General features: G+C 54.7%; 199 protein-coding genes, 4 tRNA genes, 7 pseudogenes and 1 CRISPR repeat array (1 of these 211 cut by a window edge). Of the genes and pseudogenes, 87 read left to right on the top strand and 123 right to left on the bottom strand.

The features are described 5' to 3' along the window. Positions 1-51: 51 nt before the first annotated feature. From R3F50_17115 to R3F50_17105, 3 genes are all read right to left on the bottom strand, one after another. A complete protein-coding gene (locus R3F50_17115; protein MEZ5492009.1) occupies positions 52-2,538 on the bottom strand; it encodes a hypothetical protein in 2,487 nt (828 codons plus the stop codon). Beyond that, on the bottom strand, positions 2,535-2,795 hold the full coding sequence (locus R3F50_17110) for an AlpA family phage regulatory protein (protein MEZ5492008.1): 261 nt from the start codon (positions 2,793-2,795) through the stop codon (positions 2,535-2,537). Before R3F50_17110 ends, R3F50_17115 begins: the two co-directional genes overlap by 4 nt. A 123-nt stretch (positions 2,796-2,918) precedes the next feature. Next, positions 2,919-3,452 carry a hypothetical protein gene (locus R3F50_17105; GenBank protein MEZ5492007.1) on the bottom strand — a complete coding sequence of 178 codons (534 nt, stop codon included), beginning with the start codon at positions 3,450-3,452 and terminating at the stop codon, positions 2,919-2,921. A 769-nt stretch (positions 3,453-4,221) separates the two neighbouring features. Here R3F50_17105 and R3F50_17100 point away from each other — a divergent pair. The 3 genes and pseudogenes from R3F50_17100 to R3F50_17090 all read left to right on the top strand — a co-directional run bounded on the left by R3F50_17100 (position 4,222) and on the right by R3F50_17090 (position 7,327). Next, positions 4,222-5,330, top strand: a pseudogene (locus tag R3F50_17100) (IS66 family transposase). A gap of 154 nt (positions 5,331-5,484) precedes the next feature. After that, a complete protein-coding gene (locus R3F50_17095) occupies positions 5,485-5,928 on the top strand; it encodes a hypothetical protein (protein ID MEZ5492006.1) in 444 nt (147 codons plus the stop codon). A 316-nt stretch (positions 5,929-6,244) separates the two neighbouring features. Further along, positions 6,245-7,327 (top strand): hypothetical protein, encoded by a 1,083-nt coding sequence (locus tag R3F50_17090; protein ID MEZ5492005.1) that lies wholly within the window; start codon positions 6,245-6,247, stop codon positions 7,325-7,327. A 679-nt stretch (positions 7,328-8,006) separates the two neighbouring features. On the opposite strand, the gene R3F50_17085 is transcribed toward R3F50_17090, so the two are convergent. Then, entirely contained in the window at positions 8,007-8,696 is a 690-nt protein-coding gene (locus R3F50_17085; protein MEZ5492004.1) for a PEP-CTERM sorting domain-containing protein, read from the bottom strand. A 928-nt stretch (positions 8,697-9,624) separates the two neighbouring features. On the opposite strand from R3F50_17085, the gene R3F50_17080 reads away from it, so the two are divergent. From R3F50_17080 to R3F50_17055, 6 genes are all read left to right on the top strand, one after another. Next, positions 9,625-9,999, top strand: coding sequence for a hypothetical protein (locus R3F50_17080; protein MEZ5492003.1), 375 nt, complete (start codon positions 9,625-9,627; stop codon positions 9,997-9,999). A 203-nt stretch (positions 10,000-10,202) separates the two neighbouring features. Then, positions 10,203-10,751: a hypothetical protein gene (locus tag R3F50_17075; protein ID MEZ5492002.1), complete on the top strand. Its 549-nt coding sequence runs from the start codon at positions 10,203-10,205 to the stop codon at positions 10,749-10,751. Positions 10,752-10,821: 70 nt separating this feature from the next. Then, entirely contained in the window at positions 10,822-11,451 is a 630-nt protein-coding gene (locus R3F50_17070) for a DUF2971 domain-containing protein (protein ID MEZ5492001.1), read from the top strand. Between the two features lie 508 nt (positions 11,452-11,959). Then, complete coding sequence (locus R3F50_17065) at positions 11,960-13,492, top strand: DUF1524 domain-containing protein (GenBank protein ID MEZ5492000.1); 1,533 nt, start codon at positions 11,960-11,962, stop codon at positions 13,490-13,492. 175 nt (positions 13,493-13,667) lie between these two features. Beyond that, entirely contained in the window at positions 13,668-14,000 is a 333-nt protein-coding gene (locus R3F50_17060; protein MEZ5491999.1) for a YegP family protein, read from the top strand. A gap of 224 nt (positions 14,001-14,224) precedes the next feature. Next, positions 14,225-14,572: a hypothetical protein gene (locus tag R3F50_17055; protein MEZ5491998.1), complete on the top strand. Its 348-nt coding sequence runs from the start codon at positions 14,225-14,227 to the stop codon at positions 14,570-14,572. On the opposite strand, the gene R3F50_17050 is transcribed toward R3F50_17055, so the two are convergent. After that, complete coding sequence (locus R3F50_17050) at positions 14,557-14,802, bottom strand: hypothetical protein (protein MEZ5491997.1); 246 nt, start codon at positions 14,800-14,802, stop codon at positions 14,557-14,559. The two genes, R3F50_17055 and R3F50_17050, sit on opposite strands and share 16 nt — an antisense overlap. A gap of 59 nt (positions 14,803-14,861) precedes the next feature. Here R3F50_17050 and R3F50_17045 point away from each other — a divergent pair, with 59 nt between their 5' ends. The 3 genes from R3F50_17045 to R3F50_17035 all read left to right on the top strand — a co-directional run bounded on the left by R3F50_17045 (position 14,862) and on the right by R3F50_17035 (position 17,076). Next, positions 14,862-15,173 carry a hypothetical protein gene (locus R3F50_17045; protein MEZ5491996.1) on the top strand — a complete coding sequence of 104 codons (312 nt, stop codon included), beginning with the start codon at positions 14,862-14,864 and terminating at the stop codon, positions 15,171-15,173. 256 nt (positions 15,174-15,429) lie between these two features. After that, positions 15,430-16,581, top strand: a complete 1,152-nt coding sequence (locus tag R3F50_17040) for a hypothetical protein (GenBank protein MEZ5491995.1) — start codon at positions 15,430-15,432, stop codon at positions 16,579-16,581. A 144-nt stretch (positions 16,582-16,725) separates the two neighbouring features. After that, on the top strand, positions 16,726-17,076 hold the full coding sequence (locus tag R3F50_17035; protein ID MEZ5491994.1) for a hypothetical protein: 351 nt from the start codon (positions 16,726-16,728) through the stop codon (positions 17,074-17,076). Positions 17,077-17,267: 191 nt separating this feature from the next. Here R3F50_17035 and R3F50_17030 read toward each other — a convergent pair whose 3' ends face one another. Beyond that, positions 17,268-17,411 carry a hypothetical protein gene (locus tag R3F50_17030; protein ID MEZ5491993.1) on the bottom strand — a complete coding sequence of 48 codons (144 nt, stop codon included), beginning with the start codon at positions 17,409-17,411 and terminating at the stop codon, positions 17,268-17,270. 739 nt (positions 17,412-18,150) lie between these two features. Between R3F50_17030 and radC the strand changes: the two genes are divergently transcribed. Further along, the gene (gene radC / locus R3F50_17025; GenBank protein ID MEZ5491992.1) at positions 18,151-18,645 is read left to right on the top strand and encodes a DNA repair protein RadC; all 495 of its coding nucleotides are present in this window, start codon (positions 18,151-18,153) and stop codon (positions 18,643-18,645) included. Positions 18,646-18,720: 75 nt separating this feature from the next. After that, a CRISPR array of direct repeats spans positions 18,721-19,482; the repeat unit is 36 nt; unit sequence GTTGTAGTTCCCTCTCTCACCCCGGATGACTACAAT. Positions 19,483-19,545: 63 nt separating this feature from the next. On the opposite strand, the gene cas2 is transcribed toward radC, so the two are convergent. Then, entirely contained in the window at positions 19,546-19,782 is a 237-nt protein-coding gene (gene cas2, locus R3F50_17020; GenBank protein ID MEZ5491991.1) for a CRISPR-associated endonuclease Cas2, read from the bottom strand. 64 nt (positions 19,783-19,846) lie between these two features. Between cas2 and R3F50_17015 the strand changes: the two genes are divergently transcribed. From R3F50_17015 to R3F50_17005, 3 genes are read left to right on the top strand one after another with little or no spacing between them, the layout of a single operon-like run. Further along, positions 19,847-20,179 carry a hypothetical protein gene (locus R3F50_17015; GenBank protein ID MEZ5491990.1) on the top strand — a complete coding sequence of 111 codons (333 nt, stop codon included), beginning with the start codon at positions 19,847-19,849 and terminating at the stop codon, positions 20,177-20,179. Then, positions 20,176-20,532 carry an IS66 family insertion sequence element accessory protein TnpB gene (gene tnpB / locus R3F50_17010; protein MEZ5491989.1) on the top strand — a complete coding sequence of 119 codons (357 nt, stop codon included), beginning with the start codon at positions 20,176-20,178 and terminating at the stop codon, positions 20,530-20,532. The genes R3F50_17015 and tnpB overlap by 4 nt, the downstream gene beginning before the upstream one ends. Before the next feature lie 9 nt (positions 20,533-20,541). After that, positions 20,542-22,116 carry an IS66 family transposase gene (locus R3F50_17005; protein ID MEZ5491988.1) on the top strand — a complete coding sequence of 525 codons (1,575 nt, stop codon included), beginning with the start codon at positions 20,542-20,544 and terminating at the stop codon, positions 22,114-22,116. Positions 22,117-22,125: 9 nt separating this feature from the next. On the opposite strand, the gene R3F50_17000 is transcribed toward R3F50_17005, so the two are convergent. Then, positions 22,126-22,668, bottom strand: a complete 543-nt coding sequence (locus R3F50_17000; protein MEZ5491987.1) for a putative 2OG-Fe(II) oxygenase — start codon at positions 22,666-22,668, stop codon at positions 22,126-22,128. Between the two features lie 1,216 nt (positions 22,669-23,884). Here R3F50_17000 and R3F50_16995 point away from each other — a divergent pair. Genes R3F50_16995 through R3F50_16985 form a run of 3 tightly spaced genes read left to right on the top strand, consistent with a single transcriptional unit; the run spans position 23,885 to position 27,086 of the window. Beyond that, on the top strand, positions 23,885-25,825 hold the full coding sequence (locus R3F50_16995) for a PQQ-binding-like beta-propeller repeat protein (GenBank protein ID MEZ5491986.1): 1,941 nt from the start codon (positions 23,885-23,887) through the stop codon (positions 25,823-25,825). A gap of 26 nt (positions 25,826-25,851) precedes the next feature. Then, positions 25,852-26,427: a YceI family protein gene (locus tag R3F50_16990; protein MEZ5491985.1), complete on the top strand. Its 576-nt coding sequence runs from the start codon at positions 25,852-25,854 to the stop codon at positions 26,425-26,427. A 17-nt stretch (positions 26,428-26,444) separates the two neighbouring features. Continuing rightward, positions 26,445-27,086 (top strand): YceI family protein, encoded by a 642-nt coding sequence (locus tag R3F50_16985; protein MEZ5491984.1) that lies wholly within the window; start codon positions 26,445-26,447, stop codon positions 27,084-27,086. 215 nt (positions 27,087-27,301) lie between these two features. Here R3F50_16985 and R3F50_16980 read toward each other — a convergent pair whose 3' ends face one another. From R3F50_16980 to R3F50_16960, 5 genes and pseudogenes are all read right to left on the bottom strand, one after another. Next, positions 27,302-27,781: a fatty acid cis/trans isomerase gene (locus R3F50_16980; GenBank protein ID MEZ5491983.1), complete on the bottom strand. Its 480-nt coding sequence runs from the start codon at positions 27,779-27,781 to the stop codon at positions 27,302-27,304. A 9-nt stretch (positions 27,782-27,790) separates the two neighbouring features. Then, on the bottom strand, positions 27,791-28,696 hold the full coding sequence (gene cas1 / locus R3F50_16975) for a type II CRISPR-associated endonuclease Cas1 (protein MEZ5491982.1): 906 nt from the start codon (positions 28,694-28,696) through the stop codon (positions 27,791-27,793). 4 nt (positions 28,697-28,700) lie between these two features. Next, the gene (cas9, locus tag R3F50_16970) at positions 28,701-31,922 is read right to left on the bottom strand and encodes a type II CRISPR RNA-guided endonuclease Cas9 (GenBank protein MEZ5491981.1); all 3,222 of its coding nucleotides are present in this window, start codon (positions 31,920-31,922) and stop codon (positions 28,701-28,703) included. A 180-nt stretch (positions 31,923-32,102) separates the two neighbouring features. Further along, positions 32,103-32,276, bottom strand: a pseudogene (locus R3F50_16965) (type I restriction-modification system subunit M N-terminal domain-containing protein). Positions 32,277-32,645: 369 nt separating this feature from the next. Continuing rightward, positions 32,646-32,735, bottom strand: a tRNA-Ser gene (locus R3F50_16960). 296 nt (positions 32,736-33,031) lie between these two features. On the opposite strand from R3F50_16960, the gene R3F50_16955 reads away from it, so the two are divergent. The 5 genes from R3F50_16955 (at position 33,032) to R3F50_16935 (ending at position 35,169) form a co-directional block, all read left to right on the top strand. After that, positions 33,032-33,706 (top strand): Bax inhibitor-1/YccA family protein, encoded by a 675-nt coding sequence (locus R3F50_16955; protein ID MEZ5491980.1) that lies wholly within the window; start codon positions 33,032-33,034, stop codon positions 33,704-33,706. A 68-nt stretch (positions 33,707-33,774) separates the two neighbouring features. Next, positions 33,775-34,164: a sulfurtransferase complex subunit TusD gene (gene tusD, locus R3F50_16950; GenBank protein MEZ5491979.1), complete on the top strand. Its 390-nt coding sequence runs from the start codon at positions 33,775-33,777 to the stop codon at positions 34,162-34,164. Between the two features lie 2 nt (positions 34,165-34,166). Then, complete coding sequence (gene tusC, locus R3F50_16945; GenBank protein MEZ5491978.1) at positions 34,167-34,538, top strand: sulfurtransferase complex subunit TusC; 372 nt, start codon at positions 34,167-34,169, stop codon at positions 34,536-34,538. Further along, positions 34,535-34,813: a sulfurtransferase complex subunit TusB gene (gene tusB, locus R3F50_16940; protein MEZ5491977.1), complete on the top strand. Its 279-nt coding sequence runs from the start codon at positions 34,535-34,537 to the stop codon at positions 34,811-34,813. The genes tusC and tusB overlap by 4 nt, the downstream gene beginning before the upstream one ends. A gap of 17 nt (positions 34,814-34,830) precedes the next feature. Then, positions 34,831-35,169: a TusE/DsrC/DsvC family sulfur relay protein gene (locus tag R3F50_16935; protein MEZ5491976.1), complete on the top strand. Its 339-nt coding sequence runs from the start codon at positions 34,831-34,833 to the stop codon at positions 35,167-35,169. Positions 35,170-35,249: 80 nt separating this feature from the next. On the opposite strand, the gene cysG is transcribed toward R3F50_16935, so the two are convergent. From cysG to R3F50_16905, 6 genes are all read right to left on the bottom strand, one after another. Continuing rightward, positions 35,250-36,656, bottom strand: a complete 1,407-nt coding sequence (gene cysG, locus R3F50_16930; protein MEZ5491975.1) for a siroheme synthase CysG — start codon at positions 36,654-36,656, stop codon at positions 35,250-35,252. A gap of 2 nt (positions 36,657-36,658) precedes the next feature. After that, positions 36,659-37,954, bottom strand: a complete 1,296-nt coding sequence (serS, locus tag R3F50_16925; GenBank protein ID MEZ5491974.1) for a serine--tRNA ligase — start codon at positions 37,952-37,954, stop codon at positions 36,659-36,661. An 83-nt stretch (positions 37,955-38,037) separates the two neighbouring features. Further along, entirely contained in the window at positions 38,038-38,415 is a 378-nt protein-coding gene (crcB, locus tag R3F50_16920) for a fluoride efflux transporter CrcB (protein MEZ5491973.1), read from the bottom strand. A 20-nt stretch (positions 38,416-38,435) separates the two neighbouring features. After that, a complete protein-coding gene (locus tag R3F50_16915) occupies positions 38,436-39,788 on the bottom strand; it encodes a replication-associated recombination protein A (GenBank protein ID MEZ5491972.1) in 1,353 nt (450 codons plus the stop codon). Positions 39,789-39,820: 32 nt separating this feature from the next. After that, on the bottom strand, positions 39,821-40,561 hold the full coding sequence (lolA, locus tag R3F50_16910; GenBank protein MEZ5491971.1) for an outer membrane lipoprotein chaperone LolA: 741 nt from the start codon (positions 40,559-40,561) through the stop codon (positions 39,821-39,823). Between the two features lie 108 nt (positions 40,562-40,669). Further along, a complete protein-coding gene (locus R3F50_16905; protein MEZ5491970.1) occupies positions 40,670-42,985 on the bottom strand; it encodes a DNA translocase FtsK 4TM domain-containing protein in 2,316 nt (771 codons plus the stop codon). 298 nt (positions 42,986-43,283) lie between these two features. Between R3F50_16905 and trxB the strand changes: the two genes are divergently transcribed. From trxB to infA, 4 genes are all read left to right on the top strand, one after another. Continuing rightward, a complete protein-coding gene (gene trxB / locus R3F50_16900; protein MEZ5491969.1) occupies positions 43,284-44,234 on the top strand; it encodes a thioredoxin-disulfide reductase in 951 nt (316 codons plus the stop codon). A 20-nt stretch (positions 44,235-44,254) separates the two neighbouring features. Continuing rightward, entirely contained in the window at positions 44,255-44,983 is a 729-nt protein-coding gene (aat, locus tag R3F50_16895) for a leucyl/phenylalanyl-tRNA--protein transferase (protein ID MEZ5491968.1), read from the top strand. Further along, on the top strand, positions 44,973-45,692 hold the full coding sequence (locus R3F50_16890) for an arginyltransferase (GenBank protein MEZ5491967.1): 720 nt from the start codon (positions 44,973-44,975) through the stop codon (positions 45,690-45,692). Before aat ends, R3F50_16890 begins: the two co-directional genes overlap by 11 nt. 104 nt (positions 45,693-45,796) lie before the next feature. Then, positions 45,797-46,015 carry a translation initiation factor IF-1 gene (gene infA / locus R3F50_16885; GenBank protein ID MEZ5491966.1) on the top strand — a complete coding sequence of 73 codons (219 nt, stop codon included), beginning with the start codon at positions 45,797-45,799 and terminating at the stop codon, positions 46,013-46,015. Positions 46,016-46,045: 30 nt separating this feature from the next. Here infA and clpA read toward each other — a convergent pair whose 3' ends face one another. Both clpA and clpS read right to left on the bottom strand, forming a co-directional pair. Further along, positions 46,046-48,349, bottom strand: a complete 2,304-nt coding sequence (clpA, locus tag R3F50_16880; protein MEZ5491965.1) for an ATP-dependent Clp protease ATP-binding subunit ClpA — start codon at positions 48,347-48,349, stop codon at positions 46,046-46,048. Between the two features lie 12 nt (positions 48,350-48,361). Continuing rightward, positions 48,362-48,694: an ATP-dependent Clp protease adapter ClpS gene (clpS, locus tag R3F50_16875; GenBank protein MEZ5491964.1), complete on the bottom strand. Its 333-nt coding sequence runs from the start codon at positions 48,692-48,694 to the stop codon at positions 48,362-48,364. A 369-nt stretch (positions 48,695-49,063) separates the two neighbouring features. Here clpS and R3F50_16870 point away from each other — a divergent pair, with 369 nt between their 5' ends. Then, entirely contained in the window at positions 49,064-49,336 is a 273-nt protein-coding gene (locus tag R3F50_16870) for a cold shock domain-containing protein (protein MEZ5491963.1), read from the top strand. Between the two features lie 194 nt (positions 49,337-49,530). Next, positions 49,531-50,160, top strand: a complete 630-nt coding sequence (locus tag R3F50_16865; protein ID MEZ5491962.1) for a pseudouridine synthase — start codon at positions 49,531-49,533, stop codon at positions 50,158-50,160. On the opposite strand, the gene moaE is transcribed toward R3F50_16865, so the two are convergent. From moaE to moaC, 3 genes are read right to left on the bottom strand one after another with little or no spacing between them, the layout of a single operon-like run. Continuing rightward, the gene (moaE, locus tag R3F50_16860; GenBank protein ID MEZ5491961.1) at positions 50,157-50,636 is read right to left on the bottom strand and encodes a molybdopterin synthase catalytic subunit MoaE; all 480 of its coding nucleotides are present in this window, start codon (positions 50,634-50,636) and stop codon (positions 50,157-50,159) included. The two genes, R3F50_16865 and moaE, sit on opposite strands and share 4 nt — an antisense overlap. A gap of 36 nt (positions 50,637-50,672) precedes the next feature. Beyond that, complete coding sequence (moaD, locus tag R3F50_16855; protein ID MEZ5491960.1) at positions 50,673-50,927, bottom strand: molybdopterin converting factor subunit 1; 255 nt, start codon at positions 50,925-50,927, stop codon at positions 50,673-50,675. A 1-nt stretch (position 50,928) separates the two neighbouring features. Continuing rightward, positions 50,929-51,405: a cyclic pyranopterin monophosphate synthase MoaC gene (moaC, locus tag R3F50_16850; GenBank protein ID MEZ5491959.1), complete on the bottom strand. Its 477-nt coding sequence runs from the start codon at positions 51,403-51,405 to the stop codon at positions 50,929-50,931. 236 nt (positions 51,406-51,641) lie between these two features. On the opposite strand from moaC, the gene R3F50_16845 reads away from it, so the two are divergent. The 6 genes from R3F50_16845 to pabB are packed head-to-tail and all read left to right on the top strand — an operon-like array spanning position 51,642 to position 57,883. Continuing rightward, positions 51,642-52,085 (top strand): NUDIX hydrolase, encoded by a 444-nt coding sequence (locus R3F50_16845; GenBank protein ID MEZ5491958.1) that lies wholly within the window; start codon positions 51,642-51,644, stop codon positions 52,083-52,085. Between the two features lie 25 nt (positions 52,086-52,110). After that, a complete protein-coding gene (mnmA, locus tag R3F50_16840) occupies positions 52,111-53,217 on the top strand; it encodes a tRNA 2-thiouridine(34) synthase MnmA (protein MEZ5491957.1) in 1,107 nt (368 codons plus the stop codon). Positions 53,218-53,228: 11 nt separating this feature from the next. Next, a complete protein-coding gene (hflD, locus tag R3F50_16835; GenBank protein MEZ5491956.1) occupies positions 53,229-53,885 on the top strand; it encodes a high frequency lysogenization protein HflD in 657 nt (218 codons plus the stop codon). A 12-nt stretch (positions 53,886-53,897) separates the two neighbouring features. Next, a complete protein-coding gene (purB, locus tag R3F50_16830; GenBank protein MEZ5491955.1) occupies positions 53,898-55,277 on the top strand; it encodes an adenylosuccinate lyase in 1,380 nt (459 codons plus the stop codon). Between the two features lie 58 nt (positions 55,278-55,335). Then, a complete protein-coding gene (locus tag R3F50_16825; protein MEZ5491954.1) occupies positions 55,336-56,532 on the top strand; it encodes a cupin domain-containing protein in 1,197 nt (398 codons plus the stop codon). Beyond that, positions 56,522-57,883, top strand: a complete 1,362-nt coding sequence (gene pabB / locus R3F50_16820) for an aminodeoxychorismate synthase component I (protein MEZ5491953.1) — start codon at positions 56,522-56,524, stop codon at positions 57,881-57,883. Before R3F50_16825 ends, pabB begins: the two co-directional genes overlap by 11 nt. Before the next feature lie 47 nt (positions 57,884-57,930). Here pabB and thrH read toward each other — a convergent pair whose 3' ends face one another. Further along, the gene (gene thrH, locus R3F50_16815; GenBank protein MEZ5491952.1) at positions 57,931-58,548 is read right to left on the bottom strand and encodes a bifunctional phosphoserine phosphatase/homoserine phosphotransferase ThrH; all 618 of its coding nucleotides are present in this window, start codon (positions 58,546-58,548) and stop codon (positions 57,931-57,933) included. Between the two features lie 328 nt (positions 58,549-58,876). Between thrH and R3F50_16810 the strand changes: the two genes are divergently transcribed. Beyond that, positions 58,877-59,602 carry a phosphoadenylyl-sulfate reductase gene (locus tag R3F50_16810; protein MEZ5491951.1) on the top strand — a complete coding sequence of 242 codons (726 nt, stop codon included), beginning with the start codon at positions 58,877-58,879 and terminating at the stop codon, positions 59,600-59,602. 66 nt (positions 59,603-59,668) lie between these two features. Here the strand turns inward: R3F50_16810 and cysB are convergent, their stop codons facing one another. Further along, a complete protein-coding gene (gene cysB / locus R3F50_16805) occupies positions 59,669-60,649 on the bottom strand; it encodes an HTH-type transcriptional regulator CysB (protein ID MEZ5491950.1) in 981 nt (326 codons plus the stop codon). 141 nt (positions 60,650-60,790) lie between these two features. On the opposite strand from cysB, the gene R3F50_16800 reads away from it, so the two are divergent. Beyond that, the gene (locus R3F50_16800) at positions 60,791-60,940 is read left to right on the top strand and encodes a hypothetical protein (protein ID MEZ5491949.1); all 150 of its coding nucleotides are present in this window, start codon (positions 60,791-60,793) and stop codon (positions 60,938-60,940) included. Positions 60,941-61,951: 1,011 nt separating this feature from the next. Here R3F50_16800 and R3F50_16795 read toward each other — a convergent pair. Further along, positions 61,952-62,848 carry a 5'-nucleotidase gene (locus tag R3F50_16795; GenBank protein MEZ5491948.1) on the bottom strand — a complete coding sequence of 299 codons (897 nt, stop codon included), beginning with the start codon at positions 62,846-62,848 and terminating at the stop codon, positions 61,952-61,954. 307 nt (positions 62,849-63,155) lie between these two features. Between R3F50_16795 and R3F50_16790 the strand changes: the two genes are divergently transcribed. Then, positions 63,156-64,283, top strand: coding sequence for a patatin-like phospholipase family protein (locus tag R3F50_16790; protein MEZ5491947.1), 1,128 nt, complete (start codon positions 63,156-63,158; stop codon positions 64,281-64,283). A gap of 146 nt (positions 64,284-64,429) precedes the next feature. Here the strand turns inward: R3F50_16790 and msrA are convergent, their stop codons facing one another. Further along, positions 64,430-65,095, bottom strand: a complete 666-nt coding sequence (gene msrA, locus R3F50_16785; protein MEZ5491946.1) for a peptide-methionine (S)-S-oxide reductase MsrA — start codon at positions 65,093-65,095, stop codon at positions 64,430-64,432. 88 nt (positions 65,096-65,183) lie between these two features. Between msrA and R3F50_16780 the strand changes: the two genes are divergently transcribed. The 3 genes from R3F50_16780 (at position 65,184) to R3F50_16770 (ending at position 69,704) form a co-directional block, all read left to right on the top strand. Further along, positions 65,184-66,359: an aspartate aminotransferase family protein gene (locus R3F50_16780; GenBank protein ID MEZ5491945.1), complete on the top strand. Its 1,176-nt coding sequence runs from the start codon at positions 65,184-65,186 to the stop codon at positions 66,357-66,359. A gap of 31 nt (positions 66,360-66,390) precedes the next feature. Next, on the top strand, positions 66,391-67,653 hold the full coding sequence (locus tag R3F50_16775) for an epoxide hydrolase (GenBank protein ID MEZ5491944.1): 1,263 nt from the start codon (positions 66,391-66,393) through the stop codon (positions 67,651-67,653). A gap of 449 nt (positions 67,654-68,102) precedes the next feature. Next, positions 68,103-69,704: an AbgT family transporter gene (locus tag R3F50_16770; GenBank protein ID MEZ5491943.1), complete on the top strand. Its 1,602-nt coding sequence runs from the start codon at positions 68,103-68,105 to the stop codon at positions 69,702-69,704. Between the two features lie 254 nt (positions 69,705-69,958). On the opposite strand, the gene R3F50_16765 is transcribed toward R3F50_16770, so the two are convergent. Continuing rightward, complete coding sequence (locus R3F50_16765) at positions 69,959-70,207, bottom strand: hypothetical protein (protein MEZ5491942.1); 249 nt, start codon at positions 70,205-70,207, stop codon at positions 69,959-69,961. Between the two features lie 962 nt (positions 70,208-71,169). Here R3F50_16765 and R3F50_16760 point away from each other — a divergent pair. Both R3F50_16760 and R3F50_16755 read left to right on the top strand, forming a co-directional pair. Beyond that, positions 71,170-71,613: a hypothetical protein gene (locus R3F50_16760; protein ID MEZ5491941.1), complete on the top strand. Its 444-nt coding sequence runs from the start codon at positions 71,170-71,172 to the stop codon at positions 71,611-71,613. A 775-nt stretch (positions 71,614-72,388) separates the two neighbouring features. Beyond that, positions 72,389-73,936, top strand: a complete 1,548-nt coding sequence (locus tag R3F50_16755; protein ID MEZ5491940.1) for an adenylate/guanylate cyclase domain-containing protein — start codon at positions 72,389-72,391, stop codon at positions 73,934-73,936. Positions 73,937-74,017: 81 nt separating this feature from the next. Here the strand turns inward: R3F50_16755 and R3F50_16750 are convergent, their stop codons facing one another. Together R3F50_16750 and R3F50_16745 are read right to left on the bottom strand one after the other, a co-directional pair. Beyond that, the gene (locus R3F50_16750) at positions 74,018-74,728 is read right to left on the bottom strand and encodes a ChrR family anti-sigma-E factor (protein MEZ5491939.1); all 711 of its coding nucleotides are present in this window, start codon (positions 74,726-74,728) and stop codon (positions 74,018-74,020) included. Further along, positions 74,725-75,354 carry a sigma-70 family RNA polymerase sigma factor gene (locus R3F50_16745; GenBank protein ID MEZ5491938.1) on the bottom strand — a complete coding sequence of 210 codons (630 nt, stop codon included), beginning with the start codon at positions 75,352-75,354 and terminating at the stop codon, positions 74,725-74,727. Before R3F50_16745 ends, R3F50_16750 begins: the two co-directional genes overlap by 4 nt. A 254-nt stretch (positions 75,355-75,608) precedes the next feature. Here R3F50_16745 and R3F50_16740 point away from each other — a divergent pair, with 254 nt between their 5' ends. The 6 genes from R3F50_16740 (at position 75,609) to R3F50_16715 (ending at position 80,595) form a co-directional block, all read left to right on the top strand. Continuing rightward, a complete protein-coding gene (locus R3F50_16740; protein ID MEZ5491937.1) occupies positions 75,609-76,073 on the top strand; it encodes a nuclear transport factor 2 family protein in 465 nt (154 codons plus the stop codon). A gap of 36 nt (positions 76,074-76,109) precedes the next feature. Further along, complete coding sequence (locus R3F50_16735) at positions 76,110-77,393, top strand: FAD-dependent oxidoreductase (GenBank protein ID MEZ5491936.1); 1,284 nt, start codon at positions 76,110-76,112, stop codon at positions 77,391-77,393. Next, the gene (locus tag R3F50_16730) at positions 77,390-78,178 is read left to right on the top strand and encodes a DUF1365 domain-containing protein (GenBank protein ID MEZ5491935.1); all 789 of its coding nucleotides are present in this window, start codon (positions 77,390-77,392) and stop codon (positions 78,176-78,178) included. The genes R3F50_16735 and R3F50_16730 overlap by 4 nt, the downstream gene beginning before the upstream one ends. An 84-nt stretch (positions 78,179-78,262) precedes the next feature. Continuing rightward, positions 78,263-79,522, top strand: a complete 1,260-nt coding sequence (locus R3F50_16725) for a cyclopropane-fatty-acyl-phospholipid synthase family protein (protein ID MEZ5491934.1) — start codon at positions 78,263-78,265, stop codon at positions 79,520-79,522. 34 nt (positions 79,523-79,556) lie between these two features. Beyond that, a complete protein-coding gene (locus R3F50_16720; GenBank protein ID MEZ5491933.1) occupies positions 79,557-80,084 on the top strand; it encodes a DUF2878 domain-containing protein in 528 nt (175 codons plus the stop codon). Further along, the gene (locus R3F50_16715; protein MEZ5491932.1) at positions 80,071-80,595 is read left to right on the top strand and encodes a chalcone isomerase family protein; all 525 of its coding nucleotides are present in this window, start codon (positions 80,071-80,073) and stop codon (positions 80,593-80,595) included. Before R3F50_16720 ends, R3F50_16715 begins: the two co-directional genes overlap by 14 nt. Positions 80,596-80,659: 64 nt before the next feature. On the opposite strand, the gene R3F50_16710 is transcribed toward R3F50_16715, so the two are convergent. Next, positions 80,660-81,022 carry a DUF3147 family protein gene (locus R3F50_16710; GenBank protein ID MEZ5491931.1) on the bottom strand — a complete coding sequence of 121 codons (363 nt, stop codon included), beginning with the start codon at positions 81,020-81,022 and terminating at the stop codon, positions 80,660-80,662. A gap of 254 nt (positions 81,023-81,276) precedes the next feature. After that, positions 81,277-81,726 (bottom strand): hypothetical protein, encoded by a 450-nt coding sequence (locus R3F50_16705; GenBank protein ID MEZ5491930.1) that lies wholly within the window; start codon positions 81,724-81,726, stop codon positions 81,277-81,279. 528 nt (positions 81,727-82,254) lie between these two features. Between R3F50_16705 and R3F50_16700 the strand changes: the two genes are divergently transcribed. The 7 genes from R3F50_16700 (at position 82,255) to R3F50_16670 (ending at position 91,554) form a co-directional block, all read left to right on the top strand. Beyond that, positions 82,255-84,003 carry an ABC transporter ATP-binding protein gene (locus R3F50_16700; protein MEZ5491929.1) on the top strand — a complete coding sequence of 583 codons (1,749 nt, stop codon included), beginning with the start codon at positions 82,255-82,257 and terminating at the stop codon, positions 84,001-84,003. Between the two features lie 21 nt (positions 84,004-84,024). Then, positions 84,025-85,056 carry an HlyD family efflux transporter periplasmic adaptor subunit gene (locus tag R3F50_16695; protein ID MEZ5491928.1) on the top strand — a complete coding sequence of 344 codons (1,032 nt, stop codon included), beginning with the start codon at positions 84,025-84,027 and terminating at the stop codon, positions 85,054-85,056. Beyond that, on the top strand, positions 85,053-86,501 hold the full coding sequence (locus R3F50_16690; protein MEZ5491927.1) for a TolC family protein: 1,449 nt from the start codon (positions 85,053-85,055) through the stop codon (positions 86,499-86,501). The genes R3F50_16695 and R3F50_16690 overlap by 4 nt, the downstream gene beginning before the upstream one ends. 109 nt (positions 86,502-86,610) lie before the next feature. After that, positions 86,611-87,366 (top strand): hypothetical protein, encoded by a 756-nt coding sequence (locus R3F50_16685; protein ID MEZ5491926.1) that lies wholly within the window; start codon positions 86,611-86,613, stop codon positions 87,364-87,366. Between the two features lie 177 nt (positions 87,367-87,543). Beyond that, positions 87,544-88,158: a gluconate 2-dehydrogenase subunit 3 family protein gene (locus R3F50_16680; protein ID MEZ5491925.1), complete on the top strand. Its 615-nt coding sequence runs from the start codon at positions 87,544-87,546 to the stop codon at positions 88,156-88,158. 3 nt (positions 88,159-88,161) lie between these two features. Further along, positions 88,162-89,823 carry a GMC family oxidoreductase gene (locus R3F50_16675; GenBank protein MEZ5491924.1) on the top strand — a complete coding sequence of 554 codons (1,662 nt, stop codon included), beginning with the start codon at positions 88,162-88,164 and terminating at the stop codon, positions 89,821-89,823. A 141-nt stretch (positions 89,824-89,964) separates the two neighbouring features. Continuing rightward, positions 89,965-91,554 (top strand): GYF domain-containing protein, encoded by a 1,590-nt coding sequence (locus tag R3F50_16670; protein ID MEZ5491923.1) that lies wholly within the window; start codon positions 89,965-89,967, stop codon positions 91,552-91,554. A 330-nt stretch (positions 91,555-91,884) separates the two neighbouring features. On the opposite strand, the pseudogene R3F50_16665 reads toward R3F50_16670, so the two are convergent. Together R3F50_16665 and R3F50_16660 are read right to left on the bottom strand one after the other, a co-directional pair. Next, positions 91,885-92,070, bottom strand: a pseudogene (locus R3F50_16665) (transposase). A 338-nt stretch (positions 92,071-92,408) separates the two neighbouring features. Continuing rightward, a complete protein-coding gene (locus R3F50_16660; GenBank protein ID MEZ5491922.1) occupies positions 92,409-93,482 on the bottom strand; it encodes a hypothetical protein in 1,074 nt (357 codons plus the stop codon). A gap of 1,018 nt (positions 93,483-94,500) precedes the next feature. Here R3F50_16660 and R3F50_16655 point away from each other — a divergent pair. From R3F50_16655 to R3F50_16645, 3 genes are all read left to right on the top strand, one after another. Continuing rightward, positions 94,501-95,331 carry a mechanosensitive ion channel gene (locus R3F50_16655; GenBank protein MEZ5491921.1) on the top strand — a complete coding sequence of 277 codons (831 nt, stop codon included), beginning with the start codon at positions 94,501-94,503 and terminating at the stop codon, positions 95,329-95,331. A 30-nt stretch (positions 95,332-95,361) separates the two neighbouring features. Next, on the top strand, positions 95,362-96,141 hold the full coding sequence (locus R3F50_16650; GenBank protein MEZ5491920.1) for a DUF481 domain-containing protein: 780 nt from the start codon (positions 95,362-95,364) through the stop codon (positions 96,139-96,141). 101 nt (positions 96,142-96,242) lie between these two features. Next, positions 96,243-96,650 (top strand): DUF4332 domain-containing protein, encoded by a 408-nt coding sequence (locus R3F50_16645; protein ID MEZ5491919.1) that lies wholly within the window; start codon positions 96,243-96,245, stop codon positions 96,648-96,650. An 88-nt stretch (positions 96,651-96,738) separates the two neighbouring features. Here R3F50_16645 and R3F50_16640 read toward each other — a convergent pair whose 3' ends face one another. Continuing rightward, positions 96,739-97,140 carry a YidB family protein gene (locus R3F50_16640; GenBank protein MEZ5491918.1) on the bottom strand — a complete coding sequence of 134 codons (402 nt, stop codon included), beginning with the start codon at positions 97,138-97,140 and terminating at the stop codon, positions 96,739-96,741. Positions 97,141-98,258: 1,118 nt separating this feature from the next. Here R3F50_16640 and R3F50_16635 point away from each other — a divergent pair. After that, positions 98,259-98,684: an energy transducer TonB gene (locus tag R3F50_16635; protein ID MEZ5491917.1), complete on the top strand. Its 426-nt coding sequence runs from the start codon at positions 98,259-98,261 to the stop codon at positions 98,682-98,684. Positions 98,685-98,852: 168 nt separating this feature from the next. Here R3F50_16635 and R3F50_16630 read toward each other — a convergent pair whose 3' ends face one another. Continuing rightward, the gene (locus R3F50_16630) at positions 98,853-100,319 is read right to left on the bottom strand and encodes a multicopper oxidase domain-containing protein (protein MEZ5491916.1); all 1,467 of its coding nucleotides are present in this window, start codon (positions 100,317-100,319) and stop codon (positions 98,853-98,855) included. Between the two features lie 363 nt (positions 100,320-100,682). Here R3F50_16630 and R3F50_16625 point away from each other — a divergent pair, with 363 nt between their 5' ends. The 3 genes from R3F50_16625 to R3F50_16615 all read left to right on the top strand — a co-directional run bounded on the left by R3F50_16625 (position 100,683) and on the right by R3F50_16615 (position 104,154). Then, positions 100,683-101,360 carry a response regulator gene (locus R3F50_16625; GenBank protein ID MEZ5491915.1) on the top strand — a complete coding sequence of 226 codons (678 nt, stop codon included), beginning with the start codon at positions 100,683-100,685 and terminating at the stop codon, positions 101,358-101,360. Positions 101,361-101,413: 53 nt separating this feature from the next. Beyond that, the gene (locus R3F50_16620) at positions 101,414-102,766 is read left to right on the top strand and encodes an ATP-binding protein (GenBank protein MEZ5491914.1); all 1,353 of its coding nucleotides are present in this window, start codon (positions 101,414-101,416) and stop codon (positions 102,764-102,766) included. 416 nt (positions 102,767-103,182) lie between these two features. Next, positions 103,183-104,154: a PEP-CTERM sorting domain-containing protein gene (locus R3F50_16615; protein ID MEZ5491913.1), complete on the top strand. Its 972-nt coding sequence runs from the start codon at positions 103,183-103,185 to the stop codon at positions 104,152-104,154. Positions 104,155-104,862: 708 nt separating this feature from the next. On the opposite strand, the gene R3F50_16610 is transcribed toward R3F50_16615, so the two are convergent. Continuing rightward, entirely contained in the window at positions 104,863-105,630 is a 768-nt protein-coding gene (locus tag R3F50_16610) for a hypothetical protein (GenBank protein MEZ5491912.1), read from the bottom strand. A 691-nt stretch (positions 105,631-106,321) separates the two neighbouring features. Here R3F50_16610 and R3F50_16605 point away from each other — a divergent pair. Further along, positions 106,322-107,581, top strand: coding sequence for a reverse transcriptase domain-containing protein (locus R3F50_16605; GenBank protein ID MEZ5491911.1), 1,260 nt, complete (start codon positions 106,322-106,324; stop codon positions 107,579-107,581). A gap of 389 nt (positions 107,582-107,970) precedes the next feature. On the opposite strand, the gene R3F50_16600 is transcribed toward R3F50_16605, so the two are convergent. The 4 genes and pseudogenes from R3F50_16600 to R3F50_16585 form a co-directional block, all read right to left on the bottom strand. Then, a complete protein-coding gene (locus R3F50_16600) occupies positions 107,971-109,815 on the bottom strand; it encodes a reverse transcriptase domain-containing protein (GenBank protein ID MEZ5491910.1) in 1,845 nt (614 codons plus the stop codon). Positions 109,816-109,930: 115 nt separating this feature from the next. After that, positions 109,931-111,157, bottom strand: a complete 1,227-nt coding sequence (locus tag R3F50_16595; protein MEZ5491909.1) for a Dyp-type peroxidase — start codon at positions 111,155-111,157, stop codon at positions 109,931-109,933. Further along, a complete protein-coding gene (locus R3F50_16590) occupies positions 111,154-112,425 on the bottom strand; it encodes a hypothetical protein (GenBank protein MEZ5491908.1) in 1,272 nt (423 codons plus the stop codon). The genes R3F50_16595 and R3F50_16590 overlap by 4 nt, the downstream gene beginning before the upstream one ends. Positions 112,426-113,054: 629 nt before the next feature. Further along, positions 113,055-113,735: pseudogene (locus tag R3F50_16585) on the bottom strand (transposase). Between the two features lie 141 nt (positions 113,736-113,876). On the opposite strand from R3F50_16585, the gene R3F50_16580 reads away from it, so the two are divergent. The 5 genes and pseudogenes from R3F50_16580 to R3F50_16560 all read left to right on the top strand — a co-directional run bounded on the left by R3F50_16580 (position 113,877) and on the right by R3F50_16560 (position 118,801). Beyond that, entirely contained in the window at positions 113,877-114,857 is a 981-nt protein-coding gene (locus R3F50_16580; protein MEZ5491907.1) for a terminase TerL endonuclease subunit, read from the top strand. Positions 114,858-115,065: 208 nt separating this feature from the next. Then, on the top strand, positions 115,066-115,839 hold the full coding sequence (locus R3F50_16575) for a hypothetical protein (GenBank protein MEZ5491906.1): 774 nt from the start codon (positions 115,066-115,068) through the stop codon (positions 115,837-115,839). 480 nt (positions 115,840-116,319) lie between these two features. Further along, positions 116,320-116,412 (top strand): annotated as a pseudogene (locus tag R3F50_16570) (transposase). 103 nt (positions 116,413-116,515) lie between these two features. Continuing rightward, a complete protein-coding gene (locus tag R3F50_16565) occupies positions 116,516-117,727 on the top strand; it encodes an IS256 family transposase (GenBank protein MEZ5491905.1) in 1,212 nt (403 codons plus the stop codon). 55 nt (positions 117,728-117,782) lie between these two features. Further along, positions 117,783-118,801: pseudogene (locus R3F50_16560) on the top strand (IS3 family transposase). Between the two features lie 502 nt (positions 118,802-119,303). Here R3F50_16560 and R3F50_16555 read toward each other — a convergent pair. The 7 genes and pseudogenes from R3F50_16555 to R3F50_16525 all read right to left on the bottom strand — a co-directional run bounded on the left by R3F50_16555 (position 119,304) and on the right by R3F50_16525 (position 124,793). Next, positions 119,304-120,732: pseudogene (locus R3F50_16555) on the bottom strand (transposase). 96 nt (positions 120,733-120,828) lie between these two features. Further along, positions 120,829-121,008 carry a hypothetical protein gene (locus tag R3F50_16550; protein MEZ5491904.1) on the bottom strand — a complete coding sequence of 60 codons (180 nt, stop codon included), beginning with the start codon at positions 121,006-121,008 and terminating at the stop codon, positions 120,829-120,831. A gap of 28 nt (positions 121,009-121,036) precedes the next feature. Continuing rightward, positions 121,037-121,525, bottom strand: a complete 489-nt coding sequence (locus tag R3F50_16545) for a hypothetical protein (protein MEZ5491903.1) — start codon at positions 121,523-121,525, stop codon at positions 121,037-121,039. 20 nt (positions 121,526-121,545) lie between these two features. Beyond that, entirely contained in the window at positions 121,546-122,076 is a 531-nt protein-coding gene (locus tag R3F50_16540; GenBank protein ID MEZ5491902.1) for a nucleotidyl transferase AbiEii/AbiGii toxin family protein, read from the bottom strand. Positions 122,077-122,083: 7 nt separating this feature from the next. Continuing rightward, positions 122,084-122,869 (bottom strand): type IV toxin-antitoxin system AbiEi family antitoxin domain-containing protein, encoded by a 786-nt coding sequence (locus R3F50_16535; GenBank protein MEZ5491901.1) that lies wholly within the window; start codon positions 122,867-122,869, stop codon positions 122,084-122,086. A 962-nt stretch (positions 122,870-123,831) separates the two neighbouring features. After that, positions 123,832-124,545: a hypothetical protein gene (locus tag R3F50_16530; GenBank protein MEZ5491900.1), complete on the bottom strand. Its 714-nt coding sequence runs from the start codon at positions 124,543-124,545 to the stop codon at positions 123,832-123,834. Then, complete coding sequence (locus R3F50_16525; protein MEZ5491899.1) at positions 124,542-124,793, bottom strand: hypothetical protein; 252 nt, start codon at positions 124,791-124,793, stop codon at positions 124,542-124,544. The genes R3F50_16530 and R3F50_16525 overlap by 4 nt, the downstream gene beginning before the upstream one ends. Positions 124,794-124,962: 169 nt before the next feature. Here R3F50_16525 and R3F50_16520 point away from each other — a divergent pair, with 169 nt between their 5' ends. Beyond that, positions 124,963-125,229 (top strand): hypothetical protein, encoded by a 267-nt coding sequence (locus R3F50_16520; protein MEZ5491898.1) that lies wholly within the window; start codon positions 124,963-124,965, stop codon positions 125,227-125,229. Here the strand turns inward: R3F50_16520 and R3F50_16515 are convergent. From R3F50_16515 to R3F50_16420, 20 genes are all read right to left on the bottom strand, one after another. Beyond that, entirely contained in the window at positions 125,226-126,212 is a 987-nt protein-coding gene (locus R3F50_16515) for a site-specific integrase (GenBank protein ID MEZ5491897.1), read from the bottom strand. The genes R3F50_16520 and R3F50_16515 overlap by 4 nt on opposite strands. A 176-nt stretch (positions 126,213-126,388) precedes the next feature. Next, positions 126,389-126,475: transfer RNA gene (locus R3F50_16510), tRNA-Leu, on the bottom strand. 240 nt (positions 126,476-126,715) lie between these two features. Continuing rightward, positions 126,716-126,789 (bottom strand) — tRNA-Cys (locus R3F50_16505). A gap of 201 nt (positions 126,790-126,990) precedes the next feature. After that, a tRNA-Gly gene (locus R3F50_16500) sits at positions 126,991-127,066 on the bottom strand. Positions 127,067-127,147: 81 nt separating this feature from the next. Continuing rightward, positions 127,148-127,726, bottom strand: a complete 579-nt coding sequence (gene pgsA, locus R3F50_16495; GenBank protein ID MEZ5491896.1) for a CDP-diacylglycerol--glycerol-3-phosphate 3-phosphatidyltransferase — start codon at positions 127,724-127,726, stop codon at positions 127,148-127,150. Between the two features lie 15 nt (positions 127,727-127,741). Continuing rightward, positions 127,742-129,616, bottom strand: a complete 1,875-nt coding sequence (uvrC, locus tag R3F50_16490) for an excinuclease ABC subunit UvrC (protein ID MEZ5491895.1) — start codon at positions 129,614-129,616, stop codon at positions 127,742-127,744. Positions 129,617-129,761: 145 nt separating this feature from the next. Beyond that, on the bottom strand, positions 129,762-130,499 hold the full coding sequence (locus R3F50_16485) for a response regulator (GenBank protein ID MEZ5491894.1): 738 nt from the start codon (positions 130,497-130,499) through the stop codon (positions 129,762-129,764). A gap of 267 nt (positions 130,500-130,766) precedes the next feature. Next, the gene (gene murB, locus R3F50_16480) at positions 130,767-131,792 is read right to left on the bottom strand and encodes a UDP-N-acetylmuramate dehydrogenase (GenBank protein MEZ5491893.1); all 1,026 of its coding nucleotides are present in this window, start codon (positions 131,790-131,792) and stop codon (positions 130,767-130,769) included. Between the two features lie 61 nt (positions 131,793-131,853). After that, entirely contained in the window at positions 131,854-132,369 is a 516-nt protein-coding gene (locus R3F50_16475) for a low molecular weight protein-tyrosine-phosphatase (protein ID MEZ5491892.1), read from the bottom strand. Then, positions 132,366-133,115: a 3-deoxy-manno-octulosonate cytidylyltransferase gene (kdsB, locus tag R3F50_16470; GenBank protein MEZ5491891.1), complete on the bottom strand. Its 750-nt coding sequence runs from the start codon at positions 133,113-133,115 to the stop codon at positions 132,366-132,368. The genes R3F50_16475 and kdsB overlap by 4 nt, the downstream gene beginning before the upstream one ends. Further along, positions 133,112-133,306, bottom strand: coding sequence for a Trm112 family protein (locus R3F50_16465; GenBank protein MEZ5491890.1), 195 nt, complete (start codon positions 133,304-133,306; stop codon positions 133,112-133,114). Before R3F50_16465 ends, kdsB begins: the two co-directional genes overlap by 4 nt. Positions 133,307-133,337: 31 nt before the next feature. Continuing rightward, positions 133,338-134,393 carry a tetraacyldisaccharide 4'-kinase gene (gene lpxK, locus R3F50_16460; GenBank protein MEZ5491889.1) on the bottom strand — a complete coding sequence of 352 codons (1,056 nt, stop codon included), beginning with the start codon at positions 134,391-134,393 and terminating at the stop codon, positions 133,338-133,340. Then, positions 134,393-136,180, bottom strand: coding sequence for a lipid A export permease/ATP-binding protein MsbA (msbA, locus tag R3F50_16455; protein ID MEZ5491888.1), 1,788 nt, complete (start codon positions 136,178-136,180; stop codon positions 134,393-134,395). The genes lpxK and msbA overlap by 1 nt, the downstream gene beginning before the upstream one ends. A gap of 14 nt (positions 136,181-136,194) precedes the next feature. Then, the gene (locus R3F50_16450; protein ID MEZ5491887.1) at positions 136,195-136,635 is read right to left on the bottom strand and encodes a biopolymer transporter ExbD; all 441 of its coding nucleotides are present in this window, start codon (positions 136,633-136,635) and stop codon (positions 136,195-136,197) included. Next, positions 136,632-137,264 (bottom strand): MotA/TolQ/ExbB proton channel family protein, encoded by a 633-nt coding sequence (locus R3F50_16445; GenBank protein MEZ5491886.1) that lies wholly within the window; start codon positions 137,262-137,264, stop codon positions 136,632-136,634. The genes R3F50_16450 and R3F50_16445 overlap by 4 nt, the downstream gene beginning before the upstream one ends. A gap of 118 nt (positions 137,265-137,382) precedes the next feature. After that, positions 137,383-139,728: a DNA internalization-related competence protein ComEC/Rec2 gene (locus tag R3F50_16440; GenBank protein MEZ5491885.1), complete on the bottom strand. Its 2,346-nt coding sequence runs from the start codon at positions 139,726-139,728 to the stop codon at positions 137,383-137,385. A gap of 275 nt (positions 139,729-140,003) precedes the next feature. Continuing rightward, positions 140,004-141,266: a lipoprotein-releasing ABC transporter permease subunit gene (locus R3F50_16435; protein MEZ5491884.1), complete on the bottom strand. Its 1,263-nt coding sequence runs from the start codon at positions 141,264-141,266 to the stop codon at positions 140,004-140,006. Beyond that, positions 141,259-141,981, bottom strand: coding sequence for a lipoprotein-releasing ABC transporter ATP-binding protein LolD (gene lolD, locus R3F50_16430; protein ID MEZ5491883.1), 723 nt, complete (start codon positions 141,979-141,981; stop codon positions 141,259-141,261). The genes R3F50_16435 and lolD overlap by 8 nt, the downstream gene beginning before the upstream one ends. Further along, the gene (locus R3F50_16425; GenBank protein ID MEZ5491882.1) at positions 141,974-143,209 is read right to left on the bottom strand and encodes an FtsX-like permease family protein; all 1,236 of its coding nucleotides are present in this window, start codon (positions 143,207-143,209) and stop codon (positions 141,974-141,976) included. Before R3F50_16425 ends, lolD begins: the two co-directional genes overlap by 8 nt. 56 nt (positions 143,210-143,265) lie before the next feature. Further along, the gene (locus tag R3F50_16420; protein ID MEZ5491881.1) at positions 143,266-143,940 is read right to left on the bottom strand and encodes a recombinase family protein; all 675 of its coding nucleotides are present in this window, start codon (positions 143,938-143,940) and stop codon (positions 143,266-143,268) included. A 1,331-nt stretch (positions 143,941-145,271) separates the two neighbouring features. Here R3F50_16420 and R3F50_16415 point away from each other — a divergent pair. Then, complete coding sequence (locus R3F50_16415) at positions 145,272-148,196, top strand: Rne/Rng family ribonuclease (GenBank protein MEZ5491880.1); 2,925 nt, start codon at positions 145,272-145,274, stop codon at positions 148,194-148,196. A gap of 143 nt (positions 148,197-148,339) precedes the next feature. On the opposite strand, the gene R3F50_16410 is transcribed toward R3F50_16415, so the two are convergent. The 3 genes from R3F50_16410 to R3F50_16400 form a co-directional block, all read right to left on the bottom strand. After that, positions 148,340-149,266: an FAD-binding protein gene (locus tag R3F50_16410; protein MEZ5491879.1), complete on the bottom strand. Its 927-nt coding sequence runs from the start codon at positions 149,264-149,266 to the stop codon at positions 148,340-148,342. An 11-nt stretch (positions 149,267-149,277) separates the two neighbouring features. Further along, positions 149,278-150,027 carry an electron transfer flavoprotein subunit beta/FixA family protein gene (locus R3F50_16405; GenBank protein MEZ5491878.1) on the bottom strand — a complete coding sequence of 250 codons (750 nt, stop codon included), beginning with the start codon at positions 150,025-150,027 and terminating at the stop codon, positions 149,278-149,280. Between the two features lie 217 nt (positions 150,028-150,244). Then, positions 150,245-150,871: a DUF1285 domain-containing protein gene (locus R3F50_16400; protein MEZ5491877.1), complete on the bottom strand. Its 627-nt coding sequence runs from the start codon at positions 150,869-150,871 to the stop codon at positions 150,245-150,247. Between the two features lie 196 nt (positions 150,872-151,067). Between R3F50_16400 and mnmH the strand changes: the two genes are divergently transcribed. The 3 genes from mnmH to R3F50_16385 are packed head-to-tail and all read left to right on the top strand — an operon-like array spanning position 151,068 to position 158,421. Continuing rightward, positions 151,068-152,204: a tRNA 2-selenouridine(34) synthase MnmH gene (gene mnmH, locus R3F50_16395; protein ID MEZ5491876.1), complete on the top strand. Its 1,137-nt coding sequence runs from the start codon at positions 151,068-151,070 to the stop codon at positions 152,202-152,204. Then, positions 152,195-154,948 (top strand): PD-(D/E)XK nuclease family protein, encoded by a 2,754-nt coding sequence (locus tag R3F50_16390; protein MEZ5491875.1) that lies wholly within the window; start codon positions 152,195-152,197, stop codon positions 154,946-154,948. The genes mnmH and R3F50_16390 overlap by 10 nt, the downstream gene beginning before the upstream one ends. Beyond that, entirely contained in the window at positions 154,945-158,421 is a 3,477-nt protein-coding gene (locus tag R3F50_16385; protein ID MEZ5491874.1) for a UvrD-helicase domain-containing protein, read from the top strand. Before R3F50_16390 ends, R3F50_16385 begins: the two co-directional genes overlap by 4 nt. A 12-nt stretch (positions 158,422-158,433) precedes the next feature. Here R3F50_16385 and R3F50_16380 read toward each other — a convergent pair whose 3' ends face one another. The 3 genes from R3F50_16380 to nagZ all read right to left on the bottom strand — a co-directional run bounded on the left by R3F50_16380 (position 158,434) and on the right by nagZ (position 160,237). Then, entirely contained in the window at positions 158,434-158,988 is a 555-nt protein-coding gene (locus R3F50_16380; protein MEZ5491873.1) for a hypoxanthine-guanine phosphoribosyltransferase, read from the bottom strand. 77 nt (positions 158,989-159,065) lie between these two features. Next, positions 159,066-159,206: a hypothetical protein gene (locus R3F50_16375; protein ID MEZ5491872.1), complete on the bottom strand. Its 141-nt coding sequence runs from the start codon at positions 159,204-159,206 to the stop codon at positions 159,066-159,068. Further along, complete coding sequence (gene nagZ / locus R3F50_16370; protein MEZ5491871.1) at positions 159,203-160,237, bottom strand: beta-N-acetylhexosaminidase; 1,035 nt, start codon at positions 160,235-160,237, stop codon at positions 159,203-159,205. Before nagZ ends, R3F50_16375 begins: the two co-directional genes overlap by 4 nt. A gap of 228 nt (positions 160,238-160,465) precedes the next feature. Between nagZ and R3F50_16365 the strand changes: the two genes are divergently transcribed. Then, entirely contained in the window at positions 160,466-160,792 is a 327-nt protein-coding gene (locus R3F50_16365; protein MEZ5491870.1) for a DUF6763 family protein, read from the top strand. Positions 160,793-160,890: 98 nt separating this feature from the next. Beyond that, a complete protein-coding gene (gene lexA / locus R3F50_16360; protein MEZ5491869.1) occupies positions 160,891-161,499 on the top strand; it encodes a transcriptional repressor LexA in 609 nt (202 codons plus the stop codon). Positions 161,500-161,555: 56 nt separating this feature from the next. Here the strand turns inward: lexA and topA are convergent, their stop codons facing one another. Both topA and R3F50_16350 read right to left on the bottom strand, forming a co-directional pair. Then, positions 161,556-164,222 (bottom strand): type I DNA topoisomerase, encoded by a 2,667-nt coding sequence (gene topA, locus R3F50_16355; protein ID MEZ5491868.1) that lies wholly within the window; start codon positions 164,220-164,222, stop codon positions 161,556-161,558. A gap of 257 nt (positions 164,223-164,479) precedes the next feature. Next, positions 164,480-165,514 carry a branched-chain amino acid aminotransferase gene (locus tag R3F50_16350; protein ID MEZ5491867.1) on the bottom strand — a complete coding sequence of 345 codons (1,035 nt, stop codon included), beginning with the start codon at positions 165,512-165,514 and terminating at the stop codon, positions 164,480-164,482. Positions 165,515-165,806: 292 nt separating this feature from the next. Here R3F50_16350 and R3F50_16345 point away from each other — a divergent pair, with 292 nt between their 5' ends. Then, on the top strand, positions 165,807-166,613 hold the full coding sequence (locus R3F50_16345) for a TatD family hydrolase (protein ID MEZ5491866.1): 807 nt from the start codon (positions 165,807-165,809) through the stop codon (positions 166,611-166,613). 41 nt (positions 166,614-166,654) lie between these two features. On the opposite strand, the gene R3F50_16340 is transcribed toward R3F50_16345, so the two are convergent. Then, positions 166,655-166,900, bottom strand: coding sequence for a glutaredoxin family protein (locus R3F50_16340; GenBank protein MEZ5491865.1), 246 nt, complete (start codon positions 166,898-166,900; stop codon positions 166,655-166,657). Between the two features lie 237 nt (positions 166,901-167,137). On the opposite strand from R3F50_16340, the gene R3F50_16335 reads away from it, so the two are divergent. The 7 genes from R3F50_16335 to R3F50_16305 are packed head-to-tail and all read left to right on the top strand — an operon-like array spanning position 167,138 to position 174,593. After that, positions 167,138-168,097 carry a MoxR family ATPase gene (locus tag R3F50_16335; GenBank protein MEZ5491864.1) on the top strand — a complete coding sequence of 320 codons (960 nt, stop codon included), beginning with the start codon at positions 167,138-167,140 and terminating at the stop codon, positions 168,095-168,097. A gap of 18 nt (positions 168,098-168,115) precedes the next feature. Next, positions 168,116-169,093, top strand: a complete 978-nt coding sequence (locus R3F50_16330; protein ID MEZ5491863.1) for a DUF58 domain-containing protein — start codon at positions 168,116-168,118, stop codon at positions 169,091-169,093. Further along, the gene (locus R3F50_16325; GenBank protein ID MEZ5491862.1) at positions 169,072-169,617 is read left to right on the top strand and encodes a DUF4381 domain-containing protein; all 546 of its coding nucleotides are present in this window, start codon (positions 169,072-169,074) and stop codon (positions 169,615-169,617) included. The genes R3F50_16330 and R3F50_16325 overlap by 22 nt, the downstream gene beginning before the upstream one ends. Before the next feature lie 10 nt (positions 169,618-169,627). Then, a complete protein-coding gene (locus R3F50_16320) occupies positions 169,628-170,686 on the top strand; it encodes a VWA domain-containing protein (protein MEZ5491861.1) in 1,059 nt (352 codons plus the stop codon). Next, positions 170,686-172,461, top strand: coding sequence for a VWA domain-containing protein (locus R3F50_16315; GenBank protein ID MEZ5491860.1), 1,776 nt, complete (start codon positions 170,686-170,688; stop codon positions 172,459-172,461). Before R3F50_16320 ends, R3F50_16315 begins: the two co-directional genes overlap by 1 nt. Beyond that, on the top strand, positions 172,455-174,215 hold the full coding sequence (locus R3F50_16310) for a BatD family protein (GenBank protein ID MEZ5491859.1): 1,761 nt from the start codon (positions 172,455-172,457) through the stop codon (positions 174,213-174,215). The genes R3F50_16315 and R3F50_16310 overlap by 7 nt, the downstream gene beginning before the upstream one ends. 21 nt (positions 174,216-174,236) lie before the next feature. Beyond that, the gene (locus R3F50_16305) at positions 174,237-174,593 is read left to right on the top strand and encodes a stress response translation initiation inhibitor YciH (protein MEZ5491858.1); all 357 of its coding nucleotides are present in this window, start codon (positions 174,237-174,239) and stop codon (positions 174,591-174,593) included. A 56-nt stretch (positions 174,594-174,649) separates the two neighbouring features. Here R3F50_16305 and R3F50_16300 read toward each other — a convergent pair whose 3' ends face one another. The 18 genes from R3F50_16300 to prmB form a co-directional block, all read right to left on the bottom strand. After that, entirely contained in the window at positions 174,650-176,692 is a 2,043-nt protein-coding gene (locus tag R3F50_16300; protein ID MEZ5491857.1) for a DUF3488 and transglutaminase-like domain-containing protein, read from the bottom strand. Positions 176,693-176,694: 2 nt separating this feature from the next. Further along, entirely contained in the window at positions 176,695-177,702 is a 1,008-nt protein-coding gene (locus R3F50_16295) for a DUF58 domain-containing protein (protein ID MEZ5491856.1), read from the bottom strand. 52 nt (positions 177,703-177,754) lie between these two features. Further along, positions 177,755-178,675: an AAA family ATPase gene (locus tag R3F50_16290; GenBank protein MEZ5491855.1), complete on the bottom strand. Its 921-nt coding sequence runs from the start codon at positions 178,673-178,675 to the stop codon at positions 177,755-177,757. An 87-nt stretch (positions 178,676-178,762) separates the two neighbouring features. Next, on the bottom strand, positions 178,763-180,283 hold the full coding sequence (gene purF, locus R3F50_16285) for an amidophosphoribosyltransferase (protein MEZ5491854.1): 1,521 nt from the start codon (positions 180,281-180,283) through the stop codon (positions 178,763-178,765). Positions 180,284-180,314: 31 nt separating this feature from the next. Next, positions 180,315-180,848: a CvpA family protein gene (locus tag R3F50_16280; protein ID MEZ5491853.1), complete on the bottom strand. Its 534-nt coding sequence runs from the start codon at positions 180,846-180,848 to the stop codon at positions 180,315-180,317. Positions 180,849-180,902: 54 nt separating this feature from the next. Then, entirely contained in the window at positions 180,903-181,529 is a 627-nt protein-coding gene (locus tag R3F50_16275) for an SPOR domain-containing protein (protein ID MEZ5491852.1), read from the bottom strand. Between the two features lie 90 nt (positions 181,530-181,619). Continuing rightward, positions 181,620-182,900, bottom strand: coding sequence for a bifunctional tetrahydrofolate synthase/dihydrofolate synthase (gene folC / locus R3F50_16270; protein MEZ5491851.1), 1,281 nt, complete (start codon positions 182,898-182,900; stop codon positions 181,620-181,622). Between the two features lie 134 nt (positions 182,901-183,034). After that, entirely contained in the window at positions 183,035-184,153 is a 1,119-nt protein-coding gene (gene accD / locus R3F50_16265) for an acetyl-CoA carboxylase, carboxyltransferase subunit beta (protein ID MEZ5491850.1), read from the bottom strand. Between the two features lie 35 nt (positions 184,154-184,188). Further along, positions 184,189-185,010 carry a tryptophan synthase subunit alpha gene (gene trpA / locus R3F50_16260; protein ID MEZ5491849.1) on the bottom strand — a complete coding sequence of 274 codons (822 nt, stop codon included), beginning with the start codon at positions 185,008-185,010 and terminating at the stop codon, positions 184,189-184,191. Positions 185,011-185,016: 6 nt separating this feature from the next. Then, positions 185,017-186,231 (bottom strand): tryptophan synthase subunit beta, encoded by a 1,215-nt coding sequence (gene trpB / locus R3F50_16255; GenBank protein MEZ5491848.1) that lies wholly within the window; start codon positions 186,229-186,231, stop codon positions 185,017-185,019. Between the two features lie 63 nt (positions 186,232-186,294). Beyond that, positions 186,295-186,921: a phosphoribosylanthranilate isomerase gene (locus R3F50_16250; GenBank protein MEZ5491847.1), complete on the bottom strand. Its 627-nt coding sequence runs from the start codon at positions 186,919-186,921 to the stop codon at positions 186,295-186,297. 55 nt (positions 186,922-186,976) lie between these two features. Then, a complete protein-coding gene (truA, locus tag R3F50_16245) occupies positions 186,977-187,807 on the bottom strand; it encodes a tRNA pseudouridine(38-40) synthase TruA (protein MEZ5491846.1) in 831 nt (276 codons plus the stop codon). 83 nt (positions 187,808-187,890) lie between these two features. Beyond that, positions 187,891-191,190, bottom strand: a complete 3,300-nt coding sequence (locus tag R3F50_16240) for a FimV/HubP family polar landmark protein (protein MEZ5491845.1) — start codon at positions 191,188-191,190, stop codon at positions 187,891-187,893. Positions 191,191-191,492: 302 nt separating this feature from the next. Next, positions 191,493-192,512 (bottom strand): aspartate-semialdehyde dehydrogenase, encoded by a 1,020-nt coding sequence (locus R3F50_16235; GenBank protein MEZ5491844.1) that lies wholly within the window; start codon positions 192,510-192,512, stop codon positions 191,493-191,495. 89 nt (positions 192,513-192,601) lie between these two features. Further along, complete coding sequence (gene leuD, locus R3F50_16230; protein ID MEZ5491843.1) at positions 192,602-193,261, bottom strand: 3-isopropylmalate dehydratase small subunit; 660 nt, start codon at positions 193,259-193,261, stop codon at positions 192,602-192,604. A 23-nt stretch (positions 193,262-193,284) separates the two neighbouring features. Then, positions 193,285-194,709 (bottom strand): 3-isopropylmalate dehydratase large subunit, encoded by a 1,425-nt coding sequence (gene leuC / locus R3F50_16225; protein ID MEZ5491842.1) that lies wholly within the window; start codon positions 194,707-194,709, stop codon positions 193,285-193,287. Positions 194,710-194,844: 135 nt separating this feature from the next. Then, complete coding sequence (gene aroC / locus R3F50_16220) at positions 194,845-195,918, bottom strand: chorismate synthase (GenBank protein MEZ5491841.1); 1,074 nt, start codon at positions 195,916-195,918, stop codon at positions 194,845-194,847. A gap of 82 nt (positions 195,919-196,000) precedes the next feature. Then, positions 196,001-196,960 carry a 50S ribosomal protein L3 N(5)-glutamine methyltransferase gene (prmB, locus tag R3F50_16215; GenBank protein ID MEZ5491840.1) on the bottom strand — a complete coding sequence of 320 codons (960 nt, stop codon included), beginning with the start codon at positions 196,958-196,960 and terminating at the stop codon, positions 196,001-196,003. Between the two features lie 43 nt (positions 196,961-197,003). On the opposite strand from prmB, the gene folE reads away from it, so the two are divergent. Continuing rightward, complete coding sequence (gene folE / locus R3F50_16210) at positions 197,004-197,549, top strand: GTP cyclohydrolase I FolE (protein MEZ5491839.1); 546 nt, start codon at positions 197,004-197,006, stop codon at positions 197,547-197,549. A 4-nt stretch (positions 197,550-197,553) separates the two neighbouring features. Here the strand turns inward: folE and R3F50_16205 are convergent, their stop codons facing one another. From R3F50_16205 to R3F50_16075, 27 genes are all read right to left on the bottom strand, one after another. Beyond that, positions 197,554-198,516, bottom strand: a complete 963-nt coding sequence (locus tag R3F50_16205) for a DUF4892 domain-containing protein (GenBank protein ID MEZ5491838.1) — start codon at positions 198,514-198,516, stop codon at positions 197,554-197,556. A 65-nt stretch (positions 198,517-198,581) separates the two neighbouring features. After that, positions 198,582-199,286, bottom strand: coding sequence for a DUF4389 domain-containing protein (locus R3F50_16200; protein MEZ5491837.1), 705 nt, complete (start codon positions 199,284-199,286; stop codon positions 198,582-198,584). A 3-nt stretch (positions 199,287-199,289) separates the two neighbouring features. Next, complete coding sequence (locus tag R3F50_16195; GenBank protein ID MEZ5491836.1) at positions 199,290-200,330, bottom strand: NAD(P)H-dependent glycerol-3-phosphate dehydrogenase; 1,041 nt, start codon at positions 200,328-200,330, stop codon at positions 199,290-199,292. A gap of 160 nt (positions 200,331-200,490) precedes the next feature. Next, positions 200,491-201,963 carry an NADH-quinone oxidoreductase subunit N gene (locus R3F50_16190; protein ID MEZ5491835.1) on the bottom strand — a complete coding sequence of 491 codons (1,473 nt, stop codon included), beginning with the start codon at positions 201,961-201,963 and terminating at the stop codon, positions 200,491-200,493. A 20-nt stretch (positions 201,964-201,983) separates the two neighbouring features. Next, entirely contained in the window at positions 201,984-203,459 is a 1,476-nt protein-coding gene (locus R3F50_16185; protein MEZ5491834.1) for an NADH-quinone oxidoreductase subunit M, read from the bottom strand. Next, positions 203,456-205,303, bottom strand: coding sequence for an NADH-quinone oxidoreductase subunit L (gene nuoL / locus R3F50_16180; GenBank protein ID MEZ5491833.1), 1,848 nt, complete (start codon positions 205,301-205,303; stop codon positions 203,456-203,458). Before nuoL ends, R3F50_16185 begins: the two co-directional genes overlap by 4 nt. Before the next feature lie 53 nt (positions 205,304-205,356). Next, the gene (gene nuoK, locus R3F50_16175; GenBank protein ID MEZ5491832.1) at positions 205,357-205,665 is read right to left on the bottom strand and encodes an NADH-quinone oxidoreductase subunit NuoK; all 309 of its coding nucleotides are present in this window, start codon (positions 205,663-205,665) and stop codon (positions 205,357-205,359) included. Between the two features lie 34 nt (positions 205,666-205,699). After that, positions 205,700-206,182: an NADH-quinone oxidoreductase subunit J gene (gene nuoJ, locus R3F50_16170; GenBank protein MEZ5491831.1), complete on the bottom strand. Its 483-nt coding sequence runs from the start codon at positions 206,180-206,182 to the stop codon at positions 205,700-205,702. Beyond that, positions 206,179-206,718, bottom strand: coding sequence for an NADH-quinone oxidoreductase subunit NuoI (nuoI, locus tag R3F50_16165; protein MEZ5491830.1), 540 nt, complete (start codon positions 206,716-206,718; stop codon positions 206,179-206,181). The genes nuoJ and nuoI overlap by 4 nt, the downstream gene beginning before the upstream one ends. A gap of 2 nt (positions 206,719-206,720) precedes the next feature. Next, entirely contained in the window at positions 206,721-207,683 is a 963-nt protein-coding gene (nuoH, locus tag R3F50_16160) for an NADH-quinone oxidoreductase subunit NuoH (protein ID MEZ5491829.1), read from the bottom strand. 3 nt (positions 207,684-207,686) lie between these two features. Further along, entirely contained in the window at positions 207,687-210,440 is a 2,754-nt protein-coding gene (gene nuoG / locus R3F50_16155) for an NADH-quinone oxidoreductase subunit NuoG (GenBank protein ID MEZ5491828.1), read from the bottom strand. 54 nt (positions 210,441-210,494) lie between these two features. After that, the gene (nuoF, locus tag R3F50_16150) at positions 210,495-211,775 is read right to left on the bottom strand and encodes an NADH-quinone oxidoreductase subunit NuoF (GenBank protein ID MEZ5491827.1); all 1,281 of its coding nucleotides are present in this window, start codon (positions 211,773-211,775) and stop codon (positions 210,495-210,497) included. A gap of 8 nt (positions 211,776-211,783) precedes the next feature. After that, positions 211,784-212,335 (bottom strand): NADH-quinone oxidoreductase subunit NuoE, encoded by a 552-nt coding sequence (nuoE, locus tag R3F50_16145; protein ID MEZ5491826.1) that lies wholly within the window; start codon positions 212,333-212,335, stop codon positions 211,784-211,786. 55 nt (positions 212,336-212,390) lie between these two features. Further along, the gene (gene nuoC / locus R3F50_16140; GenBank protein MEZ5491825.1) at positions 212,391-214,181 is read right to left on the bottom strand and encodes an NADH-quinone oxidoreductase subunit C/D; all 1,791 of its coding nucleotides are present in this window, start codon (positions 214,179-214,181) and stop codon (positions 212,391-212,393) included. Between the two features lie 106 nt (positions 214,182-214,287). Beyond that, the gene (locus R3F50_16135; GenBank protein ID MEZ5491824.1) at positions 214,288-214,929 is read right to left on the bottom strand and encodes an NADH-quinone oxidoreductase subunit B family protein; all 642 of its coding nucleotides are present in this window, start codon (positions 214,927-214,929) and stop codon (positions 214,288-214,290) included. After that, positions 214,926-215,375, bottom strand: coding sequence for an NADH-quinone oxidoreductase subunit A (gene ndhC, locus R3F50_16130; protein ID MEZ5491823.1), 450 nt, complete (start codon positions 215,373-215,375; stop codon positions 214,926-214,928). The genes R3F50_16135 and ndhC overlap by 4 nt, the downstream gene beginning before the upstream one ends. A 710-nt stretch (positions 215,376-216,085) precedes the next feature. Next, on the bottom strand, positions 216,086-216,556 hold the full coding sequence (locus tag R3F50_16125) for a CBS domain-containing protein (protein MEZ5491822.1): 471 nt from the start codon (positions 216,554-216,556) through the stop codon (positions 216,086-216,088). A 103-nt stretch (positions 216,557-216,659) separates the two neighbouring features. Beyond that, on the bottom strand, positions 216,660-218,045 hold the full coding sequence (gene sthA, locus R3F50_16120) for a Si-specific NAD(P)(+) transhydrogenase (GenBank protein MEZ5491821.1): 1,386 nt from the start codon (positions 218,043-218,045) through the stop codon (positions 216,660-216,662). Between the two features lie 43 nt (positions 218,046-218,088). Beyond that, positions 218,089-218,283 carry a (Na+)-NQR maturation NqrM gene (nqrM, locus tag R3F50_16115; protein MEZ5491820.1) on the bottom strand — a complete coding sequence of 65 codons (195 nt, stop codon included), beginning with the start codon at positions 218,281-218,283 and terminating at the stop codon, positions 218,089-218,091. Between the two features lie 4 nt (positions 218,284-218,287). Next, a complete protein-coding gene (locus R3F50_16110; GenBank protein MEZ5491819.1) occupies positions 218,288-219,340 on the bottom strand; it encodes an FAD:protein FMN transferase in 1,053 nt (350 codons plus the stop codon). Then, positions 219,337-220,563 (bottom strand): NADH:ubiquinone reductase (Na(+)-transporting) subunit F, encoded by a 1,227-nt coding sequence (gene nqrF / locus R3F50_16105; GenBank protein MEZ5491818.1) that lies wholly within the window; start codon positions 220,561-220,563, stop codon positions 219,337-219,339. The genes R3F50_16110 and nqrF overlap by 4 nt, the downstream gene beginning before the upstream one ends. A gap of 17 nt (positions 220,564-220,580) precedes the next feature. Then, positions 220,581-221,192 (bottom strand): NADH:ubiquinone reductase (Na(+)-transporting) subunit E, encoded by a 612-nt coding sequence (gene nqrE, locus R3F50_16100; protein MEZ5491817.1) that lies wholly within the window; start codon positions 221,190-221,192, stop codon positions 220,581-220,583. After that, entirely contained in the window at positions 221,189-221,851 is a 663-nt protein-coding gene (locus R3F50_16095) for an NADH:ubiquinone reductase (Na(+)-transporting) subunit D (GenBank protein ID MEZ5491816.1), read from the bottom strand. Before R3F50_16095 ends, nqrE begins: the two co-directional genes overlap by 4 nt. Before the next feature lie 67 nt (positions 221,852-221,918). Further along, positions 221,919-222,707 (bottom strand): Na(+)-translocating NADH-quinone reductase subunit C, encoded by a 789-nt coding sequence (locus tag R3F50_16090; GenBank protein ID MEZ5491815.1) that lies wholly within the window; start codon positions 222,705-222,707, stop codon positions 221,919-221,921. Then, on the bottom strand, positions 222,691-223,950 hold the full coding sequence (locus tag R3F50_16085) for an NADH:ubiquinone reductase (Na(+)-transporting) subunit B (protein ID MEZ5491814.1): 1,260 nt from the start codon (positions 223,948-223,950) through the stop codon (positions 222,691-222,693). Before R3F50_16085 ends, R3F50_16090 begins: the two co-directional genes overlap by 17 nt. Positions 223,951-224,039: 89 nt before the next feature. After that, positions 224,040-225,392 (bottom strand): Na(+)-translocating NADH-quinone reductase subunit A, encoded by a 1,353-nt coding sequence (locus R3F50_16080; protein MEZ5491813.1) that lies wholly within the window; start codon positions 225,390-225,392, stop codon positions 224,040-224,042. Positions 225,393-225,650: 258 nt separating this feature from the next. Then, positions 225,651-227,114, bottom strand: a complete 1,464-nt coding sequence (locus R3F50_16075) for a glyceraldehyde-3-phosphate dehydrogenase (GenBank protein MEZ5491812.1) — start codon at positions 227,112-227,114, stop codon at positions 225,651-225,653. Between the two features lie 200 nt (positions 227,115-227,314). Here R3F50_16075 and mfd point away from each other — a divergent pair, with 200 nt between their 5' ends. Next, a protein-coding gene (gene mfd / locus R3F50_16070) for a transcription-repair coupling factor (GenBank protein MEZ5491811.1) crosses the window boundary here: on the top strand, positions 227,315-230,686 show its 5' portion. The gene runs 105 nt beyond the window's last position; the window shows 3,372 of its 3,477 coding nt (coding positions 1-3,372); it begins with the start codon at positions 227,315-227,317; its stop codon lies off the right edge, out of view.

The raw sequence follows: 230,686 nt of genomic DNA, 5'->3' as shown, positions 1-230,686 counted from the left end.
CAGTCTCCCCGAACCCGGTCAGTTTTAAATGCAAATCAACAACTACTACACTTAAAGTCTCTCCCTAACCGCCCAGGAGGCTACAGGCCCATTGGTAGTCGTTCGGACAAGGTATTTATTACTTACAGTACGCCCCTCTTGTCTGGCGATCCATCGACCTAACCTTCGACTACTAATATTACCCCTATCGTCGATGGCTATTTCCTCAAGTAACTCGGACAATTCTTTCGCCTGGGAGCCAGAAGTTTTAGCAAATTCTAATAACTCTTTCACTTTCATTGCTCTATCGCCGGCTATATCACTAAGTAGGTTTAAAAGTTTAGCCAATAACTCCTTCTCGGGATCCTGGTGCATATTGAGAAACATATTCTCAACCGGATCGGTACATTCAAGCCATACTAATGGCTGCCTGCATAGCGAAGACCATTCTTCATATCCAGCAAGATTTCTGATTCCTTGCCCAGGCTTTCCTGCCGCTATCCAAGCCCTGATTACTGTTAGTGCGGCGCTCACATAGAATCCCCTCCTCCCTTTCAACTCCCTCAGTAGATTTGGATTCTTAAATTCACGCTGAGCCGGATGCTCTCCTTTGCAGCTAAGACCTATAGTCAAGCAACGACGCATCATATCCTTCACTGGGCCGACATTGTTGCCACTGGATAAAAATAGCGCCCTCGTACTTACTGATGCCGTTTCTGATTTTCCGAGCACCCGTCCTGTGGTGTACCCGGAGGTAAGTGCGCTGCAAAGGCTTTTGTGGGCATATAGATCAGTCGTAACGTTATCAAATTCAACGACAGGTGGAGCGCTTAGGAGCAGCGCTAGTAGCTGCTTTGAACATTCGTTGTCATTGTCAGGATACGATGTAGGCTGCCCTGGAGCAGCAGACGCTAAAGCAGAGATCAATGCACAAAGATAACTTTTACCTGAGCCGGGTACATGCGCCATGACGTGGAACATAGGCGCTGATGGAAGACCCGGCCGTATGACCGCTGTCAGAATGGCACATAATGCACCAGCTCTATCAATCTCTGTAGAAAACTCAAATTCGTCAAGTAGACCGGTAAGCTTTTCTAGCGCTAAGCGTGCATCTTCTTCTGACGGGTTTTCAGGAATTGCAAATTCTGCCGGATCGAAAGCTCCGTACATTTGGCTTGCGTTATCATAGCCAGATGAACAAACCAAACTTAAGTCATCCCTGAAAAAGGGTTGGTAAGATACCCCCTTCAATACGGGCAAATGGCGATAATGGCCACACCTATGAAGAGCTTTTACGTATTTAGGTGCTGGGTCGATACTTACCCATATATCCTCTTTCCCACTTTTGATGAGCCGCAGCCATTCAGCCGACCTAGACAGCGCTAATGTTAATCTCTCCTCGCTAACCTGCGCCATCTCCATCTCGCGTGTATTGGGATTTGGCTGAAGCGTTACAATGCGACCACTGCGCTGGTAGTAATTCCCCTGCTCTGACAATACTCGCTCTGCTCCATCGACAACTCGATCAAGTTTTCCTTCGATGGCCAGGATGACTGATTTCATTCGTGCAGAGGCTTCTGGCACATTGTATATCGCTAACAAATCATGAATGTTTCTATCCACACAATGGCCGTGTAAACAATTGAACCCTCCCAGGGGGTATTCATCAACTGGTTCAAAATAGGCTGTGCCGGAATCCACAGCATTTGTGTGTTCGCTGACCCAGGGGCAAGTAATGTCGTGCTTTCCATCTTGAAGCAGAGATTTATAGAGCCCATTCTGCTTGAATATTTCGACCAGAGGATTGGACGCTGGCCGAGGTGTCCACACATCACTTCCTTTGGCTTGTGGGACTACTGATAGAACCGCAGCGCCCTGCCCTTTTGCAGACTTTATCTTAGTTGTGACAGATGAAGTAATGACATCTAAACCTTTAACAAGCTCATCCACCGTATAGCGCTTATCTGGTTGCCAGCTATCTAAACGGCACTTAAAGTTGGGGTCATATTTACCATTCACTGCAACTGGAAGCCGAGCTAATCTGGATGCAGGGCCAGTTGCACCTGGATCACTCAAACCGGCATTTATAATTGCCTTCACTAGCTGATCAGCGATGGAGATGTCCGTAATCGGGCTATCGAGTATGTATCCAAAGTGGTAATTCCCTAGTGACGTTTCTATACGCCAACTAGGTTCAAGTTTTATATTGTCGATTTCTACCTTTTCTCCAATATCGTCTAGTATTATGCAGTAACAACCATAAAACTGGTTCTTTTTTCGGCGATATGTGCCATCAGCATTAACCTGAAACGCAGAGATTGAAAAGTAATTATTGCAATCACTGGTAGGATCTGGGTGATCCTTTTTCCAACTGAACCCTCGCCAAGCGCTACCAGGGACCTTGCCCGGATTGCCGGAAAAACTTACAACGATTGGCCGTATTTTCTCAGGTAAGTCGGAGAATATCGCATCCAGAAATTCATTATTTGTAACCGCTAGATTGCTATCTATCTGCGAAGTTTGGTCACTCGGAACAGTTGCCGCTGAATTGTACGTCATAGATACCCGCCTCCTTGAGATCGCTCTTGCCGAGCAGCCTCGAGGGATTTAACAAGTACCTTTATCTCTTTCTCACTTTTGCCAGCAATCCTTGCGGATATTACCGAATCAACCTCATCGGAGGGCCAACCCACTGCCCTGGCACCAAGAGAGACTGGTTTCATGAAAAGTCCCAATGCTATGTCTCTATATAAGGCGCTTCGGGACTTTTGATATTTATTGATGACTGTGGGAAGTTTGTGAATCGCAGTAACCATGTATACACCTCTTGAATATGCATTGAACATGGTTTCTGATTTTGTAGGCCTCCCCCTAATTGTGCATCGCAACTGCGGTTTAAATCGTCGCAGTTGCGGTATGGCGTTCCACCATGACTTTAGTCAGCGATCTTCTTTGGCAGCTTCAAATTCCCGCCGAGCCTCTGCGAATTTCGCCTGAAGGTTCCTCTCAGATAAACCCGGAACTCCTTTGCCGAGGATGGTTAACTTTTCAATTAAATCAGTCTGAGTAGTGAACGGAGAATATTTTTTCCCGTCACCATACTCAGTTTCCAATATGAGTTCTGCACAGGCGCCCAGAATACGTAGATAGTTAGCTTCAGTTTTCGGCGAGATAGCCACATTCCTCTGCAATGATGACCTTTCAATTTCGTTACTCACTTTCTTCGCCCAATCAAGAAAGCTCTCCCTCTCGACGAGTAACAATTGACGGCGTTTAAGTTCGTATACGGAGTCGGGGAAATCATTTCCGTCAGCACGTCGATACTTTACTTCGCCTCTATCAAGTGCTGTGAGCAGTGCAGCAGCTCGAGCCTGCAAACACTTTTGGCTTCCATTACACCAGTGGTGGATTGCATCTTCGAATGGGAAAAAGTCAGCCAGATCCCAGAATTCCTCGCATTGTGACGCACACATAAAAGTAACTCCTCATCAGGTTAAAAAATAACATCTGAGAAGGTACGATACGTTGTGGGACTTTTCTGAACTTTTTGCATATTCGTGCAATTATTTTGAAATATGCAGTTATTACAGAAGGTTGGGATGGGTTTAACGAGACTTCTGGAAGACTTCGGTGCAGCCCAGAATCAAAAATCGCCATACCTATAAGCTAAGCAATATGCGATGAAACCGATACATAGCCGATACTGTAACTCATGCTGGGCATGATGATTGTTCTATCCCCAGCGATACACTAAAGAATCAGAAAATTTCAGAAAAACAGTTGGTTAGAAGTTTTGAGGAGATCTATACCTATATACTAACTTAATAGATTTACACAAAATGAGAAGGCGACACCCGATATGCTAACTGCACTCGGCAAACTGCACTCCACATGCTTGTGCCCAGGCAATTCACCTATTCTGCACCTGGCAGCTCTCTAATGGCAGGAGGGAATTTATAGGTTATTTAGGTTTTATAGGTTAATTTCAACACAAGGGAGTTTTGAAAAAGTATACCTGTAAGGGGTTAGTCACATTTTCGCATGATGAGAAATAACCTAAATAACCTATGAAGCCTATCAAGTCGTAAGCGTCCGGCAAACCCATCTTGTTTATGAAACCTGATCTACCGATAGTGTCCACCTATTTTTAAGTGGACACTCTCATGAACGAGTTAAGCGTATTCGCCACACCTATTAAGCGTCGAAGGTTTTCCCCGGATTTCAAACACAAGATCGTAGCAGCTTGCAAAGAAGCTGGACTATACGCCCGGTGAGTTTACCGTCGAACGACACGTCCGAGGCAAATGGGTGTGTAAAGACTGCGAAACGCTGGTCCAGGCACCAGTACCACCGCACGTGATCGATAAGGGTATACCGACGACCGGCCTGCTGGCGCAGGTGTTGGTTGCCAAGTACGCCGACCATCTGCCGTTGTACCGGCAGGAGAGTATCTTCGAACGTGCCGGGCTGGGTATTCCTCGATCCACGCTGGCCTAATGGGTGGGCCGCTGCGGTGTTGAGTTGCAGCCACTGGCGGATGCCTTGCGTGAGACTATCCTGAGCCACCCGGTGGTTCATGCCGATGAGACGCCGGTGCCGATGCTGTCGCCGGGCAAGAAGAAAACCCATCGCGCCTACATCTGGGCCTACTGCACCACACCCTATGCGGAGACCCGGGCGGTGGTCTATGATTTCGCCCCGAGCCGTGCCGGAGAACATGCCCGCACCTTCCTTGGCGAGTGGCAGGGCAAGCTGGTGTGTGACGATTACAGTGGTTACAAGGCTGGCTTCGGCCGGGGCGTCACCGAGATCGGCTGTATGGCCCACGCCAGGCGCAAGTTCTTTGAGCTGCACGCTACCAACAAGAGCACCCTGGCGGCCAGTGCGTTGAATAGTATCGGTCAGTTGTACGAGATCGAGCGCCAGGCCAGGGAGTTGGATGACACTCAGCGTTGTCGGTTGCGCCAACAACGGGCCGGCCCACTGCTGGAGAACTTCCATGCCTGGCTGGTGGCGCAGCGGCAAAAGGTACCGGAGGGGTCGGCTACGGCCAGAGCCATTGATTACAGCCTGAGGCGTTGGCGTGCCTTGACCCGTTATCTGGAAGATGGTGCGGTGCCTATCGACAACAACTGGGTCGAGAATCAGATCCGCCCGTGGGCCTTGGGTCGTTCCAACTGGTTATTCGCCGGCTCGCTGCGCAGTGGCCAGCGTGCCGCTGCTGTCATGAGCCTGATACAGTCAGCTCGAATGAATGGGCTTGACCCCTATGCTTATCTCAGAGATGTCTTGACCAGACTGCCGACTCAGAAGGCCAGCCGCTGTTGCCACATAACTGGCAGCCGGAATAGCAAGGTGAGATAGCCGGACGCTTACAGTCTTCCAACCGAATCGCGTCAATGTCGGCTTTCGCCTATTCTGCGACATTAGGCTAAAATGGCCTCGACGTCCGCTTTTAAACCCATTTCGGCCAGAAGGCAGCAGAGGAGGATATCTATCCAGTTTATGCCGATCCTACTGTTTGCATTTACCCTCACTGTACTAGACGTAGCCATTTACGGTTTAATGTTCTCCTCGCATGCCTTCTTTGTTAAGGGCTTTTCCATTTCTAGTGCTGCTGCCGTTGGCGGATATCAGGTAATTTTCCGCGTAGTTTATCTGCAAGCCATGCTGCAACTAGCAGCAATTTGTTTGGCATACAGATACTTACGTTCTCCAGGCTACATTGCGGTAATAGTCTGTGCTGTGATTTCATTTTTAGCGGTCGCATTGACAGTGCTAAATGCTAATTTGATTACTGTTTGGGTACTTTTCTCCCCAAATATCGTCTCTTGGGAATTAGCCGAGGGATTTGTACTTCTTCTAAGTGTGACAGTTTCGTGGCTTGCAACAGCGGTTATTTGGCCAATTCGAGCTCCTGTTTTCGAGAAAGTCAAATTGGTCAAATGACCGTTATGAAGCCGATTTCGGCAATAGAGGCAGCCTAAAGCTACTTCCGCTATCATCAAAGCCGACGTTCAAGGGTGGGCCAGAGACCGGCAGCAAATAAACCCGAATCGATAGTAGTTACGAACAAAGGTTATGTCCGCTATTGGATATTTAGCTTTTGATTCCGGCAATTTTTGTTACTGTATATTGGCCCCTATCCAGCATTAACTATTTTCGAACAAATGCGACCATAATTTTATTGATTCCCTAAAAAAAGGGGGTTTATACTATTCGCATACTATGTCTAGAAAATTTCTTTAGCTGAAAGGTATTCACTATGCGCTACTTAGTAGTTGTGTTCCTTGCCCTAATTACTGCACGAACATGGGCTCAGCCCCCCTCACCAGAAGCGCTTTGCGTACAAGCTTACAATAACAATATGATTGCCGTAGACCAAAGAACACGATTGGTTTTGTCCTTAAGAACGGTTTATCAAAATCATTGTAGTAATAGTTCGAGTAGCAATTCCACTTCATTCGGAGCAGAGTTGTCCGCATTGATTGGCAATGTTCCTGTAGTAGAAAATTGGACCGCTGATAGAAACGCCAATGATCAAGAATCGTTTTGTAGAGCATATGAAGAAGACGAAAGCCTCTTTGGATACGAATATAATTTCACTTCAAATCCAGTAATAGAGGCACAGAAAAATTTGAATCAGTGCATTCAAATTTCAAGGAGAGGAAATGTAGTTATTACTCATGAAAAAGCTCCTGGAAGTGTAATATTTCACTTTGGACTTACGAGCACAGAAACGAACTTCTCGATTCAGGGTGTAACGTCGAATACATTTTCTTGTCAAATATCTCGACAAAATAGAAGGCCCGTCCAGTTGAGCACTGGGTCATTTGTGCCAGTAGTGAACAATTTCAATATTGTCTGTCAGCAGAAAGCTGAAATTTCATTGGGAAATGAATACTACCCTTTCGACACAATTATGATTGCTAACAACATTGATTCGCCGTACGTAGTATCGGTTAATGAGGAAACGATTTTTGGACCAACACGGCAATCAGAGGCAAAACAACAAATTGAGTCTTTAGAGTCAAGCAATTCAGTGTTGAGCAACACCATTGATAGGCTCAATGAAGATATCGCAAGTGCAAGTGTTTCCCATCACTTCTTCTATGTCCATTCTGGCGAAAGGGGCCTTGTAAATCCAGCAGGAGATTTCCGAGATTGGTATTCGGTTATGACTGGTGACGGCGGTCACCAACCAAACATCAATGATACTGTTCGTAACTGGTATTGCCCGGACGCGCATAGTGTCTCTATAACTGAAGTCTATAGAGCGTCAGGCGGCGGTTTAGGTAATGTTCAATTTGCAGCGACTTGTTTGTACATAGGTTCTTCGGAAGATTAGTGGTCCAAATGAAGAATACGAAACCTATCTCCTGAACAGCTTTTTTACTATGCTTATCACGAGCCCAATTATTTATATTGATAAAATATGCTATTGATAGCTATTGATTACCTTAAAACAGACATAACCTGCGAACCCATCTAAGACTCCTTTGAAGCCGGAAGCTGACCTTTGGTAGACTCAATGCTACTTCCGCTTTTAGCGGACCTGAGACGAAACGCCAAGCCTGAGCTACTACAAATATTAATTGCGCCCCCCCCTTTTTTCTTATCTGCCAGGAAGCACTACCCTCGCCCAGGCCAGTGAAGAAAGACTCTCTTTTTGGTGATCCGCATGCTCCCGCCGAAACCAGTTAAAGCAGCGGTTTCTCAGCTACACCAGATCCTGTCTTTCAGTCGGTAGGCATAGCTGCTGACCTCACAGAAGCCAGCAGCTTTTCTAATTCTTAATAATAGTCTTGCACCGAAGTGATCACCGCCCGAGGACCAGCACACATCGTCGCTGCGCTACGCGCACCTCCTCTGTGCTGCTCGCCGACCGGCGAGAGTGTAAGCTTTCCACAGGCGGCCACATAGCCACTTCTGCCACACAACCACTTTCGACGCATTTGAGTCATGCGCACCTACAACTTACAGACAAAATAAAGCTCGCACCTAGCGGTGCCAGTATTCCGATAGTTTTACGCTGCTTTACGTCTTGACCAACCAAGGCCAGCAAGTCCAAGGCCGAACAGGGCGATGGTGGCGGGTGCCGGTGCCGGCGTAGCGGATGCGATACCAAAAACAAAGTCGTCAATGCCATCAAAGTCGCCGGTGTTCACAAATCCACCAATTAGGTCATATTTCACGCCGGTGATGATGTCTCCGAACACCGTCCACCCGAAATAATTTGAAGGGGTACCGGCACCCATATCCGCAGCGACAATGGTTCTGATATCCAATATGCCGTTCGAGCCAAGAAGTGTGAGTACCGCTGTGTCCCCTGCATCATGAATGTTACCGAAGAATGCGCCAACGGCAGTAAATCCCGGCCCGGCACTGGTCAGGTCGGCCGTAATGGGTGTCGAGTTATTCGAAAAGAGAATTGCGGAGTTAAAAGGTGCATCCTGCATGAACTGTCCGTTCTTCCCTGACACCGCAATAGCGCCAGATGAAACGCTGAATGTGACTCCTCCAATGACCTCGACGAGGGTTGATGGATTTACTGTTGTGCCGATGTCTGCCACGATTCCCTCAAAGTCAATCAATGTGTACGACGAGAGTGCGGTCTCAAAACTCGTTCGGTCTGTATAGAAGATGACCGAAGCGTGCGCGGCCCCAGCCAAGCCTGCACAAGCCAGCACCACCAATCGACCAATGAGTTTAAGCATTTGGCTTCTCCGGTTATTCATTTTTGTGACACCAAGTCTTACAGGCAAGATACAGCCCACACAAATGAAAGCAATAGCTGTGGGGCTGTTATCCACTAAGCTTACAATTTGTCGAGCAATGTAAAGAATCTTGACATTCATACGATGACGTAAAGTGGCACGAAGCGGACTTAAACAGCGGCAGATTTACTCTGGCTTCGATGTCTCAAATCAGGCCAGGCTGTGTGAAAACTATTTTGGACAACAGAAATCTTCCAAAAACGCGCATGAGAGTGCGATATTTGGTCAAAATTGCGTTGTAAAAGATAAAGAAGAGCACTCTAGTTAACATATTTTTATTTTGCTCAGAATTTTCACAAAGCCTGAGGTGAAAGCAGACTTTGAGATACCAGCCCGAGACATCCGCTCCTAGCCGATCTGAGACTAAATAAAAGGCGGGATTTCATAGTTGCGTATGACCGCTTTAAGAAGAAATTCGGACCCTGCCTGTTTGGTCAAGGCTGAGCTATTACAATTAATATACCCCTCCTCCACACCCGCCTACTTGCCTCCTGCGGCTACGCTGCGCTTCGCCTTGGGGCACCGGCGGGTGTGTCGTCGAGCCACCCTGCCCACCTGTTGAATTACTCGGATATCTTCAATTCTCCAATGGTCCAGCCTGGGTAGCTGCACTCGGTGGCGACGTCTGAGCGCCAGGAGAACTTGTGCCAGAAGTATTGGCTTACCCCGTAGGCATACACCTTGCAACCGATTGAATTTGATACTAAAGCAGTATATGTTGAGCGCCAAATAGGTACTAACAAGGGAATTATTTCCGCCTTTCGATATTTCTTTAGCACCCCCATACCAGCTTACTTGCTGAATAATGGGCAATATCTAGTTACTGCGGAATTTTGAAATACGTTGATTGGTTTAGGCGGGGATAATCATGAGAGCTTTAATCAGTATAGTGATGGCAGCCATGCTAACCAGTTGTGCGACTGATTATAGTCAATACTACATATGGAACACTGGCGGATTTACGGAAACAGAACTGCAGCCAAATCTCTTTAACGTTCGCTTCCGAGGAAATGAACTTACCTCATTAGAGCCTGCTTCCGAATTTTCTATGTTGAGAGCCGCTGAACTGTGCTTAGCGCGTGGCATGACATTTATGGAAATTCTTGATTCAACTGCTGAGCAAAGAGAAAGTGGGTATACTCCCGGCCCAAGTACAACTAATGCAAATGAGACAGCTATAGGAAACAGTGTATTCGTAAATTCAACCACAACCTACAATCCTACTCGCTGGAGGCTGGACTAAGTGCTCAATGTATTTCAGCAGCAACTGATACCTCTTGGGACGCAAGTTTTCTAAAAAAATCATAAAAAGCAATGTATGAGATCGAGTGAGAAGAGTTAAATTATTACGGGACGTTATATTCGCAAAATGCAGCCACCAAAGAGTTCGACATGTGTTATTTGTGGCGTAAACCCATCAACAACTGTTGAACACGTTCCGCCGAAGTGCTTTTAAAGGGAGCAGAAGGCCAAAGGATCACTGTCCCTGCTTGTTTTGGTTGCAACAATGGCAGCTCGGAAGACGATGAACAACTACGGAACTATATTAGCGCAGAAGTTGGAGGAAATACTTCGGCATCAAGGGATATGTGGAAGGAAGGCGGACTAAAAAGCTTTAAACGTAACAATAAACTCAGAAATATATTCTTGGACACCACTCGTGAAGTTGAAGTGAAAGATGCTTCAGGGAAAAGGCAAACCAGGATTGCTTTCGAATTACCGGTTAATCTATATGATCGCGTATTATCTAAAATTGCGAAAGGTTTATTTTTCTATCATACCGGAAGAGTTTTTCCGAGCAGCGTCAAGAGAAGAATTGATTCATTGGTAGACAGACCGATCGAATTGGAAGAGCTGGCCTATAACAACATTTGCGATGGGGCTTTTAATTATTGGTATTTAATCGAAGGTAGTTCCAGTATATGGTTTATCGAAATTCATTCCGGGCACTGGGCCATGGTCACAACAGGCGTGTTTTGTGATGTTGCGTCCTAGCGAGAAATCAAAAAAAAAGCATCCGGCGCTGCTTCTATTATTACTTGTATTATGTCGCTAGTGAAAACCAATGCAACGTAAAGCAAGCTACAAACGATACACAGACATACCTTCGCTAGTACAATTACTGACTAAGCGAGAACTGACGTTGTTGGACCCTTCGTTTTGGGATGACAAGAATGACTCATATTTCCTCTCGACTTATAAGGAAAAGAAGCAACTGAAGTCTGTGTTGGCCCTCTGTTTTACGGCAGAGTCAGAAACGTACCATCATTGGCGTGTATTTTCTTCTGGTTCCTCAGGTGTCTGCGTTTATTTTAGAGGCAAAGATCTGGAAAGAGCCCTCAGGGCAACTAGCGGGGTGAGCTTTAAGAAAGTACGCTATCTCAAGCTTGATGAGCTAGAGGGCAAAAATCCAAGAACCGAAGACCTACCTTTTATCAAGAGAATTCCATACAAACATGAAAAAGAGTTTCGTGCACTCTGGGAATCTAAATCAGAAGAAACTGAGCATTTGGATATCCCATTTGATTTGTCATCCATCACTCGCATAACTCTGAGCCCGTGGATGCATCCAAATTTAAGGGAGAGCGTTATTGGCCTTCTTAAAAAGATCGAAGGCTGCAAGAGTATTCCCATGTGGAATTCAACGCTAATAGAAAATGCCGACTGGAAATCGTATGGGGACAGAGCGACATAACATTCAATTCGCAAATAAAGCAGCCAATGTTGCCGTTAGCGTTAGAGACGTTAATCTCTGATGCTGTTTCCAGTAGTAACAGCCTGCCCCAGGAAGCTCGGTTTCTCGCCTACAGAGGGTAAATTCCAGCCCCTCCAGGGCGTTTTAGCTTTGCAGGTGATCAAGAGTGACACCTCACCATATCGCCTCTAAAATAGGGTTAAAATCGCACATATAGCCTATATGGCTAAGTACCCTGGAGAATTCGATAGTTGCTCGCCAGGTATGCCCCCAAGCAAGCACGGGGGCAGATTTACTTACTATTGTCATACCCCTGGTTTTCGTGGCAATCTCTTTCCACCACCACATCGAAGGCAGGCACAAATCCCCCATGGCAAGATACCTAGTAATAGCACTGCTCACTCTTCCAAGTTCGTTATTCGCTCATGGAGGAGGCCTGGACGCGTACGGTTGCCATAATGAGACAGCTACTGGTATGTACCACTGTCACAATGGTGCTTACGCTGGGATGTCCTTTAGCTCCAAAGAAGTTGGTCGGGCCTATATTGCAGCACAAGAATCAAATTCACTTCCTGAGGTCAGTATATTAGGAGGCAATCGAACAATTCCTGATTCTGATGGCTCACCAAGCGAATCAGTCAGTTTTACGGCAACTGCCACAGATAGCGACGGCTCGATCGCCTCTACAGGCTGGATTGTCAATGGGACTATTGTTAGCACAGGGCTTTCAGCATCAATCCTGCTAGGTGACGGGAATGTTGAAATCACTTTTCGAGCCACGGACGACGATGGTGCGGCATCCACTACCAGTGTCACCATTACTGTCGAGCCACCCAATCAACCGCCTGTGGTTGCTATAGCTGGAGGTGACAGAACCATACTGGACTCGGATGGGGCTTCAGGCGAGGTCGTTAGTTTCTCAGCAACAGCTACCGACAATGATGGTTCAATCACCTCATCAGAATGGCTGGTCAATAGTGCTGTTGTAGCAACGGGGCTGACCCCGAGTCTCCCACTCCCCGATGGAGCCTCAGCCGTTACTTTCAAAGCCACGGATGATGAAGGGGCACAAGGCAGCCATACAGTAATGATTACTGTTGAAGAGCCAAGCCCTACATACGACTACGACAGAGACGATTACATGCCTGGCGGGTGGGCCGATATCGATGGAGATTGCATCAATACTCGGCACGAAGTACTCATTATCGAATCTCTCGTGCCTGTCAGCATGTCGCCCGATGGATGTTTTGTCGATGAAGGACTCTGGGACGATCCCTATACTGGCTTGACCTTCACTAACCCGAGCGATGTAGACATCGATCACTTTGTTCCACTTTCTGAGGCTCACGATAGCGGAGCCTATGCCTGGACGAATGAGGCGAAGCAAGCGTTCGCCAATGACATGATCAATAAGAATGTGCTGATTGCTGTGGACGACGGAACGAACAGTTCCAAAGGTGCAAGAGACCCTGCTGAGTGGCTGCCCCCCAATACAACCTATCACTGCGAATACGTTAGAAACTGGGTAGAGGTAAAGAGTATCTATGGCTTGGAATTCGATGAGGCTGAGATTGCTGCCATTGAATCCATACTGGGTGATGATCTACACCATGCTACAAGGCCTACGCAGAACGGCCTCTACCTCAACGGAGAGGAGTCTACAGCACGTTTCTCAATGGGTTTGACCAGGAATGATGGTTGCCCTTTCTATACGCAGGCAGGCACTGAGGACCTTGTGGATATATCAATATCGCTCACTCCCGAGGCTGAGCACATCGGTAAAGAGTTAGGCATCTACTTGCTCCCCGTATTAGATGGTAACCTCTACTACTTGACGTCTGCTGGTGAGCTCATTCCTTTCGATGGTGATCTAAACCAACTGCAAACGTTCGCAAACCCTGTAATTGAAGAGACTTATGAATTCACTCTGGTCAGAGGCTATTTTGGAGCGCCGATCATAGTGGACTTCTTCATCGCCTACTGGCCAAACGGGGGAGAGCTAATATTTACTCCGACTCCTACCAGACTGACCATCAATTAGAGATAGTGCAAAAGGCTGCATTAATCTCAAGGCTTGACCCGAAAGCTAATGTCCGGTGTGATTGATAGCTGATGAAAGCCGAGCTGCAAAAGAAGTGGCGGCTCCTGGCGGCTACTTCACGAAGTTCATCAGATTGATAGCTAAGTTTAATCAAATCTAATAAAGGAACTAACGTATGGCTGGTAAATTTGAGCTTTATAAAGATAAAGCAGGTGAGTTCAGGTTTAGACTTAAAGCTGGAAACGGTGAAACTGTCGGATCCTCTGAGGGCTATAAAGCCAAAGCAGGTGCTAGCAATGGAATTGAGTCGGTCAAGAAGAACTCTCAGGATGATAAGCGGTTCGAGGTCTATGAGGGCAAGAATGAAAAATTCTATTTCAGACTGAAAGCTGGGAATGGTGAGATTATCCTTACTTCTCAATCGTACTCGTCAGAGAGTGCAGCAAAAGACGGAACCCAGGCCGTAAAGCGAGCTGCAGACGGCGCTAGCACCGTTGAGGTTGAATAAATCTAATTGGCGTGGGAGGCAATATACTGCCTCCCTACTCCGCCACTTTTGGCCTAAAGCCAATCGAAAAGCACCCGCCCCCACATTTCTGCTGACGAATAATGAGCCGGCCACTGCGCATCAGTGCCACGATCAAGCTAGCCTCTCTGTCAACCAGTTGGAAACTTGTGCTGCTTTAATCATGAACTCATGCTTTATGGTTTTCCAGACAGGAGAACCATGCGATGACCGTACCCTCTTTCCATGCAGCTATGACCATCGAAGAACTTTTAGACGGCGAAGCTCGCCACAGGGACATAGAACAGTCCAGGAAGCTGGCCATGGCTGCTGGCTTAACCAAATCCAGTAGGCAGCTGAGAGACACCTGGGAGAAGAACCCTGAGGCCTACACGACTCTGCTCAAAGGTGCTGTCGCTGCTTATGAACAGAACGAGTTAGTTGAGGAACTACTCAGAGGCGCTATGGCCAGACTTGCCAGTATCGTCACTGACTCCGATCCGGAATTACTTAAAGTGGTTATGTCGATAATTGGTAGTGGAGGTAAAGAAGGCGATCTCTATAACTTTCCTTGACGACATCGCGTGGCCACCCGGGCGTTACCCGGTGATTCTTCCAGTTGTGGCGGAATGGCCTGCAGGGTGAAAACCTTGCGGCCCTTTTGCGGGCCTACTGCGATCCGGTAGGTGACCGAATGGCTGTGGATTTCCTGCAGCGGGTCTTCCTCCTCCAGGCCGTCCAGGGTCAGGTAACTGTTGTCCTCGTCCCGCTCCAGGATGCCCCGCCGCTCCAGGAAGCGGGCCACCCGCTGGCTGATGCGCTGCAGCAGATTGTGAAGCTGCTCGACGGTTGGGGGGCGCGTGTGTGGCGGAAACCGTAGTGACCCGCCTCATCCTGTACGTACACCCCATCCAGAAACAACATGTGGAAATGGATGTTCAGGTTGAGCGCAGACCCGAAGCGCTGGATCAGGGTGACCGCCCCGGTGGGGGCTTCCTTGCTGGACAATCCGGCCTGTTGGGCCAGGGGGGTGGAGATCGCCCGGGTAACGATACCCAGCACCTGTCTCATCAGCTCCGGGTAGGTCTCTTCCTTAAACTGAACTGGATAATGTTGGTTGGTACGTTTCTGAGTCATAGTGACACCTCAATTTACGCTAATATTGTCGCTTATTAAAGTGTCCGGTTCCATTAGACCTCTGCAGGGTAGAGTTGGTGTATGTCTAGAGGGCTACTCTATTTGCTTGTCAGGGGAAAGTATCAAAAATGCTATTGTGTCGAAATAATTTACATCTTCTTTGCACAACCGTAATGAAACTTGATTTCATGTTAGTTGTCCTCCCATAACTCCTTAATATAATAGGAAATTATAATTCCATATTATGTGGCCCGCAAATTGCGTCAAAGAGTGATTTCAATGAGGAAAGTACTAAATGGCACGAATAAAGAGAAATATGCAAATTGGCCTTGTAGGAATGACTTTGGCTTTCTGTACAGCAACACAGGCTGGAATCATCGCGCGTGACGCGGTTTTCCCTGTTGATTTCACGGAAGATGGGTTGACTGACGATCAATTGAGAATAGGTTTCAATGGGGTGGAAGGAGGTGTGATCGTAAACTCCTTGGCTGGTCCAACGACATTATCCACCAATTACAGTGGCAGTGTCGCTGCTGTTCTAGGTCAGGGCGGCTCAGAAGGTGGTCTTGCAGTAACAGGCAACGGTTCACTTGGCTCGGCTGAGGTCGACTTTTCTGGGAAAAGTGTTTTCGCAGGGTTGGGTGCAGGTTCAACCGGACTTCTCAACGTCACCAATGGAGGTAGTACTAAATTCGAGAATATAAACGCTGGTGCCAATGGAGGTACTGGGATTATTGCGGCGGTGGGATACTTCGGTGACAGCAATCAAACGGTTATTGACGTAGCGGATCAGATTAGCCTTGGAAGAAGTTCAGGTGGTTTCGGAATTATAAGACTTGAGAATTCAACTCTACGAGCTGGGGGAGGGACCGTGGCAGGTGAATCAGATGGATCTGGAGCAGCAAGGATTGAACTTAATCAAGGGTCCAGATTTCAGTCTTTGTTCCTTGATCTCAATCCAAATACTTTCCTATTCGGTAATGGGGGCACGCTTCAGGGTGCCCTGTTTGGTCTCGGAGGCACAATAGCCCCGGGTCTCTCCCCCGGCAACCTTACGGTAGATGGTACAGCCGATCTTCGAACCGGGGTATTAGAGTTGGAGTGGGATGGCCTAAGTGCGTTCGATATTTTTACTGTTACGGAGAAGATACTACTTGGCAAAGATTTTCAGATTAACCTGACCCTAGGTGCGCTACCGACTGGAATCCTGGATTTGAACCAATTCTTAATAACACCAGAAATCTCCTTGCAAGGATTTAGTTTCTTCGAGAACTTTTCGGTTTCGTATGGAAGCGGAATAACTAGTGGTGTTACTCAAATAGCTTTTAATGGTGCTGTAAGGTCCTTTGAAGCAAAGGCATCAGTTTCTGAGCCCTCGCTACTGGCACTCCTTAGTTTGGGATTAATAGGGCTAAATTTTGCTCGCAGGCGTCATCTAAGAGCTTGATTCATACACAACCCTGCAATTACGCCGAAGAAGCAACCAGTAAGTTTGCCTTTTCTTACTTGTCAGTACCTTTTTCGAGCGTCTGGTAATCATGAACACATGGCTGCACCATCCTGAATTTGAATATTCAGATGATATTCGCAAATGGTTTGGCCACTGGCAGACGGGGGGCTGTTCGATCGGCCCTGCCCGGATGTAGCGCTGTTGCTGCTGCTAAGCGGCGGACTGGCGCCACGTCATGGCATTTTCCCCGCTCTCATCGATGGTAAGGACCCGGGCTTTACCGGAAAGAATGCGGAAATATACCGGGGTTTTTCGGCCCCCTATCGCGGCCTGCCTGACTCGGCGTTCAACGGATATCGTAGTTTTCCGCAATCGATACCTGCAGCTAATTATGATAGTGGTAATGGAGCGGCTCAGACACACCATTGTCGGCTTATAGAAGGACAAGAGGTATATCTCAACCGGGAGGCTGTCCAGCTTGGCGGATCGTGAATTGGACAATGACTGCTTATCGACCAGAATTCTGATGGAACCGGATGGATTCGTTCTTCAATACTACGCAAATACCTCTTCAATACTGGCTAAATCGTGCGCAAGTCGTTTCCAGGCCGAGAGCAGTCCGACCACCGTCCCTGGCAGGCTGTAATTCTCCCTTTTACTCTCATTTACGTCTTGATGTTGAGTCAGGCCTCATCAAACAACCCGATCTGCGGCGGGGCACGCTCAGGCGGCAGCTGCGCCTGGAAATCTTCGGCCCCCTTCTTCCGCAAATGTTCCAGAATCTGGCGGATCACCGCCGGGTCTTCCACGCAGGCGATGATCTTCACCGGGCCCTGGTATTTCTCGCAGGATTCTGAGAAAACTCAAAAATGCTTACGACTGAAGTACTAATCACTTAAACCAAGAAATCGAAACCACCCCCCCCCCTTCATTCTTTCCCTCATCACGCCACGCTCCGCTTGGGTAACGGGAACAACCCCACTCGAGTCAATCCAGTACCTATAGGAGTAATACCATGCGTGAGATGTTACGTACTATGTTCAGTGCATTCACCTCCCTCTTCCGAGCGTTAGACCTGGGTGCCCGCACCCTTGAGAACTGTGCGCTCTGGGCTGAAGGTGAGTCCTCTTCCCTCGAAACTGAGGCTCGTGTCGAACGAGAAGCTCGTCTACGCGCCTTATACCAAGAGCTGGGGCTAGAACATATTCAGCGTGAGCCACCTACAAAGGCTCCGTATATTGAAGCTGCCTGACTCTGACGCCACCCCTTCATGGGGTGGCGGTCTGCTTTTACACTTTACGCCCTTACACGTTGCAGATAGCCAACCTCATGCACGAACGAGCCCTGGCTCGCCGGATGTGATTCTCCAACAAGCAATCCAAACACCAGTCCTGATCAGATATATGTCGCTTCCTGGACATTCATCATCCTTCCAATTCCTGGCTTTCGCCGCTTCGCTTGTGAGACGGGCCAGCAGCACCGAGAGAGGCGTTTCGTCACTCCCTGGCAGCTATGTGCCCAAATCCCATTCTTGCCCGTGTATACGTACTCACAGGAGCCACAGATATGCCATCAATTTCGAGCAATTTAGTAGAAACAGAAAGCCAGAGCCTGGACTATTCCCAGGCACAGAGAGATATCATCAGCGAAGCTATTGGAATACTTGAAACCATGCTCGTCACTGGTGAAGCACTAACCTCATCAGCGGCTGTAAAGCAGTTCTGCCAACTTCAGATAGCCGAGGAGAAGGACGAGCATTTCTGCTGTCTATTCCTGGATAACCAGCACAACCTGATCCGCTTTGAAAAGCTATTCAGAGGGACTGTGAACAGCGCTAGCGTCCATCCCAGAGCTGTAGTCAGGTTAGCCCTCGAGCTGAACGCTGCGGCCGTTATATTCACCCATAACCATCCTTCCGGTATGACCACGCCAAGCCAGGCTGACAAACAAATAACCCAACGGTTGAAGGAAGCGCTGGAGCTGGTAGACGTGAGGGTGCTGGATCATATTGTCGTTGGCTTTGGCGAATGCACATCGTTTGCTGAGGCTGGATTGTTGTGACTTAGAAGCACCGGTGACGGTGCTTCTTTTTTCTTAACAAACTGTTACGGTGGAGATATTCAACACGCAAGATACGTTGTAGTTCCCTCTCTCACCCCGGATGACTACAATACAATTTGCCCTGTATCTGTCACTCCAGCTGTTGTAGTTCCCTCTCTCACCCCGGATGACTACAATGTTCTTTCTAATAACAGTCAGTACCTCGCTGTTGTAGTTCCCTCTCTCACCCCGGATGACTACAATATCGATGGCCGAGGCCGTGGCCTGAGCCAAGTTGTAGTTCCCTCTCTCACCCCGGATGACTACAATTCGAAGAGTGAGTTTGACCGGGACGTCTTTGTTGTAGTTCCCTCTCTCACCCCGGATGACTACAATTATCCGTAATAGACGGTCCCATGTGTGAGGGTTGTAGTTCCCTCTCTCACCCCGGATGACTACAATGTTTTTGCCATCGATCAGGTAGACAACGTGGTTGTAGTTCCCTCTCTCACCCCGGATGACTACAATCCTGTATTAACTGCTGTGCTGCTTGTTCCCGTTGTAGTTCCCTCTCTCACCCCGGATGACTACAATTTAAGCGTTTTGAGCGTCCATTCGCTGATCGTTGTAGTTCCCTCTCTCACCCCGGATGACTACAATTGTAATGATGCAGCTTGCCACTACTCTGACGTTGTAGTTCCCTCTCTCACCCCGGATGACTACAATAAATGCGATCACCACTACACCACCTATGAAGTTGTAGTTCCCTCTCTCACCCCGGATGACTACAATTCACCTGCTGGGCTTGCCACGCCAGAGCCTGTTGTAGTTCCCTCTCTCACCCCGGATGACTACAATACGCTGCTCCGATACCCGCGCCCTGCCTGACCTGGCGCGGGATTTCGGTTCTTTTTTTCTGATTCACAAGAGCACTAGCTGGGCCGAGTTGACGATTTTTTCTTGTTTTTTCCGCTCGCCGACGAGCAGTTTCACGCCCGCAAACTGCTTTTCACTCACCTGTAAGCAACGCACTGACCCCTCCGGTGGTAGGTTAGCAACTAATCTATTGAAGTGGGTCTCCATATTGTCGAAGCCGTTGACCACACGACCATATACCGACCACTGGATCATATCGTAGCCGTCCTGTAAGCGCTCCATAAAGTGCACCCTACCGGCCTAGCTCGAAGCCTGCCATGCTCGTGTTTTCTCACAGGAGCACGTCATGCCAACCAAGCCCATCACCGAACGCCAGCAACACTGGCTGGATCATCTGAACAGTGCGGCGGCCAATGGTAGTTCGATAGTTGAGTACGCTAAGTTACGTGAACTCAAGGCTAAAGACCTCTACGCCTGGAAAACGCGACTGATTAACTTGGGCCATTTACCGGCCTCACACAAACAGCGCGGCTTTGTGCCGGTGGTGCCAGTAGTCTCAATGGGCAACGCGGCCTCTGCTACGCTGGTAATGCCCAATGGCTTTCGGCTGGAACTGCAAGGCCGTGTTGATAGCGTCCTGCTGCAAGATCTGATGAATGCGGCCCGACAGGTATCATGATACGCCCCGGACCAGATGCGCGCATTCATTTGTATCGCGATGCAGTGGACATGCGCAAATCCATTAACGGTCTAGTCGCCATCGTAGAAGCGGAGATGGCGCTCGATCCATTCAGCGCGCAATTGTTTATCTTTTGCAATCGGGGGCGTACGCTCATCAAAATGGTGGCCTGGGAAGGCAATGGCTTTGCACTGCTCATGAAACGACTGGATAAATCCCGTTTCCAGTGGCCTGCTTCACTACCGAGGTCTGTGGTCGAACTGAACACGCAACAGATTGATTGGCTGCTCGCCGGGTACAACCTGACCGTGATGCAAGGACACGATTACTTGCCGCATCACCGGGTTTTGTAGGTGTTTTCTGTGTTTCTGCAAACACAGCAGCGGTATAATCCACCCATGGTAAATGCTGCTTTGCCCAATGACTACGATACGCTACGGACACTCTGCCAGACACTGCAGTCCCAGTTATCCCATCAGCAAGACTTTATCCAGAACTTACTGGAACAGATTCGACTATCCCGTCACCAGCACTTCGGTGCGCGCAGTGAAAAATTCAATATTGATCAGTTGTCGCTGTTAGCCGGTGAAGCTATCGCGCCTTTCATTGACGGTGATAACGAAACTACAGTCTCCGCTCAGGAAGACGACGATTCAATGATCGTGGCCGCCCATCGCAGAAACCGGGGCCGCCGGAAACCACTGCCGCCTGAACTGCCACGAATCAACGTTATTCACACCCTGGAAGACGAAGCCTGCCAGTGTGAACAGTGCCAAAGCACGATGGCTCCGATTAGTGAACGAACCTGCGAACAGCTGGATATCATTCCGGCACAAATCCAGGTGCTGCGCCATATCAAAACCATTTATGGATGCCCGCAGTGTGACGGGCAAATTAAAACAGCACCTATGCCGCCGCAGTTATTGCCCAAAACCATGGCCTCTGCGGGTACCTTAGCGCACATCGTCACCGCCAAGTATGTGGATAGCTTGCCCCTGTACCGGCAAGAGAAACAGCTACGGCGCAGCGGCATTGATTTACCCCGGTCCACAATGGCCCAGTGGATGATTAAGGCGGGTATAGCGATTCAACCACTGATCAACCTGTTGAATGAACAGATACTTGCCGGGCATTACATCGGCATGGACGAAACCACGATTCAGGTGCTCAAGGAACCGGGCCGCAAGGCGCAAAGTAAGTCGTATTTGTGGGTACGAAGAGGTGGGCCGCCGAAACATCCGCTAGTTTTGTATGACTATGACCCCAGCCGCAGTCACGCAGTGCCTGTGCGACTGCTGGAAGGCTTTGCAGGCTATCTCCAGACTGATGGCTATGAGGGTTATGCGAAAGTATGTGCCACACCCTCCATGACGCGCCTGAGTTGCATGGCACATGCGCGGCGCAAGTTTGATGAGGCATTAAAGTCACAGCTAAAACCTGATCCTGCCTCGCTGCCAGGGGTGGCACTGAAAAAGATCCGTGCGCTGTACCGTCTCGAACGCGAAGCCGCAGAGCTAACAAGTGATGAGCGTAGAGCCAAGCGACAGCAGGAGGCTGTTCCACTACTCAACGACTTACGACAGTGGCTGGATCAACATTTACCGCTGGTGCCAAAACAGTCGGCGCTGGGCAAGGCGTTAAACTATCTGCACAAGCAATGGCCTGGCCTGATTGTTTACGTCGAGCATGGCGATCTGCGGATTGATAACAATCTCGTGGAAAACGCCATTCGCCCCTTTGTGGTGGGTCGCAAGAATTATTTGTTCTGCGACAGTGTGGCCGGTGCCAAGGCGACGGCAAATCTATACAGTTTGATTGAAACAGCCAAAGCGAATAACATCGAGCCTTATCGCTACTTACGGCATGTGTTTACAGAACTGCCCAAGGCCATTAGTCTTGAGGAGATTGAAGCGCTACTGCCGCATCGTATGGTGTAGAAATTGCGGTTACATTGCATCATTCTCATGTCGGTTTACTTTGTGTTTTAAATAGGAGGGGAATATTAATACCGTATCGTTACCCAGTTCGAAAACGTAGGATGGGCCATTCAGAACATTGTAGGTTGTGGGCTTTAAATCAAACTGATTGGTGACAGGCTTTTCAAAAGTTATTTTCGACTTTTTTCCTTCCGGTAAATCAAAATAATACACCGCACTGAACATGGCGTTGCCGTGGTTATGTAAAACCGAAATCTTGTTTTTCTCGGTTTTAGTAAACCAGGATGTCGTCATATAAAAGGTATTCTCATACAACATTACGTTTTTTGTGTAGTCGTTGATAATGTCTACAAATGCCTTTTTTAAATTCGCATTTTCGTCCAATACTTTCAGATTTTTGGATATCTGCAGGAAATAATCAGCATTGTCTTCAGAATTTGTGCTTTTCCACTCCTGTTTGTCATACAAGCCGTGAATTTTTTCCAGGTCAACTTCCACGTCGTTATAAGCGACGATTGGTTCAGGAAATATAGGAAGAATTAGTGGTTTCATTTGTTGGGTGTCTCCAAGCTTGCTTGTGGAACATCATTTCGATCAGCGGTATGTTCTGCCCCTGACTCGGATGCTGATGTAATGCTTTGAAAATCGACTTTTTGTAGAGCCTATCCCTGGGCGGTTTACGATCTCTACATTTTATTCATTCTTTATACTGTATTAACTCTAAGGAGCCTCTGCTCAATTACCACAATGCTCTGGCCTTCAGACGAGTCCTCTGGCATAGCAGGCTGTAACGATTCAGGAGAAAATTTCGTGAGACAGCTTTTGTCAATTTTGATTTCTCGTCCGCTTATATTGCAGTATGCCAGCTCTGTTGTTACACGGTGCCGGGAATACGACCTTAAATCCAAGCCTCTCCCTGTCAGTTACATGCGACTGATGCGTGACATGAACATGTCTGATGCCAGTGAGTCTTAACCTGTCGGCCGGTCCCTTCTCAAGATATCACCAGGGTTACAGTATCCGAGTGATAAATTGTTACACGACGTGGGGGGGCCATTGCCACGACTGAAACTCGAGCGTTAGTGCTGGATGTCTGCCATTCGGGGTGAGATTCTCAACGCCAGATGACTTGAATTCAACAGATTTATCCTTGAAGGGCAGCATAGGATGATTTTCTTACTCAGGTCCGGAATGAGAGATTTCCGGGGTTGTAGAGGGGGCGGAGTGGTGGATCTTTGTGTACGTGTAATCAACTGGTTTACAGACATCAACTGCCAGTACCTTGTACCTGGGCTTGCGCCAGGGAACCCGCGCCTGTCCTCGGGTATTCCGACGGTTTCCGGGTCGCGGTTATCCAGGCAACCAGGGGAGGTAACTGGTCTTCTCTTCCCGGGAAAGTTCTGTCCCCGGGTGTTTCGTGTTCTTTTACGTAAATCAGTTCCGCTGAATCGGGTGCGTGAATTTTACCAGTTACAAAGAATTACAAAATATTCCCTCCTGGTTGTCTTTAACTAATTGAAATATCTATGTTAAATGCAAACAGGTTGTCGTATCGGGCTTGCTTGTGGATAGCAGATTAGTTATCCTTCGCGACCCGATCTCTGGCTACTGTAAAACCTGAGTTATCGCCGATTGATGTAGCCTTCTTCAGCGAACGGAATGGCGAGTTGGGGAATTTGCGCGCACAAGTTACCCCGTACCCTGGTGTTAAGCTGGCATTAATCCATAACCGCGCACTATTAAAGACACAATATCGAGAGAGTCCAAGATGAAAACAAGAAACCGATTGATTTCGTCATTCATCGTCAGCGCCGGCACTCTAGCCTGCGTTTCCCTGGCATGGGGCCAAACAGGCACCAGCGTTTATGAAGGTGACTGGCCACAATACCATGGCAATGAATTTGCCCAACGTTACTCGCCGCTTGACCAGATTAATTCTGAAAACGTTGGCTCTCTCGAGCTGGCCTGGCGCTTTTCAACAGAGAATTTTGGTCCCACCACCGACTTCAACAATCCTTCAACACCCCTCGAGGTTGATGGGGTGTTGTACGCCAACATAGCCAGCACCCGCAACGTGGTGGCGCTGGATGCGACAACTGGACAGGTTTTGTGGTTGTGGCGCCCGCAGGAAGGCGAGCGATTTGACGAAGCGCCCCGCAAGGGCGCCGGTCGGGGTGTCGCTTTCTGGAGCGACGGCAACGAATCCCGGGTGATTGATGTCACCCCGGGTTATCACCTGGTTTCTTTGGATGCAGAGACAGGTATCCCCGATCCGAATTTCGGTGACAACGGCATTGTTGATCTGTTTGTCGGTCTGCGGAATGCCGATGATCCACGCTTCCCGTATCCGGATATCGGTCTGTCGGCTGCGCCCTTCGTGATGAACGATGTGATCGTGGTAGGCGCGGCACACCGGGTCGGTATGCGTCCCCGTTCCAAGGCCAACGTCAAAGGTGACGTGCGTGGCTTCGATGCCCGTACCGGAGAGCTGCTGTGGACGTTCCGTACCATTCCGGAAAGGGGTGAGTATGGATTCGAATCCTGGCTCGATCAGGGTGTCGAGTTTACCGGTAACGCCGGTGTCTGGGCACCAATGTCGGGCGACCCTGAACTCGGCCTGGTTTACCTGCCAGTTGAGTCCGCTACCGGTGACCGTTTCGGTGGCGATCGCCCGGGCGACAACCTGTTTTCAGATTCCATAGTTGCGCTGGACATCAAGACCGGTGAGCGCCAATGGCACTACCAGTTAACCCACCATGATATCTGGGACTGGGATATTCCTTCAGCGCCGGTATTGGCCGACCTGCCCAGCGGCCGCAAAATACTGATGTCGGTAACCAAGCAAAACTGGGTCTACACCTTTGATCGTCAGACCGGTGAGCCGATCTGGCCTATCGAGGAAAGGCCTGTCCCTGCTGGCGATGTCCCCGGCGAGTGGTACTCCCCTACACAGCCCTTTCCTACCCGCCCGGCTCCTTTTGACCGGCAGGGCTTTACCGAGGATGACCTGATCGACTGGACACCGGAAATCCGCGCGCTGGCGCTGGAAGCCATTGAAGGTTTCCGGCTGGCGCCCAGCGTCTACACTCCCCCGTCTCTGGCAGATGCCGCGGATGGTACCCGCGGCGTGTTGGCCTTACCGTCAGCTACGGGCGGCGCCAACTGGGAAGGGGCAGCCATGGATCCGGAAACGGGAATCCTCTATGTCCCGTCCCGTACTGCACTGGCGGTGATGTCACTGCAGAAAGATGAGGAGTCCGATCTCGAATACAGCGCGGCGTTCGGCGTGCGGGTACCCCGGGTCCAGGGCCTGGAGATCGTCAAGCCGCCTTACGGTCGGGTTACGGCTATCGATATGAATACCGGTGACCATCTGTGGATGATCGCCAATGCCGATACCCCTGAACGCCTCGCCAATCACCGCCTGTTAGAGGGCGTTGACATCCCTGCCACCGGCATCCCGACGCGAGCGGGAGTCCTGTTGACCAAGACCCTGCTGTTTGTCGCGGAAGGAACCGGCGGTCCCGGGGCTCAGCCTATTTTCAGGGCTGTGGACAAGCAGACCGGGGAAAGAATTGCAGAAATTGAATTGCCAAACCTGCAGTCCGGTTTACCTTTTACCTATGAGCATGCAGGCAAGCAATATGTAGCCATGTTCGTTGGTGGTGGAGGCCAGCCTGCTGAACTGGTCGCCTACGCATTACCGTAATTTTATTGATCAGGAGTAAATACATCATGCGAACTTTATCTCATACCTTGATGCTGGCCTCGGTTCTGGTTCTGGCTTCCTTACCGGCCCGCGCTGCCAACTGGGAACTTGACCCGGCGCAGTCCCTTGTCATCTTCAAATACTCGTACGGCAGTGAACCTTTTCAGGGTGAGTTCAGAAACGTCCAGGCGACATTCGACATCGACCCATTACGACCCAGTGCCTGTGAATTTCAGGTCACTATTCCCATCAACGATGTCTATGTTGATTCGCCGGAAGTCAAAGACTATCTGCTGGACTATGAACTGTTTGACGTGGATACCTGGCCGACGGCCACTTTTACGGCCGAGAATTGCAGCGTACAGTCTGCCAATTCTTTCGTATCCGACGGCACACTGACTATCCGCGATCAGACCCATCCAATCAGCTTTCCGTTCATGCTTGATGTGGAAACCTGTGATGGCCAGGTCTGTTTCCATCTGACCAGTGAAGTGACTATTCAGCGCCTTGAATACGGCGTGGGCCAGGGTTACTGGGCGAATACCGCTGAAGTTCCAAACGAAGTGACCATTGAGGTCGATGTCTACGCAATCCAGCAGTAATTAGATAGGTTAATTAGATGACTAGCAGATTATTTTCCAACATCGGTCGGGTTTCACTGATCCTGGCCTGCTCGGCGTTACTGATGTCGTGTGATCGTCTCCTGACGCCCGGCCAAACAACTGATATAGCAGAGCTGCGCTCGGGTGCCTACACGCTGGATACCGATCACGCAGCATTGCTGTTCAAGATAAACCACCTGGGTTTTTCGACTTTCATTGGCCGTTTCACTCAATTCGATGCGACGTTGGATTTTGACCCGGAGAATATCGAGAACTCCAGTCTTGAAGTGATTGTGGACATGAACTCCATTGATGTGAATCTGCCGGAGTTCGAGGAAGAACTGCGGGGCGGTAGCTGGCTTGATGCGGAGACTTACCCCCAGGCGATCTATCGAACCACTTCGTTTGTTGAGGCAACCGGGGAAAATTCGTTTGTATTCGCCGGCGATCTGACTTTCCACGGTGTCACGGCTCCGGTCAATCTGCAAATCGATTTTCATGGTGGTGGCCGTAATTTCCTGACTCGCAGCTACACACTGGGTTTTTCGGCCAGTGCTGAATTTCTTCGCTCTGACTTCGGCGTCGATCGGTTTACCAGTTTTGGTGTCGGCGATGAGATCGAGCTGGAGATTCACGTAGAGTTTATGGAAGGCAGTTAGCCTTTGATGCCTATCAGCCTATAGCACTGGTGGTCAGTAAGCCTGTACTCTGACGGCACTACTCTGAGCGCTGGAACTCTAAAAACCCCGGATTGGTCACAATCCGGGGTTTTTTACTCAGGTACCGATCATTTACCGGTCAGCAGGCGGCGCGACATCAAACGGTCGACTGTTGCCTGGCGTCAGCGTACCGCATTGAGGTTCGCTGTAAATCTCTAACGATTTTCCAGGCGATTGAAATCGAAAAGGCCACCCTCGACAGGATTGCGGGTCAGGAATGCCTCGTGCATAGCGTCGGCAATTTGCCAGAATTCAGGATCCGACCGGCGGATACCAAAGTCGTCCAGCAGTCTCCCGTAATCCTCCTCTGTACCCAGAGCCTGCACCTGCGTTACAAAATCCGCGAGTTGGGCAATGGTCACCCGTACGAGAATTTCCGGATATGCGCCGATAAAGTCATAGGCCAGGCTTACGGTGTCCTCTTCTGGAAGGCGGCGTTCCTCATTGTTGAACAGATGAGAAATATTTGTGTAAGCGTTGTTAGTCAGTAAAGTGTAGTAATGTGCCGTTTCGCTGTCGCCGTCCTTGAGCAGGAAGTTGCGGAACAAAGTGTAGGCCCGTTTATCCTCTCGGGTGAGTGTAGGCAGGTCAAAGAATACCAGCAGGCGCATGAATCGTCGGGTCTCCTTGCTCACAACGTGGGGCTAATCCGGCTTGAATGTTGGAAGGTGTAATTGGTGGCTTCCATCACCTAGACGCTGGCTCAGACTGATGACTACGGCTTCCGTGGAAGCAAGTAAGTTGCTACGGCTTATTAAGCCTTCGGAATCAACCATCGGGATATCCTGATGGAGGACATTGACCAGTGTCGCCTTGTGGGTAGGGGTCAGTCCTTCTGTATCTTCTTCGGGAAAGTTCTGCAGTAGATAAGCGTCAAGCAGCGGGCGGAATGGTTCAATCAAGTCGTCGGCTAAGTTGAAGGAATTCTGCTCGCTGTGATGGTGCAGGCCGAAGGCAGTATTGAAGCCGTAGCTAACCAGGCTGCGGGCTAGCGCTGATCTAATCACTGTATAGCCGTAGTTGAGTGCTGCGTTATGGAGGCGCTCCTGCTTGCGACTAAAGCCTATGCCGAACAGTGCGGGGAAATAGAGCTGGCTTGCTTGGGCCTCCAAGTTTTCGCTGTCGCCGGATTTAACTTCCTCAGCCAAGCCGGCGAGGCGCTTACCGAGGCCCGAATCTCCAAAGTGACTTATCACCGCCCCCTGGTTGTGAATTTTCCGCCGCACCAAACCTTGCCACAATTGCTTGCGTTGCGGGCGGCCCATCGCTAGCTGCGCTTTCATCACCTTGAGAGCACGACTATGGGGCAGGTGGGGCAGCAGCAGCCCGTTGGGATGATGGTTAGCCCCCACGGTGATGACGGCGATCTGCTGCTCGGCACAGGCAGCGAGGAGTTGCGCACTTAGGGTGATCTGCGGGTTATCAAGCAGCAACACCGAAATATCCTCCAGTGGAATGCTCACCTCGCCATCTTCCTGCGCCACTTTAAGCGCCCGCTGTTTACACTTGAGGCGAGAGGGACGGGTGATGACCACACTGCGCCATGCCATAGCACTAAGCCTTAGGTATCATCTGCTGGCGATCCTCTCGTTGGACCCGGTGCAGATTGCCTAGCATATCAACATGATATTTTTCTAGGTTTTGGGCAGTCTTAATACCGATACCTCGAATCAGCCCATTTTTACCGACTGATTGGTTTCGGTCATGTGACCAAATACTAATAGCACCCGTGGCGCGGTCTAACCCAGCAAAGTACCCCTCTTGGGGTAGTGCATTGGGTTTGGTGGCAACAGAGACCCAATCATTCGGGTACAGGCTGAACATAAACTGATGTTTCTCATCAATGAGAGTCCACTCATCCTCTGATTTGTATGCCACAACAGCCCGATTAGGTAATTCAGCCTTCACCGTATCGGCCACGTAGATCGGCACTGCGGAGTATTTCTTGCCATCGGTGAAAATATCTACCCGCACCATATCGCCGTTATTAGCAATGCCGCCCCGCACCTTCATGCCGCTCTTCTGCACGCTAAAGAGTTTTACGCTGCGCACGCGGGGCGTGGTCTTACCGTTCTTGCCAGGTTTGTAGAGTGGCTCTTTGAAAGCCTTTTCACCGTTATCCCCATGCTCCTGCAACCGCTCTTCGATCGCCTCAATGAGCTGGCGGTTACGAGGGTCGTCATATCCGACGATATTAGGTAGATCCTTGAGTTTAAGTTTGTCCAGCGGCGTCTTCACGGTGCTCTTACCCTGCTCCAGGTATTTTGCCGAACGAATGGTCTCTTGATGGGCTGCACCGAGGCCGCGTCGGGTAGGGGCCCGGGAGACGCGTATGGGCCTGATGCCTTTGATGATCTCTTCGCTATACGCGGGCAGCCTGGCTAGCAGGGGTACCGGATCCGGGGCGAGCAAGGCGATAACCTCGTCTCTGAAGTGGTGCCATGGTTGAGGGAAGTGTTTATCAAGGGTGCGAAGAGCAGCGATGTCGATGACCTCACCGGTCTCTGGATCGACATGATGACTGCGGGCGTGCTTAAGTTCGCCTTTTCTCGCATAGTCAGAGAGACGTTTGACCATACCGTGACTGCAAGCGGCGACAACGGCGGCATCGAGGGCGTGATGCTTGTCGCCCTCTTCCCGCACTTTGAGGAGCCCCCAGCGAGCCCGGAGGTAGCCGGTGAGTTGGCCTGATACCACTACGCAGCCCTGCTTGCCACTCTCGTCTGCTAGCATCAGGTGCGTCTCTACCATACGTTTAAATTCTCTGGCGATATAGCGAGTGTCGTTAAGGTGCCGTTCTCGGAACTCGGATGCGGCCTCAGCGCCAAAATCCCTGCGCAACAAGTTACGCCGTTTTTGCTGACGGATACCCTTAGTGCCATTTACCCAGCTGACAAAAGCGTGCCACTGCTCGCTCTCATTCTCTCCGCCGAGATATTCGTAAGGTGTGCGGTTACCCTTATTACGATTTTCAGCGGTATGCACCAGCACCTTATTATTCATGCCGTTGTTGAAGCTGCGAGAGTAGGGCAAGGCGTGGTCTATTTCAGCGTAGCCGTCCTCAAAAAGGCGATTTAGGTCTAGGGGGGTGAGGCTGTAAGCACACTTTCCAGCCTGTTCACGGTAGAGACGCCATTTAGCTAAATGTACGCCCTTAGGAATGAAGCCGAAATTTTCTTCAAAAGTATCGATATCACCTACTTTAGCCTTTTGGTAATCCTCCTGCTCTTTCTGGATCTTGCGCCTCTCATCGAGGGGACGGCTCAGGTCACGTGCCAGTTCAATATGCACAGAACCAGGTGGGCCATATTCACGAACAATAGCGTTAACTAGCTTACGTGCCTGATTAAGAGCTCGGGCCACCACCGGGTTGGTAATGGTCTGTTTGCCAAACCGTGGTATGTAGAGAGTCCTATCTGACCGGGGCAAAAGACTGTGATGTGAGTAGCCCGCCAGCCGCACAGCCTCGTCATACCGCCTGCCCGCCTCCATATGCGGTAAGATTTTAAGCAGTGCCGTAGTGGAGAGCCGCACGAAGTCGCTAAATGTGTAGTTCAGTACGGCCTCTACGATATCTTCTTCGATGCCTTTCTTTGCGAGCCACACACGAGCCTCGTCATCCTCCTTGAATACGGTCAAAGCATAGGCAAGCTCATCGAGTCGCTCGGGATTCTGGCTATCACGTTGCCACTCCAGCTCGAGCCCCACACTATTGTATGCCTTGCGCAAGACTTGAAATCCCTTCGCTTCGAAAAACGTGGCTGTCTCCGGGTCTTTTCCGCTGTCAGATCTACTGGGGTAGCGCAGCCCGACAAATTGCATATGCTCCGGCAGCTTGAGTGCGGTACGCACTTGCTTGTAAGTGACTTTAGCCCTGGTGAATGGCATCGGCAAAATCAAGTGCCGCTCTTCTTCGCTCAGGGCGCGGGTCTCGCCAATACTGCTTATACGTAAATTGTTGAGCTTAGTCAGCCAGACAAAACGCTCTGCACTATAGCTTGCCTTTGGTGCGCGGAACTCATCGGGTTCAAAAGTACAATTCCCCACCATTTTTAGCAAGTCTAGGCCAGAAAGGGCTGGCCGGCGCGCCATCAACAACGTGTGCACCCCCTCTTCCAGATCTTTTGTGGCGAACTGATTGCCCAGTTTGCGCTGCTGGGCGAAAAGCACTCTCAGCTCTATCTCCAGGTCTGAGCGGGAAAAAGTATGACTGTAGCTACCACCTTTATTGCGCTTTGCTTCGGTGAATGCCTGATGTCGTGAGGCCAGCTCTCCCATGGTTCGCAAACCAGATTCTTCCAGAAGCTGACGGTTACTATTAACACCACTCAGCATTTGCCCCACCTTTTCATCGACCTTGGCTTCACTTTTGCGATTCGACTGAAAGCCCCGGTGCTTGACAAGGTGGTATAGCGTTGCCGCCCATTCCTCAGATTTTAGTAATCGGTCCAGCCCCTCGGCACGCAGCTGCCAGGGGGATACGGTGTCCGTAAAGGTTGAGGTGCTAGATGCGCTACTGATTAAACCATAGTGATGAAAGAGCCGCCGCAACCGCAGTAGACGATGGGCTCGGCGGCGGATGCGGCGTCGAGTAAGGCGGGATTCACGGCGGATCTTATTAAGAGACTCTCCCTCTTTACTAGTCTCGGCCCTGTCGAAGGTACGTACATGTAAGCCCAGGATGCGCTCTTCCCCGAGTAACGCGGCACCTACCGAGGCGATACCAATATCCAGCCCTAATGTATAAGGTAAGACGGCTGATTTCGATTTGACCATGAGCTTTCCTCTCTCACGATTATTGTGTAGTATCGAATGCGTTGTGGTTATCCGGGGTGAGAGCCGTTACTACAATAAGGTCTTTAGTACCTAATCCGACCCGACCGCTGCTTGCATGTCGGGTCTCTCATACCCCCCTCTTGAGTTTTCATCTCAACATTAGCTATCTCCAAATTCAATACCTTTGGGTACATAGATAACGAACCTCTTCTCATTCTTGGCATTTTCGGATAAATACTTTATGAACAACAAGGTCAGGACATAGTCCTTATACTGGGAGGCATCCATACCGCCGCGGAGTTCGTCGCAACTGGACCAGAGGGAGGAGTAGAGAGCGGTTTTCTTTATTGCCATTTTTTTAGATGGTCCTGCGTTATTGTTATATTCAAATCTGCATGGCTAAGAACTCTATCGTTCTGGTGAGCCAGAAGTAGATGACGATCTGATTCATTTTTTTGGCTATAACCACGACACCAGTGATATTAACTAAAATGGGAAGACACCCCAAATCTAAAGGAGCTTCAGAGGGTGGACAGGAATATCGATATTGATTTTAAGAACTGAGAAATTCGACGCTGCAAATGGTTTGCAGCCCAATTAGCGGTATTCCAATCTCAGACACGGTCAGGGTCGTACGGAAGCTATGCAAGGGGGCTGGATGGGGGACTGATTGCGCTTTGTAGATTTATTATTCTTATATATCAATAGGATAGATTATTCGAGTGGCGGAGGGGGAGAGATTCGAACTCTCGGAGGGCTTTCACCCTCGCTGGTTTTCAAGACCAGTGCATTCAACCACTCTGCCACCCCTCCGCGACAGGGCCAGAATCTTACACCAATGCTGCGAAGAGGCAAAGGTCTAACTGCAGGTCAATGGCGCCAGTTTGAGTCAGGGGCCCCGGTTTACTGGTCGTAAAGCGACGAAATGCATTGATTTTGGACAGCCAGCCAGTATGATTGATCTTTGATCAACGCCCCGGCGTATTACTCCTTAGTGGCTACTTTTTGTCCGCTAACTGCTTGAAAAATCAGGGCTCCGCCCCAATGGATCAGTCAGCAGCACGAACACCGGGTTGATAACAGTTTCAGTCATTTAATCGGAGACGTATATGAACGAAGTCCAATTGAACAGCATTGCCAGAGGCCAGGATTCTGCGCTGGCGGTCAACAAAGTGCTGCGCAATACCTACATGCTGTTATCCATGACGCTTTTCTTCAGCGCCGTATGCGCCGTGGCCACGATGATGCTGCAAGTCTCTCAAGGCATGGGACTGGTACTGCTGATCGGCGGTTTCATCACCTCCTTTGTCGTGCAGGCCACCGCCCGTTCCTCGAAGGGGCTGTTCTGGGTTTTTGTATTTTCGGGTCTGATGGGTGGCGCGCTCGGTCCGGTGGTTTCTGCTTACTTGCAGGTCTATGCCAACGGCGGAATGATCGTGGCGCAGGCGCTTGGTGGCACTGCCCTCATCTTTCTTAGCCTGTCTGGTTACGTACTGGCCACTGGCAAGAACTTCAGCTATATGGGTGGCTTCCTGATGACCGGCCTGATCGTGGCTGTCGTGGCTATGATTGCCAACATGTTTCTGCAGATTCCGGCCTTGAGCCTGGCTATCTCTTCTGCCGTCATCATGATCATGTCCGGCTTCATTCTTTACGATACCAGCCGGATCATCAACGGCGGTGAGAGGAATTACATCCTGGCCACCATCTCTCTTTACCTGAGCATCTTCAACATTTTCGTTCACCTGTTGAACCTGCTTGGAGCGCTTACCGGTCGCGAATAAATCGGACTGGTTTTAATGATAAACAAGGCCCCGTTCTGACGGGGCTTTTTGTTTGCAGGGCAGACACAGTGAAATTTTCCGTAGTCATACACTCGGCACCCTACAGCAGCGAAGGCGCTCACTCGGCCCTGCGCTTCTGCCAGGCTTTGCTGAGCGAGGGCCATGAAGTCTACCGGCTGTTTTTTTTCCGGGACGGCGTACACAATCTTAATCAACTTGCGGTGGTGGGTCAGGATGAACAATCCCTGCAGGCTGAGTGGGATAAACTGATAGAGAAATTTGAAATCGACGCAGTTGCCTGTGTGACCTCGGCACTGAAGCGGGGGGTCATCGACCTCCAGGAAGCCAGACGCTACGAAAAGACAGCCAGCAACCTGTCAGAACGGGCCAGCATTTCGGGTCTCGGCCAATTGGTGGACGCCCTGCAGAACTCCGATCGGGTACTGAATTTCGGCTGAACATGACCACCCCTGCCCCCAAATCAATAACCTTTATAAGCCGCCACGCCCCTTATGGCGGGGATAACGCTCAGGTCTGTCTGGAGCTGGTGCTGGCTCATGCCGTCTACGAGCAGACAATCAACTACCTGTTCCTGGACGATGGTGTCTATCAGTTACTGACATCGCAGCAACCCGATTCGATCAACAACAAGAACCTGACAGCCAATCTGCAGGCACTGGCACTCTACGGCGTTGAAAAAGTCTATGTAGACCGCCAGTCTCTGGAGCAGAGAAACCTGTCAGCCAGCGATCTGATCTTAGCGGCCGACATCCTGGACAGTCATCAGGTCAGCAACCTGATCCGGACCGCCGATGTGGTATTTTCCCTGTGAGCCACCTGCATACATTGAATAACCCTGCGCTACTGGCGCTTTGTCTGCGCGCCTGTCAGGCCGGTGACAGCCTGATACTGCTGGAAGACGGCGTCTATTGCGCGATGGACGCGACGCTTCTGGAACAACTGGGCGAACTCTCCGTGTATGCCTTGCGGGAAGACCTGGCGGCCCGTGGGCTGCAGGATCGCACACAGGCTTCCGTCACAACAGTCTCCATGACTGACTTTGTCAGGCTCTGCTGCGACGCCAGCCGGGTAATTAACTGGTTCTGACTCTCCAGGCTCCCGCCATGAATCGATTCCTGCAGTGTAAAGACCGCCTTGTCGCGATAGACAGCGAAGGCTACCTCAAGAACCTCGATGACTGGGACAGAGAAGTGGCGGTATCACTGGCAGAAAGCTGCCAGATCAGGCTCCGCGACGCTCACTGGGAGGTGATTGAGGCGGTCCGGGAATTCTACGCCCAGTATCAGCTTTCCCCACCGATGCGCCCGCTGGTAAAGCTGGTCAAGCAGCAGCTGGGCGATGACAAAGGCCGCAGTGTTTACCTGATGAAACTGTTTGGTGGCAGTGCCGCCAGAACGGTTAATAAGATTGCCGGCCTGCCCCGCCCGGCTAACTGCCTCTGACCTGCTACTGTCCCACCAGCCGACAGTGACTGAAACAAAGAAATGGCACCCGGTGCTTCATTTCAGATGCCCGGGTCCACTCAGCGCTCGCTATCGGTTACGCCAAGCGGTTCATACCAGCTCAGCTTATCCCGCAGCCTGACGACCTCGCCCACGATCAATAATGTGGGAGCACGCACCCCTTTCTTCTCGACCAGGGCAGGCAGTCCTGCCAGATCAGCGGCAACGACGAGTTGCTCCGTCGTGGTCCCTTTCTGGATCAGTGCGGCGGATGTTGTTGCGGACAGACCATGCTCGATCAGACGGGCGCAAATGGTCGCCAGGTTCATAAGGCCCATATAGAACACCAGGGTCTGCTTGTGCACGGCCAGGCACTTCCAATCCGGTTCTTCGTCTTCATTTTTGAAATGACCGGTTAGAAACAGCACCGAATGGGCATGTTCCCGGTGCGTCAATGGTATACCCGCGTAGGCGGCGCAGCCCGATGCGGCGGTAATGCCGGGCACGATCTGAAACGGAATATCTTCATCGATCAACGATGCCATCTCTTCTCCGCCGCGGCCGAAAATGAAGGGGTCGCCGCCCTTCAGCCGCAGAACCCGTTTTCCCTGCCTGGCCAGTTCCACCAGCATTTCATTGATCCGGTCCTGGGGAACCAGATGGGTGGAACGCTCTTTGCCCACATGAATACGTTCGGCATCGGGGCGTATTTTGGCCAGGATGGCATCAGACACCAGCCGGTCGTACAGCACCACATCGGCCTTCTGCAGAAGGCGCAATGCTTTCAGTGTCAGCAGGTCAGGATCACCCGGGCCCGCTCCTGCGAGATAGACTTCCCCTCGGGGGCTGCGAGCGTTGGCGTCAGCGAGCATCTCTTCGAGCTGCGAATGAGCCTGCTGCAACTGGCCGCTGTAAACCAGCTCCGGGACATCGCTATCCAGCACCTGCTCCCAGAAACGCAGACGGGCATCGAAAGCGGTGACCTGTTCTTTAACGCGTTGGCGATAACTGCCAAGCAGTTCGGCCAGCGTGCCCGTTGCCCCTGGCAGCTGAACCTCCACCATTTCCTTGATCTTGCGCGCCAGCACCGGGGAGCTTCCCCCGCTTGAAATTGCCACCACCACCGGGCTGCGATCAACCAGAGCTGGAAAAATAAGTGTGCATAAGCCTGGCTGGTCGACAGCATTGACGGGAATCTGTCGTGCCTGTGCCTGCTCGGAGACTTGTTGATTGACTGCCTCGTCATCCGTGGCCGCCACTACCAGAGCGACACCCTCCAGATCATCGGAAGTAAAGAGGCCGAGACGAAACTGATGCGGGTCTGGTGCCAGCAGAGCCTGCAGTGGTGGGTCGATACGCTCGGCGATCACCCGCAGGCTGGCACCCGCGCGAAGCAGCAGTCGGGCCTTGCGCAGCGCCACCTCTCCACCGCCAACCAGCAGGCATTTCCTGCCTTTCACATCAAGGAAAACCGGCAGGTAATCCATTGCTACTCCAGTATGGACTGGCCCGCCATATAGGGCTGCAGGGCCTCAGGGATGAGCACCTTGCCATCGACGGTCTGAAAATTTTCCAGAATGGCTACCAGCGTCCGACCCACTGCCAGGCCCGAACCGTTCAACGTGTGAACCAGCTCAGGCTTGCCGGTTTGCGGGTTACGAAAACGCGCCTGCATTCGCCGCGCCTGAAAATCGGTGAAGGAACTGCAGGATGAAATTTCCCGATAGCAGTTCTGCGACGGTAGCCAGACTTCCAGGTCATAGGTCTTGTGCGAGCCAAAACCCAGGTCGCCACCGCAGAGGACTACCTTGCGATAGGGAAGCTTGAGTTTCTGCAGTATTGCTTCGGCATGTCCCGTGAGTTCTTCAAGAGCCTGCTCTGACTGCTCCGGGTGAACGATCTGCACCAACTCAACCTTTTCAAACTGGTGTTGGCGGATCATGCCGCGCGTGTCTCTACCGTAGGACCCTGCTTCGCTGCGGAAACAAGGGGTATGGGCAGCAAACTTCAGCGGCAGTACTTCGGGGTCGAGAATTTCGTCACGGACCAGATTAGTGACAGGCACTTCGGCGGTCGGTATCAGATAAAAGCCATGCTCGCCCCCGATCTTGAACAGGTCTTCTTCGAACTTCGGCAATTGAGATGTTCCAAACAGCGAGTCAGCATTGACCAGATAAGGCACATAAACCTCGGTATAACCATTCTCTCCGGTGTGAGTGTCCAGCATCAGTTGAATCAGCGCGCGATGAAGCCGTGCAAGCGGGCCCCGCATCACGGCGAAACGGGCTCCCGCGATCTTGGTAGCGGCAGCGAAATCCATCGCCTTGTCCACAGGCACACCCCCGCTCAAGCCTTCCCCGAGCGCAACATGATCCCTGACTTCAAAGGCAAATTCTCCCGGCGTACCCCAGCTGTCGACAAGCACATTGGCTGACTCATCGTTACCTTCGGGTACGGATTCATGGGGGATATTCGGTACCGCGGTGAGCATGTCCTGAAGTTCGTCCTGAACCTCAGCTAACGATGATTTCAGCACTTCAAGCTGCTGATTGATCTCGCCGACAGCCTGCATCAATTCGCTGGCATCTTCGCCCGCCGCCTTGGCCTTGCCTATCATTTTGGAACGATTATTGCGCTCACCCTGAAGATGTTCTGTTTCCAGCTGCAGCTCCTTGCGCCTGCTATCAAGTGCCTGCACCTTGTCCAGGTCCAGAACAAAGCGTTTCTTTTTTAACAGCTCGGCCAGCTTTTGGGGTTCGGCCCGCAACCATTTGGGGTCTAACATGTAGTCAATTTTCCTTGTCTGAAATCTGTGAAAAACCTTAGCTTGCCCTCATAAAGGCAGTTATCCGATTATCTTCAACCGGGCTAAATTACATATCGCACCAGGCTCATGCCGGCCCAGGCCGCCAGGATGCAGGAGACAACACTGGCCACGATGTAGCTTAAGGCCGAAAAAAACAGCCCCTGCTGCATCAGTAGCAGGGCATCCAGTGAGAAGGTGGAAAAAGTTGTCAACGCCCCGAGAAACCCGATTACCAGTAAAGGCCGCAGGTAGGCTGCCAGTTGAATTTTTTCTGTCAGCATCACAAACAGAATACCAATCAGCAGCGAACCCACGACATTGACAGCCAACGTTCCCACCGGAAATAACCCCGTGTTGTGACGCTCGGCCAGACTGATCAGCCAGTAACGGCAGACGGCACCGAACGCGCCGCCAAGGGCAATGGCCAGATAATAGCTCATCCTGTAGTCGACGCTCCTGCTCAGTCGTTATAACGCTTGGTGTCGCTGGCCCGATTCAATTGCTTGAGATGCTCCAGCTTCTCCCGAATTCTGCTTTCCAGGCCCACGTCCCTGGGGAAATAGAACTCAGCATTGCGCAGAGATTCCGGGAAGTAATTCTCCCCGGCGGCAAAGCCACCAGCCTCGTCATGGGCATACCTGTAGCTCTCGCCATGGCCCAGCTCCTTCGCCAGGCTGGAAACCGCATTACGCAGATGCGGTGGCACGTCCATGCTGCCGGATTGTTTGACTGTCGCACTGGCGCTGTGCGCCGCCTCATACACGGCATTGCTCTTAGGCGCGCAGGCCAGGTAAATAACCACCTGCGCGAGTGCCAGATCACCTTCCGGACTACCCAGCCGCTGCCAGGAATCCCAGCCCGCCAGCGCCAGCTGCAGGGCTCTGGGGTCTGCGTTGCCAATGTCTTCGCTGGCCATACGCAACATGCGGCGCGCAATATATAACGGATCACACCCCCCGTCCAACATGCGGGTAAGCCAGTACAGCGCCGCATCGGGAGAGCTGCCGCGCACCGCCTTGTGCAATGCCGATATCTGATCGTAAAAAAGATCGCCGCCCTTATCGAAGCGCTGCAGACTTTCCAGCGTCACCTGAGCAACGGTATCGGGACTGATGACCAGGGTACCACTCTCTGTCTCAGTGGCCATATCAGCGGCAATTTCCAGCAGGTTCAATAGTCGACGGGCATCGCCATCACTCGCCCGGGCCAGGGCCAGGGCTGCACCCTCGTCCATCTGCAATGCCAGCTTACCCAGGCCCTTCTCATCATCCTCCATAACACGAACAAGCAGTTCAATCAGTTGTTCCTCAGTCAGGCTCTTCAACACATAGACCCGCGCCCTGGATAACAGCGCGTTATTAAGCTCAAAGGCGGGGTTTTCAGTGGTAGCGCCGATAAAGATGATGGTGCCTTCTTCAATATGGGGGAGAAAAGCATCCTGCTGGGCTTTGTTGAAACGGTGAACTTCGTCCACGAAAAGCAGGGTCTGCTGCCCCCTGCCCTGGCGGTGATGCCTGGCTCGCTCTACCGCTTCGCGAATGTCCTTTACACCGGCCAACACTGCCGACAGGCTTTCGAAGCGACTCTCCGTCGTTGCCGCGATTATGCGAGCCAGCGTGGTTTTACCGACCCCGGGCGGGCCCCAGAAAACCATGGAATGCATGTTGCCCTGGCTGATCGCCTGATAGAGCGCTTTACCAGGAGCCAGAATGTGCTGCTGACCGATAAATTGGTCCAGCTTTCGGGGGCGCATCCGAGCAGCCAGCGGCTGGTACTGTTCTTCGTTTTCTTCCTGTAACAACGAGTCGGCCATGAAGCCCCGCACGCAGGCAATCGAATCCTGTGCTATTGCACGTAAGTGTTTTCTATGACCTCGATGCCCCCACTTGGCTCGAACACAAAATCCTGATCAGGCAGCGGTGAATTGAGAGCAATATTGGCGAATTGCCAGACGGTTTTCTGGCCATTGCTGTTGTCGACATAGATCATATCCAGCTGCCGGCCGAGAAACGTAAGAACAATCTGGCGATAAATATTATCGGCATCCAGCGGCTGCAGGACAAACTCGGAGAATTCCGTCTCGCCCGTGTCCCGCTCACTAAGCTGGTATTCCTCCGTAAGATTGGCCGTGTTACCGCTGAGTAACTGCGCTGCCAGCTCAGAGCGACTGGCATCCCAGTTTTCCACCACCACCTGCTCCAGGTCCGGCTGGTAATTCCACAGGTAAATACCGTCAGTAACAATCAGCTCGGGAAACGGCTCCACGGTCTCCCAGTAAAACCCGCCCGGCCTTTTCAGCTTCATCCTGATGCTGCTTTCTTCCAGGACGCCACCGTCGGATTCCACTATCAACTGGGTGACATCCGCGGTCATCGTTTCGATCCCCGACAGCAGTGCATCCAGTCTGCTCAGGGCGTCCGCCGCCCCCTGTGCCGACGCATTCAAAGCGGATGTCAGCAAGGCGATCGCAACAATACACCGGGTCAGATAATTACGCATGGTTTTCATTGTGTCGTGTGTAAAGTGAATGGAATGTGAATAGTCCTGCATCGAAGCCATCAGACCAAAAAAACGAGATGCCAACACGGTGGCTCACAGCACTTGCCCCCTTCCCTGTTTAACCACCTGACGGACCCGAGCGGCGGCAGCGATCCGCCCCGTGGCTAAAGAAGTGCAGAGAGACAGCGGATAAAATCAGTCCCTCGGCGGCGGTGGCGCAATGACTTCACGACTGCCGTTACTGCCCATCTCCGAGACCACACCGGCCGCCTCCATGGTTTCAATCATGCGGGCGGCCCGGTTATAACCTACCCGCAGTTTACGCTGCACTGCCGAAATGGACGCTTTACGGCTTTCCGTTACAAAGCGGACGGCTTCGTCATAGAGATCATCGTCTTCCTCACCCTCTCCGCCGCTGGCACCGCCCCCCATGCCCATTGCTGTCTCGTCGACGCCCTGAGTGATTTCATGCACGTATTGCGGAGAGCCACGCTGCTTCCAGTCGGCCACTACCCGGTGCACCTCCTCGTCGCTGACAAACGCACCATGAACCCGGGTCGCCACACCGCCACCCGGCGGCAGCAGCAGCATATCCCCATGGCCGAGCAGCTGCTCCGCCCCGCCCTCACCAAGGATCGTGCGTGAATCAACCTTGGACTGCACCATGAACGCCAGACGGGTAGGTATGTTGGCCTTGATGAGACCGGTCAGCACATCGACGGACGGACGCTGTGTGGCGAGAATAAGGTGTATACCTGCGGCTCTGGCTTTCTGGGCGATACGGGCAATAAGCTCTTCAACCTTTTTGCCCACCACCATCATCATATCCGCCAGTTCGTCCACCAGCACGACTATATGTGGCAACGGTTCCAGTTCCGACGCCGCCTGCTCCTCTTCCAGAATCATTGGATCCGGCTGCCAGAGTGGATCGAGTATGGGTTTACCCAACTTGCTCGCTTCCAGAACCTTCTTGTTGTAACCGGCCAGGTTTCTGACCCCAAGCATTGACATCAGCTTGTAACGACGTTCCATCTCGGCCACGCACCAGCGCAGGCCATTGGCAGCATCTTTCATGTCGGTGATTACCGGCGTCAGGAGATGCGGTATGCCGTCGTAGACCGACAGTTCCAGCATCTTGGGATCGATCATGATCATGCGTACATGTTCAGGAGTGGATTTGTACAGCATGCTGAGAATCATGGCGTTGATGCCGACTGATTTACCGGAGCCGGTGGTGCCCGCTACCAGCAGATGCGGCATTTTTGCCAGGTCGACGATGACCGGCTTACCCACGATATCATGGCCAAGCGCCAGGCTGAGCGGTGAACTCGCCTTGTCGAACTCGTGGGAGGCAAGCACCTGGCTGAGCAGAATAATCTCGCGGTTCTCGTTGGGAATCTCTATTCCGATGACGGTTTTGCCGGGAATCACCTCAACTACGCGAACACTCACCACGGCGAGGGATCTGGCCAGATCCTTCACCAGGTTGGTGATCCGGCTCACCTTGATACCCGGCGCCGGCTGCACTTCAAACCGGGTAATCACCGGGCCGGGGTTGACCGCCGTCACTTCGATATCAATACCAAAGTCCTTTAACTTTATTTCCAGCAGCTTGGACATGGCTTCCAGTGATTCCTTGGAATACCCGCCTTCTGGATTTTCCTGCCCCTGATCCAGCAGGCTCAGCCCCGGCAATTCTTTTACCGACGAAGCGGGGAACAGTTTCCCCTGCTTTTCTTTCTCCACCCGTTTGCTGGGTTCCACTGGCTTCGCGGGAGGCGCCGCGATAGTGGGCGGAACCCGTTTCTTTTCTTTGGCAAGCTGGGTTTTCAGCTCGCGCTTACGGGTTTCCAGTCGATTGCGGGTCACAGACTTCTGCCGACGCTCGTCACTCCAGCGGCGCAGGTACTCGGTAACGGAAGCGATCAGGCCTAGCGTCATGGCCCCGAGACCATCGATAACCTGCAGCCAGGAAATTTCTGCCGTAATAGTCAGCCCGAATAGAAAGAGTGCGATGCAAAGCAGCGTAGCACCTAGGACTGCAAAGACCGGAACGGTCAGATCAGCCACCAGGGAACCAATGATGCCCCCGGCATTGAAAGCGTCCGGCGTCCCATTCGCCATATGCAGGGTGGCTAGGCCACAGGCCGCCAGCACTACCAGCGTAAAACCGGCGATCTTGAGCCCGAACAGGGACCAGGAAAAGCCTTTTTCGAGTTCTGACTCCTGAAAAGAGCGGTAGGCCTGGTAAGCCAGGAAGGCCGGAAAAAGGTAAGCAAAGTAACCAAACAGGTAAAGCAGGAAATCGGCCAGCCATGCTCCATAGCTGCCAACCGCATTATAGATATCGTCACCGCTGCCAGTGGTTGTAAAACCTGGATCGCTGGGCGAGTAGGTCAGTAAGGCTATGAGCAGAAACAGCCCGGCCAGGAAGTAGACAATCAACATGCCTTCGCGCATCACGCGCTGCATCATGTGACTGGTCTCGTTTTGCTCTTTCGCCGTTTTCATAAATCTCGTGAATTCAATCGGTTATATTCGGGCGCAGAAACCCGTGGTCTGCCGCCATTCTATCAAATTGTTAACGGCTGCAGGGTATGAATACTTAGCGGCAATTCCATCCCTCCGGGTCTGCCATGGTGACAGAAAACAGGTAGAATAGTGGCCGCCTCCAGGGCACCTGCTCCGACCAGGGCGGCCTTGCTGGAAGCGGAGCACTTATCAGACTGCATCGGGTCGGATCGTCTGCCACGCGGTGCATAATGCCTTCAAGTCGGCGGCTACCAAGCCAGTAAAACAGGATTCCTTTATGACTGACACCCTGCATCACCGCCTGATCATCCTTGGCTCCGGTCCAGCCGGTTATACCGCGTCCATCTATGCAGCCAGGGCCAATCTTGAGCCGGTAGTCATTACCGGCATGCAGCAGGGCGGACAGCTGACCACCACCACCGACGTGGATAACTGGCCGGGTGATGTGGAGGGCCTGCAAGGCCCTGACTTGATGGAGCGCATGAAAAATCATGCTGAACGCTTTGAATCTAGAGTTATTTTTGATCATATAAAAAAGGTCGACCTGAGCCGAAGGCCCTTTCTTCTGGAAGGTGAAAATAACCATTACAGCTGTGATGCCCTGATAATAGCCACCGGTGCGTCGGCACAGTACCTGGGGCTGGAGTCGGAACAGGCGTTCATGGGTAAAGGCGTCAGCGCCTGTGCTACCTGTGACGGGTTTTTCTACCGTAACAAGCCAGTGGCAGTGATCGGCGGCGGCAACACGGCGGTAGAAGAAGCGCTCTATCTGGCCAACATCGCATCTCACGTGACGCTGGTACACCGCCGCGACAGCCTGAGGGCTGAGAAAATTCTGCAGGGCAAATTGTTTGAGAAAGTAGACGCCGGCAAAATAACCATCCTCTGGAATCACGTGCTGGATGAAGTGGTTGGAGACGACATGGGCGTCACCGGTATCAATACCAGACAGGTTGACACCGGCGAACTCACCCCGGTAACCGTGGACGGGGTATTCATTGCCATCGGTCATGTGCCCAACTCAGAAATCTTCCAGGGACAACTGGAATTGAGCAACGGCTATGTCAAAATCCATAGCGGCATCGAGGGTAACGCTACACAGACCAGCGTGGCTGGCGTCTTTGCCGCAGGCGACATTGCCGATCACGTCTACCGGCAGGCAGTAACCAGCGCCGGCTTTGGCTGCATGGCCGCCCTGGATGCAGAAAAATTCCTGGACGCCAACTGATCTGACTGCGCTGCAATCTGATGTCACTTGCCTGGCTGGACCCTGCCAAGATCGGCTTCCCGGATGTCGAGTCGGCCCTGACTGACCCTAACGGACTGCTGGCGGCGGGCGGGGATCTCCGGCCGGAGTGGTTAATCCATGCCTATCAGCGTGGCATTTTCCCCTGGTTCGAAGCCGGTCAGCCAATTCTCTGGTGGACGCCAGACCCCCGTATGGTGCTGTTTCCCGAACAATTGCACGTTTCCCGCAGCCTCAGGAAACTGCTTCGCAAAAACCCGTTGCGCCTTACCCTGGATACCGATTTCGCCGGGGTTATCAGTGCCTGTGCCGGCCCCAGGAACAAGTCTGAAGGAACCTGGATAACCGCTGAGCTGAGCGATGCCTACCAGCGCCTGCACCGCCTCGGCATCGCGCATTCGGTGGAAGTCTGGGACGGCGAGAATCTGGCGGGAGGCCTGTACGGCGTTGCCCTGGGACGGGTGTTCTTTGGGGAGTCCATGTTCAGTCACAGCTCAAATAGTTCCAAACTGGCACTGGTTTTTTTAACAGAACACTTGCGACAATGGGGCTATAAGCTTATTGACTGCCAGGTGGCCTCACCTCACCTCAGCAGCTTGGGTGCACGGGAAATACCGCGCCAGGAATTCATGGGCCTGTTGAGCAAGCTGATAAACGGACAACGAAAACCTCACTACTGGCCCGGCGTCGAACCCAAGGAACCGGAGACTACCTTAAAAAATGAACTCTGAATCCAAGGCTGTAAAATCGGTCCGGCTGTTCCGCACCGCTCCCCACGACTGCAGCTACCTGAAGAGGCGCCAGGCTTCCACGCTTTTCGTGGATCCGGAGGTCATACTCACCTCTTCTATCAACTCGCAATTATCCGAACGGGGTTTCCGCCGCAGCGGTTCCCATATCTACAGACCCGACTGTGAAGGCTGTCAATCCTGTATTTCCACCCGCATCCTGGTGAACGATTTCCAGCCGGGTCGACGTCACCGCCGGGTCCTCAATCGCAACCGTGATTTAAGCATTAGAGAAAAGGATGCTGTTGATCATCCTGAGGCTTTTGACCTTTACTGCGAGTACATAAGTCAGCGGCACGCCGATGGCGACATGTACCCTCCCAGCGCGGAGCAGTACGCCTCGTTTATCTCAGTCAAGCCAGAGGGGACACGGTTTTTCGAATTCTTTCAGAACGACCGTGTGCTGGCAGTCTGCGTCCTTGATCAGCTGCAGCACGGCCTGTCGGCGGTTTACACGTTCTATGATCCGCGGGAAGAACGTCGCTCGCTGGGTAATTTTGTCATCCTGTGGCAGATCCAGGAGGCGCGTGCCCTTGGGCTGCCGTATCTGTATCTGGGTTACTGGGTCAAGGATTGCCCGAAGATGAGCTATAAGAGCAGCTACCGGCCACTGGAGATGTTCGTCAAAGGAAAATGGATACGTCTGGAGTAGCGGGTCAGGACCGCGCCGGGTATATCGAACAGCTGCTGAGTGCTTTGCCAATCCGGCGAAAATCAGGCACAATGCGCCCCTCACCCACCAGTGCGGACCATTTAATGGCGAAAGAAGATCAGATTGAAATGGAAGGAGAAGTCGTCGAGACCCTTCCCAACACCATGTTCAGAGTCAAGCTGGAGAACGGCCACATTGTGACCGCTCATATTTCCGGAAAGATGCGCAAGAACTACATCCGAATTCTTACCGGTGACCAGGTCAGGGTGGAATTGACTCCTTACGACCTGACCAAAGGGCGAATTACCTATCGCGCCAGGTAACCCAGGATTGACTGGGCCTGGCCTCCTCGCTTACTCGCTACCTGTTAATGCCTTCTGACCCTGGCGCTTCTCTTTCGCCTTGAAGGTGATCACTATCTCATCATTCTTGGCAGTCACGTGAACATCACCACCGTTGTCAGCCAGAGATCCAAACAGGATTTCTTCAGCCAGCGGCTTTTTCAGCTTGTCCTGCACCAGCCTGGCCATGGGTCTTGCCCCCATGGTTTCGCTGTAACCGTGGCTGACAAACCAGTCCGTGGCAAGCTCATCCACCTCCAGCTGTACGTTCTTATCGTCCAGCTGAACCTGGAGATCGACCAGGAATTTGTCGACCACGGTACGGATGGTCTTTGGATCCAGCGCGCCAAATTGAATGATGGCGTCAAGGCGATTGCGGAATTCCGGAGTAAACGTTTTACGAATGATCTCCATGCCGTCTGAACTGTGATCCTGCTCGGTAAAGCCGATTGATGGTCGAGACATTTCCTGCGCCCCGGCATTGGTTGTCATGATCAGAATGACATTGCGGAAATCCGCCTTGCGGCCGTTGTTGTCGGTCAGGGTGCCGTGGTCCATGACCTGCAAAAGCAGATTAAAAACGTCCGGGTGGGCTTTTTCTATTTCATCCAGCAACAGCACGCAATGGGGGTTCTTGGTAACGGCTTCAGTCATCAGGCCACCCTGATCGAATCCGATGTAGCCCGGCGGTGCGCCGATCAGTCGGGACACAGTATGGCGCTCCATGTACTCGGACATGTCGAAGCGCAGCAACTCGATACCCAGAATGTTTGCCAGCTGACGACTGACTTCGGTCTTGCCGACCCCGGTTGGCCCCGCAAACAGATAGGACCCGATAGGCTTTTCACCTTCGCGGAGTCCGGCCCGGGCCAGTTTAATGGATGAGCCCAGGGCCTGGATCGCCTCGTCCTGCCCGAACACGACCATCTTCAGGTTGGTTTCCAGGCTCTTCAGCGCGTCGATATCGGAACTGGATACGTGTTTAGGCGGAATCCTGGCGATAGAAGCAACAATCCTTTCCATGTCAGAGGCCTGTAACAGCTTCTTCCGGCGGCTCGGCGGCTGCAGGCGCTGGTAAGCTCCCGCCTCGTCAATGACATCAATTGCCTTGTCTGGCATGTGGCGGTCGTTAATGTAACGACCAGCCAGTTCCGAAGCGGCTTTCAGGGCCTTGTCGGAATAGCGCAGGTCATGGTGTTCTTCAAAGCGTGATTTCAGCCCCTTGAGAATCTTGTAGGTGGTCTCGACATCCGGCTCCTCTACATCTATTTTCTGAAAGCGGCGCGATAATGCGCGATCTTTGTCAAAAATGCCGCGATATTCCTGATAAGTGGTTGATCCGAGGCAGCGCAGGGTGCCTGAGGTAAGCGCCGGCTTAAGCAGGTTTGAGGCATCCATGACGCCCCCTGACGCTGCGCCAGCACCAATTATGGTGTGGATTTCGTCGATAAACAGGACCGCGTGTTCGTCCTTTTTCAATTCCGAAAGAAGTGCTTTGAATCGTTTTTCAAAATCACCACGGTACTTGGTGCCGGCCAGCAGCGCGCCCAGATCCAGCGCGTAGATCACACTGTTCTCCAGCACCTCGGGCACCTCCCCTTCAACGATCTTGCGAGCCAGCCCCTCGGCTACAGCAGTCTTGCCGACGCCGGATTCGCCCACCAGCAGGGGGTTGTTCTTGCGCCGGCGACTCAGAACCTGGATGACGCGGGTAACCTCTTCTTCGCGCCCGATCAACGGATCGATCTTGCCCGCCTTGGCGAGCGCATTCAGGTTGGTGGCGAAGCTCTCCAACGCGCTGCTGGACGGTTCACCCGTGCCACCTTCACTGTCCTGTCGTTCCGGCGCCGGTTCGCTGCCCTCGCCGGGATAGCCTTCAGTTTCCTTGGAAATCCCGTGCGTTATGTAATTAACCACGTCAATGCGAGCGATATCCTGCTGCTTGAGCAGGTAGACAGCCTGACTCTCCTGCTCACTGAAGATAGCCACCAGCACATTGGCACCACTGACCTCGTTCTTGCCGGAAGACTGCACGTGGAAGACGGCACGCTGGAGAACCCGTTGAAAGCCCAGGGTGGGTTGCGTTTCGCGGCCAGGTTCGCCCTCAGGAATCAAGGGCGTGGTTGCGTCTACAAAATCCGCCAGTTCGCCCTTCAGGCGAGGGATGTCCGCACGACAGGCGAGCAGCACACCGGACGCCACCTCATTATCGAGTAGCGCCAGAAGTAAATGCTCTACCGTCATGAATTCATGACGTTTTTTTCTTGCTACATTAAAGGCTTGATTGAGGGTCGCTTCCAGGTCTTTACTTAACATGATGAAAACCTACTATCTGTCGACTTCGACACTGCAAAGCAGTGGCTGTTCGCATTCTCTCGAATAATCGTTTACCTGGGCGGCTTTGGATTCAGCAACGTCCTTGCTGAAAACACCGCAAACACCCTTGCCCTCGGTATGAACTTTCAACATAACCTGGGTCGCCTTCTCCACGTTCATGTTAAAAAACACCCGCAATACATCTACCACAAAATCCATCGGCGTGTAGTCATCGTTGATCAACACCACCTTGTAAAGTGGTGGCTGCGCCAGTTTCGGCTTGTCTGTCTCGGTCGCGAGACCGCTATCGTGCCCAGCCCCATCGTTTGCATCCCGTTGTCCCACTATTTTCTCTCTTTAACTACCTGTTTCGCTCTGCTGCATCCTGTGGATGTGCTGAGTGTACCTGATTAATGACCGGTTTTATCAGCGCTCTATCACAGGCCAGCTGTGACTATTTTCCGCCTCTGCAGAAAAAAAACCAACCCGGTCATATCCCGGGCCAATGAGCCCTCAAGAGTCCTCGCATCCCACGTGGCAGCGGGTCTTGCTACAACATGGCTGCTTTGCGGGCATTTTTCAATGGCCCTCGCGGCAAAGCGACTTTTTGACAAGTGGCAGCGGATATTGTATAGATTTGAGGGTATTAGCTAGCAATGATGATAGCTATCGATAATAACTATAAATAATAAGAAGTATCCCAGAGGTGTTGCCATGAGCACAGGGCAGGTAAAGTGGTTCAATAATGCCAAGGGTTTTGGCTTTATCCTTCCAGACGACGGCGGTGATGATCTTTTCGCACACTATAGCGCCATCGGTATGGAAGGTTACAAAACCCTGAAGGCAGGTCAACTGGTCTCCTTCGACGCCGTTGAGGGCCCTAAGGGGCTGCACGCTGCAAACATTCAACCCGTGACAGATGACTCAGACGTCGAATCGGCAGCTTACGAACCTGAGGCCGATAGCATCAGTGCCGATACGGCCTGAAGGCCTCTGAAGCGAAGGAACCTGGATTTACCCAAGGCCGGCCGGCGCGCCAATGACGCGCGGGCCGGCCTTGGCTGTCTGCCGGTATCGCTTATTCAGGCGGCCAACAGAGGAGCCTCAGATTGCCTGGCGAGCCGCGGGATTCCCGGTCATACTTCGGCTACCTGAACCCGATCGATAGCCCGGCGATAGTAATGGCGAAACTGATTCTGTTCAATAAACCTTTTGGTGTGCTATCCCAATTCAGCGGCGACGAGCCTGCCTCGACCCTCTCCCAATTCATCAGTGTCCCCGGTGTCTACCCGGCCGGCCGTCTCGATAAGGATTCGGAAGGCCTGCTACTGTTGACGAACAGCGGCGCCCTGCAACATCGCATCAGTCATCCGCGGCGCAAAATGGCCAAAACCTACTGGGTACAGGTGGAGGGAGAAATCGATGCCGTCGCGCTCGCCCGCCTGCGGGAGGGCCTGATGCTGAAAGATGGTCAGACCCAGCCTGCGGATGCCAGATTATTGAGGGAGCCGGATCTGTGGCCACGCAATCCGCCGGTCAGGTTTCGAAAACAAATACCGACCAGCTGGATGGAAATCACTTTGCGTGAAGGGAAAAACCGTCAGGTCCGGCGAATGACTGCGGCAGTCGGGTTGCCTACCCTGCGCCTGGTGCGAATCCGAATCGGCCCCTGGGAGCTGGGCAGCCTGCACCCGGGGCAATGGCGCGCCCTTGAGCTGCCGGAGGAAGAGGAACAGCTCAGGCCGAACAAAAAGCCACAAAAGACATCCACTCAAGGCCGCGGCCGCGCAGACAGGTCTGCTTCCGCTTAATCCGCTGCGCCGCCGCTTTTCCAGCGCGCCAGAGCGTCGTCATCGCTGCTGCGCTGCTCTACCCATTCACTGCCGTCAGCCCCGCTCTGACGCTTCCAGAATGGCGCCCGCGTCTTCAGGTAATCCATCACGAACTGGGCCGACTCAAAGGCAGCCTGTCGATGCTCGCTGGCAGTCCCCACGAACACGATCTGGTCACCGGGTTGCAGCGCCCCGACCCGGTGTATGACTCGACACCCCAGCAATGGCCAGCGCTTAAATGCCTGATCGATGATATCCGCCAGGCTTTTCTCGGTCATGCCGGGATAGTGTTCCAGGAAGAGTTCGTTCACCGAACTGTCGCCGGCATCCTGCTGAAATTCCCGCACCAGGCCGGTGAAAGTGCACACGGCCCCCACATTGCTGGCGATATCCCGCAGATGGCGGGCCTGAATACCGAGATCAAAGTCTTCCTGTTGAACTGCAACATAGCGCACTGTGCTATTTCCTCATCTTGCTTAGGGTCACTTTCATCAGCCGCCGGTCATGGGTGGAAAAAAGGCGACCTCCTCATCCCCCCGCAAGCCTTGTGAGCGATCGACCACGGTCTGGTTTACCGCTACCAGCACCCGGCTGTCGAGTGCCAGGATCTGGAGCTTTTCGGGATCTCTGGCCACCAGGTATTCAATCAGCCCCTGAACATCGGTAACCGATCCAGGCAAAGTCAGTTCTTCGCTTGAACGACCCACCGCTTCCCGGATGCTGGCAAAATAATGCAGAGAGACCATATCAACTCCTGGTGTAGTGACCGCTGCGGCCGCCGGATTTTTCCTGCAGGCAGATATCTGTAATCACCATACCTTTATCCGCTGCCTTGCACATATCATAGATTGTCAGCGCCGCTACTGAAACGGCGGTCAGTGCTTCCATCTCGACACCGGTCTGGCCATTGACTTTGCAAGTCGCGGCTATGGTTACAGCCGGGCCGGATCGGTCCAGGTCCAGCTCCACTTTAATCGACGTCAGCATCAAGGGATGGCACAGGGGGATCAGATCGGCACAGCGTTTGGCCGCCTGTATACCGGCAAGCCTGGCAGTACCGAGGACGTCACCCTTTTTACTGTCTCCCCTGGCAATCAGTTCCAGGGTTTCCATCTGCATCAATACCCTGCCGGTGGCCACCGCGATTCTCTCCGTCCTGGCCTTATCCGAGACATCGACCATGTTGGCCCGCCCCTGACTGTCGAGGTGAGTAAGTTCGCCCATTATTCCTTCCCCAAATTTCAAACCCGTATTATCCACGTTTAGGGGAGCGACCTGAAGCACTGGTGGGCACGTGTGCCCGGGCGGAAGCGCCGGCAAGGGCTCCATTTCCGAGGCAGTATCCGCTGCGCAGTTGCGGTAATTTGGCCAGAATTACGATAGGATTACGCCCGTTTATACCCACGCTCTACTCGTGGTCAAACCGGCAGAGTCGCGGGTAGCGCAGATCTGGAATACCCATGGAATGGTTCGCCCATAAGACAGTTGCCACGGTGGTGGAAAAAAACAATCGCTTTCTCATGGTGGAGGAGCACGCCGATGGCGAAGTGGTATTCAACCAGCCTGCGGGACATCTGGAGCCCGGCGAGACTTTGCTGGAGGCGGCCCGTCGGGAAACACTGGAAGAAACCGGCTGGGAAGTCGAACTCAGGCATTTTCTCGGGCTCTATCACTATGTGTCCAGTGCCAATGAGACCAGCTATATCCGCAGCTGTTTTATCGCCAGCCCCGTCAGGCTGATTGAAGAGAGGCAACTGGATACTGATATCATTCGGGCACACTGGCTGACTATTGAAGAAATACGCCGGATGGAAGACCGGTTGCGCAGCCCGGTGGTACTGCGCGTGCTGGAAGATTATCTAGAGGGCATCGCCTATCCGCTCTCAGTGATCACCAGCCTCTAGTGGACTACCTGAGAGTTTTCTGATCATGACCAGCGCCACAAATCCAGCCAGTACCAGGGTTATCGTCGGCATGTCCGGTGGCGTTGATTCCTCGGTTGCCGCTTACCTGCTCCTGCAGCAGGGGTACCAGGTGGAAGGCCTGTTCATGAAGAACTGGGACGAAGACGACGACACCGAGTACTGCACGGCAAAAGCAGACCTGGCCGATGCCGAGGCCGTGTGCCAGAAGCTGGGCATTGTGCTGCATACGGCAAACTTTGCGGCTGAATACTGGGATAACGTTTTTGAACACTTCCTGGTGGAGTATCGGGCCGGTCGCACCCCCAACCCCGATGTACTCTGCAACCGCGAAATCAAATTCAAGGCATTCCTCGAATACGCCCTCGAACTCGGTGCCGACCTCATCGCTACCGGGCACTATGCGCGCGTCTTACGTACCGCAGGAGTCACCACCCTGCTCAAGGGACTGGACCCCGGCAAAGACCAGAGTTATTTCCTCTGCGAAGTCAGTGAAGCCTGCCTGGCACGGTCGCTGTTTCCGATTGGCGAACTGTTGAAAGACGAGGTCCGGGATATTGCCCGGCAACAGGGTTTCGTCACCCATGACAAGAAAGACAGTACCGGCATCTGTTTTATCGGCGAACGCAAATTCAGCGACTTTCTGTCCCGCTACCTGCCTGCCCAGCCGGGCCCGATTATGACCGTGGACGGCGAGGAAATCGGCCGCCACGCAGGGTTGATGTACCATACTATTGGCCAGCGCCAGGGCCTCGGAATCGGTGGCCTGAAAGACCATGTGGAGGCGCCCTGGTACGTGGTAGACAAGAACCTCGAGGACAATGTTTTGCTGGTTGCCCAGGGCAACGACAACCCGCTGTTATTCGCCAGCCGCCTGCTCGCTTCGGCACCGCGCTGGATAAGCCAGTCCGGACATACTCTGCCACTACCCTGTACTGCCAAGATTCGCTATCGGCAATCCGATCAACTCTGCAGGGTCGAGGCAACCGATGGGGATCGTGTAATGGTAAGCTTTGACAAGCCACAGAGAGCGGTCACCCCCGGGCAATACGTAGTATTCTATGCCGAGGAGACCTGCCTGGGTGGCGCTATAATCGAACAACGTCTGGCCTGACGGAAATCATGATGCAATTCAACAAATGGGAATATCAGAACCTTGCCCTGGCAGCCATCGCTCAGTCGGCAACCCTGGTTAATAATCTCGCGGTCCGAGGCTCCGCCGACCCGGCCGCCGTTGCGGTCTGTGTGGATCCGCTGTTTAACTTCAGCCCTGCTTCGGTAGAAGACATGTTCCCCAACCCCAGTCGGCTGAGCCCCGGGCTCAGGTCCCTGCAGGAAATTTTCAGCAGCGACAAGGAACAGCGTAACCCGGAAGTTATCCGTTACCTGCTGGGCATTCTGGCACTGCGCCAGAAACTCATGTCGGATCGCGCCATGCAGGAAAAACTGCAGTCACGCTTGCGGCAGATTACTCCGCTGGCCAGCTTTGACGAAGCGGATGACGAAGGTGCTCAACAACGCTTCTTCGAACAGGTCGCCGGCGTCTACCAGGAGACGATAAGCACCTACCCGTTTCGTATCAACGTGACAGGCGATCTTGAATTTCTGCGTAATGAAAAGGTCGCCAACCGGGTAAGAACACTGCTGCTGGCCGGAATCCGGTGGGCGGTGTTCTGGTATCAGATCGGCGGCAGACGCTGGCACCTGGTGCTGTACCGGAAAAAAATCGATCAGACTGTCGGCGATATACGCAGAAATCTGTTAAACAGCATTCAGGATTAAAGCATGACCCCACTGCCCCTTACGGAACTGACCGCCATCACCGCAATCGATGGCCGTTACCGGAACAAATGTAACGAACTGGCCCCCTATTTCTCAGAGTTCGCCCTGATAAAATACCGCGTCGAAGTTGAGATACGCTGGTTACAACAATTGGCGACCAACCCCGAACTGCCCGAGACAGGCCGTCTGAGCCAAGCCGGCAGAGCTTTTCTGGATGATCTGGTAACCCACTTCAGTCTCGATGACGCGCAGCGTGTCAAAACGATAGAAGCCACTACCAATCACGACGTGAAGGCGGTGGAATACTTTATCAAGGAAAAAATCGGCGATCAGCAGGACCTTCAGACCCAGCTGGAATTTGTCCATTTTGCCTGCACGTCGGAGGACATTAACAATCTCGCTTACGCCTTGATGCTCAAACATTGCCGGGAAAAGGTCCTGATCCCGGTAATGGAGGCGGTGATTGAAAAACTCGCCGACATGGCCCGGCAGTATGCCGACCAGCCCATGCTGTCGCGTACTCACGGCCAGACCGCATCACCCACCACCGTTGGCAAGGAGATCGCCAATGTGGCCTACCGGCTGAAGCGCCAGTTGTCCTCCTTCAGGCGAACCGAGATACTGGGCAAGATCAACGGTGCAGTAGGAAACTACAACGCCCACCTGTCCGCGTACCCGGAAGTCGACTGGGCGACCCAGGCAAGAGAATTCATCGAGTCACTGGGATTAAGCTTTAACCCCTACACCACTCAGATCGAACCCCATGACTATATCGCCGAGCTGTTTGCTTCACTGTGCCGATTCAACACTGTGCTGATTGATCTGAATCGGGATACCTGGGGCTATATCTCTCTCGGTTATTTCAAACAGAAAACCGTTGCCGGGGAAGTTGGTTCATCCACCATGCCCCACAAAGTCAATCCGATTGATTTTGAAAATTCCGAAGGAAATCTCGGCATCGCTAACGCCATACTGCAGCACCTGGCAGAAAAGTTGCCGATTTCCCGCTGGCAACGGGACCTGACAGACTCCACGGTGCTTCGCAACATGGGCACCGGTCTGGCCCTCAGCCTGATTGGTTTCCGCTCCTTGCAGAAAGGGCTCGGAAAGCTGGAGCTTAACAGCGAGATTATCCTGCGTGACCTTGATGCCAGTTGGGAGGTTCTCGCTGAGCCGATTCAGACGGTGATGCGACGCTACGGGGTGGAACAACCCTATGAAAAGCTCAAGGAGCTGACCCGCGGCCAGGCGATTACCCGTGAAACCCTTCATGGTTTTATCGATTCTCTCGCGATACCCGCAGCCGCCAGGCAGCAGCTCAAAGAGCTGACACCGGCGTCCTACATTGGGAATGCCAGCCAGCAGGCCCGGGATCTGCAGTCTTATCAATGATAACAGCCCCAGGCAGCCCGGGGCCGACGAGATCGCGAACAGCACAGGCGAAAAGGACATGCTTCTGCAAGGGTTTGATCCCGAAATATTCCTGCTCGAATACTGGCAGCGCAGACCCTTGCTTATCAAAAATCCGCAGCAGGGTTTTGTCGACCCCATAGACGCCGATGAACTGGCGGGGTTGGCCTGCGACAGCGACATGGAGGCGCGCCTGGTAACCCGCACACAGGCAGACTCCTGGCAGCTTAGCCACGGCCCTTTTGCCACAGACAGATTTGCTGGCCTGGGCGAAACCAACTGGACTCTGCTGGTCCAGGCGGTGGACCAGGTGCATGAGGGAGTCGAGGCGTTGAAGCGCTACTTTGATTTCCTGCCAGCCTGGCGAATCGACGATGTAATGGTGAGCTATGCCTGCGACGGTGGCGGAGTTGGTCCTCATTTCGACCAGTACGATGTGTTTCTCATCCAGGGTCGCGGTTCGCGGCGCTGGCAACTGGGGCAGCACTGCGAAGCCGGCACACGATTGCGGGATGACACGGAACTGTCGCTGGTCAATAACTTCGATGTCACGGCGGAGTACCTGCTTGGGCCAGGTGACATTCTTTACCTGCCTCCCCGCGTCGCGCATCATGGTGTATCGGTGGGCGAAAGCCTGTGTTACTCGATAGGCTTCCGCGCCCCTTCCCACGCCGAATTGCTGCTGGATTTTTCGGATACGCTGGCGGAAACTCTCACTGAAGACCAGCGCTTTCAAGATCCAGCATTGCATAAGCAGGACGAGTTCGGCCAGATTCAGGACCGCGCCATCGATCAGGCTTTCGAAACGGTGGCCGCACTGGTGCACAACAAATCCCTGTTTACCGACTCCTTTGGCCGCTATGTGACGCTCCCGAAATATCCGGAACGCGTCATTCCGCCAGATCTCGAGTACGACGAGGCTGAGATTTTCAGGCTTCTGGTTAACCGAAACTCCCCGGTCGCCCTGTATGTAAACCCCGCTTCCCGCCTGGCCTATTCGTTGGATCCGGTCCACCAGCAGGTAAAGCTGTTTGCCGATGGCCAGCTGGTTCCCTGTGCGCTCGCCTTGCTTCCCCTTGCAAGGGCACTGTGCGGTACCCCCTGGACCCAACCCCTTGCTGTCGGTCAATGGCTACCCGAACTGCCTGCAACTGCCGGCCTGCTCACTCAACTGATCAATCAGGGAAGTCTTCTGATCAGCGAAGAGAACGACTTCCAGGATGGCGATGTCCGCTAGCAAACCGTTGATTGAAATCCCCTATACGACCGACAGCTCAACCCTGGTGGCGAAATTGCAGGATCTTCATGGCGTGGTATTTCTCGACAGCTGCAACCACAATCCTCGCGGTGGCCGCTTCGATATTGTGTCAGCCCTGCCGGCCGCCACTCTGACGATGGATTGCGGCCGACTGGTCTGCTCGGAATCCCTGCCGGAAGGTATAGACCAGGACCTGTTTCAGGCCGCCCGTCATCTGCTGACATGCTATACACCCCAACAACACGGACAGACAGATCCGTTAGCCGAGGCTATGCCTTTCCGTGGCGGGTTAATGGGCTTTCTCGGCTACCCCGGGATACAGGCGCCTGGCGAGTGGCGGGTTGAACAGGGGTTTCTCGGGCTCTACCTCTGGTCGCTGTGTGTAGACCACCAGGCCAGGCGGAGCAGTGTGTGGTTTCATGCCAACTGCCCGCCACAGACCCGTGAGGCAGTACTGGCTGCCCTGGCCGGTAGCATTCCACCAGCGCAGCATTTCGCACTGCAGCAGACTTTTGCCAACGACATGCCCGAATCCCACTACCGGCAGGCTTTTGCTCGCATCAAGGGCTACATCAAAGCTGGCGACTGCTACCAGGTAAACCTGACCCAGCGCTTTTCCAGCCGCTACACCGGCAGCCCTTTCGCGGCCTACCAGAGGCTGCGCCAGGCTACGGGCAAGCCTTTCTCCGCCTTTCTGCGCTGGGATGACAAGGCGCTGCTGAGCCTGTCCCCTGAACGCTTTCTCCAGGTGGTTGATGGGCAGGCGCTGACTCAGCCAATTAAAGGCACCCGGCCCCGAGGCAAGGATCGGGAAGAGGATCAGCGACTGGCACGGGAATTGATGGCCAGCGAGAAAGACCGGGCGGAAAATCTGATGATCGTGGACCTGCTGCGCAATGATCTGGGCAAGGTCTGTGATTACGGCTCCATCCGGGTACAGAACCTCTTCGAACTGCAGGAGTTCGACAATGTCTTTCACCTGGTCAGCACGATCAGAGGCCAGCTGCGGAAAGGTGTTGACCCACTGCAGCTGCTGGAACAATGTTTCCCGGGGGGATCGATAACCGGAGCTCCGAAGTGGCGAGCCATGGAGGTCATCGAGGAGCTGGAGCCCCATCGGCGTGAAGTTTACTGCGGGAGCGTTTTCTACCAGGACTTCGACGGGCGCATGGACAGTAACCTGACCATCCGCTCATTGCTGTGTCAGCAGCAGGACATCTTTTGCTGGGCGGGCGGAGGCATCGTTTCGGACTCCCGGTGCGACCAGGAATATGCCGAATGTTTCGATAAGATTCGCTCTCTTATCAGCACGTTACAGAGCATAACTTAGAAACGCTCTAACCAATCGATGCAAGTCGGCGCGATTGCTGTGACAACTCAGTCCGCGAGCTTGCGATTGCTGGCCTTGATGAACTCAGCTTTCAGGTCGTCGTACTCAAAAACAGCGGGGAATTGGGGAAACTCCTCGATTACATTGTCGGGAGCCTTGAACAGAATGCCGACATCGGCTTCGCCCAGCATGGAGGTGTCGTTGTAGGAATCGCCGGCGGCGATGACCCGGTAGTTCAATTGATGAAAGGCCATCACCGATTGACGCTTGTGGTCCTTCAAGCGGATGTTGTAATCGACAATCCGGCCACGCTCATCCGCTTCGAGCCGATGACAGAACAGGGTCGGGTAGCCGAGCTGGGCCATCAGCGGCAACGAAAACTCATAGAAGGTATCCGAGAGGATGACCACCTGGAAGCGTTCGCGCAGCCAGTCCAGGAACTCCCTCGCGCCAGGCATCGGCGACATGGAGGCTATAACCTGACGGATATCGTCCAGCCCCAGTTGATGCATCTCGAGTATACCAAGGCGCTGTTTCATCAGCACATCGTAGTCCGGAATATCCCGCGTCGTTGCACGGAGTTCATCGATTCCGGTTTTTTCGGCAAAACCAATCCAGATTTCCGGTACCAGAACCCCTTCAAGATCAAGACATGCAATTTCCACTGTGACACTCTCCGAACCAAGTGGTGAAAAAGCGCCAATTTAGCAGAACGAACCCACATTAAAAACTGCTTCTGACTGTCCAAATAAAATTAAAGTTTTACTAGATGTGGTCGGTGTGACAAGGCAAAGCTCAATATTTAGTGTTTTCGCCCCGATTATACTGTCTAACTTACTAATTTTGTTGAAGTTTTTTCACGTGGAACATCGCCAGCCACAGCCCGGCCGCCCCATCACCTTACCTGCCACAACAAATACCCGAGAATGTGGCGTTTTTCGTCCGCTGCCCGCCGTTACGGCCAGGCATCGGCCTTGAAGCAAGCGAACCCCCATGGCAGAAACAATCCAGCCAGACGTGCTCAACAAGCAGGCCGGAGACCTCTCCCCCCGGGAAATCCTGGTCCAGTGCCTGGCGCTACGACCTGCCACAGCGATAGCATTCAGCGGTGCTGAGGATGTCGTCCTGATCGCAATGGCGGTAAAGATCAACCCTGACATTCCTGTCTTCACTCTGGACACCGGACGCCTGCATCCACAGACCTATCGATTCATCGAGGAAGTCCGCAACCACTACCGACTGAACCTTGAAGTCCTGACCCCTGATCGGGAACCGCTGGAGAAGCTGGTCAGGGAAAAAGGCCTGTTCAGCTTTTACGAGGACGGCCACCAGGAGTGTTGCGAAATCCGCAAAATCAACCCGCTGCGCCGCAAGCTGGTAACGCTGGATTGCTGGATAACCGGACAGCGTCGCGACCAGAGCCCGACCCGGGCCCAGGTGCCCGTCTACCAGAAGGACCCCAACTTCCGCGGCAAAGACGGCGAGTTCCTCAAGGTAAACCCCCTGGCCAACTGGACCCTGAGCCAGGTGCGGGACACCATAAGGCTTCTGGAAATCCCCTACAACCCGCTGCACGACAAGGGTTTTATCAGCATCGGCTGCGAACCCTGCACCCGCGCCACATCGCCAGGGCAACATGAGCGGGAGGGTCGCTGGTGGTGGGAAGAAGCGACTGCCAAAGAGTGCGGGCTGCACCGGGACAACCTGACGCACCGCTGAAAGCCCTTCCCCAGGCTCTGCTGAGATCTGGCGGGCGTGCGGCACCAGGGACTCAGAGTCAGGGACTCAGAGTCGCGGCAAGGTCACTTCTGAGAACAGCTCCTCCAGTTCCGCCGCAGAACGGCATTTCAAAGCCTCTCTTACCAGTTCCCCTGTCAGGTGCGGCGCAAACATCTGGATAAACTCATACATGTAACCCCGCATGAAGGCGTCCCGCCGGAAACCGATGCTGGTAATGCTGGGCTCGAACAAGTGCCCTGCATCCAGCGCCACAAGATCGCTGTCGGAGTTCGCCTCCCAGGCCATCCTGGCGACGATGCCGATCCCAAGCCCGAGCCGGACGTAGGTCTTGATGACGTCGGCGTCAGAGGCGGTGAACACTACCCGCGGGGTCAGGTTGCGGGCGGAAAACGCCTCATCGAGCTTGGAGCGGCCGGTAAACCCAAAGGTGTAAGTGACAAGAGGAAACCTGGCGATGTCCTCAAGTTTCAGGCTCTCACCGGCCCTGCCTGCCAGCTCGTGCCCGCGGGGCACCAGGATCGCCCGGTTCCACTGGTAGCACGGCATCATCAACAGGTCTTTGAAAAGCTCCAGGGCCTCGGTGGCAATGGCGAAATCCACTGTCCCGTCGGCCGCAAGACGGGAAATCTGCATGGGCGTACCCTGATGGAGGTGAAGCGCCACTCCGGGGTACTTGTCAATGAACTGCCGAACTACCGGCGGCAGCACATAACGGCACTGGGTGTGGGTAGTGGCGACCGCCAGACTGCCCCGCCCGCTATCCGAGAACTCACCTGCGATAGATCGGATATCTTTCAGTTTTTTAAGCACTTCTTCTGCAACACCCAGCACTGCCTCGCCAGCCGGTGTGATACTTCTGAGGTGCTTGCCGCTGCGCGCGAACAGCTCCACTCCGAGTTCATCCTCCAGCTGACGTATCTGTTTGCTGATACCCGGCTGGGAGGTGTAAAGGCTTTGTGCCGCCTGAGTGATGTTAAGGTTACTCCTGGCGACTTCGACCGCATAACGCAATTGCTGTAACTTCATGCCTGCCTGCTCCCTGACTATTCTTTAACTGCATAACAATACGGCATTATATTCTTATTTAGAATAATGCCGGTAAGGTAGAGTTCCTGCCCCGATAACCAGAGCCTCTGAGGCAAAAGACCCCCGGAACCGCATCAGGCCATGAATGAATTTCTGTTCTATGTCCTTGGGAGTGCCGGCGCGGGCTTTGCTATTGGGTTGACAGGCGTCGGTGGCGGCTCTCTGACGACGCCCCTGCCCCACCTGTTCAATTACCTCCCCCCGGCAGCCATTGGCTCTACGCGTCGCTGACGAAGGCAGGAAGCGCCTTCTCCCACCATCGCCGCGGCAATGTCGACTGGCGCATGGTCGGCCTGCTGGCTGCAGGCAGCCTGCCGGTTTCGCTACTGTTGCACAACGCACTGGGCAACAGTCGTTTCCTGGTGTGTGATGGGTTTGCAAAACGCCGCATGCGAAGCCTCGGTACAATGTTAATAATATCTTCTATCCACTTGTTATTATTGAATAAACTAAGATTTAAAACAGCCAGCCAGGGGACTGCTCCAGAGCCGGATTTATCCAGCGTCACAGCGCCGCCAGTACCCTGCTGATGGGCGTCCTGCCGGGGATCTGCATTACAGTGTCATCGGTGGGAGCCGGTGCCTTCGGCTCGGCGATTCTGCTGGTCATTTATGCCAGCATGCCGACTGTCAAGGTGATCGCCGCGGATGTGGCCCACGCCGTTCCCCTTCCTCTGATAGCGGGACTCGGCTACCTGGCCAGCGGTTACGTGGATATCCCCCCTGCTGCTGAGCCTTCTGGCAGGCTCGTTGCCGGCGATTCATCTGGGAACCCATGTCAGCAGCAATGTCCCGGAACGGGTGCTGCAGAGCCTGCTGGGCGCCCTGCTGATGCTGCCGGGCCTCAATTACACTCTGCGGTGATAAGTCTCCACACACAATGTGGGCCGAAGCGGCTGGATCAGCACTTCAACCCTCAGCACTGACCCTATATTCCAGCATCAATTAACTTCATTATCTAATTGATAATTAAAATAATATAACCCTGTTAGTGCCCACTCACGGAGGGGGAAAGTTAACCACAGCAGGCTGCCTTGCAGCGTTTGTTCGAGGAGCGCCTGCAGGATTCAATACCTGGTTAAAAAAGTTATTTATCTCATTGATTTTATTAACAAATTAAATTTTAGTACGTTGACAGCAATGGCATCCCATCAGGCCAGGCAGACGTTGGCTGTTGCGCTCTTCTGATCTGTCCGACAATTCGACTAATGGGGATTAGCTGGCATCAGCAACTCTTTGATTATTAATCATTTGCTATGCCATGGGGGACATGGCCGGTGGCCACGTGGCCGCGTGCGGATTCACAATGCCCCTGCTGGTCATCGAAGAACACGTCAGCGTGAAAGGCCTTCAGAAACTCGCCCTTGTCCAGCCCGCCCAGAAACAATGACTCATCGATACGGATATTCCAGGCCCGCAGAGTCTTTACCACCCGCTCATGTGCCGGCGCTGAACGCGCTGTGACCAGGCAGGTTCGTATCGGCGCTTCCCCGGTCGGGAATTCAGTCTGAATCTGCTGCAGGGCCGCCAGAAAAGGTTTGAAAGGCCCTCCGCTGAGCGGCTCGTTGGCGGCACTCTTCTCACTCGCAGTGAAGGCTTCCAGGCCAGCGGTTTTATAGACCCGCTCAGCCTCATCTGAAAACAGCACGGCATCGCCATCAAAGGCGATTTTCAAAATCTCCTCGTCAGCCGTGGACCGCTGCGACGGCAGGATAGTCGCCGCAGCCACGCCGAGCTCCAGTGCCTGGCGCACGTCAGCACCGTCGGTAGACAGAAACAGGTGACTGCCGAACGGGCCGATGTAGCGATACGGACTGTCACCACCACAGAACGCGGCCCGGGTGATATTCAGCCCATAGTGCTGAATCGAGTTGAAGACCCGCAGCCCCGTATCGGCACTATTGCGCGACAAAAGGATAACTTCTACACGAGATTTATCCAGCAACACATTGAGATGTAATAATTTTTTTACCAAATCAAAGGCATCCCCCGGATCCAGCGGCTGATCCTCGCGTTCAATCTGGTAATGCTGAAAAGCGGCCAGGCCTTGCTCTTCAAACACCCTGTGGCTGTCTGCCAGGTTAAACAACGCCCGGGAGGAGATCGCGATGACCAGTTTTTCAACACTGCTGGGCTGCATGTTTACCAGGTTTCCCAATGCCAAGGAGGATTATCAATAAATCAATTAAATACAGAGAGTTATCAAATATATTTAAGATACATTCCGTGCGATTTCAGCCCGCACCTGACGGTTGTTATTGCCGGAGAGAAACTGCATTATGCGTCTGCGTAAGTTGTCTGCGCAATAGCCGTCAAGCAATGGGTCGGACGGACGCTATAATTTCTGCGCGATTCGAATGCAGGAGGGGGTATACCGCCAGGTGGGTTGCCTCGGACGCAACGCCTGACCGGACTACAACTTTTATACGCCCAGACACCCTGTACTGATGAAGCAGCAACGTCCCGATAAAATTGGTCTGATTCTCTCTGGCGGAGGCGCACGCGCTGCCTATCAGATCGGGGTATTGCGCGCCATAGCGAACATCCTGCCAGGCGGAACCCGCAACCCTTTCCATGTTATTTCCGGCACCTCCGCCGGGGCTCTGAACGGTGTCGCCCTGGCAACTCATGCTCATCGCTTACGGACCGGAGTCCGGACACTGGAGTATGTCTGGAAGAACATCAGCAGTGAAAAGATCTATCGGCTGGACTCCAGCGGAATAATGGGAAGTGCCTCCAACTGGCTGTTGGCCATGGTCACCAACCGACCCTCCGAGGCCCCGGTTTCCCTGTTAAACAATTCGCCACTGGAACAGTTACTCCGGCAGGTGATCAAGTTTGAGCGGATCAATCGCCATATCCAGGCCGGCTTGCTGGATGCCGTTGCCGTTACTGCGTCGAGTTACTCAAGTGGTGAGTCGGTAGCTTTCTACCAGGGGGTCAAGGAGATCGAAGATTGGCGCGGCCCGCACCGCCGCGGCGTCAGAAGCCAGCTGACACTTCCCCACCTGATGGCATCGGCGGCGATACCGACTATTTTCCCGGCCTTGCGCCTTGACGACGAATATTATGGTGATGGCGCCATACGGCAGCTCGCCCCGACCAGCACGGCCCTGCACCTCGGCGCACGCAAAATTTTCGCCATAGGTGTCAGTGGCACGCGAACTCCAGCAACGGGCAGCGGGACGGAGATGCACCCCTCTCTCTCCCAGATTGTGGGCCATATTCTGAACAGCGCCTTCGTGGACACATTGGAGAACGACCTGGAATTTCTGCGTCACATGAACGATGTACTGCCGCACGTGCCGCAGAGGAAACTGTTGAAATACAATATCCGGCATCAGATTGTGGATCTGCTGGAAATTTCGCCCAGCCGGGATCTCAGTGAATTAGCCACTGAATATTTTGACGAACTCCCGCGACCACTGCGTCTGTTTATAAAGGAAGCCAGTGGAGGTGCCATACTGAGCCTGCTGCTGTTCGAGCCTGGCTACTGCAATGCTCTCATGCAGCTGGGGCTGGAGGATGCTATGGAGAAGGAGACTCAGATCAGGGAATTTTTCGGCTTTGACTGACAGGGGCATGTGGTTGGCCAGTGAAGGAGCCCTGTGCGAAACAACCGTAACTGGCCTGGGAATAACCAGTGCCTGGCTGGACTTTACTGTAAAGCCGGCCAGATCCCGACACCGCAGGCAGCTTCTGCACTTCGGAACATAACCGATTACGACTGCTGATCGGCGGGCTTATCGGAAGACAGGCACACACCGGTGCCCCCAAGACCGCAATAGCCGGCCGGATTCTTGGCCAGGTATTGCTGGTGGTAATCCTCAGCGTAATAAAAATGTTCCAGGGGTTTAATCTCCGTGGTAACAGGCCCATAGCCAGCTTGCCCCAGATCCTGCTGATAGCGCGCCAGACTCGTTTTCGCCAGCTGCTCCTGCTGCTCGTCGACCGGATAAATAGCGGAGCGGTACTGGGTGCCCCGATCATTTCCCTGACGCATCCCCTGGGTCGGGTCATGGGATTCCCAGAAAACCTGCAACAGCTGCGCGTAGGTGATTAACGCCGGATCGTAGTAGACCAATACCACCTCGGTATGGCCCGTTGCCCCGCTGCATACATCTTCGTAAGTCGGATTAGCGGTAATGCCGCCGGCATAACCCACCGCGGTGCTGAAAACACCGGGTAATTGCCAGAACCTGCGTTCTGCCCCCCAGAAACAACCCAGGCCGAAAACAGCCTGTATCAGTTGCTCCGGAATCGGCGCCACAATTGGATTACCGGTCACAAAATGCCGGGGATTGACCTGAACGACCTGCTGCCGGTCCGGCATGGCGGTTTCACGGTCCGGCAGTGATTCTGATTTGGTAAATCGACTGAATAGCATGCGTTGAATGATACACGGTTATGGGGCATTATGCCGCCACTTGCATCCCGTCACAGCGCCGCCCTGCGGCAGTTCAACCGAGCAAACCATGAAATCTGCATTAATGAACAATTACGGCAACCCGGAGCTGGAATTTGATCACGGTAAGGGCTGTTTCCTTTATACACCGGACGGCGAAGAATACCTGGATTTCGCCATGGGAATCGCCGTCAATTGCCTGGGTCACTGCCACCCGGCGCTGGTCAAAGCCTTGTCTGAGCAGGCAGGCAAACTCTGGCACACGTCAAACCTGTATCGTATAACCCAGACCGAAAAACTGGCCCGGCGGCTCGTCGATCTGACTTTTGCTGATCGGGTATTCTTCTGTAATTCCGGCACCGAAGCCGTGGAAGCCGGCTTCAAAATCATGCGACGCTATCACCATGACAATGGGCGCGCGCAGCGCAAACGCATCATTGCCGTTAGCGAGGCTTTTCATGGCCGGACCCTGGCTCCTGTAGCAGCCGCCGCAAACCCGCTCCACATTGAAGGATTCCTGGTGGGAGATGCCGGCTTCGACCAGGTTCCGTTCGGAAACCCGGACGCCATCGCTGCCGCCATCAACGACACAACTGCCGGCATCGTCATCGAACCCATTCAGGGGGAAGGTGGCATTCGACCGGTTCCGCAGGACTACCTTGCCCACCTGCGTGAACTGTGCGATCAACATGGCCTGCTGCTGATGTTCGATGAAGTGCAATGCGGGCTGGGCCGCTCCGGAACACTCTATGCCTATCAGCAAACCGGTGTGGTACCCGACATCCTTGCCTCCGCAAAAGGGCTGGGTGGCGGTTTTCCCATGGGTGCCTGCCTGGCAACGGAAGCGGCAGCCTCGGTCATGGTCGCCGGCACCCACGGCAGTACCTTCGGCGGCAATCCGCTGGCCGGCGCCGTCGGAAACGCCGTCCTGGACGAAGTAACCCGACCGGGATTCATGGCAGAGCTGAACCACAATGCCGGGTTTCTTCACGAGCAGTTACGCCAGCTGGTGAGGGATCATCCGGACAAGTTGGAAGAGATTACCGGTGCGGGATTGATGATCGGGATTAAATGCCGGATCAAGAATGGAGAATTTATCAACGAACTCACCCGACGCAGAATGCTCACCGTCAAGGCTGGACGAAACAGTGTCCGCTTGCTTCCACCCTTGAACGTCAATCGTGACGAAATCGATCGAGCGCTGGGTATCCTGCGGGCGACCCTGGAAGACTGGCCCACCGACTGACTTAAAAAAAACAGAACAGGAGTACATCACGATGGCAAGACTTTTAACGATACTGGCTCTCTCCCTGCTACCAGTGGGATCAGGCTATGCCCAATCAAGTAATGACTCCAGCAACGGAACAGCCAGCACCATGACAGACACCAGTATCAGGGAATTCAGAATAGCGATACCGGACCGGGCGATCGACGATCTCAATCAGCGCCTGGCGCTGACTCGACTGCCCGACCAGATTGACAACACAACCTGGGAATACGGCACCGACCGGGAGTTTTTGACCGAGCTGTTGGCCTATTGGCAGAACGGGTTTGACTGGCGCGCCCAGGAACAACTCCTTAACAGCTTTGATCAATACCAGACCACCATTGACGACCTGGATATTCATTTCATCCATCAGCGCTCGCCGCACCCCGAGGCGATCCCCTTGCTGGTGGTCCACGGCTGGCCCGGCTCGATAGCGGAATTTCACAAGATCATCGGCCCGCTGACCGACCCAACCCGTTTTGGCGGCCAGGCCAGCGATGCTTTCCATGTCATCGCCCCATCCCTGCCCGGGTTCGGTTTTTCAGACAGGCCGGCCGACCCCGGCTACAGCCCGGAAAAAATAGCCCACCTGCTGGCCGCACTGATGGAAAGACTGGGATACGACCGCTACGGGCTGCAAGGTGGTGACTGGGGCGCCATCATTAATCGCTACCATGCCGCAAATTATCCCGAACGCCTGATCGGCCTGCATTCCAATTTTGTTCTGACCGGCAATGTCGCTGACCCGACGAGTGCCACGCCCGAAGAGCTCCAGAAGCGTGAGATTCGCGAAGCTTACATGAGCAATGAAAGGGGCTATCAGCAAATCCAGGGCACCAAGCCCCAGACCCTGGGTTACGGCCTCAACGATTCGCCAGCTGGCCTGGCTGCCTGGATCGTGGAAAAATTCCACGGCTGGAGCGACATACCCCAGGACTACCAGGGCAACCTGTACGACAAATTCACCATGGATGAATTATTGACCAATGTTTCCATTTACTGGTTTACGGAAACCATTACCTCCTCCATGCGCATTTATTACGAAAACCGCAACGCTCCTCGCATCGGCGGCCCCATAGGTTATATTTCCGTTCCTACCGGAGGCGCCATTTTCCCCGCTGAAATAACAGCCACACCCAGGAGCTGGGCGGAAAGCAGTTACAACATCGTGCGCTGGACTGTTATGCCCCGCGGTGGTCATTTCGCCGCCATGGAAGAACCCCAGTTGCTGATCGACGACGTGCGGGCCTTCTACGGGGAACTGCGTCCCTGAAGGCGATACTCATCGCATCACTGGTCAATACTTCTGCTGAATGACTCCATCCTGATCCTTGGACCGATGGGTGGCGGAAAAAGCACCCTGGCACGGGGTCTGGCTGACAGACTGGAACTGCCGCGATGCAGCGTTGACCGGATTCAGTGGGAGTACTTCCTGGGGCTCGAATTCGATCATGAACTGGCGAAAAGGCTGCTCCGACCTGATCAGACCACCTTTCTGAACTACAGCGCTCCCTTTAGGCTTTCAGCATTGGAAAGAGCCCTCACTGAAGATCCACGTCATCGACTCTGGCGATTGACAATACAACTGCCTCTGTCGGCCCAGGTCGCGGATAAAATCAGCCGACGTAGACAGAAGCAAACAGGTTTCTCGTATCACTACTGCTCCTTGTGTAATATCAGACCGGACACATCAATTACGACCCGTCTGAGAAGGAAAGCATCATGTCTCACGAGAACGCCCGCCAGGCGGCGGACAGCAAAGGCATACTGGCCTGGATCGAACGAACCGGTAATCGGCTGCCAGACCCGGTGTTTATTTTCCTCTGGTGTATTCTCGCCGTAGTGGTGATCAGCGTAGTGGCAGCCCTGGCCGGTGTCTCTGCCGCCCATCCCACCCAGGTGGACAGCGCCGGCAATGCCGTCATCATCCAGGCCCAGAGTCTACTGTCGGCGACCAATATACAGCGCCTTCTGGTAGAGATGCCGGCCACCTTTGCCGGCTTCTATCCCCTGGGATTTGTTCTGGTAGTCATGCTGGGCGCCGGTGTGGCCGAGCGCTCCGGCCTGTTTGCCACTGCCATGAGTGCTGCCGTCAGCAAGGCTCCCGCTGTTATCCTGACCCCCACCGTGGCGCTGGTCGCCATGCTTGGCAATCTCGCCACCGATGCCGCCTATGTCGTGCTGATTCCCCTTGCCGGCGTTGTTTTTGCCGCTGCGGGCCGACATCCTATAGCGGGCATTGCCGCGGCCTTCGCCGGCGTTTCCGGGGGTTTTTCTGCCAATCTCGTGGTGGGCCCTCTGGATGCTCTGTTATTTGGCATCACTGAAGCCAGTGCAGAGACCATAGACGCAGGGTGGGAGGCCAATATTGCCGGCAACTGGTATTTCATTGCTGCCATGACGGTATTCTTCTTACCGGTAATCTGGCTGGTCACAGATCGGCTTATCGAACCGCGACTGCTGCCACCTGACTCCGTCGCGACAGGCAGTGATGACTTGTTTGAAAGCAGTACTGCCGGCACCGTTAAAAGTGGCTCTGTTGATTTGTCAGCGCTCGAACGGGCGGGGCTGAAACGGGCAGGCCTGGCGGCCCTGGCAATCGGCCTGCTCTGGGTATTTCTATGCCTGGGGCCCGGAACCCCGCTGATCGACGAATCGGCCGCCGCCGAATCGAGATTAAACCCTCTCTACCAATCACTGGTAGCGGGTTTCTTCCTGCTCTTTCTGGCTGCCGGTTGGGCCTATGGGTCTGCGGCGGGCACCGTGTCTGATCACCGGGATATCGTCCGCATGATGAGCGAAGCCATGGCCGACCTGGGCTATTACCTGGTACTGGCCTTTGCCGCCGCGCATTTTGTTGCCCTGTTCAACTGGTCCAACCTGGGGTTGATCTTTGCAATCAGTGGGGCCTCGGCACTGGAAGCCTCCAACTTACCCATGTCGGTACTGCTGGCCCTGATTATTCTGTTTACCGGGATCATCAACCTGTTCGTCGGTTCTGCCAGTGCCAAGTGGGCCCTGCTCGGCCCCGTGCTGGTGCCTATGTTGATGCTGATCGGCATCAGCCCCGAAATGAGTACGGCCGCTTACCGGGTCGGCGACAGCGCGACCAACATCATCACTCCCTTGATGCCCTATTTCCCTCTGATACTGATCTTCTGTCAGCGCTGGCAACGGGAGTTCGGCATAGGCAGTCTGGCGGCCACCATGCTCCCCTACTCCCTCTGGCTGCTGCTGACAGGCATACTGATGACCGTAGCCTGGGTCATACTCGGTCTTCCTCTGGGCCCGGGTGCAGGAGTCGGTTTCAGCCTGATGGAATAAACGCCTGCCTGCGAAAGGCTTTCTGCCGGGGTTTTCCGGGCAGGAAGCCAGGCAGGATAAGAAATCGGCCCAATAGTCAAAGCACACCCCACACTGACAAGCCTTTGCCCGCTCCCCACCCAGCACAAACCAACACAGCCTTACTCCGTGCCCTGGTCGGACACCATCCTCCGGATATGCCCTCAGAGTCAACTCGTGAAAGAAAACACTCAAAGTATTCTGTGCAGGGAGGCCTCATCATGGCGCCGCCATTGCTAACCCGGCTTTAGGAGAAAACCCCGGTCATCGCTGCCCACCGAAACTTTGACACCGCTGATTCCGAGGTCAATTACAAATCGCTTTGAACGGCGGATGAGTTCAGGGCCATAGCCATAGCCCTGGTATTGCTCGACAAGCTCCACTGCCACTCGCCGCAGCCCCACGGGCCGCCCCACGAACTCTATACGAAGCGTCTGTACGCTTCCTACAAAACCGTAAGCCTGATAGAAAGGTACGCCGCTCATAGGGAACCGGTTTGTGGCGGGCTGTGCTCCTGGTGTATTGAAAATCCGTAATCAACCACGGCGTCCTGTAACCTGTATTGCAGTCAGCCCACGGCTTCCGATACCACACTGCAATAAAGGCGCTACTTATTGGTGGCGCCAGCCCGGAATCGGGCCTGACAAGCACCCTGTCAAAATTTCCAGTCATCCCACTGGCTGAATGAACACCTGCTCTGTACAGCTCCAGCTTCTGGTCTATGCGCCAGAGGCTTTGGGCTATAACTGAAGAGCCTTTTCCAGGTAGTTTCAATGGATAACTCGAACCGCGGTGGATAACATCGTCCCGTTGACCGTCAAGCTCAGGTATCGACCGAGGCTTTGTCACTGCGATAAAGTCGAGCAACCATTTGAATAGGCATGCCCCCGCAAACCAGAATCTTCCCGGGGCAATTCCCAATAAGCAAAAACCCCCATAGTCGATACTGCTGAGGCTTTATGTGCAAATAAGCCCTTCAGACACCCCGGTAGCGGATATATGTTGGCCAGCACAAGCAGGAAACAAGCTAAGAGACACAACGAACGCGAGAGCAGGCTTTTCCTGCTGCAACCCGGATATTTAACCGAGCAAGCAAAGGCAATTCATATTATTACCGTCTATTACATTTTTTAACCTTGCTATATTTTATTTAACCTTTTTAGCTAAGGCTTTATTTCCTCGCTGTAAGTTATGCACAAGTTGTTCTTCCGCCGCCATACCTGCTGGCAGTCATCCCGGCTGCATACGCCTGACATCATTGTGTTTGACAGATACAAGACAAACCATTCCCCGGGCTGGATAAGCTGAAGCGAATAACTACCGATATGCTTTCATCACACCCACAGAGCTGGTTAAATGCTTAACCATATCCACCTGGCACAAAATAAAGACAAAGACACCTGCGCCAGCCTTGATCCTGTTGGAAAAACATAATTGGACAGCCTAATTGACTATTTTAAAATTGCACAACCTGATACACGACATACGCCCCCTGACAATGACGTTATTTATCCCAGGCCTGCTATTGCCTGGCAGCCCGGCGCGGGCAGCAGAAGCCGTTGCAACCGCTGAGGGTGGCTCGCTGACGACCTGGAGTGTTGTGATAGCGCTGCTGGTATGCTCGGTGGCGGCCAGTGTCGCCTATCTCTGCTACTTCGCGGTGCGCCTGTGGAATGGGTATTGGAAATCGCTGGCCCTGGCTCCTTTGGGACTACTTGGCCTCTGGCTGACACTGATACTCGTCGGCATGCTGACCGGGCTGGAGCCACGAGCCTTATGGGCAGTCGAGATCCTGGCCTGGGCAATGGGCACTGCTGTGTATCTGGTTACCCTGTTCACTGCCCGTAGAGCCTTCGAAAAAGCTGACGCTACTGATCGGACAAAAGGTTGAGTGCACGCGGGCACTCCTCTGCAACCCCGTCCGGCGAATATCGCGCGGCATAAGGCACTTCTATCCTTAAGCCCATTGCATTCGGGTACTTACAGGCATTAGCTCCCGTAGCGCCATAAGGAACCACCGGTTAACCAGCGCAATGCTCTGCCCGGCTGACAGCAGATGGCAGGCCCACTGGGTCTGCCCGACAAGCGCCGCTAACTGAGATTCATTTTCAGTTATGTAATCCCTTGCGCAGCCAGACAAGGACAGAAACTCCTGTTCGGAGGCCCTCCTCGGTTCCAGCTCAGACTCCACAGCACCACTGCAAGCTCAGCCATCGATGTTCTGTCGAGCTTTCACCTCGTGCATTTGAGTTGTGTTGTGTTGTGTTGTGTTGTGCCGGGCCAGTCGAACCCCCTCTTCTGTTATTGCGCTCGCATTTCCGAACCGTTAAACGCCAACCAGACCTGTCCTGCTAACCCGCTGGCTGAACTGAAGAAACTTACCCCGCTAACCTGCCCAAGCACTCCAGCGTACGCTGATCACCATCAGGCATGGGATCAACGGGCTATTTTTAACCGGATTTGTGATCCACTACAGATTTTAGCCACCCTTTAGAGCTGTACAAGCAGTCGCCAGATGAGAACCCTGGGAGAGCCCGAAAGGCCCATAAAACGGCACTTATACAGCTTATTTATACTGTATATCTCTATTGTCTAATTGTTGGTTGACTTAATTACACAGTCTACTTATACTGCGCATCTAAAATAACAACTTCCAGGTCAGGGCCATGCTTACAAGTAAAGAACTAATGGAGCAGACAGGGATCTCCCGCGCAACGCTCAACAACTACGTTGCACTGGGTATTCTTCCAAGCCCGATAGTCAAAACGCCAGAGGATGGAGATGGACGCGCCACCAGGATCGGTTACTTTCCGAACGAGGCACTTGAACGGGTCAGGAAAGTTCAGGCGATGAAGAAAGACGGCGCCTCTATTGCCGAAATTGCAGAGCAACTTTCAAGCAAGACCGGTGCGCGCTATCCACTTTCAGAGCCTCAAGAAGGAGGTCAGGTCAAGTCAGAACCCCCCAGCCCGGCCAGGCAGCCTATCTATGGGCGGACCACATCAGATCGACTGTCCATGGAGTTGACGATCGACAGCTTCCCTGGACCCGCCTACATGGTCGATAACAACTTTGAGCTCATGTGGTGGAACCGTCATGCAGAAGAATCGGTCTTCGGACCACGGTTATCGAATGCCGGTGATTTACAGACCCGTAACCTGCTGAGCCTGCTGGTTGAAGCATTCGATGGCGACGATACCCAGGAGTTAATGGAAATACTCCGGCCTCATCTGGCCGCTGCCAAGAAACGACTCAGCAAAACCGCCCTGACAAAAATCTACGCACCCCTCGGGGGCGAAATGCTCTCGCTGATCGAGGCTCTTTACGAAGGTGCCCAGACAATTGAAAAGCAGCCCATTGTCCATTTCAGTACCTACCTGAAGGATCGCAACAACAACGAAGTCCCCTGTGACCTCTACCTGTCTTTTTACCGGGAAGGAATCCTGTTCACATACAACCAGGTGTCCAAGAATGACGATTTCCTTCTTCAGTTCCTGGCGCAGCGTAATCAGGTTATCAGGGAACTGCTGCGCAAGCGCAAGCCTTACCTGAGCCATGTTGCGGTGATGGTGGCGGACCTGCAGAACTCGGTGAGGCTCTGTTCTGAGCTTCCAGCCGAAGAGTACTTCCACCTGATCAATGACATCTGGCAGGAAAGTGAACCGATTTTCAGGAAATACTACGGGACCCACGGTAAACACGCTGGGGATGGCATGGTGTACTACTTCTTCCCCCAGCCGGACTGTAACTACGTACTCAACGCGGTGCAGTGTGCCATCGAGTTGCAGGATATGATGAAACGGATTACTCAGCGCTGGCAGGTTCGCAAGGGATGGTTCAATGAATTAATGCTGAACATTGGTCTGCACGAAGGACAGGAATGGTTCGGCACCTACCATGCCGGGGCGCATATCGAGTTCACTGTACTCGGAGAGACAGTCAACTATGCATCCAGGATCAGTGATTTCGCCCGTGACGGCAGTACCTGGGTAACCAAGAGCATGCTGACCCAGGTGCCCTCTGGCTTCCGACAGGCTATCAACTACGGTATCCCTCGCAAGTTTGACGAAAACGATCACCTTTTCGTCAAGGATACTTACGCCAACATCGGCACTATCCTGGAACTGGACAATCCGATCAATTCCAAATTCCGGGATATCGAAATGATTCCGGTGACTCAGGTCAGGGGCATAAGCTCTCAGGACATCAGGTAGAAGTAAAGCCGGTTCCCAGGCAATAAAAAACCGGGCCCTGGCCCGGTTTCTTGTACAGTGTCCGCCTGGCTACCAACCGGACTAAAGGTTGTCGCGGAGTTGCCGGTTGAAAAGAAACTTCTGAAACGGATTTAACAGCCTGGACCAGCCCGAAGTAAACAGCAGAGGTTCATCGAGTACCGAATAACACAAGCACCCTTCATCGCTTCTTGGCGTGTGTGTCTGGCTGCTCTTACGCAGTACAAAATCACCGGGCTGATACTCACCCAGCTCATCTTCAAACGTTCCATCCAGAACCAGTGTGACCTCAAGCCCCCTATGGGTGTGCCTGGGCGCCTGGCTACCAGGTTTCATGTACATGAAATCGCACTGGGCATCCCTATCGAGTGTCAGGTTGGCCGTATTGATACCACCCGCCAACTTTTTCCACACGATGCCGTCTCCAGCGACCTTGGCCAGAACCCGGGGCAGTTTGACGCTACGCTCATGCATGTGCAGTTCCACGCTGCTATTCACCTCCCCTGCGGCCTGCCTGATTGAAACCACCTGCGGCTGCCTGGTGATCTGGTCCAGGATATCGCTGGAGGGCAGAAATTCGGGGGAATTAGCTGCGGGCTCTGAAGACAACCATTGACTGGCCAGCTCCCGCTCATAGCTTTCGGACGCTTTACGACAGTTATCGCAGTAGTGCAGATGTGCGGAAATCGCCACACTCATGCCAGTGGACAACCTTCCTTCACTGAAATCCTTCAGAAGGTTTTCTGAAGGATGGTGATTGGTTTGCCTGATCATTCTTCAACCCCGATAAAATCTCTTAGTTTATTTAACGCCAGCCGCAAACGGGACTTTAATGTCCCCAGAGGAATACCCAGCTGCTGGGCAGCCTCCTGGTGAGTCAGGTCCCGCATAAATACATATTCGATTACCTGCTGCTGTAATTCCGGCAGCTTGCTGAAGTACTGCTGTATCTGATCAACCTGAATGGCGTTGGCCTGTTCCTGCTCCGGATCAACAGAAAGCTCGTACTCTGTCTCCGCGTAAATGTCATCGGCACTGATTCCGGCAGGCTGTCGCTTCATCTTACGCAGGATGTCGAAACAGCGATTACGAACAAGGGTAAAAATCCAGGTCTGGGCTGAACCTTTGTCAAGGTCATACAGAGGCGCTTTTTGCCAGATTATCAGCATGGCCTCCTGAACCAGGTCATTGGCCAGCTGCTCATTGCGGGTTATTTTCATCCCCAGGGCAAAGATTTTTTTGCCAAAACGATGAAAAAGCACATTGAAGGCCGCGCGATCCTGGGAGTTTCCCACCGCTATCAGCAGATCTTCATCGTTCCGATCCGCACCCGCCTGCCCCATTGCTGCCACTGCTTCTTCCTTTTTATCCACTCGCACGCGCTGATGCTTTTTTTCCACCCGCACACGCTCCTGCACGAGATCTGTGGCGCTCATCCTAAACCGATCGAAGCTGGCTGACAATTGATGCATGGGGCTGGATACGGGCATCCATCGCATCTGGATTACTTTCAATGTGAAAATAGTCGAAAAAACCCTGATTGGGGATCTCACAGAGTCACGGTCATTGACCAGAGGTGCCCTGATAAGGTGTCAGTGATCCAGCCGAACACCCTCTCCGTACTTAAACCCATACGTCCGAAGGGGATTTATTCATGCAGCTAACCGAAACACCCGTGTCATATCAGCCCGAGAACGGCAATCTGGCCCGTAAGGTACAACATACCTTTGAGAACTTCAGCTTAGACCATCTCGAGGCACTGCGTGATGTGTACGCCACGGATGTTTGTTTTGAAGACCCGATTCACGGAATTCAGGGGCTCGATGCCCTGATCGGCTACTTTCAGAAGATGCTGGGCGATGTAGACCGCTGTAAATTCAAGTTCCACCGCAGCGTAGTCAACCATGAGGGCATGTTTTTCAGCTGGACCATGATGCTTGAACATCGCAGCATCAAGCGCGGCCAGGTCATCCGGGTCGAGGGCGCCAGCTATCTCAAGATCCGGGACGGCAAGGTATACTACCACCGCGATTATTTCGATCTGGGCGACATGGTGTATGAGAATATTCCTCTACTTGGAACGTTGATCCACTACATTCGCAACAGGATGGCCCGATGAGCACCGCCGTTCCACTGACTGTCGGTAAATAAATAGATGAAGGGCTCCTCGCAGAACATTGCCATCGTTGGTAGTGGCATCGCCGGATTGACGGCAGCCCACCTGTTAAGCCGCAATAATCGCGTAACTGTTTTTGAAGCGGCGGATTATGCGGGTGGCCATACACACACCGTGCCGGTGACACTGGAACAGGCCGGAAAGCTCAGGACCTACCAGGTCGACACCGGGTTCATCGTCTGTAACGACCGCAACTACCCGAATTTCCTGAAGCTGCTCTCATCCCTGGGGGTGTCGACACAACCTACTGAGATGAGCTTCAGCGTTCTCAACCCGGCACTGGGTCTCGAATATAACGGCCACAACCTGGATACGTTGTTCGCCCAGCGCAGCAACCTGCTCAAACCCCGCTTTATCCGCTTCGTGCTGGATATTCTGCGCTTCAACAAGGCTGCCAAAGCCCGGGCATCCAGTGGCGATCCAGGTTCGCAGACCCTGAATGACTTCCTGGGGGAATTGAAATTAAGTCCCCTGCTGCGCGACAACTACCTGCTGCCCATGGTGGCGGCCATCTGGTCCTGCAGTGTCACTCAGGCCGGTGATTTCCCGCTGGACTTTTTTCTGCGCTTTTTCCTCAATCACGGCCTGCTGGACATTAAGAATCGCCCCCAATGGCACGTGTTGAAGGGTGGATCGAACAGCTACATCGAACCGCTTACTGCGCCGTTCAAAGACTCATTGCTGCTCAATACACCGGTCACTTCCATCTCCCGGCGCGATGACTGTGTCGAACTTGTCACGGCAGAGTCAGCCCGGCAATTCGATCAGGTTATAGTTGCCTGCCACAGCGACCAGGCACTGGCATTGTTGAGCAACCCGAGTACACAGGAACGCGCAGTGCTTTCCAACCTGTTGTACCAGGAGAATGACGTTACGTTGCACTGGGATACCACGCTGATGCCAAAGCGCAAAAAGGCCTGGGCCAGCTGGAATTTCCTTGCCGGACAGCAGGACGCTGAGCGCCTGCCGGTCGTCACTTACAGCATGAATATTCTGCAGGAAATCGGCTCAATTCATGATGAAAAACCCTTGTTGGTCAGCTTGAATGCCAACGACCTGATTGCCCCGGACAAAGTAGTCCAGCGCTTTCGCTACGCCCATCCGGTGTATTCCCTGGCGGGGGCCAGGGCGCAGCAGCGACGCAGCGAGATATGCGGCGTGGACCGGATTCACTATTGCGGTGCCTACTGGTACAACGGTTTTCACGAGGACGGTGTCCGCAGTGCGCTGGATGTCTGCGCCCGATTTGGAGAAACCCTGTGACCACTCAGGCGAACCACCTGCCACTGGAAAGCGGCCTGTATAAAGGCTTCGTGCGGCATCGCCGCTTCAGGCCGACAGGGCATGAATTTCGTTATCCTCTTTTTATGGTTTTTATCAAGCTCGACGAGCTGAGCCGGCTCAGTGAGAGACTGTTCCTCCTCGGCACCCGGCCCTGGCATTGGGCCCGATTCCGCCGCCAGGACTACCTTGGGGATGCCAATCTGTCCGTTGCAGATGCCGTTAAAGCGCGTATCGCGGCAGAAACCGGCAAGTGCGCTGCCGAACTGAGCGGCGATGTGTACTTTTTTGGCCATCTGCGCTATCTGGGCTTCTATTTCAGCCCACTGAACCTCTATTTTCTCGAGCAACAACAGCGGGTCCGCTACATGGTTGCCGAAGTCAGCAACACGCCCTGGAATCAGCGTTATTACTACGTCATCGATCTGGACAACCTGGAACCCCATGACAAGAAGTTCCACGTGTCGCCTTTCAACCCCATGAACCAGCGCTATAACTGGCGAATCAGGCCCCCGGGCAAAGGCCGCAGCAAGTCGATGGTACACCTGGAAGTGGCCGATCAGGATTCCGATGCCCCACTGTTTGATGCCACCATAGTTTTGAAACGGCTCACTTTAAACCAAGGCAACCTGCTGCGCGTATTGCTTACAACGCCGGCACAGACTCTGAGCATGGTCACGGGCATCTATTGGCAGGCACTTAAACTTTTTATGAAAGGTGTGCCCTTCCACCGACATCCGGACCAGGAACAGAGGAGCAGGGCTTAACAGAACCACGGGGCCGGTGTGAATAAATCAGCCACCGCGTCCCATCAGTGAATCAAACGGTAGAGTTAAAGAGAGTAAAGAGTCATGAACCAGAAACCTATCAGCCTTTCGCCCACCTTGAAGCAGCAGACTGCTACACAGGGATACAGTGCCGAATGGATTAAAAATGGCTTGCTGCAGGTATTGAGCAAAGCCAGCTGCGGGCACCTGCTGCTTCGCGAGCAAGGCCGCGTGATCGCTGAATTCGGCAACCCCGGTGATCCGTTACAGGCCGAAATCGATGTCCTTGATTCCCGCGTCTACCGGCGCGCCCTGCTGGGAGGCAATGCCGCCGCCGGGGAAGCCTATGTGGACGGCTGGTGGACGACCCCTGACATAGCCCAGGTCACCCGGTTCTTTTCCAGAAATCTGCAGATGATGGATGCCTGGAGCGCCCGGTTCGGCTGGTTCATGAAACCTTTGGCCTGGTTCCGCGCCCTGAAAAGGGCTAACTCCCGTTCCCAGGCAAAGCGCAATATCCTGGCCCACTACGATCTGGGCAATCGCCTGTACCAGACGTTTCTGGACCCTCACATGCAGTATTCATCCGGTATCTATAGCAAAGAGACTGCAGACCTGGAACAGGCACAGATTGCCAAGATGCAGCGCATCTGCGATCAGCTTAAGCTGACTCAGGACGATCATCTGGTTGAAATAGGTTCCGGCTGGGGTGGTCTTGCCCTGTTCGCGGCCAGCCGCTATGGCTGCCGGGTCACCACAACGACCATTTCCGATGAGCAGTACGAATACGCCAGCGACAGGATTCGCGAAGCAGGACTTGAAAGTAAAATTAACCTGCTCAACAAGGACTACCGGGAACTGGAAGGCCAGTTCGACAAACTGGTGTCCGTGGAGATGATCGAGGCCGTTGGACGCCGTTATCTGCCTGGTTACTTTGAAACTGTCAACCGGCTGCTCAAACCAGGCGGCCTGGCAATGGTGCAGGCCATCACCATAGCTGATCAGCGCTTTGACGTATACAGTCGCACCGAGGATTTTATCCAGAAACACATATTTCCCGGTGGGTTTCTGCCCTCCTTGCAACTGATGAGTCAACTGATGGCCGAGAAAACAGACCTGGTTATCCGCGACGTGCATGACATAGGTCTTGACTATGCGCGGACCCTGCGTGACTGGCGCGACCGCTTCATGGCCAGGGCACCCGAACTGGAGTCGTTGGGCTATGGCACCCAGTTCCAGCGGCTATGGGAATACTACCTGGGATACTGTGAGGGTGGGTTTCTGGAGCGTCGCATAAGCACCGTCCAATTACTGGCCAGCAAGGCACCGCACCTTTCCGATTAACATGGATCTCCTGATATCCGAGCGAATGACCACCATGAGACTGCTGAAATTCATAACCTCATCACCAGTCAACATGGTCATCAATAATCTATTCTGGGCAGGCTGTGTAATCGGGCGTTATGACTCGTTCTGGTTCGTCGCACCCGCAATTCTGTTCTACGTGGCACTTTTAATCTATGCCAGGGTAGTGACATTGAAACAGCTGTTGTTCCCGATAATCCTGGGCATCGCTATCGACTCGTTATTCACTGTCACCGGAATGTTTCAATTCGAGCCGCAAGGGCTCTTGCTGCCCCTATGGATGTGTTCTTTATGGATTGCTTTTTCGACCACCCTGCCCCTCTCACTTCGCCTGCTGGGGCATAACGGCTACCTTGCCGCCTTAACAGGGGGGCTCGGTTTTCCGTTCAGCTACTACCTGGGCCACAAACTGGGTGCTATACAATTCGGCCTGCCCCTGCCCTGGGTAATCACCCTGATAGCACTGACATGGGCGGTGCTGTTGCCCATGATGTACAAATGGATAAACACGCAACCGGTACTTAACCATGAAATCGTCTAGATCTCTTTGCCTGACACTGCTGTTAATTCCAGCCCTTCTCGCTCTGACCACGGTCCGCAGCTACGCCTCGCCGGTAGAGCAATTGCGCCCGGTCGGTTCGACAACGTTAAAAGTCATGTTCTGGACCATTTATGACAGTACGCTGTTCAGTAGAAACGGATCCTATGGCGGTGTGGAACCGGGAATCGCCCTGAAAATAGATTACCGCCGCAACATCAAGAAAGACCGACTGATCGACACCACCAGAGACCAATGGCTGGAACTGAGCCTGTATCAACCCGAACTCAGCGAAATCTGGCTCAGCGAGTTGAGCCAGATCTGGCCTGATATTCGCCGTGGAGATTCCATAATCCTCTATGTTGAACCGGATATGTCAGCCACTTTCTATCACAATGAAGAGCTGCTCGGGCGAATTGACAACGCCCGTTTTACTGAAAACTTTCTTGCCATCTGGCTGGCGGAAGACTCCAGCTTTCCCGAGCAGCGAAACGAACTGATCGGCGCCAGGTAAACCAGCCAGAAGAAGTGAGGGAAACGCTGATCGGTGTCTCGGTATTTGTTTAATCAGCGGTCCACTAGAGCAGTTCCACGCCAAACTGACGCATCACCACCACCATCACACCAAAGCATGCCATCGTCACCAGCGCCGATGCGCCCAGTGCCGACCAGAACCCGAACCGTCCAATCAACCAGGGAAACAGCAGAAACATCGGCAAGGTTGGCAGGACATACCAGAAGGTAAACCAGGCATGGTTAGCGATTTTGAGCTGGCCCTGGTTTTCTACGTAGAGCCAGATCAGGGTCAGGACCGTGACCAGAGGCAATGCCGCTATGAAAGCACCAAGCCGGTCGCTGCGCTTGGCGAATTCGGAGACCAGGACGATAATGCCCGAGGTGATCAGGTACTTGGTGATTATCCACTGTGCAGAGGTAAGCATGTTGACTCCAGAAGAAAGGCTGCTTGGGGGTGTCTCGATGCGGCCCCCAGCCAGATGGCAGCGCGCCTGAGACACGGCGCAGACTAGCAGATTTTTCTCACCAGGCACCAGAGTACGGCCCGTGGGAACTACAAGGGCTGCCGAGGCAGCCCAGAAAGAGGGGAATAAGGATCCTGTGGATGTGGATAGCCGGGTGGTCTGACGGAAATCAGCGCGCCAGGCATCATCGGCTCACGCGGCGAAAGTCTCGGGATCTACAGCGACCTTACCATCAGGCCCAGGTCCGGATCGCCGCGGTTGCTGATCAGGTAGTTAACCAGCTTCCTGGTGTAGTGCTCGATTACCGGATCTTTCAGCAGGGAGCGAAGCTGTTCAAGCTCAACGATAAGCTGCTGGCAGGTTTTGTAACCGAGGTAGCTGCGGCCCTGCGGCTCAATCAGCTTTACAGCGGAGAAGTTATAGGCGCGGCCGAGAAAATGCAGTCGGTACACAATCCCGATCGGGACATGCAACGCCTCCTCGTCTTTCTCATCCCTGCCAAGTACTCCAAAGTTGAACAAGACCCGCTTCGTCAACGCATACTGGCGCAGATCATAAATCTTGGCCAGTGACCGACTTTCCCTGACATCCACCTTGCTACCCTCCCTGGGATAGTCTATCGAGGCACCAGGCCACGGATAGCTGATTACGTTCCCTTGTATCACTGTGTTAATTCCTCACTGTAGTCAAAAATGGAAATCAGGGTCCCGGTCTTCGTAAGCGCATCCTGCAAGAACACTTGATGATAGATGGGTGATCTCATTTTTGAGGAGGCAATCTTAGCGCACTAGCTCACGTCCCGAGTGTGAACTGGTTCACACTATTTATGTGACAGAGGTCCAAAAACGCGACCGTTTCGATGAACTGCATCACATTGGCGACGAATATCCTTAAGAGGTTTCTGACAAACCGATTTGTGTTGATAGTGGCTGGAAAACCTCCTCAACGGAAGTGCGGCCTTCCAGTGCCCTTCGCGAGCCCACCTCCTACCCCAACTGCAGCACCCAGGTCTGGAGCCTCATTTTTTTCTTGCCTTTAGTGCTTTTAGTTCGATTTTTCGGTACATTCACCGCGAACGAAACGAATTGATGACACCCCGCGCTCGGATACACTCTCACTCTATCAGAATCAGCTTGAATTCAGTGCTCAGGCCTTAGTAACCTGGCCCCTGAATAAAGGAGACAAACGTCGTAGTGAACGACAAAGCAGTTTCAAACCAGGCCACCGCCAGAAAAGTGTTGTCTTACTTCGGTTCAATACTGGGAGCCGAGCGCAGCTACTATACGCTGGCAATCATCTATGGCCTGGGCATTAGCGCACTGTCCCTCGCGTTGCCGGTCTCGGTGCAGATGCTGGTAAATACCATTGCCAATACAGCCCTGGGTACACCGCTGGTGGTGCTGAGTATTACCCTCTTTATTCTGCTGCTGGCGGCCGGCCTGCTGAATGCCCTGCGTATTCACCTGATGGACCTCTTCAGCCGCCGTTTCTATGCCCGCATGGTTTCAGAAATCGCACTGCGCGCCATCTATGCTCTCAACCCTTTTTTCCTGGACATCAATAAGGGCACGCTGTTCAACCGCTATTTCGACATCATAATCGTCCACAAGACAGTGCCCTACCTGCTTGTTGGCGGCTTTACCACGGTCCTGCAGGCCTTTTTCGGATTCGCACTGGTGTCCCTTTACCATCCTCTGTTTCTGGGTTTTGTCATTCTGCTGGTTGCCCTTATCTGGGTTATCTGGATGGTGTGGGGCAGCCGGGCCATTTGCAGTGCCGTTGAAGTGTCTCATCAGAAGCATGCGACCGCCGCCTGGCTCGAAGGCCTTGGCGCCTCCAATGGATTCTTCAAATCAGAGCGTCACATCAATGAGGCGCTGACCCGTACCGATCAGGTCACCGAGGAGTATATCGATCGTCATCAACGCCACTTCCGGCATTTTTTCGCCCAGACCCTCTGCTTTCTTGTGCTCTACGCCGTTGCCAGCGCCGGGTTGCTTGGGCTGGGCGGTTGGCTGGTCATTAATGACGAACTGTCTCTGGGTCAACTGGTAGCCGCGGAGGTCGTGCTGTCGGTGGCGTTTTACGGCGTCAGCCAGCTGGGCACCTATCTGGCCTATTTCTACGAACTCTGCGGGGCACTCGACGAACTCGGGCTATTTTACGATGTGGAGCAGGAACAGCCTGCGAAGGATCTGGGACGCTTCGAGGGCGATGGGTCCATCGACTTTGTCAATGCCAGGGGCGACGCCCGGGGCCAGGTTGCGACGCTGAATTTTTCCCTGAAGGCCGGATCACGGGTGTTCGCAAGAGTGGAGAGTCAGGGTATTCAGCGCGAGGTAACCAACTTCATCAAGCGTCTGGATAAGCCCAGCAGCGGCTATGTAGCCCTGGGCGGGCAGGACGTGGAGAGTATTCAGGCGTATCAGCTGCGCCAGCACGTTATTGTGCTGGACCGGCCCAACGCCATCGAGCTGACCATTCGGGAATACCTCAATCTCAGCGCGCCCAGCGCCCAGGCCTCAAATCTGATCGAGGTGCTGAAGATCGTCGGGCTCGACCGCACCATTACGCAGCTGAAGAATGGCATGGATACCCGCATCGCCGCCACGGGATGGCCGCTTACCATTACCGAGATCATGCAGATGAAACTGGCGGCGGCGATCATCGCCGGCCCCAAGGTGCTGGTGCTGGGGGAGCTGTACGATACGATACCGGACGACTATCTGATTCCGTCACTCGACCGCCTGAAACAGAAATGGGGAACCACAGTCATCTACTTTTCCAATCGTCCGCCCAGCCGGGAAATGACTTTCGACAGCTACCTGTTTCTGGACCACCGGGCCCAGCAGGTTTACGATTCCTATGCGGCACTTTGTCAGGACAACCCGCTTGCTGCCGGTCATGCAAACCGGCAGGATAGCGACGACGAACCCCGTTAGGCCCTCCACGCAGGATCATTCATGGCAGCTCGTGAAACATACCCCGCTCAGTTCAAAACCCTAGCCGCCCAGCGCCCGCCCGCGGTGATGAAGGCTTTCGCCTGGCTATTGGTCATTGCCATTGTCTCCACCGGCACATTTCTTTATGTAGCCCCCTGGGTGCAGACCACTTCCGGCTTTGGAACGGTAACCGCACTGAACCCCAATGACCGCCTGCAGGAGATCAACGCTCTCGTGCCCGGGCGTATCCAGGAGTGGTATGTCCGTGACGGTATGCATGTCTCTGTTGGCGACCCTATCGTTCGCATTATCGATATCGATCCCCGCCTGCTCGAGCGGCTGGGTGCCGAACGGGACCAGGTGATCGCCCAGCTCCGGGCCGCCGAAACCGCGCAACAGACTGCAGAAATCGATCTGGAGCGAACTCGCAGCCTGTTTGACGATGGCCTCGCCTCCCGCCGCGAGTACGAACAATCCCGCATCCGCGTCGAAGAACTCCGCGCCCGGGTTGCCGAGGCAGCAGCGGAGCTGACCCGCGCTGACGTCAACCTGACACGGCAATCCGAACAGATCGTGCGGGCACCCCGGGATGGCGTCATACTGCGGGTATTCGCCGGTGATGCCGCCACCTTCGTGCAGGCCGGCGACGTGGTAGCCTCCTTCGTGCCGGACAACGCCAGCCGCGCCGTGGAACTTTACATCGACGGCCGCGATGTCGCACTTGTGCGACCTGGCGCCAAGGTTCGCCTGCAGTTCGAAGGCTGGCCAGCGATTCAGTTCAGCGGCTGGCCGTCAGTTGCTGTCGGCACCTTCAGTGGTGAAGTCATTGCCGTGGACCCCTCTGCTGACACCAGCGGCCGTTTCAGGGTACTGGTGATCGAAGATCCGGAAACAGAAACGCCCTGGCCCGATCAGCAGTTTGTCCGCTTCGGTTCTACCGCACGGGGCTGGATCCTGTTGGAAACCGTGCGCGCCGGTTACGAAGTGTGGCGCCAGCTGAATAATTTCCCGGCCCGGCTACCAACAACCTCCAGCCAGGAAAGCGGGGCATGATAAAGATTCGACTGTCAGCCGTTGTCATGGCGGCCTCGCTGCTTTGGCCCGCCGTCACTTCAGCGGCGGAGAACTCCGCGCAACCCCAACCACTGCTGCTGGACGAGGTACTGGCCTCCTCCGCCCGCTATTTCCCCCAGATTCTCGAGAGTCTGGCAGGCCGCCGCGCCGCGGAAGGCAGCGCCCTGGAGGCCGAAGGTGCTTTCGATCTGGTCTTCAGCGCTGACGGTAATCAGAACACCGGCTACTACGACAGCACGGCTCTCAAAGGTGGCGCGAGGCAGCGACTGCGAACCATCGGCGGCAGTGTTTATTCAGATTACAAGCTGTCCAATGGCAACTTCCCCGTCTACCAGGACAACAGCTTCACCAACACCGGGGGCAGTTTCCGGGTCGGCATGCTGTTCTCCCTGTTGCGGGATCGCAGCATTGATCCCCAGCGTTTCGGTGTCATCGATGCCAGGCTGAATGTACAGGAAGCCAGTCTGGATGTACTGCTGACCCGCATCGGCGTACAGGAACGTGCTCTGGTTGCCTACTGGGACTGGGTGGCGAAAGGCAGGCAACTGGGCGTCTACGAAGAGTTGCTGCAGATTGCGATAGAACGCCAGGACGGTCTGGAGGGCGAGGTGGAGCGCGGTGCCCGGGCGGAAATATTTTTGACCGAAAACCAGCAGAATATCACCCGCCGCCAGATCCTGGTCACTTCCGCCCAGCGGGACCTGGCCCTGGCCACCAATCTGCTGTCACTCTATTACCGCGACCAGTCCGGGCGGCCCGCAGCAGTCTCACCCGACCGCTTGCCGCCGGGATCGAGTATCGAGGAGGTATTCCAGGAGAGCACCCCACCGGTGGTCCCGGTATCGGAAGCCCTGACCCGGCGCCCGGAACTGGCTATCCTGCGCACGGCCATCGAACGGGAACAGAACCGCATCAGTCTGGCGGAGAATCAACTGAAACCGCGACTGGATTTTTTCGTCGAAGCTCAGCAGGGCCTTGGCGCTGTGGCCGAGGGCGGTGCCTCCCGTGACGGCACTAACGCCATGGCCGGCTTCACGTTCTCAATCCCCCTGCAGCAGCGTGCCGGCCGCGGCCGCTTGCAGCGTGCCCAGGCCAATCTGGATGCCAGGCAGCAGCAACAGCGCCTGCGGGAAGACCAGATCGACCTGGAAATCCGCAACCTGCTGGTGGATTTGAATATCTCCCGCGACCTGCTGATGCTGGCGGACCAGGAAGTGCAGCAGTCGGAAATCATGCGCGACTCGGAGCAGCGCCGTTTCGACAGCGGCGCCAGTGACTTTTTCCTGCTGAACATTCGGGAAGAAACCGCCGCCAATGCCAGGATCCGGCTGCTTGAAGCGGAATTGCAGGCGCGAATCGCGCGGGCGAATTACGATGCGGCTACCGTGGATGTGGAGCGCCTGGGTATCGACGAACCGGAATAAGGCTGTCCTGCGATCTGGACAAGCGCCCGATCCGGGGATAACTTGGTTGAAGTTTTCCGACCCTTCAGTTTTCACTCAGACAGCCTGAATAACGAATTCAGACCAGGTATTGTTATCCGATGATCACACCGCCCCGCCAGTGCCTGTCAGGCAGGTTTTTCCAAGGACGCTGGCGCTGCTTTGCAGTTGTCTGATTCTCAGCGCCTGCTCTCCTTCCGACTCTGAGCCACTGCCGGTGCTCGTCAACGTCTTCGGCCACAGTAGGAGCAAACTTCCCTTCATCATCGCCATGGATCAGGGCTTCTATGGGAAATACGGCCTGGACGTGGAGTTGCAGATGCCGCCACCGGAATTCGAGGCAGGGATCAGACCACAGTCGAAGCTCTGGCAACGGGTACTGCGACGACTGGGACTGCAGCAACAATCGGACTCCGATATCCTGGTTACCGGCCAGACACCTTCTCTTTACTACCAGACTTTCTATGCCAATACCCCCAGACAGGTCGCCCTGGCGACCACCGATTGCAGCGTCCGCTACCATGTGATCGCCCGGCGCTTTCTGCAGGCGGCGCTGGAAAGCATGGCCATCTATCACAATCAGCCCGAGCTGGCGGTCGAAATTGCCCAGCGCTGGTACGGTTTCCCCAGCCGGGACTTTGCCCAGGCCCGTTATGACCGCGCCGATTATGCCCCGAAACTTCCCTGTCCCTGTTATGAAGGTATCGAAAACGCCATGCGCATTCATGACTCGCTTGCCATGCGCCTGAATGACCCCGAAGACCGCTATGACGACAGCCTGCTGCGCGAGCTGATCGATTCGGGTTTTGCCGCAGAACTGGCTCTGAAGAGCCTCTGCCCCCGGTAATACACTATTTGCATGTGCGGATTGGCGGCGCTGCGGAATTCCGTCCTTACCTGCCGCTTTGATTCAACAGACAGGGCGCCAGGCCACACGAAGACTCCACTCCTAAATCCACGCCTATACACTCCTAACGATGTAATAAGCCGTGTTAGACTCAGCCCAAACCGGTCACCCCAGCGCGTGATTTCCCCTTACAACGAGTATGAACCCATGCCCCATCAGCAGTTTTCTCGACGTGCTTTTTTACAATCAGGCTCGGTGTTGGCGAAAGGCTCCTTTATCGTCCTGGCCGCGCCGGCAATTCTGGCCGCCTGCCGGCAGGCTGATGAATCCCTGCAAGCGGACACACCGGCGTTTAACACGCTTTCGGCACGCGAAGCGGGAGACCTGCGGGCAATAGTGGCCCGTATTATCCCCAGCGACGATACCACGGGAGCCGAAGAGGCCGGGGTCATTTACTTTATTGATGCCGTGCTTGGAGATAACCGGGACGAACAATACCGGGCAGTGCAGGCAGGACTGCGCGAGATACAGGAGACTGCAGCCTCAAGGTACACTGCAGCGAACTTTGCCGATCTGAGTGTGGCGCAACAGGACGAACTGCTTGCTGACCGGGAATCGACACCTTTCTTTGCCACCATTCGCTATCTGACCATTGCCGGCATGTTCTCTCTGCCCAGTTATGGCGGCAACAGAGACAAGGCCGGGTATGCTGTGATCGGGTTTGATGACCAGCATGCCTGGGCACCACCCTTCGGCTTTTACGATGCTGACTATGCGACACGCGGAGAATAGACCATGGCCCAGGTAAGCTTTCCCAACCAGGACGAGGTCGACTTCGTCATAGTCGGTTCCGGTGCCGCTGGAGGCATTGTCGCCAAAGAACTGTCCACTGCAGGTTTTTCCGTTGTCGTTCTGGAACAGGGCCCTCACTTGCAGGCGGGTGATTTCAAACACGACGAATGGGGCTACGACCACAATAGCGAACTGACCTGGGGGGCCCGGCAGGGACACCCGCAGACATTCCGCAGGTCTGAAGCGGAGGTGGCCGTGGCGGGCTCCGGCGGATCCCTCGACTACGCCCATAATGTGGGCGGCAGCAGCGTTCACTTCTCGGGAAATTTCTGGCGCCTTCGGGAGATCGACTTTATCGAGGCCAGCGTGAAGGGAACCATTCCGGGTACGACATTTACCGACTGGCCCATAACCTACGCCGATCTCGAACCTTATTACACCAAAGTCGACTGGGAAATAGGCGTATCGGGGCTACAGGGCCCCTGGGACCCACCACGATCCCGTGACTACCCCTGCCCGCCCATGCCGGTTAAATCCCCGGGCGTGCTGCTGGAACGCGCGGCAAAGAGTCTGGGGCTGAACCCCTACCCGGCTCCGGTTGCCATTCTGTCCCAGGCTCACAACGGTCGCCCTGGCTGTATCCACTGCGGGTTCTGTAATGGCTACGGCTGCGAAGTGAACGCAAAATCCTCCTCCATGGCGACCATGATTCCCCTGGCGCTGGCATCGGGCAATTGCGAGTTACGAACCGGCTGCACAGTGAACAGGGTTGAGACCAACGAGGCAGGCAGAGCCACCGAGGTGGTGTACTGGGATGCCGATGGCGTTGAACACTCACAGCGCGGCAAGGCGATTGTCCTGTGTGCCAATGGCGCGGAGACGCCCCGATTGCTGCTGTTATCCGCCTCCAGCCGGTTCCCCGACGGACTGGCAAACTCTTCAGGCTATGTGGGCCGGAACCTGATGTTCAATGGCTATTCGACCGTGGCCGGGTTGATGGACGAGCCCGTCAACGCACACAAGAGTATCCCCGCGACACGTGTCGTCCACGATTTCTATGAGTTAGACAGCAGCCTTGGATACTACGGCGGCGGCGGTATCGACTCCCGACACCCGACCCGGGGATTACCTATGAACTTCGCCCTGGCCTCCAGTCTGTTCGGCGGGCCCGGCTGGGGCAGCGAGTTCAAGAAAAACCTGGCCTACGAATTCACTCATTCCATTGCTTTTGATGGCCACACCACCTCGCTGCCGCAACTGACCAACAGTGTAAGCCTGGACCCCGAACTGACTGATAAATGGGGCAGGCCCGCACTGCGCTGTACCTATTCAGATCACCCCGATGACCTGCAGACCATGAAGTTCTTCCTGGAGAAATCCACCGAACTGATGGAGGCTACAGGTGCGAGAAATATAGCCGGGTTCTATCCGGAGAACGGCCAGGATGGCGGCGTTCATCTGTTAGGAACGTGCCGGATGGGCAATGACCCACAGACCTCCGTGGTCGACCGCTTCAATCGTTCTCACGATGTGCCCAATCTCTTCATGGTTGACGGCAGCAGCCTGGTCACATCCAGCCGCGGGCAGCCCACTATGACGATAATGGCCCTGGCTTTCCGGGCGGCTGACAATATGATCCAGGCAGCACGGCGGGGAGACATTTAGCGCTTGCGCCCCAGCCCGATAAATAAGGCAACTGTCCGGTAAACAGAATAATTACTGATTTATCTTTGTCACAGCCACGGGATTGCGTTAACGCCCGGGCCTGTTTCATCAGCAATCAACTGCCCTCAGGAACAACCCACGATGTCGGAAACCGGTTGGTACTATATCAAGCACGGAACCAGGCACGGCCCGTTTTCGCGCAGTACACTTAGCGAACTTGTCAGCGAGGGTGAAATCAGCACCACAACCCTGGCATGGCGACACGGCGCGGAAGACTGGGCACCCCTCTCCACGTACGAAGAGTTTTCCGCCGTCGACAAGAAGGATGATGACGTCCCTCCTATTCCGGTCGCTGAATCCATTGCCGACGAACCCGATCCGGAACCTGCCGGAGCGAGGCCCGACAGAAATTTCTTTTCGCGCCACTGGCACGGTGATTATTCCCTGGCCCGGGCCTGGTGGGTCAACTTCACGCTCTTGAACTTTATCGTAGCGGTCGTTGCAACCACACTGATAGCAGCCACCCGGGAACAGCCATGGTTCGGCCTGGGCATACTGTTGGTGGCATTTATTATCTACGGGTGGCAGATTGTCGGCGTCTGGCGATCCTCCAGACATTATGTCGCTGACGCCCACGCCAGCACACCCAGAAAAACCGGTGCCTGGGGAAGAGTGGCGCAGACCTTCGTGGTGCTGGGAGTAATCGGATCGGCCGCCAATTACTACCCGATCGTTCTGGATTATGTCTCAGTTCTGCGAATGGGCGACGCTGGCGTGGAACAATACTACCTTCAGCAAACCGCGGACACGGATTTAACACTGAACGGGTATATCAACTTCCAGTCAGTCCGTGAGTTAAAGCAAGCCTTTACCCTCGATCCGAATTTAAGTGCCATCATTCTGAACAGCCCTGGCGGGTTGATTTCCGCCGCATTTGAGCTGGCGGATTTCATTATTGAAAACGAAATCGTGGTAGGCGCAAAGGGCGAGTGCGTATCAGCGTGTGTCTTTCTGCTCGCGGCGGCAGAGTATTCCGTTGCCACCCCAAACACGAATATCGTTTTCCACCACCCGGAAGCACTAGTGGAGCTGCGCTCTGCCGAGGGACAGCAGAATATTTCCTATGAAATAACCACGTTCTACGAACGTCTGGAGGCGTATGGCCTGCCGCCAGAGAAACTGGCTGAGTTCAAGGCTAACGGATTTACGCCACTGTCGCTGGGAGAAGCCTACGAGTTTTCCATTGTCGATATGTTCTGGGATGAGCTGTCCGGTGAATTTTATGATCCCGCAGCAGTCTGTGCCGAAATAGACTGTTTTGCCACCCCTCTCGAGCTCGGCAGCTATCGCGCCACATCCAATTTCGTCAGCATGGCCTATTTAACCACAGGCGCCTGCTTTGACGACCCGCCCGGAGGCTATGCAAACTCCATAAGCGGAGTACGCAGCGTGCCCTGTGACGAGCCCCATGACAACGAAGTGTATGCGTCAATTGAGGTTGAGCTGCAGGACTACCCCGGCAACGATTTCCTGGACGATTATGCCAACACCGAATGTATTGCGCAGTTCGAGGGTTTCGTGGGAATTGATTACGACTCTTCGACCCTGGCAGTCTTTCCGCTTTACCCGACACCCGAGTCCTGGGAGACCGGTGACCGGGTCGTCAGCTGTATTCTTTATGAAATGAATCTTGAGAAGTTGAGTCAAAGTGCGAAGGGCAGTGGTATTTAGGAAACCGGTTGGACTGGCATTCCAACGAATACTGGACTTCCCAGGTTTTACTAGACACCTTCCAGCCTCTGAAAAACCGCCTCTTCAAACTTCACCGGGGAAACCCCGCCGTTGCATGAATGACGCTTGATCGGTTTGTAGAACATCTCGACAAAGTTAAGTATCTCTGTCTTGGCGTCTGCCCGTGTAGCGTATATCCTTCTCTGTGTGACTTTCTCCGATCTTCGACACAATCACTCCTTTCGCCTATTATGAGGCTTCTTTGAGGTGTCCGTAAAATCGGGTTAGAACCCTAGTAACTCGCTTGAGTTTAGCCTTTAACCGGGCATTTTAGGCATCTTTATCTGGCTTCTTAGCTTCCCGAGGCGTGGCCTTGCCATACTTCTTGATCCAGTCATACAAGCTGTAGGTGGTTGTAACAAGCCGCTCAGCCACTCCAACCACGGAATAGCCCCGTTCAGTTATCTGTTTTACTGCTTCCTTTTTAAACGCTTCGGAATATCACTTGCCACTCATAGGCACTTGCTTAAAGATAGATTTGAAAGCTTTTTGGTGCCTAGCAAACCCTGCGAAGTCCATTCAGCCTGGAAGCATGAAGCGATTGCCTAAAATTCCGTGTAAGAATGCCCGGGCATACATGACACGCCTCCTTAGGTTTGGTCGCGTGTTGGAGGGCTCTATCGTGTCATGTATGCACTCTTTTTAACTTAACCTCTTATTCCTGTTCATTATTTTCTGAGTTTATCTCAGGGTCTGCCCGCTAAATCTATATGTTTATATCTTGTATCTGCGAACCCGACAACCGGGTTCACAGCCTCATGATCATACCGGGCCGGTGGCGTCTCACGCTGCTATCAGATGCTTAGGGACTGCAACTCCACCCGGGAAACCAACTCTTCAATACCATTGACACTCTGGTACACATCAATTCTGGCCGGCACTCCCCCGGCATTGTTTATAAACCAAGATTCAGAGTAACCCTCTTCCACCCCGTCATCGTTCAGGTTCTTGATCAATTGATGCACTGTACTGAATGTTCCAGCGGGAACCGTAATCGACTGGCTGACCGACAGAGTTTCCAATATGGACTCACCAGTATCAGCCGAAAGCGTCGGAATCTGGACACCAAGGTTGGTTCCGGTGGTCGTGGAGACTACTGAGGCTATGAACCAGACCATGCCGCTGCAAATAGTTTCCGGCGATTCAAACCTGGGGGGATCAAAGACGGTGTTGGATTCAGATGTCACAGAAAACCCCTGTGCCGTAGTGGTAGCTTCAGTGTCCGTCTCGGTAGAGTAAAGCCAGCCATTGGAGCGCTGAATATAAGAAGTTGTTCTCGAGAGTGAGTTGGAGCTGAATCCAGAAGCACTTATCTGTTGATCGGTTTCCGTGGTCGTCGAACTATCGGAAACTGCCGTATAGGTCGTGGTGTAACTTATGTTGCCGGTCATGCCGTCCTGGAATATGCTCCCTGTATAACTGGCAACAGTGCCCACTGTGGGATTGGTAAGGTTGATACAATCGCCACTTCCCTGATTCAGAACCGAGTTCTGCCCATCACTGCTCCCACCGGCACCGTCCGGTGGCGAATAGCTAAGCGCTGTCAGGAGGGCGTCGACAGAGTCAATAAACGTGACTTCTGTCCAGGGGCCACCCAGAACATAAAAATTGCCTTCATCTATGTTCAGTGCACCGTAGACCCCTGTTTCTTCGTAGAACCGCGCCAGCCAAGAAGCGCCTGCGGCCTCTGCTTCGAAAGTCTCGGACCCGGTGGGAAACAGCTCCGGAAGCAGCGCTTCCGCCTGCTCCATAATGAAGTTGAAAGGAGCTAGAAAATTTGTTTGAGCAAAATTAGAAGCGCTGAAACCCAGAGTAATCAGTGTAAGGCATACAGTCGCAATCTTTTTCAGCATAGGATTCTTGTTCATTGGCCTACCTCCAGGAGTAGTTCAGGTTGACAGTGAAATAACTCAATCAGCTCAACTCCAGACTATATCCCGGTTGGGATTCGGTTGCCAGCATCGACCGTACACCCAGTAGAGTCCTGTATTCTTAGGCCATCGGGACACAGCCCCGATGGCGCCCTCGCATTCGGCCAATCCTGCTTTGTGGGCTTGTTGGATTGAGATCTCCCAGAGGACTATACTCTGCACCCGGCTCACCATCCCCGGGTAGACGACAGGCAGAAATCACGCTGGTAACATTTACTAATTGCTACCTTTACCATCTATCAGATACAGGACAGCCGGTAGCAGTAGTAGATCACCCAACAACGCGAGAACCATAATGATGGATGCGAACATTCCGACATGAATGACGGTCGTAAACGATGCCAAGTAAAAAAACACTGAAACCTGCGGCCAGTACAATCGAGCTGAAAATAACTGCCCTTCCGGATGCGGGTATTTCTTTGTGATCTTGAGACCCTGCTGAACTCAGATCAGTCGTATGAAGAAATCAAAAGCCAGCTATTGGGATTGTCCGATAAGGCAATGACGCTGGGTATCAATGGCAGCCCGAAAGAGTTTATACGGCAGGCTTTGGTTGCATCCAAACTAAACGACTAGCCTCTGGCAGGTCGAGACTAAATCCAAAATCGCCGCAAAGCGGACCTAGCGGCTAGGTCGCCTAATAAACCCAACTCGGACATTAGTAGATTTTGCTTGATAGATCAGTGTATCCGAATGATGTCAGTATCCGTAGGCTCCGATTGAAGGCTGTGAACCTGACCAAAAACATTGCACTCTGGAGCTCCTCCATAGATCAGAGACCTGCGAAAGCAAAGTCCTACGCGGTGGTCGTCTTTGTTGGAGATTCGCTGTCATGGATAAATGAAACACCGCAATTCCAGGATTTTCCCGCTAGAACTGATGTATACACCCAGGGGTGGATAGTGTATAAATCGCGCCTCTTCGAAAGCCCAGAAAACAGTAACTGGAGATATTTATGGAAAATTTCAACTTGGAGAACATAGACACCGCCATGCTGATAGATCTGGCAATCACCTACGGTACAAAGCTACTAGCGGCACTAGCAACGCTGGTAATTGGATTGTGGGTCGCCGGAATGATAGTCAGAGCAATAAAAGCTGCTTTCACGCGCAGCGGGATGGATCCATCGCTACAGGGTTTCCTGGGTAGCATGGTCTCGATATTGCTAAAAGTCCTGGTGTACATCACTGCGTTGGGTGTTCTGGGTATTGAGATGACTTCCTTTGTTGCCATTCTCGGTGCGGCTGGCTTGGCAGTGGGTTTAGCACTTTCTGGGACGCTTCAGAACTTTGCCGGCGGTGTGATGATTCTGCTTTTTAAGCCGTTTAAAGTCGGCGATGTCATTGACGCTCAGGGATATCTCGGCTCAGTGAAGGAGATCCAGATATTTGTGACAATTATGACTACTCCGGACAACAAGACGATCATTATTCCCAATGGCCCGCTCTCTACTGGCTCATTGGTGAACTTTTCAACTCAATCAACTAGGCGAGTCGACTGGACCTTTGGAATAGGCTACGGAGACGATTTGGATAAGGCTTATCAAGTGCTCGATCGACTTATCGCTGCCGATGACCGAATTCTCAAAGATCCGGAACCATTCAGAGCAGTAGTAGAGCTGGCAGACAGTTCCGTGAATATCGTGGTTCGCTGCTGGGTTGATGCGGCAGACTATTGGGGAGTTTTCTTTGCAATGAACGAGCAGGTTTATAAAACGTTTGACAAAGAGGGCCTGTCAATCCCCTATCCACAACAGGACGTTCATATTTACCAGAATCAGCAATAAATCAGAAACTGAAACACGAAACCAACTGCAATGGTGCCGATTGACATGGATGCGCCCGGCGTCATTCAACAACGATTCCAAGTCGGAGAACTTTGTATGTTAGAAAATAGCAAGCGAATTATTATTGTGCTGTTCGTATTCTTGGGGACCAACGCACTCGCTCAGCAGAGTGGCGATATTGTCACCGAGATTGAATTGGGAGCCATTTTCACCTCTGGTAATACTGAAGAGGAAAACGTTTCATATGGTGTGACTGTTGATTGGCTTAGAGAGAATTGGGAGTATCAGTTCACATCTGATGGGCTCCGCAACTCTAGGTTTGGGGATGTCACCGCGCAGAGATTCTACCATGTGGCAAGAGGGCGCAGGCAGATAGATGAAAATAGCTTCTGGGGGGTTCGGGGCGCCTATGAAGATGACCGCTTTAATGGATTCGACTACCAGGCAGATGTGACCGTTACCTATGGGCGCAATTTTCTCACTGATGTTGACAACATGAGTCTATCAACTGAAGTAGGTCCTGGTTATCGAAGATCGGTAACCGAGATTGATGAGTTCAACGAAGTCATCATCAGGGCTGCAGGGGAGTACGTGTGGAACATGTCGGAATCAGCCAATTTTTTCCAAAACCTGTCGGCGGAAGCTGGTGATGAAACGACAATCTATCGATCGGAAACCGGTGTGGAAAGTGCCTTGATGGAGAACCTGTCCTTACGATTGTCGTTTAATGTAAGACATCAAACTGACGTCCCGTTTGGGCGAGAAAAAACGGACACGCAGACTGCCGTTTCCGTTGTGTGGAGTTTTTAGAGATTGCTAAAATAGAAATAGTTCCATTTTAGTGACGTGCTGGAGCATTAGTGCTACTCGGCACACAATTAAACTATGTAAGTAAAGATTAGGAGCGAAGTATGGTTTACAAAATAGATGAAATTGAGGGTATCGGGCCGGCCATGAAAGAAAAGCTGGCAGTCGCTGATATATCAACCACCGATGATTTGCTGAAACTCTGCTGCGACAAGTCAGGACGCAAAAAAGTTGCCGAACAAACTGGTTGTACCGAAAAGCAACTGTTGAAATGGGCCAATATGGCAGATTTGATGAGAATTTCGGGAGTTGGCGAAGAATATTCAGAATTGCTGGAAGCGGCCGGAGTCGACACAGTAAAAGAACTACGTAACCGCAACGCCGCAAACTTGGCTGAGGCTATGGCTAAGGTGAATGAAGAAAAGAAGTTGACTCGCGCAGTTCCCAGTGCGTCAGTGGTAGAGAAATGGGTGGATCAGGCAAAAACCCTTGATCCGCTAATCACGCACTAAGTAAGCGCCTTCACGAATTCGCGGCGAATTGATACAGAGATTTCGCCGCGATATTTCGTTCATTCCAAGTGAGGTGGTTCTTAACTTGTTACAGAAACTTTTTGGCCAGACCTCCGAGTCCACCGACAGAATCAAGTAGTGAACCACCAGCGCTGGATTTATCCACCATTTCGGGTAACAGATCTTTTAGCCCTTCAAGTAGCGAGCCCTCGTCTGTATCTAGCGCTTGAGCAGCTTCTGCGATTTGATTTCCGCCAAGTACCTGTTTCACTTGATCTGTTGAAATCTCGTCATTTTCACCATCGCCTAACCAGGACTCCGCTACACTACGCAAACCCTCTTTATCCAAACCATCAACCAATCCGGCTAAATCCAGGCTATTGCCAGACCCAATGAGTTTTCCTACCACGCCTTTCACAAGATCCGAATTGGCTCCACTATTGCCTATTTTGTTACCAAGGGTTTTTACTGCAATATCCAATAAATCCATTGTCATAGCTCTCGCACGGTTATGTTGAGATTGGATTCTAGCAGAAGCTCAGCGTCAGCATATCCCTTTGTCTGGACTTCCTAAGCCAAATTTGGGTGATTTCAGACCGACCGTGATTCGTGAGATGTAGCAGATTGTGGCTGGATACACTCCTAATTTAGGGCCTACATCGCCCAAGCTCTATCTGGAACTCGGCCAACTAGATGTGTTTTGATACACTAAGGCTAGTATTACCTCTTTTCTCAAAGGAGTCTTGGAATGAATAGGTCCTCCACCTTGTCTTTGTCGACGCGCGCGCCTAGTCGCAAGTTCCTCAAAATGGCTGTGTTCCAATTACTGTCAGTGATTCTGGTTGCTACCACACCCGTGCTCATGACAAGTGCTCGTGCAGCTTCTGACGAATTGGATGCATCAAGGTGCTTTGCGCTGAATCTTTATTTCGAAGCCAGATCGGAAGGACAAGATGGAATGGTTGCCGTAGGTTGGGTAGTGCTCAATCGAGTGGGCAGCGATCTTTACCCAGACTCAATCTGCGCTGTCGTCTATGAGGGAGGAGAGAGACCTCCCTGTGAGTTTAATTGGTGGTGCGACGGAAGGAGTGATCGCCCCACTGAGACTGAATCATGGGAATTGGCACAACGAGTCTCCGAAATGATGCTCAATAACCCACCGGCCGATCCTACCGACGGGGCACTGTGGTTCCATATGGACTCCATCCCAGTTCCAGTGTGGTTAAATTCCAGGGAACGAACCCTGCATTTAGGCAACCACTACTTTTATAAGTAACTCTCCAGAAAATCAAAGCATCTTGATAAAAAATTATGCTGAATTAAACAAACATAAAGATTCCACATTTAGAGTACTGGCCGAAATCTTAACAGGATATTTAAAAGTGCTGATTTGCACTAGCGGGATCACGACCACCCACTAAAGACTTGGTATGCTAGATTTCTTGGATGAAACTTTTAAAGTGAACGTCGGCTTCGAGGCCGGTTTCTGCCCTCCGGCAACGCCGCAGGAATGTCGGCTTTAAGATCATGATGTCTTGAAACGGACCTTCGGTAAAATTGTAGCTACTACCGATATTAAACCCGAAGCGGAAGTAAAGGAGCAATCAAATGCTATTAAAAACAATCGGTTCAGTTAGTTTGGTGTTCCTAATACTTTCGGGTATGACGGCGATTGCTCAACCTGATAAACCTGAGCCTATGCTTCCTATCTATAAAGACCCACCTTACTATCCTAGGTCTGCAGCTGAACAGGGGATTGAGGGCTGGGTTCACGCAAAATTTAACGTCCTGATAGATGGCACTGTAGACAAGTCGTCAATAGTAATCCTAGACGAAGAACCAAAGGGGGTTTTTACACGTCCTGCAATTCAATCCGCAGAATCTCTTAGATTCAATCCTAGACTTGCTGAAGACGGCACTCCAGTTATTGTTGAAGGCGTAACGTATTTGTTTCAGTTTGCATTTAGATCAGAAGCTACTGACGGTCATTTTTCAGACGCCTATACAGGGCGCCCACCACCCTCTATAGATTAGGAGATGACCGCTATGAAGCCGGTTTCTGCCCTCCGGCAACGCCGCAGGAATGTCGGCTTTAAGATCATGATGTCTTGAAACGGACCTTCGGTAAAATTGTAGCTACTACCGATATTAAACCCATAGGAGACCTAAGGGAATTTTTGATTCTCAGATGATTTTGCAGTTTTACGTGACCGTAAACTGGCCCATCATTCCCTGGTCTTCGTGCTCGAGTATGTGACAATGGTACATGTACGGGTACTTGTCTGTTGCCTCATGGTCAAATCGCACAATAAATTCAGCGCGATCGTCTACTCTAACGGTATCTTTCCATCCCGCATCTGCATCGGTAACCGGTATCCCCTCCTGGGATAGTACAAGAAAAGAACAGCCGTGCACGTGGAATGGATGGCTGCCGTCATAGGATCTAACCTCCCAGCGCTCCCATTGGTTTCTCCTTACGCGTTCATTTATCACCTGCATATCCATCGGACGGCCATTGATGCCCATGGACATCTCCCCGACTTCTCGTCGTCCAAACAAGAGGCGCCGTCTTCTGTCATCATCGTCCATAAACAGCTCGAACCGACGCACGGGCCAGTCACTGCGGACGGTTGGCCTGCTGATAGTATTAAGGCTGCGTGGCAAAGGGCCACGGAATGCAGGCAGCCTCGGATCGACGTTGAATTCCAGGATGTCGAACGTATCGTTCATTCCGCCTGGTTCCCAATCATTGCGCCGGCCATCTCCATTACGACGCTCACGACTGTCTTCATCCCTTCGCTCACGACTATCCCTATCCCTGCGTTCCCGATTATCCCGATCTCTTCGCTCAGTATTAGCCGCACCTATGAGCCCGGGGCCGCTTACCAGCATAGCGGGATTGCCATCGGAAAAATCCACGACGATCTCGTTTCGTTCACCGGGCAACATGACGACTTCGCGGATAGGCACTGGCTCTTCAAGGAAACCGCCGTCCGTTGCGATCTTGTAGAAAACCCGGTCGTCGGAAAAACGAAACCGGTAGTATCGGGCGTTGGAACCATTCAGGAGACGCAACCGGACCAGCCCGGCGGGTACTGCTCTTACCGGATTGGCAATTCCATTAACGGTGATGGTTTCCGCCATAAGTCCATCTTCGGCATCCTCCACTGAGTAAATCAGCCTTCCTTGGCTATCCAGAGTGCGATCCTGAACTACTACAGGCAGATCATCCACGCCATAAGTTTTAGGAAGGGGCAGTGAGTCACTGTTTTCATCATCGATAATAATAAAACCGGCGAGCCCCTTGTAAGTCTGCGGGCCCGTTTTGCCGTGCGTATGCGGATGGTACCAGGAGGTACATGCCTGCTGGCGGACAGGCAGTTCCAGAGACCAGCTTCCACCCGGTTCGATCTCCCGCTGCGGACCGCCATCCACTTCACCTGGCACGTGCAGGCCATGACCATGAACGGCTACAGATTCAGACAGCGTGTTCCTGTATATAACAGGTACATCCTGCCCGTTGCGTACCCGGACGGTCGGACCAAGGTAGGGGCCGTTGAATCCACTGGTAGTCGTTTTTATACCTGGAAGCATTTCCCAGTCACCCATCCCCATCGTGAGCTCAAGCGGAGTATCGTTGGTTGATTCGAGCAGTTTAGGAATGGGCATTTCTCTTTTAGCGACGCTATTGGAACGCCACACCGCTCCCGAGTTTCTTACCCCTAAGGGAAGTAAGAGCCCCGAACCTGCCAGCGTCAACGCCCCAAGTCCTAACCCACCACTGATAAATTGCCTTTTTTTCAAAGGTGTATCTCCTATATTGATGAATGGCTGCCGGAGCAAAAGTACGATCATCCATGTTGACTTCTACTGGGTGAATGTAAGTCTTACACACAATTTTTAAGGTAGTTTTATGAGGAGAAAATAACTGTGCAAAGGATATGGCTGATTCCTCCGGCCATTAATCCTGTGATAACAATTAGGGTTTATACTCAGAGTTAACCCGATCAAGCGACGTTGAGGGAGAATAGGATGCGACTTCTAGTCGTTGAGGACGAACAGCGAATTGTAGATGTTCTGAAGGAAGGGCTGGAAAATGCTGGTTTCGTCGTTGATTCAGTCAGTACCGCAGAAAACGCCAATAACGCGCTGACCAGTATTTCTTATGATGCTGCGGTGCTTGATCTGGGATTGCCAGACGGCGATGGTATAAGTGTTTTAGAGTCAGCCCGTCGCCGGGGTACGCAATTGCCGATTCTTATTCTTACTGCTCGAGACGCGGTAGATGACCGAGTGCGGGGACTCGATGCTGGTGCAGACGACTACCTGGTCAAACCGTTTGCAATTAAAGAGCTGGTATCAAGGATAAAGGCCTTGTTGAGGCGTCCCGGAGGCGTACTGGGTGCCGTGCTGGATGCCGGCAACGTAACACTGGATACAATAGGGCGCGAGGTAAGTGTGGCAGGAAATCCACTTGCACTTTCCCGACGTGAAATTTCGATTCTGGAAATAATGCTGCGGAGATTTGGGCGCGTCGTACCTAAGGGAGTTCTCGAAGAAAAACTTTATGCTCTGGACAATGAGCCCGAATCAAACGCAATCCCTGTTCATATACACCTTCTGCGCAGGAAACTGGCAGACAATCAAGCTACCGTTGAAATCCACACTGTACGTGGCATAGGTTACTTGTTGGTAGAGCAGATGCAATGATTCCAATGCGACCTGGATCATTACAATTACGGTTGGCTCTCAGGCTGGGTTTCGTGTTCCTTCTGGCTACGATTCTGGCGGTCGGCTTATTCTTCTATCTCGGTAATCGAACGGCTGAGGCACTTACGCGACAAGACCTGTTTGACCAGGCAGAGAACCTGGCCATTTCACTGGATGACAACCGTCCGTTTATGCCCTTCGATCAACTTGTGGAAGCAGGCATCATTGAATCTTCTACGGTATTTGTTATACGCGACCGGGACGAAGACACTATTGCCAGCTCAGGTGAGGCCTTCGAAATTGCCACAAGGGAATTTACGTCGATGCGAGGCCAGTTCCAGTATTTCACCCTGGACTCATTCGGTGCGCAATCTCAAACATATACCGGGCTTATCACGCGCGAAGGAAGTGAGCGAGGCCGTGTCACGGTTATAGTCGCTGAACCCTATAATCCTGAAAATGCAATTCTGTCCGCTATGTTGGACGAATTTGCCGCCACTGCAGCCTGGATAGTTCCAATATTCGTACTGACAACCCTCATGGTCAGCGTTGCCGCGATTCGGGGTGGTCTGAAACCATTGTTGGAGACGGCGTCGCAGGCTAAGAGTATCCGACCGGAGAGCTTATCGATTCGTCTGGACACAACCGCTCTGCCAACTGAAATCGCACCAATGGTGACGGCCGTCAATCAGGCTTTGGGTCGTCTGGAAGAGGGGTTTGAGATTCAGCGCCGTTTTACTGCCAACGCGGCCCATGAACTCCGAACACCGCTGACGATTATCAGTGGTGCAATTGAGAACCTGGATACCAAGTCAGATACAAGCGCCTTGCGTCTGGATATCGAGCGCATGAACCGTCTCGTAAATCAATTGTTGCAAGTTGCCCGCCTCGATAGCGGTGTATTGGACAGATCGGAGAAAGTTGACCTGCAAGCCTGTGCCCGCGACGTCGTTGAATACATCGCACCATTGGCTATTTACCGAAACCGAAAGGTTGCGCTTACTGGAGTAACCCGGCCCTTGGTAATTCAAGGGAATCGCCATGCCACAGAAGATGCTCTACGAAATCTCGTGGAGAACGCGCTCAACCATACACCTGAGAATACAGAGGTGCAGGTAAATGTGTCTGAAGACTTCACAATTGAAGTTACAGATGAAGGACCAGGTATCGACGATGAATTAGGGAAGCAGATTTTCGATCGGTTTTGTCGTGCGCCTTCGAATACCACTCCTGGTGCGGGATTAGGGCTGGCAATAGTTTCGGAAATAATGAAGCTCCATGAAGGAACTGTCGAATACTTTAACCGACCAAGTGGAGGAGCCTGCTTTCGCCTGCACTTTAAGCGAAAGTTGGAAAATCAGCTTTTCAATGCATCGTGTCCCGACAATCTGGCTAAAAATACCTAAGTTCTTGTGCTTGAGAGTGTGGCAGTAGTACATTTACAAGAGCGTGTACCGGGAACCAAAATTATCAGTCTGTACACTTATTACGCGAAATGGCCAATGTCCGCTTCGAAGCCGTGAGCTGACTATTGGTAGATCAAGAGCTACTACTGCTATTAAACCCAAAGCCGCCGTTCGTTACCGGAATGAGGTGTAATACAATTTTACACACTGATTTTGACCACTAACCGCAATTTTTCGCCATTTTTGGTTGGTTTGGAAATCGCGAGCAGGAAAAAGTGTCGAAGTTATTTACATTCGCGAATTTCCATCGAATCTTCATTTTCCTTTAATCCCTGAAATTGTTTGTATTTTAGTGTTAGGCATGAATTTTGCATTTCTTATTAAAAACCACTTGTTAGAAATAAAGAGCATCCCTAATGATCTTTTTTAGAGCACCCGTTAGAATTCTCAGCATTTTGGCTCTGCCGTTCCTTTATGTTGTGCAGACGATTCCTGCACAGGGCAATCCCATTACCCATTTTAGTGGGACGACCGTGCTGACCTATGACTCCGCCGTGCCGGATCTCTTCAACGAAGTGTCCGTCAACAAGAATCCTACTTACATTCAGGATGATCAGGATACGGCGGGTGGCGCAGCAAGCGGAAATCTCACTTACACAGGAAGTGCTGGCACAGGAACTGCCCAGGCTGAGTCCTCGCTGGCCGGTGGAACCTTAAAGGCCAAGGCTCAGTCCACATCGCTCGCCAACACAGGTCCCTTCAATTTGAACGGCTATGCCTTTTCTCGGGCCGATTTCGGCGACAGCTTCCGGGCCTATGATGGTAACAATGCCTTCCAGTGGACCAGTGCGACAGAAGTCACCTTCTCCATTGACCTGTCGGGTTTTGTTTCTCAAGGCGTTGGCGTAAATGACCGGGCAAATGCAAATTTCTTCATCCAAATCTTCGAGCCGGGCACGCTGGACTCCTACGCGCAATGGCTACTAAATGATGCGCCTTTCCCAACCGACCTCGCCAGCAACACCATCGTTTCTCAAGACTATCACCTCGGTGGGCAGATGTATTCGTGGCAGGTGCCATTTAACGTTCCGGGAATCCTTGATTTTTCCTTCATGCCTAATGGGGACTTTGACTGGGCGGCTGGTCTGTCAATGGATACGGCGGCATCGCTGACAGGAACATCCACCGCCGACTTCTTCAGCACGGCAAGCTTTTCCTATCAGGGGCCTGTTGGGGCTACGACCTATTCAGCGTCGGGCCAATTTCCAGGCACGTTGAACTTGAACGATGCGCCGACATCCAATGTTCCCGAACCCGGTGTGCTCGGTCTACTCGGTCTCGGCCTTGCAGGACTTGCTCTCTCACGTAGACGAAGAATTAAAGCCTGACTTTAACAATAAACTAATCTGAAACGAAGGGCAGCCGTACCGGCTGCCTTTTGCTATCTGGGAATCTGACTTCTGACTATCTTCTAGTTGGGACTGTTCTATATTTACATTCGACATTACGAATGACTGCTTTGAAGCCGGTAGCGGTCGTAGGATTGTGCAGCGGCTACGTCTGCTTTGAGTTCTGATACTGTCTGCCAGTTCAGATTCCGACTTTTACACATAAGGTTAGCCGCGATCACGCCGCCGAGCTGGCTGGCACAAACCCGCGCTACATATCCGACATAAAGAAAACAAAGCAGGAAGCCCTGTAGCCTATGTGTAGCCTAAGCCAATTTAACAAAACTGTCGAAGGCTTGATTTTATCTTAACTTATTGATTTTATTGGTGCCCGGGACCGGAATCGAATGCCTTTTATAAACAAATAGTTATCTATGTGTGGCGTAGGTTTGGCGTAGGCGTAAATCTGGCGTAATTGCTCAGCAATTTTAGTTCCGCCACGGGCCGGTTCAGGCAATTGGGTCTGGTAAAGAAGAACCGAGTATATAGCCCTCATCCTCGTCTCACTAGATTCCGCACTTTTGTTTTCGCCCCCCCCTGGGCACGATTGATCAGGTTCGATTCCGGAACCTACAGGATAGCGGCAAAGGCTATCGCTCACCCAAACCGATAGAAAATCAGCTTGAAAACCAACGAGGGTATCAACCGCTACCAGACCCCGAGAATCCAGCCTTCCAGTTCTGCCTGTTTTCGCTCGGGCAGGGTCAGTGGCGGTGACAAATATTGATCAAGGGTGCCACGCCGGTCGGCTTCCTGTAGCCATGCGGCAATTGACCATGCGTCGTGCTCGTCAGATGACCGGCCTTCCCTGGCGAAACGCCGTTTATATAAAGCCGGGTAGACTTCGACGATCACCGATTTTCCCTCCGGCACCTCAAAGCCGTCAAATGGCCAGAAATGAATATAGGACCGGCCTCCCGGCATCCCCCGCAACCATAACAACCACGGCAGACCGGCATGGGTGGACTTTGCCACCGAACCCTGCACGTCGAACAGGAACACGCTCTTGGTTGTCGCTGTCCATTGTTCGCACAGGCGCAACTCGGATGAATCACCGGTGCGAAGATTCCCTTCGCGAACGAAATCGACGTAAGTATGGGGATCGGCCGTCGGCCAATGGCGCATAAAATCTTCCAAGAAATCATCCCATCTGGTGAGCCCGTAGCGCTGCATATAACTCATCGGGAAGGAAAAACCGTGATCGATGCCGATGATCACCGGCTCACCAGATTCAATCGCGCGCAGACAATATTGCGCGACCTCCAGCCGCGACCAGTTTTTTGCACCCTCTGTTGGCGTGCTGACCTTTACCGGCTCACCATCACGCCCGGACTCGTAGACTTGAAGAGCCTTGAGCCGGCTTTCCGGCGTTTGCGCGCCGGAATAATCGATGCCGATGTAGCGTTGGAATTTCATATGTATTGTTCATTAAATAAATCTGTCCCCATAATATTCGTCACCACACGCCTCAAATTTTAGAAAAATCGCATATATTGTGCTGTGAGCAATTATTAACCACTATTTTTTGTGGTACCCCTTGAATTTATCATCAATAACCCCATTCTGTTCTAAGTATTCTTGCATGCTCACTGAGCGGGCCGCTTGGCGGTGCCGTGTCAGGACGAGCAGGCCCGGTGTCTCAGCAGGCTGAGACCAGGTGGGTTACTCCAGATGGCTGGAGCCCCAGAGGGTGCAACCAACGTCCAGTCGTTCTGCAAATGACCGTAACTTGGTCCTTGAAAGGCCCTTACCGGGCGGTCGCAGAGCTTATTTTCAGGACGGAGGTGGCTTTGGCCGGCGCGGATTTGACAAAAAGCTCAAAAAGGTAAACTAGAGCGGGGTAATGAAGCGATGACCAAGACATGCAAAAACGTGTCAGCTTGGCGCGGCGGTGGCTGTTAGGCTGTATTGCCACCATGTTCCTTGCATGCTCACTGAGCGGGCCGCTTGGCGGTGCCGTGTCAGGACGAGCAGGCCCGGTGTCTCAGCAGGCTGAGACCAGGTGGGTTACTCCAGATGGCTGGAGCCCCAGAGGGTGCAACCAACGTTTAAACGACTGGGCGAAGTGAACCGGTAAGGCCCAGCTCATACACACGAACAAGAAGAAATGTCCGACAGCCTATATAAAAAAGTAAGAAGTAGTCGCTCATTGCATAACGCATGGCGAATAGTGCATGGCAACGGCATCACCTCCAAATCAGACAAAACTCGTAAACAAGTCAAAGAATTTTACCAGGAATCTGACAAGCATCTCCGTCGTATCGGCAATCAGCTTTACAAAAAAACATTTGAGTTTTTGCCATCTGAAGGCGTACTCATAGAAAAACCTGGCAAATCATCAAAACGACCAATCGTAAAATCCCCGATTGAAAACCGTATTGTTCAACGCTCGATACTGGATGTGCTTCAGTCCCACCCACCACTTGCACCCTACTTCACAGTACAAACCAGCTTTGGCGGCATTAAGGATCGGGGCGTATCTGACGCCTTACGAGCCGCATACCAGGCGATCCAGTCTGGCGCGAGGTATTATCTGCGTTCAGATATAGAGTCCTTCTTCACCAAAATACCTAAACCAACCATTCTTTCCACTATCGGTGATACCACCACTGATACAGAATTTCTCGAACTGCTTAAGGGCGCAATAACCACAGAACTTTCCAATATGGAACAACTGGGTGCAGGAATACACGCATTCCCCATCTATGATATCGGTGTCGCTCAGGGTTCGTGCCTGTCGCCTTTACTTGGCAACATCCTGCTCAATGAGTTCGATATTAAAATGAATCAAGGCGATATCACCTGCATCAGGTACATCGATGACTTTATTATTCTTGCACCAACTGTTAAGGCAATAAATGCTGCTTTCAAAAAGGCGAACAACCAACTCAAAAAACATAGTCTAACGGCATACGATCCTAAAAATGATCATGACAAAGCCGAAATGGGAAAAACAACATCCATGTTTTCATTTCTCGGCTGCGAAATTAAACCGGGATTAATACGCCCTAATAGAAAGTCCCAGAAGCGTTTACTGGATAATATTGACGTATTATTCAATAACAGTGCCGCACTTATGGTCAACCCGGACGAACTCGTTAAGAAACATAGAACGGTCACGGAAACCCTGAATGATGTCAGCAATATCATGAAGGGCTGGGGTAATCAGTATTCATTCTGTAACGACCCGACCCTCATGCGGGCAATTGACGCCAAAGTGGATAAAAAAATATCGACATACTTATCCCGCTATGCGGCCGCCAAAACACGCTTTGATAAAGCTGGCGAGATGGATAATCGTCGTCGCCTGCTTGGGGTGCATTTGCTCACAGACAGCAAGAGAGACCCCATTATCAAACCGGCATGAAACAAACACTCAGGCCACAGCCTTTTCGACTATGGTGTCGGAGTCGAGCTGGGCAAGTGGTTTGCACGACGAGGACTTCCCCGGCTTTCCAGATGGCGTGTTGGATTGGTATTGACTTTATCCCCTTGCCTGCGAAACAAGTTTGCGATTCATTCCTGTTAACGTGCCAATAAGTTTTCTTGATAAATATTCTGCCGCATAAAGGGCTTGTACTTGTGCATTATCATTCATCCAAAAAGCTATTTATTTTGCTCAACCACCAAAGCAATGGTATCAAAGGCCACCTTTACCTTTGGAAGGAGATTCTCTCGCTCCGCCTTAGTTAACCACTTGTTCTTCGCGCCACCCTTCTGGTCGTAAGGATGAGAACCGGGTAATTTGTTTCTGTGCTAATGAATATCCCGCAAATTACTCGCCACATGCGGATAGGCAGTGTCGAATGGTGTATTTTTGGCAATCAACGAACCGTATTTAACCAATCCTCCATTCCTATCCTGTGTTTTTGAATGACCACCCATACCTTTCTGCCGCAGAAAAACAAAAAACTGACGGATGACAATGTCTGAAAAACTGTCTTGCAATCCGAGCCATTCTGAATAAGCGCCAGGAAAACGCGCCTTCGCTTCTATCAGGAATTGCATTGCATGTTCATACTCTGAACCAAGAAGATCGCGCCAAATAGGGCCGCTATTGCATCCATAGAGAGATACCAATATCTCTGATATCCAGTCCCGTGAGGCGCTATGTTGTCGGCGTATAACACCAAGTGACTTGAGAGTCCGATTGCAGCTAGCTGGCAGGTTTCTTTGTCTTAATCCAAGAGAGCTGAGTATGATGCCCCTTTTCTGAAGTTCACGTGCGCCTGCCAGTTGCTCCATGAGCGTACCTTTAAGCAAAGTCACCGCATGGCCAGCAGGTGCGAATTCCTTATCTTTAAGAATTGGCGCAAGAAGGCTTCGGCTAAGTGGATGCTCCATTGCCAATCTTCGTCTATCCCGAATCAGCCGATTGTCTTCGCATTTCATTAAAAAGTGCATTACACCCCATGAAAGCGCCACGCATCTGGATCTATTTCTGGCGTCGATCCGCGCCATTGGAAGTCCTCGTCGCATTTCATCAATGCCAGCCAAGCGTGCAATCAGATGCCATAATTTGCCACGAACATAGGAATATGGGACGCCAGTCTCCAGATAATCCAATGCTGCCTTCGCAATGCGGGTTTTATTGGGATAGTTCGCAAAATAGGCGACAAAGGCATCAATATGTTCCGGGTGTCTCGGCAAGAGCCTAAGCACATCATTGAGTATTTTCGTATCTTCCGGTGCTCGATACATGATGTAGCGGAACCGGGCTTTATCTTTGATTCTTTGAGGGCGACCACCAATCGCCGAAGCCAGGATCTTCCTCGCCTCGGCCGCGCTCAGAGACTTTTCAAAAGATCCTTTTCCATCTGCGGGGGAAATACTTGGAAGCGAACCCAAAGCCTCATCCGCCGTATTCAGTTTGCGTATATCAAACTTTGCGCTTTGCGGTATTAGTCCGCGATGCCGACATTCCTGCTCAAGACGAATAGCGGCCTCGCGCACCTCATTCTCAGTGCGCCCGAATAGGCGTATGTCATCAACATATCGAATATACTGAAATGACGCTTTCTGCAACTGAAGGTCGATCGGCAAGAAGTATGCTTCCGCCAGGAAATCGGACGCAATAGGCCCCTGCGGTATACCATGTCCCGTCATCGTGGAAATATTGTCAGCCGACCAGATACGCAGCCAATCCTTTACGATATTGATAGTTTCTGGTTCATCCCCACTGGGAGATACTATCGACAATAGCAAATCATGCGATATGGTGTCGTAGTATGCAGACAGATCAAAGTGTGCAGACCACCTTAGCCCATTATTGAATGCCTCGGTGCATTTATCCTGGAATGCGCTGTAGGTTGTCTGCCAGCGCTCCATAAAGAAAATCGAATCTCTTGGGCTTGCAAGCTTGTTACTAAAAACCGTCTCTAATTCAACACGCTGCCGCTTCTTATATAGTTTTGTGGCAAATTGGTTCGCAATGGCCTGAAGAACAATCTGATCCTCGATATCCAATAGTGAAAGCGGGCGTTGCAGGCCAGATGGCTTGGGCAGATATATGCGAGTCGCATGACTTGGCTGCCATGCCTTTGCTGCTAATGTTTTACGCAACTCCTTGATGTGCTCATCCGCAGCGCTTTCATATACCAAATACGCCTCTCGAAAGAAACGCAGCTTGGTGGCGCGTCTCGTCCGGGACGAAACGGACGCTGTTTCGAATCAGATCATGCCAATTTTAGTCGACGTTGAACGCGCCGACCATGCGTTATGGGACAAAGATCAACTCCCCGGGGAACGCCTCGCTTTCGCGCACGGGCGGTGCGAGGTAGGTGCCGGCCGCGGTGACCTTGAGCAGATCGGGAATCTTCGATCCTTCATCGTTCGGCACTCCGCCGAAGTTGACCTCGCCCAGCCACCCGCTGCGCGTCAGCATCCTGATGACGCGGCTCGGAGTGCTCTGGAACGCGACGAAGTTGAGTCCGACTGAAAAGCGTGAGCCGTTCGCGGAGGTCTCGAGAAACTCGTACCCCTGGCGGTAGATCCGCAGCGATTGAGGGTCCGCCGCGTTCTGGTTGTGTTGGAGGTTCGCCCGCTGAACATGGCTCCGGAGCAGCGTCTCGTCGCCCAAGAGTGGGGGTTCGAAGAAGTCGATGTTGCCGGACGGTTCACGCTGAGAGATCTGGGTTGTTCCGAGGACCGGGCAACCCGAGACGGGTTGCGGAGTGCCGTCGGGAGCGATCCGGTCGAAAGGACATCCCGTGACCTTGTCACGCCCGACCGCAATTTCTTGTTCGCGACGCGAGAGCGTCTCCCATCGGTCCAAGTCGACTTCGAGCCGGATGAACGTGAGGTATGACCCCCGTTCGTACTCACCCGTCGGGATTTTCAGCGCGACCTCGCGCTGCTCGCCGCTGCGCATGTTCGAGATCCCGTCGTGGAACCCAATCCAGCTGCGGTGGTCGTCGCGTTGGAACCCGTGGAATGACGATGCCATCGCAAGCACCGGGTAGCCCGTTAGTTCGTCGGTGTACGCGGCGAGGAACCGCTGCGTCTCCACAATGGCCCTGTATGTCGCGAGTTGGGTATCGGCGATGAACTGGATCGCGACGGCTTCGGTCGCGACATTCTTCACAATGTCCTCGCGGTAGTGCAGCCCGGCGCCGCGTAGCAACGCACCGCCACCTGAGGTGTGTGGTGAGAGGAAACGGAATTTCGGCCTCAGGCCGTCCGGCACTGCGCGTGTCCCCGAGAGTTTGAAGCAGTTCGGCCCGAACGCGATCAGTGCGGTCAGATCTCCGTGCGGCACGGCCAGTGCGACCCCAGGCACCATGCCGTTCTTGAGATCCGCGATATGACGCCAGAGCGCATCGATGCAGCGACGAGTGCTCAGGCCATCTGCGTTCGGGAGTGCTTCGAGGAAGCAAATAGCGAAGAAGCTCCCGGGTCGCGCACCAGATTGAAAGAAGATGCCCTCTTGGAAATCGGTGGTCACCCCCGGTCAGGCTCCACAAACACACGGCGGGGCCCGTTGCGCACGAGGGCGGTTTGGTTGTTGTACTCATCTTCCACCTGCCTGACGAAATCGCAGACCGATGCGTCGCTGCAGGAGATGGGGTCCGTGCTCTCGGTGAGATCGATGTATTCTTCATCGCTGACTGCCGACTCGGAGCCGATCAGCAGGGCCGGACCGACTTCGATGCGCTTCACCACGTCGTAACCGCCCGTAACCTTCTTCGTCTCGGAGCCCTCGCTGACGTCAATGTCGTCGAGGAAGGCGCTGTCGTTGTCGCCCGGGCCGAACTCAATGCGCTGTCTGCCGCGGGAGAAGCGAATCCATTCGGCCGGGATCGGCTGATCGTTGATCGTAAACACGCTGTCGGTGAACTGGTTGATGTACATGCCGAGCGGATTCGCGAACGCGATCTGCCTCCCGGCGTAGGCCTGCTGATGAGCGGCTGTGGCGGCGGCGGGATCGGCGTGTCGGCACGCGAGCTGTACGGGCGGGTTCTCCTGTCCGAAGTGGGTCGCCCGGAAGATCTGCTCCTTCGTTGCCGGCTGACGCACGCCGTTGACGAGGCGTGCGTATGGATGCGCCCCGAACATCACGATGTAGAGCAAGTCGTCGAGCCCGTTGATGGGGTGCGTCATGAACAACGCGTTCTCACGATTGAGCGCACCGATCGGTTGACGTGGGACGATGAACTGGCCGGTCGCTGGGTCCTCGAGCGAGCTGCTAAAGCCGTGGCCCGCGACCTGTCGAGAGAAGTGGATCTCGCGTTCGCGTGGGGATAACGCGTGCGGGTCTTGGTGCGCGTAAAGGTCCTGCCACGTTGGCTGAAACCCAAGCACGCTCTCGGCTACAATTTGTAGCAGATCCGGGTCGTGCATTGCGAGCGTTACCCAGTACTCGCGAAGCTCTGTCGTCACGGTGACGCGCTTCGGTCGTGTGCTGCCGTCCGGGGCGATGCGGTACACAACCGTGTACTCGCAGTACTCGTTGTGGAAGGCGTGTCGCCCTCGAACACCCCAATCGCTGAGGTTCCGCGCAATATCCTCATTTCTGCAGAACAGCGGCTCCGCAGGATCGCCGAACCAGGATGGACGTGCCTCGATCGGATCAGAAACCGCGTTGGGGTCGATGGAGAAGAACCGGCTGTTGTAGGCAGCGTTCTCGTGGAACTTCCTCTGGATCCTGTCGTTCCAATCCTGCTTAATAGCGGGCGGAAGCGCCTCGGTGTTGCCAGGAGAGTCGTAGAGCATGAGCATCCTCCCTCGAAGAATTCTTGCTGATGAACCAAAGTGCTCGTCTAGCCAGCGCGGGTTGGAGGGATCAGCTTACCTCACAAGCAGCCGCACCATTTTAACAATGTCGTGAGTTACGTCAATCTCGATCGGTTGTGTCCAATCTTATAGGTCCAGGGGCGGATCAGAGAGCCGAGCTGCGGCGGACAGCATGGTCGGCCTTGTCGTTTCCGCCGCTGACTGAGTGTTCCAAGCCAGTTTCCGGCTTTCCCGCTCCTCGGCAATATAACAAGACCTCGCCGACCCCGATGCCCGTATCCGCTTCGTCAGGCTTATGGAAGTACAAAAGGTATCTCTGAACCAGGGCAGTCCAGGTGGCAATGTCCAGGTGTGTGGTCGATAGGCCATAGTGATTCATGCATGGTCGTCCATTTGGACGGAAAAACCCGGGAAATCCTCTGCTTGTCAGCCCCGATGCATTGAAAACAGGCACGCATGCCGGCACCGGACCGAGGGGCCGCCGGCCGCCGTTCCAGCCCCCAATCACAGATTGGGGGCGTTCGGTTGCGCAGAAAGCTGGCGCTTTCAAATACGCTTACCTCACCCCTTGGCCGACTGTAAATTTTCCTTCTTTCTACTTGTGTGAGTCAGGCGTCGTCGAACAGGTTGCTCTGCGGCGGGGCCCGTTCAGGCGGGAGCTGTGCCTGGGAATCGGCGGATTCCCTCTTGCTCAAATGTGCCAGTATCTGCCGGATCACCGCCGGGTCTTCGATGCAGGCGACAATCCTTACCGGCCCCTGACACTTCTCGCAGGTTTCGATGTCGATCTGGAAGACCCGTTTCAGGCGCTGGGCCCATGTCATGGCGGCGTGGCGTTCGGCAGGCGTTCTGTCATCCGGATGGAGTCGGTCCTTGTTCTTGTTGCTTCCCCTGCCCCGCCCCGACGGCGTGATGGCGGCCCGGTGTTTACTGTTGGGGGCGAAGACCCCATGGAAGCGGGTCAAGTTGACTCTTGGCTTCGGCACCAGGGCGGCCAGTCGTGCAACAAAGTCCAACGGTTCGAAGATCACGTGGGTGGTACCGTTTCTGAACGGCGTCTTCAGCTCGTAGCGTACCTTGCCGGTCGACGTGAGTGACAGGCGTTTCTCCGCGATCGCCGGGCGGGCGATGTAGCGGCACAGCCCTTCCAGCTTGTCACGCTGATCGGCCCGGGCGGCCACCCCGGCGTGCAGGCTGAAGCCGTTGAGTTTGGCGACCCGGGCGTGTTCGGGCTGCTCTTCCGGCTTTGGGGGAATGGTCTGCAGACAGAACACCTGGCGGCCCTTCTGCGGGGCCCGAACGAAGCATGGATTTTCCGCAAGCTGCGTTATCTATGACGAGCTGGCACAGGCACCGAACCGGAAATTGTTCGACGTGCTTACTACCAGCATGGGTCCCGAGCACAGCCTCTGACCTTAGTTATCAGCGCTATGAGCAGTGACAACCACTCCATCATGTCGGAACTGTACGACTACGGCAGGAAGATTCAGGAAGGAACAATCCAGGACCAAACCTTCTGCCCGATTATCTACCAGGCACCGATGGACGCTGACATCTGGGATGAGGCAGTCTGGCATGCTTGCAATCCAGCTCTCGGAGACTTCCGAAGTCTGGAAGAGATGCGCATGATGGCAGCCCGGGCCAAGCGGATACCGGCAGCGGAGGCAACCTTCAGGAACCTGTATCTCAACCAGCCGGTTGATGCCGAACACCGGTTTATTAGTTCCGCTGAGTGGATGGGCTGTAAACATTCGGTCGACATTGAGCGCCTACGCGGCAGGAAATGCTGGGGCGGACTGGACCTGTCCAGCACAACTGATCTCACAGCATTAATTCTGATATTTCCAGATGACGCTGGTTCCTATGATGTACTTTGCTGGTTCTGGGTACCAGGTGACAACCTGGCGGACCGGATGGACAGGGATCGGGTACCGTACCCTGTATGGCGCGATATGGGGCTGATCGAGGCACCCCCAGGCAAGGCAATCGACAAATCATTTATTGTGTCCAGGTTGGCTCAGATCGCCTCAGAATTTGATCTGCAGGGAGTCGCCTATGACCGGTGGCGAATTGAAGACCTGAAAAAGCAGCTCACCGATGAGGGTATCGAAATTGAGTTGATTCCCTGGGGGCAAGGGTTCCGCGACATGGGGCCGGCCGTGGATAGCCTGGAAGCGGCGATCCTAAATAATGAGTTGCGCCATGATCACCCGGTCCTCGATTGGAATGCTAGCAATGCGGTTACCGTATCTGACCCAGCCGGGGCTAGGAAGATCGCCAAGGATCGCTCAATCGACCGCGTGGACGGCTTGGTGGCGCTGACTATGGCTATCGGACTCCACAAGCGAGAACCGGAGCCCGAAAAGTGTGTCTATGGGCCGGGAAGAGGATTATTATCAATAGCTTGGTAAAAAATGCTTTAACCTACAATATTTTGTTATTATCGGTTTTCTGATAGCCAATAACAGCAATAGAGTTAACCATCAAGAAACATTGGGAATAACGAACCTCTAGTGCATCAATTTATTTTCAGAATACGATTTTAAACCGCATGCTTGTTTAATAGGAATCCTCAGTTTTATTAGTTTATTGCAGAGTATAGATGCAGGAGCATCGTCTATGGGATATGAAATCGGGTTAGCAATCGTCGCATTTTTTCTAGGAGTACTCAACATTAGAAAAGGTTTTCTAGCTGCTAGAATTTCAAAGTCTGAGAATCCAAATCCAATAGTGACTGATGTATTTTCTGAACTAGTTGTGTCCGATGAATTGAATTTAATACGGTACAAGGAAGTGTTAACGCAAATCCGTATATTAATCGAAAAACAGAAGCCACTAACAAAGAAGCACCTGACTGCAATTATGGAAGTCGCAAAGGATTGTAGACGTCATTTGGTACTCGCTTCCCATTGGAAATTGGATGAAGACCTTTTTTATCTACACAAAGCGTCCGAAGGTATATTAAGGAGGTTTTTTATCCAAAGAATTTATTCCGTAGATCTAACAGTAGAGGATGTAAACTTCCTAGAAAACATTCTTAAATACTGCGATGACCTTAAGTGGCTTCATGCCGGATTTCTGGCATATCAGGAGAAAAGGAATATCTTACCAACGGTGCTAGTTCAGGAGGTTCGGCCCTATCTGTCAAAACGATACGAAAAGGAGGGAAAAATTTCTCCAGAGTCAATGAAAAATAATAAACAAGCAGGATACGCTGCTAAAGAAATATTCATATATATAGTTCCGGGTGCGATTGCACTGATGCTTGTTTTTCTTTTTACGTATCTAGTTGTTACAAATTCAGAGAATCCCGATTATTCGATTCCAGAAGTCTTAACCAATTTGCTGACTATGATAGTTGGATACTTCTTTGGGGCGGCGGCAGCTAGTTAAACTCAGTGTTTAGTTTAATTGCTTTTAATGCTATGCACTTAATCAATTATACGTTAATAATTTTAAGTCCAAGTTAGAGACCCTATCTATGGAATTTAGGTTGTTAGTGACTAGTCCTTTTCAAGCCTAGAGTTCATCTAATTATTCTTACTTTGCGCTGGGTTGTTTCACAGAGTTGGCTAGAACTTGGATGTATTACAACTTTGTCCCGAATTCCCGTCGGGGAATGAAAATCTCACTCGTCTTTACTTAGATTATTATAAATGAATCTCCAGAGTGAGGAGCTCCTAACATCTTCGATATAATCTGAAGTGCCTAATAAGTTTCTAATTTTCAAGACTAAATCTGTCTTGCACTCGAATGTCACACTTCTCTTCCGCCCAATGAACCCACAGGGCAATCAACGATGCTGCCGACGTTCCCCCCAGATTGAGTAGCGCCGCGATTTAGAGTCCAATACCCTACCAAAGGAGATTGGACGTGAAAAAACGATTTTCAGAAGAGCAGATTATTGGCTTCCTCCAGGAAGCTGATGCCGGTATCCCAGTCAAGGAACTGTGCCGACAACATGGCTGATAACGTAAAATATTTTTCGCACATTTTTTTGAAGGGGGTGGCCCCGGTCTGTTAAAACTGTAATCGCCAAACCACAGTACAGACCATAAGGAAGCCACCCATGAAAAACGATAACACAAAACCTTTGAGCAAGGTGATACGTATCGACGAGAGCGAGATCCGCGGCCATCTGGATGAGATGGTTAGGGGAACCGTTGAAGAGACATTGAATGCCATGCTTGACGCTGAGGCTGATGATCTCTGCAATGCCCAGCGTTACGAGCACTCCCCGGACCGCATTGATTCCAGGGCCGGTAGCTACAAACGGAAACTCCACACGAAAGCCGGAGAAGTCGAGATCAAGGTGCCGAAATTGCGGAAGCAGACCTTTGAGACAGCAATAATTGAACGCTATCGACGCCGGGATATATCCATCGAGGAAGCCATTGTGCAGATGTACCTGGCTGGGGTTTCAGTTCGTCGCGTGGAAGATATTACTGAGGCGCTGTGGGGCACCCGGGTTTCGTCAGGCACGGTCTCCAATCTCAACAAGAAGGTCTATAAGCATATTGAACGCTGGCGTAGCCAGCCCCTTGAGGGGGATTTCGCCTACGTATATCTGGACGGGATCGTGCTCAAGCGCAGCTGGGGCGGCGAGGTGAAGAATGTCTCGGTGCTGGCGGCCATTGGTGTAGACAGTGACGGCTTCAGGCGCATTCTGGGCGTCTCTGAGGGGCATAAGGAAGACAAGTCCGGTTGGCTGGGCTTCCTCAAGGAGCTGAAGAAACGCGGATTGAAAGGCGTCAGGCTGTTTATCTCAGATGCCTGTCTGGGCCTGATCGAGTCACTTGCAGAGGTCTATCCGGACGCGGACTGGCAACGCTGTGCTGTTCATTTTTATCGCAATGTATTCTCCCATGTGCCTAGTGGCAGGGTCAGAGAGGTAGCGGCCATGCTGAAGGCCATTCACGCCCAGGAGAGTCGTGAGGCCGCTGAGAATAAGGCCAGGGATGTCGTTGAGAAATTAAAAGCGATGAAGCTCAAAGTGGCAGCAGAGCTGGTAGAGAACTCAATTCATGAAACTCTGACCTACTATGCTTATCCACCGCAGCATTGGCTGAAGCTGAAGACCAACAATCCGATGGAACGGCTGCTCAAGGAAGCTAGGCGCAGGACCAAGGTAGTCGGTGCTTTCCCGGATGGTCACTCTGCATTGATGCTGGTGGCTGCTAGGCTTCGGCATGTTTCTGCCACGTCTTGGGGAACCCGCAAGTACATGAACATGGAGTTGCTGAGGGAGATGGATCAGGAAGCAATACACTCAGCAGCCTAACCAAAAACCGGGACTGCCCCTGAAGAAAAAGTGCGAAACATTTTTGACACTACCACATGGCTTCTCCGAGGCCAGCTACTACCTCTGGCGCAGCAAGTTTGGTGGCATGAACGTGTCCGAGGCCAAACGCCTGAAAGAGCTGGAAAGCGAGAACGCCCGCCTGAAGAAGCTACTGGCGGAGACAATGCTTGAAAGGGATGTCATCAAGGATGCGCTACGAAAAAAGTGGTAGCCGCACCGGCCAGGCGAGAACTGGTGCGGCATATGGTCTGCCAGGGGTTGAGTGAACGCCGGGCGCTAGGGATTGTCCGGATGAGTGCCAGCGCGTTCCGTTATCAACCTGCCCCAGACCGCAACCAAGCATTGAGAGCCCGCATAGTAGTCATAGCGCAGCGCCACCGCCGCTATGGTGCCCCGATGATCTATCTGAAGCTGAGGCAGGAGGGATTGTTGGTAAACCATAAGCGTGTGGATCGTCTGTACGCGGAAGAAGGATTGCAGATTAAGCGACGCAAGCGGAAGAAAGTCCCGATAGGCGATCGCCAGCCTTTATTGAGACCGGAAGGTGCAGATCAGGTCTGGTCAATGGACTTTGTCTTTGATCGCAGTGCCGATGGTCGTGTGCTCAAGTGTTTAGCTGCCGTGGACGACGCCACGCACGAATCAGTGGCTCTGGTAGTTGAGAGGGCCATTGGCGGAGAAATGCTGACGCGGATCCTGGATCGTATTTGTCAGGAGCGCAGCTATCCCCAAGTCATCAGGACAGACAACGGCAAGGAATTTTGCAGCCGGGCCATGTTGAGCTGGTGCCATTTGCACGGAGTGAAGCACTGCCTCATCGAGCCAGGAAAGCCCAACCAGAATGCTTACATTGAATCGTTCAATGGCAGACTGCGGGATGAATGTTTGAACGAGAACTGGTTTCTAAACCTGCATCATGCGCGAGTAGTAATTGAAACATGGCGCAGAGAGTACAACGAAGAAAGACCCAAAAGGGCTTTGGGAGGATTAACGCCAGCAGCCTATGCAAGACAACTGGCTATAAAAGCAGATACAGTTAACCCCGGACTCTAAAGCCAGGTGCTACTGAGGATGGGGGAACGTCGCTGCTACTCCTGAAATGAGACCGCTCTCTGCCTCGATTAACGTTACTGAAAAGGTGACTATTGTGATATTGCTTCGCCCTCTTATCTCATTCAAACCTCGAAAGTAATAAATAATTGATCGCGCAAATTTATCTTACTCGTACAGTATACCCGGCTTATAGAAGCACAAAAGGTATCTCTGAACCAGGGCAGTCCAGGTGGCAATGTCCAGGTGTGTGGTCGATAGGCCATAGTGATTCATGCATGGTCGTCCATTTGGACGGAAAAACCCGGGAAATCCTCTGCTTATCAGCCCCGATGCATTGAAAACAGGCAGGCATCCCGGCACCGGACCGAGGGGCCGCCGGCCGCCGTTCCAGCCCCCAATCACAGATTGGGGTCGTTCGGTTGCGCAGAAAGCTGGCGCTTTCAAATACGCTTACCTCACCCCTTGGCAGACTGTAAATTTTCCTTCTTTCTACTTGTGTGAATCAGGCGTCGTCGAACAGGCTGCTCTGTGGAGGGGCTCGTTCAGGCGGGAGTGGTGCCTGAGAGTCTTCGGACTCCTTCTTTCTCAAGTGTTCCAGAATCTGCCGGATCACCGCCGGGTCCTCGATGCAGGCGATGATCTTCACCGGCCCCCGGCACTGCTCGCAAGTTTCGATGTCGATCTGGAAGACCCGTTTCAGGCGCTGGGCCCATGTCATGGCGGCGTGGCGTTCGGCAGGCGTTCTGTCATCCGGGTGGAGTCGGTCCTTGTTCTTGTTGCTTCCCCTGCCCCGCCCCGACGGCGTGATGGCTACCCGGTGTTTACTGTTGGGGGCGAAGACCCCATGGAAGCGGGTCAGGTTGACTCTTGACTTCGGCACCAGGGCGGCCAGTCGTGCAACAAAGTCCAACGGTTCGAAGATCACGTGGGTGGTACCGTTTCTGAACGGCGTCTTCAGCTCGTAGCGTACCTTGCCGCTAGGGGGTGAGTGACAGGCGTTTCTCCGCGATCGCCGGGCGGGCGATGTAGCGGCACAGCCGGTCTCCGCTGCACTTTGCCCGGCAGGCCCGCTCTGGAACAACTCTGCATTGCCTGCCATGCGCAGCCGCAGGCGAAGCATGGAAGCCGTTGAGTTTGGCGACCCGGGCGTGTTCGGGCTGCTCTTCCGGCTTTGGGGGAATGGTCTGCAGGCAGAACACCTGGCGGCCCTTCTGCGGACCGATGGCGACCCGGTAGGTGACCGAGTGGCTGTGAAGGTCCTGGAGTGGGTCTTCCTCCAGGCCTTCCAGGCTCAGGTAGCTGTTCTGCGCATCCCGCTCCAGGATCCCCCGCCGTTCCAGGAAGCGGGCCACCCGCCGGCTGATGGCATGGAGCAGGTCGTGGAGCTGCTCGACGGTCGGAGGTGGCGTGCGACGGAAGCCGTAGTGGCCGGCATCGTCCTGTGCATACACCCCGTCCAGAAACAGCATGTGGAAGTGAATGTTCAGGTTCAGGGCCGAGCCGAAGCGCTGGATCAGGGTGACTGCGCCGGTGTGAGCTTCACGCCTGGTCAGTCCGGCCTGGTGGGCCAGGTGGGTGGAGATGGCTCGGGTCACGATGCCCAGTACGGTTCCCATCAGTTCCGGGTAGGCGGCGAACAGGAAGCGCAGGGGGAACGGGACGGTAAGCACCCACTGGCGGATCGGTCTGACGGGAAAGACTTCGTCCACCAGCAGGGCGGCACACTCCACCATTCGGCGGGCGCCGCAGCTGGGGCAGAAGCCCCTGCGCTTGCAGGGGAAGGCCACCAGCTTCTCGTGGTGGCAGCTCTCGCAGCGGACTCTTAGGAAGCCGTGTTCCAGGCGGCCGCACCTGAGGTAGTCGGTAAACTCCTGCTGCACGTAGTCGGGCAGGCGTCGGCCTTCGGCTTCCCGGAGGGCGAGGAAGGCCGGCTGGTGGCGCCGGTAGCGGGGTGCTGACCCGGCGGGAAGGGACCCGCCGGGCGAAGTGGCTGGCAGCGGCAAGTCGACGTCCTTTTCGACAGGGTGTCACTGCCAGTGTAGACTAGCGCCCGGGTTGTTTCTTCGTTGCCCGGCTGACTGGTCTATCGGCTTGGTCAATGGATCGACACGCACCTTGCGCTTGGCCAAGCTGCGTTCGAGGTCCTCCTGCTTGAAAAAAGTACTGACGGTATGCGGGTAGGCCTCATTGTGAGCTTTGCTGATCATGGGAGAGCCTACAAGTAAATACTCAGTATTATCTTAAAGTCCCGATTAAATTTGCTCTGCTGTTCAAACTTACTATGTTTTTTGGCTTATCTTCGTAGTACACCCTATATGGGCCTGCACTAAAATTTGGCGGCAAGGGTATATCGTTGCAACGACTTGATAATCCTACAATAGGAATGTCTGGTTCTGGTTCAACGTAGATTGTTAACCACACATTCATGCCGGTGACCAAATTTCCTGTTCCGCCTGTTACTGCAGCTGAGCAAACTAATCCAGTGTTGCTTAGAGTTGGCACTGTAGTAATAGTTTGCGAACCGGATACATCAGCTAAAACTGGTACCCAACGCAGGCCATCTTTAGAATATGGATCACCAAGTCGAACTCCTCCAACAGATTGAATAAATTCCCAATCTATTGCTTCTGCATTGGGTCGATTAATAGGCTTTGAGGCGCACGCACTCAATGCAAATGCAAAAAGAAGAATGAATGAAGCTTTCCGTAAATATATTGTAGTCATGGGAAAAATCTCTCTTCTTGTTAAATCTTCCTCCTAACGTCCTGGAAAAAGATGTCGCGCGGATGCTGGCGATCCAGCGCAGCGCACAGTTTGCCGCCGTATAGATCCGCCATGGCCAGTGTGCTGGCCGTTGCCGAGGCCTCGAATAGTAACTCTGCCTGCTCGCTCAGCTCCCGCTCCACGGGTGAAAACACGCTGCCTCGGAGTACCAGATTCGGCTCGATCTTGATCGTGACTTCCGCCGTGCGGACGGTTAACTTGGCAACATGCTCCGCTCCCCTTGCCCGGATCTCCTGCACCGTCGCGCCGGGCACGGTTCTTCGGATCGCGGCGGCGATACGCTGCAAGGCTTCACTAATGTTTGCTAATGCTGTCTCGCGTGGTTCCAGCAGTAGATACGTCAGGTTGATATCGACCGACAGTCGCGGCATGTCGCGCACATAGAGGTTGATCGCCGTGCCGCCCTTCAACGCAAAGCACGCCTCGGCTGTCACATGGGGCATGACCCGCAGCATGAGTTGCGCCTGCTTGAAGTAGGGACTGTCTTTCATGCCGAATTCACCGATGCCCCCATCCGGGTCCCGGATCCGGGACGGTGATGTTGTATTTGGAATCCAGCCGTCCGCCTTTGACGATCATGCGCTTGCCTTTGCCGAAGTCTACCTTCGACAGGTCCAGTTTCTTGACCCAGACATGGTTGCAGGCTTCCGCGAGCACCATGAACAGCCGCTTCACCTTCACCGAACGGCATTGTTCCAACAGCGACTGAACCAGGCGCGGCCGCAAGGTGGTCAACCCCTCCATGAGCAGGGCGGCCTCGTCAAAGGATTCCTCCTCCGGAACGAGATACAGCACTTCCATGATGGCGCGCTCGGGTGCCGATATCGTTATGGCATAGCTGGCCAATTCCTTTTTGGTGAGGCCTGTATCCGGATTGTCGGCGAACAGCGTCGTGGTGGTATAGCGAAGCGCCACCCCCCAATCATACTGCCGAAACCACGCAGGCAGGCGGGTACCGGGACTGGCGAACAGCGATACGGTCCCACCCTTCCTCATCGGCAGGAAGTGCCCATACCCTTGCAGCTGCAATGCGGTTTTGGCCCCGGCGTGGACGGGCAGCTTTAATTGTGCCTGGAGGGCATGCAGGCCGCCGGACCACTCGACGCTGTCGCCGGCGCGCACATAGGCACCGTGGCCGATGCGCCGTATCCAGCCGCTTTTCTCATACTCGTGCACCAGTTGCTGGTAGGCTCCCTTGGCCTCCAGCCAGCGCGACACCGCCACAGTCCCCTGAGGCCATGCGGTAAGCAGTCGGTTTAATTTGCTGCGGGGCTCACTAGTCATGCTTGTTAATCTAGCTTAAATACAAACCCGGCTCAAGCATGAAGTTTACTTTGAAGCTGATTTAACAGATTTTTATTGTTAATTAGGAATGGTAATAAACCAAATAACTAATGAATATGCTATGTGGCGCATCGTTGAGCCATTGTTTCGCCTGTCACCGCCTTAAATAAACAGCGCTTATCTGTTCTCGGAAGCGATTAGCTTGCGTGCTGTAACTGCCATCGCGGTTGCGTTTGCACAATTGTTTCAATTGGTAGTTCAGGTCTCTCATCGTGTACTTTCCGAATCTGGTAAGTGTTTATGACCAACCGCAGGCTCGTAGCCTGACTGGTTCCGCCGAGGCGGAAGGGTCAAGGGACACTACTCCCCATTCGACCTGATAAGCCTGGTCGCAGGCAACCTGGCTGCTCTTCTGTTGAAGATGGTGCCGGGTAAACCATGGGCTCAAAGAGCCTTCGTTGATGGTGAATTTTTCACCTCCTTTTTAATGAGCGGAACCATCGGTCCGCGTGTTGCAAGAAACCGTCGATGTGACGGCGTGACGAAAGTCGGCTGATTGCCAGCCGGAATGGATGTGGCGGTTGCCAGATTGAAGCGAGGACGACGTCCTACGGTTGAAGAAGCGTTGAAGATGAGCTGCAGCCGAGGCTGTGCGCCGTTGAAGCTCTGGCGGCGCTGTCGTTGTTTTTGCCATTTCAGATGGCGAGGGCAACTTCCCCCATCCACGTTACCGCCGTGGCCGCGTATGAAGCTCTCTGCGGTACATGGCCGCCAGTATAGCCAGACTGAATTCGCGCCGAACGCATCAATTCCAGCGCAAGCCGTTGTCGTTCCGGGCTCCGCCGCCCTCGTCACTACCCCGCTATCGCTCAGCAGTGACGAGGGCTTCGAGCGCTTTAACGCCCACGCCAGGTCTGTGACCTGTCATGGCCGTCGAGCAGACAGGGTTGTTCGCGCTGTGGTTACAGTGGAACCGCTCCGGCCTTGCGTGCCTGCGTAATCTGTTCGGCGTATTTGGGCGTGAACTCACCCTGCTGCATGCGTTGGACCAGGGCGCGCAGATAGCCCAATGGCGAGCTGCGGATCGCTCCCGCTGCGATGGCGCCCGTCCATTCATCGATCACCATCTGCGCCAGCGGCCTGCTGAGCTCAGCGACCTGGCGCGTCGCGGGTGCCCGCAATTCGTCCGGCAACCAGCGGGAAAACAGCACGCCGGCGTGATCGAATTCACGACGACTACCGCCGTAGGTATCAGTGGGTATTGTAGTTGTTGTCCTGCTTAGGTCTTTATCGGTATTAGGTAATGCTTCCGGCTTCACCGGACACGGCGCGGCCTTATCTGACTGGGCCATATCCGGTGAACCCGGATGTGGTGAATCCGGTATCTCGTGGACATAGTAAATCCCGCCACGCATGCGACCTTGCTCATCGCGAGTACGTTCGTATCGAACATAACCAGTCTCGCGCAGTTCCTTGAGTAGCCTGTAGATACCGTCGCGCCCTAAATCGCCGCGGCGTTGCAGATCTTTGATGAGCACCTTCCAGTCATCCGGCCGGGAAAGCAGGTAGCCAAGCAGGCCACGCGCCGCCCAGGACAGGCGTGAATCTTCCACAGCGTCTTGATTGATCGTTACAAAACGATAGCGCCGTGGCGCACGGATGATGGTATTACTCATGCTTCATCGTTACCGAGGATGATCCTTGCCACCTCCGAGGCCGGGTAATATACACGTCGACCGATCTTGCGACCGCAGGCCTTGAGTGATCGAGTCTGCTGGTCGCAGGGGTAACTCAGACTGTAACGCAGGCCACCCGTGGAGCGTCCCAGCAACTCGGCCAGTTGTGCTGGCGACATCAACAATCCAAAGCGCTCGACCAGTTGATGTTCCAGTGTTACTGCGCGCTTGTTTCCTGATGCTTGCATAAACTGTCTTCTCCTTGTGCATGATTTGAAAACATCAGATTGCACAACACAGCATGCGTTTGCCAGAACATAATGTTTAGCAGTGCGGTAAACATTTATTTTTGATTTTGCAAATTACACAGTGTTAGTTTCACTGCATGTGATGCAACAACGACGACGCGGCACGAAAATGAATCAGATCGAAATGCTCCTGGATGCGATCAACAACCTGTCCCCGCGAATTCCGATTACAGTGGACTTGTGGTCCGTTAAAGAGATCGCCGCTTACCTGAAACGTTCCGAGGCGGTTGTGCGTGAACGCATCACTGCCCTGCCCGGTTTCCCGCAGGCCATCCGGTTGCCGGTCGCTGGCAGTAAAGGCCGAGGGCAACCGTTGTGGAAGGCTAAAGAGGTGATCGCCTGGGCCGAGAAGCACCAGGAAAACCGCATCGCCTAGTCAAGTTTGGCGGCCAGGTCTTTCACCGAGGGCGCGTAATACACATTCTGCAACACCCGCAGATCGCGGTGCCCGCTGATGCGGGCAAGCTCCATCACATCGAACACCTTCGACAGCCTGGTGAGCGCCTCGCGGCGCGTGTCATGAAAATGCAGGTCTTCAATGAGCGCGCGGGCTTTAGCCTTGCGAAACAGGGCATCCAGGCTGGCCGTTGATACACCGAACACAGCGCCCTCCTCCCCATTCAAGGATCGTAGCTGCGCGATGATACGACGCGCCTCGGCCGACAACGGTACATCCCGTGCATAGCCATTCTTTGTCAGCGGCAAATGCACATGCCGATCATTGACATGCTGCCACTCCAGACCGCAGATCTCTCCCGCGCGCATCGCCGTCTCGATGGCGAAGAGATAGGCCGCGCCAACACGTGCCGATGCCGTCTCCGGTGGTGCTTCCGATGAATACCCCAGTGCATGCAGTAGCTTTTCTGTTTCTTCTGTTGTCGGCCGCCGGGTGCGCGCCGCCGTGGGTGGCGGCCGCCTCACATCGCTGACCGGGTTGACGCGCAGCCATCCCCACTCGCGACGCGCCACCGAACAGGCATGCGAGAGGATTGTCATCTCCCGCTCCACTGTTGAACCCGAGACCTGCTTCAGGCGCCGATCTCGCCAGGCGGCGATATCGGTCGGCGCGAGCATGCGCAGCGATACCTCGGCGACGGAATCGCGGAGAATGACGGCGATCATCTTCTGCTCTCGCGCGCCGCCGCGCTTTTGAATGCTGACCTCTCGGCTATAACGTTCAAGCATATCGCGGAACGGCTTGTTCGGGATCTTGCCGGCGGAGTCTTCCCGCAACCTGGTCTCTTCCTGCGCAGCCCAGGCCTGGGCTTCCCGCTTGGTGGTGAATGTCGCCGATGTGCGCGTGCCCTTGATGCACACCTCGGCACGCCAGCCGCCGCTCCGTTTTCTGAATGTAGCCATACGCGATCCCCTTCGATTTACGCCAATGGCGTATATTTGGCGTAAAGGAATCATACAACAAGCGGGAAAAAGAGGGTTAACGTACTGAATGAAAAATTGGATTTCGTGCTAACTAATTGTTTTAACGCATGAAATGTTAAAAAGCGGCAAGAAGCGCAATTGTTGATTTTATATAATGGTGCCCGGGACCGGAATCGAACCGGTACGGAGTTTCCTCCGAGGGATTTTAAGTCCCTTGCGTCTACCAATTTCGCCACCCGGGCTTAGAAAGGATGGACTTCTTCATGCCCCTGAGTCGGGAAGGTAACGCTTGGGTTCCTTCCCGTTGATCAGTTCTACACCACCCGGGGACTGAGGGGATGGCTGGATGTGTTTCAGTTACCCCGCTTCGCCTGCGGCTACGCCGGGTTTTCACTTTACGTCTTAGACCGATGACTTTGAGGAGTCGGCAGGCCTGGTGGTTGTTGCGAGGGTTTGGGCTTCGATGCAGAGTAAAGTGAAAATGGAGGCTGGGGTCGGAATCGAACCGGCGTTAACGGAGTTGCAGTCCGCTGCATGACCACTCTGCCACCCAGCCGTGGAATCGTTATTGGTTAATCTTGTTTTCTATTCTGTGCTTTGTGTGAGCTCGTTGATTTCTTGTTGGTTGTTCGTGCTTGTTGATTTCTTCCCGCTTATTGAAGCGCGATTACAACCCATCGTTCAGCCCCGGCCAATGTTTCTGACCTGGCTACCATTCATGAGAAAGGATCCTGCTGGCTGAGATGGGTGGTGGAATTGGAGCGGGAAACGAGATTCGAACTCGCGACCCCGACCTTGGCAAGGTCGTGCTCTACCAACTGAGCTATTCCCGCTTTATCAAGGGCGCCTATTCTACTGCGTAAGCCTTTGAAGTCAAGATACTTTGCAGTCATAAGTTGCAGTTTGTGACGGGGTCAGCCCGCACCCTCGTTTTTATCCGACTCAGAACCGAGATGTGGCCAGGCGCCGCGAAAATAAATCGCCATGGAATAAAGACTTAGGGCGGCGGCCAGGTAAATAAGGACATAACCGGCCTGCCAGTACAGCACCGGTCCCGCCGGGTCACTGGCCAGCAGAATAATGATGGCGATCATCTGCACCGTGGTTTTTACCTTGCCGGCAAATGCCACCGCCACAGCATCACGCTGCCCCCGGCTGGCCATCCATTCCCGCAGGGCGGACACCAGGATCTCGCGGCCGACAATGATACTGACCGGCAGTATGAACCAGGCGGTGGCATAGTTGGCAACCAGCAGTACCAGGGTCAGCACGACCAGCAGCTTGTCCGCCACCGGGTCCAGGAAGGCCCCAAAGGCCGAGGTCTGATTCAGCTTACGGGCCAGGTAACCGTCCAGCCAGTCGCTGATGCTGGCCGCGGTGAATACCCCGGCGGCCCAGAGGTAGTGTCCCGGGAACTGAGCGAGGTACAGCACCACCACTACCGGAACCAGGGCGACTCGAATCAGCGTGACTGTGTTGGCCAGATTGAACATGGAATGAGATTATGCCTAGTCATTATGCAGGTGGCTATAGATGGTTGTTGCCAGTTTTCTGCTGATGCCGTGTACCTTGGCCAGGTCCCCCTCACTGGCGCGCTGAATACCCTGCTGTCCGCCGAAATGTTTGAGCAGATCGCGGCGCCGTTTCGGGCCCAGACCGGGGATCTCCTCCAGACTGGACTGGCGCCGGGCTTTTTCCCGGCGGGCCCGGTGGCCGGTTATGGCGAACCGATGCGCCTCATCCCGCACCTGCTGCAGCAGGTGCAGTGCGGCCGAGTCGGTGACCAGCGCCACCTCTTTCAGGTAGCCCTGGCTGTCGGCGAGGTAAAGGGTTTCCTGCCCTGCCCGGCGGCTTATGCCTTTGGCAATGCCTAACAGGGTAATGCCGGGAAGCTGAAATTTCTCCAGTGCTTCCAGGGCCATCTTCAGCTGCCCCTTGCCGCCGTCGATCAGCAGGATGTCGGGTACTTTGCCCATGCCCCCCGCCTCCCCCTTGGCCAGGCGGGCGAAACGCCGGTCCAGGGCCTGCAGCATGGCCCCGTAGTCGTCGCCCGGGGTCACGTCGCTGATGTTGAAGCGCCGGTAGTCCGCCTTGACCGGGCCATTGACGTCGAAGACCACACAGGAGGCGACAGTTTTCTCGCCGCCGGTGTGGCTGATATCGAAGCACTCGATCCGCTCAGGCACTTCCGACAGTTTCAGGGCGTCCTGCAGCAACTGGAAGCGCTGCTGCAGATTCTGCTTGTTGCTGACATAACTGCTCAATGCCGCGGCAGCATTGGTGGTGGCAAGCTCCAGCCAGCGTGCCCGGTGCCCACGCACCTGGTGAATCACTTTCACCTTCCGTGAGGCGCAATAGCCCAGCGCGTCCGCCAGCTGCTGACGGTCTTCCGGTGGGTGGCTGACGATCAGCTCCGCCGGAATGTTCAGGGCTCGCCCGGACTGAGGGTCGCGCAGGTAGTATTGCCCGATAAACTCAGAAATGAGCTGAGCTTCGTTTTCTACTAATTTGATTTTAGGATAAAAATTTTTGCTGCCGATGATTCGACCACCGCGCGCATAAATCACGTGGACACAGCAATAAGGCGACTGAATGGACGCTGCCAGAATATCGGCATCGGCTCCCTGGTTGGCCACATGCTGCTGCTCCTGGATCCGTCGCAGGTCTATGATCTGGTCCCGCAGGCGCGCCGCTCTTTCAAAATCCAGCGCCTCGGCAGCCTTTTCCATACTTTCTGACAGCTCCCGCGTCAGTGCATTGCTCTTGCCCTCCAGGAACATCTTCGAGTAATGCACATCCCGGGCGTAATCTTCAGGGCTGATCAGCCCGACACAGGGGCCTGTGCAACGCTCGATCTGGTATTGCAGACACGGTCGGGAGCGGTTTTTGAAATAGCTGTCCTCACACTGTCGCACCCGGAAAACTTTCTGCAGAATCTGCAGGGTATCCCGGGTGGCGTGGGCGCTTGGGTAGGGCCCGTACAGTGAGCCCTTGCGCTTGCGGCTGCCCCGGTAGAAGGCCAGCCGTGGGTACTGCTCGTAATCGGTCAGCAGGATGTAGGGGTAGGATTTGTCATCCCGCAACTGGATGTTGTAGGCCGGGCGGTGGGTTTTGATGAGACTCTGCTCCAGCAGCAGTGCCTCGGTCTCGCTGGCGGTGATAGTGACCTCGATGTCCGCCACCTTGTCGACCATGGCCATGGTTTTGGTCGTCAGGCCGCTGGCCCGGAAATAACTGCCGACCCGATTCTTCAGGTTGCGGGCCTTTCCCACGTACAGCACTTTGCCATCCCCATCCAGCATCCTGTATACCCCGGGTCGCGACGTCAGGGTGCGCAGGAAAGCCTTGGGGTCGAAGGTGTGTGCTGGCGGCGTTTCGGGCATGGGGCTGAATCAGTCAAACATCTGCTGGATTGAACCCGTGGCGTCAGGCACGGGGTCTGTCAAAGTCCTGGTCTGAGAATTATACGTCAGAAACAAAAAGGCTCCCGGTCGTGAACAACCGGGAGCCCTGCTCGGTACTCGACATTCAGCCCAGCTGGCGTTGCTGGCCGTACTCGATATAGTCCTCTGAGGTTTCACACACGCCGTTCTTCATGGCGAGGATGGTCAATTCCACGTCGCTCTTGATCCCCAGTTTATCGAAGATGCGGTAGCGATAGGTATACACGGTTTTGGGGCTGATGTTCAGCAGTTCGGCAATCGCACTCACCTTACTGCCGTCCGACAGCGCCATGGCAATCTGCAGCTCCCGCTTGGACAGCCGGTCGAACAGGATCTTCCGGCGTATCCCGCCACGACTCTTCTTGGCAAAAGGATCGGTACCGAGCTTGGTGGCTACCGAAGGAGTCACGTAGTGCTGACCCGCGTGTACCTTGCGGATAGCGTGCAGTAGTTCGTCGACACCGCCACTCTTGGTAATAAAGGCCCGGGCGCCTGCCGCCAGCATACGGGAGGGAATGACCCCCACGTCAATGGAGGACATACCGACCACACGCGCCAGTGGATTCAGATCGATGATCCGCTGAGTCGCCTCAATACCACCGATCCCGGGCATTTTAACGTCCATCAGGATCACATCGGGCAGCATGGTAGCGAGCATTTCCAGTGCCTGTTCGCCGCTCTCGGCGCAGCCGGCCACTTCCATGTCGGGCTCATCGCCAAGCAGGCGGGCTATGCCCTGGGTCAGCAGTTTGTGGTCATCGACCAGCAGCACTCTGATACGCGCAGGTTCCTGCATTTCGTCACTAGATTCAGTTGTTTGCATGGTTTTTCCCGAGGGTTTTAATCGTTGTTATAAACACGACATCCCTGCCTTGCCGACACCGTTCCGTTCCCTGCACTGCTCCCGGCGTTCCGGACCACGACCCGGGATTAGTCGATACTCCGACGATCTCAGACAGTAGCACGCCACAGGGCAACAGACAATTTCAATGGCACTTCCTTACTATCGGTAATTTCCCCTGATGCCTTAAGGAGCTGCTGATTAATTACCGCAATGCTCTGGCCTTCAGAGACTTCTGCTTCTGATTCATCAGATGATACGTACTTCAGGTTCCAGGGAAATACCATACTCCTCGGCCACGGACCGCTGCATATCCCTGGCGAGCGCCAGTAACTCGGCGCCAGTGGCACCCCCGTAGTTGACCAGCACCACCGCCTGATTGCGGTGTACCCCGGCCGCGCCGCGCCGCTGCCCCTTCCAGCCTGCCCGATCCAGCAACCAGGCCGCGGGAACTTTCACGTAGCCTGGCTGCTCCGGTAGCGGGAAAACCGGTACCTCACCGAACCGGCCTTCCAGCGCCTGACAGGTTGCCTCGTCGACTACCGGGTTTTTAAAGAAACTGCCGCAGTTAGGTAACAGCGCCGGATCCGGCAGCTTGCTCTGGCGGATCGCCATCACGGCCTGGGCGACCAGCAGCGGATCAGGCTCGGTGCCGGCCTGCCGGCGTTGCAGTTCTTCCTGCAAGGCCTGATAGCCAGTCTCCGGGGCGGCTGTGCGGCTCAACTGCAGTGTGACGGACGTTATGATCAGTTCCCCGGGTCGGCAGTGTTTGAAAACGCTGTCCCGGTAGCCGAACTGACAGGCCTCCCTGTCGAAGGTCCAGAGTTCGCCGGAATTGACTTCAAGGGCAGTCAGATTGACCAGAAAGCGGGACAGCTCAACCCCGTAGGCACCGATGTTCTGGATCGGAGCTGCGCCGGTCGTACCAGGAATTAATACCATATTTTCAAGGCCATAGAAGCCATTTATAAGGCAATGCATGACCAGCTGATGCCAGTTTTCACCGGCTCCTGCCCGCACCTGCACCTGATCTCCGTCCTCCTCGATCAGCTCGATGCCGGGGATCCCCATCCTTATGACCAGGCCCGGGTAGTCGTCACTGAACAGAACGTTGCTGCCGCCGCCGAGCACCAGTACCGGCAGACTCTCGGCGCTGGCATAGTCCAGCGCCCGCCGCAGGCTGCTGCTGTCGAATACCTCGCAGAAGGCGTAAGCCCGGCAGGACACGGCAAACGTGTTGTAGGGGGTGAGATCAAAATCCGTGAGAATCTGCATGTTTCGCGGTAGTCCCAGGTCGCGGTCAGGAGGCTCCGTCTGGTGCGCCAGACTGGCCGGGTCAGACGCTCAGGTGGCGATTGACCAGTGCATCCAGAAGCCGCTCCGACGCCTCCTCGACCATATCCAGCACCAGCTCGAACCCGTCGCCGCCGCTGTAATAAGGATCCGGCACGGCGCGCTCGTTACGGTCGGAATATTCCAATAACAGCTCGATGTGGCAATCCGTGTTATGGGGCCGTTTTGCTTCCAGCGCGGCCAGGTTGTCGTGGTCCATGGCCAGCAGGTAATCAAACTGATAGAAATCAGCATCTTCCACCTGCCGCGCCTTCAGGTGCTCCAGCGTGTACCCTCGCCCCGCGGCTGCCGCCGCGGCTCTACGATCCGGCGACGAACCGATATGCCAGCTCCCGGTACCCGCCGAATCAACCAGAATCCTGTCCTGCAGGGCTCGCTTCTCTAACCGCCGTTGAAAAACACCGTGGGCAGTCGGCGAGCGGCAGATATTGCCGAGGCACACCATCAACACCCGTACTTTGCCATCCTGACTGTTCAGGGGGAACTGACCCTCGCTCATGATATGGCCGGACCGATCTCGGCCAGCAGTTTACGCACAATCTGCAGATCCCGTTCGGTGTCGATGCCTCCGGGCACCTTCTGGCAGGCAGGCGCCATGTGTATCTTTACACCGTTATAGAGCGCCCGCAGTTGTTCCAGCTTTTCCTGCACTTCCAGCTGTCCTGGCGGCCAGGCAACAAAATGCTTGAGGGTCTGAACCCGGTAACCGTAGATGCCGATGTGGCGCAGGCAGTTCTTCGCCAGCACGCTGCTACCGTAAGGAATGGTGGCGCGGCTGAAATACAGGGCGAAACCCTCGCTGTCCACCACCACTTTTACCGCATGGGGATCATTGATTTCCCCCTGGTCCGACACCGTTTCGTAGAGTGAGGCGATGCCTGCCTGGGGATTGTGAACCAGGTTTGCTGCTACCTGGTTGATCGCCGCGGGTGGAATCAGGGGCTCGTCGCCCTGCACATTGACCATGATTTCATCGTCGTCCAGCCCCAGCCTGACAGCCACTTCATGAATGCGATCGGTTCCGGACCGGTGCTCGCTCCCGGTCATCAGCACCTGGCCGCCGAAGGCCTCGACTGCCGCCTGTATTCGCTCATCATCGGTGGCCACATAAACCCCGTGGGCATCACTTGCCAGCGCCCGCTCGTAAACATGTTGCACCATCGGTTTGCCATTAAGATCCATCAGCGGCTTGCCGGGTAGACGGGTGGCACCGAACCGGGCCGGAATAACAACGGTAAATTTCACTGGTATTTCTCGTATTCTTGTTCGCTCAGAGGCCGGGCTTCATCGCTCAGCATCACCGGTATATCGTCGCGAATGGGATAGGCAAGCCGGTCGGGTCGGCAGATCAATTCTGCTGCCTCACGGTCGTAAATCAGTTCGCCCTTGCAGATCGGGCAAACCAGAACTCCCAGTAATTTGTGATCAAGACTCATAGGGACAATCCAGCTACTCGCTTGGTTTTGGTTAAAGTTTCTCTACCGCTGCGGGAGACTGCTGCTTCTCGCTGACCAGCCGCTGAATATCGTTCACCAGTTGCGTGAGCACCTGCCCGGGCAGTTTCATCTCCACGGCCAGGTACCAGTAATTGGGGCCGGCGAATTCCTCGCATTTTACCGCATCCTTCTGTGTCATTACGACCGGGTGACGCTCATCAATTGCCAGCGCCTCGAAATCCTCGGCACTGAATGGGTGGTGATCCGGGAAATCGTGACGTCGCACCTCGTACGGCAGGGTTGATAACAGCTTGAAAAAACGATTGGGGTTGCCGATTCCGGTTACCGCATGAACCCTGGTGCCGATGTTGAATGGCGCGGCCTTGAACGGCTTCTTTGCCCCGGTATGCAGGTTGATCAGGCTGGTGGCTTCCAGATGTATCGGGTGCGCGCGGGCCAGTTGTGGCGGCACCTTGTCTCGATTGGGTTCACCGTTGATAAAGAGATACGGAACTGAATCAAGCCGGCTGACCGGCTCCCGCAAGGGCCCCGCAGGCAGACACAGCCCATTGCCAAACAGCCGCTCGCCGTCAACCACCACGACCTCCAGGTCTCTTGGCAACGCATAATGCTGCAGACCATCATCACTGAGCACTACATCGCATTGATAGTCGGTGCAGATTTTTTCCAGCGCCCGCACCCGATCAGGGTCGACGACCATCGGGCAATCCAGCACCCGGGCAATAAGCAGCGCCTCGTCTCCCACCTCATCAACACTGGAATCGCTTTTTACCAAAAAGGGGTAATCTGGCGCCTTCCCCAGGTATCCGCGACTGATCACGCCGGGCTTCAGGCCCGCCTTTTTCAGTGCCTGCCCGAGAGTGATTATGAACGGGGTTTTACCGGTGCCACCCACAGAAATATTGCCTACCACGATAACCGGTACCGGTGTTGGATTGGTCCGTGCCGCCGCGCTGTGGTAAAGGCGCCTGATTGCTGCCAGCGACCGGAACACGACAGAGAACGGCCACAACAGCATCAACCAGCCTGCCTTTTGATACCATGCCTGTTCCAACGCGCGCATCATTACTTCCTTTCTGCCGTATCCGAAAACTGCATGCGATGCAGCTTCGCGTATTGCCGGCCCAGTGCAAGCAGCTCGCTATGGGTCCCGCACTCAATAATACGGCCTTCATCCATCACCAGAATCTGGTCGGCATTTTCTATAGTTGACAGACGATGAGCAATAACAATGGTGGTGCGTCCCTTTATCAGGGTCTTGAGTGCTTTCTGAATCTCTTGCTCGGATTCGGAATCGAGCGCCGAGGTGGCCTCATCCAGAATCAGCAGTGGTGCATCCTTCAGCAGCGCCCGGGCGATGGCGATACGCTGTCGCTGGCCGCCGGACAATTGACCGGCCTCATCGCCCACTTCGGTATCGATGCCCTCCGGCAGCTTGGCGATGAATTCCATGGCGTGGGCGTTCTTCGCCGCTTCGAGTACCTTCTGCCGCTCCATGCTGTCCAGCGTGCCGTAGGCGATGTTTTCGGCAACCGTGGCATTGAACAGCACCACCTGCTGGGTTACCAGGGAGATCTGCCGGCGCAGATCGCCAAGGGCATAAGCGGATATCGGCACGTCATCCAGCAGAATCTGCCCCTCATCACAATCATAGAAACGGGGTATCAGACTGACCAGTGTAGACTTGCCGCTGCCCGACTTTCCGACCAGGGCGATCACCTGGCCCGGCTCCACCTTGAACGAGATGTCGTGCAGCGCCACCATGTCGCGGCCATAGGAAAACTTGACGTTACGAAATTCCAGAGCGCCCTGAGCCCGCTCCACACGGTAGTCACCACGGTCCTTTTCACTCTCCTCGTCCAGCAGGCCGAAAATACTTTCAGCCGCGGCCAAGCCCCGCTGTACGACAGAATTCACCTGGGAAAGCTGCCGGATAGGTTTAGCCAGCAAGCCGGCCATGGTCAGAAAAGCGACGAAATCGCCCGCCGACTTGTCGGCAAAGAATTCCGGCGACATGGCCAGCCAGATCAGCACCGCCATGGCAATGGCCACAAACAATTGAATCAGGGGTGTGCTGATAGACTGGGTCAGTGTCATCTGCATGTTCTGCTTGCGATTGCGCTCGCTCGCCCGACTGAATTTATCGGTAACAAAATTCTTGGCGCCGAAGGTGCGTACCACCCGATGGCCCCGGACTGTCTCATTGGTAATCTGGGTCACATTGCCCATGGAGTCCTGCATCTTGGTGCTGTATTTGCGAAAGCGCTTTGCGGCCGCGGACACGGTCAGGCCGACAACCGGAGCCACCACCAGAAATGTCATGCTCAGCTTCCAATCGGTAACCAGCAGGGCCACCATCAGGCCGACGACCGTGAGCCCTTCCCGCAGCACCACTGTCAGCGCGTTACTGGCGGCACCAGTGATCTGAGTCACGTCGTAAGTCACTTTGGAAACCAGGCGACCCGAGGTGCTCTTGTCGAAGTAACTGACCGGCAGGTTCATCAGGTGCTGGATCATTTCACAGCGCACCCGGTGCACCACGTGATTGGACACATGAGCGATGCCGTAGCTGCCCATAATGCCGCCTACACCGCGCACCAGCACAATCACGACACACAGCACCGGGCTGAGGATTCTGAGTTGCTCGTAGTTCTGGGATTCAATGGCGTCCACGGTCCACCCCAGCCATTGGGCGGTGGCGACAGAGGTCGCAGCGAAGATCAGGTAGCCCACTATACTCAGCTCGAAGGCCAACAGATGTGGCTTCACGTAGCGCAGCAAGCGCCGGTAAAGTATCCAGCTGTCTTTGAATCGAACTTGTCGGTCCAGCTTTGTTTTGGCTCTTTTACTCACCGACTGGGTGCCTGTTATTGCGTTTCAGTGCTGTCTTCCGAATCGTTGGGCCGCTGGGTGGCGATACTCAACCGGGTAAACCCCAGCTGACCTATCCCGTCCATGGCGGTAACCACAGATTGATGGGTTGCTTCCGCATCGGCGATTAATAGGATGGGGACCGATCTGTCGCTCTGTGTAGCCTGTTCCAGTCCCTGCATCAGCGTCGCTATTTCTGAATTGACCAATGGTCGCCCGTTGATGGTGTAGGTGCCATTGCGACTGACTGTAATCTCAACCTGATCGGGCAGCGCTTCTGACGGCGTCGCGTCCGCTTCGGGCAGATTAACCATCAGCCGGGTTTCCCGGGTAAAGGTTGTGGTCACCATAAAGAAAATCAACAACAGAAACACCACATCGATCAGTGGCGTTATGTTGATGGGTAACTCTTCGCGGATTTTACGCTTGAACTTCACGAATAGCTCTCTTTTACCTCAACGGTACGATCCGTGTGCAAGGCATCCACCAGCTTGATGGATTCCTGCTCCAGGCTGAGGACAAGGCTGTCCACCTTGCGGATGAAATAGCGGTGAAACATGTAGGTGGGAATTGCCACCGACAGGCCTGCCGCGGTGGAAATCAGGGCTTCGGAAATACCACCCGCCAGAGCACTCGCGTTGCCGGTACCCTGCAACATGATCTCACTGAACACGCGAATCATGCCGACTACGGTTCCCAGCAGCCCCAGCAGTGGTGTAATGGCCGCGATGGTACCAAGGGTGTTCAGGTAGCGCTCCATGTCGTGCACCACTTGCGCCGCTGTCTGCTCGATGCTCTCGATCATGGCGGCCCGGCCGTACTTGGAGTTGACCAGCCCGGTGGCGAGGATCTGTCCCAGTGGCGAGGACACCCGCAACTCGCGCAGCCTGGCGGAGTCCAATTGATTGTTTTTGATCCAGGTCCAGACCTGGGCCAGTACATACTTGGGGGTTATGCGGGCCGCACTGAGGGTCCAGAACCGTTCGATCACTATCGCTATGGCCAGCACCGAACAAAGAATGATGGGCACCATGAGCCACCCACCTGCCCGAATTAACTCAATCACACTGTTTCTCCTGCTGTTACGCGCGATACTTTACCATATTCCCATCGCCGCCCGGATTCCTTGCGGGAATTCACACTGCGGATTTCTGCTGAAAGAATGCCAGGAATTAGTATCGGCCTCATTTCGGGATATCTGACCAGTGCCAGTAACGCTGACGCTGATCCCGGTACCGCAGCACTTCAAGCGCCTGGCCCGGACTTGCATAATACAGGCTGATCATACCCTGCTCTGCCGTCAGCAACTGCGCAATGCCAAGGGTGTCGATCCGGTCACGCACTTTCGCCGTGGGGTGACCGAACTGATTGCCATAACCCGCCGAGTGGACAACCAGGTCCGGGCGGGTGGCCGCCAGAAATGTCCAGCTGGACGAGGTGTTACTGCCATGGTGGGCAGAGACCAGAACGGTAACTTCGTCCAGCCCGGCGTCACCGGCCAGCAACTGGCGCTCCACAGCCGCGTCCACATCACCCGGCAGCAGGATGCGCAGGTCATCCACCTGGATCTCCAATACACAGGAGCTGTTGTTTCCGTGCCGGGCACCGCCAGGCTCCGGATGCAGAATCCGGAACTGAACCCGCTCCCAGCGCCACTGCTGTCCTTTTACACAGGGACTTGTGCGGCCGGGCAATTCAGTCAGCGTCTCGCCGACCAGCACATCACCCACAGGTAACGTCGCCAGCAATCCCCGCGCGCCCCCGGCATGATCGTTGTCGCCATGGCTGATTATGAGCCGATCCACCGTATCGATGCCGAAGCTACGCAGTACCGGCACAACCAGCGCGACGCCGCTGTCGAAACCGCTGGGATAAAGTGGACCGCTGTCATAGACCAGGCTGTTCCCGGGGGTGCGAACAATAACCGCCAGTCCCTGCCCGACATCCAGCACGTGCACAGCCAGCTGTGGCTGTGCCGGGCCCGGTCGCCCCGGCCAGAGAAACGGCAGCAACAGGAAGCCTGCCAGCACCCGGGCGCCGCGGCGCCAGGGCAGCAGCCACAGGGCAGCTCCGCCGGCCGCGCTCAGCGTGCCCAGAACCCCCAGGCGATTGACCGGCCAGGAGGTACCGAATGGCACCAGCGCCACCAGCCCTTGCAACCAGGCCAGCAGCAGGGTCGCCACCAGGTCAGCCAACTGAAAGACTGCCTGGGCAGCGGGAGGCCAGATGACTGCCAGCAGGCTGCCCAGCATACACAGGGGCACCAGCGCCCAGCTCACCACCGGAATCGCCAGCAGGTTTGCCACCGGCGCCAGCAGGGAGATACCGCCAGTCCAGAGTCCCAGCGGCACCAGCAGTCCCGGCAGCACCACCAGCTGGGGTAACACCAGGGTCTGCCAGGCCCGGCGGGTTCTGCTGTGGCGGGCAATCGGCACGCCGGTAAAGACCAGGAGCAGGACTGCCACGGCCACAAAGGATAACCAGAACCCTGCCCCCGTGACCGCCAGCGGATCAAGCAACAGGACCAGCAGAGCCGCGAGCAGCAGTGAGAACGCCGGTGAACTCTGCACACTCAGCAGCCGTGCCAGCATAAATACACAAACCATAATCAGGGCCCGCTGGGTGGGCAGCGCAAAGCCGGCCAGCAGGCTGTAAACCAGAGCCCCGACCATGGCGGCCAGGGCCGCGGCCTGTTGTGCCGGCAGCCAGTACAGAAGCGTCTCGCTGCAGCGCCAGAGGCGCCCCGCCAGGAAGGCGCAGAAGCCCGCCACCAGGGCCACGTGCAGGCCGGAAATGACCACCAGATGATTGGTGCCGGTCTGGCTGAACAGCTCCCACTGGGCGTCCGGCAGGCCGGCGCGGTCTCCCAGCGACAAAGCCAGAAACAAGCCTTGAAACTGCAGCTGCGCTGTGACCGCCAACAGTCTGTCCCGCAGTGCCGCACGCCACCGGGTCAAGGTGATCCGATCAGTTCCCAGGTAACGGTTTTCAGGATCGTCCCGGATGTAACCCCTGGCACTGATGCCCTGCTGGAACAGCCAGGCCTCATAGTCAAACGTCGCCGGATTGGCAAAACCGTGGGGGCGTTGCAGGCGGACTTTCAACTGCCAGACCTGCCCGGCCTGATAAACCTCGCTGCCGTAGGAGTTCAACAGAATCCTGCCGCGCCCGAAATCGGTTGGGCCGCTTTCCAGCCTGAACTGAAACCCCTGACCACCGGGCCGTGCCTCCGGCAGGCTGGCGATATAGCCGCTGACCAGGATGTCCTGTCCTTCCAGACTGGCAGGCAGTGTGCGGCCCAACTGCTGTTGGGCGACGCCTGTATGCCACCCCATTCCCAGCATCAGCAGACCGGCGCAGCGCAGCAGCAGTGCCAGAGCGGGTGGCAGGGACGTGCCCCAGCGCAGGCTGACGCCGCTGGCCAGAATGAGCAACAGCCCCGCTGCCACCAGTGGTTGCCAGGCGGGCAGGCGTGGCCAGAACGCTACTGTGATTATGCCCAGCACGAAAGCCGACATCCCCGTCCGCATCGGGAGCGCCCCTGCCTGATAACGATATCCACAGCCTAGTCCCGGCTTCAGCCCTGCGCCACAATCTGCGGAATTCTGATGGCAGCGCGCTGCTGCGCCGCCCGGTTAGGGATCGGGCAACTCTGTGATTGCTTTTCGGATTTCACCCTGAACGCAACATCCACGGACTATTGCGCGACGCGATGAGGCAGCTTTCGCAACGGGACAGAGGTGACTTCAAGCCTGATCCGAGAGTCGGAACCCGTTACCCGAGTCACTTTCCTTAGCGCTCTGGCTTACTCGGTTCGCAGGGCCTCAGCAGGCTGCACCGCCGCAGCCCGTCTGGCCGGATAGAGGGCAGCTGCCATGGACAGCAGCAAGACTCCCACTGAGATGCCGACCAGGTCCGACACCTTGATTTCCGAAGGCAGGAAATCGATCGGATAAACCTCGGCATTGAGCAACTGAAAGCCCAGCCAGGATTCCAGCAGTTCGGCGAAATCCCCTACTCCCAACGCCAGCAGGACTCCCAGGACCAGGCCGATGCCGACGCCGATCACACCGACCATGAAACCCTGCAGCATGAAGATGCGCCCGATGGTGGCCGGGCTCGCTCCCATGGTTCTGAGAATGGCAATATCGGAGCGCTTGTCCCGCACCACCATGATCAGACTGACCACCAGATTGAATGCCGCCACCGCCACCAGCAGCCACAGCATCAGCCCTACAATGGTCCGCGAGAAAAGAATGTTTTCATAATTACTGCCGAACAGCTGGGTCCACGTTGTCAGCTGCACACCGTCCGGCATTTGCGGCTGCAATTCGAGACGCACCTGGTCGGCCGTCAGCACATCCTGCAACCTGACCCTTAACCCGGTGTACGGATTTCTTAACTTGAACAGGACCCGGGCAGCATCGATGTTGATGACGGCAAGTTCGCTGTCCAGCTCCAGGGTTCCCACCCGGTAGATCCCCACTACGGTGAAGGCCCGGTAAGAAGGCAGCGGTGTCAGTGGATTGATATTGACCGCCAGAGAAAACAGATCCAGCTTGTCGCCGACCCCCACCCCCAGGTTGGTCGCCAGTGTCTGGCCGACGACCACACCCCAGCGCTCGCTGCTCAGGCCGTTCAGGGAACCGCTGACCATAAACTGGTCCAGTAACGAGATGCTCTGCTCACGTTGTGCATCTATGCCATTAACCAGTACGCCTTTGCTGAAGCGATCCGTGGAAACAATGCCGGTCCGCTCGATCAGCGGGGCCACAGCCTCCACGTCAGACCGCCTCAGAACCATATGTTCCATTTCCTGCCAGCGCTGCAGGTCGAAGTTTTCCTGAGTCGAAAGAGTGATATGCGGCAGTATGCCAAGAATATTCTCTCTGACCTCTCGATCAAAACCATTCATTACAGAAAGAACGGTGATCAGAATGGTGACGCCGAGTGCCAGCCCGAAAATGGAAATCGCCGACATGAAAGACACCAGCTGGCTGCGCTTGCCGACGCTGATATAACGGGTAGCGATAAAACGCGCCAGCCAGAATGAATCGCCTTTACTCATGCTCGCGCAACTCGCCGTCACGCAGCAGGAGCCTGCGATCCATGGCCGCAGCCAGTTCCTCGTCGTGGGTAACCACAATAAAACTGGTGGCCAGCGTCCTGTTGAGCTCCTGCATCAACGCCTGAATTTCACGGGCGGTGTGACGATCCAGGTTGCCGGTCGGTTCATCGAGCAGCACACAGCGAGGGTCGGTGACCAAAGCCCGGGCAATGGCAACCCGCTGCCTCTCACCCCCGGACAGCTCACTGGGTTTATGCTCCAACCGGTCGGCGAGACCTACCCTGGCCAGCATGTCCCGGGACAGCCGCTGGGCCTCACGGCTGTCCATTTTAGCGATCAACAGCGGCATGGCCACATTTTCGAGGGCGGTAAATTCGCCCAACAGGTGGTGAAACTGGTACACGAAACCCAGGTAGCGGTTTCTTAATCGACCCCGCTCTGTTTCGTTAAGAGCGGCGGCATTTTTACCCGCTACGATCACCTCACCCGAAGTGGGTGTGTCCAGCCCGCCCAGCAGGTTCAACAGCGTCGTTTTACCCGAACCCGAGCTACCCACAATGGCCAGCCGTTCACCGGGGTAGACAGTCAGATTGACGTCGGACAGTACCTGCACCTGACCAGGGCCTTCCGAGTAGATTTTTTTGAGGTGCCGGCATTGCAGGACTGGCGTGCCCTTATGACGCTGCTTAAGATCGTCATCTACCACGTTATTCATACCTCAGCACCTCCGCTGGCTGGACCCTGGCAGCCCGATAGGCCGGATACAGTGTCGCCAGAAAACTGATCACCAGCGCGGCACAGGCGATGACCGCCACATCGGACCAGATCAGTTCGGTTCGCAAATAGGAAATCATGTACAGCCGTTCCGGTGCCAGCACGCTGTTGATCAGGTTCTCAAAGGCGGCGCTGATGGAGGCAAGGTTGAGGGTGATCAAGACCCCCAACAGGGTACCAAGCCCCACTCCCAGCAGCCCGGCCAGACTCCCCTGCACAATAAAGATACCCATGATCGACCACTTGCCGGCACCCATGGTGCGCAGAATAGCGATATCGGAACTCTTGTCGGCGACAACCATTACCAGTGTCGAGACGATGTTCACCGCACCGATCAGCACGATCATCAGCAGCATGAAACCGGTGAGCATTTTTTCCATGCGCAGGGCATCGAAGAGACTGCTTTGACTCTCATTCCATGGCACAATCCGCAAGTTTTCCGCCTCCAGCGCGTCGGACGCGGCCCGCTCGGCGATTAATGCGGCATCGAACACATCGGTGACCCGTAACCGCAACTGTACCGGCTGATTCGAGAACAACTCCCGCGCCTGATCCAGGCGGATCAGGGCCACGCTGTCATTACCATAGAAGCCAAAATCGGCGGCGCCAAGAACCTCAAACCCCTTGGCCTCGTCCAGGGATCGGCCCAGCAGGCTGCGTAACGGGGTAACGCTGAGAGTCTGGCTGGTGAATATCCCGAGCTCCCTGGCCAGCCTGGTGCCCAGCACCAGGCCATTCCCGGCCCCTTCCAGCGCCACCATCAAGTCGCTCAACTGCGACCCCGGGTTGTCCATGACAGCCAGCTCGGCCCGCGGATCGACACCACGCAGGCTTACAAAGCGATCGCGGCCCTGATGACGAATCCAGGCCTCACCGGCCAGAAACGGAGCCGCCGCAACCACGTCCGGGTCGGCAGTGATCCCGGCCGCCAGGCTTTGCCAGTCAGTGGCGCTTTCGTCGAAGCCGACGATCACATGGGGCACCGATTTCAGCGTCTCAGTTCGCATCACGGCGGTGGAGCCGTTGATTACTGACAGCACCACGATCATGGCCAGCACGCCAAGGGTGATCCCCAGCATGGAAATAACCGATACAAAGGAAACGAGCATGTTGCGTTTCCTGGTTCGGGTGTAGCGCAGCCCTACGAACAGGGGTACCGGCTTGAACATGGCAGTGGTACCGAGGCGGGATTGAAAGATCTGATTACCAGACCACCGAATCTTAACTAGTAACCGTGACGTTGCAAGAGCCGCTGTACGGTTTTAAAGCTCACAGGCACCATGGGGGTACTTACTTCCTTCGAGATGGCCCGCAGCGACTTGCCCTCCTGCTTCAGCAACAGAATACGCTTGAGCACCCGCTGCTCCATGGGATTTTCGATCAGGCGACCGTTCTCGTGAATCATGTAGCCGAAAGGCCTGCTGCCTCCAAGGTAGCGCCCTTTTGAACGCTGGCGCTGCTTGACCCGTTTGATGCGCTCGGCTGAGCGACGTTTCTCGAGAGAGGAAAACATCCGGCCCACCCGCTCGAAATTCACCGTGAATGCGGAATCGGTCACGTCGCCGCCGAGGGGCGCAATGTGCAGCGCAACCTCCCGCTCCTTGAACAGGGCAATGGTAGTCACCGCATCATGGCAGGAGCTGAAAATACGTTCCAGGCTGCTGGTCACGACCACGTCCCCCGGCTGCAATAATTCCAGCAGGCGGCCGCCGGATTCACGCTCGAAGAACTCTTCATTCCAGGCGGCATCCAGATCGTGGATGATCTCAGTCACAAACCACTGCTGACGCAGACAGTAAGTGCGGATCTTCAGCATTTCACGGTCGATCAATGATTCAAGTGAGGTGGAGTCTTCGCTCTTTTCGAGCTCGGTAAACCGGCAGTACGAGTAGATGGTCATCAAGTATACAACTTCATTATTGGCCACCGCTCGACAGAGACAAGGCAACCTCTTGTTTTAATGGAATTATTTTATAGGCGTGCTGGCCTAATTTGTGCGCCCGGGGCCGTGTGCCCTTGTGAAGACGTTGCCACGGCAGGGAGGGATTGTAAACGCATACAAATTTAAGAATCAAGGAGACATCCGGAATCAGTCCGGTAGCCTTCATGGCTTCATGAAAGCCTCGCATCCCCTTGTTTTATTTGTAATTTCACGCTCAAACCTATTGAGTTGAAGGGGCTGAGCTGCTATTCTTACGAGGTTCTGGACGCTCGGCCGTGAATTGATCCGGCAGGCAGTGTCACCTTCCACAGATCTGATTCAAGTCTCAGAGACGACGATCGATATCCGTTAGGATGGGGGTACTGAAGTCCAGAACCGGAGCGGCTCCAACCACCGGCCCAACCTGTTTACCAGGCCGGCGGCGGGTTACTTACGCGTAATCCGCCAGACCATGGATTGAGCCACTGGCTGTATCACGATCGATTCAAGACAGGCCGGTGCCTGACAGATCGACCTGCCAGTTTTAACAGACAACCTGTTACCTGCCCACACGCGCTGGTAACACCCGAGCTTATCACGGTCCTCGAATTGAGCGTCCGGATGCTCAAACAGATCAGGAACAAAACGAAGAACGAAGTAGCTTTTGAATTTTAAGTAAGTTTCAAACGTTAAATACAAATGTAAATTTAAATTGTCACCTGCACAGCCGGTGACTGGTTACTATAACCAGACAGTTAACAGGATTTAATGAGTCGCCTGCCCGACACACAACAGACGCCCTACAGCGATCGTTTCGGAGCACGGCGAGGATCTACCAGGAAGAACCAGTAAACTAATTTTAGCAATGTTCACCAGAAAGGCCTGTTTACCTGCCTGCAGCAAACTTCGAATCCGAGCCACTGTTTTCATTCCAGGCTCCAGATCGAAGTCGGAAATCCAACCGGACTTCCTACTGACAAGGCAGAACAGGACAGGCCGGCAAATGCATGACAAGGATAACAACAGAGCTACTCAGCGCTTATTCACTACCGAACGGTTCAGGACACGCAGTACGTTCAACGTTCAGACCGGATTCTGCTGAAACTCCAACAGCCTCCTCACTGCCTTTGTTATTGATCAGGTCCGGTCGGTCATTGACCACCAGGCTGCGGGCTGCATCGTAACCCGCCGGCTACCGGTTGAACACAAATGGTTTGCTTTTCCTGCCCGGGCACCTGCCCGACGGCAATCTGCCGGTCCAGCCATTCCTTCCCGTTACCAATGTCTGCCCTAAACGGAACGCATTGCTCATGAAAAGAATGTTGATAAACGCGACTCAGGAAGAGGAACTTCGAGTCGCCCTGGTTGATGGCCAGCGCCTTTACGACCTGGACATCGAAAATCGTACCCGGGTTCAGAAAAAAGCCAATATCTACAAAGGCAAAATCACCCGGGTCGAACCCAGCCTTGAAGCTGCCTTCGTCGACTTCGGCGCTGAGCGGCACGGCTTTCTGCCTCTGAAAGAAATAGCCGAGGAGTATTATGCCAAGCCCGCGGTCATCAAAGGTGAGCGCACACCGGCCAGGGAACTGATCCCGGAAGGCACCCAGGTAATCGTCCAGGTGGAAAAAGAAGAGCGCGGCAACAAAGGTGCCGCCCTGACCACCTACATCAGCCTGGCAGGCCGTTACCTGGTGCTGATGCCCAACAACCCCAAGGCCGGGGGGATTTCGCGCCGTATCGAGGGTGACGAACGTTCAGAGATCCGTGAAGCCTTGCGGGGTCTCAACATTCCCGATGGCATGGGCCTGATAGTACGGACTGCCGGCGTAGGCAAAGAACAGCAGGAACTGCAGTGGGACCTGGACTACCTGTTGGCGCTGTGGAAATCGATCCAGGAAGCGACCCAGGATCGGGCCGCTCCGTTCCTGGTGTACGCGGAAAGCAACGTTATCATCCGTACCATCCGGGACTACCTGCGCCGGGAAATTGGCGAGGTGCTGCTGGATACCAAGGAAGCCTATGATCAGGCGATCACCTTTATCCGTCAGGTCATGCCCCAGTACGAGAACCGCATCAAGTTCTACAACGAAAGCCTGCCGCTGTTCAATCACTACCAGATCGAATCGCAGATCGAGAGTGCCTTCGAACGGGAAGTAAAACTGCCTTCCGGTGGCTCCATTGTTATCGATCCAACCGAGGCGCTGATATCCATCGATATCAACTCGTCCCGCGCCACCCGCGGTGCCGACATTGAAGAAACCGCCCTCAACACCAACCTGGAAGCCGCCGATGAAATTGCCCGGCAATTACGCCTGCGGGATATGGGCGGCCTGGTGGTGATTGATTTCATCGACATGAGTTCCAATCGCAATCAGCGGGAAGTTGAAAACCGCATGCGCGAAGCCCTGGAAGCCGATCGGGCCCGGGTGCAGATTGGCAGAATTTCCCGCTTCGGCCTGCTGGAGATGTCCCGGCAGCGTTTACGCCCTTCCCTTGGCGAAACCAGCACCATCGTGTGCCCCCGTTGTAACGGCCAGGGCACTATCAGGGATGTTGAATCCCTGGCGCTGTCTATCATGCGCATTCTGCAGGAAGAGGCCAACAAGCAGAAAAGCCTGGAAGTTAAGGCTATCGTGCCGCTGGTGGTCAGCTCCTACCTGCTGAACGAAAAGCGGATCGCGCTGGCTGCAATAGAAACCCAGAGCAAGACCCGCATCGTCATCGAGCCCAATCCGGAACTGGAGACCCCCCACTACGAGATCACCGGTCTGAATCGCAAGTCCGAGGTCTACGAGGTCGATTCAGTATCAGAAGCCGATACGCCTGTGGTGTCCTCTAAAGTCGATAAGGTCGAGCAACCGGCAGTCCAGGCCCCCACCCTTCCGAACGCGCCGATACGCAAGGAACCACCACCCAAGAAAGGTTTTCTGGCCAGCCTGTTCGGAATCTTCAAGAGCTCGGAAGCAGCGGACGAAGAAACCAGGAAATCCACTCCGGCTAAATCGGAACCAAAAACTGCTCGCTCTTCATCGCGCCAGGGAGAGCGTTCTCGCTCCCGCGACGACAGCAAAAACAAGAGCGATCAGCGAGGCGAGCAGAGACGGCCACGGAAGCGCAAGCCAGGTGAGGCCCGGGATGAGTCTCGCGGCACTCGTGAGCGGGATGGACAGCCTCGCGGCAAGCGGGATCAGGAACCGCAAAAAGACCGTCAGCGTAAGCCTGACAGCCCCCGCACCGATGAACCACGCAGCAGAGGGGCAGATAAACAGCAACCTTCAGGCGACGATACCGAGCGCAAAGGTCCAAGGCGCCGCCCTTCAGGCAAGCGGCCCCGTAATACCGCACCGCGCCAGCGCGGCCCCAGGCCCGAGCAGTCCGACGGCGAGACGCAGGAAGACCAGGTCGCCACTGTCGATGCGTCGCAAAACACGCCTGTCACCGGCGAAGCCGACAGCAGCAATGTGGTAGAAATGGATAACCGGGGACGTGGCAGCCATTCACGCACCCGCGAAAACGACACGGTAAAGCCATCGGCCGGCCAGCCCGACAGCAACGCCCAACAGGAATCAGTAAAGGCGAGCGGCACCGGCGCAGAGAACGAGGCAGCCTCCGTGACAAAGGACATTTCTGCCCGTTCCGAGTCGGCCCCAGCCGACAAACCAACTGACCAGCCACAGCGCAGATCAGCTGCGGAACAGCCATCGCCGGCTGAAACCGCTACGCCGGAAAACCCCGCCCCTTCGGGAGCAGACAGTGGCGACAAGACGGTTCTTCTGGCGCCGACTCCGGGTTCGAGGCATCAGGAAGCGGCCAATGAAGCAGGTAATGAAGCGACCACGCCCGCCAGCGATCGGCCAAAGGCCGCCAGGCCGCCCCGTCGCAAACGTAACGGGGGTGAGAAGCGGGTCAGTAATGAGAGGTTTAACGCCGCGGTCGAAGAAGGCCTGACGAGTGGCTCGGCGCCTAAAGCGGACGCTGAACAACGACAGGCTCCAGCTCCGGCCCCGGCCCCGACTCCGGCTTCAGCTCCAGCCCCTGCGCAACCAGCCGAATCCGCAAAACCACAGGCTGAAGCACCTGCAGCACCACAAAAGCCAGCAACACCGGCAACTCCCAAGGTGGAGAGCAGCACCCCGGCGAACCCGCCTGCCAACGTCGGACGGGCACCGAACGATCCCCGGGAAATTCGCAAACGGCAGTTGCAGGAACAGTCCAGGTCCGATCAGGACTGAACACCCTGACAGACTGATAAAAAAATGCCGTAACCTTCGCATCTACTGCGACTGGTTACGGCCTTTCTTGTGGACTGACGCGGCGTGCCAGGTCAGTATCCCGCTGACAGGCCGCCCCTCACCAGGGCCAACCTGGCTAACGGTTAAAGTTTGCTCTCTAACTCCGGCAGAGCCTGAAACAGATCTGCCACCAGGCCATAATCGGCCACCTGGAAAATCGGCGCTTCCTCATCCTTGTTGATAGCGACAATAACCTTGGAGTCCTTCATACCCGCCAGGTGCTGTATCGCCCCGGATATACCTACCGCGATATAAAGATCCGGCGCGACGATCTTACCGGTCTGCCCCACTTGCATGTCGTTGGGAACGAAACCAGCGTCCACAGCCGCTCTTGAAGCACCAATGGCAGCACCCAGCTTATCAGCCACTTTCTCCAGCAGGGCAAAATTCTCTCCATTCTGCATACCACGTCCACCGGAAATCACGATAGAAGCCGAGGTCAGTTCCGGCCTCTCGGACTGGGATAACTCCTCTCCGACAAAACGAGACAGCTCCTGGCTCCCGACCACTTCAGAACTTTCAATCGAAGCGCTGCCGCCGGAACCGGCCTCCTCGAAGGCAGTGGTACGCACGGTAATCACCTTGATCGGATCTTCGGACTGAACCGTAGCGATCGCATTGCCGGCATAAATGGGGCGCACGAATGTGTCAGCGGATTTAACGGCGATGATGTCGGAAATCTGCCCGACGTCCAGCAGCGCAGCCGCCCTGGGCATGACATTCTTACCAGTGGTGGAGGCAGCGGCCAGCACATGACTGTACGCCTTGCCCACTTCGGCTATAACCGGGGCGACACTTTCCGCCAGCTGGTGTTCGTGGGCCGGATTGTCTGCCACTATAACCCGGGCGACCCCCTGGAAAGAGGCGGCAGTATCGGCCACGGCCTGACATCCGGCACCGACAACCAACACGTCGATCGAATCGGCCAGTTGCAATCCCGCCGTGATGGCACTCAGCGTGCCATTCTTCAGGGTGCTGTTATCATGCTCTGCAATCACCAAAACGCTCATCATCACCCTCCTTATATTACTTTGGCTTCGGATCGAAGCTTTTCGACCAGCTCGTCTACCGATCCGACCTTGATGCCGGCACTGCGCTCCGGCGGCGGTTCAACACTGAGAGTCTTGATCTTTCCGTCCATGCTGACGCCAAAATCTTCCGGTTTCACCGTATCGATAGGCTTCTTCTTGGCTTTCATGATGTTGGGCAGGGACGCATAACGCGGTTCATTGAGGCGCAGGTCGGTGGTGACGATTGCCGGCAACTGCAACTCTACTGTCTGCTCACCGCCATCGATTTCCCGCGTCACTTTAATGGTGCCTTCGCCGGGCTCGGCCTTACAGGCGAAAGTGCCCTGGGGCATGTTGGTCAGTGCGGCCAGCATCTGGCCTACCTGATTGTTGTCCGTATCGATGGACTGCTTGCCCAGGATCACCAGGTCAATGCCCTCCTTCTCGACGATACCCTTAAGAATTTTGGCGATACTCAGCGGTTGCGCTTCCTGTTCAGTCTCCACCAGGATGCCCCGGTCGGCACCGAGCGCCAGAGCGGTACGAATCTGCTCCTGAGACGCTGCAGTCCCTATCGAGACAGCGATAACCTCGTCAGCCTTGCCCTGCTCTTTGAGCCGGATAGCCTCTTCTACGGCGATCTCGCAGAATGGGTTGATCGCCATCTTGGCATTGGCCAGTTCAACACCGCTGTGGTCCGATTTCACGCGGACTTTTACATACGCGTCAACGACGCGCTTGACTGCCACAAGAACCTTCATGGATTCTCCAAAAGTTTAGCCAGTGAATTGAAAGAGATGCCTGGACGTTCGAGCCATTTCCCTGGCAGGCTGCCAGACTCAGGGGGTCCAAAAAAAGGCGCCTAGTTTGCCGTTTTTGCCGCAACAGGTCAACCTGAAGCCCGGCCAGGCGGGCTTCATCCGCAGCCGCTGCACAGGCCCCCACAGACCGGTCAGCCCAGTCCATTGTGGCAATCGGTCAGAGCTGGCCCAGTTCAAAAACATCGCCGCAGCTGCGGATTTCCAGCCGGGTTACGCCACCCTCCGAGCAGGTTTCCCCGGCCGCCACCACCTGGTAAAACACACTGCGGGTCAGCAACGCATTGAGCCCATCCCGGACATGCACAATCGGGTGCGGTTCGTCACTGCCAGCCACCTGTGAAACAGAAAGTGGGTGAGCTTCATCCACAACGGCCTGGTCGCCGGTATTCAGGCTAAAGATCAGTTTCTGCTCCGGCCCGGGGTCGGCGATGTCGACCCCGGTTGCCACGAAGGGGCAATCCTCCACCTGGATGCCGACCTTTTCCACCGGCGTAACCAGAAAAAAGCGCTCCCCCTCCTTCTTAAGCACCGACGCAAACAGCCTGACCAGGGCCGCCCGTCTGATGGGGCGTCCTTCATGAATCCAGCTTCCGTCCCGGGTGATCCGCAGATCCATCTCTCCACAGTAGGGCGGATCCCACAGGTGCACCGGTGCCGGGCCCGGCTTGCGAATCAGTCTCGCCAACATGGCTGGATCGACGCTGCCTCCAGAGACAGCAGCGTCGGACTTGCCATCACTGCCGGCTTCAGAGTCTGAAGCGTTGCCTCCCGGACGGTCGTTCACAGTATCTCCACTTCTGGTATTGACGCTTCCTGTCATGGTACTTGTGCGCACAGTGCAATCAAAGCCATTTCCGCCCCCATTTAAGGGACCGCTGCGTCGCAGCGAACAAATCTATGGCAGGTGTGCGGCGCAGTGTTAAACTTGGCCCACTGCTCATAGCGGCATCCCTCGCTGACACTGATTACTTGACGCCTGCATGCCAGATATTCTTCCTGCCGAGGCTTTCCAGCAACTGCTGGTAAACGCCACACCGCTCATCGACACCCGGGCTCCAATTGAGTTCTCCCGGGGCAGCTTTCCCAGTGCCGTAAACCTTCCCTTACTGGATGACAGTGAGCGCGACCTGGTAGGGAAAAAATACCGGGCGGCGGGACAGGCCGCCGCCATCGAACTGGGTGAACAACTCATCAGCGGTCCGCTGCGAGAACAAAGGCTGAATCAGTGGATTCAGTTTGTCAGTGAGCATCCCGATGCGGTGATCTTCTGCTTCCGTGGCGGGCTGCGCTCCCAGACTGCACAGAATTGGCTGGCGGACGCAGGCTATTCGGTGCCACGAGTGGCGGGTGGCTACAAGGCCATGCGGCAGTTTCTCACCGAAACAACGAACCGCGTCAGTCATACCAGGGAGCTGCTGGTGGTCGGAGGAAAAACCGGCTGTGCCAAGACCGACCTGGTCAATCGTATTGCTGCCGGCGTCGATCTGGAAGGACTGGCGAATCACAGAGGATCGGCCTTCGGACGCCGCATTGACCCACAGCCAACGCAGATCAATTTCGAAAACCAGCTGGCCATCCGGTTTTTGCAACTGCCCTTTAGCGACTACGAAAGGCTTGTGGTTGAGGATGAGGGCCATGCCATTGGTTCCCTGTCAGTGCCGGTCGAGCTGTTTCTGCGGATGCGCCAGGCACCTCTTGCAGTAGTTGAAGAGCCGTTGGCTTTCCGCGTGCAGACTGTACTGCACGCCTATGTAAACGTGAACTACAGTGATTTTCTCGCCGCCGATCCCCCAACCGCGGCAGATAGCTTCAGCGCGTATCTTCATTCGAGCCTGCAGCGCATCCGAAGACGGTTGGGCGCCGATCTCTACCAGGAGATCGAAGCAGATCTGGACGAGGCATTGCGAACCCACCTTCAGCACCAGGATAGTGAGGCGCACAAGGTCTGGATAGAGAAGCTGCTGCGGCACTACTATGACCCCATGTATGACTACCAGATGCAGAAGAAACTGCATCGCCTGGCGTTCCGCGGCAACAGCGAAGAGTTCCTGCACTGGGTTTCCCGCCTGAAGCTGAAACGTAATCAGCCACTGCCGCCGGCACAACCATGCCTGTAATCCGCCGATTTGATACCACGCTGTTTGCCGGGGATCTGGACCAGCCCTGCACGATCCTGGTTCCCAGTCAGCGCGTTCGCGAAGCGCTGCTGACCGGTTTTGCCACCGACAGATCGACCAGCAGCTGGCTCACACCGGACATCAACGCCATCGACGTGTGGATTGAGACCCAATGGCTGCGCCTGAGCAATCAGGGCAGACTGCCATTTGCGCAGCAGCGGCTATTGAACAGCACCGAGGAATCCTGCATCTGGCTGACACTGATTGAGCAGACTCTGAAAAGCAATCCTCTGCTTAACGTGAATGAGGCCGCCACTTCGGCGCAACGTGCCTATCAGACCTTCAGACTCTGGCTTGACGATGGCAGCAAGGAAACAGCCCTGCCTGCCGCAGCCGGGATTCCGGAGCTTAATCTGTTTCGTGACTGGTCACAAAAATTCGTGGAGTTCTGCCGGGCCAGAAACCTGACCAGCCTGGCGGATGCTACCCATACGCTGATACGGGCGCTGGAGGGCGGCGATGTTGTATTGCCGAACAGCATCGTTATGGTTAATTTCTACCAGCCGCCCCCCCTCTACTCACGACTGTTCCAGCTGCTGTCAAGAAGCAAAGGCAGCAGGATTATAGAAACCGCCTCCGGCAGTTCTGTATTCAGCGGTAAAAAATACCGCTTCGTCGACTTCGAGGCGGAATGCCTGGCCTGTGCCCGGTGGGCCAAGGCATTGCTTGAGAAAAACCCGAACCAGCACATCGGGATAATCTTCGGCGGTGATGAAAAAAAGCGGACACTGATCGAACGCCTCTTCGTGGATACTTTTTCACCCCAGGCGTTTATTGACATCGGCAACCGCAGGGTGCCGTTCAACACAACGAACAGCAACGTCTCCATTACCGAATCGGGACTGATCACAGATGCCCTGTTGCTGCTGAGCCTGGGCAGCGAGCGCCTGGACAGCGCCGAATTCTGTCGTCTGCTGCAATCCCCGCACCTGCTTGGCTGTAGCGAGGAAAGCGAGCAGCGTATCCTGCTGGAAAGTCACCTGCGCGAAAATCTGAACACGACCTGTTCCCTGTCGCAGCTGCTGCGCATCATGTCCCGGCAAGACCAGCCTTATCATTGCCCGCTGCTGGCCAGCGCCCTGCTCAAATTCAGCAGTCTGATGCGCGAGAACCGCCAGCTTCAAACGGCGGCGTTCTGGAAACAATTCTTCACTCGGCAACTGGAGGTGCTGGGCTGGCCTGGTCAGAGTCTACCGCCGGAATCCGGCCAATCGGGACTCCTGCAACAATGGCAGCAGATCCTCATTGGTTTTGCAAAACTGGATAACCTGCTGCCAGCCATCGACCGGCAGACCGCCCTCTCCCGTCTGCGCACCCTGTGTCAGTCCACCCGGCCTCACAAACCATTCCAGGCCGGCTGCCCACTGTCGCTCTACAGTCTGACCGAGGCCGCGGGTCTGGAATTCGATCACGTCTGGTTCCTTGCTTTCAGCGATCAGTCCCAGCCACCACCACCCCAGCCCTCACCGTTTCTTTTGCACAGCATCCAGAGGGCCGCTCAGGTTCCGGGCAGTCACAGCGATGTGCAATTGCAGCACGCACAACAGGCTTTCCGCATCGTATGCCAGTCGACCGCAGGTGAACTGCATGCCAGCTACCACGAACAGAATGGCGACGAAAGTTTCAGAGCCAGCAGCCTGATCGAATCCTTTACCCCGGAAATACTGGACGTGGCCAGAACTCAACCGCTCAACAGCCTGGCGGCTGAAGCCTGCCGGGGCAGAACAATGCACAGTCTTGCTGAAGAACCCGCCGTGCCTCTGGCCCCGGGTGCAGAAATCAAGGGCGGGCAGGCTATCGTCAGCGACCAGTCGAGCTGTCCGTTTCGCGCCTTTGCCAACCACCGCCTGCAGGCCAGGCCTGTCGAGATATTCAGTAACGGATTAAGTCCCAGGGCCCGGGGTACCGCGCTGCACATCGCCCTTGAGAAGCTGTTCAGTGAAATCCAAAGCAGCGACTCCCTGCAGAGTCTGTCCGCCGAACAGCTCAGTACGCTGGTCAGCCAGTGTGTCGAGCCAGCCCTGACATTCCTGGGAAGCCGATTCCCTGAACTAATGACGCCCCGTTTCAGCGCCATCGAACGACACAGGCTCAACAGCCTGATCAAGGATTACCTGGCACTGGAAAAGCAGCGCCCTGATTTTCAGGTAGTCGCTACGGAACAGCCAGTCAGCTGGCAAAGCGGACAGATACGTATCAATCTCAAGATTGATCGCATCGACCGACTGGACAACGGGGCACTGGCGGTAATCGATTACAAGAGCGGCAAGTCGATGCCCAACGTCAGGAAACTGCTGGATGCCCGCCCGGAAAATCTGCAGTTGCCAGTGTACCACCGCGCCATGCAGGAGAATCGGGGCGAGCCTGTCGAAGCGCTTATTCTTGCCCAGCTGAATGCGGCAAAGACCGGATTTACCGGCCTCGCCGCGGATAATAACTTTCACTCGTCTATCAAGGCCGTGACCGAGCAACGTGATTTTCAACAGGACTGGAACTCTCTCACCCTGCATTGGCAGGGGATCCTTCAGCAGTTCAGCTCGGAATTCGAACAGGGAATTGCCAGGGTTGACCCGGTAAACAGAGGCGCAACCTGCACCCATTGCAAGCTGCAGCCCCTGTGTCGGATTCAGGAACTGCAACCAGCGGAAGTCGGCCTGGATTCTGTAGCGGGAGACGGGCAATGAGCAGACTGCCGGATCAGGCCGCGCGCGAACAGGCCCTGGATGCCGGGGCTTCGTTTATCGTGCAGGCGCCCGCCGGCTCCGGCAAGACGGAATTATTGAGCCTGCGCTACCTGAATCTGCTCAGCACCTGCGAAGAACCAGAGGAAGTCCTCGCCATTACGTTTACCAGAAAAGCCGCCAGTGAGATGAAAGACCGCATTATTCAGGCCTTACAGAACGCTGCGAGCGAGGCCGAATCACCCTGCTTTGAGAATGAACTGCAGCAGCGCCGCCACCGGATTGCCCGATCCGCGCTGGACCGGAATGCCCGTAAAAACTGGCAGATTCTGGAGAACCCGGCGCGGTTGCGAATACAGACTATCGACAGCTTCTGCCTGAGCCTCGCCACCCGGGTACCTTTACTGTCTCAACTCGGCGGAGTGCCCAACCTCAGTGATGAAGTAAGCCAATGCTTTGCCGATGCCATCGTCAACACCCTGCAGCAGCTGAATACGGACAGCGGACTCGGTGACGATATCGCGTGCCTGCTGAGCCACCTGGACAACGATGTCGGCCAGGTTGAAAAGCTGCTGTCGGGCCTGCTTGGCAGCCGCGATCAGTGGTTGCCACATATCCTCGACATTCATGCCAGCAATCTGATCGACCGGGAATATCTGCAGAATGCGCTGGAAGAGTTGATTCAGGAGTCACTGACCGATCTGCGCCGGCGCCTCGCTCCTTTCGAGGTGCAACTGGTGACGCTGCTGAATTTTTCCGCCGCCCACCGGGATCCGGAGCAGCCCGGGTACCAGGAGGGATTTCAACCCCTCACTGTGCTGCCCGGCTGCGACGCAGCCAGCCTGTCCAGCTGGCTGCAGCTCGAGTCTATGCTGTTGACGCGCAGCGCGGATCCGGCGTGGCGGGCCAGGATAACCAAACGAGAAGGATTCCCGGCCTCTATTCCAGGCGACAAGGAAATGACAGCCCTTTGCAGGCAGCGCAAACAGGAATGGTCCGACCTGCTCGCACAACTGTCCCTGCAGGACACACTGCTGGGCGAGATCGCCTATTTACGTCTGCTTCCCGACCCCAGACTGGAAGATGCCCAGTGGGATTTTTTGACCGCTCTGACAAGAATTCTTACCCACCTGAGCTCACAACTGTTACTTTCCTTTCGTCGCTTCCGGCAGGTAGATCACCCTCAGATTGCCGCTGCCGCGCTGGCCGCCCTGGGACCGGAGCAGGAACCGACCGATCTGGCGCTGGCCCTTGATCACCGCATCCGGCACATCCTGGTTGATGAATTCCAGGATACGTCCAAGATGCAGACCGATCTGTTGAAAAAACTGACCGCCGGCTGGGAACCGGACGATGGCCGAACCCTGTTCCTGGTCGGCGACGCCATGCAGTCCGTCTACGGATTCCGCAACGCCAATGTCGGAATCTACCTCAAGGTTCAGGAAGAAGGCCTGGGCGACATCCCCCTTCAGCCGCTTACCCTGCAGAGCAATTTCAGATCCCAGGCCAATGTCGTCCAGTGGGTGAATCAGGTCTTTGCCTCGGCCTTCCCCCCCTACTCCAACCCTTCCCGCGGCGCGGTGCCCTACACCCACTCGGTTGCCAGCAACCCGGCACTTGACGGCCTGGGCATCTCGTCGGAATTTATCAGCTACGAGCAGGGGCAGAAGGAACTGGCCAGGGTCTATGAAGCCAGTCAGGTGGCCCGGCGGGTACTGGCCTTGAACGAAGCTGACCCTGGCGCATCGATCGCGATCCTGGTCCGCAGCCGGACCCACCTGGGCGCGCTGATCCCGGCCCTGCGGGCCGAAGGTATCCACTGGCAGGCTACCGACATCGACAGAATGGAGAGCCTGCCGGTCATCGAGGATTTGCAGAGCCTGACCAGGGCGGTCCTGAACACGGGTGACCGGATTGCCTGGCTCGCCCTGTTGAGAGCCCCCTGGTGCGGCCTGTCTCTGGCAGACCTGCAGGTCATCGCCACCCGACAGAACGCCATAAGTATCTGGTCCAGCCTGGAAAAGCATGCCGATCTCGAGGCGCTGACCCCCGACGGCAGGGAACGCCTGCAGGACTTCGTCCGGGTTATGGCGTACGGCTTGAAATTGCGCTTCCGCTGCGGATTGCGCCAGCTGGTGGAGTCTCTGTGGACCCTGCTGGACGGTGCAGCCATGGCTCAGACTGAGACCGAACAGGCCAGTGTCGCCCGCTACCTGGATCTGCTGGAGGAACACGAAGCCGGTGGCAGTCTGCGCGACTACCCTGAATTTGCCCGCCAGGTAGCCCGCACTTTCCTGCCTTCGGTCAGAAGTGAGGGCAGCAGTAATGTGCATCTGCTCACCATGCACAAAGCCAAGGGGCTGGAATATGACCACGTCATTCTGCCCTGCCTTGGGGCCGGCTCACAGTCCGACGATAAACCGCTGTTGCAATGGCACGAACGGGTGAATCAACGGGGTAATGACAGACTGTTTATCGCAGCCCGCTCCCCCTCAGGCCAGGACGACGATCCGCTGTACCGGCTGGTTCGCTTCGAGGAATCCCGTAAGACCCGCTTCGAAGCGGTGCGCCTGCTGTATATAGCCGTGACCCGGGCTCGCAAATCTGCTCACCTCACCGCGACTCTGGGCGTCAGCAGCCAGGGCGATACCGCTCCGCCCCGGGGCAGCCTGCTCTACCACATCTGGCCTCAACTCCAGGAGTCGGGTAATGAGCAGCATAGGCCCCAGGCGTTGGAGCAGTTTATCAGGGACGGCGACGACCGCGAGCAGAGCCAGGATGCCGGGACCACCAGCCCATCGACAACGCCGATAAAACGTTTTGCCGAACCGCTCCGATTGCGGGGCCGCGCGTTGCAGCTGATCGAAAGGTCGTTGGGTCGGGACAATGAGCCGCCCGAGGCCAGCGACCTTCCGGAATTTGAGCTCCCTGGCGATCCTGGCGTCGAGACCGAACCGGCGGCAACCATCGGGGTATTGATCCACCAGGCGCTGGAAACGCTGGTCAGCAACCCGGAAGTATTCGGAACAGAGGAATCGCGCTCCCGGCTGCGTCAGTACTGGCGCCTGCAACTGAGCAGTCTGATGCACGATTCCGACAGGCTCCAGCGCACCGTGGAGTTTATTGAATTATCAATCAATAACTGCATCCAGACACCCGGATGCGCCTGGATTTTCGACCCGGGCCTGGCGCAAAGTGCGACAGAACTGCCAATCAGCCGCTCCACCGGGGGCAATCTGTATCACTATGTCGTCGATCGGACTTTTGTCGACGGGGCCGGTGTACGCTGGATCATAGACTATAAAACCGCGGCGCCGGATACCGGTGTCAGTGAGGAATCCTTTATTGCCCGGCAGCTGCAGCTGCACCGTGCCCAGCTGCATAACTACAGAACCCTGTTCGAGGACCTGGGGGCCGGAGCCATAAAGATGGCACTGCTTTTTACCGCCATCCCCAGGCTGGTGGAATTCGATTGAGCCTGGCGCGCTCTAGCGATCAGCCTCATCGATCGCGAAAATACCCGCCGCATTTCTCAGATAACCCCGATAGTCCATCCCATACCCGAACAGGTAATAATCCTCGGCTTCCAGGCCGACGAAGTCGGCCACGCTGTCAGGGTGTTTGCGGTCGTGCTTTTTATCGATCAGCACCGCTGTGTAGACCTTGTCACTTCCCTGCTCGAGACAATAGGCCTTGACCTGCGCCAGCGTCTCTCCTTCATCAAGAATGTCATCGATCAGCAGCACCGCCCTTCCCTGCAATGACACCGAGGGTGTCACTTTCCACTGCAGATCTGCGCCACTGGTCTGTTCCCGGTAGCGGGTGGCGTGGAGGTAATCCATCTGCAAAGGAAATTTGAGTCGCTGGGCCAGTTTGCCGGTGGTGATCAACCCGCCATGCATGACACACAGTAGAACCGGGTTGCAGTCCCCCAGGCGCTGGGTGATCTGTTCCGCCATTCGATCCAGCGCCGCCTCCACTGCTGCTTCATCATACAGACAGCGGGAGCGACGCCAGACTTCCTTGATTTGTTTCGGATGTATCAAACTCACTGTGGTTTCTCCCGCTTACTTCAGCGCACCTGGGGAACCTGGTTCTGATGACCGCGACCCACCGGAATTCAGTCCAGCCGCTGGCGGGCTGCATTGCCCCCGGCATGAGCCAGCCCGATATGACACGGCAACAGAACCATCAGGTTTTCCTGCCGGTTCCCGTGAACGGAACAGGCGCCAGCCACACGGGCTTCTGCCTGTGGCGTCATTCAGCAGTCAGCGGTGCAATCTGCTCGCGGGCGGCCCGCCACTGCGCACTTTCATGCAACCCTTCCCAGTCGTACCGCCTCTCCCCTGCCATGGCCGTCAATCCGGCGTTGCCAGGCCAGGACTGGGATTCCAGCCAATGCAGTACCTCTTCGGCCCGGGGCCGGTCGTTACAGACCAGCACCATGTCACACCCTGCATCCAGAGCGAGATGCGCCCGTCGCTGCATGTCACCGGCAGAATCGGCAGCCGCCATGGTCAGATCGTCACTGAAAATGATCCCTTTGAAGCCAAGCCGATAACGCAGCACATCCTGCAACCAGGCTGGAGACAACGCTGCACATTGCTCATCAATCTGGGTATAGACCACGTGGCCGGGCATCACAGCATCCAGGTTGTCGACACAGCGACTGAATGGCAGCAGATCCGACTGCTCCAGTTCCTCCAGACTGCGATTATCGATCGGCAATTCAACATGGGAATCTTCCGGCACACTGCCGTGCCCGGGAAAGTGCTTGCCCGTCGCCTTCATGCCGGCGGCATGCATGCCGGCAATGAAAGCATTCGCCAGGCTGACCACATCGTCCGGGACGGCAGCGAACGCCCGGTCGGCGATAATACGGCTTTCGGGACGGTACAGATCCAGCACCGGTGCAAAACTCAGATCTAGCCCGCACGCCAGCACCTCCGCCGCCATCAACCAGCCACAGGTCTCGGCCAGGGACAACCCCTGCTGGCGATCCCGGGCGTACAGCTCGCCAAAGGTATGCATGCTGGGCAGCCGGGTAAAATCCTGCTTGAATCGTTGTACCCGTCCACCTTCCTGATCCACGGCAATCAGTAACTGCGGGTTACATTCTCTGATGCCGGCCACCAGGTCACGCAGCTGATTGAGTGACTCGTAATTACGCCCATAGAGCCCCAGTATCACCCCGCCAGTCTGGGGGTGACACAGGACATCTCTGTCAGCGGCGCTCAACTGCAGCCCCTGAACATCCAGCATCAATGGGCCAAGTCCACTCGAATTCTTCATACCGTGCTTTCTCTGAATAGTCTGATCGCCGGCATTATCACAGAAGGTAGAGCCAGATCAAAATCTCCCGGGGATTAATCGACACGACTTGATTCCAGCCCGGCAACAGGCGTATAAGGTCAGTAAGTGCCTTATCAAGGAATGTAATTCAGGAGCCTTACGCAAACGGGAAGTTGCCGATCAGGAGATTGAAACACCACAGTAAACCGGCTTGGAGGAGAGTGGAGGATGAATCATCTGGCAGCTGAAATTTCGGCCTGGTACCAGGATCTCAATAGCGGCACAATCTTCGAAGTCGTCGCGATCGATGAGGAGAGCGGTACTATCGAGTATCAGCATCTGGATGGGGAGGTCGGCGAGTTCGATCTGTCCACCTGGCAACAACTGCCGCTGCTCGCCGCCGAAGCGCCCGAGGACTGGCGGACTCCCTACGAAGTCAACAAGGAGGACAGCCAGTACCACGACCAGGCCATCATCCCGGAAAACTGGTCCGGCGCGTTGACCGATCTGGAACCGGACCTGCTGGACCTTGGTGACGACTTCCAGATCCTCTAGGGACCGGGCCAGCCTCGGAACTGGCGCCCTTAAGAAGCTTGGTCATCGGCAGATAACTGTATATAATTACAGGCCTACGATCCCCAGGGTGCTTCTCCATGATCAAGCTTACGCCTCGCCAGGAAGAAATACTTACCTTCATCAGGGACTATCTGCAGGATACGGGCTTTCCGCCAACTCGTTCGGAAATTGCGGAGAAAATGGGCTTCAAGTCTCCCAATGCCGCTGAAGAACACCTGCGCGCGCTGGCTCGCAAGGGCGCAATCGAGATGCTCCCCGGTACTTCCCGGGGTATCCGGCTTCCGGTCCCGGAACATACCGGCCTTCCGGTGGTAGGACAGGTGGCTGCCGGCAGCCCCATTCTGGCCACCGAGTGTATTGCGGAGTACTGCGAAATACCGCCCCAGATGTTCAATCCGCGGGCGGATTATCTGCTGACGGTGAAAGGCTCCAGCATGGTGAATGCGGGTATATTCGAAGGTGATCTGCTGGCGGTACACAAGACCACCCGGGCCAATAACGGAGACATCATTGTTGCGCGTCTCGGTGAGGAGGTGACAGTCAAGCGCCTGCAGACCACCCGAAGCCGGCACCGCATACAGCTTGTCGCGGAGAACCCGGATTTTGCTCCTATCGAGGTAGACCTGCGAACGCAACCGTTTGACATTGAGGGGGTGAGTGTCGGCGTGATTCGCAGACAGCTCTAGCGGAGCCGGTCACGCCATTACCACGCCGACTGTAATGGCGCTGATCTCCGCCCGGTCTATTTCTTCTTGCCGGGTTTCTTGCGGACGCCAGACTTGGCTTCCGGCTTGCTGACAACCCATCGACCATCCCGATAGAACGCTTTCCAACCAGTAGCCTTCTTATCCACCTCTGTCTGGACGTATTGCTCCTGGGTTTTTCGACTGAACCGCACCAGGGTTTTGTTACCCTCGTCATCCTTGACCGGAGCTTCCATCAGGTAAGCATACTTGGGGTCAATCTCGTCTTTGTGAGGCAGCAGCTCCTCCACCAGGGGCGCCCTGGTTTCGCGATTCTTGGGAAACTTGCTGGCCGCCAGAAACAGCCCCGACGCCCCATCACGCAGAATATAATGATCCTCCACGGTTTCGCATTGCAGCTCCGGCATTGGCACAGGGTCCATTTTGGGCGGCGCCGGCTGACCGCTTCGAAGTAACTTACGGGTATTTTTGCAGGACTCGCTGGTACAACCAAAATATTTACCGAACCGTCCGGTCTTTAACTGCATCTCCGCGCCGCATTTGTCACACTCGATGACCGGCCCGTCATAACCTCGAATCTTGAATTTACCCTCTTCAACCTCGTAGCCGGGACAATCGGGATTGTTGCCACAGACATGCAGCTTTCTGTTCTCATCGATCAGATACGCGTCCATGGCCGTCCCGCATTTTTTACAACGGTGCTTGTGGCGCAGCTGCACATTCTCCTGCTCCTCCGCCTCTTCCACGTTGTCGGTGCGGATGGCCTCGTCACCGGGCGTCAGATTGATAGTACTTTTACAACGCTCCTTGGGCGGCAATGAATACCCCGAGCAGCCGAGAAAAACGCCGGTTGAAGCCGTACGAATCTGCATATTGCGCCCGCACTTGGGACACGGAATGTCCGTATCCGTAGGGTTATTGGTGCGCATGCCATCATTTTCAGATTCCGCTTTTTCAAGCTGCTTGAGGAAACCTTTATAAAACTCATCCAGCAGATCTTTCCAGCTGCGCTTGCCGTTGGCGACATCATCGAGGGCATCTTCCATGCGCGCCGTGAAATCGTAACTCATCAACTCACTGAAACTTTCCAGCAACCGCTCGGACACAATGTCACCCATCTTGAGGGCGTGAAAGCGCTTGTTTTCCAGTTTGACGTAACCGCGGTCCTGAATCGTGGAAATAATCGCGGCATAAGTCGATGGCCTGCCGATGTCCCGCTTTTCAAGCTCCTTGACCAGGCTGGCCTCGGTGAACCGGGGCGGCGGTCGGGTAAAGTTCTGTATTGGATCCAGCTTGTTCAACTGCAGCTGATCATCCACCTCCAGGGCCGGTAATACCACATCATCCTCTTTACCCGGCATGACCCGCAGGTAACCGTCAAACTTCATGATGCGCCCCTTGGCGCGTAATTCGAAGTCGCCCGCACCTATGGTCAGCGTGCTGCTCAGGTACTCGGCCCTGGGCATCTGACAGGCGAGGAAAAACTGCCAGATCAGGTTATACAGCCGCACCGCGTCGTGTTCCATGTTGTTGAGCTGCTCGGCACGGACATTCGCATCCGTGGGTCGGATCGCCTCGTGCGCTTCCTGGGCACCCTCTTTGGAGCTGTAGCGCAGCGGCTGTGCCGGCAGGTAACGGTCACCAAAGGCTTTGAGGATGTAGTCCCGCGACATGGCAATAGAGTCGTCACTCAGGTGTGTCGAGTCAGTACGCATGTAGGTGATATAGCCGGCTTCGTAAAGCCGCTGGGCCATCATCATGGTCTTCTTCACCCCGAACCCCAGTCGTGTACTGGCGGCCTGTTGCAATGTCGAGGTGATTAAAGGAGGGCGTGGTTTTGACGAAGTGGGCTTGTCGTCACGCTGAATAACCTGGTACCCGGCGCTTTGCAGCAACGTGACCGCCCTGTCGGTTTCGTCTTTACTGCCGGGCCGGAAATTTTTGCCCGCTTCCTTGACTACCTGACAGCGCAGCTTGTCATGATCACTGGACTCCAGGTCGGCGAACACCTCCCAGTATTCCTCCGGAATGAAGGCCCGGATTTCCTGCTCCCGTTCCACCACCAGTCGCACTGCAACCGATTGGACGCGTCCAGCGGAAAGACCTCGCGCCACCTTCGCCCATAAAAGCGGTGAAACCATGAAGCCCACCACGCGATCCAGAAAGCGCCTGGCCTGCTGCGCTTCCACATAACGCATATCCAGTTCACCCGGCTCGGAGAAGGCCTCCTGGATAGCGCGCTTGGTGATCTCGTTGAACACAACGCGTTTATAACGGGATGGGTCGCCGCCGATTGCTTCCTTCAGATGCCAGGCGATGGCTTCCCCTTCCCTGTCAAGGTCAGTAGCCAGGTAAACCCGATCGGCCGACTTGGCCAGCTTGCGCAGTTCATTGACCACCTTTTCCTTACCGGGCAGGATTTCATAATTGGCCTGCCAGTCGTGCTCAGGGTCCACGCCCATTCGTTTGACAAGCTGTTCTTTCTGTTTGATTTTGCGATGCACCGCTTTCTTTTCGGCGCTCATCTTGCGGGTTTCTGCCGCGGCCGCGGCCCTGGCCTTGGGATCGCTGCCGCTGGAGCTGCCGGAGGTTGGCAGATCCCGGATGTGGCCGATACTGGATTTAACGATGAACTCTGGTCCCAGATACTTGTTTATGGTCTTGGCTTTGGCAGGAGACTCTACGATGACCAGAGATTTAGACATTGAAATTATAACTTCCTTGATTTGGGCACAGCGCTGCCGGAATTTTGCAAAGCGCACATATATAAGGGCTAGTCTCTGCCCGGTCAAGTTTTTGTTGTAAGAGTCTGTTACTTGAGTGACGGGGGAAATCGGGCCCGGCCGGTGGTGGCCAAACGCCTGTCACCTGTCCTCTGGCGGCCATAAGGAGTCTGCTGACAGGGGAAATCGGGGTGCGACGGCAACCGGCCTGCAGGCCGGCCGCCGTTCATTAGTTTGGCTCAGATCGATACTTCGTGAACCCAGCCGTAAGGGTCAGCGAGTTCGCCCCGCTGTATTCCCACCAGCAGATCGTAGAGCTCCTGCATGACCGGACCGACCGACTTACCGTCATCGTGAAAGCTGTGCCATTGACCGTCGAACCAGATTTTACCAACCGGCGATAACACGGCCGCCGTCCCACAGGCAGCCACTTCTTGAAAATCCTGAAGCTCTGCCCGCAGGTCGATGGGACGACACTCTGTGTTTAACTTAAGCCGGTCTTCGGCGAGCACCATCAGTGATCGGCGGGTAATACTGGGTAGCACAGCATCGGATCGGGGTGTTACAAAGCGATTGCCGGTCATGGAAATAAGGATATTAGCCGAACCGGCCTCATCGATGAAACGCCTTTGCGCCGCATCCAGATACAGCGCCTCGTCAGCACCTTTGGCCTGCGCCTCGCGAGTAGCCATCAGGCCTCCGGCGTAATTTGCCCCTACTTTAAAATTGCCGGTCCCGTGGGGTGCTGCCCGGTCGATATCGGAAACTGCCAGAGAAATAACGGCCATGCCATTGCTGGAATAGTAAGGCCCTACCGGCGATACAAACACCCGGAATTCAAATATCTTTGCCGGCCGCAGCCCCAGGTTTTCACCGACCCCGATCAGCAGAGGCCGTATATATAAGGAGGCACCGGAACCATAGGGTGGTATCCAGGCATAGTTCGCCCTTACTGCTTCCTCGACAGCATGGATAAACAGGTCTCTGGGCACCTCCGGCATCAGCAGGCGCGCGGCCGCCTGATTCATCCGTTCGCTGTTCAGCTCTGGACGAAACAGCAGCACTCTGCCGTCCGGAGCGGTCTGCGCCTTCATGCCTTCAAAACACTGTTGCGCGTAGTGCAGCGCGGGCGCTCCCTCATGAATCGGAATTATTTCTGACTCCACCAGTTCCCCGTCCGACCAGTTGCCGTCGCGGTAGCTGGCAGTAAAACGATAGTCAGTTTTTTTGTATTGAAAACCGAGCTCGGACCAGTTCAATGCTTTCTTTTCCAAGATAATTCCCATTCTGTTGCTGAGTTAAATAAACCGCTGAATCTGAGACCGGGCGTAACGTGCTGCTACCTGGGGCCTGCTGACCCTCGTCCGGTGCGGAATGCGGGCGTATTATCGGCTATTGGCCAAGCATTTTCCACACATGGCCCAACCATCAGCCCCCCCCCATAAGGACAACAGCGCAGTCACCGCATCACCCGAAACGTGAACAGCAACTCTGAGTTGCGCCCCGGTTTCGTTTTCCCTGACAAGACTTGAGCTGGACTGCCACTGTGCGTACAGTAGCGACCCTATGGATACTGCCCCTCCAGCCCTGATCGATATAGGTGCCAACCTCAGCCACAGCGCCTTTGAACACGACCTCGACGCTGTTCTGGGCCAGGCTCGCAGCGCCGGTGTCGAGCGTATAATCGTTACCGGTACGGACCTGGAATCCGTCCGGGCCGCCCTGGCGCTGAGTGAGTCCCATCCTGACTACCTGACCTGCACCGCCGGATACCATCCCCATGTAGCCAGCGCCTTTGACGAACAGGCTTACCGCGCCGTTAAACAATGTGCTCAGCAGCCTGCCGTGGTCGCCATAGGTGAGACGGGCCTGGATTTCAATCGCGACTATTCGCCCCGACAGCAGCAGGAGCAGGCTTTTGCCCGCCAGCTCGAACTGGCCTGCGAACTTCAGAAACCGGTATTCCTGCACCAGCGCGATGCCCACGACAGTTTCTATCAGATACTCAAATCCTTCCGTTCCCGACTGCCTGGTGGCGTTGTGCATTGCTTCACGGACAGCAGGGAGGCACTGTTCGATTACCTGGACCTTGACATGTATATCGGCATTACCGGATGGATTTGCGATGAACGACGGGGCAAGCCGCTGCAGGACCTGGTCAAGGACATTCCCCGGGACCGGCTGCTGCTGGAGACCGACGCGCCTTACCTGCTGCCCCGAAGCCTCAGGCCGGCACCGCGCTCAAGGCGCAATGAACCTCGCTATCTGCCGGAAGTACTCGCCATGGTAGCCCGCTGTACCGGCTGCCCTACCGGGCTACTAGCCCGGCAGACGACAGCCAATGCACGAGCTCTGTTCCATCTGCCGGGTTGACTGCCGCAGCTCGATTATAGAGTTTTACCTGGCGCTTTCAGCTAGATCCCGGCAGCTATAAAGTGCCGCAACTGCTGGAGGTCAAAGGGCCAGCCCAGCTCAATGGTACTACCCTGCCAGACCAGAACCGGAATTCGAACACCGTATCGTTCCACCAGCTCCGCATCGGTCGCGATATCCACTGTCTGCCAGTCCAGCGGTGTTTCCAGAGCCAGCTGACACAGCAGCGCCTCCGCTTGCTCGCACAGATGACAGCCAGCCGTAGAATAGACAATCAGGGTAGCCATAACCGAATTCCTTCTGTTCTGTTCACTCGCCGGACGGCCCGTCTCTCTCGCTGAACCGTATCGGCCGGCGGGAGCAATCTCTCCAACGGGTCGCCCGACAGGCCTCCAGCGGGGAACGCGCCTGAAAGCCAATACAGAACAGTATTTAATCGGAGCTTCCCTAGACATCGCTCTGAAAACGTTTAAAATCCGTGACTTCGTCATAATTAGCCGCTTAAAACGATCGAGAACAACAATATGAGCCACCACGAAATGATAACAGAGCTGAAAAACTGGCTTTCTCACCAGATTATCGGCCAGGAAAAATTGCTTGATCGCCTGCTGATTGCTCTGTTAGCCGATGGACACCTCCTCGTGGAGGGTGCACCTGGTCTGGCAAAAACCAAAGCTATCAAAGACTTGTCTCGGGCCATAGAAGGTGATTTTCACCGTATCCAGTTCACTCCCGACCTGCTTCCCAGTGATATTACCGGTACGGAGGTTTTCCGCCCCGAAGACGGATCGTTTCGCTTTCAACAAGGCCCGATTTTCCACAACCTGGTGCTGGCCGACGAGATCAACCGGGCACCCGCCAAGGTACAGTCAGCGTTACTGGAAGCCATGGCGGAACACCAGGTGAGCGTTGGGCGGGAGTCCTTCAGCCTGCCGCCTCTGTTCATGGTAATGGCAACCCAGAACCCGATCGAACAGGAAGGAACCTACCCGCTGCCGGAAGCTCAGCTGGACCGCTTCCTGATGCACGTTACCATCGACTACCCCGCTGTCGAGGCCGAACGGGAAATTCTGCATCTGGTCAGAGATGAGGCGCAGAACAAAATACCTGCCCCGCCCAAGATAATCCCCCAGTCCGATTTGTTCGAAGCGCGCCAGGAAATCCTCGCGATGCACATGGCGCCGGCAGTCGAGGAGTACATCATTCAGCTGATCATGGCGACCCGTAAGCCGGAAGTCTACGGCGACGACCTGGCCAAATGGCTGGAATACGGAGCCAGCCCCCGAGGAACAATCTCTCTCGACCGCTGTGCCCGCGCCCACTCCTGGATCCAGGGACGGGATTTTGTCAGCCCGGATGACGTGCAGGAAGTCATGTTCGACGCGCTGCGGCACCGGATTCTGCTGAGTTTCGAGGCCGAAGCCAGCGGTATCACTCCCGACAAGGTCCTGGAAACCATTCGCGAACGCGTACCCACCGCGTAACGGCAGGGACTCGCAATTATGCCAACGGCATTGCAACTGGATCCCTTTCAGAGCCGCTACCAATGTACCGGTGCTGTCGTCGATCTGGAGCACCTCCTGATTCAGCGTTACGCGGCGAAAACCCTGGAATATGTGGCGCACAGCCGATCCATCGCCGGCATTTCCGGACTCCACCTGTCCAAGATGCGCGGCCGCGGGATTGATTTTGAGGAGTTCCGGCCTTACCAGCAGGGTGACGATATACGCCTGATTGACTGGCGTGTGACTGCCCGAACCGGGCGACCGTTCACCAAGGTTTTCCGGGAAGAGCGGGAGCGTCCGGTCATTATCGCCGTGGACCAGACAACCAACATGTTTTTCGGCAGTCAGGTAGCCTTCAAGTCGGTTATCGCGGCTCAGGTCGCGGCGCTGTTCTGCTGGATGGCCATAGACAACGGTGACCGGGTCGGTGGCCTGGTGTTTTCGGATCAAGCGGCAAATCTGGTGCGCCCCCGTCGCAGCCGCCGCTCCGCACTGCATCTGCTCAACCTGGTGTATCAGTATAATCAGCGCCTGCAGGACCGCTCCCGGGATCAGGAAGTACCACTGGACCCCAGCTTTGAACCAGGCCTCGCTTACGCGCTGGGACAGATCAGGCGCATCACCAAGCCTGGCAGCACCCTCTATATAGTGTCTGACTTTTCGACTCTCGACGCGCGAGCGTCGCAGTACCTGTACCAGCTATCGCGCCACAACAATGTCATCTGCGTATTTGTTTCGGATCCACTGGAAGAAGTGTTACCGGTACCCGGTTTTTACAGCATCACCGACGGCAATCGGCGCGGCGCGTTGAATACGTTCAACAGCAAAGTGCGGGAACGTTACAAGGACCAGTTCCGGGAGCGTCTGGAAGCCATCAAAAGTGAGTTGGATCAGCTCCAGATTCCCATGATCCGACTTAAAACCAACCAAGTCGTGGTCGAGCAGATAAGACAATGGATAGTGCAGAACTCCTAGAGCAGCTGGCCGATATTCATCTGCCAGAAACGGTCTCCTTCTGGCCACCGGCGCCAGGCTGGTGGCTGCTGGCGCTGCTGGTGCTGGTGATGCTGGGCTGGCTGGTATTGAAACTCGTGCAAGTCAGGCGCCAGCGCAAGATCTGTGCTTTCGCCATACAGGAACTGGACCGTGTTTACGCTGCCTATCAGGGTGAGGCTGGCGGTGCCGATCCGGAGCAGGCTAACGCAGCCCGGCTGCGGTTCCTCAACGAGGTGAATTCCGTGCTGCGGCGGGTTGCCCTGTGGCATTATCCAAACAGTCGCGCGGCCAGCCTCAGTGGTCGCGCCTGGGTTGATTTTATCCAGGAAAAAGGTGAGTCTTCCCGAATGACCGAAGAAATCGCCAACGCCCTGGCTGAGGGTCGTTTCCAGACCCGCTGTGACATAGACGTGGAGCAGTTGCATAAATTCGGGGAGCACTGGATAGCAACCCTGTACATGAACCATTCCGGGGCTGACAACTCCGAAAACCTGCGCGCCTGAAAGGTCCAACATGCTTGAATTTACCTGGCCTTACGCATTTCTCGCCCTGCCCCTTCCGCTGCTGGTCTATCGGCTTATGGCCCGGGCACCCCGGCAGGATGCTTCCCTGTTCGTGCCATTCTTCGAGAAATTGACCCGCCTGCAATCTGACAGCGACAGCCTCTCCAGCGGCAGACTGCTCAATCTTATCTGCTGCACACTTATTTGGCTGCTGCTGGTATTGGCGGCCAGTCGTCCCCAATGGCTGGGAGATCCGGTTGAGCTACCCTCCACCGGACGGGACCTGATGCTCGCCGTGGACATCTCCGGCAGCATGGAAGCCCAGGACATGGTGGTCGGTAACCGGCAGGTATCGCGTATCGACGTGGTCAAGGCGGTGGTCAGTGATTTCGTCGAACGTCGCGAAGGCGACCGTCTCGGACTGATTCTGTTTGCAGCCCATGCCTATATCCAGGCACCGCTGACCTTTGACCGGGAGACCGTGGGTACCCTGCTGGAAGAAGCCGAAATTGGAATCATCGAAGAATCCGCTACGGCCATCGGCGATGCTATCGGCCTTGGCGTCAAGCATCTGCGTAACCGTCCCGAAAACAGCCGGGTCCTGGTACTTCTTACCGACGGAGTGAACAACGCCGGTTCGGTTTCCCCTATCCAGGCCGGTCAGCTGGCTGAAACTGAGGCCATCAAGATCTACACCATTGGCATCGGCGCCGACCAGGTGGTGCAGCGCACCTTCTTTGGCTCCCGTTCCGTCAATCCCTCCGCCGAACTGGATGAAGAAACCCTGACCCAGATCGCAGAGTCAACGGGCGGTCGCTACTTCCGCGCCCGTGATGTCAATGACCTGGTTGAAATTTACGAAGAGCTGGACCGACTGGAAGCCATCGAGCAGGATGAGCAGACCTACCGGCCCACCAAGATTCTTTTCTTCTGGCCACTGGGGGCCTCCCTGCTGATCAGTTTTATCCTGGCCGCCGCTTCGATCCCCTGGCTGTCTTTGCTGGGCCGAAAGCCCGAAACACCCGAAGACTCAGATATTGAAGGGCTCGGTGTCGGGAGTAGCAGCTGATGGAACTGGTCATTCCCAACCTGCAGGAATTCCACTTTCTGCGCCCTCTGTGGCTGCTGGCGCTGATCCCCAGCGTGGCGTTTCTGCTGGCACTGTGGCGAATCAACTCTTCGGTATCTGCCTGGGACAAGGCGATCGACAAGTCGCTGCTGCCGTTCCTGCTGGATAAAAGCAGGAACGCCGCACAGCGGACGCCCCTGGTCCTGCTGGCATCCGTCTGGCTGTTCAGCATTCTCGCGCTTGCCGGGCCGGTGTGGGAGAAGCTGCCGCAGCCGGTGCAGAAACGGGAGGATGCACTGGTGATCATTCTCGACCTGTCCCTGTCCATGTTCGCTCCTGATCACGTACCCAGTCGTCTGGACCTGGCCAAGCGCAAACTGAGGGATATTCTCGATCAACGGGATGAAGGCCAGACCGCGCTGGTCGTGTATGCTGGCGATGCCCACACGGTTACGCCCCTGACCGATGACACGGTCACCATTTCAGCCCTGGTCCCGTCACTGTCGCCCAATATCATGCCCCTTTTTGGCAGCAATCCCCGCGCGGCCATGGAGCTGGCTATTTCGCTGCTGGATGACGTGGAAGCCACCCGTGGCCGATTGTTACTGATCACCGACGGAATCGCCGGCTTTGCCGAGGAACAGGCACTGGCTGAACAGGTCAGCGCCACCGCTTATGAGTTGCTGGTTATGGGTGTGGGCACCGAGGAAGGCGCCCCGATCCGCACCAGTGACGGGGGTTTCCTGACCGATGCGAATGGCGATGCTGTCATACCGCAACTGAACCGCAACGTCCTGCAATCCCTGACCAATCGCACTGGCGGTCGCTACCACGATATCCAGCTGTCTAACGCCGATATCAACTACCTGCTGGCGGATTCACTATTCTTCGAGGACAGCCTCAGCGAAGTAGAAGAGGAATTCGATATCTGGTACGAAGCCGGGCCCTGGCTGCTGATTCTGATCCTGCCTATCGCCGCCCTCAGTTTCCGCCGCGGCTGGCTGTTCAGTATCGCCCTGCTGTTTACTGTCGCCGGCACTCTCACCCCGACTCGGCAGGCCCAGGCCTGGGAATGGCGGGATCTGTGGAAGACTCCTGACCAGCAGGGAGCCGCGGCCATGGAGGCGGAAAACTACCAGGACGCCGCCGTCCTGTTCGAAACACCAGGCTGGCAGGGCTCCGCCATGTATCGCTCGGAAAATTACGAGGCGGCCGTCGCCGCCTTCAGCAGCGACATCAGCGCCGACGGGCACTACAACCGGGGTAACGCACTGGCCCTCAACGGCAACCTGGCCGAGGCCATCGCAGCCTATGAACTCACCCTGGAACTAGAACCGGATCACGCCGACGCGCTGCACAACAAAGAGATCGTCGAGCAATTACTGCAGGAGCAGGAAAGCCAGGAAGGCGAATCCGAGGGCGACAGCAGCGACGAGCAGCAACAGCAGGAAGGTTCGGAGCAGGAGCAACAGGATCAGGAAAACAGTGATCAGCAGGAGCAGGAAAGCCAGGAAGGCAACCAGGATCAGGAACAACAGCAGCAACAGCAGCAACAGCCCGAGGAACAGGAAGGTTCCGAGAGCAACAGCGAACAGAACACGCCCAGCGAGGAAACCAACGAGGAATTCGAAGAGCAGCAATCTCTGGAACAATGGCTGCGGCGTATCGAGGATGATCCCGGTGAATTGCTGCAGAGAAAATTCCGCTTTCAATATCGCCAGCGCCAGCTGAACGGTACCGCCAACAATCTGCAATCAGGAGAACAGATATGGTGAGGCTGGTTCGCTCTCTACTGCTTGTCCTTTCTCTACTGCCGCTTTTCGCTGACGCCCAGAATGTCGAGATCAGCGTGGATCGTACCGAAATCGCCCGCGGCGACACGGTCGAGCTGACAGTCAGGGTTTTCCAGCAACAGAACAATCAGCTGGACCTGTCCCCCCTGCGGGATTCCTTCGACATACTTGCCTCCCGGACATCACAGCAGATCCGCAGCATCAACAACCAGGTTGAATCCTGGACTGACTATGTGATCACCCTCTTCCCGACCCGGGAAGGCGAAATTGAAATTCCGCCGTTGCAGATCGGCGCTGAAATAACCGATCCGATAACACTGAACGTGGTCGATCAGGGTCCGAACTCAAACCAGGGAAACAGTGACCTGTTCCTGGAGACTGAGGTCAACAAAGAAAGCGTGTTTGTGCAGGAGCAGCTCCTGTTTACCATTCGGCTGTTCTACACCCTCCGCGGCATTCGTAATCCTCAGTTCACTGAACTGGATATGCCTGACACAGTGATTCAGTTGATCGGCTCTCCCAACCAATACGAACAGCTGATAGACGGCGTGCGTTATGGGGTCTACGAAATGCGTTACGTGATTTTTCCGCAGCGCAGCGGCCCACTGGAGATCCCCGACATCCTGTTCCGTGGCGAAGTCACCGACGGTTCCAGTAGCTTTGTATACCGTAATCTCAATACCCAGCGCGTGACTGCCTATATCGAGGGAATGACCATCGACGTCCAGGAACGCCCCGCAGCGGCTCAGGGCCAGGAAAACTGGTTACCTGCCAGCAGTGTCACGCTGGAAGAATCCTGGAGCCAGGATATCAGTACCCTGCAAGTCGGCGACACCGTCACCAGAACAGTGACGCTGGTTGCGGTGGGTCTGGATGGAGCCGTGCTGCCCCCTTTCAGCCCCGCACAGATAGAGGGTGCCAATCTGTATCCGGAACCGGCTGAAATCGAACGAACTTTCGTGGACAGCGAAATCGTCGGCACCCGTGTTGAAGCAACGGCGATTGTCCCCACCCGGGCCGGAACAGTAGTGGTGCCGGAGCTCTCAGTTCCCTGGTGGGACATCGCCGCCAATGAACTGCGCTACGCCACAGTGCCGGCATCCCGATTTAATATTGCGACGATAGACGGCAATCTGCCGGCCGAACAGCAGGTGGATGATAACGGCGAAGTACTGGAAGGCGAGACCGCCGCGCCGGTGCTTGATCAGAGCATGCTCGACTCCCAGAGTGAAAGCACCCTGATTAATATACCGGTTATCTGGTTTAACATTTTTATCGCAGCCGCTGTCCTGATCGTCATTGCCAGCATCTATCTGCTGGTAATCCGCAGCTTCAACATCGACCCCCTCGCGCTGCTGCGAAACACTGCAAAGCGACTGGCGGACACTCGCAGGCCCGAGAATAACGAAGGCGTGGCATTCGCCGCCCTGACCGCTGCCTTACGATCCGGCGAGCCCGCTGCGATCAAAGCGGCTCTGCTGATCTGGGCTTCCCACTATTACGCGCCGAACAAAGTTCGCAGCATGGACGACATTATCCGTCTTTCGGGAGATTCGTTGTTGACGGATTTCTGCCTCCGGGTGCAGACCGCGCTGTACAACGCGGACCTGCAGGAAAAACTCGACAGTGCACAGATCGAGACCGAATTGCTGCAGATGCGAAAGCAACAACAGGTGGCCAACAAGGAAACCCGGCGCACCGAGCCCTACAGTCTGCCCCCGCTTTACCGCACCTGATCAGCACAGCGCCTTGCAGTGATGGCAAGAGATTCACGGCCAGTTTATTCAACCGACTCGGGGCGCCTCTGCCCCGAGTGCGCCCTACCAGTCAGCAATTGCCAGTGTAAATCAAAAACCCGGCAGACAGCCCAGCCCAGCGGTGGAGTTACGATCGGTCGGGAGCGCAAGGGCAGAGCCGGCAAAGAGGTAACCGTTATCAGGGGCCTGCCTCTCAATGCCCTGGAACTTCAGTTACTCGGTTCATCCCTGAAAAAGCACTGCGGCAGTGGCGGCACGGTCAGCGGGGACACAATCGAAATACAGGGCGATCATCGCGAAAAGGTGAAAGCGTTTCTTCTTGACCTGGGGCACCAGGCAAAGCTTGCTGGTGGGTAGGCACACTACTTGGCCCCGGGCCTGCCAATCAACTACCAGACAGCTCTGTCAGGCCGCTAACCGGTTACCCTGTCGTGGCGCCGAGCCAACTGACTCCTGAAGTCACGTAGCAGCCTCTTCAGTTCCTGCGTTCTGGCTGAACCTGGATCGTCTCCGGGCTGATAGGCTATCTCCATATACAGCCCGGTCAAGCGGGACAGTGATCGTTCAAGGTCCGGGCGCTGATCCGCGACCCGCCGACAGTAATCCAGCGGCGCCTCGCCCGCTCTTCTCGGCAACCCGATCCGGGCCAGGTGGTGACAATATTCCCGGTATAACACGTCACCCAGTCGCATTTTATTCCTGGGGCGCCGCCTGACCACCAGCAAGGCTATGGCAGCGACAGTCAAAAGACTGGACACCGCCAGAACCGTCAGAATACGGGTACGGTTGGAATTGCCAAACCATTGTTCAAAAAATACCGATTGCTGTTCGATGTTGTAGCTGACAACCCGCCGATTCCACAGATATTCCAGGGCATCAAGACGTAGGCGCAGGTTATTCATCCAGCCCGCCCCACGAAACCTGGCTAAGGAAAAACGTGCTTCGTTCAGGAAGTTAGGGTCATCCCCCAGCGCCGCCTCGAAACCGTCAGAAATACGCTCCGGTGCCACGATGGATGTCGGGTCAAAGCGAACCCAGCCCTCACCTTCGAGCCAGATTTCCGACCAGGCATGGGCATTGTACTGATAGACCATGGTGTAATTTTCAAATCGATTATACTCGCCCCCCTGATAGCCAACCACTACCCGGGCCGGTACACCGCCCGCCCGCATCATGAAGGTAAACGCGCTGGCAAAGTGCTCACAATAGCCTGCCCGGGTCCCGAACAAAAACTCGTCAACGCGCTCGGCACCCAGCAACGGCGGACTGAGGGTATAACTGAACTGCTGCTGAAACAGGGCCATGACAGCAAAGGCATAATCCCGGTCCGTGGCGGCGTTGGCACGCAGAGATTGAGCCAGCTCGCGACTGCGGGGGTTACCCCCTTCGGGCAGAGCCAGAGAACGCCTGCGAATACTGTTCAGCAGCAGTAAATCCGTCTGATTGTTGCGATAGGAACGCAGGTTGTAACTCAGGCGCTGGTTAATCGGTGTACGGTTGAGCAGCTCGAAGTTACGACCCCGGGTTATCTGGGGAGACAACGGCTCGGCCAGGTGCAGGCCAAAGATCCAGCGTTGCTGACTGGGCTCCATGATGACGTTATAGCTAACCGGCGTTCCGGCTACGTTGACCCGATCCTGGTAGTCGATCTCTACCGGCGCATTGGCTGCGGCTGCTGACAAGGCAGAGCGTCCCTGGCGACTCCAGCTTGCCCCGTCGAAATAGTCCAGCACCAGGCCTCGCCAGTAGAGATTTTCGTGCAGGGGCGGCGGGCCATTCTCGAAAGTCACCCGGAATGCCAGATCAGTTGACTGGGCCAGTTGACTGATATCGCCGGGCGACATCTGCTCCGATACGCCGGTAGTGGAAGTCGACTGAGTAGGCACCGCCCACAGGGGCCCGATACGCGGAAATACCAGAAACAGGACGATCATGAGGGGCAGACTCTGGGCAGTGATTTTCACCGCCACTCCCAGAGTGGCCGGTCGCTTACCCACTGGCGCCGTTCGGTTCAGCGACACCATGCTGCCGATGATGACGATAGTCATCAGGGTCAGGTACATGCTGGTAACCATGCTCTGGGAATAGATCAGAGAGACCAGCGCCATGATAAAGCCCAGGCACAGCACCACATAAATGTCGCGCTTACTCTGCATCTCGACCAGTTTGAAGATAAATCCGAGCGCCAGCAGACTGGCCGCGACATCGAGACCAATATCGAGTGACCGTAGTTGTGAAGCAGAGCCAACCAGGATAAACAGCACCACCAGCACCCGTAGCAGTCGCCCGGGGTAATCCAGTTTGCCCAGAAAAATAAGCACGCGCCAGATTATGCAGCCCGCCGCCACCAGACTGATCCACGCAGGCAGGCGCAGGACATGGGGCGCGAGGGCCATGACCACGGACATCAGCACCCAGATCAGGCTTCTGCGGGGAATCTGGTAGGTGATATCCAAGCCTATGCCCCACTTCCAGCACTGTTGCTGGACTCAGTACCTGCCCGCTGCCGGTATAGCGCAAGCGCCTGCAAGACACTGAGCTTGTGGGACTTACCGGTATCAGGTGCGATTTCCACCCCCGGCAGCCTCAATCCATAGGGAGTTTCTGAGGTAGCCAGCTTCAGCACGCAGTAACAAAGGCGGGAGAGGCGTTCTTCGTCAGTAAACCCGAAGAACATGTCCCAATCCAGCTGCAGGCGTTCGTCCAGGTAATCAACAAACTGTTTAACCAGCATACCCTGTCCACGGGCCACGTTTTTCCAGGCGACCTGCCTGAGCGAGTCGCCCGGAGTGAAACTGCGAAAACCATAGAAATCCTCGGTACCTGCCCTGACCAGCGCAGTCTCTTCGGCACAGCCTCCGGCATTCCCGAACCGGGCCAGCGATACTGCCACCGGCTTCGGGTAAACCAGGCACTGCATCTGCAGGTTGACCACCGACCAGGCGGTAAACAGCCCGGTAGGAAAACGGGTGCGGATATAGAGCCGAGGCGCCGCATGCCAGCCTCGTTTCACGGTGCGGCTGAAAACAGCCACCGACTCCTCCTTATAGATCACCAGGTTTGCCTTGCTGGCGGTCGAGCCCTTGAAAAAAAATTCCAGCGCCTCGTGATTGCGCTTACCGGCACGCCTCAGTCGTACCTGAAACGCCGCGTCTTCGCCGCTGAACACCGGACTGGCTGGCAACGCCGACAGTTGCAGACCATTGAGATTACTGAAGCTGTGAATCATGGAAACCATGAACAGGCTGATCATAAAAAAAGCCAGGCCAAAGGCCAGGCTGACTTCATAGTTAATGGCAGCGATGAATACGATCATGGCAGCCAGCAGAAACAGGAGGCCCTGGGGGGTAGGCAGAATCAGGATGTTCTTTCGGTTAAGAATCGCATCAGGGCCCGCCGGATTGCGACGCTCTGCCCAGATTTCCATGCGGCGGGTCAGCCATGGGTAACGCTGAGATGAATCCATATTTTATCGATCGGTCCCGTAATTCAACACTGGGTTAAGACCGGGCAGCAGTTTACTTGATTACGTCAACGTCGTTGAGCATACGTTGTGCGAGCGAGGCACCCGTGTGCCCGTCCTCATCGGTAACCGCACGCAGACGATGCTCTACCACGGCCGGTAAAACCGCCTGAACATCCTCTGGAATGACATGACTGCGCCCACTCATCAGCGCCCAGGTCCGGGCCGCACGCATCAGTGCCAGACTGCCGCGGGGGGACAGGCCATAATGAAAATCATCCCGGTTCCGGGTATAAGCGATCAGGCGCTGAACGTAATCAAGTAACGAATCACTGCTGTGTACCCGGGCTGAGCGGGTTCGAAACTCCTCGATGTCCGCGGCCGACAGGCAGTTCGAAATAGAGGCGGTGGCATCGATCAGTTCATCGCGCTCGAGAAGCGCCCGCTCGGCTTCCTGGTGGGGATAGCCGAGGTGCAGGCGCATCAGAAAACGATCCAGTTGCGATTCCGGTAACGGAAACGTACCGGACAGGGTGACCGGGTTCTGCGTGGCAATGACGAAAAACGGCTTTGGTAACGCCCGGGTCTCTCCCTCCGTGCTCACCTGCCCTTCCTCCATCGCCTCAAGTAATGCGCTCTGGGTTTTCGGCGTAGTACGGTTTATTTCATCTGCCAGTATCAGTTGGCTGAAAATGGGACCTGGGTGAAAACTGAAACCACCACTGGACTGGTCGTAAATCGAAACGCCGAGTATGTCTGCGGGCAACAGATCGCTGGTGAACTGGATTCGGTTGTAAGCAAGACCGAAAGCCTTGGCAAGGGCATGGGACAGAGTGGTTTTCCCCATACCCGGCAGGTCTTCTATCAGCAGGTGGCCACCGGAGAACAGACAGCACAGTGCCAGCCTGATCTGCTGCTCTTTGCCGAGCAGTGCCTTTCCAATCTCGGCGATCGCAGCATTAACCCTTTTTTCCATGCTGGCACCCTGGATATCCATACCACCACCGACCTTACTTTCCGGGTTTACCGATAACATTGCAACTCCCTGTCTATTGCTCGCCACCTATTCCTGCAGGTCCGCGATCAGATTGTTTTCCTTGCTGAAACCGGAGTTTTTCTTGTGTGACTTGGCCTGATCGCTACGACTGTTCTCCAGCCGCCTGAGGTAGATCTCGTCCACATCTCCAGTGACGTACTTGCCGTCAAAAACGCTACATTCATATTCTGTTATCGCGGGATTCCCCTCTTGAGCGGACGCGATAAGGTCACTCAAATCCTGGTAGATAAGCCAATCAGCACCAATTTTCTGCTGGACCTGTTCATCAGTCTTGCCATTGGCGATCAGCTCACTGGCTGCCGGCATATCGATGCCGTAAACATTCGGATAGCGGATTGCCGGTGCCGCCGATGCGAAATAAACCTTATTGGCGCCCGCATCCCTGGCCATCTGGATAATCTGCTTGCAGGTCGTTCCCCGTACAATGGAATCATCAACCAGCAGGACGTTCTTGCCTTTGAATTCCAGCTCGATGGCATTGAGCTTCTGCCGCACCGACTTCTTGCGCTGGCTTTGCCCGGGCATGATAAAGGTACGACCGATATACCGGTTTTTCACAAAGCCTTCCCGGTATTTGATACCCAGTCGGTTGGCCAACTCCAGGGCGGCGGTGCGGCTGGTATCAGGGATCGGGATCACCACGTCGATATCGTGATCTGGCCGCAAGCGCTTCACCTTTTCCGCCAGCTTTTCCCCCATTCGCAGCCTTGCCTTATACACCGAGATACTGTCCATTAGAGAATCAGGCCTGGCGAAGTAGACATGCTCGAAGATACAGGGCGTGTATTTTCCTGGCGTAGTGCAAACCTTGGAATAGAGATTACCGTCCACATCAATGTAGACCGCCTCTCCCGGAGCCACGTCACGCACCAGCTCGAACCCTTGTGAATCCAACGCTACGCTTTCCGAAGCAATCATATATTCGACCCCTCGCGTCCCTTCGCGGCTGCCGAATACCAGAGGCCTGATGCCGTTGCGATCTCTAAAACCGACTATTCCATAACCAGCGATCATAACTACGGCTGCGTAGCCACCACGGCAACGCTTGTGCATGCCTGTAACGGCACGAAAGATATCCTCTGGCGAGGGCTCTACTTTTCCACTCTGCTGCAGTTCGTGGGCAAAAACATTCAGCAGCACTTCTGAATCCGAATCCGTATTGATATGCCGCAAATCGTCATTGAACAGTTCCCTGACCAGTTCCGACGTATTAGTGAGGTTACCGTTGTGTGCCAGTGCCAGGCCATAGGGGGAGTTCACATAAAAAGGCTGCGCCAGGGCCGGGCTGGAGCTGCCGGCTGTAGGGTAACGCACGTGACCAATACCCATCTGTCCAGTCAATCGGCGCATATGGCGGGTGCGGAATACGTCTTTAACCAGGCCATTGTCCTTGCGCAGGTTAAGCCTGCCGTTATCGCTGGTCATGATTCCGGCGGCATCCTGACCGCGGTGCTGGAGTACCGTGAGGGTATCGTAAAGACACACTCCGACATCTGTATTTGAAACTACCCCTACCAGACCACACATGTTAACCACCCCGCCTCGGTTAATGGATAAATCACTGTACTACTCTTGCAGGTGACGACGTCTCGATCAACGCATCAGCCTCGGAAATATCGTCCAGAAACATCCTCGACCATTCTATAGCTTGCTTGCCATAGGGAATCAACCTCGACTGCTGCCAATCAAGTGACTCGGAAAAAAAATTCCCGGCAACGAATATTCCCAGCATGACTATCAGCCCACCCCTGGCGAAACCAAAAGCACCACCAAGAAGCCGATCCGTCAGCTGCAGTCCCACGAAAGAGATCAGCTTCACCATCAGGTTGTTTACCAGCGCACCAACGATCAGCGTGGCAAAAAACAACAGAACAAAGGCGGCAACCAGCCTGGTCGTCTCACCGTCGAAAGTGGAGGCCAGTGCAGGTGCAAAATCGTCACTGTACACCCTGGCCACTATGAGTGCTGCGATCCAGGTCACTAGTGAGAGCACTTCCTTAACCAGCCCCCGCCACAGCCCGAATACGAAGGAAAGGGCAACAACCACGGCAATCACAATATCTATCCAGTTGAAGTCCGCTACCTGGTTCACACTACCTCCCTCTTGTTTCTCATCGTGGCACTCTGCTGTGCCAGGTTATCGCGGTCATAAGGGCTCAACTTCAAAGCGAACCACGAGGCCGGCCAATTGGAATTCTTCCTGTAATTGTACTTTGAGGCGATTGGCGGCCTCACGCTCCACCTGTGGCCCCACAAAGACTCCCGTAACCGATCCCTGAGCACCCGACAATTCCCGTCGGTAAGCTTTGTAGCCGGCATTCAGCAGTCGTGATTCGAGGGTGGCCGCATTCTGGGGATTGGAAAAGACCCCCAGCCTGACACTCCAGCCTGCGGGTAGAGACATCTCGTCCAGCATGGGCCCTGGTTCAGGTTCAGGTTCAGGTTCAGATTGAGGTTCAGGTTCCGGTCGGGGTTCCACCACGCTATTTTCCACCAGTTGTCGGGGTTCCGGTTCATCCTGTGCGGTGACAGCCGGCCGGTCAGTCAGGACCGTCATAGCGGGCGGCTGGGTACGAGGGTAGCGGTCAGCGTCGATTTGCGGACGTTGTGGGACCGGCTCCCGCATGATTTCAACTGCCGGCATCTCCGGTATACGGCCAGTGATTGCAGGCTGGTAATCGCCGTCACCATCCAGTATGAACGGCAGGAAGATCAGGGCCAGCATCAGCAGCACTACCGTACCGACGATTCGCTGTTTAGTTCCGTGATTCATTGTTTCCCTGCCATCGCGAGGACATCGATGGCGTCTGCCGGTTCAGCGTGGCGCGTTTTGTTAAACTCGGTAAATACGTCAACAAGACAACTACCTCTTCAGGAAAGCCCTGATTGCAGCCACTGTTAAAAAAGACCCGGTCACAACGACCAGGTCATCGGGACCGGCATGCTCGCAGGCCTGTTGATAGGCGGATACGACATCCTGACACACGGTGACGGGCTGTGAGCTGATAATTGGCTCCATCCGCTCGGCAAGTTTCTGTGCAGCCAGGCAGCGAGGCTGATTTACCTGCGCAATATACCAGATGTCCACGACTGAATCTAAGGCCTGCACAAATCCTTCGACATCCTTGTCGGCCATTATTGCCAATACCAGTAGCACCTGCCGGGCAACGGGGCTGTTTGCTTTGGCGGCGGCCAGTCTGTTTTTCAGTAATTTTGCCGCGGCCGGATTGTGCGCTACATCAAGCACGACCTCACAGGAGCCCGAGGCATCCCTGAACTGCTCGTACCTGCCCGCCAGTCTCAACTCCGCCAGGACACGATCGACAACTGCCGCTTCGGGCAGCAATCCGAGCAGCAACAGCGCCTGCATGGCGGCCGCTACCACATCCGGATGCAGCGCCGGTACCCTGAGCGTATCCAGATTCAACTGACAATCCCGCTGATTGCTACCCTGCCAGGACCAGGCTCCCGTGTCGCTGATTCTCTGATCAAATTCCCGGCCCGCGAGGTAGACTGGCGAGCTCACCGCACCTGCCACCTCCAGCACACTTGCCGGTGGTTGCCGGTCGGCACACACCAGCGGTTTTCCGGATCGAAGAATGCCTGCTTTCTCCCGGCCGATCTCCTCCCGGGTTTCGCCCAGCCAGTCCGTGTGATCAAGATCAATACTGGTGATCACGGCGACGTCGCAATCGACGATGTTGACTGCGTCCAGGCGCCCACCCAACCCGACCTCCAGGACCAGCACATCCAGTTCGGCCTGCTGGAATAACAGCAATGCCGCCAGAGTGCCAAATTCAAAGTAGGTCAAGGAGATGTCGCCCCGGGCAGCCTCAATAAGGCTGAAGGCTTCACACAGAGAACTGTCACTGACTTCCTGGCCGCAGATCCTTATACGTTCGTTGTAGCGCTGCAGGTGCGGCGATGTATAGACGCCAACCTTGAGCCCCTGGGCCAGCAACAGACCTTCCAGCGTGGCAACACAGGATCCTTTGCCATTGGTGCCCGCTACTGTGATCACCCGCGCGCTGGGACGATCCGGCATGAGATGTCTGGCAACAGCGCGCACCCGGTCCAGCCCGAGATCGATCTCTCGGGCATGCAATGCTTCGATATAGTCCAGCCAGGCCTGCAGATCCTTCATGGCCGCACACCTCTCATTCAACCAGCACACCGCTGGGAAACCACGAGTTCAGACTGCAGAACTCATTTTCCGGGAACGTCATTGATTCAATCATGCCAGTCCGATGCGAACGGGCAGCGCGACGGGGATTCTTACTATCTGTTGGAAGGTTTGTCCTCGCTGCCGTCTCTGTCAGAGCGAGGAGTCTGTTGCTCAGGGTCCTGTTGATCGTCCTCGGAGTCGACAGACTCTTCTCCGTCGGGAAGGCCGGAACTCTCCTCCGTCGTCCCGGCTTCGTGAGTCAGTTCAGATTCCAGGCCTTCCTGGGTGGCTGCGCCTGCTTCAGGTTCGGCACCGGTTTCATCCTCTAAATCCAACTCTGGTTCCTGCAACGGTTCGGGTGCGGAAGCACCCAGCCGATCATGCATTAATTTCCGCAACAACGACACAATACGTTTACGCAGCTTCTTGCGAGGCACAATCATGTCAATGGCGCCATGCTCAAGCAGGAACTCGCTGCGCTGGAACCCTTCCGGCAGTTTTACCCTTACGGTCTGACGAATCACGTCCGGGCCGGTGAAGCCAACCAGCGCGTTAGGCTCGGCGATGTTGATATCACCCATCATGGCGAGGCTGGCTGATACACCCCCGTAGACCGGGTCCACCAGGACCGAGATAAAAGGCAATCGGTGCTCGCGCAGCTTAGCCAGTGCAGCAGCGGTTTTTGCCATCTGCATGAGGGAAATCAGCGCTTCCTGCATACGGGCTCCGCCGCTGGTGGAGAAACACACCAGGGGTGATTTGTTTTCAATACAGGCGTTGACGGCCTGAGTGAATTTTTCACCCACCACCGCACCCATGGAGCCCCCTATAAAACCAAACTCAAAAGCAACCGCTACCAGTTCGGTGCCTTCGACAGTGCCTTTAACGACTATCAGCGCATCCTTCTCGCCTGTTGCTTTCTGAGCGGCGGAGATACGATCCTTGTATTTCTTGAGGTCTTTAAACTTCAGAATATCGACGGGCTCGATGTCGGTGAACAATTCTTCCTGGCCCTCTTTATCCAGAAACAACTCAATGCGTCGTCGCGCCGTAATGCGCAAGTGGTGATCGCATTTCGGGCAGACTTCCAGGTTTCGTTCAAGGTCGCCGCGATACAGAGTCTGATCACAGCGCGGGCATTTCTTCCACAGACCTTCGGGAACTGACGACTTGCTCTTGCTACCGATGGAAGACGTCGAGATTGACGGTAATATCTTGTTGATCCAACTCATCGGTCAGAAACCCTCATTTGCAAATCCTCTGAAAGTCACAGACTGGCCGCATCCAGTCGCGCCCGGACAGCATCAATCAGCTCTACGCTGGACTTGATCTGTTCATCTGCCAGACTGGTTTCAGCCGGCAGTTTACCAATCTTCGCTACCAGTGCACTGCCGATCACCACCCCATCGGCCAGGGCTGCCATCGCAGCCGCGCTGGCTTCGTCCTTGATCCCGAATCCGATCACTACCGGCACGTCGGTAAAGGTTTTTAACAGCGCGATATTCTTCGCTATGGAGTCGGTATCGCTGATCGCGGCGCCTGTCACTCCCTTGAGCGACACATAATAGAGATAGCCGGTACACTGGCTGGCTATAAGTCGGGCGCGCGTTTCACTGGTAGTAGGCGCCACCAGAAAAATAAGATCCATTTCTGCCGCACTGAGCAGGCCCGCCAGTACCGCGGACTCGGTAGGCGGCATGTCGACTACCAGCACACCGTCTACGCCAGCCTCGCTGGCACCGTCAACAAAGGTCTCGTAGCCCATTATTTCTATAGGATTCAGGTATCCCATTAAAACCACGGGCGTCTCGCTATTCTGCTTCCGAAACCGCGCCACCAGCTCCAGCACCTGATTCAGTGTGGTACCGCGGGCAAGGGAACGTTCAACACCTTTTTGAATGACCTCGCCGTCGGACGACGGGTCGCTGAAAGGGACACCCAGCTCGATGATATCGGCCCCGGCAGCAACCAGAGCATGCATAAGCCGCAGTGACAACTCAATATCCGGGTCACCCGCCACCAGATAGGGTATCACTACCTTCTGGCCTGCATCCCGTTTCGCGCTCATAACCTCAGTGATTCTGCTCATAGTCGGTTACAGCTCTATACCTTCGATGGTGGCGACAGTTTGAATGTCCTTGTCGCCACGACCGGACAGATTGACTACCACCCTTCGCCCCGCACCCAGGTCCCTGGCCAGTTTCATGGCATAGGCGATCGCGTGGCTGGATTCGAGCGCCGGAATAATTCCCTCGAGACGCGTCAGTTCATGGAAAGCCCGCAAGGTCTCCTCGTCTGTCGCATTCACATACCTGACCCGTTTGATATCCTTCAGCCAGGCGTGTTCGGGACCCACACCGGGGTAGTCCAGCCCGGCAGAGACTGAATGTGTTTCCCTGATCTGACCACCACTGTCAGTCATAAGGTACGTGCGGTTGCCGTGCAGAACACCAGGCCGCCCGTCGCTCAATGGCGCCGCATGTTTACCCGTCTCCAGACCCAGCCCACCTGCTTCAACACCGTACATCGCAACTTCCGTGTCATGCAGGAAGGGGTGAAACATGCCGATAGCATTGGAACCCCCACCGACGCAGGCCACCAGCGCATCCGGCAGGCAGCCGAACTGCTCCAGGCACTGCTCCCGGGCTTCAGTGCCGATAACGCTCTGAAAATCCCTCACCAGCCTCGGATAGGGATGAGGGCCCGCCGCGGTACCGATCATGTAATAAGTGGTGTCCACGTTTGTGGCCCAGTCCCGCAGGGCCTCGTTCATCGCATCCTTCAGGGTTCTGGTGCCAGATGTCACAGAAATAACTTTGGCACCGAGCAGCTTCATGCGAAACACATTGGGCGCCTGCCGCTTGATGTCCTCGGCCCCCATGTAGACATGGCACTCAAGCCCCATTCGCGCTGCCACGGTAGCACTGGCCACGCCGTGCTGACCCGCTCCTGTTTCGGCAATCAGCCGCTTCTTGCCCATGTGCTTGGCCAACAGCGCCTGGCCTATGGTGTTGTTCACTTTGTGCGCGCCGGTGTGATTGAGGTCTTCGCGCTTGAGGTAGATCTCGGCACCACCGGCTGCAGCGGTCAAGCGCTCCGCCAGATACAGCGGTGTAGGCCTGCCTACGTAGTATTTGAGATCGTGATGAAATTCCTCCCAGAACTTCGGGTCTGCAGACAGCTCGTTATAAACTTCTGCCAGCTCTTCTACTGCGGCAACCAGCGTTTCGCCAACGAACATGCCTCCGTAGGGGCCGAAATGACCCAGATTGTCAGGACCATCCAATTGGTCACTGTCTGAAGTCTCCATCGATACTGCGTCTTTACTTAACACGATATTAGTCCTTTCCAGGTGGGAAGATTCTACCTGATTCTAACTGTAAACGGCGTCAAAAAAGTGCCTGAGTTTTTCCGCGTCTTTCACACCCGGCCGTCGCTCAACACCACTGCTGACGTCAACCCCATAAGGCGCCACCTCAGCAATAGCCTCGCTTACATTGGCGGGCGAAAGGCCACCGGCAAGCACGATCGGATTATGTCCATCGGTTACCAGCTGACGCGCAACGGACCAGTCAAATGTGTGACCTGTTCCTCCTGCTGCGCCAGCTACAAACGCGTCGAGAATAACACTGCACTTTCCATGAAACGGAATCAGCTGTTGGCGGGCACTTGCGAGATCCTTAACCCGGACAGCCTTGATATAGGGTACGCCGAAAGACCCACAAAAGGATTCCGATTCACTGCCATGAAATTGCAGACACTGGATACGCCCGGACTCCAGCACAGCTCTCACATCAGCCTCAGCCGGATCCACAAACAGTCCTACCACGGTTACAAAGGCCGGCAGACTGCTGACAATGCCCGCAATGGAGCCTGGATTTACCGCGCGGGGGCTGGAAGGATGAAAGACAAGCCCAAGCGCATCCGCACCAAGGTCTGCAGCCAGCCTGGCATCTTCGGCGCGGGTGATGCCGCAGATTTTGATTCGATGTCGAGGCAAACTGTTACAGTGTCCGCTAAAAGCGCGGAATTCTAACAAAATAAGCTGGCGCAGCCTATGGATATGGCTGCAAAAAGACTGGACCGAGGCCGCTGTCGGGCAGATTGAACTGAGCGGGATAGTCCGCCCTGACCAGATACAACCCGTCGGCCGGTGCAGTCTTGGCCGCTAACCTGCGATCCCTCCCCTTCAATAACTCCAGGCTCCAGGGTGCCGGACGCGCCCCTTTGCCCACTTCCAGCAACATCCCCACAATGTTTCTCACCATGTGCTGCAGAAATGCATTGGCCTGAATATCCACCACGATGAACCGGTTGCTATGCCTGACATTGAGCCAGTTTATGCAGCGCTGTGGTGTCCGGGACTGGCAACCCGCGGCGCGAAAGGCACTGAAGTCGTGCTCACCAAGCAAGTGCTGGCCAGCCTGCTGCATGGCTTCCACATCTGGCGTGAAGGCAATTCTCGTCGCTTTACCGGCCAGATGAGTGGCGTGAAAATCAGCTTCGTAGATGAGATAGAGATAGCGGCGTGCTGTCGCGGAAAAGCGAGCGTGGAATGACAGAGGAACCGGTTGCGCCCACCGTACTCTCACAGTTTCCGGCAGCATGCTGTTGACGCCTTTTTGCCAGGCTCTTCTGCCCCTGTCCACCGGGGTATCGAAGTGCACCACCTGGCCGGTAGCGTGTACGCCACGGTCTGTTCTGCCGGCACAATGCACGGTGATTGGTGAATCCGCTATCCTGGACAGTGCTTTTTCAAGCGTTGCCTGTACGGTAGGAAGTTCCGGGGACAATTGCCGCTGCCAGCCGGAAAAGGAGGATCCGTCATACTCCAGTTCCAGAGCAATTCGGTGGAGCTGCCGCTCCTGTTCAGGCTGGCCATCCATCCTGACGAAACCCTGGTGAGACTGGAGAATTACGCTGTGTGATCAAGTGCTGGCGAGAACCACCTGGCAAGGGATGCAGGCCACTATTTCTGCAGGGCCTGCATCAGATTCCGGGCCTCGCTGATCTGCGAGTCATTGCCTTCACTGATGACCTCTTCGAGAATTTCCTTGGCACCGTCCACATCACCCATCTTCTGGTAGGCGTAGGCGAGATCAAGCTTGGTAGCAGCCTCGTCGTCATCAGACAGAAACTCGAGATCGTCTTCAGCACCCTCAAGGGCTGACTCTTTATCCGCGGAGAAGAAATCCAGATCCCCAAGCTCAACAGCCGCTTCGGGGGTGGCAGCTTCTTCGTCCTGCCTGTTGTCCGCCACGACGGCATCGGCGGACCGGGAATCCTCATTGGCGCCCGGCTGACCCTGATCATTGGCCGCAGCCTCTGAGGATAGATCAATTCCCGTGGCTTCATTCTGCGAAGCGGCTTCGAGCGTAATCTCGGAGTCGTTTTCCGCTGCATACTCGACTGTTGTAGTCTGGTCTTCCAGTTGCTCATCTGACTCGGACAAGTCAGCTTCCTCACTGGCCAGATCAACAAGCACTTCTTCACGAGCCTCTGATTCCGGTGCGGACCCGGAGGCTGCCTCACTGTTCTGGTCTGCCTCCGACGGATCTTCAAATTCTATATCGAAGTCCTGCCGGGTCTGCTCCTCTTCATAATCCAGGTCCACCTCAATATCTTCGCGGGCAGTTTCCTCCTGGTGATCAAGATCCAGTTCTATATCCGCTACGGAAGGCGCTGCCTCATGTTCGCTATCAAGATCCAGCTCGATGTCACTGGTTGAGTCAGACCCACTGTCATCCAGCTCAAAGTCAATCGCATCGACTTCCCCGTCCTCTCCCTCTTCTCCAACATCTACAGCGTCCTCTTCGGTCAATGCAAAGTCGACGCTGCGCTGCTCCGATTCAGGATCTGCCGTGGCGGAGTCCAGTTCATACAGTTCCTCGGAATCTGAATCACCTTCTTCAGGCGCGTCACTCAGAGAAAAGTTCAGCGACTCTACTTCCGTTTCCGTTTTCGTTGCTAAATCGGAAATCTCTGCCTCATTGTCTGGCTGGTCGAACGCATCGATGCCCTCACTGCTCAGGTCAAAGTCGAGTGTCTCCAACTCATCATCTTCTGAACCGTCGTCGAGAGGAGTCCTGACTTCCTCAGCACCATCGTTGTCCACCTCAGCTTCGGCCAGCCCTTCGTCTCTGCCCGCATCGGTAGTGAAATCGATTCCACCACCATGGTCAGTCTCGCCGCTGTCACTCTCGCCAACATCGCCTATTTCAGTATCCAGTTCAAAATCGATACCGGCATCGCTGTCAGCGCTTTCTGCTTCGTTGCTGTCCACAGCGGCCGGAGTCGCCCCGCCATCACCAGGCTGATCATCCTCCTCGTCCAGAAAATCATCGATATCAAAGTCCATGACGTCGACATCTTCTTCCACTGCTCCCGCCTGCTCTGCGTCGTGATCCAATTCAAAATCGATGACTTCGTCGTCATCCAGTTCTGACGTTGATTCCTCCAGCCCGTTAAGCGGTAATTCTGCTTCTGAATCCTGCCCTGCGGCAGTTGAGTCTGCCCCTGAATAGGTGAGTTCGTCTACGGAGTCGTCCGGCTCGTCATCGTCCCAGACATCCCCAAGCGTTTCTTCGCTGACCTCGTCAATTTCGTCGAAGCCCCCAAATTCCTCGTCGTATTCCTGTTCCGATTTGTCAGCATCGCCGTACCCACTCATTGCTGCGCCGGCCAGTCCAGCCCCCGCCAGGGCCGCAGCCTGGGGCAACTCGTGCTTCTCAGCGCCCAACTCATCATCAATCCCGGAACCCGGCACTGCGTTACGTAACAGGACGGTATCGTCCTTCTCAGGCCCCAGATCATCCGCAAGACCCTCTTCCAGCCCTTCTGCTGCAGCAGCCCGGTTTCTCCGCATCAGCAACATGACTGTCAACAGAACCACCAGGAGCACAACCACGACCAATACTGTACTGCTGCTGGAAAGTACCCGGACCACGCTGTCCCGAAAGCTTGGAGGCGTGGTCTGAAGAGGTTGTGCAGAGGCTGTCGCAGGGGGTTGTTCCTGCGGCTCACTCTGAGGCTGAGCTGAAGCCTGGGCAGCAGCCTCGACCAGTGATTGTTGTAATTGCGCCAGTTGCTGATCCTGCAGCCTGATTATTGCCATTGCCGAAGCGATCTGTTCATCCAGGTCATTGAGGCGTGAAAGCAGTTCCGCCCGCTGAACGCCAACGCGGTCAGCTTCTTCTTCCTGCAAGGCAAGCTGATTCTCCAACGCCGCAATTCTGGCATCCAGTTGACTGTTCTCTGCCTCCAATGCCGCGCTGCCGCCGCTGGCGGACGGCTCGGCGTCTTCAGCGGTTAATACCCTGAGTTGCCCCTGCCGGTCCGCACTGGTGAGCGAACTGGGCCCTGTACCTGGCGCAGTGAGTGGCTGCGCATTGAGGTCCGCCTGCTGATTCTGGCGGGATACTTCGGAAACCGCCTGCTGCTGATTAATGCTGCGGATCTCACTGAGATCGGGAATCTGCAGTGTCGCCCCCGCCTGCAGACGATTGATATTACCGTCCACGAAGGCATCTGGATTCATCCGCTGGATAGCCAACATGGTCTGCTGAATAGAGACCGTCTCGCCCGGACGAACCCGCATGGCAATTTCCCACAGCGTGTCGGAAGACTGAATCTCCAGACTCTCAGGGCGCGACGGGGTTTCAGAAATAACTTGTTCGTTTCGAGGCGCTGGCGCAGCGGTGTCGCGCTGAGGTTCCGGGGCGGCTTCTTCAATCCGCGTTGCCGTTGGACTGCTGCTGTCGGCAATCTGTTCAACCTGGCGACTGGCCGCTGACTCTCGCTGTACCACCCCCTGCTGGGGTTCCACGACCGGGCTGACTGGCTGATTGATCGGTTGCGCGACTGACTGCCCGTCACTGAATACCGGCAGGTCCAGCAGTACCGTGTGTTCGCTGAGGATTCGGCCGCTGGGCCAGCGGGTGTCCAGGATGAAGCTGAGAAATGGCTCTCTGACGGCCTGGCTGCTGGTGAGTACCACGAACACGCCATCCGCCGTGCGCTCGATTTCGAAATTGACGCCGGACAGGAAATTGCTCCGCTCCAGATCAAACCGTTCGAAGTCCTGCTGGGCAGCCATCTGCACGGTTATCTCCGCCGGGCTCACTCCCCCCAGATCAACCACTTCAATGCGCGCCCTGAGCGGCTGGTTAAGCGAAGATTCGAGGGACAACGTGCCCAGACCCAGGGCATACACCTGACTGACTGCAAGACAACAGATAGCGGTGAGAACGGCAGAAGCTTTGCGCATCATAAAGTCTTTCCTACAAACGATAATTTCCCTGATTCCCGAGTCAATGCCAGTGATGCGGTCTCGCCGATCCAGCTTGCCGCGAATCACCTGGCAAGCCGAACAACTCGTAATTTGATATTTTTATCCCTCGAAAAACAGCAACTTGGATTCAAATTCTCAAATCAGCATTAAGCCACTTTCCTTGACTCAGGGCGTGATTTTCAGCACCCTAGGGATAAGTTTAAGGAAATTTGCCTGCAGTTGCCCGGATTTCGTCAAATTTATTCTTAGACGAGCTCTCCACTACCGCATGCAAGTATTCATTATAAATAGTCTTTTATCAATAGCTCGGCGATCTGAACGGAATTCAGCGCCGCACCTTTGCGCACGTTGTCGGAGACGACCCACAGGTTCAGGCCGTTTTCCATGGAGATATCCTGACGTATCCGACCTACGAAAACTGCGTCCTGGCCCACAGAATCGGTAACAGCCGTGGGGTAACCGCCGTCCTTCCGCTCATCTATCACCACCACACCCGGCATGGCTTTCAAAAGCCGCCGGGCTTCTTTATCCGATAGGGGCTTTTCAGTCTCTATCTGCACGGCTTCCGAGTGCCCGTAGAAAACGGGAATCCGGACGCAGGTGGCGCTTACCTGGATGGAGTCGTCGCCAAAGATCTTGCGGGTCTCCCAGCACATCTTCATTTCTTCTTTGGTGTAACCATTATCCAGAAAAGTATCGATATGCGGCAGTGCATTGAAGGCGATCTGCTTTGGATAGACTTCACAGGTGGCCTGGCGACCATTAAGCAGATCCGCAGTTTGCTTGGCCAGCTCCTCGATCGCCGCCTTTCCGGTTCCTGACACAGCCTGGTAGGTCGCCACGGAAATGCGTTTGATCCGGGCCGCGTCATGGATGGGCTTCAGGGCCAACAACATCTGGATGGTCGAACAATTCGGATTAGCGATGATATTGCGGTTCGTGTAGGCCGCAATCTGCTCCGGGTTGACTTCCGGCACCACCAGAGGGATATCGTCGTCGTAGCGAAAATGCGAGGTGTTGTCTATGACGACGCAGCCAGCCGCGCCTGCTATCGGGGCAAACTCCGCCGACACGCTGCCACCGGCCGAAAACAGGCCAATCTGGGCCTGGGTGAAATCAAAGTCGGCCAGATTCTGAACCATGACCTGGCGGCCTTTGAACATGATTCTCGAACCCGCCGAGCGTTCGCTGGCCAGCAGATACAGTTGATCCACCGGAAAATCACGCTGCTCAAGGATGCTCAGCATCGCCTCGCCTACCGCGCCAGTGGCACCCGCCACCGCTACGTTATACTTCTTCATCGCTTATTCTCTCTAATTAATCTGTTTACGCCCCGCCCCGGGACCAGGCACGGTAAAATTCCTGCCCACAGCCTGGCCCCTCCCTGGAGCTAAGCCTGAGACTGACCTGATTGCACAAAATACCAGGGCGAACGAGTACGCCACTGGTCTTCAAACGCCTTGATTGCCTCTGCGTCCTGAAGCGTCACGCCTATTTCGTCCAGCCCATTGAGCAGACAGTGTTTCTTGTATTCGTCCACCTCAAAAGTGATGACCTCCCCCGTCGGGGTGGTAATCGTTTGTCCGGCCAGATCCACCTTCAGCGAATAACCTTCGGTCTGTGCCACCTCATTAAATAACCTTGAAACTATTTCTTTCTCTAAAACAATCGCTAATAGACCATTTTTAAAGCAGTTATTGAAGAATATATCCGCAAAGCTCGGTGCAATTATGACCCGGATGCCATAATCATCCAGGGCCCACGGGGCGTGTTCCCGCGAGGAGCCGCAACCGAAATTTTCCCGGGCCAGCAGCACGGTACCATTCTGGTAACGGGGCTGATTCAGGACAAAATCAGGGTTTAAGGGGCGCTTGCTGTTATCGGCGTCCGGTTGTCCTTTGTCCAGATAGCGGTGCTCGTCGAACAGATTGGGGCCGAACCCGCTGCGCTTGATGGATTTCAGAAACTGCTTTGGAATAATGAAGTCGGTATCTACATTAGCGCGGTCCAAAGGAATAACTATGCCTTCTTCTGTACTGAATTTTCTCATCGGTTAACTTTCCTGTCTGATAATTAGTTGCTGGCCTGGCGAATATCAACAAAGTGGCCCGCTACCGCAGCAGCCGCTGCCATGGCGGGGCTGACCAAGTGCGTGCGCCCTCCAAACCCTTGACGTCCCTCGAAATTACGGTTGGATGTGGAGGCGCAATGTTTGCCTGCCGGCAACTGATCAGCATTCATGGCCAGGCACATCGAACAACCCGGCTCCCGCCACTCCAGGCCGGCTTCCGTAAACACCCGGTCGAGCCCCTCTGCTTCCGCCTGCTTTTTAACCAGCCCTGAGCCAGGAACCACCATGGCCAGCTCAATGGAGTCAGCCACTTTCTTGCCTTTCACCACCTGGGCGGCTTCCCGCAGATCTTCAATTCGTGAATTAGTGCAGGACCCGATGAAAATATAGTCCAGTTGAATATCACGGATCGCCGTGCCAGGTTTTAAACCCATGTAGTGAAGTGCCTGCTCCATGTTGCCCCGTTTACTGGGATCACTTTCATGTGCGGGATCCGGAATCTGACCGCTGATCGGCGCAACCATTTCGGGAGAAGTCCCCCAGGTTACCTGCGGCTCAATTCCGCTGGCCTCCAGTTCGACGACCTGATCGAACCGCGCATCAGGATCGCTGACAAGATCTCTCCAGGCCTCGACAGCCCGGTCCCACAGCTCCCCCTTTGGTGCGAAAGGGCGGCCTTTGAGATACTCGAAGGTAATCTCGTCGACGGCCACCAGCCCGGCCCGGGCACCGGCTTCTATCGCCATGTTGCAAACGGTCATACGCCCTTCAACCGACAATGAACGAATAGCCTCGCCGCCGAATTCGATGGTATAGCCGGTTCCCCCTGCTGTGCCGATTTTACCGATGATGGCCAGCACGATGTCTTTGGCTGTCACACCCGGGCTCAGCTGACCATTGACGCGAACCAGCATGTTCTTCATTTTCTTCTGCAGCAGGCACTGGGTTGCCAGCACATGCTCCACTTCGGAGGTGCCGATACCATGCGCCAGGGCGCCGAGGGCACCGTGGGTAGAGGTGTGAGAATCACCGCAGACGATCGTCATGCCCGGCAATGTGGCCCCCTGCTCCGGTCCGACTACATGGACGATGCCCTGACGTGCGTCGTTCATGCCCAGTTCCAGGATGCCGAATTCCCTGCAGTTTTCGTCCAGGGTTGCCACCTGAATGCGGGAAATCGGGTCCTTGATCCCCTCAAGACCCTGGCTACGCTCCTCCCGAGTGGTGGGAATATTGTGGTCCGGGGTGGCCAGGTTGGCATCAGCACGCCAGGGCTTACGACCTGCCAGGCGCAGGCCTTCAAAGGCCTGTGGTGAGGTTACTTCATGGATAAGCTGCCGGTCGATATAGATCAGCGCCGTGCCATCATCACGCTGCGTTACCAGGTGTGCGTCCCAGATTTTGTCGTATAAGGTCTTTCCTGCCATGTCTTTATTTCCTTCGTGCTTTGAGCGAATCAGTGAACTGCTGGCGTGAAATTTATCTTATTGAAAACCAACAATAAAATTAATAATTCTCATACAGGTTATAGGTAAAAGTTATAGCGCCGGATGACCCGCCGCTCAGGAGTCAGTGATGGCGGTGTTCTGAGCTCGGTGGCGCAGATAATGATCCATAAGTACGATCGCTACCATTGCTTCGGCTATGGGCGTTGCGCGAATGCCGACGCAGGGATCATGTCGACCCGTAGTGACGACTTCGACAGGGTTGCCGTTCACATCGATTGATCGACCGGGAATTCGCAGGCTTGAAGTCGGTTTGAGGGCGATACTGGCAAGGATATCCTGACCGCTGGATATGCCGCCCAGGATACCCCCGGCATTATTGGACAGGAATCCCTGCGGGGTGATCTCGTCACGGTGCTCGGTACCTTTCTGCTCCACACAGGCAAATCCGGCACCAATCTCAACACCCTTGACGGCATTGATGCTCATCAGCGCCGCTGCCAGTTCGGCATCCAGGCGGTCGAAGACCGGTTCGCCGAGACCAGCAGGAACACCGCTGGCCACCACGTTAATCCGGGCACCGATAGAGTTCCCTTCTTTGCTTAAGGCATTCATGTACGCCTCCAGCTCCGGTACTTTCGCTGCATCGGGACAGAAAAAGGGATTGTTCTCTACCTCATCGAAATCGATATTTTCAGCCCGGATCGGGCCCAATTGACTCAGGTACCCTCGAATCAGAACCCCTTCATGAAGGCGCAGGTACTTCTTGGCGATCGCACCGGCAGCCACCCGCATGGCGGTTTCGCGGGCAGAGGAGCGACCGCCGCCCCGGTAGTCGCGCAGCCCGTATTTTCGCTGATAGGTAATGTCTGCATGGGCCGGACGAAACTGATCCTTGATCTTGCTGTAATCTTTCGAACGCTGGTCGGTATTCTCGATCAACAGGCCGATCGGCGTTCCTGTCGTTCTTCCTTCAAACACACCGGACAATATCCTTACCTGATCTGCCTCACGGCGCTGCGTGGTAAATCGTGACTGCCCCGGCTTGCGCCGCTCCAGATCGACCTGCAGGTCTGCCTCGCTGATCTCCAGACCCGGCGGGCAGCCATCCACGATGCAACCGATAGCCGGCCCATGGCTTTCGCCAAAGCTGGTTACAGTAAATAGTCTGCCAATGCTGTTGCCGGACATGAGATTCAAGGCCCTTCAGGTTAGCGGCAGGAATCAGCCTGCCTGTTCGGGTATGCTCTGACAAAAAGCACCGCATTGTACACTACTTGAAGCGTTCCCTGTACTTGGCGAGCTGGTCATGTGTGAGCATCAACACCCCCTCCCCGCCCTGCTCGAACTCAAGCCACAGAAAGGGAATATCCGGGTATCGTGCACTCAGCTCCGGGTGGGAATAACCAACCTCCAGAATCAGAATGCCGTCCTCGTTGAGGTGGTCGACAGCTTCCGCAAGAATCCGCTTCGGCAATTCCATGCCGTTGTCCGCTGAGAGCAGGCCCGTAGAGGGCTCATGATTGAACTCCGCCGGCAAGTCATCGATTTCCTGCTGACTCACGTAAGGCGGATTGCTGACGATCAGATCGTAGCGTCGCCCAATCAGGCCGGTAAACAGATCCGAACGAATCACTCTGACGCGCTCCTCAAGCCCATGCAGACTGACATTCTCGCGGGCCAGATCCAGCGCATCTGATGAGTTGTCCAGCACATCTACGCGGGCTTCGGGAAATGCCAGTGCAACAGCGATACCTAGACATCCCCCACCACAACAAAGATCCAGAACAGTCTGCGGGTCGCTGGCCAGCAACGGGTTGAACCGCTGCCCGATGAGTTCAGCAATTGGCGAGCGGGGTATCAAGGCACGGTGATCAGACTTGAACGGGTGGCCGGCAAACCAGGCGGTCCCGACCAGGTAAGCGGTAGGTATTCTGTCTTCCAGGCGCCGCCGGGCCCTTTCCTCGAGCAACTGCAGCTCTGACTCCGACAATTTGCGCTGCAATGCGGTTGGAAAATCCTCAAAGTCCAGTGACAGGGTGGCGAACACAAGGTAACAGGCCTCATCCCAGGGATTGTCTGTGCCGTGTGCATAACACAGGTCGGCCTGCTCAAAGCGCTGAGACAGGGTCTCTATATAGTCATTGACTTTCATGGCCACAGCATAACAGGGATGCCAGCAGGGAAAAAAATCTTTACCCGAATTCGCTGTTGTCGTAGGGTAGCGGATCATAGCAAACAGCAGCAATTTCCGCCCCCGCCAACCGAGGCCACTGATGGACAACGCTTACAGGCAAATTATTGATGCAATTGGAGAAGACCCCGAGCGCCCTGGTCTGAAAGACACCCCCGCACGGGCAGCGAAAGCCATGCGGTTCCTTACTCAGGGCTATAATCTGAATATCGACGACGTTATCAATGGCGCACTTTTCCCTTCCAGTTCCGACGAGATGGTCATCGTCAAGAATATCGAGCTTTACTCGATGTGCGAGCATCACCTGCTGCCATTTATCGGAAAGTGCCATGTAGCTTATCTTCCCAAAGGCAAGGTTATCGGCCTGTCTAAAGTAGCCCGGATCGTGGATATGTTCGCGCGCAGACTGCAGATTCAGGAAAGTCTTACCAATCAGATCGCCGAAGCGATCCTAACTCAGACCGAAGGGACCGGCGCCGGCGTGATTATTGAAGCCCAGCACATGTGCATGATGATGCGCGGGGTGGAAAAACAGAATTCTGTAATGACGACTTCCTGTATGCTCGGGGCGTTCCGCAACAGCCAGTCTACTCGTAACGAATTTCTTTCACTGGTCAAATCCGGCTGACGGGTTACTGCAACACCAGCTCCACCCGCTCATCGCAATCTCCCTCGCTGCAACCCGGCGCCAGCGGCCCAATGCCCCGGGCCAGCACCCGGTCTCCACTAATGCCTTCCAGCAGAAGCTGCTCCCGGACCTGCTCGGCGCGCCGTTGCGAGCGTTGCAGCAGACTTGCAAGCCCGCCTGATCCTCCAAGGTGGGCGACCACATAGACTGCCAGGTTTCGATTCTGCTCCAGCAGGCGAACTACAGCATCGATACCTGAAGCCTCTGTCAGTCTGTCTTCCGCATCGAACACCAGACCGTAGAGCCGAAGACTGCGGGATTCCAGCAGCGTCCCCAGAGCCCCCTCCCCCTCCGGCGCAACGTTATCCGCTGCACCGCCATCCAATCCGGATTCGAGTATTTCCAGATGAGCGAGAAGTCGCTGATTGGTTCGGGTGGTGACATAAACAGCAAGATACGCCGCGGCACCTTGATCGCCATCGGCTCGCAATGCCATGTAGTACTGATTTCGCTCTGGGCCATACAGCGAGCGATTGTCAAATACCTCATTGGCCCAGTAATTGCTGTTGCCGCAACCCCTCCCCTCGCAACTGTACAGGGTTACATAACCATTCCGTTCCGCCTGGGCCCGGAAGAAAGCGATCACATCGGCACCATTGTATCCGTCAGGAATTTCGTAGGTCAGGCGGGTCAGGTCGCCGCGCAGGCGGTCTGCCTGCTCGGGCACAACACGGCCTGCAATGCGGCGCATATTGCCAAGCACCAGGCGATAATTGACGTCGGATTCTTCAGCGTATTCAACGATCGTGGCGCCGGAAAAACGTGCCATCAAAGAATGATCCCGCGCTTGCGACACTTCTCCAGGAAGTTGGGCGGCGGCGTGTCCTCCCCAGCACAACAAGAGCAGCGCACCGAATAACAGTCGCAGGTTTGGTGGTGCAGAGTATCCCACAGGCTGATCCATCATTTGGTTATCCAGTGTCAGTGTGCGCCGCTATGGACAGGTTCGAGCCCGACAGCTGTTCAGATGGGTCACTTATCCTGATTCTCAGCCTCTTCGTTATCGGAAGCAGGTCCATTCTCATCGGCTGTCCTGCCCGTCTTCAGACCGGCAAACAGCTCCGGCCCTGCTTTACTGTTCCTATTCCTGTTTACGTTGACCTTGATGTTGGCAAGACTGAAAACGGCTTCGCTCGAGGCCTTGTCATTGCCGTCATTGTTTTCGCTCTGAGATGTAGGTTCATGGTTTGACATGGTTCTTTCCTTTTTTAGGTGATTCTGTTCTGCAATTGACCGCTCATCCGGTGGCACCGGAATCCGAGGGTTTTTTTTTACCTCCGCGTCAGACCCTGCCCCTTCGCCAGCCTCGGCCTTCCGCAGATCGGGCTCCTCGGCAGTTTCTGTTGCGCGGCCAGGCGTCCCCGCCGGGCCTGTGGATTCTTCCGAGGGGTCGGCCTGGTCAGGAAAAGCACTGAACGGAAAGGGCCGGCTCTCCGAATTATAAGTAAGAAAACTGAGAATCTGATTGACGTATTCCGCGAGGTCGCCCCCCAACAAGCGCAGATTCCGGTTGTCGTTACCGGTCAGAATGCTGAACAAGGCCTGTGCCAACGTGATGAATAAAAGCACTATCCCGACCACGTAAAGCGCCAGCCCGAAGCCTAGCATGAAAAGTATTCGCAGCCACGTGGATCGTTGTTTCAAATTTCCAGCCACGCTGTCAAAATCATCATCCATGGCCTACTCCTCTCGATTCAGCCGCTTCTCTTCTTTAGCGGCAAACTCAACATCCAGCGCCTGTTCACTCTGCATCAATGACGGGATTATTTTTTCGATGGATTCCCCTTCGTAGATCACGCGATAAAGCGCACTGGCCAGAGGCATATAGACGCCCAGTTCATCGGCCCTCTGCTTGACCAACTTCAGGGTATTCAGGCCTTCTGCAACCTGGCCAACTTCCTTGATCGACTCGTCGAGGGATTTACCCTTCCCCAGGTTGTAACCGATACGGTAGTTTCTGCTGAGCGGCGTGGAGCAGGTTACAATGAGGTCACCCACCCCGGCCAGCCCCAGGAAAGTCATCGGGTCTGCACCCAGTTCCCTGCCGAATCTCGCCATCTCGGTCAAACTGCGGGTAATCAGCATGCTGTTGGTGTTGTGCCCCATCCCAAGGGCGGCCGCCATGCCGGCAACGATGGCGTAGATGTTTTTCAACGAGCCACCCAACTCGATGCCGTAGAAATCGTCGTTGCTGTAAACCCGGAAATAGTCTGAAGCCAGTATTTCTTTGACTGTCTCGCGCACACTCGCGTGTTCGCTGGCAATCACCGTACCGGTGAGATCCCGACGGGCTATTTCCTTGGCCAGGTTGGGACCACTCAGAACACCGACCTTCGCCAGTGGTGCTTCCTGGCGAAGAATCTCACTCATCAGTAAAAACGTGCCCCGCTCTATGCCTTTGGTGGTGCTGATCAACATCGACGTCGGGGGAAAGAAATGCCGCATGAGCCGGACGACGGCCCTGAATGAATGGCTTGGTACTGCCACAAAGACGATGTCCGCTTCGGAGACAGCGGTTCGCATGTCATTCGTCGCCGTGACGTTCTCATGCAGGTGATAACCGGGTAGGTATTGTGTATTTTCGCGTTGCTCGTTGACCTGACGCGACATCTCCCTGCTGCGCATCCAGAAAAAAACCGGATAGCCGTTCTCGGCAATAATGTTAGCGATTACCGTACCGAAGCTGCCACCCCCAAGTACGGCTACTTTTTTGATATCCATTTATTGGCCAAAAGCGAATCGTCGGGCCGCCAATGATAGTCCGATTTCAGTGAGATAACCATGATGGAACCCTGCAGGACGCTATCAGGGTGCGACACATCAGTCCGATGAGAACGGATAACATTCTCTTCCACGCCACGCCAGGCGACGCGCAAAGAACTCAGATAGAGACGGCCACCGTTTCAATCAGCGCCATAAGAGACGCCGGATAGACCCCCAGCAGTACCAGAGCAAACAGCAGCAAAGCCAATACCGCGTAGGAACCGATACTGCTCCAGCCTGCGATCCGGAAATCCTGCTGGTGTTCCGACTGCAACAACATACGATAAATGATCCGCAGGTAGTAGTAGATGCTGATGCCACTGCCGGCAACAAGAACCAGCAGCAGCCCCCAGAGCGAGCCTTCTACCCCTGCCAGCACTACGTAGAACTTGCCGATAAAGCCGACGGTCAACGGGATACCTGCCAGGGAAAGCAGCATCGCGGTCAACAGCAGTGCCAACCAGGGTTCGCGCCAGAACAGCCCCTGATAATCGGCGACGAAATCGAATTCCTTTTCGCTGCTCGAGACTACCGTGGCGACGCCAAAGGCACCTAATGACATCACTATGTAGGCAATGAGGTAAAAGCTGATGGCTTCTACGCCCAGTCTGGTACTGGCTCCATCAAGCGCAATTAATGCTATCAACAGGTACCCCATGTGGGCGATCGAGGAGTAGGCCAGAATCCGCTTAAGGTTTTCCTGCAGCAACGCCAGGACATTACCGGCCAGAATAGACAGCACAGCAATCACACCCATTACGGCAACTACCGGACTGAATGACAGGGCCTGCGAAGCGATAATAAAACGCAGCAGCAGTACCATCATAGCGGCCTTGCCGACCGTCGCAAGAAACATGGTGGCGGGCAATGGCGCGCCTTCGTAGACGTCAGGTGTCCAGAGATGAAAGGGTGCCAATGACAGCTTGAATCCCACGCCGGCCATCAGCAGAACCAGCGACGTGACATAGTAACCGTCAGCCACCGGGGCTGCCCCATTGGCCAGTGCCAGATCGGTAAATTGCAGGCTGCCGGTCTGGGCATACAACAGCGCGATACTGAACAGGATAAAAGCAGAAGAAACCGCTGATAAGACGAGATATTTTACCGCCGCCTCCAATGGAAATTTGGCGGCGTCCTTGCTGTGGAGAGGATAGGCAATCATGCCGTAGAGAGAAATGCTGAGCGTCTCCAGGCCAAGAAATGCGCTGATGAAGTGATTACTGCTGACCATCACCAGCGCACCGATAGTGGCTATAAGCAACAGCAGATAGAACTCCTCCACTTCGTCCTTCAGATCATACAAATAGGGAAAACTGAACACCGCGATGGCCCCGGTCGCCACCAGGATAACGGCGGTGAAGAACAGGCTGTAGTTGTCTATCATTAACAGCGGTGTTATCTGCTGCCCTGCGAAAGGAAGCACCAGAAAGGTCGCCAGCAGGGCCAGCGCGATGCCGACCATGGTGACCGCCCCCACCAGGGGATGATTGCGCTTAAGGGCGATCAGCAGCATAACCACTACTGTCATTGCTGTAACAACCAGCATGGGCAGTAACGGCACAAGATCCTGAATTGTTAGTGTTGTTTCCATCGACAAGCCTGCTACTGAATCTAAAAAAGACTTCCCAGCGTCATGGCTGACAGGTCAAGAAAAGTCTTGGGGTACATTCCCATCCACACCAGTCCAGCCATCATGGCCAGATAAAAAATCATTTCATGTCTGCTCAGATCGACCAGGGCCGCTTCATCATGCTGCTCGCTGTCATAAGAGCCCTGAAATACTTTCTGCAGCACCCACAGCGAATAGACGGAAGCCAGTATCAGCCCCAGCGCCGCCACCGCCGTAAGTGGAATACTGACGCGAAAAGCTCCGATCAGCGCCAGAAATTCGCCAACGAAATTACCCAGCCCGGGCATCCCGAGCGCCGCTACCGAAAAGAACAGTGCAACGACTGACATCCTGGGAACGCGGGCCCAGAAGCCACCCATCTGCTCCATGTTCCGGGTGTGAATACGGTGCTGGAGACCGCCTGCCAGCATGAACAGGGCTGCCGCACTGAGCCCGTGTGCCAGCATGGTCATCACTGCACCCTGAACCGCCTGCTCGTTCCAGGCAAACACTCCCAGCGTAACGAAGCCCATGTGACTCACACTGGTATACGCAATCAGTCGCTTCAGATCGGTCTGGGCGAATGCCACCTTGGCACAGTAGACGATGCTTATTGCGGCCAGGGTCATAGCGACCGGCGCAAACTGCCGGGCCGCCTCCGGAAACAGCGGAATAGTGAAACGAATCAGCCCGTAAGCACCGGTTTTCAAAAGGATACCCGCCAGGATCACACTGCCTGCGGTCGGCGCCTGACTGTGGGCATCCGGTAACCAGGAATGCAGCGGCACGCTGGGCAGCTTGGTGCCGAAGCCGACGAAGAACGTCAACATGATCAGCATTGCGGCAGATCCGGCCAACTGGACATTCTGCAGGGCAAAATAATCGAAGCTGAAAGTACCGAACTGCAGGTAATGGTTGTAGGCGATGGCAAGAATTCCTATCAGCATCAGCAGGCCGGAAATCTGGGTAAAGATAAAGAACTTCATGGCGGCGTAGCTCTTGTTCTCATGCCCCCAGATAGCAATGATCAGGTACATGGGGATCAACATGACTTCCCAGAAAAAGAAAAACAGGAACAGGTCGAGCGCAACAAAAACACCAATGACCCCGGCCAGAGTCCACAACAGGTTGAAATAGAAAAATCCGGCTTTGTCCCGGATCTCATTCCAGGCCGCACCTACGGCCATGATGCCCAGGAAAACCGTCAGCGCCGTCATCAGCCAGCTGAGCCCATCCAGCCCCACCTGGAAGTAGATCTGAAAGCGGGGAAGCCAGTCCGCCTTGAGGTAGACCAGCCATTCACCGGACCCTCCAGGCGGAGTTAAAGTGGGCTCGTTGAGCACACTGAGAATCAACAGTCCGTCGATGAGCAGAAAGACCAGCGCAACGATTCGCGGCAATCTGGGATCAACATAGTCTGCCAGCCAGGCAGCCAGCCCGCCCACAAAGAGAATGATTATCAACCAGGCCAGAATCACAGCAATGCTCCTATCGCTATCAGGATGACAAGTCCTGCCATGACGCTGGCAGCGTACCAGCGCAGGTAGCCGGTCTGTGTTCTGACCAGCAGTCGGTTCGCCTGGGCGGTTATAGAGACCAGCAGGCCAACCAGCAGATCGATAATATCGCGCCGATTCAGCCTCGCCAGCGCAACGAACGGGCTGACAAAGAGCATCTGATACAACCTGTCCATGCCCCAGCCGCTGAACCAGAATCTGTGCAGCGCGGCACCAAGGCCCGATTTAACAAGGCTCTGCGCAGACCAGGTTCTGGCGCAGAAAAACTGGTAGGCAACTCCAACGCCGATGATGGGTACCGCAATCATCAGGGCATGCAGTATAAAACTGACATGGTGTTCTTCATGGACCGTCTCGCCATGGCTGAAGACCGCATCCACCGGCACCTGAATAAAACCACCCACTAAAGCCAGCACGGCCAGAACCGCCAGAGGAGCGGCCATTCTGAAGCCGGTAACTTCCTTGGCCGGATGCGGGCAGTCGCCGAAAAACACCACAAATACTAGTCTGAAACTGTAGATCGCCGTGAAGAACGCACCCAGTACACCCCCCAGCCATAACAAAGTGCCGCTGCCACCGCTCTCAAGAGCGGCCAACAGTATTTCATCCTTGCTGAAGTAACCGGAGGTAAATGGCAAGGCCGTCAAGGCAGCACTGCCGATGACAAACGACCAGAAGGCGACCGGAAGATGCTTGCGCATACCGCCCATTTTGAAAATGTTGTGTTCATGATGCAGGCTGAGGATTACCGTGCCAGCCGCCAGAAACAGCAGCGCCTTGAAAAAAGCATGAGTCATCAGGTGGAACACCGCCGCCGACCAGGCACCGACGCCAAGCCCGAGGAACATATAACCGATCTGGCTGATCGTTGAATAAGCCAGGATGCGCTTGATGTCGTTCTGTGTAAGTGCCGTAAAGCCGGCCATTAGCAGGGTTATCAACCCGACCCAGGCGACCAAAGACTGAACAGTGGGCGCCAGTTCGAACAGCAGGTGCGTGCGGGCTATCAGGTAGACACCGGCGGTTACCATGGTCGCGGCATGAATCAGGGCGCTGATCGGCGTCGGGCCGGCCATTGCGTCCGGTAGCCAGGTCTGCAGCGGTAACTGGGCGGACTTGCCGACTGCGCCGCCGAGCAGCAGCAGCGTGGCTGCAACGGCCACGCCGGAGCCTGTCTGCCACTGACCCTGGGCATTGTGCATCAACTCCTGAATATTCAGCGTTCCCAGTTGCGAAAACAGCAGGAACAGCCCAAGCGCCATGGAGGTGTCGCCAACCCGGGTGACCACGAACGCTTTACGGGCAGCGTACCCGTTGGCGGGATTTTCGTACCAGAAGCCGATCAGCAGATAACTGCACAGCCCCACCCCTTCCCAGCCCAGGTACAACAGTACCAGGTTGTCTGCCAGCACCAGTACCAGCATGGCAGCCACAAAGAGATTCATGTAGGCGAAAAAGCGACCGTAACCGGGATCGTCGATCATGAATCCGGTGGAGTAAAGATGAATGAGAAAACCGACCCCCGTGATCACCAGGATCATGACGACCGTCAGACCATCCAGGTAAAACGCGAACGCTGAAGTGAAATCCCCGGCTGCCATCCACTCCCAGAGAGTCAGTTGAAAGCTGGCCTGGCCCGACGAGAGAAACTCATAACTTGATAAAGCCGCCACGAGAAATGCCAGCCCGATAGAGCCGGCCCCTACAGAGGCAACAACGGATTTTGGAAGGTCCCCACCCGAAAACGCCAGGATAAGAAACCCTGCTAGCGGAAGCGCCGGTAATAGCCAGATTAGATCAAGCACGTTGAATCTCTTGTTGTTGTTTGCTGTTTGTTTGCCAATTCTGCCACTGCTGGTCAGCCCCGCATTTGCGACAACACATTAATGTCCACAGTTTGAAACTTCCTGAACATCTGAATAATCAACCCCAGCCCTACGGCCACTTCTGCGGCAGCCAGGGTCAGAATCATCAGAAACATGATCTGCCCGTCCGCATGCTGCCAGCGTGCCGAAGAGACAACGAAAGCGAGTCCGCAGGCATTGAGCATTATCTCGAGCGACATGAGCACGAACACCACATTGCGTCGGGTGAGGACGCCAATCAATCCGAGCGTAAACAAGATTGCCGCCAGCATCAGACCCTGTTCAAATGGAATTTCCTGCATTCTGTTTCCGCCCCGCTGTCTACAGTGAATTCAACTATTTCTTCGCCAGGTGATACGCGCCCACCAGGCCGGCCAGCAGCAGGATAGAGGCAATCTCCACTGCCAGCACGTAGGGACCGAACAACGCCAGGCCGACCTCCCGCACACCGACCTCGGTTACTGCAACCTCCGTCTGTTGCTGACGCACTACATTCAGCAACTGCACCAGCAGCACGCCAGCCATTGCCATGGGTCCGATCCAGATTTTTTTGTCCAGCCAGCTTTTTTCCTGATCCCGGCTCCGCTTACCCAGATTCAGCATCATGATCACAAACAAAAACAGCACCATAATCGCCCCGGCATAAACGATTGCCTCCAGCATGGCGGCAAAGGGGGCACCAAAGGTATAGAAAATAACCGCTACCGCCAGCAAAGAAAGTATCAGGTACAGTAGCGCGTGGACCACGTCTGACTGCAGAATTACGGCGACTGTAGAAATCAGCGCGATAGTGGCCGCCAGGTAAAATAACAGCATCATGGCAACAGACTCCTTACATCCACAGGCGGAGACTCATTCAGTGCTTCGCCCTTATCTTTACCACCCACAGCCATTCCCGCAACCCGGTAAAAATTGTAATCGTGGTACTTGCCAGTTCCGTCGATAAGCAGATCTTCTTTCTCCCAGACCATGTCCTGACGCACGTATTCGGCCATCTCGAAATCCGGGGTCAACTGAATAGCATTGGTGGGACAGGCTTCCTCACAGAACCCGCACATAATGCAGCGGGAAAAATTAATCCGGAAAAACTCCGGGTACCAGCGACCGTTTTCGTCTTCCGCTTTCTGCAGCGCAATACAGTCCACCGGGCAGGCCACGGCGCAAAGGTTACAGGCGACGCAACGCTCTTCCCCATCCGGGTCCCTGCTGAGAATGATTCGCCCCCGCCAGCGGGGAAACATGTAGGGCTGTTCATCGGGATACTGCACAGTATCCGTTTTATCGAACATGTGTACAAAAACGCGCCACAACGTGACGAGCTGACTGGTGAAGGTATCCTTGATCAGTTTAAACATAATTAACCCCCGCTTCCTGCCAGAATGATAACGCCGGTCACGAGCAGATTAAGCAACGACAATGGCAGCAGGAACAACCAGCCATAACGCATGAGTTGATCGTAGCGGGGCCTGGGGATCGCCGCCCGCAGCAGAATAAAGAAGGCGATAAAAAACGCCGCCTTGATGACAAACCAGACTATCGGTGGGAGAAACCCGGGTCCAAGCCAGCCACCAAAAAAGAAGACCGTAATCAAAGAAGAGATCAATACCAGCCCCAGGTACTCCCCGACAAAGAACATGCCGAATTTCATTCCGGAATATTCGGTGTGGTATCCAGCGCAAATTTCCTGCTCCGCTTCGGGAATGTCAAAGGGCAGGCGATGACTTTCAGCCACGCCGGCAATGAGAAAAATGATAAAGCCGATGATCTGCGGAAAGACATACCAGCCATCTGCCTGGGCCAGTACGATTTCGCGCAGATTGAAACTCCCGGTCAGCGCCACGATACCCAGCAGAGAAATACCCATGAAGACTTCGTAACTCACCATCTGGGCCGCTGCCCGCAGGCTGCCCAGCAGCGCGTACTTGTTATCTGACGACAACCCGCCCAGCATCACGCTGTAGGCGCCCAGAGAAGCCATAGCCAGCACGAACAGAACTCCGATATTGGAATCGATAACCCCCACTCCCGGGGCGAATGGAATCACACTGAAACTCATCAGCACCACAGTCATGATTATGGCCGGAGCAAGCACGAAGCTAAGCTTGTCGGCAAATGGAGGCACCCAATCCTCCTTGGTAAAAATTTTGAGCATGTCCGCCACGACCTGCAGCAGCCCAAAGGGACCGACCCGGTTTGGGCCCAGTCGTTCCTGCCAGATGCCCAGCAGTCGCCGTTCAACCCAGATCAGCATAGCGGCAATACCGACCACGACCAGCAGGATACTCACAACATTTAAGATTGATCCGACTTCCCAGCTCATGATCTAGGGAACCTCCTGAAGCAAATCACTGACAATCAGATTGTCGAAGCGCCCCTGCCCTGACCCGGGAGTTTTTGACAATTGCACACGTTCTGATGAACCCGCGATGGGAAACTCACCGGCGCTGGTAAACATCAGGACAGATCCGGGTTTTACCTTACTCCTGATACAAACGGGATAAAGGGCCTTGCCTGCCGCCGCCTGAACCTCAACAAGGTCATTGCTGGTGACCCCGAGCTTTCTGGCATCCTCCGGCGCGACGGCCAGGTAGGAACCGGTCAGGCGCTCCCGCACCGGTCCCGCGCGGCTGCTGAGTTCGTCACTGCCGTAGAGCTGATGCACCGGGAATACACTGAAGCCTGCTTCTGCACCGCTATTATCCGCTGTGATTTCCAGGTAACTGCCAGCACTGCTGCTCTTGCCGATCACGTGCCGGCCTGGATTCCCCTGCCGCAGTTGGCCCCCAACTTCGTCCTGGAACTTGCTTACCGACTGGTTGGAATTCCAGCGTGGCGCCCAGGTGTTGGACATCATCGAGGCATCTTTCTGACTCAGCACACCCTCCATGGAGAATGCCATGATCGAATCGGCATCCTGGGGCTGCTTGGCTTCATGGACATTGATGCCGGCCTGGATCGCGGTCCGGCCGCTGTAGCGATGCGACTGCCGGGGAATCTTCATTCCGGCAACAGCACCGCTGCCATCCGGCAGAACAGCCGTGAGGCCACTCATCTTACCGAGCTCGGTTTCACAGGACTGCAACAGTTCACTGTGTGTTGTCGCGGCATCCTTACGCAGCCAGTTCCAGGCCGGCTGATTGACCAGTGAGCTGATGAATACCTGCATGCTCAACTGCGCCCGGCCTTCGTAATTAATGTAGGTTCCTTTCTGTTCGGCAAAGCTGGTGCTGGCCAGTACCAGATCTGACCTGGCGGTAGTCCGGTTGCTGAGTTGATCAATTGTCACCACGTGATCCACCCCGGCGATGGCTTTATCCACTTCTGTTTCTGCAGCCCGGCTGTAGAGATCATTTTCCAGGACAATGACGGCTTCAGCCTCTCCCGCCTGCATTCTGCCCAGCGCCTTGCCCAGAGTATTTTCCGCGCCAAGCATGAGGCCCAGGCCGACACTGTTTACCTCAGGTACAACACAGCAGAGATCAATTGCCTGTTCCGCCGCGCGGTCAACTGCCAGAGCCCGGGCAACGTTGGCGGCAGCCTTCATTAGTTGCAGGCTGCCGCTTCCTGTGCCACACACTATAAGAGGCCGCTTCGCCTGCTTCAGATCAGCCACGATGCCATCTACGACACGAGATTGTTCTTCAGTCAGGGCACCGGATACTGCCGGTGCACTGGCGTCAAGCCCGCTGGCAACGGCCGCTGCCAGCAGCGTCAGGCTGCTCACCTCCCCTACAGTCGTGGTGCTGGCCACATCGTCCAGCCGTGTTGCATGGCCGGCCAGGATATGCAGCGGAGCCAGCTCATGTTGTGCCAGCTCCCTCACTGCGGCGTCCTGCCATAATGGGATACCCGCCCCTGCGGCCAGCTCGTCTGCCCGGTTGCGAACCGATTGCCGCAGTGCCAGCGCGATACGCGGCGCTGTGTTCGTTACATCTTCACCAAGGATCAGGACGGCGTCCGCGGCTTCTATTTCGCGAATCGAAGGCGCATGGAATTGAGGATCACGTAGCTGTTCGATCATCTGCCTGATCAGGATAAATTCGTTGTCGCTGCATCCAGCGTAGAAATTTCCCGGCCCTACCCGTTGCAGCAGCGCATAATTGGCTTCGACACTGGCTCGCGGCGAGCCGATACCCACGACAGGACCCTTGACCCCGCTGAGCAGACTCTGCAGTTGCTGTGCAGCCTCCTCGACACTCAGGAGGTTGCGCTGATCTCCCCTGCCCGATTGCGGTGCGGCGATACGTTCATCACTGTTGACGAAGCCATACCCGAACCGGCCACGATCGCAGAGAAAGTAACCATTAATGTCACCGTGGTAACGATTGACGATCCGTCGCAATTCGCCATACCGCTCACCGGGAGTCGTGTTACAACCCACCGCACAGCCAACACACACGGAAGGGGCTGTTTGCAGGTCCCATTTACGCGAGTAATGGGCGCTGAACGTGGCGTCCGTAAACACGCCGGTAGGACAGACTTCCACCAGGTTACCACTGAACTCGCTTTCCAGGCAGCCGTCGCTCTGCCGCCCGAAATAGGTGTGATGGTGACTGGCCTGCGCAGAGAGATCGGTACCGCCCGCGTAATCATCGTAAAACCGCACACACCGATAGCAGGTGATACAGCGGTTCATTTCATGCCCTACGAAAGGACCCAGATACTGATTGCGATGGGTGACTTTTTTCCGGTCATAACGCCGGTAGTTGTGGCCTGACATCAGGGTCATGTCCTGCAGGTGGCATTCACCGCCTTCCTCACAGACCGGGCAGTCATGGGGATGACTTATCATCAGGCTTTCGATGACCTGGGCACGAAATTTTTTCGCGTCCTCGTCTTCAATGGAAATGATGCTGCCATCAGCGGCCGGCGTCATGCAGGCCATCACCAGCATTCCGGTTTCGTCGTCTTCGTTCCGGTATTGCTTTACCGCGCATTGGCGACAGGCACCAACGGATCCCATGCAGGGATGCCAGCAGAAATACGGCAGATCGAGGCCTTGGGAGAGACACTCCTGCAACAGGTTGTTGTCTCCGTTTACCTCGTATGTCACTCCGTCTATGACAACTTTTGCCACTGATACTTCTCCAGTATTAACTGCAATATGCCCCTGGCGGTCTGAGCGTTCAACTCAGTGCTGCGTGTAGGGGCAACATTTTTTAGCCACGTGTTCTTCGAATTCCTGCCGGAAATGTTTCAGCCCGCTTCCAAGTGGCGCCATCGCGCCTGGCGCCAGTGCACAGAATGTGCGCCCTGGCCCCAGGTAACCAAGATGGTCTTCAAGGATACCGATATCCTTCTCAGTGCCGAGGCCGGCTTCCAGATCACTAAAAATCTGCTCAATCCAGGGCAGGCCATCCCGGCAGGGTGTACACCAGCCACAGGATTCATGGCTGAAAAAGCGCATCAGGTTGCCTATCATCCCGACAGGGCAGGTTCGGTCATCCAGCAGAATCATTGTCCCGGTAGCCAGCCGGCTGCCGGCTTTGCCGATCACATCGTAATCCAGCGCGAGATCCAGGTGTTCCGGTAACAGAAAATCCGTTGACCCGCCCCCGGGCAGAAAGGCTTTCAGCTGATAGCCCTCCTGCATCCCGCCCGCATGCTCTTCGATAACTTCACGTATAGTGGTTCCGAACGGCAATTCCCAGCAGCCTGGATTCCGAACCCGGCCACTGACACCAAACAACTTGGTCCCATGGTCGATGCCCTTCCCCAGGTTCTGGTACCAGGTAACACCCTGGCTGATGATCCCAGGCAGATTGCAGATTGTTTCCACGTTGTTGACGATAGTCGGCTTGCCCCACAGGCCACTGACCTGGGGAAACGGCGGTTTGGCCCTGGGGTTAGCGCGTTTCCCTTCCAGAGCATTCAGCAAGGCCGTTTCTTCGCCGCAAATATAACGCCCGGCCGACGTATGGACCACGATATCAAGATTGAAACCCGTATCGAGAATATTGGTTCCCAATAAGCCCTCTGCATACGCTTCCCTGATTGCCTTATTCAGAGCCTGCTCGGCACGAACGTATTCACCACGCAGAAAGATGTAGGACTTGCTGGCCTGAATGGTGTACGCAGCGATGATCATCCCTTCAAGCAGAAGATGCGGATCACCCTCCATCAGCAGGCGGTCCTTGAAAGTACCGGGCTCCATTTCGTCCGCGTTGACGACCAGGTATTTTTCCCTGGGTGCGGCATCTCCCATGGGTACGAAACTCCATTTCAACCCGGTTGGGAAACCAGCACCCCCGCGCCCTTTCAGGCCAGAGTCCTTCACCTGTTGCAGGACATCGCCGGGAGCCAGTCCAGCGGCAATTTTACGAATGCTCTCGTATCCCCCTGCAGCCTGATACTGGGCTATTTCCAGCGGCGGTCGGGACATATCGATATTTCTGGTCAGCGGTTTTTCCATAACTTGAACTATTCTTGACTGCTCTGTTCGCCGGTCTCGTTATTAAGGTACCGTTGTATGATTGCGTCGATCTTTTCCCTGGTCAGGTTGCGGTGCTGGTGGTCATCAACCATCATTACCGGCGCCCGGTCACAATCACCCAGGCACGGCACTGGAATCAGGGTAAATTCACCGTCACTGGAAGTCTCGCCATAATCAATTCCCAACCTGTCCTTGATGTGCTGACGCATGCTCTCGCAGCCCATGATCCAGCAACTCACGCTATCGCAGAAAAGCATAACGTGTTTGCCAACCGGCCGCCTGTAGACAAGGTTGAAGAATGTAGCGACACCCTCCAGTTCACTGGCCGGAATATCCAGGTATTGAGAGATGGCCAACAGGCTTTCATCCGAGACCCAGCCCTGGTGCTTCTGCACAATCTTCAGCGCTTCCAGACCCACTGCCCGCTTGTCGGGATACAGGGTCATTTCGTGCTCGATTTCCTCGATTTCACTGGCGCTTAACTTCCGTGCCTTCACCTGGTCGGCAGTTGCGCTGCTGGCTATGAGGTTTGAATTCATTTTCCTGTGACCACTTCTTCTCTCAAACGGAACCTGTTCCCAATAAAGCGAATCTCTATCTGTCCACATCCGCCATAACAAAATCGATACTGGCGATAATGGCGATCAGGTCAGGCAACATGAAGCCTCGGCTGATCTCCGGGATCATCTGCAAATGGGCAAATGACGGCGTACGGATCCTGGTTCTGTAAGAGGTGGTATTCCCATCGCTTACCAGGTAATAACCATTGATCCCTTTAGTTGCTTCAACTGCGACGCTGACTTCATCAGGGGGTATAACCGGCCCCCAGCTGACATTCAGAAAATGGTTAATCAGGGTTTCGATATCCTGCAGAGTCCGCTCTTTGCGGGGTGGCGTTGTTAACGGATGATCGGATTTGTAATGCCCTTCCGGCATGTTATCCACGCACTGTTTGATTATGCGCAGGCTCTGTCGCATTTCTTCCACACGCACAGCGCAACGGTCGTAACAGTCACCATTAATCGCAATAGGTACATCAAACTCAAAATTCTCATAACCGCTGTAGGGACGCTGCTTCCGGTAATCCCATTCCAGCCCGGTGGCCCTGAGACCCGGCCCGGTAACGCCCCAGTCAAATGCCTGTTCCGTATCATAGACCCCGACACCCTGCGTCCTGCGCTTCAGAATGCCATTGTCCATTACCATCTTGTCGTAGTCATGCAGACGCGCCGGCATGAAATCCAGCAACTCACGCACTCGCTTATCCCAGCCCACCGGCAGGTCCTGGGCGACGCCTCCGATTCGAAACCAGCCGGGGTGCATCCGTGCTCCGCAGATTGATTCGATAATATTGAATATTCGTTCACGCTCAACAAACATGTAAAAAATGGGCGATAGCTGTCCCACGTCCTGAGCGAAAGTGCCGTAGAAAAGCAGGTGACTGCAGATTCTGAACATTTCGCACAGCATCACGCGGATTACTTTAACCCGCTCTGGCACCTGGATGCCGGCCATCTTTTCCACCGCCATCACATAAGGCAGGTTGTTCATTACACCGCCCAGATAGTCGATCCGGTCGGTATAGGGAATAAAGGTATGCCAGGACTGGCGCTCTCCCATTTTCTCTGCGCCACGGTGGTGATAGCCAATATCAGGAACTGCGTCGACAAGAATTTCACCATCCAGTTGCAGCGCGATGCGAAACGCCCCGTGAACACTGGGGTGGTTGGGTCCAAGGTTGAGAAACATGAATTCGGAGGTTTCTGATTTACGGGCCATCCCCCACTCTTCCGGCCGAAACTTCAGCGCTTCCTGCTCAATTTTCTCCTTGTCTTCATCCAGTGAAAACGGCTCCATTTCGGTTGCCCGGGCCGGATGCTCCTTGCGCAGGGGGTGCCCTTCCCAGGTGGGAGGCAAAATCAGTCGGTAGAGATTGGGGTGACCGTCGAACTTGACTGCGAACATGTCCCAGACTTCGCGCTCGTACCAGTTGGCACTGGGCCAGATGTCAGAAACCGTCGGCAGGGATAAGTCTCGATCCTGGAGTGGCACCTTGATGCGCAGGTCTGCGTTTCCCCGGAATGACATCAGGTGATAGACCACCGAGAATTCACTGTCAGGCTGACCGCGACGATTTACCCGCATCCGTTCATCAATGGCGGTCAGATCGAACAGCATTTCAAAGCGCGGATCGGCATCCTCCTTGAGGTACCGCATAATCTCTTTAAGATCAGCACGGTCTATCCAGAACGTCGGAATGCCGTCACCGGTGGACTGTCTCGCCAGCACACGCTGACCGAAACGACTCTCGATGTCTTTCAACAAGGTCATCGGGGCGGCGGAGTCCTGGTTGCTGTCTGACTTGGATTGCTGGGCTGTTTCCACTTTTTGTTTTACTTCACTTGTTTTTGTTATCTATTTGTTTTAGAACAATTTATCCGACCTGATACTCTATTCGATTCAGGCTGCCTTACGACGCGTTCGATACCTGTCAAACCTCATCCGGAGAGCGCAGTTCCCGGGCCGCAATTCGCTCGTCATGACGACGCACCCGCTGCACTTCTTTGCCATCACGACGGTAAATTCCCTGATCATTGATTACCCAACTCAACGGGCGACGCTCCGCCCCTATCGACTCCTGTAACAGAACCAGCCCCTGTAACAATGCTTCGGGGCGTGGCGGGCAACCGGACACGTAGACGTCTACCGGCAGAAATTTGTCCACCCCCTGGACCACCGAGTAAATATCGTACATGCCACCGGAATTGGCGCAGGACCCCATGGAAATGACCCAACGTGGCTCCAGCAACTGTTCGTACAATAACTCGACAACTGGAGCCATCTTTCGAAAGACTGTACCGGCGATTACAATCAGATCCGCCTGCCGTGGTGTACCGCGGATTACTTCGGAACCAAAACGCGCGATATCATGGCGACTGGTGAAAGCGGTCGCCATTTCCACGTAGCAGCAGGACAAGCCGAAATTGAACGGCCAGATTGAATTCTTTCTGCCCCAGGCGACCAGATCCTCGAGCTTTGCCATCATCACGTTCTGCCGGATGTATTCGTCAAAACTGTTGTCACCACGCCGCGGAGACGGGGCATCTTCCGGTTTTTGCAGCTCCCAGGTCATAGCTTGAATTCCTTCTTGTTAACCACACCTCCGGGGCCGCGCACCATGTGCAGCTCACGCTTCTGAGTCTGTGTTCGCCAGTCCAGGGCGCCAATACGCCACAGATAAACCAGTGCCACGGTCAGTATGAAGATAAAAACACTGACTTCGATAAAACCAGTCCAGCCTGCCTCCCTGACCACTACGGCCCAGGCGAACAGGAAAACAACTTCCAGATCAAAAATGATGAACAGAATTGCGGTGAGGTAAAAATGTACGGAAACCTTGAAATGAGCACTGCCAACAGAAACGATGCCGGACTCAAAGGGTAAATCCTTGTTGGGTGAACTGGTACGTTGCCCCAGCAGGTAAGACAGGCCCAGCATAAAGAGGACCAGCGCCAGCACTGCCGCCGAATAGAATAGAAACGGCCGTAGCGCGTCTAAAAGACCGGTTGTAGCTTCCAAACCCAATACCCCTTTGGTGCACTGAGAGCGAGGATAACTCTATCCGTTTTCCTTACTCAACAAACCCGATTTATGTAAAAAAGAATTCTAATTAAACGTCAACTGCTTACTTCTATACTTCTGGCGTCAATCCTCTCGAAAATCCGGCTCTACACCCTGGCGCTCACCACTGCCTGCTCACCTGTAGCCGTGCTTTTCATCCAGTTTACAGAATCCTGGCGCAAAGCGTGCAAGCCCTGAAACGGATAAACACCGCAGCGGTCTGAGTTTTCAGCAGTTGGAATATTGAGTTTTAGGAGGTTAAGACTGGGAATGAAACGACAGGTCAGCGAAACACTGACAGGGATTTGCAGGTCGGCCCTGCCCTGATTTCGGCTTGTAGCGGTTGTCTTTCTACTACTTCCCATACAGCAAAACTTCTGATGAGGAAGCCCAGAAAACTTGTCTCGTATCAGGAATTACACTGACTTACGGTACGAGAACAACTCAAGCTTAAAGACTGCGGCTTACTGATTTATTCTTGTTTAACAGGCCGGCCCACTGCATGCAGGACCTAAACCTTAGCCTGGCGCAAAAGTAACACGCCTTCTGAATTAATGGCAAGCGCTTTGATCCTCGACGGCTATCAATATCAGGGACTGATATTTCACTAACGCCACCCACTCGACAAAGGACTCCGCTGAAAATGACCAGCAGGAAACCTGGAACCACTATTTTTCGGCCTGGATTTCCTTCCAGTTCTCGTAATATTCCAGGCTCACCATGTGATTCAGCTCCTCCAGTTCCTCCATCTTCTGCTGGAGGTTGGCTTTCATAACGTCACCCACAGAAAGCAGCCCTATATAGTCTCCACGTTCCTCGATAAGCAGATGACGAATCCGGCGTCCCAGAAATTTATCATAGAGTTCCAGGGCCTGATCTGAAACATTGGCCGAGATCAGGTTTTCACTCATGTGATCCTTGATTCGGGCAGTCCTGGCATCAAAACCTTCCTCGAGTACATGAAACATCAGATCCCGCTCAGTATAGATACCGACAATCTTATCGTCATCCGTGACCACCACAGATCCGACTCTATTCTGAGTCATCAGGGTCAAGGCCTGATAGACGCTTGCGTCGGAACTGATGGTGACCATATGACCACCTTTTTCTTCCAGAATGTCCTTGGCCGTTCTTTTCATTATTGTTCCTCCCGGTCATTCCCAGACTTAATTCCACTGGCCTGATTACTATATAGCAATACCTGCCGGGAAGACCAGATGTCCAATACAATTGCAGCGCGAATCAGAAAACGCGATTGAGACCGTCAAGCGCAGCGATACGGTAGGCTTCCGCCATGGTGGGATAGTTGAAGGTGGTATTGAGAAAATAGTGCATGGAATTGGCAGCGCCTGGCTGCCGCATAATTGCCTGGCCGATATGGATTATCTCGGAGGCCTGATCTCCGAAGCAATGTATGCCGAGGATTTCCAGCGTATCAAAATGGAAGATCAGCTTCAGCATGCCCACTTCCTCACCAGTGATCTGCCCCCTGGCGGTATTCTTAAAAAAGGCCTTGCCCACCTCGTAAGGGATTTTTTCCCTGGTCAACTGCCGCTCAGTCTTACCCAGGGTGCTGATCTCCGGGATGGTATAAATTCCGGTTGCCACTTCGTCGATAAAGTGGCACTTGTCGGGATCGACAATGGCATTGCAGGCCGATCTTCCCTGATCATAAGCAGAGCTGGCCAGTGAAGGCCAGCCAACCACATCGCCGGCGGCGTAAATATTCTTCACCACGGTGCGATAAGTTCTGTCTACCTCAATCTGGCCGCGTGAGTTAGCGGTAATGCCGACCTTCTCAAGTCCCAACCTGTCAGTATTGCCTGTGCGACCGTTGGCCCAGAAGACAATATCGCTCTTTATCTTCTTACCTGACTGCAGATAGGTGACCAGATGATCGTCATGATATTCCATCTTCTCAAACTGCTCATTGTGACGACTTCTAACCCCGACATTTCGCAGATGATAGCTCAACGCATCCGAAATTTCGTAATCCAGAAAGGACAGCAACGTGTCTGCCGGGTTGATAATTTCCACCTTGGTGCCCAGTCCACCGAAGATTGATGCGTACTCACAACCAATAACTCCCGCACCTATGACTGTGACCTTGCGAGGGGAATGCCCCAGCTGCAGAATGGTGTCGCTGTCAAACACGAGTGGGTGGGAAAAATCCACCTCAGGCGGATGATAAGGTCGTGCACCCGTCGCGATAATAAAATAATCGGCGGTAAGAATCTGACCTCGATTGCCAAGCTTTATCGTGTTGGCATCCTGAAAACTGGCGACACCTTTGAAAACCGGTATGAAATTGCGCTCGTAAAAGCCTGTGCGCATTTTAACTTGTTCATAAATCACCTTTTCAGTGTGCTTTACCAACTGTGGAAAGGTGATCTTGTGAATCTCGGTAAAGTCCCGAAACATCGGACTGTTATTGAACTGCAGAATCTGCTTGACGCCATGACGAAGTGCTTTTGATGGTATTGTCCCCAGGTGAGTGCAATTGCCACCAACCTGTGGCAGATCACAGACGACAGCAACGTTCCTGCCCTTTTTCCTGGCATTCATCGCCGCGGCTTCTCCAGCCGGTCCGGCACCAATAACAATAATGTCAAAGTGATTAGCCGTCATATGCTGAAGATCGGTTTCCTCTGTGAGTGTGCCCAGGTTGATATCACCGACTACCCACCCGCTCTAGTTCCACGCATTTCTCCGGCTTGCCACCACAGAGTTCACAGGCGCCAGCCTCACCGAAATTATTCAATCCACCGCAACTACCCTGCAGGGGTTTACGACCCATAATCACCCCCACGGACAGGCCCGCAACAGCGAGACTGATCAGTAAAAAACTTAAAATCACTGTGGCCATCTGATTACTCCCCCTGAGCCTGAATGAAGCGGGCAAAGGATTGTGTGTAATGCGCCTCAAAGTCCTGCTCTGCCCTGGTAATAAAATAAACCGCCAGGTCGTGGCTTGTCGCCAGCTCCAAGCCCGCCTCATACCCCAGGACCATAAAAGCGGTCGCCAGAGCATCTGCCCTGGCTGTGTCGCTGTCTATCACGTAAACCGCGGCAAGATTGTGAGTTACTGGCCTGCCACTGCGGGGATCAATCTCGTGTGAGTAATGAATTCCGTCAATCTCAAAATAGTTACGATAATCCCCCGAGCCTGCCAGGGCCAGCTCTTCACCCTGGGAATTCAGGATTTCATAGACTTGTGGTGCCGTATCTTCCGGCCGCTCCACCGCGGGTACCCAATGGGCTCCGCCAGGCTTCAGCCCTTTTATCTTCAACTCCCCGCCAATTTCCAGGAAGTAGCTGCCGATACCGATAGAATCAAGATAGGCAGCCACCTGATCAACCACATAACCCTTGGCTATACCGCTCAGATCCACATAGATATCAGCCGCTCGGATCAGGGCCGATTGCTCCGGGTCTATTTGCAGATACTGGTAACCAACCTGGGCGCGGGCCGCTTCTATCTGCTGGGCGGCGGGGACTCTTTCCAGGCTGTTATCAGGGCCGAATCCCCATAAATTAACCAGCGGGCCCACCGTTACATCGAACGCGCCATCCGTCATGACACTGATGTCCCGGGCCAGAATGGCCACTTCCAGCAGCTCCCTGGAAACCCGCCTGGGTTGGCCGACGGGAGCCCGGTTGAAGCGGGAAAGTTCAGATTGTTCAGCGTAAGTGGAAAATACCTGCCGATCGAGACGGGTCAATAACTCCCCGATCGTCTCCTGAATCTGGGTGGTGGCCAGCGAACCTGGCACTTCTACGATCTGCAACCGATAGGTGGTGCCCATGGTGTAGCCGGTCAGCTGCAATATTTCTTCGTTGTCCCTGCTTGTCAGCAGGTAAAACAACACAAAGGCACTGACCAGTACAATCGATAAGCTGTATCGACGCAGATAACTGATCATGAGAACTCGTCTAGTGAAATATTCTCGTCTTCGACACCCAGATCCTTCAGCATCTTGATGACTGCCGCGTTCATCATAGGCGGACCACACATGTAGTACTCGCAATCTTCCGGCGCCGGGTGGTCCTTCAGATAGTTCTCGTACACCACATTATGGATAAAACCTGTCGGCCCCTCCCAGTTATCTTCCGGCTGCGGATCCGATAGCGCTACATGCCACTCGAAATTGTCATTCTCCCGGGCGATTTCATCATAATCCTCCTGGTAGAACATTTCTCTCAGGCTTCTCGCACCATACCAGAATGAAACCTTTCGGTTGGTATGCAGGCGCTTAAACTGATCGAAAATATGTGACCGCATCGGCGCCATACCGGCGCCACCACCAATGAAGATCATTTCGGCCTCAGTCTCCTTGGCAAAAAATTCGCCAAACGGGCCGAACACCCTGATTTTATCCCCGGGCTTAAGACCGAACACATAGGAAGACATTTTTCCTGGCGGCAGGTTTGTGCCCGGTGGTGGCGTTGCTATACGGATATTGAACTTGATAATTCCTTCTTCTTCCGGGTAATTGGCCATGGAATAAGCCCGGATAGTCGTGTCGTTGACCTTAGACACCAGATTGAAGAGGCCGAATTTCTCCCAGTCTCCCCGATATTCTTCTTCTATAATGAAGTCACTGTAACGCACTTCGTGGGGAGGTGCCTCCAACTGCACGTAACCCCCGGCACGAAAATCCACACTTTCTCCCTCGGGTATCTTGAGTACCAGTTCTTTGATAAAAGTCGCCACGTTATGATTCGAGACGACCTCGCACTCCCATTGCTTTACGCCGAAGAATTCTGGCGCTATCTCTATCTTCATATCCTGCTTGACGGCGACCTGGCAGGATAAACGCCAATCTTCCTTGGCCTGGCCGCGAGTAAAATGCCCCGCCTCGGTGGGCAGCATTGAGCCACCGCCCTCCAACACCTGGCACTTGCACTGGGCGCAGGTCCCCCCGCCACCACAGGCGGAAGACAGGAAAATCCCGGCGTCGGCCAGCGTGTTGAGCAGTTTTCCGCCGGCAGGCACAGTCAGGGTCTTGTCTGGATCCCCGTTGATTTCAATTTTTACATCGCCGGTACTGACCAGTTTGGCTCTGGCAGCCAGGATTACCACGACCAGCATCATGACCACCACGGTGAACATGACTACACCGCCAATAATTGTCGTTAAATCCATCATGCAAAAATGACTCGCTACAGTGATATGCCACTAAGAGACATGAATCCCAGGGACATGAGACCCACGGTGATGAAAGTAATACCCAGCCCCCGAAGCCCTTCGGGGACATCGCTGTATTTCAGTTTTTCCCGAATACCTGCCAGGGCGACAATAGCCAACCCCCAGCCAAAGCCGGACCCGAAGCCGAAGGCCACGCTCTGGGCAAACGTATAGTCCCGCTCCACCATCAGCAGACTGCCACCGAGAATTGCGCAATTGACCGTGATCAGCGGCAGAAAAATCCCCAGCGCGTTGTAGAGTGCCGGCACGAACTTGTCGAGAAACATCTCCAGAATCTGCACCATGGCGGCAATGACGCCGATGTAGCACAGGTAACCCAGAAACTGGAGCGATACCTCCGGCAGCCCCAGCCATGACAGCGCACCTTCTCGCAACAGGTAATTGAAAATCAGGTTATTAACCGGGATGGTAATCGTCTGTACCACCACCACGGCAATACCCAGTCCAAGCGCCGTTTCAATCTTCTTCGAGACGGCCAGAAAGGTGCACATCCCGAGAAACAATTGCAGCGCCATATTTTCGATGAAAATGGCCTGGACTACGATATTAAGCAACCCTTCCATCAGAACGCACTCTCCCCGATGTTATGTGGTGACAGCCGGTACTCCCGGTGCTCGACCTGTTCCTTGCGTCGACTGCGCAGTCCCCAGATAAAGAATCCGATGATGAAGAACGCGCTGGGCGCCAGCAGCATAAGTCCATTGGGTTGATACCAGCCGCCATTGGAAACCGTAGGAAGAATTTCAAATCCCAGCAGAGTTCCGGACCCGAAAATTTCTCTCAGGCTGCCCACGGTAATCAGCACGACGCTGTAGCCAAGTCCGTTGCCCACCCCGTCCATGAAACTGATCAGCGGCGGGTTTTTCATTGCAAACGCCTCCGCTCGCCCCATCACAATGCAGTTGGTGATGATCAGACCAACAAAGACGCTCAGGCTCTTACTGATTTCAAACGCGTAAGCCTGGAGAAACTGATCGACCAGAATTACCAGCGAGGCAATGATTGTCATCTGGATAATGATTCGGATGCTGCTTGGCATCTGATGGCGAATCATCGAGATAAACAGGTTGGAGAATGCCGTAACCGAGGTGAGCGCCAGGCACATTACCAGCGTCACCTTCAGACTGGTGGTGACGGCCAGCGCCGAGCAGACCCCCAGGACCTGCAGGGCAATCGGATTGTTCTCAAAAATAGGTTTGGTTAGTACTTGGCTTGCTTCTGACATGGTAAAAGTCTTTATCCGCTAGCTGTGTGTTGTTGCTTGATCAGTTTGCCTGCTTCGAACAGCGACGTCAGGAGTTACGCAGTGTTTCGAGAAACGGTCCGAATCCGTTTTCACCCATCCAGAACTGAATCAGGTCTTCTACACCACGACTGGTCAGGGTCGCGCCCGCCAGGCCGGAAATCTGGCTCTCACCACTTCCGGAACCGCGCACTACACGAAGAGCCACCTCACCCTGCGTGCCAAAAATTTTCTTGCCCTGCCACTGCCCCCGCCAGTTGGGGTTTGTGACTTCCGCACCCAATCCCGGGGTCTCCTTGAGTTCGTAAAACCCGATCCCCTGGACTGTATTGGCGTCTCCTTCCAGCGCGAGAAAACCGTAGAGAATCCCCCACAAGCCGTAGCCATTGATCGGTAGCACAATCTGCTCCACGTCGTCACCGGACCCCACCACGTAGACCATCGGATAAAGCAATTGCCGTTTGATATTGGCAATATCCTCATCCGCAGAGAGCGCCCGCGAGTATCGGGGATTGTTCACTTCACGACGCGGGTCATAGGTAGACATGTCGATACCCAGCGCCCCGACTTCCTCCCCGGTGAGAAACCGGCCGCTCTCCAGGTCAACGATACGCGGCGTGAACTGTGCGAACAGCTCGTCCACATCGTCATCAGAATGCATTCCGGGATCAAACAACCCGGCGGCGCTGAGGATGTTTTTGTTGCGATCAAGAATCTTATTGGCATCCTGTGCCGGCTTTAACAACACTGCGGCGCCTGAAACCAGGATAGAACACACCACACACAGGGATAAAGCGACAATCAGGGTTCGCTTGATAGTGTCATTCGAGGATGCCACGTAACTGTCTCCTCTTGATGTTGGCCTTGACTACACAGTAGTCGATCAGCGGCGCAAAAAGGTTGGCGAACAGAATTGCCAGCATCACGCCCTCCGGGTAAGCCGGATTCAATACCCGGATCAACACCGTCAGCACGCCGATAAAGGCGCCGTAAATCCACTTCCCAACATCGGTCATCGACGCCGACACCGGGTCGGTCGCCATGAATATCATGCCAAAGGCAAAACTGCCGACCACCAGGTGCCAGTACCAGGGCAGTGCCATCATTGGATTGGTGTCGGAACCGATGAAGTTGAGGAAATAGCTGAAAACGACCATCCCCAGAAACATGCCGGTGATGATGCGCCAGGATGCAATCCGGGTTACCAGCAGAATAACGCCACCCAGTAAAATCGCCAGTGTCGATGTCTCTCCGATCGAACCCTGCATCTGCCCCAGGAATGCCGCCATCCAGGTCAGCTCCTCACCGGTAGCCGCTGCCACTGCGGGCAATCCATCAGTCGCTATCTGGCTGAGTGCCGTGGCACCACTGAAACCATCACTGGAAGCGCCTGAAGTACCGTCTATGGGTGCTATGGCAGTCCACACCGAATTGCCGGATATCTGTGGCGCGTAAGCGAAAAACAGAAAGGCCCGCCCCGTCAGTGCCGGATTCAGAAAATTCTTGCCGGTGCCACCAAACACTTCCTTGCCAATGACAATACCGAATGAAATACCCAGTGCCGCCTGCCATAAGGGGATTGCCGGTGGCAATATCAAGGCAAACAGGATCGAGGTGACGAAAAAACCCTCGTTAATTTCGTGACGGCGAATAATCGCGAACAGGACTTCCCAGAAGCCCCCTACGGCGAAGACGACGAAGTAAATGGGCACGTAGTAAACGGCCCCGTGCACGAAGCAGTCCCAGATGCTGCCGGGGTCGTAACCACCGGCCAGGAATTCAATGGCCCAGCCTCGCCAGCCGCTCACGCTGCTGATCCACCAGGCATCGGCAATCGCATGGTTAGCCTGAAAGCCGATGTTGTACATGCCGTAGAACATGGCCGGAAAGGCGGCGAACCAGACCGTGATCATGATTCGTTTGAGATCAATGCCGTCCCGGATATGAGGCTCTGACACCGTCACCTTACTGGGTGAGTAGAAGATGGTGTCCACAGCCTCAAACAGCGGAAAGTATTTCTCGTATCTGCCGCCCTTCTCAAATTGCGGCGATACGTCATCCAGAATTCTTCGCAATCCCATGGCTGTGGTTGTTACCTTTCCCCAATGCTGGCCCGTTATGGAGCCTGTAAAACCGGCATAGCAGATCAACGACCAGAATCTGTCGTCAATCAGCTCTCTTTTTCAATCGTATTCAGATTATTTCGCAGTATCGGACCGTAGTCGTATTTACCGGCGCAGACATAACTGCACAGCGCCAGGTCTTCTTCATCAAGCTCCAGGGCGCCAAGGTTCTGTGCTGTTTCAATGTCGCCGACAATCAGAGACCTGAGCAACTGGGTCGGTAAAATGTCCAGCGGCATCACCTTCTCATAGTTGCCCACCGGCACCATGGCCCTCTCACTTCCGTATGTCGTGGTGGTGTAATCAATGGTCATGCTTTTCATCAGCCTGGAAAGGTATATGCCCATCACGGAATGACGGTTCACTCCGGCGGACAGATAACCGAACAGTTCTCGTTCCCTGCCTTCGCGCAGGACCGAAACCTGCAGATGATAGCGACCCAGAAAAGCCTCGGCGCCGCGCCCATGACGGCCACTGAGCACCGAACCCGAGATCACCCGGTTTTCGCCCGATAATAACTCGCCAATAGTCATTTCCTCGAGATTGGCGCCCAGCCGTGTTCTGATCAGCCGTGGCTCTTCCACCTGAGGCCCGGCCAGGGACACAATCCGCTCCACCGACAACCGGCCGCTGGCCAACTGCCTGCCGATGGCTATGACGTCCTGGTAGTTGATGGTCCAGCTCTGGCGGGAAAGACCCGCAGGATCCAGGAAATGAATATGTGTGCCACTGAGACCTGCCGGATGAGGGCCGGAAAATTCTTCCACCTGGACATTACCCGGGTAGGCTTCCCGTGTAATTCCGGGTACGGCACCGGGGCTCTTGCAAAGATACAGCCTGTTTTCCGGCAAGCGCGCCAGGGCCTTGACTCCCCGGGCAAAATCGTCGCCGGCCTCTTTCAGCGCAACTCCGGGATCGGCTGCCAGAGGGTTAGTATCCATGGCGTTGATAAACAGTGATCGCGGACGACGGGAAGGATCCGGCACCTTGCTGTAAGGCCGGGAACGCAGCGCCGTCCAGACACCGGATTCAACCAGGGCATCGACGATATCCTGAACCGGCAGCGTCTCCAGCTCCCGATCAGAAAATTGCCTGAATCCGACTTCCTCGCTCCCATCCAGATCGATCACTACCGACTGCAGTACACGTCGCTCGCCACGATTGATGGCGGACACCGTCCCGGCACCTGGCGACGTATATCGCACGCCGGGCGTTTTCTTGTCGGTGAACAGCAATTGACCCAGTTTTACCCGGTCTCCAACCTGAACTTCCATGGTCGGCTTCATGCCAACATAGTCCCTGCCCACAATCGCCACTGACCGGACACTGTGAGAATCGCCGATTTCCTGCCGCGGTGCCCCGGAAACAGGCAAATCAAGGCCGCGCTTAATTTTGATCATGAATCAAGCCTGAGAACTGATGACTTACAAGATTTCCCGCAACACACTCACAAGAACGACGCTGCCATGATGGTAAAGACCTCACAACAGTCGTTTTCAGAATCAAAACAAGGAGCCTCGGGATGTAGAGCACACTCAACCTACGAACGGCAGGAATTATAGTGGCCCAGAGGCAAAAATACTAGGGCGTTTCCGTATAAAAAGTCAGGCGGGACGGGCTTCTGGTGGCAATTCCTTACCACCACAAGCCCACTCGGTTCAACTGGGAGGATAAACCTGGTAGGTGACGCCAGCCATGCGGTAAACGCACCGGGCGACCTGACAGCAATAACCAAATTCGTTGTCGTACCAGAGATACAGAACACAGCTCTTGCCATCGACAATGGTAGCGCAGGAGTCGACGATGGAAGCTTCTCTGGAACCCACAAAATCGCTGGAAACCGCATCCGGGTTGTTGGTGTAACTGATCTGCATTTGCAAATCGGAATGCAGGGCAATCTGGCGTAGAAAATCGTTCAGCTCTTCCCGGGTTGTCTCTTTCTCCAGGGTGAGCATCAGAATCGCCATCGACACGTTCGGGATGGGAACCCGGACAGCATTACCTGTCAACTTGCCGGTCAGCTCGGGCACTACCTTGACCACGGCCTTGGCGGCGCCTGTTTCGGTGAGCACCATGTTCAGCGCCGCGCTGCGCCCGCGGCGCGTGCCCTTGTGGTAGTTGTCAATCAGATTCTGGTCGTTGGTGTAGGCATGGACCGTCTCAACGTGCCCATGGACAATCCCGTACTTGTCCTGTATCACTTTCAACACCGGTGCGATCGCGTTCGTTGTACAGGATGCCGCGGTAATAATCTGATCTTCCGGCGTAATCTCATTATGGTTGATGCCATAAACGATATTCTTCAGATCCCCTTTTCCTGGTGCGGTCAGCATCACCTTGGCAACACCTTTCGCCTTGAGATGCAGGGACAGACCCTCCCGGTCCCGCCACTTGCCGGTATTATCTACCACCAGGGCGTCGGAAATACCGTACTGGGTGTAGTCGATCTCGTCAGGGTTGTTGGCATAAATAACCTTGATGGGGTTACCGTTGGCGATCAGGCAATTATTCTTGTGGTCGACACGCAGAGTGCCCTGGAACGCACCGTGCACGGAATCGTTGGTGAACAACCCGGCTCGCTTATCCAGGTCGCCTTCCTCGCCGGGCCTCACTACGACAGCCTTCAGGCGCATTGTTTCGCCGGTGCTGGTGCGTTCCACCAGCAGCCTGGCCATCAGCCGCCCAATGCGCCCGAACCCATACAACACCACATCCTGGCTTTTCTCAACCGGCAGCTTCTTGTTGCCGTCAAGGTACGCCAGTTCCTGCGTGACAAAACTGTCAACATCCAGCGCCTCTTCACCCTTTGCCTGCAGCTGCTCCATATATTTGACGGTCAGCTTGCCAAGATCGATCTGCGCATGCCACAAATCCAGCTTGGCCAGCGCCAGGAGTACCGGGTGGGATTCGAATTCCGACATCTCGTTCTTTTCCACCTGACGCACATAACGATGAGACTTCATAATAAAAGTCACCGATCGATTATGAATCGGCCTGCCGTAAATAAACACGCCGACATCTCGCTGGCTGTAAAGTCGCCCGATCACGGGAATCATTTCCTGGACCAGCGCCTCACGCTGTTTCCAGTCAGCAAAATAGTCTTCTACACTGGGTCTTTCCACTAGAGCACCTATAAAATAAGGGGTTTTTTTATTCCCGGTTATTATCTTTTGATTGCATCCCGGGTGCAACACGAACACCCCGACAGAACGCACCTTAGCCTCTCAATGTGATACAGCGCAATATATCCATGGGGAGAACTCGCTCCCTGGCGAATTACGGTACAATCACTGCCTTTCTCCGATACGATCAAAACAGACCAGTGAAGCCATTCGTCGAATTACTTAATCCGCCACTGCCCGATGATGAAACGCCTGTTGTGCGCTGGGCCAATCTGCCAGGCCTGGCGACCAGTCTTGCCATCAGTGAAGCCGCCCGGCACAGCCCTGCTCCGCTGCTGGTGGTGACCGAAAACAATGAACAGGCAGAACAGTTGCGCCGCGAGCTGGGGTTTTTCTACGGCGCCGATCAGACCCCTGTGCTGTCATTCCCCGACTGGGAAACCCTCCCTTATGACAACTTTTCCGCGCACCAGGATATAACATCCGACCGCCTCAACACCCTGTACAGGTTACCAACCCTGAAGAGGGGAATTCTGGTTGTCTCTTTCAGCAGCCTGATGCATCGCCTGCCCCCCCGCAGCTACGTTACGTCCAACAGTCTTATGCTGACATGCGGCCAGCAGTTTGACATCGACACCATGCGCATCACCTTGCTGAAGGCCGGCTACCAGAGTGTCGAGGCTGTCTATGAGCACGGTGAGTTTGCAGTACGCGGTTCGATCATGGACATCTTCCCCATGGGAAGTGATCTGCCTTTCCGGGTCGATCTGCTGGGCGATGAAATAGAAACCTTACGCCCCTTCGATCCTGAAACCCAACGCTCGCTGGGGCAGGTCGAAGAGATCCGCCTGTTACCCGGTAAAGAGTTTCCTCTGAACGAAGCTGGAATTCTGCGCTTTCGCAATAGTTTCCGGGAACGCTTTGATGTGGATATACGCAACTGTCCACTTTACCAGGATGTCAGCGACGGCATCGCTTCACCCGGTCTGGAATACTACCTCGCGCTGTTTTTTGACCAGCTATCCAGCCTGGTGGATTTTTTACCCGAGCAGACCCGGGTCGTTCGAATTGGCAGGCTGGATAGCGCCGGAGAGTCATTCTGGCATGAGATCAAGACACGGCACACCGACCGGCAGATCGACAGATACCGTCCGATACTGGACCCCGGCGAGGTGTTTCTTTCCGCCAGCGATGTCTTCGGGCAACTCAACACCTTTCCCACCGTGGAAATTATTGCCGGGGATTCAGGCCGCCGGGCGACGAAGGCTTTCACAGTCAATGGACTTCCCGATCTTGCCATCAATGCAAAAATGCAGTCACCTCTGGCCAATCTGCACGATTTTCTCAGCTCTCACGGCGACAGCCGGGTTTTGCTTTGCGCCGAGTCGGCCGGGCGCCGTGAGACCCTGACGGAGCTGTTCCGCACCATTGAACTTCGCCCCGAGCCCATGGAATCGTGGCAGCAATTCCGGCAGTCGCCACCGGGCGTCTACCTCTGTGTCGCCCCCCTGGATCGCGGGCTCTGGTTGCCGGACACCGACACGGTACTGATCAGTGAGGCACAGCTTTTCGGTGGCAAGATCGCCCAGCGCAGACGCCGCGGCAAGGTTCAGGACAACACTGAATTCGCTATCAAGAGCCTCACCGAACTGCGCGAGGGTGACGCGGTAGTTCATGTGGAGAATGGCGTCGGCCGTTACCGTGGTCTGACGACGCTGACTATCGATGAGCAGGTGACTGAGTTCCTGCTGCTGGAATACGCCGGCAACAGCAAGCTCTATGTACCGGTATCCTCTCTGCACCTTATAAGCCGCTATTCCGGCGCGGACCCGGAGTTGGCTCCCCTCAACAGGTTGGGCACCGACGCCTGGAAAAAGGCCAGACGCAAGGCGGCCGAAAAAATCCGTGATGTTGCTGCAGAACTGCTGGAGATCTACGCCCGCAGGGAAGCCAGAAAAGGCTTTGTCTATGACACCGGGGACATCAGCCTGGAGCAGTTTGCCGACAGTTTTCCTTTTGAAGAAACCGAAGATCAGGCTAACGCCATTTCCGCGGTAATCACCGATATGAGTTCCGAGCGCGCCATGGACCGACTGGTCTGCGGAGACGTCGGGTTCGGCAAGACCGAAGTCGCTATGCGCGCTGCCTTCATAGCTGCCCAGAATCACAAGCAGGTGGCAATCCTGGTACCCACAACCCTGCTGGCCCAACAGCATTTCAGCAGTTTCCAGGATCGGTTCGCGGACTGGCCGATCAGTGTGGACGTCATTTCCCGCTTCAAGTCCTCTCAGGAGCAACAGCAGAGCCTGGATAAACTGGCCAATGGCAAGACAGACGTGCTGATCGGAACCCACAAACTGCTGAACAACGGGATCAGGTACCATGACCTGGGCCTGTTAATCATCGATGAAGAACATCGGTTCGGAGTCAGACAGAAGGAAAAATTGAAGGCCATGCGCGCCAATGTGGATGTCCTGACCCTCACCGCCACACCTATTCCCCGCACATTGAACCTGGCCTTGTCCGGGGTCCGGGATCTGTCACTGATCGTTACGCCCCCGGCCAAAAGGCTGTCAGTAAAGACCTTCATCAGGGAAGAGCAGGACAGCCTGATCAAGGAAGCAGTGCTGCGGGAGCTCCTCCGGGGTGGTCAGGTCTTTTATCTGCACAACGAAGTAAAGACCATTGAACAGGCCGCTGCCCGGTTGCGGGAAATCGTGCCCCAGGCCAGGATCGCCATCGCCCATGGACAGATGCCCGAACGGGAACTGGAAAAAGTCATGGGTGACTTTTATCACAAACGGTTCAACCTGCTTCTCTGTTCAACGATCATCGAAACGGGAATCGATATACCCAGCGCCAACACCATCATCATTCACCGGGCTGATAAATTCGGCCTGGCGCAACTGCATCAGCTGCGTGGGCGGGTTGGCCGCTCCCATCACCAGGCCTATGCCTATTTACTGACTCCGCACCAGGGCAAGATGAGTGATGACGCGCACAAGCGGATTGACGCCATCCGGGCCGCCAGCGCTCTGGGGGCAGGCTTCACCCTGGCCAGCCATGATCTGGAAATTCGTGGAGCCGGGGAATTCCTCGGTGAAGAGCAGAGCGGGCACATGCAGAAAATCGGATTCAGTCTCTATCTGGAGATGCTCGAGGACGCTGTTGAATCCCTGCGGGCCGGTAAAACTCCGGCACTGGATTACAAGGCAGAGAAGGCCATCGAAATCAATTTGCGCATTCCGGCTCTGATCCCGGAGCATTACCTGCCGGATGTGCATAATCGCCTGGTGATTTACAAGCGGATCTCCGCCGCCGATACGGCCGACGAGCTCACCGGATTGCAGGAAGAAATGATAGATCGGTTCGGCCCGCTGCCAAACGAAGTCAGATTGCTGTTCCGGCTTACGCACCTGAAACTGCAGGCCCTGCCATTAGGGATCAGTAAAATTGATGCCAATGTCAGCAGCGGCCGGATAGAATTCTCCTCCACGACCAATGTTGACCCCTTATCAATAGTGGAGATGGTGCAACAGGATCCACAACACTATAAACTGGGTTCAGCCAAC

Source organism: Gammaproteobacteria bacterium (assembly GCA_041395725.1).
Lineage (GTDB): Bacteria > Pseudomonadota > Gammaproteobacteria > Pseudomonadales > Pseudohongiellaceae > NORP240.
Note: the sequence above shows the minus strand (reverse complement) of the source record. Positions and strands in the feature narration are given on the sequence as shown.

Bases quoted from the DNA above. Each gene is read 5' to 3' on its own strand.
- R3F50_16310 (MEZ5491859.1), top strand. From the start codon at position 172,455: ATGGTGAGGCTGGTTCGCTCTCTACTGCTTGTCCTTTCTCTACTGCCG.
- moaD (MEZ5491960.1), bottom strand. From the start codon at position 50,927: ATGGTCTCTCTGCATTATTTTGCCAGCATCCGGGAAGCGGTGGGTCGT.
- R3F50_16660 (MEZ5491922.1), bottom strand. From the start codon at position 93,482: ATGAACAAGAATCCTATGCTGAAAAAGATTGCGACTGTATGCCTTACA.
- R3F50_16670 (MEZ5491923.1), top strand. From the start codon at position 89,965: ATGTCGGAAACCGGTTGGTACTATATCAAGCACGGAACCAGGCACGGC.
- R3F50_16740 (MEZ5491937.1), top strand. From the start codon at position 75,609: ATGCAGCTAACCGAAACACCCGTGTCATATCAGCCCGAGAACGGCAAT.
- accD (MEZ5491850.1), bottom strand. From the start codon at position 184,153: ATGAGTTGGATCAACAAGATATTACCGTCAATCTCGACGTCTTCCATC.
- R3F50_16415 (MEZ5491880.1), top strand. From the start codon at position 145,272: ATGAAAAGAATGTTGATAAACGCGACTCAGGAAGAGGAACTTCGAGTC.
- trpB (MEZ5491848.1), bottom strand. From the start codon at position 186,231: ATGGAGACTTCAGACAGTGACCAATTGGATGGTCCTGACAATCTGGGT.
- R3F50_16955 (MEZ5491980.1), top strand. From the start codon at position 33,032: ATGAACGAAGTCCAATTGAACAGCATTGCCAGAGGCCAGGATTCTGCG.
- serS (MEZ5491974.1), bottom strand. From the start codon at position 37,954: ATGTTAGACCCCAAATGGTTGCGGGCCGAACCCCAAAAGCTGGCCGAG.
- R3F50_16795 (MEZ5491948.1), bottom strand. From the start codon at position 62,848: ATGCAGCCCAGCAGTGTTGAAAAACTGGTCATCGCGATCTCCTCCCGG.
- murB (MEZ5491893.1), bottom strand. From the start codon at position 131,792: ATGCAGATTCTCACGGATTTTGATCTCACCCCCTACAACACGTTTGCC.
- R3F50_16710 (MEZ5491931.1), bottom strand. From the start codon at position 81,022: ATGCTTACCTCTGCACAGTGGATAATCACCAAGTACCTGATCACCTCG.
- cysG (MEZ5491975.1), bottom strand. From the start codon at position 36,656: ATGGATTACCTGCCGGTTTTCCTTGATGTGAAAGGCAGGAAATGCCTG.
- R3F50_16330 (MEZ5491863.1), top strand. From the start codon at position 168,116: ATGCCAACGGCATTGCAACTGGATCCCTTTCAGAGCCGCTACCAATGT.
- R3F50_16200 (MEZ5491837.1), bottom strand. From the start codon at position 199,286: ATGGATGATGATTTTGACAGCGTGGCTGGAAATTTGAAACAACGATCC.
- R3F50_16825 (MEZ5491954.1), top strand. From the start codon at position 55,336: ATGCTTCTGCAAGGGTTTGATCCCGAAATATTCCTGCTCGAATACTGG.
- R3F50_16190 (MEZ5491835.1), bottom strand. From the start codon at position 201,963: ATGGAAACAACACTAACAATTCAGGATCTTGTGCCGTTACTGCCCATG.
- R3F50_16645 (MEZ5491919.1), top strand. From the start codon at position 96,243: ATGGTTTACAAAATAGATGAAATTGAGGGTATCGGGCCGGCCATGAAA.
- R3F50_17085 (MEZ5492004.1), bottom strand. From the start codon at position 8,696: ATGCTTAAACTCATTGGTCGATTGGTGGTGCTGGCTTGTGCAGGCTTG.
- nuoK (MEZ5491832.1), bottom strand. From the start codon at position 205,665: ATGCAGGAAATTCCATTTGAACAGGGTCTGATGCTGGCGGCAATCTTG.
- leuC (MEZ5491842.1), bottom strand. From the start codon at position 194,709: ATGGCAGGAAAGACCTTATACGACAAAATCTGGGACGCACACCTGGTA.
- R3F50_16465 (MEZ5491890.1), bottom strand. From the start codon at position 133,306: ATGAGTCTTGATCACAAATTACTGGGAGTTCTGGTTTGCCCGATCTGC.
- R3F50_17095 (MEZ5492006.1), top strand. From the start codon at position 5,485: ATGCCGATCCTACTGTTTGCATTTACCCTCACTGTACTAGACGTAGCC.
- R3F50_16240 (MEZ5491845.1), bottom strand. From the start codon at position 191,190: ATGATGCGCAAAGCTTCTGCCGTTCTCACCGCTATCTGTTGTCTTGCA.
- R3F50_16610 (MEZ5491912.1), bottom strand. From the start codon at position 105,630: ATGAAATTCCAACGCTACATCGGCATCGATTATTCCGGCGCGCAAACG.
- R3F50_16800 (MEZ5491949.1), top strand. From the start codon at position 60,791: ATGAATGAATTTCTGTTCTATGTCCTTGGGAGTGCCGGCGCGGGCTTT.
- R3F50_16295 (MEZ5491856.1), bottom strand. From the start codon at position 177,702: ATGGATTCATCTCAGCGTTACCCATGGCTGACCCGCCGCATGGAAATC.
- R3F50_16715 (MEZ5491932.1), top strand. From the start codon at position 80,071: ATGAAATCGTCTAGATCTCTTTGCCTGACACTGCTGTTAATTCCAGCC.
- R3F50_16440 (MEZ5491885.1), bottom strand. From the start codon at position 139,728: ATGCGGACGGGGATGTCGGCTTTCGTGCTGGGCATAATCACAGTAGCG.
- R3F50_17060 (MEZ5491999.1), top strand. From the start codon at position 13,668: ATGGCTGGTAAATTTGAGCTTTATAAAGATAAAGCAGGTGAGTTCAGG.
- R3F50_16335 (MEZ5491864.1), top strand. From the start codon at position 167,138: ATGAGCCACCACGAAATGATAACAGAGCTGAAAAACTGGCTTTCTCAC.
- R3F50_16935 (MEZ5491976.1), top strand. From the start codon at position 34,831: ATGAATCGATTCCTGCAGTGTAAAGACCGCCTTGTCGCGATAGACAGC.
- R3F50_16985 (MEZ5491984.1), top strand. From the start codon at position 26,445: ATGACTAGCAGATTATTTTCCAACATCGGTCGGGTTTCACTGATCCTG.
- mnmA (MEZ5491957.1), top strand. From the start codon at position 52,111: ATGACCAGCGCCACAAATCCAGCCAGTACCAGGGTTATCGTCGGCATG.
- R3F50_16195 (MEZ5491836.1), bottom strand. From the start codon at position 200,330: ATGGATATCAAAAAAGTAGCCGTACTTGGGGGTGGCAGCTTCGGTACG.
- R3F50_16475 (MEZ5491892.1), bottom strand. From the start codon at position 132,369: ATGAGCGAGGGTCAGTTCCCCCTGAACAGTCAGGATGGCAAAGTACGG.
- R3F50_17115 (MEZ5492009.1), bottom strand. From the start codon at position 2,538: ATGACGTACAATTCAGCGGCAACTGTTCCGAGTGACCAAACTTCGCAG.
- R3F50_16525 (MEZ5491899.1), bottom strand. From the start codon at position 124,793: ATGCAAGCATCAGGAAACAAGCGCGCAGTAACACTGGAACATCAACTG.
- R3F50_16540 (MEZ5491902.1), bottom strand. From the start codon at position 122,076: ATGAAAGACAGTCCCTACTTCAAGCAGGCGCAACTCATGCTGCGGGTC.
- R3F50_16550 (MEZ5491904.1), bottom strand. From the start codon at position 121,008: ATGATCAGCAAAGCTCACAATGAGGCCTACCCGCATACCGTCAGTACT.
- R3F50_16425 (MEZ5491882.1), bottom strand. From the start codon at position 143,209: ATGTTCAAGCCGGTACCCCTGTTCGTAGGGCTGCGCTACACCCGAACC.
- infA (MEZ5491966.1), top strand. From the start codon at position 45,797: ATGGCGAAAGAAGATCAGATTGAAATGGAAGGAGAAGTCGTCGAGACC.
- R3F50_16435 (MEZ5491884.1), bottom strand. From the start codon at position 141,266: ATGAGTAAAGGCGATTCATTCTGGCTGGCGCGTTTTATCGCTACCCGT.
- nqrF (MEZ5491818.1), bottom strand. From the start codon at position 220,563: ATGGATTTAACGACAATTATTGGCGGTGTAGTCATGTTCACCGTGGTG.
- R3F50_16135 (MEZ5491824.1), bottom strand. From the start codon at position 214,929: ATGACCTGGGAGCTGCAAAAACCGGAAGATGCCCCGTCTCCGCGGCGT.
- R3F50_16315 (MEZ5491860.1), top strand. From the start codon at position 170,686: ATGGAACTGGTCATTCCCAACCTGCAGGAATTCCACTTTCTGCGCCCT.
- cas1 (MEZ5491982.1), bottom strand. From the start codon at position 28,696: ATGGCATGGCGCAGTGTGGTCATCACCCGTCCCTCTCGCCTCAAGTGT.
- R3F50_16870 (MEZ5491963.1), top strand. From the start codon at position 49,064: ATGAGCACAGGGCAGGTAAAGTGGTTCAATAATGCCAAGGGTTTTGGC.
- aroC (MEZ5491841.1), bottom strand. From the start codon at position 195,918: ATGTCCGGCAACAGCATTGGCAGACTATTTACTGTAACCAGCTTTGGC.
- tnpB (MEZ5491989.1), top strand. From the start codon at position 20,176: ATGATACGCCCCGGACCAGATGCGCGCATTCATTTGTATCGCGATGCA.
- R3F50_16845 (MEZ5491958.1), top strand. From the start codon at position 51,642: ATGGAATGGTTCGCCCATAAGACAGTTGCCACGGTGGTGGAAAAAAAC.
- uvrC (MEZ5491895.1), bottom strand. From the start codon at position 129,616: ATGCCCGAAACGCCGCCAGCACACACCTTCGACCCCAAGGCTTTCCTG.
- R3F50_16530 (MEZ5491900.1), bottom strand. From the start codon at position 124,545: ATGAGTAATACCATCATCCGTGCGCCACGGCGCTATCGTTTTGTAACG.
- R3F50_16080 (MEZ5491813.1), bottom strand. From the start codon at position 225,392: ATGATCAAAATTAAGCGCGGCCTTGATTTGCCTGTTTCCGGGGCACCG.
- radC (MEZ5491992.1), top strand. From the start codon at position 18,151: ATGCCATCAATTTCGAGCAATTTAGTAGAAACAGAAAGCCAGAGCCTG.
- R3F50_16990 (MEZ5491985.1), top strand. From the start codon at position 25,852: ATGCGAACTTTATCTCATACCTTGATGCTGGCCTCGGTTCTGGTTCTG.
- R3F50_16405 (MEZ5491878.1), bottom strand. From the start codon at position 150,027: ATGAAGGTTCTTGTGGCAGTCAAGCGCGTCGTTGACGCGTATGTAAAA.
- nuoF (MEZ5491827.1), bottom strand. From the start codon at position 211,775: ATGGAAAAACCGCTGACCAGAAATATCGATATGTCCCGACCGCCGCTG.
- R3F50_17070 (MEZ5492001.1), top strand. From the start codon at position 10,822: ATGCAACGTAAAGCAAGCTACAAACGATACACAGACATACCTTCGCTA.
- R3F50_16630 (MEZ5491916.1), bottom strand. From the start codon at position 100,319: ATGCCCATTCCTAAACTGCTCGAATCAACCAACGATACTCCGCTTGAG.
- aat (MEZ5491968.1), top strand. From the start codon at position 44,255: ATGTCACTTGCCTGGCTGGACCCTGCCAAGATCGGCTTCCCGGATGTC.
- R3F50_16535 (MEZ5491901.1), bottom strand. From the start codon at position 122,869: ATGACTAGTGAGCCCCGCAGCAAATTAAACCGACTGCTTACCGCATGG.
- R3F50_16695 (MEZ5491928.1), top strand. From the start codon at position 84,025: ATGGCAGCTCGTGAAACATACCCCGCTCAGTTCAAAACCCTAGCCGCC.
- R3F50_17040 (MEZ5491995.1), top strand. From the start codon at position 15,430: ATGGCACGAATAAAGAGAAATATGCAAATTGGCCTTGTAGGAATGACT.
- R3F50_16485 (MEZ5491894.1), bottom strand. From the start codon at position 130,499: ATGCAAACAACTGAATCTAGTGACGAAATGCAGGAACCTGCGCGTATC.
- R3F50_16520 (MEZ5491898.1), top strand. From the start codon at position 124,963: ATGAATCAGATCGAAATGCTCCTGGATGCGATCAACAACCTGTCCCCG.
- lexA (MEZ5491869.1), top strand. From the start codon at position 160,891: ATGATCAAGCTTACGCCTCGCCAGGAAGAAATACTTACCTTCATCAGG.
- R3F50_16575 (MEZ5491906.1), top strand. From the start codon at position 115,066: ATGGGATATGAAATCGGGTTAGCAATCGTCGCATTTTTTCTAGGAGTA.
- R3F50_17000 (MEZ5491987.1), bottom strand. From the start codon at position 22,668: ATGAAACCACTAATTCTTCCTATATTTCCTGAACCAATCGTCGCTTAT.
- R3F50_16275 (MEZ5491852.1), bottom strand. From the start codon at position 181,529: ATGAATCACGGAACTAAACAGCGAATCGTCGGTACGGTAGTGCTGCTG.
- cysB (MEZ5491950.1), bottom strand. From the start codon at position 60,649: ATGAAGTTACAGCAATTGCGTTATGCGGTCGAAGTCGCCAGGAGTAAC.
- R3F50_16085 (MEZ5491814.1), bottom strand. From the start codon at position 223,950: ATGGGATTGCGAAGAATTCTGGATGACGTATCGCCGCAATTTGAGAAG.
- R3F50_16790 (MEZ5491947.1), top strand. From the start codon at position 63,156: ATGAAGCAGCAACGTCCCGATAAAATTGGTCTGATTCTCTCTGGCGGA.
- R3F50_16995 (MEZ5491986.1), top strand. From the start codon at position 23,885: ATGAAAACAAGAAACCGATTGATTTCGTCATTCATCGTCAGCGCCGGC.
- R3F50_16385 (MEZ5491874.1), top strand. From the start codon at position 154,945: ATGAGCAGACTGCCGGATCAGGCCGCGCGCGAACAGGCCCTGGATGCC.
- R3F50_16905 (MEZ5491970.1), bottom strand. From the start codon at position 42,985: ATGAAAACGGCGAAAGAGCAAAACGAGACCAGTCACATGATGCAGCGC.
- R3F50_17105 (MEZ5492007.1), bottom strand. From the start codon at position 3,452: ATGTGTGCGTCACAATGCGAGGAATTCTGGGATCTGGCTGACTTTTTC.
- R3F50_16635 (MEZ5491917.1), top strand. From the start codon at position 98,259: ATGCTATTAAAAACAATCGGTTCAGTTAGTTTGGTGTTCCTAATACTT.
- purF (MEZ5491854.1), bottom strand. From the start codon at position 180,283: ATGTGTGGTCTGGTAGGGGTAGTTTCAAATACAGATGTCGGAGTGTGT.
- R3F50_16515 (MEZ5491897.1), bottom strand. From the start codon at position 126,212: ATGGCTACATTCAGAAAACGGAGCGGCGGCTGGCGTGCCGAGGTGTGC.
- nagZ (MEZ5491871.1), bottom strand. From the start codon at position 160,237: ATGAAGAATTCGAGTGGACTTGGCCCATTGATGCTGGATGTTCAGGGG.
- folC (MEZ5491851.1), bottom strand. From the start codon at position 182,900: ATGAAGGATCTGCAGGCCTGGCTGGACTATATCGAAGCATTGCATGCC.
- R3F50_16305 (MEZ5491858.1), top strand. From the start codon at position 174,237: ATGGCAAGAGATTCACGGCCAGTTTATTCAACCGACTCGGGGCGCCTC.
- mnmH (MEZ5491876.1), top strand. From the start codon at position 151,068: ATGCCAGATATTCTTCCTGCCGAGGCTTTCCAGCAACTGCTGGTAAAC.
- trxB (MEZ5491969.1), top strand. From the start codon at position 43,284: ATGACTGACACCCTGCATCACCGCCTGATCATCCTTGGCTCCGGTCCA.
- R3F50_16205 (MEZ5491838.1), bottom strand. From the start codon at position 198,516: ATGATGGATCAGCCTGTGGGATACTCTGCACCACCAAACCTGCGACTG.
- msrA (MEZ5491946.1), bottom strand. From the start codon at position 65,095: ATGCTATTCAGTCGATTTACCAAATCAGAATCACTGCCGGACCGTGAA.
- R3F50_16915 (MEZ5491972.1), bottom strand. From the start codon at position 39,788: ATGGCCGACTCGTTGTTACAGGAAGAAAACGAAGAACAGTACCAGCCG.
- R3F50_16735 (MEZ5491936.1), top strand. From the start codon at position 76,110: ATGAAGGGCTCCTCGCAGAACATTGCCATCGTTGGTAGTGGCATCGCC.
- R3F50_17110 (MEZ5492008.1), bottom strand. From the start codon at position 2,795: ATGGTTACTGCGATTCACAAACTTCCCACAGTCATCAATAAATATCAA.
- R3F50_16095 (MEZ5491816.1), bottom strand. From the start codon at position 221,851: ATGTCAGAAGCAAGCCAAGTACTAACCAAACCTATTTTTGAGAACAAT.
- R3F50_16420 (MEZ5491881.1), bottom strand. From the start codon at position 143,940: ATGACCATCTACTCGTACTGCCGGTTTACCGAGCTCGAAAAGAGCGAA.
- R3F50_17035 (MEZ5491994.1), top strand. From the start codon at position 16,726: ATGGTTTGGCCACTGGCAGACGGGGGGCTGTTCGATCGGCCCTGCCCG.
- folE (MEZ5491839.1), top strand. From the start codon at position 197,004: ATGGACAACGCTTACAGGCAAATTATTGATGCAATTGGAGAAGACCCC.
- R3F50_16375 (MEZ5491872.1), bottom strand. From the start codon at position 159,206: ATGACGCCACAGGCAGAAGCCCGTGTGGCTGGCGCCTGTTCCGTTCAC.
- nuoE (MEZ5491826.1), bottom strand. From the start codon at position 212,335: ATGAATTCAAACCTCATAGCCAGCAGCGCAACTGCCGACCAGGTGAAG.
- R3F50_16720 (MEZ5491933.1), top strand. From the start codon at position 79,557: ATGAGACTGCTGAAATTCATAACCTCATCACCAGTCAACATGGTCATC.
- R3F50_17055 (MEZ5491998.1), top strand. From the start codon at position 14,225: ATGACCGTACCCTCTTTCCATGCAGCTATGACCATCGAAGAACTTTTA.
- R3F50_17015 (MEZ5491990.1), top strand. From the start codon at position 19,847: ATGCCAACCAAGCCCATCACCGAACGCCAGCAACACTGGCTGGATCAT.
- nuoH (MEZ5491829.1), bottom strand. From the start codon at position 207,683: ATGAGCTGGGAAGTCGGATCAATCTTAAATGTTGTGAGTATCCTGCTG.
- R3F50_17065 (MEZ5492000.1), top strand. From the start codon at position 11,960: ATGTCCTTTAGCTCCAAAGAAGTTGGTCGGGCCTATATTGCAGCACAA.
- R3F50_16780 (MEZ5491945.1), top strand. From the start codon at position 65,184: ATGAAATCTGCATTAATGAACAATTACGGCAACCCGGAGCTGGAATTT.
- R3F50_16110 (MEZ5491819.1), bottom strand. From the start codon at position 219,340: ATGATCAGTTATCTGCGTCGATACAGCTTATCGATTGTACTGGTCAGT.
- R3F50_16865 (MEZ5491962.1), top strand. From the start codon at position 49,531: ATGGCGAAACTGATTCTGTTCAATAAACCTTTTGGTGTGCTATCCCAA.
- R3F50_16410 (MEZ5491879.1), bottom strand. From the start codon at position 149,266: ATGAGCGTTTTGGTGATTGCAGAGCATGATAACAGCACCCTGAAGAAT.
- trpA (MEZ5491849.1), bottom strand. From the start codon at position 185,010: ATGAGCAGAATCACTGAGGTTATGAGCGCGAAACGGGATGCAGGCCAG.
- R3F50_16655 (MEZ5491921.1), top strand. From the start codon at position 94,501: ATGGAAAATTTCAACTTGGAGAACATAGACACCGCCATGCTGATAGAT.
- R3F50_16325 (MEZ5491862.1), top strand. From the start codon at position 169,072: ATGGATAGTGCAGAACTCCTAGAGCAGCTGGCCGATATTCATCTGCCA.
- R3F50_16290 (MEZ5491855.1), bottom strand. From the start codon at position 178,675: ATGGAAAAAAGGGTTAATGCTGCGATCGCCGAGATTGGAAAGGCACTG.
- prmB (MEZ5491840.1), bottom strand. From the start codon at position 196,960: ATGATCCGCTACCCTACGACAACAGCGAATTCGGGTAAAGATTTTTTT.
- pabB (MEZ5491953.1), top strand. From the start codon at position 56,522: ATGTCCGCTAGCAAACCGTTGATTGAAATCCCCTATACGACCGACAGC.
- R3F50_16770 (MEZ5491943.1), top strand. From the start codon at position 68,103: ATGTCTCACGAGAACGCCCGCCAGGCGGCGGACAGCAAAGGCATACTG.
- hflD (MEZ5491956.1), top strand. From the start codon at position 53,229: ATGCAATTCAACAAATGGGAATATCAGAACCTTGCCCTGGCAGCCATC.
- R3F50_16340 (MEZ5491865.1), bottom strand. From the start codon at position 166,900: ATGGCTACCCTGATTGTCTATTCTACGGCTGGCTGTCATCTGTGCGAG.
- R3F50_16235 (MEZ5491844.1), bottom strand. From the start codon at position 192,512: ATGAAGAAGTATAACGTAGCGGTGGCGGGTGCCACTGGCGCGGTAGGC.
- R3F50_16615 (MEZ5491913.1), top strand. From the start codon at position 103,183: ATGATCTTTTTTAGAGCACCCGTTAGAATTCTCAGCATTTTGGCTCTG.
- R3F50_16590 (MEZ5491908.1), bottom strand. From the start codon at position 112,425: ATGCTCTACGACTCTCCTGGCAACACCGAGGCGCTTCCGCCCGCTATT.
- nqrM (MEZ5491820.1), bottom strand. From the start codon at position 218,283: ATGGCCACAGTGATTTTAAGTTTTTTACTGATCAGTCTCGCTGTTGCG.
- tusC (MEZ5491978.1), top strand. From the start codon at position 34,167: ATGACCACCCCTGCCCCCAAATCAATAACCTTTATAAGCCGCCACGCC.
- R3F50_16345 (MEZ5491866.1), top strand. From the start codon at position 165,807: ATGGATACTGCCCCTCCAGCCCTGATCGATATAGGTGCCAACCTCAGC.
- R3F50_16775 (MEZ5491944.1), top strand. From the start codon at position 66,391: ATGGCAAGACTTTTAACGATACTGGCTCTCTCCCTGCTACCAGTGGGA.
- nuoI (MEZ5491830.1), bottom strand. From the start codon at position 206,718: ATGTTTAAACTGATCAAGGATACCTTCACCAGTCAGCTCGTCACGTTG.
- topA (MEZ5491868.1), bottom strand. From the start codon at position 164,222: ATGTCTAAATCTCTGGTCATCGTAGAGTCTCCTGCCAAAGCCAAGACC.
- R3F50_16810 (MEZ5491951.1), top strand. From the start codon at position 58,877: ATGGCAGAAACAATCCAGCCAGACGTGCTCAACAAGCAGGCCGGAGAC.
- nuoJ (MEZ5491831.1), bottom strand. From the start codon at position 206,182: ATGATGCTGTTATTTTACCTGGCGGCCACTATCGCGCTGATTTCTACA.
- truA (MEZ5491846.1), bottom strand. From the start codon at position 187,807: ATGGATGGCCAGCCTGAACAGGAGCGGCAGCTCCACCGAATTGCTCTG.
- R3F50_16725 (MEZ5491934.1), top strand. From the start codon at position 78,263: ATGAACCAGAAACCTATCAGCCTTTCGCCCACCTTGAAGCAGCAGACT.
- R3F50_16750 (MEZ5491939.1), bottom strand. From the start codon at position 74,728: ATGATCAGGCAAACCAATCACCATCCTTCAGAAAACCTTCTGAAGGAT.
- R3F50_16320 (MEZ5491861.1), top strand. From the start codon at position 169,628: ATGCTTGAATTTACCTGGCCTTACGCATTTCTCGCCCTGCCCCTTCCG.
- lolD (MEZ5491883.1), bottom strand. From the start codon at position 141,981: ATGAATAACGTGGTAGATGACGATCTTAAGCAGCGTCATAAGGGCACG.
- cas2 (MEZ5491991.1), bottom strand. From the start codon at position 19,782: ATGGAGCGCTTACAGGACGGCTACGATATGATCCAGTGGTCGGTATAT.
- R3F50_16755 (MEZ5491940.1), top strand. From the start codon at position 72,389: ATGCTTACAAGTAAAGAACTAATGGAGCAGACAGGGATCTCCCGCGCA.
- cas9 (MEZ5491981.1), bottom strand. From the start codon at position 31,922: ATGGTCAAATCGAAATCAGCCGTCTTACCTTATACATTAGGGCTGGAT.
- R3F50_17090 (MEZ5492005.1), top strand. From the start codon at position 6,245: ATGCGCTACTTAGTAGTTGTGTTCCTTGCCCTAATTACTGCACGAACA.
- clpA (MEZ5491965.1), bottom strand. From the start codon at position 48,349: ATGTTAAGTAAAGACCTGGAAGCGACCCTCAATCAAGCCTTTAATGTA.
- crcB (MEZ5491973.1), bottom strand. From the start codon at position 38,415: ATGAGCTATTATCTGGCCATTGCCCTTGGCGGCGCGTTCGGTGCCGTC.
- R3F50_16650 (MEZ5491920.1), top strand. From the start codon at position 95,362: ATGGTGCCGATTGACATGGATGCGCCCGGCGTCATTCAACAACGATTC.
- R3F50_16580 (MEZ5491907.1), top strand. From the start codon at position 113,877: ATGAGCAGTGACAACCACTCCATCATGTCGGAACTGTACGACTACGGC.
- R3F50_16365 (MEZ5491870.1), top strand. From the start codon at position 160,466: ATGAATCATCTGGCAGCTGAAATTTCGGCCTGGTACCAGGATCTCAAT.
- R3F50_16640 (MEZ5491918.1), bottom strand. From the start codon at position 97,140: ATGGATTTATTGGATATTGCAGTAAAAACCCTTGGTAACAAAATAGGC.
- R3F50_16890 (MEZ5491967.1), top strand. From the start codon at position 44,973: ATGAACTCTGAATCCAAGGCTGTAAAATCGGTCCGGCTGTTCCGCACC.
- R3F50_16765 (MEZ5491942.1), bottom strand. From the start codon at position 70,207: ATGAGCGGCGTACCTTTCTATCAGGCTTACGGTTTTGTAGGAAGCGTA.
- R3F50_16690 (MEZ5491927.1), top strand. From the start codon at position 85,053: ATGATAAAGATTCGACTGTCAGCCGTTGTCATGGCGGCCTCGCTGCTT.
- R3F50_16390 (MEZ5491875.1), top strand. From the start codon at position 152,195: ATGCCTGTAATCCGCCGATTTGATACCACGCTGTTTGCCGGGGATCTG.
- R3F50_16125 (MEZ5491822.1), bottom strand. From the start codon at position 216,556: ATGAAAAGAACGGCCAAGGACATTCTGGAAGAAAAAGGTGGTCATATG.
- moaC (MEZ5491959.1), bottom strand. From the start codon at position 51,405: ATGGGCGAACTTACTCACCTCGACAGTCAGGGGCGGGCCAACATGGTC.
- R3F50_16675 (MEZ5491924.1), top strand. From the start codon at position 88,162: ATGGCCCAGGTAAGCTTTCCCAACCAGGACGAGGTCGACTTCGTCATA.
- lpxK (MEZ5491889.1), bottom strand. From the start codon at position 134,393: ATGATGCGCGCGTTGGAACAGGCATGGTATCAAAAGGCAGGCTGGTTG.
- R3F50_16625 (MEZ5491915.1), top strand. From the start codon at position 100,683: ATGCGACTTCTAGTCGTTGAGGACGAACAGCGAATTGTAGATGTTCTG.
- R3F50_16605 (MEZ5491911.1), top strand. From the start codon at position 106,322: ATGTCCGACAGCCTATATAAAAAAGTAAGAAGTAGTCGCTCATTGCAT.
- leuD (MEZ5491843.1), bottom strand. From the start codon at position 193,261: ATGAGAAAATTCAGTACAGAAGAAGGCATAGTTATTCCTTTGGACCGC.
- pgsA (MEZ5491896.1), bottom strand. From the start codon at position 127,726: ATGTTCAATCTGGCCAACACAGTCACGCTGATTCGAGTCGCCCTGGTT.
- sthA (MEZ5491821.1), bottom strand. From the start codon at position 218,045: ATGACGGCTAATCACTTTGACATTATTGTTATTGGTGCCGGACCGGCT.
- R3F50_16565 (MEZ5491905.1), top strand. From the start codon at position 116,516: ATGAAAAACGATAACACAAAACCTTTGAGCAAGGTGATACGTATCGAC.
- R3F50_16545 (MEZ5491903.1), bottom strand. From the start codon at position 121,525: ATGACTACAATATATTTACGGAAAGCTTCATTCATTCTTCTTTTTGCA.
- R3F50_17080 (MEZ5492003.1), top strand. From the start codon at position 9,625: ATGAGAGCTTTAATCAGTATAGTGATGGCAGCCATGCTAACCAGTTGT.